Below are 230,686 nucleotides of genomic sequence, written 5' to 3'. Positions count from 1 at the left end.
CACAAGGGCAGCTTCCGGGTGTACGTGACCAAGGACGGCTACTCGCCGAGCCGGGCGCTGCGCTGGTCGGACCTGGAGACGGCGCCGTTCGCCACGGCAACCGATCCGGTGCTGCAGAACAAGGCCTACACGATCAAGGGCACGCTGCCCAAGGGCAAGGCCGGCCCGCACCTGATCTACACGATCTGGCAGAACACCAGCACCGCGGACACCTACTACTCGTGTTCCGACGTGGTGTTCGCCGCCGCCGGCACCACGTCGCCTGCGGGTTCCCCGGCGGCCCCTGCAGGCAACGGCAACGCCTCCTTGGCCATCGCGAGCGCCGCCGCCGGTGACGTGGCTGGCTCCGGCGGGCCGGCCCCGTCGGGCGGCGCGCCCCAGCTCACCGCCACGTCCGGGATCGCCTCGACGCCGGTCGTCGCCGGGGCCGGTGGGGCGATCCTGCTCGCCCTGGCCGGGGTCGCGTCCTTCCTGATGCGGCGCAAGCGCACCCTGGGCGTCCACGCCGGCCGCTGACCTGACCCTCTCACGGCGGAGGGTCCGGCAGTGCGCGGGTCCCGCGCCGGTGTGGCGCGGGACCCGGCTGGCTGTTCGTGTGGTCAGTCTGTTCGTGTGGTCAGTCTGTTCGTGTGGTCAGTCGAGGAGGGTGAAGACGTTCCAGCCGGAGCCGATCTGGACGGCGGGGTCCCAGGAGGTGCCGTCGATGGCGGTGACCCCGCTCTTGTGGGGGTAGGCCTTGAGCAGGCCGTTGCCGGCGGTGGTCCGGCCGATGATTTCGGGCAGGCCGTCGTTGGTCAGATCGCCGTAGAGCACGGCGTCGTAGATGTTCCAGCCCGACCCGATCTGCAGCGCCGCATCCCAGGAGGCGCCGGCGATGGCCGGGGTGTTCGCCTTGTGCGGGTAGGCCGTCAGCAGCCCGTTCCCGGCAGTGGTGACACCGAGCAGCTCCGGGTACCCGTCACGGTTGAGGTCAGCCAGGGCGATGGTGGCGTAGATGTCCCACCCGGACCCGATCTGCACCGCCGGGTCCCAGGAGGTGCCCTGGATCGCGGTCACCCCGGCCTTGTGCGGGTAGGCCATCAGCAGCCCGTTCCCGGCGGTGGTCCGGCCCAGCAGCTCCGGCAGACCGTCGTGGTTGAGGTCAGCCACGAACACCTGGTCGTAGACGTTCCACCCCGACCCGATCTGATACGGGGCGTCCCAGGAGGTGCCCGCGATCGCGGTCACCCCGTGCTTGTGCGGGTACACCATCAGGATGCCGTTCCCGGTCGGATTCACCGCCACGATCTCGGGCAGGCCGTCGTTGTCCAGATCCGCGAACAGGAACTGGTTGAAGATGTTCCACCCCGAACCGATCTGGATCGGGTTATCCCACGCCGTCCCCGCCACCGACGTCACACCCGCCTTGTGCGGATACGCATGCAGGCTCCCGTCAGCCTTGCGACCGATCAGCTCCGGCAGACCGTCACCGTTGAGATCGGCGAGCTGCCGGCCCGGCTGTACCTGGACCGGCTCGGTCGGCGCGGCCAGGTTGACGTCCAGGTAGTCGCTGTCGATGTTGATGGTCACGCCGCCGTAGGTTTCGTCGTGGCCGCCGGTGTACTGGTGGATGCGCTGGTGGTCCGACCACATGGTGCTCGGGATGGCCGGGTCGGACGTGTTGGCCGCGGTGCCCCAGTGCGCGAAGTCGATGATGTCGGGCATCTCGTAGTCGTTGTAGTGGTCGACGAGGTCCGAGATGCCGGACGAGACGCTGCTGTACATGCCCGAGTTGTAGCCCTTGGCGTGCAGTTCCTTGGTCCAGGCGTCCATGAAGACCATGACCGTCGTCGTGGAGCTCGAGCCGTACTGCTCCATGTCGAAGATGATCGGGCTGTTCTTCGCGAAGCCGAGCGCCGCCGCCTTGGCCGCGGCGTCGTCGGCCTCGGCTTTGCCGTCGGCGGCGGGTGAGGTGATGTGGCTGCAGCCGCCGCACGTTGTGGCGGGGGCCTGCTTCCCGACGTACAACAGGAAGAAATGCCAGCCGGCCGCGACCTGGGCCGTCACGTAGGAGGCGGTGAGGTTCGGCTGCGAGCAGCTGCGGTTCTCGCCGCCGATGTAGACGCCCAGCGCCCGGTACGGCGAGGCCTTCCACGCGTTCATCGTCGACGAGCTCGGCGCCGTGCACGGGTCGAAGCCCTTGCCGGAGTAGTTCGTCGCGCTGATCGGCACCGCGGCCAGGGCCGGCGCCGACGTGCGCGGGTCGAGGGCCTTGGCGGCGCCGCTGGTCGAGACGCTCGCCATGATGCCGGCGGCCGCGGCGCGGTCGGGGCCGAAGGTGGCCTGGACGTGGACCGAGCCGGCGACCCGGTCGAACTGGCCCGGGGTCTCCCCGTCGGCCGGCGTGGCCGCCACGACCGGCTCGAGCAGGACGGCCTCGGTGCGGCCGAAGACGTGCGACGGGCAGCTCTGGTCGGCCGACGGCGTGCCGAGGTACACGGCGTGCACGTCGAACCGGACGCACGTGCCCGGCTTCGCGGCGAGGTCGACGACGGACCAGGTCGCCGGCACGGTGACCGACGTCCCGTTGAAGGTGATCCGGCGGTCGGCGGCCGGGGCCGCCTGCGCGGGATGGGCGACCGCGAGGATCGCCAGGGCGGACGCGGCGGCGGCGAGCGCCCGCAGCGTGGTGCGGCGGAGAGCCAAGGTCTGCTCCTTGTCGATGGAAGATACTGACTGCGACATTGGCAAGCGTCACTGCATTCGGGCTGTAGCCCGGCTGTAGCGCGCGACGGGCCGGCTCTGGGTGGTCTCGGCCCGGTACCGTTCGGCCGCGAACAGCCGCGTCAGCTCGTGCATGCCGAGGCGCGGCCGCCCGGCCGGGTCGTGGCCGGCGAGGTCGAGCAGGTGGGCGTCGACGAGCCGGGCCACGATCTCCTCGGCGGCCCGCGCCGGCACGCCGAGCAGCGGCGCGAGCGCCCACGACGGCACGTCCGGCCGGCCCAGGGTGGCCAGGCGGCCCAGGGCACGGCGGGCGTCGCGGTGCAGGGTCCGGTAGGCCCGCTGCAAGGCCGCCCGGACGTCCGGGCCGCCGCCGGCCGGCTCGTCCAGGCGCTCGTCGTCGTCGGTCGGCTTGTCCAGGTGTCGGTCGTCGGTCGACTCGTCCAGGCGCCGGCCGCCACCGGTCGACTCGTCCAGACGCCGGCCGCCACCGGCCGGCTCGTCCAGGTGCCGGTTGCCGGCGGGCGGCCACCCCGCCAGCTCGTCCAGGCGCCGGTTCGAGTCCGCCAGCCGCCCGGCCAGCGCGGCGACGGGCCAGCCCGGGTGGGCGGCGAGACGCTCGCCGGCCGGTCGCAGGGCCAGCGGCAGCCCGCTGCACGCCGCGACGATGGCGGCCGCCGCCTCCGGCTCGGCGCTCAGCCGCTCGGCGCCCACGATGCGCTCCAGGAACAGCCGGGACGTGTCGGGGTCGAACGCACCGATCTCGGTGCGGCCGGCGCCGGGCGGGCCGACCCGGCGGTACCGCGAGGTGATGAGCACCGCGCACGTCGGCGCGCCGGGCAGCAGGGGCGCGAGCTGGTCGTTGTCGCGGGCGTCGTCGAGGACCAGCAGCAGGCGGCGGCCGGCGAGCCGCTCCCGCAGCCGCACGGCCGGGTCCGAGCCGGCGCCGGACGGGTCGTCGCCGAGTGCGCGCAGCAGGCGCGCGAGCACGTCGGCCGGGTCGGCGGGCGCGTCGGTGCCGCCGCGCAGGTCGACGTGCAGCTGGCCGTCGGGGTAGTGCGCGGCCACCGCGTGCGCGGCCCGGTTGGCCAGGGTCGTCTTGCCGCTGCCGACCGCGCCCGTGACGACGTGGATCGGCACCGCCGGCACCGGACGCGCCGCGGTCAGCCCGGCGACGATCGCCTCGAGCTCGCGGTCCCGGCCGGTGAAGTCGGCGCGCCTCGCTCCACACCGCGTCGACGAGCCGGTCCGGCGGTACCGTCCGGCCGCGCTCGGCCAGCAGCGCGCCCAGCAGCAGGCGCGGTTTCGCGCCGCCGAGTGGGATCGGGCCCGCGTCCGTGACGACTTCGACCGGGCCGAGAATGCGGTACTCCAGCATGCTGCCCCCGTGGCAGTTGTGACCGTATCCGAACGACGACGAACGTCGATGTCAACCTGTCGGCGGGAGCCTGGCATCGTCCCGCACCGGCTGGGTATAGGTTCGTCACAGGTCGATGTATCGGCGGGGGGCGCGAGGTCGGCGATGGCGGTTGCACCGGCGATCGGGCTGCTCGGACCACTGGCGGTGACGGCCGGCGACGAGCCCGTCACGGTGGCCGGGCGGCATACGCGGGTACTGCTGGCGGCTCTGCTGTTGCAGCGCGACCGGGTGCTGCCGGTCGATCTGCTGATCGACACCGTGTGGGGCGACACGCCCCCGCGGACCGCCCGGGTCCAGATCCGCAACCGGATGGTCGGGCTGCGCAAGACCTTCGCCGGCCACGGCTTCGCCGACGTCATCAGCACCCGCGGCAGCGGCTACCTGCTGCCCGCCGCCCGGGTCGAGCTGGACCTGGACCGGTTCGACCGGCTGCTGGCCGAGGCCGAGCGGTACGCCGGCGCCGGGGCCGACGCTCCGGCCGTGCGGGCCCTCGATGAGGCCCTGGCGCTGTGGCGGGGCCCGGCGCTGGACGGGCTGACCGACTCGGGCCTGTTCAGCACGGCCCAGCGGCTGGAGAAGCGGCGCACCGACACCCGGGTCCGCCGGGCCGAGCTGCAGCTGCGGCTGGGCCGGGCGGCGGAGGCGATCGCCGAGTTCGCCGAGCTGGCCGAGCGCCACCCGTGGGACGAGCGGGTGGCGGCCCGGCTCATGACCGCGCAGCGCCTGGCCGGCCGCCCGGGCGAGGCGCTGCTCGCCTTCGACCGGTTGCGCCGTGCGCTCGCCGACGAGCTCGGCGTCGACCCCGGCGCGGAGGTCACCACCGTGCGCGACGACATCCTGCAGGGAGGCCCGGAGCCCGCGCGGACCGCCGGCCTCGTGCCCGGCATCCAGCAGGGCGGCCCGGAGCCCGCGCGAACCGGCCGCCTCCTGCCCGGCGGTCTGCAGAGCGCCCCGGAGCCCGCGCGGACCGCCCGCCTCGTGCCCGGCGTCCCGCAGAGCGCCCCGGAGCTCGCGCGGACCGGCCGCCTCGTGCCGCGAGAGCTGCCCCGGGACATCGCCGCGTTCGTCGGGCGCGCCGACGCCCTGCGCCGGCTCGACGCGGCGCTGGCGGCCGGCGGCGCGACCCCGCGGATCGCGGTCCTGGAGGGCACGGCCGGGGTCGGCAAGACCACCCTCGCCGTGCACTGGGCCCACCGGGTCGCCGAACGCTTCGACGACGGCCAGCTCTACCTCGACCTGGGCGGCTTCGCCCCGGCCGCGGCCGCCGTCGGGGCGGACAAGGCGGTGCGCCGCCTGCTCGAGGCGCTGCGGGTCCCGGCGGCCCGGCTGCCCTCGGCGCTGGAGGGCCAGATCGGGCTGTACCGCAGCATCATGGCCGAGCGCCGGATGCTCCTCGTGCTCGACAACGCCCGCGACGCCGAACAGGTCCGGCCGCTGCTGCCCGGCTCACCCCGCAGCATGGTCGTGGTGACCAGCCGCAACCAGCTGCTGAGCCTGGCCGTGAAGGATGGCGCCCAGCGGCTCCGCCTCGACGTCATGCCCAGCGGCGAGGCCGGCGTGCTCTTCACCGGCCGGGTCGGGGCGTCCCGCGTCGCCGCCGAGCCGCGCGCGGCCGACGTCATCGTGGCCCGCTGCGCCGGGCTGCCGCTCGCCCTCGCGGTGGTCGCGGCCCGCGTCGGCACCCGCCCCGGCCGCGCGCTGGGCAGCCTCGCCGACGAGCTGCGCGACGCCCAGGCGGGCCTCGACCCGTTCGACATCGGCGCCGCGGACACCGATGTCCGGGCGGTCTTCTCCTGGTCGTACCGCACGCTCGGCGAGCCGGCCGCCCGGCTGTTCCGGCTCCTGGGCCTGCACCCCGGCCCGGACGTCTCCCTCGACGCCGCCGTCAGCCTGGCCGCCCGCCCGCCGCGCGAGGTCCGCCGGACGCTGGCCGACCTGGCCCGCGCGCACCTCGTCACCCCCGGCGGGCCGGGTCGCTGGGCAATGCACGACCTGCTGCGGGTGTACTCCACCGAGCTGGCCCGGGCCCACGAGCCGGACGAGGAGCGGCGCGCCGCCGTGGTACGCCTCCTCGACCACTACCTGGCCACCGCCCACGCCGCGGCCGTGGGCTTCTGCCCGCACCGCCGCCCGATCGACCCGCCCCGGCCCGCCGCCGGCGTCGTCGCCCGGACGTTCGCCGACCGCGAAACGGCCGCGGCCTGGTTCGCCGCCGAGCGCCAGATGCTGCTCGCCGCGGTACGCCTGGCCGTGGACGCCGGGTGCTGGGGTCACGCCTGGCGCCTCGCCTGGTGCCTGGCCGACTTCCTCGACCACCACGGCCACTGGCACGACCTGGCTCGCCGTACAGCGCGACGGCTGGCGTGCGGCCCGCCGCACCGGCGACGTGCTCGCCGAGGCGCACAGCCACGCCGGCCTGGGCCGCGCCTACGGCCGCCGGGGCCGCCACGAGCGCGCCCTGCCGCACCTGGACCGCGCCCGGGAGCTGTTCGCCGAGCTCGGCGACGCGGCCGGCCAGGCCTACCTGCACCGCGGCATGGCCTTCAGCCTGGAGACGCTGGGCCGCCAGCCGGAGGCGATGGACCACGACCTGAGGGCGCTGGACCTGTACCGCCGCGCCGGCGACGAGGCCGGCCAGGCCAGCGCCCTCAACGGCATCGGCTGGTCCCACGCCCAGCTCGGCCGCCTCGAGGCCGCCCTGACCGCCTGCGGCGAGGCGCTCGAGCTGCACCGCCGAACCGGCAACCGCCACGGCCAGGCCTCGGCCATGGACAGCATCGGCTATGTCCTGCACCGCCTGGGCCGCCCGGACGAGGCCGGCCACCACTACGGCCGCGCGCTGGCCCTGTTCCGCGAGATCGGCGACCGCTTCTCCGAGGCCGACACCCTCACCCACATCGGCGACCTGCACCACGCGGCGGGCGACCCGGCCCGGGCCGTGGACGCCTGGCGCGGGGCCCTGACCATCCTCGCGGCCTCGGGCCACCCCGCGGCCGACGACATCCGGGAGCGCCTGGCCCGGCCCGTCCTGAACGCCGTCGCCAACGGGTGAGGCCGCCGCGTGACCGGTGGTGCTACAGCGGGCGGCCGTGCCAGCGGGCGAGTCCGGCCAGGGCCGCCCGCCGCCCGATCGCCGCGCCCGTCTCGTCGGTGTTGCGGAAGTGCACGCCCTCCCAGACGCGCGCGTCGATGTTGTCCTGGGTCAGCTCCGACCAGCGCCGGTACGTCAGCGTCACGTCCGTCGCCACCGCGCTCGTCAGCGTGAACGGGGCCCGCGGCGGCCCGGCGAGCGACTCCAGTACCGCCTGGGCCGCGCCCGCGTAGGTGGTGTGCCCCGACGGGTACTCCGGATGTGCGGGCGTGGCGAGGAACGGCGTCCACGCCGGGTCGGGCGCGACGGAACCGGTCCGGATCGCGGTGACCGGGCGCCAGAACAGGTGGCGGTACTTCGCCTTGTACGTCGTGATCTGCGCGTCGATCGTCGCCGCGTGGAACAGGGCGACGAGCGCGACCCGCTGGGCGAGCGGGCGGCGGTCCGCGGCGTGCGAGCCGTGCGGCGCGACGGTCGTGCGCAGCGCGCCGGTGAAGCCGTTGAGCGAGGTCTGCGACCAGAACCGGGCCACCGCGGTCTGCTGCGGGGTGCGTACGGTGCTGTCCACCGCCCCGACCGCCCGCGACTCGGCGAGGTCGCGCAGGTAGACGGCGCTGCCGAGGGCCGGCGGGGGCCCGGGCTGCAGCGGGTCGACGCTGCGCACCAAGAACGGCCGCCCGTCGCCCTGTCCGGACTGCACGGCCCCGGCGAAGGCGGGCGGCGTCGGCTGCCACACGCCGGGGGCGGCCGCCGGCGGCGTGAACGGCCGGTTGACCGAGGCGGGGTCGAGCCCGTCGCCGGCCCGTTCGGCGAGCAACGCGCGGGCGGCGTCGACGCCGGCGGCGACGGCCGGGTCCGGGTGGCGCACGCGGAGCCGGGCCAGGGTGGCGGCGAGGGCCACGTCGAGCGCCGGCGCGGCGGCCGGGTTGGTGGTGATGAGCGTTTCGTGTACCGCGGCGGCCAGCGCCAGTTCCGCGTCGGCGCCCGGGCGCACGGCGGCCACCGCGCGCCCGGCGGCGATCCAGGCGATGGCCCACGTGCGGCTGTTCGTCACCTGCTGGGGCCCGGTGATGACCCCGATGGTGGTGGCGGTGCGGTCGTACCACTCCAGCAGCGTGTCGGCGCGCGGCACGGATGCGCGGGCCGCGGACGGGATCAGCACGGTGGCGGCGCCCGCGCCGGCGGCGGTCGCGAGCACGGCCCGGCGAGTCAGAGGCTTCGATGAGAACACGTCGTGACCATAGTAGTTATTTCCGATCGACTCAATAGGGAATCGCGGACGGCTTGCAGATTAGTCTGCGCGGCGATAATCTCTGCGCAGACTAATTAAGGAGAAGGCCATGTGGGAGTACGAGTACGCCGCCGACAGCACCGCCAACCCCGCCGCCGTCTGGGCCGTCTGGGCCGATGTGCCGTCCTGGCCGGCCTGGAACGCCGGGGTCGCCGAGATCGCCGTCGACGGGCCGTTCGCGCCCGGGACCCGCTTCACGATGACCCCGCCGGGGGAGGAGCCCATTTCGATGCAACTGACGGAGGTGGTACCGGGGGAGCGCTTCACCGACGTCATGGACGCCGGCGACTTCCAGGTCACGACCGTCCACCGCCTCGAGGCGCTCCCGACCGGCGGCACCCGGGTGGTGTACCGCACCGAGATCACCGGCCCCGCCGCCGGCCACGTCGGCCCCGAGCTCGGCCCGGCCATCACCGCCGACTTCCCCGACGTCGTCGCGGCGCTGTGCCGCCAGGCGGAGGCCGTCCCGGCCGCCGGGTAGAGGATCCGAGGATGCCGAAACAGCCCGACGAGAGCCCCGGCTTCCTGCTGTGGCACGTCACCCTGCGCTGGCAGCGCGCCATCGCGGCCGCGCTGCACCCGCTGGATCTCACCCACGTGCAGTTCGTGCTGCTGGCCAGCGCCTGGTGGCTCAACCGGGCCGGCGAGGCGCCCCGCCAGCACGCCCTGGCCGCCCATGCCGGCACGGACGTGAAGATGACCTCGCAGGTACTGCAGAAGCTCGAGGACAAGGGGCTCGTCGAGCGGGCCGTCGACCCCTCCGACACCCGGGCCAAGCTGCTGCGGGTCACGGAGCGCGGCGCCGCGGTGGCCCAGCGGGCGATCGAGGTCGTCGAGGCCGCCGACGCCCGGTTCTTCGCCGCCACCCCGGACGCGCGCGGCCTCGTCGACCTGCTCCGTCCCCTGGCCGCCCGCCGCTGAGAGTAACGCTTCCGGTGGGTCACCCAGAAAATCTGTGCCGGAGGGACTAGACATGCTGGGCGGTCGCGGCTAACGTTCATGGGGTACACAACAGAGGGAACGAAAAGACGCTGACGGAACGCCCCGACAGCTGGGCGTAGAGCGGTACGAGGTTGGGTGAGCCAGAGATTTCGTTGGTGGCATCGCCCGTAGGACGAGTTCCACCCGCTGGTGAGGTCGTGAAGTTGCGTGGACCTCAGGCCGGCGGACAGCGACAAGGCAAGGCAACGAGAAGCAGAGGAAAGGGAGGGGCGCACACCGTTGGATCGCCCGTACCGGCACAGTTCAGCCGGTCGGACACCGTAGTTTCCATCGAACGAAAGGTGGTCTCCGGTCACGCTTATGCGATCCTCGCACCCGGCGCTGTCTGTGGCGTTCGGGGCGGATTCAACAAGCCGACGGACGTGTCGGTAGATGGTGTTCAACCCATAACCTTGGGCCCCGGTGCTACCGCGCCGGGGCCCTCAACACGCGCGGAGGCAATATGGCCCAACCGGATGACATGTTCGGCGACGAGGACTACCCCGCCTACACGATGGGCCGGGCCGCGGAAATCGTCGGCACCTCGCAGGACTTCCTGCGCCGCCTCGACGAGCTGAAACTGATTACCCCCCACCGCTCCGCCGGCGGACACCGGCGCTACTCCCGCTACCAGCTTCGCCTCGCCGCCCGCGCCCGGGAAATGGTCGACCAGGGCACCGCCGTCGAGGCCGCCTGCCGGATCATCATCCTCGAGGACCAGCTCGAAGAGGCGCTGCGCATCAACGAGGCCCGCAACCCGAACTGACCCACCCGCCCGGCGCCCCGAAGCGGCATGATCGCGACTTCGATCAGGAATCGAGAAGCACGGGGTTCCGGGCACCCCATAGGCTCAACCGCATGACGAACACCGAGAACATGGGCATCCAGACAGTGCTCCACCCCGTCGCCGACCTCGAGAAGGCCAAGCCCGTCTACACGGCGCTGCTCGGCATCGAGCCCCAGGCCGACTCCCCGTACTACGTCGGCTACACGCACGCCGGGCAGCAGATCGGCCTCGTGCCGGACCGTGGCGGCCACACCGACTCGACCCCGGTCGCCTACTGGCACGTGGCGGACATCGCGGCGAAGATCGCCGAGGTCACCGCGGCCGGGGCCACCGTCAAGGACGCGGCGCGCGACGTGGGCGGCGGGCGGCTCGTGGCCACCGTCGTCGATGTCGACGGCAACGTGCTCGGTCTGCTGCAGGACCAGTGACCGCAGCCCGATCCCGCGCGGAGCGCCTCGCCGGCACGCAGGAGCGGCTCGCCCAGGACGTCGACGTGTGGGTCGCCAGCGCGTCGACGGAGGGGGAGCCGTACCTGGTGCCGCTGTCCTTTGACTGGGACGGCGAGGCGCTGCTCGTGGCCACCCAGGCCGCGAGCCCGACCGGGCGGAACCTGATCGCGACGCGGAAAGCGCGGGTGGGGCTCGGCCTCACCCGCGATGTGTCGATGATCGACGGCGACGTCGAGGTGCTCGCGATCGACGCGCTGCCGCAGGAGGCCGGCGACAGGTTCGCCGCGCGGAGCGGGTTCGACCCGCGCGAGTACGGCGCCTCGTACCGCTGGTTCCGCATCACGCCCCGCCGCGTGCAGGCCTGGCGCGAGGAGAATGAGCTGCGCGGCCGCGAGATCATGCGCGACGGGCGCTGGCTTTCCTGACGAGGAGACGTACATGAGCAAGCACGCTGCTGACAGCCATGACCTGATCCGCGTGCACGGTGCACGCGAGAACAACCTCAAGGACGTCAGCATCGAGCTGCCGAAGCGCCGGCTGACCGTGTTCACGGGCGTCTCCGGCTCGGGCAAGAGCTCGCTGGTGTTCGGCACGATCGCGGCGGAGTCGCAGCGGCTCATCAACGAGACGTACAGCGCGTTCGTGCAGGGCTTCATGCCGTCGCTCGCGCGGCCCGAGGTGGACCGGCTCGAGGGGCTGACCACCGCGCTCGTCGTCGACCAGCAGCGCCTGGGCACCGACCCGCGGTCCACCGTCGGTACCGCGACCGACGCCAACGCGATGCTGCGGATCCTCTTCAGCCGGCTCGGCACGCCGCACATCGGCGGGCCGAACGCGTTCTCCTTCAACGTGCCGTCGGTGCGGGCCACCGGCGCCATCACCGTCGAGCGCGGCAACCGCAAGACGGAGCGTGCCACGTTCGAGCGCCTCGGCGGGATGTGCCCGCGGTGCGAGGGCCGCGGGTCCGTCACCGACCTCGACCTGACCCAGCTGTTCGACGAGAGCAAGTCGCTCAGCGAGGGCGCGATCACGGTGCCCGGGTACAGCATGGACGGCTGGTACGGCCGGATCTTCCTCGGCTGCGGGTACTTCGACGTCGACAAGCCGATCAAGAAGTACAACAAACGGGAGCTGCACGACTTCCTGCACAAGGAGCCGACGAAGATCAAGGTCGACGGGATCAACCTGACCTACGAGGGCCTGATCCCGAAGATCCAGAAGTCGATGCTGGCCAAGGACGTCGAGGCGATGCAGCCGCACATCCGCGCCTTCGTCGAGCGGGCGGTCACGTTCCAGACCTGCCCCGACTGCGAGGGCACCCGGCTGACCACGGCGGCCCGCTCCTCGAAGGTCGCGGGCATCAACATCGCCGAGGCGTGCGCGATGCAGATCAGCGACCTCGCCGAGTGGGTCCGCAAGCTCGACGAGCCGTCGGTGGCACCGCTGCTGGAAGGGCTGCGGCACGCGCTGGACGGCTTTGTGGAGATCGGCCTGGGGTACCTGTCCCTGAACCGCCCCGCCGGCACGCTGTCGGGCGGCGAGGCCCAGCGGGTCAAGCTGGTGCGCCACCTCGGCTCGGCGCTCACCGACGTGACGTACGTCTTCGACGAGCCCACCGTCGGCCTGCACCCGCACGACATCGCGCGCATGAACGACCTGCTGCGGCAGCTGCGCGACAAGGGCAACACGGTGCTCGTCATCGAGCACAAGCCGGAGACGATCGCGATCGCCGACCACGTCGTGGACCTCGGCCCGGGCGCCGGCACCGCGGGCGGCCAGATCTGCTTCGAGGGCACCCTGGCCCAGCTGAAGAAGAGCGACACGGCCACCGGCCGGCACCTCGCCGACCGGGTCGCGCTCAAGGACACGGTCCGCAAGCCGACCGGGATGCTGGAGATCCGCGGCGCGAACGCGCACAACCTGCGCGACGTCGACGTCGACATCCCGCTCGGCGTGCTGACCGTCATCACCGGCGTCGCCGGCTCCGGCAAGAGCTCCCTCGTGCACGGCTCGATCCCGCCCGGCGCCGGGGTGGTGTCGGTGGACCAGGGCGCCATCAAGGGTTCCCGGCGCAGCAACCCGGCGACGTACACCGGGCTGCTCGAACCGATCCGCAAGGCGTTCGCGAAGGCCAACGGCGTCAAGCCGGCCCTGTTCAGCGCGAACTCCGAGGGCGCCTGCCCGACCTGCAACGGCGCCGGGGTCGTGTACACCGACCTGGGCATGATGGCCGGCGTGTCCTCGGTGTGCGAGGAGTGCGAGGGCAAGCGCTTCGAGGCCTCGGTGCTGCGGTACAAGCTCGGCGGGTACGACATCAGCGAGGTGCTCGCGATGCCGGTCACCGGGGCCGAGGCGTTCTTCGGCGCCGGCGAGGCCCGTCTGCCCGCCGCACACGCCATCCTCGAGCGGCTCGCCGATGTGGGCCTGGGCTACCTCGGCATCGGCCAGCCGCTCACCACGCTCTCCGGCGGCGAGCGGCAACGGCTGAAGCTGGCCACGCACATGGCCGACAAGGGCGGCGTGTACGTCCTCGACGAGCCGACCAGCGGCCTGCACCTCGCCGACGTGGCGCAGCTGCTGGGGCTGCTGGACCGGCTGGTCGACGCGGGCAAGTCGGTGATCGTGATCGAGCACCACCAGGCCGTCATGGCCCACGCGGACTGGATCATCGACCTCGGCCCGGGCGCGGGCCACGACGGCGGCCGCATCGTGTTCGAGGGCACCCCGGCCGACCTGGTCGCGGCGCGCTCGACGGTGACCGGCGAGCACCTCGCGGAGTACACCCGCCGCTGAACCGGCACATCGATGGATCTGGCATCGTGACCGGCATGGACCATCACGACCGGTTCCGTCGCGCGGCGAGCGAGGCGGGCATCCCGCAGGACGAGGTCAGCACGTTCGCCAGGTTCCTGCGATTCGCGATCTGGGCGGTCGAGCGCCGCGACAACGGCGTGCTCGTCGGGCATCCCAAGGGCATCCCGCCCGGGCAGACCGCCGACGTCCCGGTCGGCCGGGCCGGCGGGCGGCCCCGGCTGCCGGTCGGCGTGCAGTGGCCGAGCGGCCCGGGCGGCCCGCTGCCCTTCGTCGCGTCCTTCGACTGCGCGGCGCTGCCGGAGGCCGGCGGGTTCGCGCTGCCGCCGGACGGCTCGCTGCTCGTCTTCCTGCACCACGAGTGGGCCTACCAGACCTTCGACCGCGTCGACGAGCAGGAGCACGCGCGGATCGTCTACGTGCCGGCCGGCACCGACACCGCGACAGCGGACGAGCCGGACCACGAGGAGCACATGTTCAGCACGATGCGCGGGTTCGTCGGCCCGGAGCGCGTCCTGTTCGCCGTCGTCCATGCGGAGCGGCCCGACTGGCTGGACAACGACGAGGACGGGGAGGGCGAGGGCGGCCTGTCCGACTTCCAGCGGGAGCTGATACGTGACCTGCCCCACCGCCGGGAGCTCTGTGCCCTGGCCGAGCGCCTCTGGCCGGACGGGACCTACGCCGAGTTCAAGTTCGGCGGCTACACCCGGGTCATCGGCGAGATGCAGACCGAGCACCTGTACACCGGCCCGGAGCTGACCCTGGCCGAGGAGAACCTCGAGGCCCGGCAGGAGGCCGCCGACCTGGTCATCGCGCCGGGGCAGGAGGACTTCCGGCTGGAGGAGGAGTTGCACCGGGTCATGGCCGAGTGGGTGCCGCTCGTGCAGTTCGATCCCGGTGACGACGTCTACATCGGCCGGTTCCTGATCCGCGTCGACGACCTGGCCGCCCGCCGATTCGAACGGGCCATGTCCTGCACCGCCTTCACCGAATAGGTGTGAGCCCGGCGACACGACCGTCACCGTCACCTGGACCCCGGCACCGGCAGCGTCGTCTACCACGCGTCGGCGGTCCCGACCGGGCAGTCCACGCCCGTCCTGGCTTGCACCCAGGCCTCGCCCGGCACGTCGTGCACCATCAACGGGCTGTCGAACGGCACGAGCTACACCATCACCGTCGTCGCGGTCGCCGGCGGGACCATCAGCTCGGACCCCAGCGCCGCCCGGGAGGCGACGCCCAGCATCGCGCCCGGCGCGCCGGCCGTCACCGCCGTCGCCGGCAACGCCTCGATCACGGTCACCTGGGTCGCGGGCCCGGCCGGCTCCGGCATCAGCGGCTACCTGGTGACCGCCGACCCGGGGCCGGCGACCTGCGAAGCCGGCCCGGCCGACGGCAGCTGCGTGCTCGGCGCGGGCGCCGGCCGCACGTACACGGTCTCGGTGGTCGCGAAGGGCGTCCACGGGCGCAACTCGGCGGCGGGCGTGCCGGGCAGCGTGACGCCCGCGCTGCCGCCGGTACCGCGCACCCCGCCGGCGGCGGACGCCACCCTCACCACGGACAAGGGCGCCATCAGCACCGCCGTGCCGGGGGAGCGGATCACGGTGCTCGGACACGACTTCGCGCCGTACTCGACGGTCCGGATCTCGGTGTTCTCGGCCCCGGTCGCACCGGCTCAGCTGACACCGCGAGCGTCAGCGGGGTGGGCCGGGGCTGGGAGGAGGCCGGGCACCCCGGCGGCGGCGACTCATGACCGCGCCCATCTCTGGTTGTCGCCGCCGTTGCAGCTCCAGATCTCCAGCAGGGTGCCGTTCGCGGTGGCGTTGCCGGTCGCGTCGAGACACTTGCCGGAGCCGGCGCCGACCACGGTGCCGTCGGCGTTCAGGGTCCACTGCTGGTTCGTCCCGCCGTTGCAGTCCCAGATCTGCACCTTCGCCCCGTCGGCGGTGCCGGCGCCGGCGACGTCGAGGCACTTCGTCCCGCCGTACAGCAGCAGCTGCCTCGACGAGCTGAGGGTGAGGACCTGGTTGGCGCCGCCGTTGCAGTCCCACAGCGCGAGCTGGGTACCGTTGGCCTGCGACAGTCCGGGCACGTCGGCGCAGCGCCCGGACTGCCGGCCCTTGAGCGCGAACGGGATGTCGCGCGTACTGCAGGTCGTCATGCCCGCGGTGTACGGGCACACGACTGTCGCGAAGCCGCCGCGGGTGGCGACGGGGACGCTGAGCGTGTCGGCGCTGGTGACGGTCCGGGTCTCGCGCAGCAGCCCGCCGGCGCCGTCGCGGACGGTCTCGGCCAGCCACTGCCCGCCGCCCAGGAACGACAGCGGGGAGCTGAACGTCTTGGCGGACAGAGCCGAGATGCCGCCGATGTACCAGCGCCCGCCGGCCCGCCGCGCGAAGTACGCCTCCTGGCCGGGCCGCCCGCCGAGCAGCCGGGTCTCGTCCCACGCGGTCGGCAGCTGGTCGAGGATGCGCAGGGCCTCGGGGTGGGCGCCGTAGCTCTCCGGGTTGTCGGCCAGGTGCTGCCAGCCGGACTCGAAGACGATCGCGGTGCCGAGCTCGTGCCCGTCGGTGGTGTCCCGGTTGGCCAGGCTGAACACGACCGGGGTGAAGTCCATGCTCGCGATGGCGTTGCGGGTGAAGGGCAGGATCGTGTTGAAGTCGGCCCGCAGGTACTGTTCGGCGCCGAACACCGCCTCGGCGGTCATCACGTGCGGCCAGGTGCGCTGCAGGCCGCGCGGGGTGGCCGCGCCGTGGAAGTTCACCATCAGCTGCAGCTGCGCGGTGCGGGCCAGGACGGCGTCGTACCACTGCAGCGTCGGCTGGGTGTCCTCGTAGATGAAGTCGACCTTGACGCCGGCCACGCCCCAGCCCTTGATGAGCGGCAGCCAGTTCTCGCGCTGCTGGGAGGTCTTGAGGTCGCCGGAGTTGAACCACAGGATGACCTGGACGCCCTTGGACCGGGCGTAGGTGACCACGTCCGGCACCCAGCTCGAGGACCAGCCCTCGTCGATGAGCACCGCGCTCCAGCCGTTGCGGGCGGCGAAGTCGATGTACTGCCGCTGCCGGTTCTGGTCCGACGGGCTGGCGTGCTCGGTCAGCCACGACCAGCTGACGGTGCCGGGGTGCACCCACGAGGGGTCGGCCACCTTGGACGGCGCGGCGAGGTCGTCGACGATCGTCGAGGTGGTGACGGTGCCGAGGTCGCCGACGGCGGCGGTGCGCCACGGGGTGCTCAGCGGCAGCGTCGTGCTGACGCCGCCGGCGAGGGCGGTGGTGTACGTCCCCGAGCCCGCCGCGTGCGTCAGGTAGGACGCGGCGTAGCGGCCGTCGAGGTCGGTCTCGGCGAGCAGCGCCCACCGCCCGCCGACCTCGAACAGCGCCGGGACCCGGTAGTTGCTGCCGGTCGGGGCGCCGCCGGCGGTGGCCTGGAACCAGCGGCCCTGGTCCTCGGCCTGGGGCGGGACCAGCCAGGCGTTCGACGCCGCCGGGACGCTCCACGACGACGCCTCGCGGCTCACCGTCACCGGGCCGGATCCCGGCAGCACGTACCGGTAGGCGGCGCCGGTGTTCGACGCCCGGACGACCACGTCGAGGCGGGCGCCGCCGCTGCCGGTGAACGACAGCGTCGTCTCGTTGTAGGTGCTGCTGCGGCTGCGCTGCTTGCCGGTCGTCATCGTGTAGGACTCGGTGACGGTCCGGTCGGCGCGCTGGGTGAAGGTCAGGTTCCGGGACAGGTCGGCGGCGGTGGTGACGATGCCGATCGGCGCGGGCGACAGCACCGTCTGCCCCTGGTTGGACACCGCGAACGTCAGGCCGCCGCTGTCGAGGCTGACCTGCGCGGCGGTGGTGCCCGCCGACGGCCCGGCGACCGTCCAGGTGGTGGCGGCGGACGCCGGGGCCGGCGTGACGAGGACGGCGGCGCCCGGGAGCACGACGGCGGCCGCGAATATCGACAGGGCTCTTCTCATGACCTCGCCCACTTCTGGTTGTCCCCGCCGTTGCAGGTCCAGATCTCCAGCAGGGTGCCGTTCGCGGTGCCGTTGGCGGTCGCGTCGAGGCACTTGCCGGAGCCGACGCCGGTCACGGTGCCGTCCGCGTTGACGTTCCACTGCTGGTTGGTGCCGCCGTTGCAGTCCCAGATCTGTACCTTGGCCCCGTCGGCGGTGCCCGCGCCGTCGACGTCGAGGCACTTGGTGCCGTACACCTGCAGCTGTTTCGAGGCGGTCGGCGTGAAGGTCTGGTTGGCGCCGCCGTTGCAGTCCCACAGCGCCAGCTGCGTGCCGTTGGTCTGCGACAGCGCGGGCACGTCGGCGCAGCGGCCGGAGCCGACGCCGCGCAGGACGCTGAGCACCGGGCCGGAGTTGGCCGTGACGCTGAGGTTGTCGAACTGGTCGGTCTGGTAGCCCACGACGCCGACGCCGGCCTGGCCGCTGCCGTAGGAGAAGTCGCTCGCGGTGCCGGCGGTCACGCCGTCGACGGTGGCGGTGATCTGCCCGCCGGAGAAGCCGAGCTTCAGGGTGTGCCAGGAGTTGAGCCCGAGCGCGGCGCGGCTGCCCGAGGCCAGGGTGGTGTCGGTGTTGGTGTTGCTGTGCTTGACGATCGACCAGGCGCCGGTGTTGGCGATGCGCAGCTGGTAGGCCGCCTGCCGGTTCTGCGGCCGGTTCTGGATGTTGGCCCGGCCCAGCAGCGTGACCGTGCCGGCCTGCTGCATGTTCACGTCCAGGCTGACCGTGTAGTTGGTCCAGCCGGAGTCGCCGAAGAGGGTGTAGGCGTCGCTGTCGTCCTGCCAGTTGATCGGCCGTTGCGGCGCGACCTGCTGCAGGCAGGTGCCGGACCGGCCGGCGGCGCAGGCGCGGGTCTCGAAGGAGCCCTGCATGTCCTCGGTGTAGCGGGGCTGCTTGCGCACCGCGTAGCCGTCGAAGGTGTCGGAGTACGGCAGCGCGAGGCCGTGCGTGGCGGGGCTCGCGGCGCCGCCCTTGGCCTGTCCGGTGGTGGTGGTCAGGGTGTAGATGCGGTTGGGCTGCATGGTCAGGCTGTAGGCGCCGCCGGACGGGCTGACGTCGGCCTGCTTCACGAACCAGTCGGCGGGGTTGTCCGAGCCCATGTCGGTCGCCCAGACGTGCACGGTACCGGTGCTCAGGCCGCCGGAGACGGTGACGTTGACGGTCTGCGTCGACGTGGTGCCGCTGGTCTCGTAGACCGTGGTGTAGTCGGTGTTGTTCGGCGACTTCAGCGACACGTAGCTGCCGTTGGCCCGGTTGCCGCCGAGGTAGCCGCTGGCGGAGCTGTTGAGGTACTTCCAGCCCGGCTGGGTGAACTGCGCGTAGTGGGCGTTGGCCCACAGGTTCTTGCCGACCCGGTAGGCGCCGGACCACGGCGAGCCCGCGTCCATCAGCCCGACGGTGGCGTAGGGCAGGTTCGGGGTGATCGCGGCGATGAGCGGCCAGTTCATGTAGCCGGAGATCTCCGCGTCGAGGTAGCCGCGGTTGACCGTGCGGATGTAGGGCACGACGCCGCTCATGTCGTCCTGGGAGCCGAACTCGGAGGCCCAGAGCGGTTTGCCGCTGGATCGGGCGTTGGCGGTGGTACTGCAGGAGTCGGCCTGCGACAGGTACCCGCACACGTAGTGGTTGCCGAGCACGCCGACGGCGGTCTTCAGGGCCGGGTCGGCGGCGAACTCGTCGGCCATGCCCCAGCCGCTGTCGTCGCCGACGATCTGCACCGAGCCGAACCCGGCGTTGTTCAGGCCGGTCCGCAGGTTCTTGTACCAGCCGCTGTCGTGGCCGCGCTCGTTCCAGCCGCCGAGGTAGCCGACGTTGATGCCGTGGCCCTTGGCGCAGTTCAGCCACGCGATGTCGTAGTCGATCATGTCCTGCGACCAGAAGTTGCCGCCGCCGATCCAGCCCGGCGCGGTCCACGGCAGGGCGACGATGCGGATGCCGGGGTTGCGCGCCACGGCCTGCTCGCCGAGCCAGAACTCGTAGCCGGCGTCGCAGTTGACGTCCCCGCGCACGTGTTCGTGGCTGGGCTCGGAGCCGTCGGTGGAGTTGGCGTCGCCGCCGATCTCCAGCTTCAGCAGCTGGACGGCGGCGCCGTAATTGGGCTTGAACAGGTAGTCGAGGATCTGGCTGCGCTGGGGCTCGGGGTAGTCGACGAGCAGGCGGGAGTTGCCGCCGCCGCCGCTGATGGCGCCGACGCCGTCGAACGTGCGCCCGACGATGCCGCCGTTGACGTTGACCGTTGTGGTGGCGGCGCTCGCCGGGGCGGCGGCCGCCGTGACCGCGACCAGCAGGCTCGCCGCCGCGAGGGCGACGAGGCCGCGACGTGCATGGTGCATGGGACTCTCCTTCACTGTTTGGCGGAACAGGGTGAGAGAGGGGGAGCGGCATCACATCGATGGGAAGCCATGATCGAACATGTGCGATAACACCGTCGATGTCTCGGGAGACTTGTCGGCGGGCACGGTTCTGTCAAGGCCTGACATCGGGGGGCGGCGCCTAGCGGTCGGCCTCGTGGGACGAGTGGTCGGGCGCGTGGGCTTGCGTCGGTTGCCCGCATTCTGGCGTTTGGTTTCGTCAATATCTGCCCGAACGATGGCGGCGAGGGGATTGACGACCGTCAGGATCCGCGCTCTTGTTGCGTCGGATTTCGTTGGGAGATGTTGGATTGTCGTGCTTCCGCAGGCCCCGATGTCACATCCGCTCAGCCCGGTATTGGCGGCTCACCGATCACCTCGGCCCTGGCCGACCTCCAGGGCCAGTTCGTGGCCAACCAGAACCTCATCGCCGCGGCGGCGCTCATCGCGGCCACCCCGACGCTGGTGGTCTACGGACTGCTAGATCGCTGAGGTGCCGCCGTCGACAACCAGCTCCATGCCGTTGACGTAGCTCGAGTCGTCCGAGGCGAGGAACAACGCGGCCGACGCGATCTCCTCAGGGCGGCCCATCTTGCCCCGCGGGATCAGGGATTCGAACTGCGCCTTCATCTCCTCGTCGAACAACTCCTCCTGCTTCGGTGTGGCGACCTGGCCGGGGGTCAGCACGTTCACCCGGATCATCCTGTCCTTCAACTCGGACACCCACACCCGTGCGTAGGCGGGCAGCACGGCCTTGCTCGCCGCGTACACACTCCACTCGGGGTAGCCCTTGAGCGAAGCGTTCGACCCGGTCATGAAGATCGAGCCCCCATCGTTGAACAGCGGCAGCGCCTTCTGGACCGTGAACAGCGTGCCGCGCGCGTTGAGCCAGAAGGCGGCGTCGAAGTGCTCCTCGGTGATCTCGCCGAGCCTGCCCTGCTCGCCCGTCCCGGCACTTGCCCACAACACGTCGATCGCGCCCTTTTCCCGCTTGACCGTGTCGAACAAACGGTCCAGATCGTCGAGGTCTGCCGCGTCGCCCTGCACGCCTGTCACGTTCCGGCCGATCAGCCTGACGGCTTCTTCCAGCGCGTCCTTCCGCCGGCCCGAGATGAAGACATGAGCTCCTTCGTCAACGAACAACTTGGCACCGGCCAGTGCCATGCCACTTGTCGCGCCGGTGACCACCGCGATCTTGCCGTCGAGCTTGCCCACGATCACTCCATCCATTAGGTAACACCGACGTTATGTACACCGATCGGCGTGCTTAACGTATCGGACGGGGACGCGGCCCGCAAGCTATGCACACCGGTCGTTACCCAACTGGGCTACGCTTGGTGTGTGACGGAGTTGGAGAAGGGGCCGCGAGGCCTGCGCCGCGGCCGGGGCGCACGGGAGCGCATCCTCGGCGCCTCACAGCAACTGTTCCGGGACCAAGGCATCAACTGCACCGGCCTGGACCAGCTCTGCGCGGTGGCCCAGGTGTCCAAGCGCACGTTTTACCAGCACTTCACCGGCAAAGACGCGCTGATCGCCGAACACCTGCGCCGATTCGATCCCGACATCCTGCCCGAGGTGTTCGACCGCACCGACCTCACACCCCGCGAACGACTCCTCGCCGCCTTCGACATTCACGCGCCCCTGTGCCCGTTCATCGCGGCGGCCGTCGAGATCCACGACCCGGGCCACCCGGCCCGCGTAGAGGCCCGCGACTACAAGAAAGCCTTTGCCGCGCGGCTCACCGAAACCGCGCGCGAGGCCGGCGCCGCCGACCCCGAACAGCTCGGCGAACAACTGGCGCTGCTGCTGGATGGCGCCTCGGCCCGCAACCGAGTCCTCAACACCGAAACCTTCGCCACCGCCGCCGCCATCGCAGCGGTCCTCATCGACAACGCCATTCCTCCGGCGGCGGTGCCGCCCGGCACAGGCGGGAACCTGTCGGCCGGGACGGGGCCGCGCGCCGGATCCGGCGGCGAGCTCAGCCGACGTTGACGCCGAGGGAGAAGTTGAAGTTCCCCACGCCATAGCGGCCCAGACCGACGGACAGCAGGCCCGCGCCCTCCAGCCAGTGCGCCATGCTCAGGTCGCCGGTGTCCCGCGGGCGCAGTCCAAGGCTCTTGATGAACGCCGACACGCTCGCCTTGGCCTGCGCGTCGTCGCCGGCCATGAACACATCCAGCGGGCCGCCCGCCGCCAGGACGTCGCGGAACAGGGTGTTGAACGCCTTGACGACATGGGCGCTGCTGGGGGCGGCCTCGGCGACCATTTGCGCGATGGAGGTGTCTCCGGGGACGGCCAGCCCGGTGACGCTGGAGTTGAAGGGGTTGGTGATGTCGACGATGATCTTGCCGGCCAGCGCGTCCCCGTACTGGCTGACGACCGGCACGGCGCTGTCGAACAGCACGGCGAGGATCACGATGTCGCCGGCCGGGGTGGCGCCCCACGTTCCGGCCGTGGCGCCGGTGCCGAGTGCATCGGCCAGGGCCGCGGCCTTGGCCGCATCGCGACCCATGACTTCGACGGCGTTGCCGCCCTTGAGGGCCAGGGCGCCGATGGCGCTGGCCATGTTCCCCGAGCCGATGACGCTGATGCTGCTCATGATGTGCTCTCTTCCGCTGGGACAGCTGCCACTTGTGGGGCAGCGCTGCATCCGGCCCATCTGCCTGTGACGGCCGCTCCAAGCTCGTGATGCACCACCGCCGCCGTTATGTACACCGATCTGCGTACTTAAGGTACCGGATGGTCTGGTGCTCTGGCCACAGACGGGGGGTGAGCTGCAGCGCCGCGCTGAACGTAGTCGTTATATGTGATAACAGGAGCTGCGGGTCAAAGTCGTCGCGGTGTGGGCGGCCTGGGCCTGCGGTGGCGCGGGTGGCCACGGCCCGGCGGGTCAGCCGATGCAGCGGGAGCGGCGCAGTCAGCCGGTGCGGCGTGAACGACGGCGGACCGGGTTGTTGTTGCCGGCGGGGGGTGCGGCGTCGGCCGGGTCGCGCAGGGCCGGCAGCGCGATCTGCTCGCTGCGTGCGAGGTGCTGATGCACGGCGGCCGAAACCACCTCCGGGTCGCGCTGCCGGAACGCGTCGAGCAGCTCCTCGTGGGCCCGCTCGCGCCGCCGGTGCTCCTCCGGGTCGGGGTCGGGACGGCCGGAGCCGATGCGGATGTACCGCTCCGCGGCCCGCCACAGCGTCAGCAGGATCCGGACATCCCAGCTGGTCGCGGCCGGGGCAAGCAGCGCCCGGTGGAACTCGTGGTGCGCCTCGTAGATCTCGTGGATCGCGCGCTGCGCGTCGCCGAGCTCCACGACGTCGTGGCGCAGGCGGTCGAGGTCGGCCTCGGACAGCAGGCGGCAGGAGCGCTGGGCGATCTCCGGCTCGAGGCGGCGCCGCAGGCGGTAGATGCTCTGCAGCTCCTCCAGGTCGAGCGGGGCCACCACGGCGCTGCGACCGGGCCGCATGTGTACCAGGCCCTGACTCTCCAGGCTGCGCAGCGCCTCGCGGACCGGAATGATGCTGACCCGCAGCTGCTCGGCGATCTCGCGCAGTGAGAACTCCCGGCCGGGCGCCAGGTCGCCGGCGAGGATCGAGCGCCGCAGCTCGGCCATCACCTGCTCGGCGACGGATCGGGACTCAATAGGGCGGACCACCGCAGCAGGGCGCTCCACATCGCCTCCATCACGCCTCACGCGATATCAACTATAACGGCGCCCGGCCCGTTCCAGCCGCGCCACGGCGAGCGCCCTGACCTGGAAGCCGACGGCCGGACCATCCGCCTCTGGGCGCTGAGCGCGCGCCCCGGCGCTCCGATCGTCCGCTGTGCCACAGATCATGTTGCGCGTTCCGGACACGGGCGGTTCTGTGTGCCGGTGTCGTTTCAGCGGTACCGCCACGCGCTCGCTCTGACCGCCCTGCTCGTCGTCGGCGGCTGCTCCAGCAAGGCCCCCGCGCCGGTGCCGGCCCCGCCCTCGCCGTCCGCTTCGGCCGCGCCGGCGGTGGCCGCGCCGACGGTGCCCGTGCCCGTGGCCGGGCAGTGCTACGCGCGTCCGATCGCGACGGCCATCATGGGCGCGGCCCGCGTCGACTGCGCCCAGCCGCACCAGTCCGAGGTCACCGCCGTCGGCCGCCTGGACCTCACGACGCCCGAGCCGCCCGTCGCCGGGGCCAAGGAGCTGGCCGGCGCGGACGCGGAGTGCCGCACGAAGACCGCGGCCTATTCGGGTGTACCGCTGGGACGCCGCGGCGCCACCTATGAGCTGAGCGTTCCGCTGGCGGGGGACTGGCACGACGGCGCCCGCTGGTTCGCCTGCGAGCTGGTCATCGCGGATGCTGCCCCGGGGCTCGTCCAGGTGGCCACGGTCCAGGGTTCGCACGCCGCCGGGCAGACCGCGCTGGAACCGCACTGCTACACGCTGCGGCACCCGAACGACGAGCAGAGCATGACCGCGGCCCCCTGCGACAAGCCGCACGCCGCCGAGTTCGTCGGCGCGGTCACGATCGGCTACGGCGGGGCGGCCCCGGACGACGACAAGACCTCGGAACCGTACCTGGACCCGTGCCGCGACGAGATCGCCGCGCAGATCGGCGTCCCGGCGAAGACCGTCGACGCCAGGTGGAAGTACACGGTCTCGTACACGCCCGTCCGGGAACGCTGGGCCTCGAGCACACCGGTCGGGCTCTGCTACTTCGTGCTGTACAACGGCCGGACCGTCACCGGGTCCATCCTGGGCGGCAGGGGCCTCAAGTAGCGAGGTGCTCGACCCGGATCGCCGACGAGATCACCATGATCACGGGGGCATATGCCACCGGGCTTCGCGCCAATTCGCGAAATCATGTGGTCGCGTCGTTCAGAACGCAGTCGCCTTCGTCCGAAAGATGGGCATAAACAAGGTATAGGGTGGATTCTGGCGATTGTGCGCGGAGGTGTGGGGATGGGAGCAGGCAAGACGTTGCTGGGTCGAGATCCACCCGTTCAGGGCGAAACAGTGCATGAGAGCGAACGCACGCGCGTGACAAGGCTGTTCCTTGCCGGGCGCACGGTTGTCTGCAAGGAGCCGTTGGGCCCGGACGCGGAATGCCGGCTGCGGCATGAGGAGGTGATCCTGGAGCGGCTGCGTGGTGTCGCTGGAGTCCCGCAGCTGGTGGAGGCGTCGCGGCGTCCAGGGGTGATCGTCGTGGACGATGTCGACGGCACAAGCCTGGCCAGGCGGCCGAAGCCGCTGGCGGTTGATGACCTGATCGGGCTGGCGGTGGGGCTGGCCAGGGCAGTGGCGGGAATGCATCGGCGGGGTTTGATGCACAGGGACATCACGCCGGCGAACATCGTGATCTCCCGCGACGGCGCCCCTTACCTGGTGGATTTCGCCTTGGCGACGCCGTTCGCCGAGCTTTGTCCCGAGTTCACGCACCACACCGAGATCGTCGGGACCTTGCCCTATCTGGCGCCGGAGCAGACCGGGCGTACCGGCCGGCCCGTGGATCAGCGCGCCGACCTGTATGCGTTGGGCGCCACCCTGTATGAGCTGGCGACGGGTGAGCCGCCGTTCGGTTGGGGTGACCCGTTGCGGCTGACACATGATCATTTGGCTCGTGTGCCGGTACCACCCGCCGAGGTGAACCGGGGCGTACCCCGGGCGATGTCCGACATCATCATGCATCTGCTGGAGAAGGAGCCGGACAACCGCTACCAGACGGCCGACGGCGTGATCTACGACCTGGAGCGGTTGCGGGACGCCGACCCGCGTGCGGCGGCTCGGTTGCGGGTCGGCGAGAGGGATGTTCCGCTGCAACTGCTGCCGCCACGGCTGGTGGGACGCGATGACGAAGTAGCGGCGCTGGAGGCGGCGTTCGAGGACGCGATGGCGGGCCGGCGTCGTGGGGTCCTGGTCGGCGGAGCGCCGGGGGTGGGCAAGACGGCGTTGGTCGATGAGCTGCGGCCGATCGTGACGGGCAGTGACGGCTGGTTCGTGGTGGGCAAGTTCGACCAGTACCGGCGGGATCTGGAGTACGACGCGGTCTTTCAGGCGCTTCGCGCATTGGGTCGGCTGTTGCTGGCCGAGCCGGAGCATGAGCTCGCCAAGGTCCGCGAGCGGATCCTGGAGGCGGTCGGCCCGAACGTGGGTCTGCTGACCGCGGTACAGCCGGACTTCGCGGCGCTGCTGGGGGTGCCGCCCGATCCCGGGGATCCGCTGACCGCGCAGGTGCGGGCGCAGCGCACGGCGGTGGACGTGTTGCGGGCGGTCGTGTCGCGGAGACGACCGCTGGTTCTCGTCGTCGATGACCTGCAGTGGGCGGGATGCACGCCACTCGGTGTCGTCGATCTCGTGCTGAGCGAGGAACAGATCGACGGCCTGCTGCTGGTGGGCGCGTACCGCGACGACGACCTGGACGCGACACATCCGCTGGCGGCGGCCTTGTCTCGATGGCGTGACCAGGCTGAGGTACGGCACCTGCGGCTGGTCAACCTGCCGGTGTCCGGCGTTGCCGCCATGGTTGCCGAGATGCTCCGCGTGGACCGGGCCGCGGCGGCGGGCCTGGTGGAGCTGATCAACCCGTACACGTCCGGCAATCCGTACGAGACGGTGGAGCTGCTCAACGCGCTGCGCCGTGAGGGCGTGCTGGCCGCGACGGCCGCCGGGTGGCGGTGGGACGCGGCGGCGGTGCGCGCTCACCTGGGCCAGTGCGAGGTCGCCGGGCTGCTGGCGGCGCGGGTTGAGGCCCTGCCGACGCAGTCTCGGCAGGTGGTGGAGACGATGGCGTGTTTCGGTGGGCGAGCCGAGCTGAGCGCGCTGCGGGCCGCCGTCGGTGGGCCGGCCGGCGTGGTGGAACAGCGGCTGGCGCCAGCCCTCGACGGGGGGTTGCTGGTGTTGGAACCCGGGGTACGCCAGGCGGTGCGGTTCCGCCACGACCGGCTCCGCGAGGTGGTCCTGCGCGGGTTGGGTCCGCAGCGGCGCCGTACCCTGCGGCTGACGATGGCGCGACGACTGGCCGGGGTGCCGGAGCGGTTCGCGTGCGCGGCGGAGCTGTACCTGCCGGTGGTCGACGCTGTCAACGACCCGGCGGAGCGGCGGGTGGTAGTCGGGCTGCTGCGGCGCGCCAGCGACCAGGCGACGTTGATCGGGAGCTACGCACTGGTAAACGCGCTGCTGGCCGCCGCGGTAGGGCTCATCGACCCGGGCGACGTCGCCACACGCGTCGCGGTGCACACCCGCCGGCACGCCGCGCTGTACAGCCTGGGATGCCTGGAGGAGGCGGACGAGGAGTACCGCACGATCGAAGGGCTGTGCACCGACGCCATGGACCGGGCGGACGCGACGGTGGTGCAGGCGCGCAGCCTGACCCACCGGAACCGTTTTGCGGAGGCGATCGGGTTGGGCATCGAGTCGTTGCGTGCACTCGGCATCACCCTGCCGGTTGCGGACCGGCTCTCCACCGAGCTCGACCATCAGTTCGATCATCTGTACCGGTGGCTGGAGGACATCGACGCCGCGGATGATCTGGCTCGCCCGGAGATCACCGACGCGAGGCTGCTCGCCACGGCCCGTCTGATCAACGCGATCCTGCCGGCGGCCCACATGTCCGCCGACCACGCCACGCTCGCCGGGCTGAGCCTGGAGGCGGTGCGGATCTGGATCGAGCACGGCCCCGCCTGTGCCCTCCTCGGACCGGTGAGCCACATCGCCTTCGCCGCTGGCGCAACGCTCGGCGACTACGCCGCCGGGTGGCAGGCGATGCGGCGGATCCTGGCGCTGGGCGAGGCCCGCTGCTACGAGCCCGACACCTCGCAGGTGCGCTTCCAGTCCGCTCTGCTGAGCTGCTGGTTCGAACCGGTCGAAAACAGTGTCCAAACAGCTCAGCGTGCCCGGGCAGGGCTGATCGCGGGGGGCGACCTGGCCAACGCCGGGTACACCTACCACCCAACTGTTGTGGGACTGCTGGACAGCGCGCCATCGCTGGACGTCTGCGTCGCGGAGGTGGAGGCCGGGTTGGCCTTCGTTCGGCGGACCGGCGGCAGGCAGATCGGCGAACTGTTCGACAGCTACCAGTGGCTGGCTGGTGTGCTGCGCGGCGAAAGCACCATCGAAGTCGGTGAGGCGGTCGACGCCGACAGGTACGCCGACAACGTCCAAGCGCTTCTCAACGCGCATGTCACCCGCGCGTTGGCCGCTGCCATCTTCGGCGATCAGGTCGCGCTGGCGCGGCACACCACGGCGGCAATGCCGCTGCTACCAAGGGCTGCCAGCCTCCACACGATCGGCATGACCCACCTGCTACACGGGCTGGCCCTCGCCGGGCAGGCCCGCGACAGCCACGGTGACGAGCGCGGCGGTCTGCTGTCCGAACTGGACGATGTGACTGAGTGGCTGGCCGCACGGGCCGCGAACGCGCCGGACAATTTCCTGCACCTGCTGCGGTTGTTCGAGGCGGAGCGGGCCTGGGCCGTCGGCGACTTCCGCGCAGCCGTCCTCGCCTTCGACGCCGCCCGGCGCGAGGTCGCCGGCCGTCAGCGGCCATGGCATCGGGCCCTGATCACCGAACGGGCGGCCCGCTTCTATCTGACCCACGGCGTCGAACAGGCCGGCTGCGACCTTCTCGCCCAAGCCCGCCGGGAGTACCTTGCCTGGGGCGCGACGGCGAAAGTCGACCAACTCGACTGGGCCTACCCGACCCCGCGGCCACAACCCGACGCGTCCACTGGGCAGCCTGGCGACCAGTCCGATGACTTTTGCCATCGTCGTTCCACCGTCACGACCGGAACGATCGATCTGCTCGGCGTTCTGTCCGCGTCGCGGGTGCTGAGCTCCGAGACGAGCATTGAAGGGCTGCACTCCCGTCTGGTGGAGGTGCTCAGCGCGATGACCGGCGCCACGGCCGTACTCCTGCTGCTGTGGAGCGACGACCGGCAACAATGGCTGCTGCCCGGCGGCGCCGGTGGCATCATCCCGCTCAGCGGCACCGGCCACGAACACACGGTACCGATGTCCGTGCTGCGCTACGCCCAGCGGAGCCGCGGACCGCTGGTCGTGGGCGACGCCACCAGCGACGACCGCTTCGCCCGCGACCCGTACTTCGCCGACCTCGCCTGCTGCTCGGTGGTCGCCCTGCCCATCGTCAGCCGCGGCGCGCTACAGGCGGTGCTGCTGCTGGAGAATCGCCTCATCCGCGGAGCGTTCACCACCGACCGGCTCGACGCTGTCAAGCTCATCGCCGGGCAACTTGCCGTCTCCCTGGACAACACACAGCTGTACGCCGCGCTCACCACGTCTCGTGCGCGGATCATCACTGCCGCCGACCAGACCCGCCGGCGTATCGAGCGGGACCTGCACGACGGCGCTCAGCAGTGGCTGGTCGCGCTGGCGCTGCAGCTGCGCAGTGTGCAGGCTGCGGTGCCGCCCGAGCTCGACGCGCTCCGCGCGCAGCTCGACGGCGCCGCCGCCGGGGCAGTCGGTGCGCTGGACGAGCTGCGCGAGATCGCCCGCGGCATCCATCCGGCGATCCTGACCGAGGGCGGCCTCGGCCCGGCGCTGCGCGCGCTCGCCCGCCGTTCGGCGATCCCGGTCCACCTGGACGCGCACGTGACGCGGCGGTTGCACGAGCATGTCGAGGTCAGCGCGTACTACGTCGTCGCCGAGGCGCTGACGAACGCGGCCAAGCATGCGCGGGCCTCGGCCGTCACGGTCACCGTTGAGACCGACGCCGCCGACAGTGTCCTGCGCGTCGCGGTTGAGGACGACGGCGTCGGTGGTGCCGACTTTGCCCGCGGCACCGGCCTGGTCGGCCTCAAGGACCGTGTGGAGGCGCTCGGCGGCCGGATCTTTCTCCACAGCCCCCGCGGTGCGGGGACCAGCCTGCGCCTGGAGCTGCCGTTCACCGCCGCGAGAACGCCGAGTTAACGGCCGATCCTGCTCGTCGAGTTGGTCAGTGGTTGCGAGATTGTGCCAACTCCCTCACCCGCCACCTCCATGAGACGTTCCGGGCCGTCGCGTTCGTGGTGGCCGATGGTGGAGCGGTGGCGCGACCGGGCAGACCGTGCCTCGAGCACACCGGTCGCGCTCTGCTACTGCGTGCTGTACAACGGCCGGACCGTCACCGGGTCCATCCTGGGCGGCAGGGGCCTCAAGTAGCGAAGTGCTCTGCCTTGACATCGACGAACTATCGGCATAGGCAGTGTACGAAGGAGGTCCGATGACCAATCTCGCCCGCCTGGCCGACGCCGCGCTCGAGCGGTTCGGCGACCACCCGTCGCTGTGGTTCGAGGGTTCCTGGTACACCTCCGGCGCTTTGCACGACACCGCCGCCCGCATCGCCGGCGGGCTGTGGGAGCTCGGGGTCCGGCCCGGTGAACGAGTCGTGGTCGTGATGGCCAACTGCCCCGAGGTTTCGATGGTGTACCAGGCCGTCTGGCGGGCCGGCGCGGTCGTCACTCCGGTCGTGTTCCTGGTGACCGCCCAGGAGCTGCAGCACATCCTGGCCGACTCGGGCGCGGTCGCCGTGGTGACCAGCCCGGAGCTGGTGCCGAAGTTCGGCGACCTCGGCGTGCGGACACTCGTCGTGGGTACCGCCGGGTTCGACGAACTGCGCGCCGCGGACCCGCTGCCGATCGTGGACGTCGGGGCGGACGCGCTGGCGGCGCTGCTGTACACCGGCGGCACCACCGGGCGCAGCAAGGGCGTGCCGCTGACGCACGCCAACCTCTCGGCCGCCGGCGCGTCGTCCCGGGCGGTCAGCTACACGCCGGGGCTCAACCTGGGGCTGACCGCGCTGCCGATGTCGCACTCCTACGGCATGCTGCTCACCGTCGGCGCGTTGCACGCCAAGGAGGCGTCCGTCGCGGTCCTGCAGCGGTGGTTCGACCCGGCGGCCTGGCTGGCGCTGGCCGCGCAGCACCGGGTGCAGGTCGCCGCCGTGGTCCCCTCGATGCTGGTCATGCTGCTCGCCCACGATCCGGCGAAGCACGATCTGAGCACACTGCAGCGGGTGTACTCCGGGGCGGCCCCACTGCCGCGCGCGGTCGCCGAGGCCTTCGAGCGGGCGGTGCCCTCGGCCCGCGTCCTGGAGGGCTACGGCTGCACCGAGACCGGCGGCATCCTCACCGCGACCCCGCCCGACGCGCCGCGCCCCGGCACCGTCGGCCGGGCCGTGCCGGGCGTGGAGCTGCGGCTGGCCGAGGACGGCGAGATCGTCGTGCGCGGCGCCAACGTGATGAGCGGCTACTGGCGGGGCGAGCCGGTCGCCGGCGGCTGGTTCGCCACGGGCGACATCGGGCGGCTGGACGAGGACGGGTACCTCACCATCGTCGACCGCAAGAAGGACATCATCATCCGCGGGGGCTTCAACGTGTACCCCCGGGATGTCGAGGATGTGCTCGCGCAGCACCCGGCCGTGGCGATGGCCGCCGTCGTGGGCCGCCCCGACGAGCGCCTCGGCGAGGAAGTCGTGGCGTTCGTGGTCCTGCGGGAGCCGTGCGAGCCGGCCGACCTGGAGGCGTTCGCCGGCGAGCGGCTGGCCCCGACGAAGCGCCCGCGGGACATCCGCATCGTCGAGGAGATCCCGCTGACCTCGGTCGGCAAGCTCAACCGCAAGGCACTGCGGGCGTCCCTGCGACCGTGACCTTGCCCTGACGCCGGTGTCAACGCTTAGTGTCGCGGCAATGAGGTTCGCCGTCAGCTACAGCACCCCGTACCACGGTGTCGATCCCGACCGCATCGTCGCTTTCGCCCGGCACGCCGAGGAGTGCGGTTTCGAAGGGCTGTACCTGCCCGAACACATCGTGCTGTACCCGGGCGCGACCATCGGCGGGATGGAGCTGCCGCCGACGCTGCCGTACCCCGATCCGCTGGACTGCCTGGCCTTCATCGCCGCCGCCACGAACCGGATCCTCCTCGGAACAGCCGTGCTGCTGCTGCCGTACCGGCACCCCGTCATCCTCGCCAAACAACTGGCCACGATCGACGTGCTGTCCAAAGGCCGGATGCGGCTGCTGACCGTCGGCCTCGGCGGCCTGCCGGGCGAGGCCGCGGCGGTCGGCGTGGACTACGCCGGCCGGGGCCGTCGGGCCGACGAAGCGATTGACGTCATGCGACTGCTCTGGGCCGGCGGCGCCGACGGCGTCAGCTTCCACGGAGAGTTCTTCGACTTCGACAGGCTCGTCAGCTTCCCGAAGCCGCACGGTGGCGCCGAGCTCCCCATCCATGTCGGCGGCTCGAGCCGGGCGGCGGCCCGCCGTGCCGGGCAACGTGGCGACGGATACTTCCCCGGCGGCATGCTCACCCCGGACGAGCGCCGCGCACAGTTGAGCCTCGCCCGGGCGACGGCGCTCGAGGCCGGCCGCGACCCGCAGGCGCTGGCGTACACCAGATGGGCGTCGACCGGACTCACGCCGGATCGGGTCGAGGACTTCGCCGCGCAGGGCGTGACCCGCCTCGTCGTCAACGTGGCCGCCACCGATCCCGCCGAGCAGCGCGACGAGATGTCGGCCTTCGCCGACCGGTTTCGCCTCGCCGACGTCGCCGGGTGAGCCATCCGCACGATCGCACCATCCGCTCTGTGCCGCTGGTCCCGCGCGGCGATCGGGTTGACGCTCGTCGAAGCCCGGTGCTTCGATTGGTGTAGTTCCAACGAGCATGAGGCGGCGGTGTGCGGACAACTGAGCCACTGCACGCCACGATCGTGGCGTTCGACGTCGAGCGGTCCGGAGGCCGCGACGATCACCTCATCCTGCGCATGCGCTCGGATCTGCGGGACATGGTCGCCGAGGTGCTCCGCCGGCAGTCCATCGATCCGGGCATCATCGACATCACCGACCTCGGCGACGGACTACGGCTGGTGGTCCCCGCGCAGGTGCCGCCGAGCGAGCTGCTGGACCCGTTCATCGCCAACCTCGCCGCGAACCTGCGTCGGCACCGCAGGACGGCGGCTCCGTCCGCCCGGCTGCGGCTGCGGGTCGCGGTGCACATGGGTCTGCTGCATCGCGACGACGGCGGCTGGGCCGGTCTGGCGTTGGTGCACTGCGCGCGCCTGCTCGACTCGGCGGTCCTGCGCCGGCACCTGGAGGCGGCCCACCGTGCCGACCTTGCGGTCATCCTGTCGTGCGACGTCTTCGAACAGGTGGTAGGGCCGGGGTACGGCCTCGACCCGGACGCCTGTGGCCAGGTGCTGGTCATGGAGAAGGAGACGAGCGTACCCGCGTGGATACATGTGCCCGGCTACCCGCACCCGTCGACGGTCCCGGTGGTCGAAGAGCCGGTCCCGGCAGCGCCGGACGCCGCACCGGCGCCGATCGTTGCGGTGCGGCCCGCATCGGGTGGGCGCTGGCGGCGGGCCGCGCCGAGGTTCTGGAGCGCGGCCGTGGTCGCGGCGGGGTCGGTGGCCGCCCTCGCCTGGCTTGCCGGTGCCGGCCCGCGGACTGGCTGGGTCGTGCCGCTGGCCATGCTGCCGGTCTGCCTGGCGGCCGGGGTGTGGCATGCATGGCCGCCCAGCGCTGTGACCTGGCGGTCGCGGCATCCCGAGTTCACAATCCGGATGCTGGTCGGTGACCTGTTCACGCAGGTGGACGCGGACCTGGTGATCGGCTTCACGGACACCTTCGACACGTCGGTCACCGGCGACCGGATCATCGCCGGCGGATCGGTGCAGGGTCAGTTTCTGGTCCGCGAGTACGGCGGTGACAAGGCCCGTCTCGACGCGGACCTGGACCTGGCGCTGGCCCCGGTTCCGGTCGCCGCCGTGGAGCAGCGCTCCGCCAAGCGGCTCGGCAAGCTCAGCCGGTACCCGCTGGGTACGGTCGCGGTGCTCGGCCAGCCCGGCCGCCTGCGTTACCTGGCCGCCTACAGCCGGATGGGCAACGACCTGGTGCCGCGCTCGTCGGTCGGTGGCCTCTGGCACAGCCTGGCCCAGCTATGGGACGCGGTGTACGAGCATGGCCAGCGTCGGCCGGTCGCCATGCCGGTGGTCGGGTCCGGTCTGGCGCGCATCGACCAGCTCGGCCCGGAGGCGCTCGCCCACCTGATCCTGCTGTCGTTCGTGGCCCGGTCCCGGGAGACACCGATCTGCCGGGAGCTGCGGATCGTCGTGCACCCGTCGGACGCGGCCCGGTTCGACCTGCGTGCACTGGGCCGTGTGATCGACAGCATGTAGTCCGGGCCGGGGGCGGCCGGTCGTCACGGGCGTCTGGCGAACGTGGCGAGCCCCGCGAACCGGGTCGGCCGCCGCCACTCCGTGCCCCGGTCGTCGACGTCGCAGCCGGCCAGCCGGAGCCGCTCCACCAGTTTGGCCCGGCTGCTCTCACCGCCGTCGAAGTCGACGTAGTTGATGCCGCCGAGGTCGGCCATCGGCCTGATCGCGCCGGCCCGGACCACAACGGTCCGCTCCCGGTACTGGTACAGCGCGGCCCCCAGCTCCATCAGCACGTTGGGCCGCGGCTGGCCGGCCGGGACCAGCTCATGCCCGTCCTCGCGGTCCCGGCGCAAATCGGGGTGCAGGTGGACCACGTCGTCCGGGGTCAGCAACGCCACGATCGCCCGTGCCTGTGACAGGCCGTTGCGGATCACGTCGTGCAGGATCGGCGACGGCCCGAAGCCGGCCGCCCCGACCAGCGGCTCCCACTCCAGGGGGCGCAGCCCGACCAGGCTGAGCAGCTCATACATCCGGCCGGTGAACTCGTCGTCCCGGCCGTGGATGACGAAAATCCCCCGGTCGGGCGGCGGCGTGGTCCGGGCGGACGATGCGGACAGCACGGCCACGGACGGAGCACGGGCCACGAACCGGAACCCGCGGCGGGCGTCACCGGCCCGGAGGCTCACCCCCTTGCCGGTCCACTCGACCATGCCGATCTCGTGCAGCCGCAGCGCCACCGCCGCGAACTCGACCGGCGAGAGCTCGTCCCGCACGTCGGCGGGGAGTCCGCCGTAGAGCACCTCCAGGCTCCGCGGGTCGCCGGCCGCGACCTCGGCGCACAGCAGGGCATGGACGACGACGTCGGTCTCGGCGACCTCCACCTGCTCGATGTGCATCAGCGCGCCGGAGACCAGGCCGAGCAGGACGCCGGGCAGCGTCGTCGTGTCGAGCTGCTGGAGCACGGCCGCGCCGACCAGGCCGGTCACCGCGGCGGTCGCCACCGCCGGAAGCAGCCTGACCCGCCAGGCACCGGACCGCATCTCGAACGCCGCCAGCGGATACTCCTGCTCGATGAGCCCGTGCAGCCAGACCCGTGCATCGACCGGATCGAGCCCGAGCGTGTCGCCGAGCCGGTGCACCGCTGCCGCGTCCACCAGCACGGACTCGCCGGCGGCCGGATCCGCGGCCCCAAGCAGCGCCAGCGGCCAGGAGGCGGTCACTCGACCGCGTCCTGATCCAGCACGTGCCACGTGTCGAAGACGCGGGTGAGGACCGCGTTCACCCCGGCCGCATCCCGGCGCAGGATCTCGCCGTCGATCAGCAGGCGCTCGCCGTGTCGTTGCCGGAGCCGTTCCACCAGGACGGACATGCCCACCTTGCCTCCAACGCCGAGAAACCGCATCCCCGGCCGGCGGTCGACGGTGAACGCGGCCAGCCACAGTTCGATACCGGCCGGCCCGTCGAGCGGCACCAGCGCCAGCCGGACCGTGGCGCCCTGTCGGATCCAGTCGTCGACGTGCCACGCTATCGGAAGATCCATCAGGACGAAGACCGGGCGCGCCTGCCGCAGCCGGGCGTCGACCGCCTGGTCGAAGAGCGTCAGGTGGGTGGTGAGCGCCACCACCGGTACCGGACTGAGCCACGCCTGGACCGCACCGGGCGTCATGCCGTCGGGCAGCAGCCCCAGCCGGACGACCGGCTCGCCGCCGTGCCCGCTGGTGGTGAGCAGGGCGCCGACGAGGTCTGGCAGCGCCGGCTGCGCCGGCAACCGGAACTGTTTGGCCAGCACCGCACGGCTCATCCACACAGCGCAGGCGAAGGCGCCGCCGAACGACTCCCGGGCCTGCCGCGGATCCGTCAGCTCGGTGACCTGAGCCGGCAGCCTTTCCCGCAGGACGACCTTCTGCCGGTCGTACTCCAGCCCGTCGTCGAGCACCGGGCGGCGCTCGGCGACGATGTTCAACCGGCCCGCCAGTTCGGAGTCGACCTCGTCGACCGCAGCCCGCAGCGCCTCGGCGACCTCGAGCTGCTCGGCCCAGGCGATTGAGGGCAGGCCGGCCCGGTCCAGTGTGTGCCGGGCCTGCTCGTAGCAGGCGCGCAGCACATCCTCGGCCGGGGCCTCTCCCACCTCGTGCAGCAGACGATCCCAGGCGGGGGCCGGGTCGGCGGCTTCGAACCGGGCCAACCGGGCGTCCGGCGCAAGGTCGGCCGTCAGGTCGACCCGGCGCAAGCCGCCGAAGCCGCGGTCGATCACGGTGGCGATGGCGGCCGGGGCCATGCAGCAGCGCAGTACCGCGGCCGCCACGGTTACCCGCAGGGCCTCCGGCGCACTGGGACCGGCGAGCCGCAGGCCGGCCGCCAGGTGCCCGCCGTACTCCGGATTGTCGGCGAGGAGCCGCCGGGCCGGTTCGACACCGACCACGCCGGCCGCGAGCGTTGTCGCGAACACCTCGTGGACGCGCTGCGACCGGTCGACCATCTCCCGGAACGTCTCGCGGAGCGCGAACCGGCGAACACCCCGGCCGGCGAGCTGTCCGGACAGCGAGGCGACCAGGCCGAACGCGGTCGACGCCTGCAGCTCGTGGTGCAGGCCCTCGTGCGTCTCGACCAGCATCTGCTCATCCGGGTCGTGCACATTGGCGGTGACCAATGACCATGATCCGGTTCCGTCGTACCCCCCGAGCAGCACTGAGGCGAGGCCGCCGCGGGAGCACGCGAACGCCGCCCCCGCGATCATCGGACGCCAGTTGTCATCATCGGTTCATGACCGGCGAAACGTTACGATGCGCACGCCATCATCTTGGCGACGTCCTTCGGTTCGATCAATTCGGCAGCTATGACGGAACCGATGCCTGGGCGTTGATGATCCCGAGTCCGGGCGAGCAGCCGGGCGAGTCGGCGCTCTGGTCGATGACCGAGCTGCACGAGGCACTCCACCACGATCTGCAGTGGTCGTCGGGCTGGGGGCTGCTGTCCAGCGGGGTGGGGATCGCGGCCCGCTCCGGGTATCGCCGGCTGGCCTTCCGGGAGCTTTTCCTCCGGATGGTCGACCTCTCCCGCGAAACGCACGAGACGTACGCGACGACGATCTCCGCGACCATCGGCGGGATCGGCGACGCGCGCGCACTGCTGGCCGGAAATGCTGAATATCTGGCGTACCTCGACCGGGGTCTTGCGCTGGCCGATGCCTCCGGTGACTGGCCCTGGCAGTTCCGCATCGCCGCGATCGACGCGGTACTGCGGGTCTGCATGCGGCCCGCCGTGTCGATGGACCTGCTGCGGCGCGGCTTCCGGCAACTGAACATCGGTGACTTCGAGCCCGGCCGGGACGGCCCGGACCGGCGGCTGACCGCCTTCGAGCAGGCGGGCGGGCCGGCGTCCTGGCCGGCGTTGTTCGAGCGGCTGCTCGCCGAGTTCCCGGACCGCGGCGGCGACACCGGCGCGGCCGTACCGCCGGCCGACTCGCCGGACTTCGACCGGCTGCGCCGCTTCGAGGAGGAGATCCTGGGGCCCCGTTGCCACGCCCACGCCGGAGCGGTCCTGGAAAGGGCCGGCCTGGCCTCCGTCGGCACGCGGCAACAGTCCGCTCTGGCCACCGCGTTCCGGTCGGCGATCATCGAGGTGAGTCCCGAGGTCGCGCCGTTGGTCACCCTGGTCAACGAACGGCGGCCGGCGTTCGAGGAGACGCTGGAACTGCACCGGCAGCGGGTCTGGTTGCGCCCGCCGCTGACCGCCGAGGTCGTACCGTCCGCGCATCTGCGGGACACGGGCGCGTTCCGGTCGCTGGACGGCGAGGGAGGGCACTACGTGTGCGGACTCTGGCTGGACCGGGCCGTGGCCGCCGGGCAGTTCGACCTGGGTGACCGGGCCGTGCCGGATCCGCTGGTAGCGGTGGCCGCGGTCGACGGGGCCAGGATCCGGCTCGGGCTGCTCCCGCCGGACACCACGCCGGCCGAGTGCCAGGCCGCACTGCCCGGCTCGCCGCTGCTGGTGCTGACCACCCACCACTCGCTCGCCAGGCACGCGACGGTGCTGGCGACGCTGCAGACCGTCGAGCCGGTGTTCGTGCTGATGGACCTGCCCGTCGATCGGCACGTGCGGCAGTGGGTGTCCAGCGGCATCCTGGTCCGCCTGGCCACGTGGGACGTCGGCGGGCTCACCGTGCTGATGCTCGCGGTCACCCGCAACCATCCTTTCCGGTTCCTCTGCATCGGCACGCCCGGCGGCATGTACGTGCTGGCCGACCAGCTTCGCCGCCGGTATCCCGGGCAGGTCGTCACGGAACCCGCGCTGCTGGACGAGCACCCGGTCGCGACGCGCCGGGCCGTGCGGTTCGCCCTCGATGCGTGGCACCTGCTCAAACAGGGCGGCCCGGGGGCGTAGGTACCCGCCGCGCGGTGTGCTCATGTTTTCGGCAAGGGCGCGATGCGTTCTGTGTGGGCGGCGGCGAGAATCAGGTAGGCGGCGGCGGTCCAGGTGTAGGCGCGGTCGCGCAGGCCGGCGCCGGTCTTGGCGTCGAAGTTCTCGGCGAACCCGGATTGTTCGCAGAGGGCGCGGAAGCGGGCGCTGATGTCGTCGGCCAGGTCGGTGTGGCCGGCCCGGCGCAGGCCGTCCTCGATGAGCACGGTGGACGGGGCCCAGATCGGGCCGCGCCAGTATCCGTCGGCCTCGTAATGCGGCGAGGTGGGCAGCTCGGTGGCGGGTCCGAAGGCGGTGAGATGCCGGCGGATCCGCGCGGCCACCGTGTCGCGGACCTGGGTCGGCAGGCCGTCGCCGAGTGCGATGGCCATGAGGTCCAGCAGGCTGTCGCTGGTCCTGGTGTGTCCGGTCGTGGCGCTTCGGGCGGCGAACCGTTCGCCGTCCCAGAGGCGTTCGAGCATGGCGGCGCAGAGCTGTTCGGCCGCCGCGGTCCAGCGGGCGGCGTCACCGCCGCGGTCGAGGGTCTTGGCGAGGTCGGCGAGTTCGTGAAGTTGGAGGACGAGGAAGGCGGCGAGGTCGGCGCTCTGGACCACGCGTTCGTGGTCGAACGTGGTCGCGTTGTCCCAGCCGCTGTCGTTGCCGTGGTGGTAGTGCGGCAGTTCCTCGCCCGGTCCCCGGCGGTTGTCGAGCCAGAAGGTGCTCCAGCGGGCGAGCGCGTCGTAGGCCGCTTCCAGCTCGGCGACGTCGAGGTCGGGGAGTCGCCGGCGCAGCTGGCGCAACGTCCAGCCGTGGATGGGTGGCTTGACGAAGTTGTAGAGCACCTCGGAGTGGGTGATCGAGTCGGGCAGGGCGCCGGCCGGGTCCTGGTGGTCGAAGACGATGCGGAACTGGTGCCAGGCGAGCTCGGGCCGGCCGTCGGCGAGGGCGAGGGCGTTGAAGCAGTGGTCCCAGCTCCAGACCTTGTCCATCCAGTGCTTGGACATCAGCACCGCCGGGCGGGTGACGAACCCGGCCGGGCGGACGGTGGCCGACCACAGCACGTAGGCGGCAAGCTCGGCGGCGGGTGTCTGCGGGCCGCGCCACGGCGCCACGGCGTCGACGAACGCGGTGAACTCGGCCTCGGCTGCTTTGACGACCTCGTCGAAGGTACAGCTGGCGCGGTACGGCGGGCGGGCGCTGTCGAACTCCTCGATCGAGACCTCCCAGGGTTCGTCACCGGCGACGGCCAGGCCGCGTTCGCCGGTGCCGAGTGCCTGTGCGCCTGTCGCTTCGGCGGTGCCGGCCAGGACTGTGACGCGGTATCGGCGGCCGGTGCCGTAATCGGTGAACACGTGGGCGCCGTCGACGGGGTCGCGGTAGAAGTACGTGCCGCTGAACGGTGTCAGCGCCGGATCCGCGGCGCTGATCGCCAGGCCGAGCCCGTGACCGCGCAGCCGGACCGTGTCGACGGTTTCATACGCGAGCTCCACCTGGCCGTCGTCGCCCGACCAGACCAAACGGGAGGGCGAGGCCGAGACGGCCGCTGCCGCCTCGGCGCCCGACCTCGTCGGTACCAGCCGCAGCACCGCGTGTAGTCCGGTCTGGTGCGACACCAGGTGCAGGTGCTCGGCGTAGGTCTTCTCGGCCACGACCGGCGAGATGCCGAACCAGGATCCGGCGTAGCTGAACGGAATCTCCCGCACAGAGAACGCCGGGCCGGTGGTGGTGCTCATGCTGCGACTCACTTTCTGCGGCGGTTCAGTCCTTGACGGCACCGGCGGTGACGCCGGTGGCGACGTAGCGCTGCGCAACGACGAGCAGCACGGCGGCCGGGATGGAGGCGACCACGGCGGTGGCCATGATGGCGTTCCACTGCTGGTTGTTGTTGCCGATGTACTGGTAGATGCCCAGCGTGATCGGGCGCGCCCGGCCGCCGCCGTCGAGGGTGCTGGCAAAGACGAAGTCCGACCACGCCCAGAGAAACGCGAACAGGGAGACCGTCACGATGGCGTTGCGGCTGACCGGCAACACGATCGACCAGAACGTGCGCAGCGGCCCGGCGCCGTCGGTGCGGGCGGCCTGCAGCAGCTCGTCGGGGATGCCGGACATGAAGGCGGTGAAGACCAGCACCGCGAAGGGCACGGCGATGGTGGAGTCGGCGAGGACCAGTCCCGGCCAGGTGTTGAGCACACCGAGGTTGAGGTAGATGGCGTAGAAGCCCATGGCCATGATGATGCCGGGGATCATCTGTGCGGCCAGGAGAACGAAGTCGAGCAGGCCCGCGCCGCGCGGGCGCAGTTTCGCCAGCGCGTAGCCGGCCGGGGCGGCGAGTACGACGGTGAGCGCGACCGTGCCCAGGCCGATGGCGAGGCTGGTGCCGAGGAACGGCAGTTGCTGGTCGAGTACCGCACGGTACCCGTCGAACGTCGCATCGATCGGGAACAGGTGCGGCGGCTGCCGGCGCATGTCCTGCTCACGGGTCAGCGAGACGTTGACCATCCAGTACACGGGAAACAGCATCACCGCGGTGAACAGCAGCCCGAGCAGGGTGAGCCACCGGTTGTTCGCGCGTCTCATGGGCGGGCCTGCCTGCGCTGCAGCCGGATGTAGAGCAGCCCGAACGCCAACGCCATGACGATCAGCAGGTTGCCCACCGCCGCCCCCGGTCCGAACTGCGGCAGCAGGTTGCCGAAGCCGAGCTGGTAGGACCAGGTGGCCAGGGTGGTCGAGGAGTCCACGGGCCCGCCCCTGGTCATGATCCAGATGATGTCGAAGACCTTCAGCGTGTACACGAGGCCGAGCAGCAGCGTGATCGCGGAGACCGGGCGCAGCAGGGGGAACGTGATGCGCCAGAACTGCTGCCACCCGCTCGCCCCGTCCAGGCCGGCGGCCTCGTACAGCTCGGCCGGGATAGCCTGCAGGCCGCTGTAGAGCACGACGAGGTTGAACGGGATGCCGATCCAGATGTTGGCGATGATCACGGAGACGAGCGACCAGTCCGGCGAGGTGAGCCAGTTGACCGGGCCGAGGCCGAGCGTGGACAACGTAGCGTTGACGATGCCGGAGTCGCTGTTGAGCATCCAGGACCACGTCGATGCCGACACGATCAGTGGCAGCAGCCACGGTACCAGGAACAGCGCTCGCAGCGTCGCGGAGAGCCGGAAGTGACGGTTGAAGAACACCGCCAGGGCCAGCCCGGCGGCGAACTGGAACACGAGCGAGGCCGCGGTGAACACCACCGTGTGGACCAGCGCCGGAACGAAGGTCGGATCGTCGAACACCGCCCGGTAGTTGTCCAGACCGCTGAACGATGCGCCGCCCTGCACAAACGAGCGCACCGTGTAGTGCCGGACACTCAGGTCGATGTTGCGGTACAGCGGATAGGCATAGAAGGTGGCGAGATACACCACCACCGGGGCCAGGAACGCCCACCGCACCCAGCCGCCGCGCCGCCGGCGACCCGCGGGTGAGACGGCCCGAGCCGTCTCACCCAGGGCCCGCACGGCCACGGTCGTGCTCGTGGTCGATGTGTGGTTCAACGCGGCGGCCTATTTCGTCGCCGCTGCGGCCGCGGTCTGTGCGGCGGCGAGGGCGTCGGCCGGGGACTTGGAGCCGCTGAGCGCCGCCTGCACGGCGGTCCACATCGGCTGGGAGATCTTCGGGTACTTCGTGCCGAGGTCGTCGCTGGTGCGTCCCTTGGCGGCCTTGACCGCATCGACCCAGACCTTCAGCTCGGGGTTGGCGGCCACCTGCTTGTCCTGCACGGCGGTGGTCGGCGCCACGTAGTTCAGTGTGCTCACGGTGGTGTAGGAGTTGTCGGTGCTGGTCAGGCACTGCACGATCTTCTTGCTCACCTCGTAGCGGGCGGTGTCCTTCTGCACGGGGATGCTGACGAACTCGCCGCCCGTCGGGGCCGGCGCGGTGCCGCCGCCCTTGGCCGGCACGGGGATGATGCCGTACTCGAAGCCGGCTTTCTTCGCGTTGCCCAGCTGCCAGGTGCCGTTCTCGGCGAACGCGTAGCCGCCGGTGGCGAACTCCTGCCAGCTCGTGGTCTGCGTGTTGTTGATGACGGAGTTGGGCGCGTAGCCCTGCTTGAGCCAGTCGGTCCACAGCTGCAGCGCTGAGACCGCGTCCGGCGAGTCGAGCTTGCGCAGGTCCGCCCCGGACCCCCAGTACCACGGCAGGAACTGGAAGCTGCCCTCCTCGGTGCCGATGGCGGAGAAGGTGATGCCCTTCTTCCCGGCGGCCTTCACCTTGCCCAGCGCCGTGGTCAGCGACGGCCAGTCCTTGATGGTGGCGATGTCCACGCCGGCGGCCTGCAGGACCGCCTTGTTGTAGTACAGGGCGAGGGTGTTCGCGCCGATCGGCACCCCGTAGGACTTGCCCGCGATCGTGCCGGCCGCGAGCAGGTTCGGCGAGATCGCGCCGGTGTCCAGCTTGTTCTCCTGGGTGGTGGTCAGGACGCCGGCTTCGGCGAGCGTGGAGACGACCGGGTTGTCGACGATGAGCACGTCCGGGGAGTTGCCCTGCTGCGCTGCCAGCAGCGCCTTGTTCGTCAGGTCGCTGGTGTCATAGCCGGCGCGTTTGACGGTCACGCCGGCGTCGGTGCCGCACTTGCTGAGCAGCTGTACCCACTCGGAACTGCCGTCGTACTGGGGGTACGGATCCCAGATCGTGTAGGTGCCCCCACCGGTTGCACCACTCCCGCCGGTGTCCGACGAGGAGCAGGCGGTCTGGGTGCCGACGACGGCGAGCGGGACCAGGATGGCGCCGAGGAGACGACGCCGGAGCGATGACATGGGCATGATGCACCTTCTGCGGGTGGGGTGTCCGGCTGGTCGCAGCCGTTTTGGGGTGTACCGGACAGGGCGCATGAGCGGAGGCCGTGACGTCGTCGCGGGCGAGGACACCACACTTGCCTCGGAATACGAATCGGTTCGACCCGAAACATAGGAGGGTTCGAGCCGTCGGTCAAGAGCAAACCGCAGGGCTGCGCGAAGGTACCGGACTGCCCGCTCTGGCGCCCCGCCGGAGACGACCGCGGCCACGTTCGACGTGTCGTTGACGCACTGCCCCGAGGTCGACTACGTTGTGATGAATCGGTTCGACCCGCGAATGGCGCAGCGGGTGAGGCTCCGGCAAGCTTGCCGCCGGTGGCTGGACACGTGGGCGGTCGCGAGGAGCACCATGAATATCGGAGAGATCGCCCGCCGGGCCGGCGTGTCGCGCAGCACGGTGTCCTATGCGCTCACCGGCAACCGGCCGGTCTCCGATGCGACCCGCCAGCGCATCCAGGCCGTCATCGACGAGTTGGACTACCGCCCCAACGCCGCCGCCCGCGCGCTCAAGGAGGGCCGGACCCGCACGCTCGGACTCGTCATCCCGCCGGCCAGCCGGCGGCTCACGGACATGCAGCTGGGCTTCGTCGCCACCGTCGTCGAAGCCGCTGCCGGCGCCGACTTCGACGTGCTGCTGTCACCGTCCGGAGGCGACCACGACCGATCGTTCGAGCGGATCGTCACCGGCCGCCGCGTCGACGGCGTCATCCTCATGGAGATCCGGCTCGAGGACGACCGGGTCTCCCGCCTGCAGCGCAGCGGCCTGCCGTTCGTCACGATCGGTCGCACGCGCGACGCCGCGGACATGTGGTCGGTCGACATCGACTACACCGTGCTCGTCTCGCGATGCGTACACCACCTCGCCGACCTGGGGCACCGGCACATCGCCCTCATCAACCGCTCCGCCGAGCTCGTCGCCGCCGGTTACGGCCCGGGCCACCGCGCGCTCGCCGGCTTCACCGAGGCCATCGCCGAACGCGGCGTCGCCGGCTTGGACGTGTGCTGCGACGACGACGCACCCGCCGGCGAAGCGTGTATCGAGCGGCTGCGCGCCGGGCACCCCGAGATCACCGCGCTCGTGACCGTCAACGAGGCCGCGCTGCCGGGCATCCAGCGCGGCCTGGAGCGGGCCGGCCTGCACGTCCCTCGCGACTTCTCCGTCGCCGGCGTGGCCGCCCGGCACTGGGCCGAGGACTTCCGCCCGCCGATGACCGCCGCCGACGTGCCGACCCACGACATGGGCGCCCAGGCCGTCAACCTGCTGCTGGAACAGCTGACCACGCCCACGGCGCATCCACGGCACCTTCTGCACACCCCGCCGATCTCGCTGCGCGCCAGTACCGGACCGGCGCCCCGGCCAGGTATCTGACCGCCGGGTGGCCCCGTCGGCGACCGCGGCCCGCCCGCAGGCGGCGGGTGTAACCCGAGCGAGCCGCCACGGCCCGAGCCCCCGGCCTTGGTGGAAACTCCATCAAAGCCGGGGGCCCCACTGCGATCCACGGGATGCTCAGCCGCGCAGTGTCCATCTCTGGTTGGCGCCGTTGAGGCACTGCCACACCTGGATCTTGGTGCCGTTGGCGGTACCGAAGGCGCTGGCGTCCAGGCACAGCCCCGACTGCCCGCTGGTGACGGTGCCGTCGGCGTTGACGTTCCACTGCTGGTTGTTCTGGCCGTTGCAGTCCCAGATGATCACCGGGGTGCCGTTGGCGGTGCCGCGGCCGGACACGTCGAGGCACTTGGTGCCGTACACCGTCAGTTGCTTGCCCGCGGTGTAGGTGAACCGCTGGTTGCTGCCGTTGGAGCAGTCCCACAGTTGCACCTGCGTGCCGTTGGTGGTGCTGGCATTCGGCACGTCGGTGCACTGGGAATCGAGGTCTGGTGGTCGGCCGACAGGTTGTTGCCCGGCGCGGAGCCGGCCGGGCAACAACCCGGGTCGGCACTGGGCGTCAGGTGCGCGTGCTCCATTTCTGGTTGACGCCGTTGAGGCACTGCCAGATCTGGATCTTGGTGCCGTTGGCGGTACCGAAGGCGCTGGCGTCCAGGCACAGCCCCGACTGCACGCCGGTGACCGTGCCGTCGGCGTTGAGGTTCCATTGCTGGTTGGTCTGGCCGTTGCAGTCCCAGATGATCACCGGGGTGCCGTTGCTGGTGCCCTTGCCGCTGGCATCCAGGCATTTGTTGCCGTACACCTGCAGTTGCTTGCTCGAGGTGTAGGTCCACCGCTGCGACGGCGCACCCGTGCAGTCGTACAGCTGGGTCTGCGTACCGTTGGTGGTTGCGCCGTTGGGCACGTCGACGCATCGGCCGGACTGGCCGCCGACCAGCTCCACGCCCTGCTGGCCGCCGGAGGCAGGGGTCACGTAGATGGCGAACGCGTCATGCGATGCCTGGAAGGTGAATGGCACGTTGATGGCGCCGCCGGAGACGGTCATCGTCTGGTCGAGGACCACCTGCGGTGCGCTGAGCGTTGCCTGGTCCGGGATGCGGTCGACCACGACGTGGACGCTGCCGTTACCGGCCAGCCAGCTGTTGGACGAGACGCCGTTGAAGGTCACCGTCGCGCTGCCGGTGTAGCCGTTGCTGTCACCGATGATCGCGACCGCCCGGCGGTTGCCGCTGTCGATCGAGGCGGAGATCGCGGTGCTGTCGACCTGCCCGGAGGTGTTGACCAGCGTGCCGGTCATGTCGGCGTAGGACCGCATCGCCCACCAGTTGCCGCTGGTGGTCCAGGCTCCGTTGCTCTGGGTCAGGATCCCGGTCAGGTTGGGCGTCATGCAGCACACCCAGTTGCCCCGCATCGCATTGGTGTAGCCGGACTGCGCGAACCGGGCCAGATACCAGGAGGTGACGCCGGCCGTCTGCCGGTCCGCGGGCTGGTACTCGTTCGCCGACAGCGGCCGGGCGGGGATGCCGGCGGAGGACAGCTGGCTGTTGAGGGCCTGCGCCACCGTGACCGGGTCGTCGACGTCACCCTCGTCGTGGTTGGTGATCCAGTCCGGTACGGTGCCCGCCGACTTGACGTGGTTCAGGAACGTGCTCCACTGCGACGGCCGGGCCTGCGGCGTGTAGGCGAACGACGGGCCGACGATCTTCGCGCTCGGGGCGACCTTGCGGATCTCCCGGTAGGCGGTGTCCCACATCTGGAAGTACTGGGTGCTGTTGACCCCGGCCTTCCAGAAGACCGAGATGTCCGGCTCGTTGTCGATGTCGTACGCGAACGACACACCGCTGGCCTGCAGGGCGGCGACGGTGGTGTCGATGAACGTCGACCAGTTGGAGCAGTTGCCGTTGTCGCACGGGTAGACGGTGTTTGACGGCTGGCCGCCGTTGAGCCCGTACAGGTCGCTCAGCAGCACCTGGTACTGCGGATGATCGCCGACCTGGTTCAACCGGCGGGCCTGGGCAATGATCGAGGTGATGTCAGCCTGGGTCGCGGAGCCGTACTGGTAGTTGTCCTTGATCCAGCCGCCGGAGAACCACCCGCCACCCCGGAAGGCGTTGAGCTTCAGCGGCTGGATGAACTGGTCCGCCGGGAGCGTGGCGTCCTGGTTGATGCCGTACAGGACACCGGCACCGACCAGTGTGGACGTTCCGCGGCTGGAGGCCAGGTCGACGCTGAGCGCCTTACCGGTGGCCGCCTGGCTTTCGCCCGCCAGGGCCAGCGGGACGGCGGCCGCCAAGACCATGCCGATCACGATCGCGGCTCTTGTGACAAGCCGGCTCCGTGTTCTTGTGCGTTGCATCGATGTCTCCTCGGGCGAGTCGATGATGGGAACGGGGTGTTGTGGTGGGTCCGGGTGTGCCTGGGCCGGCCCAGCAGCGATCGCGGGGCGAGCCGGCGGCTCGTCCCGGGCAGAGCGGATGGGTCAGTGCGCCAGTGCCGGTGCAGTGCTGTCGTGCGGGGAGAGGGGTGGGGTGAGTAGCAGGTGCGGGGCGCGCCGGCTGGTGCGGTTGTTCGTTCGGGGAGCAGGGCGACGGCATGCGTGCCCATGTCCAGGGTGGGGACGTCGGCGGGCGGTAGCCCTCCGCGCGGTGGCGGGCGGCGACGCCGACGATGGACAGCTCTGAAGGCCTGCGATGCTGGCCCGCTCGATGCCGCACTGGATCCCCGGCAGCGCGGCCTCGTTGATTGTGACGATGCCGGTGACCTCGAGGTGACGCCGGCGCAGTTGTTCGAGGCATGCCTCGCCGGCGGCTGGATCGTCGGCGCACGGCAGGCTCAAGTCGGTCAGGCCACATTGGCGGGCGGCCTTGTCGAGCCGGCGGCGACCAGTTCGGTGGGCACGGTAGACCGGTCGACACGGAGGGGAGCGCGCCGTCTTCGGCGCACCGAGCGACCGGCCGGTCGTCACGCGCATCGTCATTGCCCCAGATGGCGCAGCGCGAGCGGCCGGTTCGTCCCGGCCTGCAAGAGGCCCTCGCCGCGCGATCGTGAGACTGCGCAAGCTTGCCGCAGCAGCATGACCGGGGGAGGTGCCGTCAGAAACGTGGTGCGCCTCCTACGACGGAAAGAGATGGGCGGGATCGAACCGATTCGTCAACACCGTAGATAGGTACCGTTGCCGATGTCAACGGGGTGTCTCGACCATGAAGGGCATGTTTCCGAGACGTCTTGGTCGGCCCGACCGGCGCCGGCGCCCGACCCTCCACGACAGCGGAAGGTTCTGGACCCGGCGAAGGCTGACCGGGGCGCGAGCATGGACCGGAGGTCGGGCCTTGCCGGGCCGGTGGAGATGAGGCCGGCAACGAGGAGAACAGGCGCCGGTTCTTGCGCTAATGCTTGGATCCGGCGCCGGCCTGGCCCGGCAGAAGGAGGTCGCGTCCATCGGGCCTGAAGGTGTGGGGCGAGGCGGACAACGCGGCCAAGGGTCGCACCAGCGACAGCCCAGCGTTCCGGACTCTTCGGGCGGCTCGGGATCCGGCATGACCCGCTCGGTGAAACTCTCATCGGGCTGGCGCTGACGCGATGATGCTGTTCCCGGCTACCGTCCCACGCCAAGGGCGGCGACATTGCGCCACCACCCGCCCCGGCATCTCTGCGGCACGCCTGAGAGGTCACATCGTCGAAGGTGACCACGAGCCACTTCCTACACCCGCCCAGACACCTCGTTGACATCGAAGACAGGCGGTCTCTATGGTGTTGCGCGAATCGGTTCGACGCCCATCCCTGGACCCTTACCCCCAGGAGCATCCCCGGTGGAACGCGACCCGGGCCCAGCTGCTGCGCACCAATGCGCTCGGCGCAGACTGACGGGCATGGTCAACGTACATCCAGATGCTTGGGTCTCACCGCACGCGATTTTGACCGGAGAGGTCACCGTCGGCGCGGGGTCGAGGGTTCTCGACCTTGCGGTGATCCACGCGGTTCACGGTCCGGTGGTTATCGGGCGCGATGTCGTGGTGATGGAACACGCCGTCCTGCGGGGCAGGGTTCAGCACCCGCTCGTGATCGGTGACTCGGTGATGGTCGGTCCGCAGACCCATCTCAACGGCACCCATGTCGAGGATGAGGTCTTCATCGCCACGGGCGCATCGATGTTTCCCGGCTCACGTGCCGGCGCCGGTTGCGAACTGCGGATCAACAGCGTCCTGCACGTGAACTCCCGCCTGGCACCGGGAACTGTTGTCCCCATCGGCTGGATCGCGGCCGGTGATCCCGCCGAGTTGTTCTCGCCGGACCGGCACGACGACCTGTGGGCGGTACAGAAGAGCCTCGACTTCCCCGGCACCGCCTACGGCGTGGACCGCGACACGCCGATGCGGGAGATCATGCGACGCCAGTCGCAGCTGTACGGACCGGAGGGCAGTTAGCCGTCCATCGTTTCGCTCGCCGAACCGGCGCCTGCACCGTCAACCGTGTACCCACGGTCACCGGGCACGGGTTGCACTCTGATGCCCGCGGCGGTAAGGAACTGACGGATCTGCGAGGCGTGCTCAACGACGTGCAGCGGCAGGCTGCCGACACTCACCGCGAACAGCATTCCGTGGTATCGATGGGCGCTTGGAAGCGGCCGAGCGGCCGTCTCCTCGGTGAGGCCGGCAAGGGTCTGGCGTACACGGCCGCGGCACCAGTCGACGTACCCGAGCAGCTCGGGCTTGGTGAACCTGCGGTTGGGGAAGCCGTAGGTGTTGTCGTCAAACGGTTGTGGCGGTGCCCACGGCTCGAACTCGCCGGCCAGGTCATAGTCGAGCGTGCTCAGCGCATGGTAGCCGAGGAACCAGGGAGCCGAGCCGTGCAATCCGCCGTGCGGTGTCGGAGCCGTAGGCGCCTCGTCCGGCCACAGATCCGTCTGCCACAGCTCGTCGGGGCAGTCGGTCAGCGCCGTCTCCATCAGCCGCAGCGCCTGTTCGAAGTTATGGGCCATGCTCTGTACAAACGCGTTCGACATCCTGCCGGTATAGCGCATATCGGCAGACCTGGCACGGACACGCGCTCTTGCCGCCGTTCGTGCGCGGCTCGGGCCGGTGTTCGCATTAGCCTTGGTGTGCACATCGAGGGGTCAAAATCCGCTGACGTTCTAGTGGTCATTAGTGTTCACGAGTTGGCTATGGTGGTGGTGTGAACTTGAAGGAGTGGGCTGCGGCCACCGGTATCTCGTACGCGACCGCGCGGCGGCGGTACGAGTCTGGGACGTTGCCTGTTCCTGTGTACCGGCTCGGGCGTCTGATCATGGTCGGCGAACCGGTGACCGGTGCGGTTTCGGATGCTGGGCAGGTTGTTGTGTATGCCCGGGTGTCGTCGGCCGGCCAGAAGCCGGACTTGGACCGGCAGGTCGCCCGGGTCGCCGTCTGGGCCACCGGTCGGGGGATCGCCGTGGACCGGGTTGTCACCGAGATCGGGTCCGCGTTCAACGGGCATCGCAAGCAGTTCCTGGCTCTGCTGCGTGATCCGGCCGTGTCCACGATCGTGGTGGAGCATCGGGACCGGTTCGCTCGTTTCGGCGCCGAGTACGTCGAAGCTGCGTTGGCCGCACAGGGCAGGCGGCTCCTGGTGGTGGACCCGGCCGGGGTCGACGACGACCTCGTGCGCGACGTGACGGAGATCCTGACGTCGTTGTGCGCCCGCCTGTACGGTCGCCGCGCTGCTGCGGACCGTGCCCGGCGCGCCATCGATGTGGCGATCACCGAGGACGAGCCGGCGTGAAGACGGTCCAGGCGTACCGATTCGCCCTGGATCTCACCCCGGGTCAGGAGCGGGCTGTGCTCGCGCACGCCGGGGCGGCCCGGGTTGCGCACAACTGGGCCCTGGCATGGGTCAAGGCGGTCATGGACCAGCGGGCCGCGGAACGCACGTACGGTGTCCCGGACGGCGAACTCACCCCGGCTGTGTCGTGGTCGCTGCCGGCGTTGCGCCAGGCGTGGAACGCCGCCAAGGCGCAGGTCGCGCCGTGGTGGGCGGAGTGCTCGAAGGAAGCGTTCAACACCGGCTTGGACGCCCTCGCTCGCGGGTTGCAGAACTGGGCCGAGTCCCGGTCCGGCAAGCGCGCCGGGCGGCCGGTCGGCTTCCCGCGGTTCAAGGCCCGCCGCCGGAGCACGCCGAGCGTGCGGTTCACCACCGGCGCGATCCGGGTCGAGCCGGACCGCAAACATGTGGTGCTGCCCCGGCTGGGCCGGTTGAAGCTGCACGAGTCAGCCCGCAAGCTCGCCCGCCGCGTCGAGGCCGGCACCGCCCGGATCATGTCCGCGACCGTCCGGCGGGACGGCCGGCGCTGGCACGTCGCCTTCACCGTCGAGGTCGACCGCGCCGAACTGGCCCCGGCCCGGCCGGACGCTGTGGTCGGCGTGGACGTCGGCATCAAACACCTCGCGGTGCTGTCGACCGGCGCGCTGGTCGACAACCCGCGCCACCTCACCAGCGCGCAGACCCGGCTCCGCGCACTGGGCCGGGCCCTGGCACGCAAGACCGGCCCCGACCGGCGCACCGCACGACGGCCGTCAAGACGCTGGGAACGCGGCGCGGCCCGGCTCGGCCGGGCCCACACCCGCGTGAGCAACCTGCGCCGCGACGGCCTGCACAAGCTCACCACCCGGCTGGCCCGGGCGTATGCCACGGTGGTCGTCGAAGACCTCAACGTCACCGGCATGCTCGCCAACCGGCGCCTGGCCCGGCATATCGCCGACGCCGGGTTCGCCGAGATCCGTCGCCATCTCGCGTATAAGACCACCTGGCATGGTGGCCGGCTGCTCGTGGCCGACCGCTGGTATCCCTCCAGCAAAACCTGCTCGGGCTGCGGCGCGGTGAAAACCAAACTCGCCCTGTCCGAACGCGAATACCAGTGCGAGGCATGCGGCCTGGTCATCGACCGGGGCCGCAACGCCTCCCGCAACCTCGCCGCGCTCGCGGCGCAGTACAGCACCGCCGGGAGTGGCCCGGTGGCAGCACGTGGAGCCGACCAGAAGACCCGCACACGCGGGCAGGTGGCAGTGAGGCGTGAACCCGGCACCGCACCCACGGGTCAGACCGGGACCGTCCCACCGCAAGGCAGGACTACCGATCGTGTGCACACTCATGCGCACTGAAAGGTAACGGTACTCGGACACGCCCGTATTCGACGCGAGCGGCTGGATCGACGACCCGCTGTTCTGGCCGGCGTTCTTGCTGCACGTGGGCTCGGCCCGGACTGCTCTGACGGCCTTCGACGTTGACCTGGCCGATCTGGATTCGTACCTGGACCGCTTCGAGGACCCGCAGCGGTGGCCGGTATTACCCGTCCCGATCGGCACCGGCACCCTGTACCTGATCGTCGGCAATCTGCCTGACGACGTGGGCATCAACTGGGTCCTGGACGAGAACGCCAAGGCGGCGGTCCTGCAGGCCGACGCCCAGCCGACCGGTCCCGGCCTACCGTGGTCGGTCCTGCCCGCGGCCCCCCCGCCCAACTGCTGATCGCCCTGCAGGCCGCCGGCGACGACATCGGCGCCGTGGAAGCCTCGAACCGGGTCGGCGAAGCCGTCCGCCTCATCGGCGCCATCAACCAGATCACGGAACTCGCGGACGACCTGCTTGAGCATCGGTACTGGATTCGGCACTGACTGCTTGACGGCGAAGCCCGAGCGGCCGCGCACATTTGTCGCCGTCAACGCCCGCCGATCCCCGACTTTCGGTCGCGCGACACCGGTCGGCATGTGGAGCGTTTCCGGGTACGCCGCATGCCGGCATGCACTGAGCGTCCCCGTCCGGCCGGTCGGCCTGCCCGCGGGGCCGCACTGGTCGCTGCTCGGTCATCACCATGTGAACCGTCCGCGGCTCGACCCCGGCACGTATGCGATCGACGAAGCCGTCCATCGACCGGCACACCGACGCGCATCGTCGTGTCTGAATTCGGCCGGGTGTACGCTTTCCCGGTGAATTCTCCCGGGTACATCGGACCGGCCGCGGCCCGACCGCCGGTGGTTCGGCCGCTCTGGTCGCTTCCCGGTCCTGCGATCGGCGCACTGCTCGCCGCCGCAATGATCACCGCCCCCTTCGGACCGTGGGGAAGCGCGATCGGGCGTAATCTCGGGCATTCGACCGCGACCACGGCACTGGCCGTCATCACGCCCTACGTGCTGGCAATGGCGGCCATGGTCACACCCGGCTACCTGCTCGGACGGCGGTGGCCCACCGCGGCGGGGGTGCCGGCGCTCGTCCTCGTCGTGGTCGCGAGCCTGGTGTGCTTCGCCGCGCCGGGCACGGCTGTGATGGCAGTGGGGCAGACGATCCTCGGTCTGGGCGCCGGCACCGTGATCGGCGTTCTCCTCGCTCTGTCCGGTCAGCTCGACCGCGGGCATTCGCAGGCCCGGCTGGTGCTCGGCCTCGCCCTGGGCGCCGCTTTCCTTCTCGGCCCCGTCGTGTGCGGCGTGCTGACGCAGTTGGTGGGTTGGCGGTTCGTTTTCCTGGTCGCCGTCGCGGTGGCTGGGCTCGCACTGGTTGCTACCGCGGCGACCGGAATCGCCATGCTGGTCGTGCGCGCATCACAGCCGAGCTCGCAGCCGGGCCCTGTTGTGGTCGGCGGCCCAGCGCGCTGACGACGAGCGCGGCACGTACCGCTTCCATGGGTGGTCCTGCACTCTGTGAGGCGCCGGCGGTGACTGTGTTCAGGCTTCTTTGACGGCCGTGATCGAGCAGCCGCTATTGCACTTCGCCGCGACGCGCACGCTCATGGCATTGGGTGCGGCGCACTCCGCGACGGATGGCTGGCGGCGGGTTTGACAGGGGTGGCAACACTGAGCTGATGATCTCCTTCGAGTTCTCCGTGGTGCTGCGCGGGTACGACCCACAAGCTGTGGATGCGCTTCTGGCGCCGGCCGTCGCCGCCCTCGCGACGGTCGACGAGAGTGCGCGGGCAGGCGCGGTCGCCGCATTGCGCCGCGCGAACCTGCCCGTCGTACTGCGTGGGTTCGACCGGGCGCAGGTCGACGGCGCGATCGCGAGTCTGACCGCTCAGCTCGAGGGTGCATCCGGGTCAGAGCCCGACCCGGACCTGTCGGACGGTTGGTCGGTGCACACGGCGGAGTTCGACGTGGCCCTGCGTGGCTACGATGTGGCTGCCGTGGACCGGCTGGTCGAGCAGGTCGGCCGGGCACTGGCATCCGGGAGCGCCACTGCCCGCGCCGAGGCTGCGGTCGCCGTGCGACAAGCAGTCTTCGCGGTCAAGTTCCGTGGGTACGCGCGGCAGCAGATCGATCGGTTCCTTCAACAGGCAGCACGGGAACTCGCATAGGCCGTATCTCCGCAATCGACAGACAGTGCGGTGTGATCACCGGGGGCTGCGTGGCTTAAGAAGACACGGTCGGCCGATGGGGCGAAGCCTTCTCCGACGACGTCGTCGGAGCGTCGTGATCGGCCAGGCTGCTTGATCAGGTGCGCGGTCATGCCGCGACATGTTTGTCGAGTCTGTGACGCACAGTAGTACATGGCTGCCCTTCCTGTGCCCGGCGCCGGCGTTGCGCCTCCGAGCGAGCTCGTTCTCCGTGCTACGACAGCCGCCCACCGCGGCCGCTACCGCGACCGGCATCGCTGCCCGCTTGGTCGGGTAGCCCATGCGATCCGGGCGGAGACGGGGCCGCGCCGGCGTGCGTGGCGGCCGGACGCTCGTACGGATGCCAGCCGAAGAAGCGAAGAGCGAAGAGCTTCAAATTTTAGGGAGGGAAGAGCAACAATTTGGGCCGAGTGCGAGGCGTCTTACGGACGCGACTTGTTGCCGTGGTTGCGCGCCGTCGGGGTTGAAGAGCGGGCCGCGACCCGTGCGGTCACGATCGGACTTGGCGCGGGTCGACGTGAACGACCTCGGAGGTGCTGGAGCGCTCGGCGCCGCCGATCCGGCGGGTCGTCAGGCAGTGTGCTCCGACCGCGGGGACGCCGGGCCGATCCATGCGGCCGCCGGTGACGCCCCGCTGCCATTCGTGGAAGCGGGCCGGGTCGACGGCGTAGGCGAACACGTCCGGCGCCGGCCGTTCGACGTCGACGGTGACGGTGATCGGCGCCATTCAGCGGCCCTCGGCGAAGAGGGTGGCGTAGCGGTCCAGGTACAGGGGCCATCCCTGGTCGTGGGCGACGCCGTCGCGGACGGCCTCCCAGCCCGGGCCGTGCCGGTCCAGGTGGCGGTGCTCCAGCTCGACCCGGGTTCGGTCAGGAGTCTCGGCGATGAACGTGACCTCGACCTCGCTGGCGTGCTCCGGGTCGGTCTCGACCTGCCACCGGGGGCTGATGTCCCAGCTGAACACGACCCGGTCCGGCGGGTCGTAGGCCAGGACCCGCGCCCAGCGGCACTCGCTGCCGTCGACGGCGCGGTCGTAGATGTGGCCGCCGACCTTCGGCTCGAACACGGTCTCGGCGATCGGGGCGGCGAGCAGGTTGTGCTCCGGTGGTTTGAAATCACCGAACCGGTCGGTGAACACGCTGAATGCCCGTTCGATCGGCGCCTGCACGATGATGTGCCGGCGCACCACGACCTCGGCGGCTCCGGTCATTGCCCCTCCTCGGTGGATTCTTCGACCGCGTCCTGAAAGCCGGCCAGCGTGCGGTTCCAGAACGCGTCGAGCTGGTCGCGCAGCGCGGCCACGCCGGCCGGGTTGAGCCGGTAGACCCGGCGGGCCCCCGCGGCCCGGTCGGTGACGAGCCCGGCGTCCTTGAGCACCTTCAGGTGCTGCGACACCGCCGGCCGGCTGATGGGCAGCGCGTCGGCGAGCTCGACCACGGCCTGGGGCCGTTCGGCCAGCGATGCGATGATGGCGCGCCGGGACGGATCGCCGAGCACGTCCCAGCCGTCACCGGTCTGGTAAGTTGCCACGAACGGTAAGTTACAACTTACGGCCTCGCCGGTCAACCGCGCCGCGTCGCCTCGCAGGGGGCATGCTGATGACTTCGTCCTTGCCGGACCGGAAGATGTGGCCGCTGTACGCGGCCGGGCTGACGACGGCGTTCGGCGCGCACGGTATCGCCGCGAACCTCGGTGGGTTCTCCGAGGACGCGGTCACGTCGCTGCTCGTGCTGGGCGGGCTGCTGGCGTTGTACGACGGGGCGGAGGTACTGCTGAAGCCGGTGTTCGGAAGCCTGGCCGACCGGGTCGGGGCCCGCCCGGTCCTGCTCGGCGGCCTGATCGCCTTCGCGGTCGCGTCGGCGGCGTACGTCGTGGCGGACCGGCCGTCGTGGTTGTGGGTGGCCCGGCTGGGCCAGGGCGCGGCGGCGTCGGCGTTCTCGCCCGCGGCGTCGGCGCTTGTCGCCCGGCTCACTCCGGCGGCCGGACACGGCCGGGCGTTCGGCTCGTACGGCTTCTACAAGTCGATCGGCTACACCCTGGGCCCGCTGCTCGGCGGGTTGCTGGTGTGGGCCGGCGGGCTGCGGCTGCTGTTCGCCGTGCTGGCGGTGCTCGGGGCGGCGGTGGCGGTCTGGGCGGTCGTGGCCGTGCCGGCGGTGGCGCCGCTGCCGAAGGTACGGCAGACGGTGTTCGACCTGGTTCGGCGGTTGACCGACCGGGCGTTTCTGGCGCCGACCGGTGCGCTGGCGGCGGCGACGGCGGCGCTGTCGGTCGGCGTGGGGTTCCTGCCCGTCACCGGGCGGGCGGCCGGGCTCGGTACGGTCGCCACCGGTGCTGCCGTGTCGGTGCTGGCCTTGTGCGCCGCGGTGGTGCAGCCGCGGGCCGGCCGCGCGCTCGACGAGGGGCGGCTGACGACCCGCACCGGCCTGGGTGTGGGCCTCGCGGTCACGGCGGCCGGTCTGGGCTGTGCGATCCTGCCGGGCCTGGTCGGGGTGCTGGCCGCGGCCGTGCTGATCGGGGCCGGCACCGGGTTGATGACGCCGCTGGGGTTCGCGGCGCTGGCCGCGGGGACGCCGCCGGAGCGGCTGGGCCAGACGATGGGCTCCGCGGAGCTGGGCCGGGAGCTCGGCGATGCCGGCGGGCCGCTGCTGGTGGCCGCGGTGGCGTCCGCGACGGCGCTGGCGTACGGGTTCGCGGTGCTGGCCGTCCTCCTCGCGGCCGGTGCGGCGCTCGCGTTCGCCGCCCGGTCCACGCGGGCGCCGAGGACCTAGGGGCTGTATCGAAGTGGATGGCCGGGCTGCGGCGGAGTCAGGCGTCGGCTGGAACCACCCCGGTCACACCCCGATACAACCCCGGTATCGGGGCGCGCCCGGCGCGGCCCCAGCCGACGCCTGAGCCTCGCCTCGCTCCGACCCCCACTTCGATACAGCCCCTAGCCCCGTTCGGTCGTCGGGAGCAGCACGGTGATCGTGGTGCCGGTGCCGCGGTGGGGGCACGGGACCGGATCCTGCTGCGGATGGTGGTGGGCGGGGCCGGAGCAGCAGCGCAGCTGCCCGCCGTGCGCGGTGACGATGGCCTCGACGAGGGACAGGCCGAGGCCGGTGCCGGGGGTGGTGCGGGCGGTGTCGGCGCGGGCGAAGCGTTCCGTGGCGTGGGGCAGGAACTCGGCCGGCATGCCGGGGCCGGTGTCGTGGACGGTGAGCCGCGCCCAACCGTCGGCGGTGGCGGTGGCCACGGTGATCGGCGGGGCGCCGTGGCGCAGGGCGTTGTCGAGCAGGTTGGTGACGATGCGGTCGAGGCGGACCGGGTCGAGGCGGACCGGCGGCGCGGGGTCGAGATCGGTGCGCAGCGCGGTGTCGGGGAGGTCGGCGGCGTTGCGGTACCGCCGCACGATCGGCTCGACCGTGTGGGCGAGGTCGGTGGGCGGGGCGTCGGCGGCGGGTGCGGGTTGGACGCCGACGGCCAGGAGGGTGTCGGCGAGGGTGATCAATGCGGCGGTGTCGGTGGCGGCGGCCCGCAGCGCCTCCTGGAGTTCGGTGGCGGGCCGGGGGCGTCGCAGGGCGAGCTCGAGCTCGGCGGCGAGGAGGGTGAGCGGGGTACGCAGTTCGTGGCTGGCGTCGCTGACGAAGCGCCGTTCCCGCTCCAGGGCGGTGTCGAGGGCGGCGAGCATGTCGTTGAGGGTGCGGCCGAGGCGGGTGAGTTCGTCGTCGCCGGGCGGGACGTCGAGGCGGACGCCGGTGGCGCCGTCGGTGATGCGGGCGGCCTGGGCACGGTAACGCTCGACCGGGTCGAGCGCGGCCCGGGCGAGGCGGTAGCCGACGAACGAGGCAACGGCCAGGGCCGCGAGGTTGGCCAGGGCGAGCTGGGCGATGAGCTCCCGGAGGGCCTCGTCGCGCTGGTCGCGGCGCACGGCGACGACCATGACCGCCGGCTGCCCGGCCGGCGGCGTGGTGTCCGCGGGCAGCGCAGTGGCGAGGACGCGCAGCGGTTCGGGGCTGATCGGCAGTAGCGTGCCCAGATCGGCGCGGACCGGCCCGTGCCGGGCGGCCGCGGCCTGTCCGCTGGTGAGCAGCGCCCGGTTGGTGAGGCCGGGGCTGGCCTGCAGGATCGCGCCGGTGGGGTCGAGGATCTGATAGAGGCCGCCGGAGACGATCGCGGGGTTGCGGGGGTCGAGGGTGCCGTCGTGCAGGGCGGCCGCGACCGCGGTCTGCTCGGCGGTGAGGTCGGCGTCGAGGCGCCGGTCGAGGGCGTACCGCACCCGCAGGTACACGAACCCGCCCGCCCCGGTGAGCACGACCAGCATGGCCGCGGCGAACCCGGCGATGAGCCGGACCCGCAGCGGCAGCCGCCGCCACCGCCCGGCCCCGGGCGTCATCTCAGCCGCCGTCCGGACGGAGCCGGTAGCCGGCGCCGCGCAGGGTCTCGATGGCGTGCCGGCCGAAGGGTTTGTCGACCTTGCCGCGCAGGGTGGCGATGTAGACGTCGATGACGTTGGAGCGCAGGTCGGTCTCGCCGTCCCACACCTCGTCGAGGATCTGGTAGCGGGTGACGCACTGCCCGGCCCGGGTCATGAGCAGCGCGAGGATGTCGAACTCCCGGGCCGAGACGTCGATCCCGGTGCCGCCGCGCGCGACCCTTCGGGTAGCGGGGTCGGCGGTGAGGTCACCGGCCGTGAGGGTGGCCGCGGCCGCGTCGGCGGTACGCCGGTGCAGCGCCCGCAGGCGGGCGAGGAGCTCGTCGAACGAGAACGGTTTGGTGAGGTAGTCGTCGGCGCCGGCGTCGAGGCCGGCGACCCGGTCGGGGACTTCGCCGCGGGCGGTGAGCATCAGCACGGGTACCCGGTGTCCGGCCTGCCGCAGCCGCCGGCAGACGGCCACGCCGTCCAGGCCGGGCAGCATCACGTCGAGCACGACCACATCGAAGCGGCCGGCCGACGCGGCGAGCAGCCCGTCCGGGCCCGTATGCCGGGCTTCGGTGTCGTGGCCGGCCTCCGCCAGGCCACGGGTGAGCAGCTGGGCAAGGCGTCGCTCATCCTCCACCACCAGTACGCGCATGCCGCCTAGTGCACCACGCCGCCGTTCACCGTCGGCGGCTTCATGTCTGTTTCATGTGGCGTCTCTAGCGTGCGTGGGCATGAGCGATGTGCTGGCGGTCAACGCCGTCGACCTCACCAAGACGTTCGGGACGCTGACCGCGGTCGACCACATCAGCCTGCAGGTCGCCCAGGGCGAGGTCTACGGCGTCCTCGGCCCCAACGGCGCCGGCAAGACCACGCTGCTGCGCATGCTGTTCGGCCTCATCCGCCCGGACGGCGGTACCCTCGAGGTGTTCGGCCGTTCCTGGCCCCACGACGGGGTGCGGACCCTCGACGGGGTGGCCGGGTTCATCGAGAGCCCGAGGTTCTACCCGGGTCTGTCCGGGCGGCGCAACCTGCAGCTCCTCGCGGGCCTCGACGGCCTCGACGGGCCGGGCGCGACCCGGCGGGTCGAGGAGGTTCTCGACACCGTCGACCTGCTCGGCCGGGACCGGGAGAAGGTCCGCGGCTACTCCTTCGGCATGCGTCAGCGCCTCGGTGTGGCCGCCGCGCTGCTCCGCGACCCGCGGCTGCTGGTGCTCGACGAGCCGGCCAACGGCCTCGACCCGGCCGGCATCCGCGACATGCGCGCCCTCGTCAACCGCCTCGCCGGCAGCGGCCTGACCGTACTGCTGTCCAGCCACGACATGGCCGAGGTCGAGCAGATCTGCGACGACGTCATGATCATGCGTACCGGTCAGGTCGTCTACCACGGCTCGATCGCCACCCTCCGCGAGCGGGCGCCGGCCCAGGCGCACCGCCTCGCCACCACCGACGACGAGCGCACCGTCGCCCTCGCGACCGCCCGCGGCCTGGACGTCGAGCCGGCCGACGGCGGCCTCGCGGTCCGCGGCGACGAGGCAGCGCTCGACGCGCTCGTCGCCGACCTCGTCGGCGCGGGGATCGGGCTGCGGGGGCTGGCCCTGTCCGAGACACCGCTGGAGGCGCTGTTCTTCATGCTCACCGAGACCGCGCCCGACGCGCCCACCGCCGACCTGGACCGTACCGCCGCCACCACCGGAGCCCGCCGATGATCCACACCACCACCACTGGCGGCGCCGTCGTTGCGCACACCGCCGGCCACCATGCGCCGGCCCGCCGGCCCGGCACCCTGACCGTGCTGCGCTGGGAGGTCGCGAAGGTCGCCGCCCAGGCCCGCGCCCGCTATCTGCTGCTGGGCTGCCTGATCGTCCCGCCGGTCATCGTCGCGGTGTTCACCGGCCAGCAGCCGCCGTCGGACACCATCTACGGCCGGCACATCCACGCCAGCGGCTTCGCCGACGCCCTGCTCATCCTCGCCTTCGCCCACCAGTGGCTGTTCCCGCTCCTCGCCTCGCTCGTCGCCGGGGACATCTTCGCCAACGAGGACGGCCACGGCACCTGGAAGACGATCCTGACCCGCTCGGCGAGCCGCGGCCAGATCTTCGCCGCCAAGACCCTGACCGCCGTGCTGTTCAACCTCCTCGCGCTGCTGGTCCTCGCGGCCAGCACGATCGCCGCCGGCCTGCTCATCGTCGGCACCCAGCCGCTGCCCGGCCTGTCCGGCCAGCTCATCCCGGCCGGCACCGCGCTGCCGCTCGTCGCGGCGGCCTGGGCGACGGCGATCGCGCCGCTGCTCGGCTTCACCGCCCTGGCGCTGCTGCTGTCCGTGCTGTCGCGCAACCCCACCGTCGGCGTCGCCACCCCGGTCGTGCTCGGCTTCGCAATGCAGCTGCTGTCCACCCTCGGCGGCCTCGACCTCGCCCGCCGGCTGCTGCTCACCACCGGCTTCGAGGCCTGGCACGGCCTGTTCACGCAGGAGCGGTTCACCGGCCCGATCGCGCAGGCCGGGGCGGTCGCCGCCGCCTGGACCGCCGTGTGCCTGCTCATCGGCTACCTGGCGCTGCGCCGCCGCGACATCACCGGAGGCTGACCGCCATGTACCGCACCACATTGCGCACCCGCCTGCTCGGCCCGACGGCCGCGGTCGCCGCCGTCGCCGCGGTGTTCGCCGCCACTGCCGGGCGCGGCGGCGAGGACATCACCAAGGCCCGCCTGGAACGCGCCATCGGCCCGACGTTCGCCAACCTCTACGTGCAGCGCTCCGCGATCCTCGGCAAGACCGGCGTCACCGTGGCCTCGATCGACGCGCACACCACCTGCGACCGCGGCGGCCCCAAGGTGCCCGACGCCGGTCCCGGCGCCAACTGGATCTGCATGATCACGTTCACCGACGACGGCGGTCAGCGGCAGGAGGGCAAGTTCGAGGTCACGGCCAACGCCGACGCCACCTACGTCGCCGGCGGCCCGTCCAAGCTCGTCGGCCTGGCCACCATCACCGACACCCACGGCAACGACGTCACCAACCCGGCCTTCGAGTTCGACGGCGCGTTCGACCCCGACAGCTGACCGGTACCGCGGCCGGCCTTACGCCGGCGTGGTCGCGGCGAGGGTGTGCTGATGTGGCACCGGGTCGCCGCTGGGGTGGTCGGGCAGGTCCCGGTCGGTGTGGTCGGCGTGGAACAGCGCCTCGGCGAGCAAGGCCCGGACGTGGCTGTCGGCGGCGGAGTAGTGCACGAACGTGCCTTCCCGGCGGCCGCGGACCAGCCCGGCCAGCCGCAGTTTGGCCAGGTGCTGGCTCACCGCGGTCGGCGCCGCGCCGACCAGCTCGGCCAGGCAGGCGACCGACGATTCGCCCTGCAGCAGCGCCCAGAGAATCTTGATCCGGGTCGGGTCGGCCAGCAGCCGGAACCCCTCGGCGGCGAGGTGGACCTGCTCGTCGTTCGGCATCCGGAAGTCTGGCAGTTCGGTGTGCACCCGACCAGCGTAGCCGCTGCCATCGTAGCTGTCTGCTCATCTGCCTGGCTATCTGCATGACTACGCAGGTACTGTGGTTCGTTGTGACCATGACGTCGACCCAACTGCCCGCCCGGCCTACCGCCGGCGCCCCGCCCCGGACGCCCCGCCCCGTCGCGGGGCGTCTGTGGACGCTGCCCGAGGTCCGCTGGGCCGCGATCGCCACGGCGCTGTTCGCCCTCGGCGGGGCGGCGCAGCTCGCCGGCGCAGCCGCGCCGTTCTGGTGGGTGCTGTACCTGGCCTGCTACGTCACCGGCGGGTGGGCGCCCGGCCTGGCGGGGCTGCGCGCGCTGCGGCAGCGCACACTGGACGTGGACCTGCTGATGATCGTCGCCGCGCTCGGCGCCGCCGCGATCGGGCAGGTCTTCGACGGGGCGCTGCTCATCGTCATCTTCGCCACCTCCGGCGCGCTCGAGGCGTTCGCCACCGCCCGTACCGCCGACTCGGTCGGCGCGCTGCTGGAGTTGGCGCCCGAGCGGGCGACCCGCCTCGACGGCGCCGCCGAGACCAGTGTCGACGTCGCCGAACTCCGCGTCGGCGACCTCATCCGGGTCCGGCCCGGCGAGCGCATCGGTGCCGACGCCGTCGTCGTGGACGGGGCCGGCGACGTCGACCAGGCGAGTATCACCGGCGAGGCCCTGCCCGCGGCGAAGACGGTCGGCGACGAGGTGTTCGCCGGCACGCTCAACGGCACCGGCGCGCTGGTCGCCCGGGTCCACCGGGAGGCCCGCGAGTCGGTCGTCGCCCGGATCGTGGCCATGGTCGAGCAGGCGTCGGCGAGCAAGGCCCGCACCCAGCTGTTCATCGAGAAGGTCGAGCAGCGGTACTCGATCGGCGTCATCGCCGCCACACTGCTGCTGTTCACCGTCCCGCTGCTGTTCGGCGCCGACCTGCAACCCACGTTGCTGCGCGCGATGACGTTCATGATCGTCGCGTCGCCGTGCGCGGTCGTGCTGGCCACCATGCCGCCGCTGCTGTCCGCGATCGCCCTGGCCGGCCGGCACGGCGTCCTGGTCAAGTCCGCGGTCGTGATGGAGCGGCTCGCCGACACCACCCGCGTCGCGTTCGACAAGACCGGCACCCTCACCACCGGCGCCCTGCAGGTCGCCGGCGTCCACCCCGCCGGTGGCGGCGGCCTCGACGCGGACGAGGTACTGCGGCTGGCCGCGGCCGTCGAGTGTCACAGCGAACATCCGCTCGGCGCGGCGATCGTGCGGGCCGCCCGCGACCGTGGCCTGACCATCCCACCGGGCGAGGGGTTCCGGTCCCGGCCGGGCCGCAGTGTCGCGGCCACGGTCGCCGGACGGCCGGTCGAGGTCGGCCGGCCCGCACTCCTGGACGGCGCACCGCCCGACCGCGCGGGCGTCGCCGATCTGCGCGTGGCCGTCGACGCGGCCCACGCCGCGGGCCGCACTGCGGTCGTCGTCCGGCACGACGGCATCCCGGCCGGCGTGATCGTGCTCGCCGACCGGATCCGCCCCGCGTCGGCCGCGACCGTGTCCGCACTCGCCACGCTCACCGGCGCGTCGCCGGTGCTGCTCACCGGCGACAACGCGGGCGCCGCCGGTCGGCTCGCCGCCGTGGCCGGGATCCGGGAGGTGCACGCCGGGCTCCTGCCGCAGGACAAGGTCGACCGGGTCCGCGTACTGCAGGCCGCCGGGCACCGCGTGCTGCTCGTCGGCGACGGGGTCAACGACGCGCCCGCCCTCGCCGCCGCGGACCTCGGCCTGGCCATGGGCCGGCACGGCTCCGATCTTGCCCTGACGACCGCCGATGCGGTACTCGTCCGCGACGACCTCGCCGCCGTACCCGCACTCATCGCACTGTCCCGTCGCGCGCGGCGCCTCGTCGCCGCCAACCTCGTGGTCGCCGGGGCGTTCATCACCGTCCTGGTCGCCTGGGACCTGCTCGGCCACCTGCCGCTGCCGCTCGGCGTCGCCGGCCACGAAGGCTCCACCATGATCGTGGGCCTCAACGGCCTGCGGCTGCTGGCCGACACCGCCTGGCGCCGGGCCGCCGAACCCCGACCGGAGGGCACCCATGGCATCTCCGACCGTGACCAGCTATGACGGACCGGCGGTGCGGCGTGCGGTGGCCCGCTTCGCCGACCTGTACCGCACCGTCTTCACCGCGCCACCGTGGTCCGAGGGCGAGGACCGCGTCGGGGAGTTCGGCGCGCGGCTCGTCGACGACACGCACCGGCCGGGGTTCCGGGCCGTCGTGGCGCACCTCGACGGCCGCTGGGTCGGGTTCAGCGCCGCCTGGCCCACCCAGTCGCCGTTTCCGGCCAACCGCTCCTACGGCGCCGTCCTGCGGCAGCTCGGCGCCGACCGCGTCGCCGCCGAGCTGGTCGGCGCCCTCGAGGTCGACGAGGTCGCGGTCGGCCCGGCCGCTCAGGGGCGCGGCGTCGGCGGGCGGCTGCTGGAGGCGGTCCTCGCCACCGCGCCGGATCGCCGGGCCTGGCTGTTGACCTGGACCACCTCGCCGCAGGCGGTCGGCTTCTACCAACGCCACGGATGGCGCCCGGCCCGGCCCGTCCCGGTCGCCGACGGGCAGCTCGTGGTCTTCCTCAGCCCGGACCGACCCCGGCCGTCGGCTCGCGGCTCGGCGTGACCGACGCCGACCGGGCGCGCGTTCAGGGCTGGCCGGACCCGCCGGGTTCCCAGGTGACGGCCGGCTGGTCGCGGCGCGCGAACCGGCCGAGATCGGCGGAGAGCAGCGCCTGGATCCGGTGCAGGGTCTCGGTGTCGTCGGCGTCTATGCGCAGGAGCAGGGCGTCGGCCCGTGCGTCCAGGGTGCATCGGGCACCCGTGAAGTCCAGGATCGCGACGGGCCCGTCGCGGCGGACGGTCACCTGCCGCCGGCCCGCGCCGGGATGGTTCGGGATGGGGCCGATGCGGTGGACCTGTTCGGCGTGCCGGCAGAACTGTTCGAGGTACCGCTGTGCCCGTACGGTGGGCACCCGGGCGTGCGCGGTAACCGGTCGGGACTGCAGGGTGAGACTCACCAGCCAGCCCGCGACGCCGTCACCATCGCCGGCGGTGGCCAGGGTGGTGGGGGTGATGGCGTCGATGTGCCAGCCGTCGGTGAACGCCGCGACCACCTCGTCGCGGGACAGCCGGCGGGGGCCGCCGGGGGCCTGCTGGCGGTCGCTGAAGCACAGGACGTACATCCGGCCGCCCGGGGCGAGAACCGCGCGGATGCTGCGCAGGTAGGCGTCGCGTTCGGGGTTGGTCAAGATGTGCAGCAGGCCGCTGTCCAGCACGGTGTCGAAGGTTTCGCCGAGGTCGGCGAGGCGATGCACGTCGTGCACGATGAACCGGGCGGTCAACCCGCGGGCGGCGGCCTTGCCCTGGGCGATGCCGATCGCGGTCGGTGCGATGTCGACGCCGGTCGCGTCCAGGCCGTGGGCGGCGCACAGCAGGACGTGCTCGCCGCTGCCGCAGCCGGCGTCGAGGACCCGGCCCCGCACGGCGCCGGAGCTGACCAGTTCCGCCATGGCCGGCTGCGGGCGGCCCGGGTCCCAGTGCGGGATTCCGGTGGTGTAGCTGGCATTCCACTGCGCCGGGTTCATCGCACGCCTCCAGCCGGGGTCAGGAGATCGGATCGGTTCGATCGGCGTTGGCCGTACCTGGTCAGGGCGCGCGGCTTGTAGACCGACAGGACCAGGGCGACGAGCAGCAGCGCGATCGCGGCGGCGGCATGCACGACCGGTGACGGGGTGCGCAGCTGCGCGGCACCGGTGCCCGGGCCGGCGGCCATGTCGGCGAGCATGGCGAGGGTCTGCATGTACAGCAGCAGGATCCCGGTGGCGAACAGGTTCATGAGCAGCTTGAACAGCACCCAGTAGTGCCGGACGAGGCCCCAGGTGGTGCCCAGCGACTGGACGAGGCCGGTGAGCAGGCTCGCCACGCTGAACGGCACGAGCGTCGCCCAGCCGACCGGCTCCAGGACCAGATAGACGCCACGCACGACGCCGGGGTCCTCGGCGGCCAGCCCGACCACGCCGAGCGCGAGGGACGCGGCCACCGCGCCGAGCCAGCCGACCGACGTGCCCACGTGCAGCACCAGCAGCAGTTTCCGGGTCGGAGGGCGCATCACCATCCCGGACCGCCCACGGCCGGTACCGGGCGCGGCATGCCGTGGTGCATGTGCCGGCCCGGTCCGTGCCCGGCCAGCAAGGCCACCACCACCAGAACCACGATCACCCCGCCGGCGATCGCGAACACCTTCACCCAGCGCGGCGACGGTTCGGTCATCACAAACCTCCTGCAACTCGACTGCCCACCACTTTGCAAGACAACGTGTCTTTTTGCAAGACACACTGTCTCGTGTCCGGCGGAGTGTATGGTGGGGGAGTGCCGAGGCTGTGGAACGCGACGATCGACGAGCATCGCCGCACCGTGCATTCCGCGATCCTCGACGCCACGGCGGCGCTGGTCGCCGAGCACGGGCTGGCCGGGGTGACGATGTCGCAGATCGCCGCGCAGGCCGGGATCGGCCGGGCCACGCTGTACAAGTACTTCCCGGACGTCGAGGCGATCGTCGTGGCCTGGCACGAGCGGCAGGTCGGCGAGCACCTCGCGCAGCTGACCGCGGTCGCCGCGGAGCCGGCCGAGCCGGATGTGCGGCTGCGGGCGGTCCTGCTCACGCTCGCCGAGCTGACCGGAGGGCGGCATCAGCCCGCGACGGCCGGGCACGGCCCGGACCTGGCCGTGCCGCTGCACCGCGCCGAGCACCTGCACCGGGCCCGCCACCACCTGCACGCCCTGCTGACCGACGTCATCGCCGCGGCCGCCGAGGCCGGGCACGTCCGCACCGACGTGCCGGCCGCCGAGTTGGCCACGTACAGCCTGCACGCGCTCGCCGCGGCCGCCGACCTGCCCGCCACCCGCCCGGCCCGCACCCGCCTGGTCGAGCTCACCCTCGCCGCGCTGCGACCGGCCGCTCGTACCTCGTGACGGCCGGTACCGTGGACATCGTGGCCCACGGCAGCGCGCACCATCGGCACGGGCGGACGGCCCGGCTGGTGCTCCTGCTGGCCACACTGATCGGCCTGGCCGCCATGCACACCCTCGGCCACCACGGGCCGCACCTCGGGGCCGACCACCACCGCGGTCACCCCGCCGCCATGGCCCCAGACCCCGCGATCGCGGTGGCCGACGGCCTGATCTGCGCCGGCGACGGCTGCGGTGTCATCCTGACCGCGCCGATGAGCGGCGATCACGGGCCGGGCGGCTGGGATGTCTGCGTCGCCGTACTGGTCGCGTTCGCCGTGCTCCTGCTCGCCGCCATCATGCTGCGGGCCCGCCGGGCCGGCGCGACGGCGCACCGGGGCGGCCCGTCCAGCGCGGCGCACCCGCGCGGCCCTCCGACCGGACGGGTCGGCCTCACCCTCGCCACGGTGTCGGTCCTGCGCACGTAGGACGCCCCGCACGGCTGCTGCCCATCCGGCCCGCCGCCGTGCCGCCGCGTCCTGCGCAGACCCCGTCCGACACCGAAAGGTCAACACACCCATGACGCGCGCCCTCGTGCGCCGAGCCACCCTGGCCGGCGCCACGCTCACCCTTGCACTCCTCGTGGCCGCCTGCGGCGACCACAACGCGATGCCCGGCATGCAGCACGGCGCCACCACGGCGGCCGGCAGTGCTTCGGCCGGTACCGCAGCGTTCAACGACGCCGACGCGATGTTCGCCCAGATGATGATCCCGCACCACCAGCAGGCCGTGGAGATGGCCGACCTCGCCGACACCCGCGCCACCGACGCCGAGGTGAAGACCCTCGCCGGGCAGATCAAGGCCGCGCAAGGCCCCGAGATCACGACCATGACCGGCTGGCTGTCCAGCTGGGGCAAGCCCGCCCCGGCGATGAGCGGCATGTCGCACGGCATGCCCGGCATGATGTCGGGCGCCGACATGGCCAAGCTCAAGGCGGCCACCGGCAAAGACTTCGACCGGCAGTTCTGCACCATGATGATCGCCCACCACCAGGGCGCCATCGCCATGTCCCGGGACGAGCTCAGGAACGGCACCAACGCCGACGCCAAGGCCCTCGCCCAGCGGATCATCACGGCTCAGCAGGCCGAGATCGACACCATGAACAAGATCCTCGCCCGGCTGTAGTACACCGCGACGCTGGACCGCCCAGGCCCGGGCGGCCCAGCGTCGCGAGCTGTCATGATCGGCGCGCGGAGGCGACGAACATCGGGATGGCGAGGAACATCCGACCGGTCTGGGCGCGGTGCTGCTGCTCGGCGGTCCATGCGTCGGCCTGTTCGCCAGTGATGGCGCCGGTGCTCTGCGCGGCGCTGCTGAGCCCGGCCAGGATCGGCAGCATGGTGGCGTCGGTGAACACCGCGGTGTGCACCTCGACGGCGGGCTGGTCGAATCCGGCCGCCTGCAGCAGGTTGCGGTAGCGGCGGGCGCCCCACGGGTTGGGGATCGTGTCGGCGCGGGCGTGCACGATGGTCCGGGTCAGCGCCCGGTCGTCGGCGTCGATGACGAACGTGTCCCAGTCCTGGCCGATCAGCACGATCGAACCGCCTGGGGTGAGGACCCGCCGGGCCTCGGCGAGAGCCTGGCCGGGGTCGGTCAGTTCGTGGAAGACCTTGTCCGCGCGGTACCCGGCAACCGACGCGTCCGGGACGGGGAGCCGGCGGGCATCGCCCGATCGGAGGTCGAGGCCGGGCCGGCGCCGTCGGGCCTGCTCGATCATCTGCTCGCTGCGGTCCACCCCGATCGCGTGGAACCCGCGGCCGGCGAGTTCGGCCACCGCCCGGCCAGCGCCGCAGCCCACGTCGGCCACCGTCCCGCCCGGGGGGAGCGCGAGCAGGTCGTAGCTGCGCTCCCGCAGGGCGGCGGCGCCGGGCAGTGCGTCAGCGGCGTCGAGGAGCCGGATCAGCGCGTCGACGGTGTCGCTCGTCGTTGACATGCCCACCACCCTGCGACTTACAAGTCCTAACAGAATGATCTAGGGACTTCCGTCCTTTGTGGACGATGATCTATAGTGTCGACCGTGCGGAAGGGCGAGCAGCCACCATGGATGGTGCCGGACGGGTTGTGGGAGCGGATCGAGCCGCTGTTGCCCCGGCACCCGCGGCGGTTGCGTAACCCCGGGCGGAAACGGGTGCCGGACCGGCAGGTGCTGTGCGGGATTCTGTTCGTGCTGTACACGGCGATCCCGTGGGAGTTCCTGCCGCAGGAGTTGGGCTTCGGGTCTGGGATGACCTGCTGGCGGCGGCTGGCCGAGTGGCACGAGGCCGGGGTCTGGCAACGTCTGCACGAGCTCCTGCTGGCCGAGCTACGCGCCGCGGACAAGCTCGACTGGTCCAAGGCGGTGATCGACGGCTCGCATGTGCGGGCCCTGAAGGGCGGCCCAAAACCGGACCGAGCCCGGTCGACCGCGCCAAGACCGGCTCGAAACACCACGTCATCACCGACGGCGCGGGCATCCCACTCGCCGTCAGCCTGACCGGCGGCAACCGCCACGACGTCACGCAGCTCCTGCCGTTGATCGACGCCATCCCGCCGATACGTGGCAAACGCGGCCGGCCCCGCCGACGCCCCGACAGCCTGTACGCCGACCGGGCCTACGACTTCGACATCTACCGCGACCGGGTCCGCGATCAGGGCATCACCCCCTACTTCGCCCGCCGCGGCGTCGAGCACGGCTCCGGGCTGGGCGTTCACCGCTGGGTGGTCGAGCAGACGGTCGCGCTGCTGCACTGGTTCCGCCGCCTCCGCATCCGCTGGGAGATCCGCGACGACATCCACGAAGCGTTCATGAGCCTCGCCTGCTCCATCATCTGCTACCGCCGACTCATCAAGTGATCATTCTGTTAGGACTTGTTAATGTCGACATGAAGTCAACCGGCGGGCCGGCGTCGATGGGTATCGGCGAGATCGCCGCACGTTTCGGCCTGGCCACGCATGTGCTGCGGCACTGGGAGTCCGTCGGGCTGCTGTCGCCGCCGCGGGCGGTGGCCGGTCGTCGGCGCTACGGTGCGGACCACCTGTACCGGATCGCGGTCATCCTGCGGGCGAAGGAGGCCGGGTTCGGCCTGGACGACATCCGCGCGATGATCGCGGCCCCGAGCCCGGCGCAGCGCACGGAGGTCCTGCGCCGGCACCGGGCCGACCTGGCGCGCCGCATCGCCCAGGCGCAGGCGTCCCTCGAGCTCATCGGCTGCGCGCTGACATGCGACCACGACGACCTCACCAGCTGCCCGCACTTCCAGGCCATGGTGGCCGACCGGATCGGCGTCGAGGCGCCGGTGCACATGCCGTCCTGACCGGCCGTCGGGCCGTCGATCGTCCTGACCGCCGGCCGCGGACACGATGCCGCCTGGACAGAGGCGCCGAACCGCCTGGCCACACTGTCGACCAACCCGCCTGGAGGGCGTCGAACCGCCTGGCCACACTGTCGACCAACCCGCCTGGACAGAGGCGCCGAACCGCCTGGCCACACTGTCGACCAACCCGCCTGGAGGGCGTCGAACCGCCTGGCCACACTGTCGACCAACCCGCCTGGACAGAGGCGCCGAACCGCCTGGCCACACTGTCGACCAACCCGCCTGCGCACCTGATCCGGCCGGAATCCGGCATGCTGCGCGGGCCGGCGCAGCATGCGGATCCTCCGGCATTGCGGTGGCAGGGCGGCCCGGTCAGTGCATGTGGCGGACGGCGCCCGCTGGTGGCCGACCGGCCGGGATCAGCACCGCGGCAACGGCCGCGGCGATCACGCCGACGATGACGATGAAGAGCAGTCCGCGGGTGAAGCCCGTGCTGGTCGGGTCGGCGCCGAGGCCGGCGGCGGCGAGGCTGGACACGACGGCGACACCGATCGCGGCGCCGAGCTCGTGGAAGGTGTTCACGGCCCCGGAGGCGACGCCGGCCTGCTGCGGGTCGACGTGGGCCAGGGCGGTGGAGGTCGCCGCGACGAACGTCGCGCCGAGACCGGCGGCGAGGACCGCCAGGCCGATGATCAGGCCGGGTGCGCTCAGCCAGGCGGTGGCGACGGCGGCGCCTGCCGCCGCGACACCGAGTCCGCCGGCCGCGGCCGCCCGGCCGCCGGCGTGACCGAGGATGCGACTGCCGAGATGGGCGCCGGCGATCGTCATCACCGCCGTCGGCAGGAACGCCAGGCCGGTGGCGAGGGCGGTGAAGCCGCGCACGTGCTGCAGCCAGAACGAGCCGAGGAAGAGGCCGCCGACCAGCAGAGCGGTGGCCACCAGCATGAGGAACGCGCCGGCCGCCATCGGCCGCCGGGTGAGCAGTCGCAGGTCGAGCAGCGGCTGGCGCCGGCCGCGCTCCAGCAGCACGAACCCGGCGGTGAGGACGACGGCCGCGGCGAGCGGGACCAGGGTGCGCACGCCGCTCCAGCCGTCGTCGCCGGCGGTGGTGAACCCGTAGATGGCGGCCCCGGTCGCGGCGGTGATCAGCATGGCGCCGGGCAGGTCGAGCCGCTCCCGGCGACGGGTGGCCGGCCACGCCCGGGTCAGCAGCGGCAGCGCGGCGAGGACGGCCACGCCGACGGGGACGTTGATGAGGAAGATCCACCGCCAGCCGGGGCCGGCGGTGAGCGCCCCGCCCAGCAGCACGCCGACGGCTGAGCCGGTACCGCCGAGTGCGGCCCACACACCGAGGGCCTTGTTGCGCGCACCGCCGGTGAAGGTCGTGGTGACGATCGACAGGGCGGCGGGCGACAGGATCGCGGCGCCGGCCCCTTGCAGCGCCCGGCCGGCGATCAAGGTGGTGGCGGTGTGCGCCGCGCCGCTGAGCGCGGAGGCGGCGATGAAGATCGCCAGGCCGGCCAGCACGGTGCGGCGCGCGCCGAGCAGGTCGGCGAGCCGCCCGCCCAGCAGCATCAGCCCGCCGAAGCACAGCGTGTACGCGGTGAGCGCCCAGGTCAGGGCGATGCGGTCCAGGTGCAGGTCGGCGCTGATGTGGGGCAGCGCGACGTTCACCACGGTGATGTCCAGGATCAGCATGAACTGCCCGGCGCCGAGCAGTCCGAGGACCAGCCAGCGCCGCGGCGGGGGTGTCTCGGCCGTCGCGGGTGCCGGTGCAGCGGTGGGTGCGGTCACGCCATCCTCCTAAGTCGAGCAATGCAGTACGAGTTATGAGGGGAGCGTAACTCGTATATGCTTGTTTGAGTTAGTGCGGATGAGGCGGGGGTTGTGTGATGTCGGCAGCACCGGCGGCGGGGCGGCGGCGGGCCGACGCGCAGCGGAACATCGATGCGATCCTGGACGCCGGACTGGCCTGTCTGAGCCGTGACCGGCAGGCGAGCCTGGCGGACATCGCGGAGGCGGCCGGGGTCGGCCGGATGACCCTCTACGGGCATTTCCGCACCCGAGCCGACCTTGTCGACGCGGTGCTGGCCCGGTTGCTGGAGCAGTGCGACGAGGTACTCGGCCGGGTCGAGCTCGACGCGGAGCCGGCGACCGCGCTCGGGGAGCTGATCGGCTCGGCGTGGCAGCTGGTGCACCAGTTCCACGCGGTGAAGTCGGCCGCGGCGACCGAGCTGGGCGAAGAGCGCCTCCGGGCCCACCACGACCAGCCGATGGCCCGGGTCCGGCATCTGCTCGAACGGGGCCGCGACACCGGCGCGTTCCGCCGGGACCTGCCGGTCAGCTGGCTCGTGACGGTGTTCTACAGCATCGTGCACGCCGCCGCCGACGAGTGCGCCGCCGGACGGCTCGACTCGGCGCAGGCACCGCGCGTCATCACCGCCACCGTGCTCGCCGCGGCCGCCCCGCCACCGGACCCGGGTGTTGCGCGGCGCGGATAGTGGCCGGGCCTGACCGCGCGCGTCCGTCGGCGTCGCCGTTCTCGACCTCCCCGCCCGCATGCTCTCCGCGAGCCTGCCCGCGGAAGTACTGCTCGGCGAGGTCGTCGGCCGGGTACATGAGCTCGACGCGCAACTCGTCGAGCGTCGTCTCGGCCGGATGGTCGAACCGGGCGACCATGACGACGGTGCGGATGATTCGGTCGCCGATGCGGAACCATGGGCAGACCACCGACACCTCGCCGACGACCTCCGAGTCTTCGTCGAAACCGGCCGGCCCTCCCCCCGCGAACGGCGCCGGCTGGCGGCCGACCGATCACGATAGGCGGACGAAACCGCGGCCGCCGATCATGACGTCGGGCACCACACGCAGACCTGCATGCATCCGATCGTGCAGCACTGGACTCGCGGCCTCAACCGGATCGGCTGGGCGGCACGAGGATCAGGGGTGCAGCGCGGCGTAGGCGACCAGGGACGGGCCGGCGGCGGAATTGATCGTCGGGTGGGTGATCTGCGGCGTCGCCCAGCGGTTGGCGTCCACCCGGCTGGACCACCAGACCCGCTGGTCGGAGCCCGCGCCCTTCCAGGCCAGGACCAGTGTCCCGTCGAAGGCGGCGAGGCCCGGGCCGTGGCTCGTCAGGACGGCGCCGTCGATCGGGTCCACGGTGTGCGGGGTGGACCAGCGGCCGCCGGGCTCCCACTCGGAGAACCACAGGCGCGGATCGTTGTTGGCCACGCCCTTCCAGGCCATGGCCAGGCCGCGACCCGTCACCGCCAGGGCCGGCACGTCGCTGGTGCTGGCACCGCCGTCCACGAGCGGCAGCGGCTCGGGGGCGGACCAGGACGAGGCGCCCAGCCGGTGCTCGGACCACATGATCTGCTCGGTGCCGGACTGCTTCCAGGCGCAGAAGGCCGTGTTGTACAGGACGGCCAGGGCGGGCGCCCGGTCGGTGAAGCCGCCGACGGGGGCCGGGGACGTCCAGTGGCCGGGGCCGCCGGTCGCGTACTGCAGCGAGCCGGCCGCGCTCCAGGCCAGGACGGCGGAATCGCCGTTCATGGCGATGGCCGGGCGGCCGGTGAACTGGGTCGCCTCGCCGCCGGTGGAGGACAGCTCGTCGCCGAAGGCGGTGCGGCCGGCGCGGATGCGGCCCTGCTGGTCGACCCAGGTCAGCAGGCGCGCCTGGTCGGCGAAGCTCGCGGCCGCCGGGGCGAAGGCGCTCGCCGCGGCCCTGGTCTCGACGGCGCCCGCCCAGGCGCCGTCGCGGGACCGGCTGCTGTTCCAGAGCCGCTCGTCGCCTTCGACGCCCCGCCAGTTGAGCCACAACGTGTTGTCGGTCATGACGTACGGATGCGCCACGTCGTCGCTTGATACGGGCCGGCCGAAGGGCGCGGCTCAGCCGGTCGGCGTGATGATGTCGTAGGCGAGCCCGCTGGAGCCCTCGCCGCGGCCGGTGCCCCGGCGGGTGCCGAGCCACACGGTGACGCTCCCGTCCGCGGACCGGGTGCGGCGGAACGCCAGCGCCAGGGTGGTGCCCGTCGGCGGTACCTCCTCCTCGTTGACGAAGTACGCCTGGGGGAGTCCTTCGCGCAGCAGTGCGGTGTGGGGTCGTACCGGGGTGCCGTCGATCGGGCTGGGCAGGGCCGCGCGCTGCAGCTGTACCGAGCGGGAGTCGTCCGGCACGTGGGCGGCGATGAACGGGATCCAGTGCGCCGGCACGTCGTTCATCGCGGTGTAGGCGATGGCGGCGTGCGGCTCGTCGGGCGGCGCGGCCGGGTGCAGGCGCCGTTGCTGGGCCAGGAGCTCGGCGGCGATCTCGTCACCGCGGCGGGGGTCTCCCGTGGGGGTGCTGATCGTGCGTTCGACGCCCCACACGAGGTTGGCCTGCTCGTCGCGGATGAGTGACACGTCCTCCAGGGCGGGGCCGGTGGCGATCTGCGGGGCGTGGGCGGGCAGCAGGAGCCGGGTGTCGGCCGCGTCGGTGGCCTGCGGCGTGTCGAGGGTGTACATGGACCAGCGCTGCCAGTCGTTCTCGACGCCCGTCCCGGCCGGGGTGATCCACTGGCGCTGGCCGAACACGTCGGTCACGGCCAGGCCCTGGATGTTCGCGAGGGTGCCGGCCGGCAGGTCGCAGGGCAGCAGGTACCAGCTGTTGCTGAACACCAGCGCGAACTCGAGGAACACGAGCCGGATGAGGTCGGTGCTGTCGGGCTGGACGGCGGCGAAGTTGGTGGTGCCGTCCTCGATCGCCCACCAGCGCGGCAGCGGCATGCCGGAGAAGCGGACCGGGGCCGGCAGCACGGTGCGGTTCACGGTCGCCGGGGTGGCGGCCGTCGCGGCCGGGGCGCCGGTGTCGACCGAGAAGGTGTGCCAGTCCAGGGAGCCGCCCGGGTACTCGGGGGCGGTCAGCGTGGTGCCGCCGGCGTCGACCGAGAAGTGGTGCTCCAGGCGCCGGGGGTCCCATGTGGACGGTCCGGTGGGCTGGTCGATCAGCCCGTTGAACCAGGTGACGAGCCGGGTGCCGAGCGCGTCCAGCTGGGTGCGGAACAGCGTGCTGCCGGGGATGCCGTCGTACGCGTGGCCGCCGTTGACCAGGTGCCGGTAGAAGGCGAAGCCGTCCATCCGGCGCCCCGACACGGCCTGCAGCTGGGCCCACACCTCGGGGTGGGCGGTGCGGGGCGTGTCGGCGTCGGCCGCCGGGTCGGGTGCGGCGATCGGGTACTCGTCGACGTACTTGTCGCGGAACAGGCGCAGCAGCACGGAGCTGCCGAGCAGCTTGAGCCAGCGGCGTCCGATCGTCAGCCGCAGGTCGTAGGCGACCGGGTCGGGGCCGCGCTCCATCGGGACCGTCCGGCGCTCGGCCGCGGCCTCGATCGGCTGCTTGGCGGGCGCGGACACGTCCGCGGTACCGATGGAATACAAGGCGGTCACGGGGGAGCCCGCGTCGCTGCCGCGGAACTCGCCCAGTTGCCACTGGCGGGTGAGCATCCACAGTGGATCGCGGAGCTCGGCGCGCAGGGCGCGGTCGAAGTCGGTCGTGCGGGGCCGGCCCTCGAGGCGGTTCCAGCGGCCGATCGTCGGGAAGGCGCGGGTGGCCAGCGCGGCCGGGAGGTCGTCGATGCGCGTGGGTTCAGTCACTGGTCTTCCACCGGAGGTTGGCGATCGCGAGATCGGTGCTGATGGTGATCGGCTGGGCCGCCGCGGACAGCAGCGTCGCCGGGAGGAGCTGGGCGTACGCGGTGGTGTCGAGGTGCTGGGGTTCGACGGCGCGCAGCGGTACGAGGTCGTAGGTCTCGTTTATCGCGGCGACGATGTCGTCGGTCTTCCAGGTGCCGGTGCGGGCCGGCGGCACGACCAGCAGCATCGCCTGGGGCGGCTCGGAGTCGGGCCGGTCCAGCTCGAGCGCGATGCCGGTGGTCTCCTGGGTGGCCGGGACGACCTCGGTCCACTCGTCGAGCAGCAGGCCGCAGCGCTGGTGCTGGCTCGGCGGCGGGTCGTTTCCGGCGTAGTGGGCGGTGAACAGCAGCCGGTCCTCGGTGATCGCCGCGCCGGCCGCGAACTCGAGGCCGAGCCAGTGGTCGTGCGGCTGGTACGGCAGCTGGATCGGCTCCAGCTCCGGGTCGTTCGCGTTGAACGGGTCGCCGAGCAGGCCGCCCCGGTCGCGCAGCGCGTCGCTCAGCAGCGTCACGCGTTCCCACGACCGCAGCGGCTCCCGGACCCGGGCCACGCCGTGCAGCCAGTCGTCGACCGGGAAGTCGCGCCCGGCCGCGGTGAGGTGCTGCACGAGCTGGTCGCTGTCGTTGCGGGCGCTGTGCAGGTCGCGTGCGAGCTGGTCGGTCGCGGTGAACTCGGGCACCGCGAGGGCGTCCGGGCCGAGCAGGGCCTTGAGCGCGGCGAGGCCGGCGGCGACCTTGTCGGGGGCGGTGACGGCCTGGTCGTACTGGGCGAGCGCGGCGTCGGCGGCGGTGAGCCGCCCGGCGATGTCGGCCTGGAGCGCCTGGGCGCGGCCGAGCAGTTCGGCGGCGAACGCGGTGACCCGGTCCCGCTGCGGGGTGAGGTCGAGGCCGGTCGCGTCGAAGTCGGTCAGCGGCAGGAGTTTGCCGGCGTCGTCGAGCAGCGCGGCGAGGGTGTTGTCGTGGGTGCCGGCGATGCCCTGCAGCGCGTTGAGGCGGTTGGCGAACTTGTCCCGGGAGCTGCGCACGCTGCCGCGCAGTGTGGCCGGCTTGGGCGGGCGGGGGCTGGTCGGCATGGTCTTGATGAGCCGCTCGGCCTGCTGGAGGAGCTGGAAGCGGGCCTCGTCGGTGGCCGAGTTGGGCAGCGCCGCCTCCTGTGCGATGAGCGCGTTGGCCGTGGCGAGGTGCCCGGCCATCCGCGCGGCGGTGGCGGCGACCGCGGCGAGGACGTCGGTGAACACGCCGCGCCGCCAGGTGAGCAGCTCACCCCAGCCGCTGCGGACCAGCCCGAAGCCGCCGCCGGTGACGACGAGCTCCGCGTACCGGCGCAGGAACGTGTCGATGGCGGCGATCCGGGAGGCCGGTTGGGCCTGGGTGAGGTCGTGGATGTAGTCGGCCACCTCGTCGCCGAGGTCGTCGAGGCTCTTGCGCACGGCCGCCGGTCGTTCGCGGCGCAGCGTGACCGCGTCGTCCGCGGTGCGGTCGACGTCGGCGGTGCCGGCGGCCGGCACGAGGTCGGTCGGGGCCAGCGGCCGTCCGGTGGTGACCAGGGTGCGCAGCGACGCCACCAGCGGCGACAGCTCGAAGAAGGTCACCTTGCCGGAAATTCTGATGGTGTACCGGATGGTGAGCTCGGCGTCCGGGCGGGGCTGGTCGCGGGCGAACACCACGCCGAGGATGCGGTCGTCGAGGTCGGTCATCGCCGCCTCCCCGGCCGGGCGCACGGCCCACAGCAGGTCCAGCGGTTCGAGCCCGGCGTCGTCCTGGGTGACCACGCGGCTGCGGGCGTTGCCGGAGACCGGGTCGGTCCACGTCACCGTCGCGGCCACGTCGTCGTCGTCGGGCAGCAGGTCGGCCAGCCAGTCGTTGACGGCCGGCTCGGCCTGCACGCGCGGGGTACCGTTGCCCGGCACGCCGAGGCCCGGGTTGAGCACCACGCCGAACCGGTGGGTCAGCGTGACGCCGCTGCGCGGGCTGCGGACCACGGTCGGGTCGGTCGGGAAGCCCTCCTTGGCGAACGTGTCGAGCGTGGTGGTGGCCCGCTCCGGGTTGCCGGAGATGGCCTGGTGCGTGCTCTCGGCGACGGCCAGGTCGGCCAGCGCGTCGTGCAGGTCCAGCAGCCGGTCGAGCTCCTTGTGCAGCGCGTCCAGCTGGGCCGGGCTCGCCGGGGGCAGGCCCTTGGCGCCGAACGGGTACTCGGTCGCGTCGGTGCGCGTGACCACGCGGACGAGGGCGAGCCCGTCGATGACGTTGCGCGCCTCGACCAGTTCGGCCGGCGTTCCGGGCTCGGCGCTCGACAGCTTCCCGGCGCGCAGCGGGAACGCGCCGCGCAGCCCGTCGATGATCGTGTCCAGCTCGGCCTCGCCGAACCGGTCGTGCAGGCCGCGCTCGAAGCGGTACCCGAGGATAGCGCCGAGCGCCTGGCCCTGCCGCATCCCGTCGAGCACGCTGAGTGCCTGGCGGACCCGCTCGGAGCTCAGGTTCACCGCGAACGCGTCGCGGTTGCCGGGCGAGGCGTTGGCCAGATACCCGGCCCGCAGGACCGCCGCGGTGGTGGCCTGCGCGGGCGAGGGCGCGTGGACGAAGCCGCCTCCGGTCGGGTCCTGGACGAGCGGGGTCGAGCCGGGCGGCGTGAACAGCTGGGCGAGCGGGCCCGTCAGGTGCACCGGCTGACGGTGGTCGGGCGGCTGCGGGTGTACGTTCTCGAGCCAGCCGTACGCGCCGAGATGGACCCCGCGCAGCTTGCCGCCGGTGCCGTAGCGCAGCTCGGCGAGGCGCTCGTTGGCCAGCCCGAGCCGCCAGGCGTCGTAGCGGTAGGTGGCGGTGTCGAGGTGCTCGACGAGCACCCGTTCGAGCCGCGCGGTCGCGGCGTTCTCCAGCAGGCCGAGCGCCTGGACCTGCTCGGCGAGCTGGGCCGTGGGCGGCTGCCCGGCGGCCAGCGCGACCGGCACGAAGTCGACCACGCGCTGGTCGGCGTTGCCGGTGATGACCGGGTCGGGGGAGTACAGCTGCCGGAACCGGCTCTCCGAACCGGTCGCGGTGGCGACGTGCACGAACGGCGGGTCGGCCGGGTCGGGCACCTGCGGGCTGCCGGCCGCGATCGCGAGGCGGCGGCCGGCGTCCTCCCAGCCGAGCAGGACGGCGTGGCGCAGCAGCAGGTACAGCAGCGCGGCGGGCGGCCGGTCCCGCAGGAAGCCGGTCTCCAGCCGGATCGGCTCCAGGTGCGTGCCGGCCAGGTCGGCCAGCCAGGCCAGGTAGTTGCGGTGGTCCGTGGTGTACCCGCGGACCGGGTCGGTCTCCGACAGCGGCCGGTCGTCGACCAGCGGCGCCAGGATCGGCTGCTGCGCGTCGGCGAACAGCCGCCGGATCAGGTCGGGGTCGGGGCCGGGGGCGCCGAGGCGGGTCAGCAGGGCGCGGACCGGCTGCGGCATCTGGAGGGCGTCGAGGGCGGGCAGCACCGCGGGCCCGAGGCCGCCGAGGTTCTCCCGGTTGTAGACCTCCTCGACGCTGCGCGCGTAGCGCTGGTAGAACTCGGCCGAGGTCGGGTGCAGCGCGAGGATGTCCAGCAGGACCTGGTGCGGGTCGCCCCCACTCGCCGGGTCGTCCGGCCGGGGCAGGCGCCCGACGTGCGCCGAGGCGGCCTGCCAGTCGGCCCCGATCGCGGTGAGCACCTGGTGCAGCCGCCGCCGGTGGGCCTGCGCGTCCGGCCACACGAGCCGGGAGAACGCGGTGGTGGGCAGGATCCCGTACGGCTGCCGCCCGATCTGCACCGCCGGCACCGGGCCGCGCCCGGACACGTAGCGGGTGAAGAACTCGCGGGTCTGGTCGACGGCGGCCGGGCCCAGCAGCGGGTGCAGCGTCGACTGCAGGTACGCGCCCCAGGTGGCGGGCCACAGCGCGACGTTTGCCGCGCGCGCGTCGCGCTGGTCGGTGTTCTGCTGGTTGGGCGCGCCCGCGACGGCGGCCGGGTCGACGCCGACCAGCTCGGCGAACCACTGCCCGTCGGTCTTGGTGAGCCAGTCGGCCGGGGCCGCGGCGGCCGCCTGGGTCGCCGCCACCGGCCCGGTGTCGTCGGCCCCGGCCGGGGCCTGCTCGGTGTTGTTCGTCGCGGTGCCCTGCGGCACGAACGCGAACCCGGCGGGGCTGCGCGACTGCCTCGTGTACAGGTCGGCCAGGTCGGTCGCGGTCTGCTCCGGGGTCTTCTGCTGGCGCAGCCCGAGCACGACGAGGCGGTCCAGGCCCTGGCGGATCTGGTCGGTGAGCGGGATGCGCACCCCCATGCCGACCGCGACCGCCTGATCGAAGTCGGTCATCCAGCGCAGCTCCGGCGGCACGTGCAGAGCCCCGGTCGCCGGGTCGACCGAGAGCTGGTCGGTGGCGCCCGGGTTGGGGCTCACGGCGAGCGTGGCCGGCACCGCGGCGCCGGTGACCGACACGACCTGCTGCCCGCCGAGGTACCCGAGCACGGTGAACCGGTCCGGCAGCAGGCGCGCCAGGGCCGCCTGGGTCCAGGACTGCGGGGCGAGGCCGCCGGCCGGTACCGGCGGCAGGACGAGGAACGAGACCAGCACGTCGTCGCCGTGGTCGTTGGGGTCCGCCGGGTTGACCCGGACGACCGTGGCCGCGTCGATGCCGGCCGGGCGGCGCCCGCGGATGGTGGCGGCCCGGGTCGCGCCGACCGCGGTCTGCAGCGCGATGTCGGCCTGGCGCAGCCGGACCCGGTCGCCGTGGGCGCGCCACACCGCGGTCCAGTACGTGATGCTGGGCGCGCGGTCGGCGGTCGCCACCGCCGCCGGCGTGACGACGGTCAGCACCGTGGTCGTGGCGGGCACGCCGGCGGGCTGGTCGGCCGGGTTCGCCGGGACGCGGGTCTGCAGCAGCCACGTCGCCCGGCCGGCCGGCACGCGCGTGGCGAGCTGGTCGAACGCGGCCTGCAACGCGGCCGGGTTGCCGCCCGAGCGCCAGACGCCGGTCCAGTAGGTGTCCACGGCGCCCACCTCGGCCGCGGTCGGCAGCGGTTCGAACTTGTCCACCGACCAGTCGTCCGGGAAGACCCGGACCAGCAGGTCGGTGGCGGTGAACCGGGTCTCGATCCGTACCGGGCCGAGCAGCACCGGGTACGCGTCGCTGAGCGGGGTCGTCACGGGAGCATCTCCTCGGCGTGCACCGCCATGAGTACCGGTGCCTGGAACAGGATGTAGGCGAGATCGGCCGAGCTGAGCCCGGCGTGCCACAGCGGCAGGGCCAGGTCCTCGGCGTGCTGGTCTTCCTTCTCGGCGTCGTCGACCGGGTTGTCGAACTCCTGGAGCACGACCGGGGTCGTGTTCACGTCGAGGCGGATGAATCCGGTGCCGGCGGGGTCGACGGCGGGCCAGGACAGGTCGTGCCAGACCTCGACCGGGCCGTCGGGGTCGAGGTCGAGGCCGAAGCGCGGGTCGCCCGGGCGCTCCTTGATGACGAAGAACCAGCCCTCGTCGCCGCCGGTACCGCGGGCCTGCTCGGCGGTGAGGTCGAAGCCGAGCAGGTACACGTCGGGATCGATCTTTGCCTCGTAGAGCGGCAGCCGGATCTCGTCCGGGGTGGGGTGCGCCGGGTCGAGCGGCTCGACGAGCACGCGTTCGAGCCCGGCGCCGACCGAGCGGGCCTTCTGCGCGTAGATCGCGGCCGTCGGGTACTTCTTGAGCAGATCCCCGCGCAGCACGAGGACGAGGTCCTCCTGTACGCGGTTCTCGTTCTCGCCCAGTTTCGCGGTCGGCGGCCACTGGTCGAGCGGGCGGATGTCGTAGAGCCGCTGCTGCCGCCCGGCCGGCGTCTCGTCGGGCCGGGCCGGGGCGGTGCGCGGGTCCCAGAACTGCCGGAACGGGGTGCCCCGCTGGTCGGTCGGGTACTCGCGCCAGAGCAGTTCCCGGGCCATCTCGGAGTTGAGCCCGACCATGAACGCCTCGATGAACTCGCGGTTGGTCTCCAGGAGGGTGACCGTGTTCGGCGGCAGCAGCTCGAGGTTGGGCACGAAGACGTCTGCCGACCGGTCCAGCAGCGTCCGGTACATCGGCAGGTCGATCACCGGATAGGCCATCGCCTCCACGAACCGCTCGGCGAACGGCTGCAGCCGCTCGGGCAGGCGGACCGCGGTGAGCAGGCTCCGGGGCACGGTCCGGTCGGCGCTGAGCCCGTCGAGCACCGCGGTCGTGGCCGTCGCGACCTGCAGCGGGTCGCGCTGGTCGGTTCGTGCGGCGAGCCCGGCCGCGGCGGTGGCGCGGGCGGCGTCGGCGAGGGCGGCCTTGAACCGGATCGCGTCGGCGCTGTCCGGGCCGCCCGGGGTCGGTACGCGGGGGTCGCCGATCGCGGTGATGACGAAGTCGCTGCTGGTCGGCAGCGGATCGGGCAGCCCGGCCGGGTGCAGGCGGGCGTCGAGGTCCTCGGCGACCACGAGGGCGCCCGGCCGGCGCTTGGGCGGGGCCGCGGTGAGCGGGTCGTCGGCGTCGTCGAGGCGGGGGACCAGCGCGTCGAGCGGTGCGGCGGCGGGGAACGTCAGCCCGCGCACGAGCCGGGAGCCGGGCCGGACGATGCGCCGCATCGCGGGGGACACGGGGGCCGGGCCGACCCGGCTCGTGGCGACCCGGAACCCCACGGCGACGTCCTCGACGGCCGAGGCGACGAGGCCCAGCCCGTCGCGGAGGCGCGGGCCGCCGACGACGGTCGCCTGGGTCACGCGGGCGTGGGCCGGGGCGGTCAGGGTGAGGGCGCGGCCCGACGGCGCGGCCGCGGCGAGCCGGCCGAGGGCGGCCGGGGCCGGGGCCGGCGTGAGGTGGCGCAGCTGGAGCCGGTGGCCGACCTCGCGGGCCAGCTGGGCCGCGCGGATGCGGCTGTTGGCCACGAGGACGTCGCCGATCTGGGCCCAGGCGGCCGCCATGAACTCCTCCTGGCGGTCCTGCACGACGCGCGTGCCGAAGCTCGCGGCGACCCGGAAGCGCGGGTCGAGGTTGAGCCGGTGTACCCAGTTGCGGTCGTTGTCGACCGGCGTGGTGTGGTCGCGCTCCACGAGCAGCCGCGCGGTGAACGCGGGCCAGCGGCCGTAGATGGGGGGCGTGAGGATCGGGTCGACCGGCGCGGCCGGGGTCACGAGGGCGTCGTCGGACTGGTTGATGAGCGCGGCCAGGGCCCGCTGGAACGGGTGCGGGTACGGCTCGTCCCAGGTGTCGAACGCGTCCGGCTCGCGGTCGGGCACCTGCAGGGCGCCGCCGAGGCGCAGCACCCCGCCGATGGCGGCCGGGGTGACGATGCCCGGCAGGCCGAGCCCGGCCGAGCGGTGCACGTCGATGTCGCGGCGGCCGACCCGCTCGTCCGGTTTGCGGGGCTGCAGCAGGCGCACGAGCGACTCGAAGTCGCCGCCGTCGCCGGTGGTGAAGTACCAGCGGTGGTAGTAGGGCAGCGTGCCGGGCAGCTGCTGGCCGGTGTAGGGCACGGCCCACGCCGGGTGCAGCGCGGCCGGGGTGGCCGCCGGGTCGAGGCCCAGCCCGGCGAGGCGGCCGCTCTCGAACGCGGGCACCAGGAACGCGTGGTAGCCGGTGCCGGGCTCGAGCCGCCGCGGGCACATGATGCGGGAGCACGCGTTGTCGGCGTTCGCCGCCAGGACGGCCTGCAGCGCCGGCAGCGCGACGCCCATGTCGGCCGACACGACCTGGCCCGCCAGGTCGCCGTTGACGTGCACGTGGGCCCACGCGCCGAGCTGGTCCGGCGGCTGCAGTGCGGTCGCGTCGGTGACGGTGACGAACGGCAGCGGCCGGTCCGGGCTGACCCCGTCGGTGAACTCGCCGTCCTCGCCGTCGCGGCCGGCGGCCAGCACGACCAGCGCGAGCCACGGCGCCGTGCGGCCGGTGGTGCCGTCCGGCGGCGCCGGGCTGTACCGCCACGGGAAGTCCTCGTCGTAGAACTCGATGTGCGCCAGGTAGTTCGGCTCGGCGTTCGTCACCCAGGCGCGCGGCTCGTGGCGGCTGACCGCCCGGGTGTCGACGCCGACCACGTCACCGGGCCCGTAGAGCTGCACCTGCTGCTCGACGTCGCGAGTGACGACGCCGGCGTCGGTGTCGGCGCTGAGCCGCAGCTGCACCGCGACGGAGGCCCGGGCGGCGCCGCCCGGCGGGGTCAGGATGTGCGTGGCCAGCCCGGTGCGCAGCCACGGCAGGAAGGAGTACGCGTTCACGTCAGTCCGTCCCGCCGAGGGTGAAGAGCTCCGTGGTGGCCGTGAGCTCCCGCCCGGCGCCGGCCGCGGTGGCCTGGCCGCTGCGGGTCACGCCGCCGACGACGAGCACCGAGCCGTCCTGCAGGGCGGCCGCGCCGAAGCCCCAGCGGCCGACGGCGAGCCCGGGCACGGCGGTCCAGCCGGTGCCGTCGAACACCAGCGGGGCGGTGAACCCGGCGCCGTCGCGGACGTTGTCGGTGCCGCCGGCCACCAGGGCCTGCCCGTCGTCGAGCGCCACCGCGCGGTGCAGCTCCCGGCCGCCCGGCAGCGGGGCCACCGCGGTCCACGCGCCGGTGGTCTGGTTGAAGACCTCGGCGGTCGCGCGGGGGAACGGGTCGAACCCGGCGTCGTCGTCGGGGCCGGGCGGCTGCCCGCCGACGACCAGCACCGTGGTCGGCGACAGCAGCACCGCCTGGTGCCGGGCCCGCGGGACGGTGAGGCTGCCGGTGGCGGTCCAGGTGTCGTGGGCGGGGTCGTACAGCTCGCAGAACGCGAGCGCGGCCTCGTCGTCCGGGCCCAGCGGTACCGTGCCGCCGATCACGAGCACCTTGCCGTCGCCCAGGACCACGGCGACGTGGCCGGTGCGGGCGTCGTTCATCGGCGCGACGTCGGTCCACTGGCCGCTGCCCGGGTCGAACCGCTCCACGCTGCGCAGCGCGGTGAGGGAGGTGGCGGACCGGATGGTGCTGCCGCCGGCCACGAGGACCGAACCGTCGCCGAGGGCGACCGCGCTGTGCCCCCAGCGGGCGTGGCGCAGCGGGCCGGTGGTCGGCGACCACGTGGTGTGGCCGGGGTCGAGCCGCTCGCTGGTCGCCAGGGCCGGCGGCGGGAACTGGGTGGCGGCGGAGGTGCCGCCGGCGACGAGCGCGCCGCCGTCGCCGAGCGCGGTCACCGTGTGCCGGCGGCGGGGCGTGTGCAGCGCGCCGGCGGGGGTCCAGCCCCCCGTCGCGGGCTCGAAGCGGGCGGCCCGGGCGAGCGGGGCCGAGCCCGCGTCGGCCCCGCCGACGATGAGGATCGTGCCGTCGGTGAGCCGGACCGGGCCGTCGTGCTGCCCGTCCCAGGTCGCCGTGGGCGTCAGGTCGTCCGCGGCGGTCCAGGTGCCGGTCACGGGCGGAGCGGTGGTGGTCACGGCGTCTTGCCTCCTTGGTTCGTTGACTCGAAGCTCGTGCGGCGGGGGCTCACGGCGTGAACACCTCGGTCGGGTCGTCCCCGGCCGGGCCGCCGGCGGTGGCGGGGCTCACGGCGTGAACACCTCGGTTCCGGCGGTGGGGTCGTCGCCGCCCAGGCCGCCGGTGGCGACGATGCGGCCGTCGGTGAGCTGCGCGACGGCGTGGTCGCGGCGGCCGTTGACCAGCCCGCCGGTGGGCGACCAGCGGTCGTGCCCGGGGTCGTAGACGACGACGCTGCGGTAGCCGGCGGTGAAGCCCGGGCCGCTGGTGCCGCCGGTCAGCAGTACCTCACCGGTGCGCACGAGCAGCGCCCGGTGCCGGGTGCGGGGCCCGGGCATCGCCGCGGCGGCGTGCCAGGTGCCGGTGGCCGGGGTGAAGCGCTCGGCGGTGGCGAGGCTGCGGGCGCTGAACGTCCCGTCCGGGCGCAACCCGATCGTGTCGCCGCCGGCGACCAGCACCGAGTGGTCCGGCAGCAGGGTCGCGGAGTGCCCGGCCCGGGCGCCGGCCAGCGAGCCGGTGGGCGTCCAGTGGCCGGTGCCCGGGTCGAACAGCTCGCAGTAGGCGGTGGCGCGGCGGGCGCCGGCGCCGGTGGTGACGACGCCGCCGGCGACGAGGAGCCGGCCGTCGTCGAGGAGCACCGCCTGGTGCGCGGCCCGCCCGTCGGTCAGCGGGTCGGCCGCCGCCCAGGCGCCGGTGTGCGGGTCGAAGCGCTGGACCGCCGCGGTGACCGCATCCCCGCCGCCCGTGCCGCCGGCGACCAGGACGGTGCCGTCGCCGAGCAGGGTCGCCGAGTGGTTCCGGTATTCGGGGCCGGTGGCGGACGGGCCGGTCGCGGTCCAGCCGCCGGTGCGCGGGTCGAAGATCTCGGCGTCGGTACCGGCGACCAGCACCCGGCCGTCGTCGAGCAGCGTCAGCGTGTGTCCATCGTGGACGTGCAGGGGTGCCGGGCCGGGTGTCCACAGTGTCCGGACCGGGTCGAACAGTGCCGACTGGCCGCCGGAGACGGCCAGCAGCCGCCCGTCGCCGAGCCGGACCACCGGCGCGTCCGCCGTCGCCCAGGCCGCGGCGAACGGCAGCGCGCCGCCGGCCGACCACGTGTTGGCCACGGCGAGCGGGGCCGAGGCGTCGGCGGCCGGGATGACGTGCAGCGTGCCGGCCAGGCCCGGAGCCGCCTTGATCCAGTCGGCGAGGGCGTCCTCGGCGGCGGCCTGGCTGCGGAAGGAGGCCGCCGCCACGCCCGCGCCGAGGCTCGGGGTGGGCGGGAACGCCTGCTGGTTGTTGCGGACGTAGGCGATGACGAACCGGCCGCCGCCCAGCCGCACGGTGTCGGCGGCCGCGAACGGCTGCTTGGCCCCGGCGTCCTGCCGGGACAGCACCGAGCGGGCGGTGCTGCTGCCGGTGAGCAGCTGACCGAAGACGGCCGGGCTGACGGTGGTGAGCCGGCGGGGCGCGGGCCGCGGGCGGGCCGGCGCCGCCGACGCGACCGTGCCGGCGAGCGCGTGGGCGCGGGTGCTGTCGATGACGATCGCCTCGTACCGCGCGCTGCGGCGGACCGCCCGCACCGAGGTGAGCTCGCCGTTCCGCCCGGCCAGTTCGAGACCGGCGTCCTGGTCGGCGTACGCCGGAAGGGACAGCTGTTGCGCCTCACTGAGGTTCTGGAACTGCCCCATCGCGAACTTGTCGGAGGTGACCCCGGCCTGCTGCAGGGCCCCGCCGTCGAGCGGGGTGACGCCGAACCGGCGGCCGTCGCGGGCCCGCCGGGCGCCGACCCGGTCGAGCCGGACGTTGAGCGGGATGGCCCGCTGGCGTACCACGAGCGTGCCGAGCGGGTGCAGGACCAGGCCGTCGCCGGGCGGCAGCTGGCGCAGGTTCACCAGCGCGCCGCGACCGGCCGGCAGCCGGGTCAGCCAGCCCTCGACCTTGGTGACCTCGGCGGCCAGCAGCGGCAGGACGTCGATCGGCGGCAGCGTGGTGTCGCGGGACTCGCCCCAGGTGATGTCGAAGTCGGCCGAGATCTCGAAGAACAGGAAGCCGATCGAGCCGCGGCCGTGCGCGCGGAACGGCGCCGGGCCTTCGAGGGCGAAGCGCAGGTCGATGTGGAACAGCCCGACCCCGAACGCCTTGAGCGAGACCCGGCCGTGCACCGCCACGACGAAGCGGAACGGCGAGAACTGGAACAGCGCGTCGAAGCCGAGGTGACCCTCGATGCCGAAGCCGTCGAAGCCGAGCTTCAGCTGCACCTCGCCGCCGAACTGCACGGTGTTGCTGGTGATCGCGAAGTAGCCGGACGCCCGGATGAGCTGGCCGCTCCTGTTGAGCAGGTCGACCGTGAGCCGCTCCGGCACCGGGAAGGGCAGCGGCGGCGGCCGGAACGCCGGGTGGAAGCCGCCGACGGTGACGATGAGGTCGGGGTTGTCGCCCCAGGCGACCAGCACCCCCATCGAGCCGCTAAGCGGCATGGTGAGGATGCGGGAGTCGAAGAGCTGCGCGAAGAGCCAGAGCCGCTGCTTGTCGAACTCGAGCGCGCCGACGAAGTCGACCTGCAGCCGCAGCAGCGCCCGGTCGGCGTCGGGCAGCTGCGCGCGCAGGACACCGATGACGGCCAGGTTGCCGGGGATCTCGATGACCACGCCGAGCGAGACGCTGATCACGGTCGGGGTGCCCCAGCTGAGCTTGGCCATCGGCCCGACGACGAACTTGCCCGCCTCGGCCGGGAAGAACGAGCGCAGGTCGCTGAGGATGCGCGGCGCGTTGGCCACCACGTCCTTGGGGAACATGACCGACTCGACGGCGCCGGTGCGCACGCCCTCGACCAGGGCCTGCAGGTTCATCGAGCGGTTGAGCCCGAGGATGCCGCCCACGGCGAGCAGGGTGAACCCCTCCCCGAGCTGCAGCCCGGTGCTGCCGAACTCGGCGGTGAGCACCACGAGCAGCGAGAAGCCCGGCGAGCCGTCGGGGTTGCGGGTGCTGATCAGCCCGATGCCCTTGAGCGCGAGGAAGTCGGCGAACTCCAGGTCCAGGGCGCCCGAGTACTCGCCGCGGGCGGGGTCGAAGGACAGGAACCCGCCGCCGGCGACCAGCCCGGCGTTGACGCTGAGCCCGACGCCGGTGGGCGCCTTGAACCCGACCGACAGATCGAGCGGGCCCAGGTTGCCGTTGGTGAACCGGGGCACGATCTGCAGGCCCGCGCGTTCGACGGCCGCGGTCACCGGCCCGAGGGTGGCGATGAAGCTGCCGGACACCTCGATCGGCAGCGCGCCGGCGGCCGGCGGCCCGGCGGCCAGGGTCAGCGCGGTGACGTCGACCGGGCCGAGGCTCAGGTGCAGCGGCAGCGACACCGCGAGCGAGCCGCCGTCGAGCTGCAGGCCGCCCGAGGGCGACCACGACGCCGACAGCGTCAGCGGGGCCTCGATCGTGCCACCGCCGGTGACGCTGGTGAGGAACCCGTCGCCGTCGGACAGGTCGACCACGACCCGGCCGCCTTCCAGGGCGAGCCGGGCGAAGGGTTCGGTCTGCACGCTGCCGTCGGCCGCGGCGGTGGCCCGGACCCCGAGCGACGCGCTGAACTTCGTCAGCTCGACCCGCGACCCGCCGGCCACGCCGAGCAGGAGCATCGGCGCGCCGCCGCGCTCGGCGGTCAAGTCGAGGGACACGTCGAGCTGGACGCTGCCGTCGAGCCCGTTGACGGTGAGCGCGAACGGGGGCGTGATGTGCGCGTCGAGGCCGGCCTCGAACCGCGACGCGGCGGTGAACCCGACCGACCAGACGGCGCCCGAGGCGAGCTTCTGGGACACGTCGAACGACGCCGGGATCCGCAGCCGCGTGCTGAGCGACGGCGGCGTGGTGGCCGGGTCGACCGCGAAGCGCAGCAGGAACGCCTCCAGGGCGTTCGGGCCGCCGGCGGGGGCCAGCAGCAGCGACGGCAGGTCGAGGACGTCGAGCAGCTCGCCGATCCGGCTGAACAGGGTCAGGCCGTCGAAGCCCGGGGTGCCGAATCCGTAGGCGTCGGCGAGCCAGGTCGCCGGGTCGGTGAAGAACGACACGAGCCGGTCGAGGTGCAGCACCCGGTGCCGCACCGGCAGCTGCACCGGGTCGTTCGGGTCGGTCGTCTGGGGCGTGTCGTCGACGACGCCGAGCAACCGCAGCGTGGGGATGGCGTCGGCGCTCTTGCCCTCCACATAGGACATCAGCACGAAGTCGAGCAGCCGCTTGGGCAGCTCGGTCGCGAGCGCCTGCAGCTCGGCCTTCTGGTCGGCCGGGAGGCCGGTGGCCGCGCCGAGCGCGGCGGAGACCGCGGGCCCGAGCGCGCTGATCGCGTCGAGCACCAGCTTGACCCGGCCGAGCAGGTCGACGCCGGCCCGGACGATCGCCGCGCTGTCCTCCGCCGTGACCGCGGTCGCGAGGGCCTGCAGCACCGGGGTGAGCGCCGCGGCCTGCTGGGCCAGCACACCGATCGGCGCGCCGACCGCCGTCAGTACCGTGGGAGGAAGCCGCAGCCCGAGGTCGGTGAGGAACCCGTCGGCCCGGTCGGCGGCCAGCCGCTGTTCGAGCGGCTGCAACGCGATCGCGAGTTCGCGGGCCAGGATCTCCAGTGTGCCGGCCGGGGTGGCCATCAGTGCACCTCCAGCAGGTCGAGGTCGGTGAGGCGGGCGCCCGGAACGGCGAGCAGCAGCGGGCGGTGGTCCTGGATCGCCCGGCGCAGGGCCGGGCTGCCGGCGTCGGCGAGGGCGTCGAGCAGCCGGCCGAGGCCGTCGGCGATCGGCCGGTCGCCGTGGTCGGCCGGGATCGGTACCTCGTCGGCGAAGGTCGCGAGCGCCGAGCGCAGGATGGCCGGGCCATGCATGCGGTGCCAGGCGATGAGGCTGTGCCGGTCGGTGTTGACCAGCCGGCGTACCTCGTCGATGTGTTCGGAGGCGAGGGCCAGCAGCAGCCGCCCGGTCGCGCTGGCCTCGACCCGTTGCCGCAGCGCCTCGAGCTTCTCCGCCGGGGGCAGGAACGTGCTGGCGCGTGCGCTGGCCGACACGGTCACCGGGGTGCCGGCCGGCGCGGCCGGCAGGGCCCGGCGCACCGCCTGCTCGGCGTCGAGCTTGCCGTAGCCCCAGGCGTTGTCGGGCACCCCCGGGTCCGGGCTGGGCTTGCGGGCGGTGGCGTGCAGGATGTCGCGTACCTGTCCGAAGGTGAGCGCGGGGTTGGCCTGGAACATCAGCGCGACCGTGCCGGCCACGAACGGCGCCGCCGTGCTCGTCCCCAGCTCCGGCAGGTAGAAGTCGGCGCAGCAGTCGCAGGTGAGCCAGCCGGGCCGCACGACGCTCTTGGCCGACACGACGCCGACCCCGGGCGCGGCCAGGTCGGGCTTCATCCGGTTGTCCAGGGTCGGGCCGCGGGCGGAGAAGTCCGCGAGCTGCCCGTCGGCGATGTTGTACGCGCCGACCGTGATCACGTTCTTCGCGTTGGCCGGCGCGTTGACCGTGACCGACTGCTCCTGGTCCGCCCGGACCCAGCGCGGATGCGGGTCGCCCTCCGTGGACGAGATCCAGCAGTGGGCCGTCGCGATGGTGCCGGCGGTCTCGATGAGCCGCAACGTCCAGGTCCCCGGCGCGATCGGCTGCCCGTCCGGCGGGACGATTGTCGCCGTGATCCGGTTGCGGCCGTTCTGGGGCTCGCCGACCGTGGACAGCACGCGCAGCGTGTGCCCGGCGTAGGACAGCCGTACCGCGCCCGACTTCGGCGGGACCGGGGTGCTCGGGGCGTTGCCCGGAGCCGTGAAGCTGATGTTGAGGCTGCCCGGGCCCGGGTACCAGAGCTCGAACAGGTCCGGCTCGAGGTCCTGGCCCCGGATGGTGAAATGGAAGGCCTGCGTGCCGTGCGCCGGGACGTCCTTGGTGCTGTGGATGGCGCCGCCGGTCTTGGGCAGGCGCTCGGCCGGCAGGTTGTCCGCGAACAGCTGGCCGTCGTTGCCCGCGGCCACCACGACCGCGCGCCCGGCGGCCGCCTCGACCAGCGCGTCGATCGCCTTCTCGACCGCGTCGGTGCCGTCGTGGGCCGACAGCTCGCTGCCGTTGCTGATGTTGACCACCGCCGGCTGGCGCGTCGCGCCGGCCGGCAGCCACGGCTGCTCGAGGACGAACCGGGCCCCGCGGGCCAGGTCGTCGATGAACCCCGTGGTCCGCACCATGACCAGGTCGGCGTCGGGCGCCACGCCGACGTAGTAGCCCGCCCGCCGGCAGCAGTCGCCGCCGGGGGTGGTGCCGGCCTGCGAGCCGTTACCGGCCGCGATCCCCAGGACGTGGGTGGCGTGCTCGGCCGGGTGCAGCGACACGAACTTGTCGTTCTTCTGGGCCAGGACCGCGTTGAGCTCGTCGGCCGTGAAGGCGCGCCCGCTCGTCTTGACCATCGTCTGCGCTGGGTCGTGGCCCGGGATCAGCGTGACCTGCTCCAGCAGCAGGACGAGCCGGCCGCCGTCGAACACGGCGGGGTCGTACCGGCCGATGAAGTCCACGACCAGGGGCGTGCCCGGCAGCGGCCCGCCGGTGACCGCGATGTCGCCGGGGTTGATGCCGTTGAGCTTCTCCAGCGCGGCCTGGAACGCGGCCGCCGTCGTCGGGATGCTGATCGGGTCGGTGGTCTCGGCGACCCGCCCGGCCCCGGACGCGGCCGGTCCGATGAACGTGACGGTGAAGGTGCCGCCGGTCACCGGGCCGGTCACGACGAACTGGTGGTGCACGGTCTGGTCGAAGTACGCCAGGAACCGCGTCGTGTCGTCGGGCTTGCGGAACGTGTGGTGGAAGATGTCGACCATGTCGGGGTCGACGACGCCGACGACGACGCCCTTGCCGCTGAACCCCGGTGGGACCTCGCGGGCCCGGTCGCCGCGCATCTCCGGCACGTTCTCGTGCAGGAGCTTGCGGGAGCGCCGCGGCACCTCGATCCGCTCGACGTCGGGGAGCGCGGCCAGCGCCTCGAGGTCGCCGTACGCGACGGTGCCGCGGCTGATCGGGCCGATCGTCCACTCGGTCCACAGGCCGGCCGCCTCGACGGTGGCGAGGTCACCGACGACGTGGACGAGGACCGTCGCCCGGTCGGCGGGGTGGCCGGACTCGGCGCGGTCGGCGATCCGGAACGCCAGGTCGCCGTCCAGCTTGTGCAGGACCTGGTTCGGGGGCGCCATCAGTGCACCTCCAGCAGGTCGAGGTCGGCCAGGCTCGCACCCGGTACGGCGAGGAGCAGCGCCCGGTGGGTGTCGATCGCCTCGCGCAGGGCCGGGCTGCCCGCGCCCGCCAGCGCGTCGAGGAGCCGGCCGAGCCCGTCCGGCACCGGCCGGCCGTCGTGCTCGGCGGGGATCGGCACCTCGTCGTCGTAGCGGCCGAGCAGACCGCGCAGCAGGCCGGGGCCGTGCATGCGGTGCCAGGCGACGAGGCTGCGGCGGTCGGTGTTGACCAACCGGCGTACCTCATCGACGTGCTCGGATACCAGCGCGAACAGCAGCCGCCCGGTCGGGCTGGCCAGCACCCGCTCCCGCAGCGCTTCGAGCCGCTCCGCCGTGGGCCGGTACGTGTCGGCGCGGGCGGTGACCGCCGCGGCCGCCGGGGCGGGTGGCGCTCCCGGCGTCGCGGGCAGCGACTTGCGTACCGCGGCCTCGGCGTCGACCTTGCCGTAGCCCCAGTCGTTGTTCGGCTTGTTCGGGGTCGGGTCCGGGTCGGGCCGACGGGCGGTCGAGGTGAGGTTCGTGAACACGTCCGCGAACGTGAGGTTCGGGTTGGCCTCGAACATCAGCGCGACCGTCCCGGCCACGTGCGGCGCGGCCGAGCTCGTGCCGTCTTCCGGGGTGTAGAAATTGACGCAGCAGTCCGGGCGCCAGCAGCTGTCGCGGGCGAGGTTCTTGGGCGCCACGATGCCGACGCCCGGCGCGGTGATGTCCGGCTTGATGCGCCCCTCCCCGTCCAGCGTCGGACCGCGGCCGGAGAAGTCGCCGAGCTGACCGTTGGACGGGTCGTAGGCGCCGACCGCGATGACGTTCTTGGCGCTGGCCGGCATCTCGACGGTGCTCTCGCGCCGCTGGTCGGGCGTGATCCACCGCGCGTGTGCGTCGGTGGCCTGGGGCTGGATCCAGCAGTCGACCGGGGTGTCGGTGCCGGCGGTCTCGGTGAGCGTGATCGTCCAGGTCCCCACGGCGATCGTGCCGCCCGCCGGTGGCGCGATATCGAGCACGATGCGGTGCTTGTTGTTCTGCGCCCGGTTCAGCACGGACTGCACCCGCACCGCGTGCCCGGCGAGCGTGAACTTCTGGGTCGGGTCGGGCTTGGTCGGGTCGGTCGTGTCCGGGACCGGCACGATCGTGGCCGAAGGCTGGTTGTCCGGCGTGGTGAGCCGGAAGTTGAGCCGGCCGGCGCCGCCGTACCAGATCTGGAATCCGTCCGGGTCGCGGTCGCCCTCCTCGACGGTGAACCGGAACGTCATCGGCTTCCCGGCCAGGACCTTCTTCGCGCTGTGGATGCCGCCGCCGAACTGGTCGTGCGGCCGCTTGCTGAAGTCGACCAACTTGCCGTCGTTACCGGCCGCGGCGACGATCGCCCGGCCGGGACGGGCCGCGACCAGCGCGTCGAGCGCGACCTCGGCGGGGTCGGTGCCGTCGTGGGCGCTGCCCTGGGCGCCGAAGCTCATGCTGACCACCGCGGGCTTGAACGGTGCGCCGGCGGGCCGCCAGGCCTGGTCGAAGGTGTGCCGGGCGCCGCGGACCCAGTCGTCGCTCTGCAGCGTCGTCTTCACCACGACGAGGTCGGCATCGGGCGCGACCCCGATGTAGTAGCCGGCGTGGTGGCAGCAGAACTCCTTGTCGGACGCGCCGGCCTGCGAGCCGTCGCCGGCCGCGATGCCCAGGCAGTGGGTACCGTGCCCCAGGCGGTCCTTGGACGGGAAGGTCTCGTCGTTCGCCCGCAACGCGGCGTCGATCTCGGCCTGGGTGAACACCTTGCCGACGGTGTAGTGCAGCTCCGGCGGCGGATCGGTCGGCAGGAACTTGAAGTTCGTGGCGATGTCGAACGTGATCTGCTCGCTCGCGACCACCCGGGGGTCGTAGCGGCCGACGAAGTCGACCACGATCGGCTGGCTCCCCAGCGGTCCGCCGGCGACGGTGACGTCACCAGGGTTGATGATGTCGAGGGCCTCCAGCACGGCCTGGAACTCGGCCGCGGTCGACGTCACCTTGATGGGCCCGGTGATCTGGAACGGCCGGGCCGCGCCCTCCTTCGGCGCCGGGCCGGTGAACCGGAGCGTGAAGGTGGAGTCGGCCGTCGGCTTGCCGGTCATCTCGAAATGGTGCTCGATCGTCTGATCCAGCAACGACACGATCCGGGTGCTGCCGTCGTCCTTGCGGAATGCGAAGTGGAAAATGTCGACCCCGGTGTCGACGACCCCCACGATGACGTTCTTGCCGCTGAAACCGGGCGGGATCTTGCGCGCCTTGTCGGCGCGGATCTCCGGGACGCTGTCGTGAATGAGCAGCCGGCCGGTCTTGGGCTCGTCGACCTGGATGACGCTGTCCAGCGCGGCCAGCGCGGCCAGGTCGCGGTACGCGACCGTGCCCCGCGCGACCGGCCCGGCCGTCCAGTCGGTCCACAGCCCGGCCGCCTCGGCCGCCGCGAGGTCGTCGGTGTGCACCAGCACCACGACCCGCTCGCTGGGGTCGTCCAACTCGGTCCGGTCAGCCATCCGGAACGACAGCCGACTGTCGAGCTTGCGAATTATCTCGGCGGTGGATTCACTACGGGGAATTGCCACGGGCCGACGTTATCCGTCAATCAGGTCAAGGGCTGCCACTAAGCTGACACGATCAATTCACGATTCGAGGCAACTAAATCTTGGGAATGGAACGGGATGGAACATCGGTCTATTCGTTCCTTTGCGTTCCATCCCGGCCGGGGGGCAGGATCACCTGCAGTCGTTCGACCGCCGTGTCGAGGGCGGCATCGGTGGCGGTGACGGCGATCCGGATGTGGGAGTTCCAGCGGTCGGTCGGGGTCAGCGTCCGCCCGGCGGTGACGCCGACCTGGACCCTGGCGGCGGCGTGCACGATCGGGTCGGCGTCGTCGAGGTGGGTGCCGATCCACAGGAAGGGGCCGCTGTCGCTGGTCGCGTCATGCCAGAGGGGGCAGGTCCGCCGCGTTGCCGCCGGGCGCCCAGGTGGAGATCGAATGCGTCGCCGTGCGATGAACACCTGGCATGTGGACACCGTCGCCGCTCAGCGACGCCCCGTCGGCGGACTCGTCGGTGTCGATGTCGCGCCGGTGATCCATCCGACCGCCGCGTTCGCCGCCCGCCTACACATCCGCTGGGAAACCCGCGACGACATCCACGAAGCGTTCATGAGCCTCGCCTGCTCCATCATCTGCTACCGCCGACTCATCAAGTGATCATTCTGTTAGGACGTGTAAGGGCCACGCGCTTTGCAGACAGTCGCAGGTCGTCGCCCGGACGCATGCCGGGCTGGCCGAGATCGCCCGGCATGCACTGTCGACAACGGGCAACCCGCGCATCCTCGACCACCACTACCCGTCCACCCGGGTGGCCATCTGCCCCGGGCGAGACCACGGGCCGGAACGCCGCAGGAGGTTGCGTTCCTCGGACTGGGTGAAGGCGCCCGCCGGTGGCTGATCGAGGCTGGCGCCAGTGGCGCGGCCAGGGTCCAGTCGAAGATGGACAAGGCCATCGAGCTGTTTGCCGCGCTCGGCCCGGGCCCGGTCGACGAGGCCCTCGGGCTGGCCGCGATCGCCGGCCGGTTCGCCGACGACGACCTCGTATCGATCCTCGACCAGCTGCAGCACGCGGGTGTCCCCGGCGACGTCGTGATCGTCGACGAAGGTCACTCGGTGCAGCCCGGCACCGTGCCGGCGTGGCGGTGGTGGGCGGCGGCTCGGCAACCGGTCCGTGGGACAGGTTCGGCCGATCGGCGCAGGTGGGGCGGGTGTCGTCGACCGCGCTGCGGAATTTTACATGATCGATCGGTCCTGTGAGTCGTGAGTTTCTCCCTAATCGGTGGTGCCGCGTTACTTAATAAGGCGTGACCAATTACACCTAGTAGTTGGCTGAATGATGAGTCGATACTTATGCCACGTCGCGACGAGCCGACCGAAAGGGGGAGCGGTATGAACGATCAATACGAAGCGTTTTGCATGGCGAGTCCACTCTTCTACGAAGCGCTGAACACCGAGCGCACCGCCGGCAAATCGTTCGTCATTGCCGATCGTGCTCTTCCCGTGGGCTGGCGCCAGGAGGCGCAGGATGACTGGCTGGTCTACGTTCCGGACCAGCTCAACGTGCCTAGCCAGGGCTGGAAGATTCACGTCTCGGCGTGTTTGGACAATGCCGAGAAGGTGCTGGACGCGGTGTGGCGGTACTGTGTTCCCAAGAATATCGAGTTCAAGTTTCTGCGCTCCGAGGCTGTCCTGTGGCTGCGCAGCTCGAAATACGCGCCTCGCGGATACAGCGGCAAGCTCGTAACCATCTATCCTCCCGATGACACGGCGTGTGAAACAATTCTCCGTGAGCTCGGCGAGCAGCTCGACGGCGAGCCCGGGCCATACATCCTCAGCGACCTGCGGTGGAACGCGGGCCCGCTCTACACGCGGTACGGCGGGTACAAAGCCCGGCACTGCGTCGACGATGCCGGGCAGGTGGTCCTGGCGATCGAGGACGGCGAGGGCACGCTGGTGCCCGACCGCCGCGGCCCAGTCTTCTACGTGCCGCCGTGGGTCGAGCTCCCGGACTTTCTCGTACCGCACCTGGCCGCCCGCAACGCCGTCACGGTCACCGACATGCCGTACACGATCGAGCAGGTCATGCACTTCTCCAACGGCGGCGGGCTCTACCGGGGGCGGGACTCCCGCACCGGGGCGGAGATCGTGCTCAAGGAGGGCCGCCCGCACGCGGGGCTGGACGGCACCGGTGCGGACGCGGTCGCTCGGATCGAGCGGGAGTACACGATGCTCCGGCGGCTCGCCGGCGTTGCCGGAATCCCGGTCGCTTACGAACAATTCGAGCTGGGCGAGCACCACTTCATGGCGATGGAGTACGTGGACGGGACGCCGCTGCGGGCGGAGCTCGTCCGCCGGTACCCGATGATCAACGTCAGCTCGACGGCGGAGGACTTCGCGGCCTACACCGACTGGGCCATGGGGATCTACGGCGAGGTGGAGACCACGGTGGCTGCGATGCACGAGCGCGGCGTGGTCTACGGCGACCTACACCTGTTCAACATCATGGTGCGGGCCGGGAGCGGCGACATCGTGCTGCTGGACTTCGAGACCGCCACGCTCATCGCGGAGAACGCCCCGCCCAGCCTCGGCAACCAGGGCTTCGCGCCACCCGCGCGCGTGGTCGGGGTGGACCGCGACCGGTACGCGCTTGCCTGTCTCCGCCTCGCGCTCTTCCTGCCGATCACCCAGATCCTCTGGCTGTCGCGAACGAAAGTCACGCACTTCGCCGAGGTCATCGCCGAGCATTTCCCGGTGGCGCCCGAGTTCCTCGCCGAGGCCGTGGAGACGATCGGCCGCATCGGCGGTGACCCGGCCGGCGCCGCGACCCGCGGTATCGGCGGGACCCTCGCGCCGGCGGACGCCACTGCCGATCCGCCTCAGCTCCGCCTCGAACCGGACCGCGACTCCTGGCCCGACCTGCGCGAGCGACTGGTCCGCGCGATCGTCGCCAGTGCCTCGACCGACCGTGACGACCGGCTGTTCCCGGGCGACATCGAGCAGTTCCGTCTCGGCGGGCTCGGCCTGGCCTACGGCGCCGCCGGCGTCCTGTACGCGTTGTCGGTTACCGGAGCCGGACGGTTCGACGAGTATGAGGAGTGGCTGCTCAGGCGGGCGGGCAGCCCCCCGCCCGGCACCATGCTGGGTCTATACGACGGGCTGCACGGGGTGGCGTTCACCCTCGATCACCTCGGTCACCGCCAGGCGGCCCTGGACGCCGTCGACATGTGTCTGAAGGACGACTGGACCGGGCTCGGGCTCGACCTGTTCGGCGGCCTTGCCGGCATCGGGCTCAACCTGGCCCACCTTGCCGACCGTGCTGGCGAGCCGGGGCTGCGGGACGCGGCCCGGCGTGCCGCGGACCTGATCGGCGAACGCCTCGGCGACGCGGACTCGGTCGCCGAGCTCAGCGGCCGGCCGCATCCGCACGCCGGGCTGTTGCGCGGCTCGTCCGGCCCGGCCATGTTCCTCATGCGGACGTACGACGACACCCACGACCAGGGCTACCTCGACCGGGCGGCCGTCGCGCTGCGCCAGGATCTGCGCCGCTGCATCGTGCGGGACAGCGGCGCGATGGAGGTCAACGAGGGGTGGCGGACGATGCCGTACCTCGCCCTCGGATCGGTCGGTGTCGGCATGGCACTCGACGCCTACCTGGCCCGCCGGTGGGACGAGGAGTTCGCCGAGGCCAGCGTGGCGATCCGCCGCGCGGCCGAGTCCAGGCTGTACGTCCAGTCCGGGCTGTTCGCCGGACGGGCCGGGATCCTGCTGTACCTGGCCGGGCGGTCCCCGGCGCCGGACGACGACCCGCAGGTCGCCGCACAGCTGCGGCGGCTGGCCTGGCACGCCATCCCGTTCGGCGGCGGCGTCGCCTTTCCCGGCGATCAGCTGCTGCGCCTGTCGATGGACCTTGCGACCGGTACCGCCGGCATACTGCTGGCCGTCGGCGCGGCCCTGCACGACCGACCGGTCCACCTGCCGCTGGTCGCGCCCACTGCGGGCGCCCGGCCCGCGTACCCCTCGGCCCGACCCGGGCCGTCCCAGATTCTCGTGCCGCCCCGGCACGAGTTGTCGGTAACAACCTCATGAAAGGGAGTGTCAACATGGCGCTTCTCGACCTGCAGGGCTTGGAAATCCCCCAGAACGGCGGCGGTGGCGGCGGTGGCTCCGCCAGCAGCACCGGCTGCGGCGTGGAGAGCACCGCGAGCCTGCTCGTCTGCGCGGCCAGCTCGCTCAGCCTGACCAGCTGCCACTAGTCCTCGCCCCTGCGGGCGAGTCGCGGCCCCCGGACATCCGACGTGTCCGGGGGCCGCTGACAACCTCGTCGTTCACGGTACCGACGCTGGAAGGCATCAGGCATCGGCGGATCGGCTACCGTGCAACCCACTCCCGGGAGGTGCCCACCGTGGCGGCATTCGGCGCGATCGCCCGGCGGGGTGGTGGGTGGCTGCCGCTCATCGCACTCGGCTCGCTCGCCGGGGTGGCCAGCACCCTCGTCACGCCGGTCCTGCTGGCCGGCGCGATCGACGCCGTCATAGCCCGCGACCAGCCGGCCACGGTTCGCTGGATCGGCTGGGTGGCCGCCGCAGCGCTCGTCGCCCTGCTCAGCGACCTGCTCGGCGGGTTGGCGGGCACGGTCTGCAGCGCGAACACGACCGCATGGCTGCGCGAGCGGCTGGTGCGCCACATCCTCGCGGTCGGTCCGCTGCGGGCGGCCCGCTTCGGCACCGGCGATCTCGTGACGCGGGTGACGACCAACGCCGCAGACGCCGCGCAGGCCGGCCCGTCCGCGGTGTCGATCCTGGCCTCCGTGCTTCCGCCGGTCGGCAGCCTCGTCCTCCTCGCGCTGATCGACGTCTGGCTGGTCGGTGCGTTCGCTGTCGGGCTCGCGCTCGTGGCCGCGGTCCTGTGGGTGTTCACCCGGCGCACCGCCCGGGCGATGAACCACTACGCCGACAGCCAAGGGCTGATCGCGGCCCGGTTGACCGAGTCGTTGGAGGGCGCCCGCACCATCGCGGCGGCCGGCACGCTCGATCAGGAGCGGCGGCGGGTCCTCGAGCCCCTGCCGCAGCTGCACCGCCACGGCATGCTGACCTGGCGGGCGCTGTCCCGGGCCGGCGGGCAGGCCGCGTTCGTCGGTCCACTCGTCCTGGTCGCGGTCCTTGCCGCCGGTGGGTTGGCGCTCGTCGCCGGGCGGATCACCACCGGCCAGCTCTTCGCGGCGGGGCAGTACGCGGCCCTCGGCGCCGGCCTCGGCGGGCTCACCGGGGTGCTGAGCCGGCTGACCCGCGCCCGGGTCGGTGTACGCCGCGTGGACGAGGTGCTGCGGCTGCCTGCACTCGGGTACGGCGACCGTCCGGTGCCGGCCGGCAACGGCACACTGACCTTCCGCGACGTCAGCGTGGTCGAGGGTGACCGGATGATCTTCGACGGCCTCGACCTCACGCTGCCCGGCGGGCTCGCCATCGCCGTCGTCGGCCGGTCCGGCACCGGCAAGTCGGTGCTCGCCGCGCTCGCCGCCCGGCTGCGCGAGCCGGATGCCGGCTGGGTCGAGCTGGACGGGGTACCGCTGGGCGAACTCTCCCATGCGGCGCTCCACGCCGCCGTCACCTGCGCCTTCGAGCGTCCGGTACTGGTGGGCGTGACCGTCGGCGACGCCATCGGCCTCGGCACCGACCGCGACCGGACGGTCGCCGCAGCGCGGGCCACCTGCGCGCACCAGTTCGTCAGCCGGCTGCCGGACGGCTACGACACCGCGCTCGCCGACGCGCCGATGTCCGGCGGGGAGGCGCAGCGCATCGGTCTGGCCCGGGCCTGGCACACCCAGCGGGTCCTGATCCTCGACGATGCGACGTCCAGCCTTGACATGGTCACCGAGATGCGGCTGGCCACCGCGATCGACCGTGAGCACTCCGGACGTACCCGCCTGATCATCACCCACCGGGCCAGCACGGCCGCCCGCACGGATCTGGTGGTCTGGCTCGACGGCGGCCGGGTGCGGGCCACCGGCACACATGCCGAGTTCTGGGCCGACCCGGCGTATCGGGCGGTATTCCAGTGAGCGGCGTACCAGGCTCGGCGCTCGGCGTGCCGTTGCGCTTCGTGGTGCGGTCGCTGCGGACGCGTGCGCTGCTGCGGCTGGGGCTCTGGTCGGTACCGGAGATGCTGCCCGCCGCGGCGAGCGGCTACGCCGTGGCCCACGCGCTGGACCAGGGCTTCCTCGCCGACGAACCGGTGGTCGGGCTGGCCTGGCTCGGCGTCCTGCTCGTCGCGGCCGCGCTCGCCGCGGTCGGGGCCAGCCGGGTGTACCGGAACCTCGGCGACCTGGTCGAACCGTTCCGCGACGCACTGGTCACGCGCGTCGTGGACGGTGCGCTCACCCGCGCGGTTCGCGGGGCGTCCGAGGACGGCGCGCTCACCCGGCTCACCCATCAGGTCGAGCTGGCCCGCGACGCGTACGCGGGTACGGTCGTGGTGCTGCGCGCGTTCACCGTCGCGGTCGTAGGCGCCGTGGTCGGGCTCAGCTCCGTCGACGTCGTGGTGCTGCTGGTCGTGCTGCCGCCGTTCCTCGCCGGGCTGGGCCTGTTCGTCGCAACACTGGGTCTGGCCAGCGCCCGTCAGCTTGCCTACGTCCGCGCCGACGAACGGCTCGCCGAAGTTGTCGGCCCGGTGTTCGCCGGCAACCGTGACATCACGGCGGCCGGCGCCCAGGGGTACGCCGGCACGCTCGCCGTCCAGGCGGTGCGCGACCAGGCCGCCGCCGAGCGGGCGCTGGCGCCGGTGGCGGCGGTGCGTTCCCTGTGCTTCGCCATCGGTGGCGTGCTGCCGCTGCTGGCGCTGCTGCTGGCCGGGCCGTGGTTGATCGCGCGAGGGGTGACGACGGGGGCGGTGCTGGGCGGTGTCACGTACGTGGCGAGTGGCCTGCGACCGGCGTTCGCTTCGCTCGCCCAGGGACTCGGTAGCAGCGGCTTGCGGCTATTGATCACGCTGGGCCGGATCCTGGACGCGGCGCCGGTCGCGCCCGCCGCACCGCAACGGGCGGCGATCGCGGTCGCCCGCGGGTACGACGTGCGGCTCTGCGGTGTCACGTTCGCCTACGGCCCACACACCGATCCGGTCCTGCGCGACCTCGATGTCGTCGTGCCGGAGGGCGATCACCTGGCGGTCGTCGGCCCGAGCGGCGTGGGCAAGTCGACGCTGGCCAGCCTGATCTGCGGGCTTCGCGGGCCGGACACCGGCACGGTGACGATCGGTGGGAGGCCCCTCGACCCGTCCGACGCGAACGCACTGTACCGGCACCGGGTGCTGATCCCGCAGGAGGCGTACGTCTTCGGCGCCACGGTGCGCGAGAACTTGACCTACCTGCGACCCGATGCCCGTACGGCCGATATCCGCGCCGCGATCGAACACATCGGCGCGGCCGCACTGGTCTCGCGGCTGGGCGGGCTGGACGCGACGGTCCGGCCCCAGCGCCTGTCGGCCGGCGAACGGCAGATGATCTCCCTGGTCCGGGCCTACCTCGCGCCCGCCTCGCTGGCCGTTCTCGATGAGGCCGCGTGCCACCTGGACCCGGCGGCCGAGCGGCGCGCCGAAGAGGCGTTCGCGGCCCGAGGCGGAACGCTGATCGTGATCGCCCACCGCATGAGTTCCGCGCTGCGGGCCCGGCGGGTGCTGGTCCTGGACGGCGTCTCGGCCGCCCTCGGCGACCACGCCACGTTGAGCGCAACCTCGCCGCTCTACCGGGAGTTGCTGGGGCATTGGGGTGCGGGCGACGCCGAGTCGGTGGCTCAGATCCAACCCGCGCCCTGAGCGATCCGGATGGCCTCGATCCGCGTCCGGGCGCCGGTCTTCGCGGCGATGCGAGACAGATAGTTGCGGACCGTTCCGGTGCTGAGAAAGAGCTCCCGAGCAACGTCGCTGGCCGGAGCGCCGTGCATCGACAGGCGTAGCACTGCCCGCTCTCGCTCGGTCAGCGGGTTTGGTGGTGCGGTCAGCACGGCAACGGCGACATCGCTGTCGATGACCGACTCCCCCCGCGAGATCCTGCGGATCGAGTCGGACAGCCGCTCCATCGACGCCTGCCCGGCGATGACCCCGACCCGCGGCGCCGTCCGGACCAGTGCGTCCGTTTGGGCCGTGGAAAATCGCGGATCCGCTACGACCAGCACGCCTGCGCCCGGTGCCGTCCCGAGCAGCTTGGCACACAGGGTGTTCAGCTCGATATTGCCCGGCAGCGAGGGGTCGAGCAGAACCACCTCGGGATCGGTCTCGGCGGCGACCGCAGGCACGTCGTCGAGCACGCTGGATTCCGCGGCGATGTCGAAGTCCGGCTCATCGGACAGTACGGTCGCGAGCGCATCACGCACGAAGCCGCACGGCTGAGCGAGCAGAATCCGAATCATCGATTGCACAGTCTGGATGGCGTTGTTGCCCACGCGATCACATACACATCCGGTAGCTAATTGACGATACGATCAATGGCCTGATGTGACGATCCAGTAAGCTTCCGTCCTCCATCTCGAGCCTCACCTTTCGAATGACCAAGTCGGCAACTGGCCGGAATCGATCCAATGACAATCGTCGCTGAACTACCCCGTCATACAAAGTGGAATGGAGAAAATCGCATGATATGAAATACGAACATACGTGGTGTTTCACGCATGCTGGATTATTCGGGCGACCGGAGGGCCGGGGTCTCGCCCGCAGTGCGCCGCGCCGCTGCTCGAAGCGCCGCACGCAAATGCGTCCCGCTGCGGGCCACCGACGGACACTCACCGACCGGCAGAAAGTCCAGGTCAGAGCCACTACCCCAAGATCATGGGCCCGCGGTGGCCGATGGCTCGGGCCGGCCACACGGACTCGAGCCGGAGGTCTGTCGGTCCGCCGACAGGGCGATCGACATGCCGGCGGATATCGGTCCGGGTTCGGCGCCCACTCGATATCACCCGGCAGGGTCGAAATTCATCATTTTTAAGGACTTACGGCCGAGAGCGCGGCGTGATACAGCGGCAGCTCAGGACTCATGAAAGTTCCACGACTGCGACGACATCCGTGCGGGCCTGACACGGCGTCAAGTGGCCGACATCATTGGGGCTATTCCCGGCTGGCGTGAGGCGGATCGAAATTGGTGATATCCGCGCTGCCCGGGCGCACCGTCAACGCGTACGGCGTGAACTACGCCGCCGACGCGTCGCAGGCCAGCGCCGGGCCCGGCGCCACGGACATGAGCCGGCACGTGCGCACCGTCGCGGCGGCGTGCCCGGGCACCAAGTTCGTGATCGGGGCTCGCAGGGCGCCACCGCCACCGACATCGCGATCGGGACAAGTCCTGCGCGTAGGTACGCAGCTTCGCATGAACACACGCTGGGCACCCTGCTCGCCAGCTGACCGCCGCGGTCAGGCCGGTGTCCGGGAGGCGGACCTCGCCTCCCGGACGCCCGGGTCAGTTGGCCGGTACCGCGCCGCCCGCCTGCCACATGCCCCAGGCCACGTTCCAGTCGCCGTACCCGTCCCAGGTCGGCATCGTCGGGCCGCCGGTGTTGGTGTAGCTGATCGGGTCGCCGACCTGGGCGAAGTCGAAGTAGGACTTGGCGTTGGCCTCGGTCAGGTTGGTGCAGCCGTGGGAGGTGCTGCGCTGGCCGATGTTGCCGCCGTTCCAGCTGGCCGAGTGGACGTACTCGCCGGAGTTGGTGACCCGCACCGACCACGGCACCTGCTCGTCGTAGCCGTCGCCGACCATGTGCTCGACCGCCTTCTTCTCCATGACGACCTTGGTGCCGTTGAACGTGGGGGTACTCGCCTTGCCCAGCGACACCGGGAAGTCGAAGACCTGCTTGCCGTCGGAGGTCACGACCATCCGCAGGGTGCCGCCGTCGACCTTGCCGATGTTCGCCGCCCCGGTCTTGATGTCGAGGGTCAGGCTGTTGTCGTACACCAGCCCGGTCCCGCCCGACTTCCCCTTCGTGTCGAGGCTCATCGCGATCGAGGCGTGCGCCGGCCAGTACTCCGCCGGGCGGTAGTGCGCCTCGATCGGGTAGCCGGAGTAGACCGCGGACTTCTGGAAGTACCACGCGCCCTGGGCCGGCTCCCCGTTCACGGTGACCGTGGTCGCCGCGTTGAAGTCCTTGGCGCTCGTGATCGACGCCGACAGGTACGCGATGATCGGCATGCCCACGCCGTACGTCGCCCCGTCCTTCTCGTACAGCCGTACGTGCACCGGCTTGCCGGTCGGCGCCGGCGACACCGACGGCGACGCGCCCCCGGCCGACTGCTGAGCCGACGACGGCCCACCCGACCACGAGGCCTGCGGCGTGGATTTCCCGCCGCACGCCGTCAGCCCGAGCCCGAGACTGACCAGCAGCGCCGCGACCCGCCAACGGTGAGAAGATCTCATAGCCACGACGATGCCCCCTACGCGCGCCCGCCGCCACCTCTGCCGGGCTCGGCCACATCACAATCGGCCGGATCGAACCTCACCGCGGGAACGCGATCGTCCGTTTTGTCGGTATTCTTCCATACCTTCGGCGCCCATTCACGCTGAGGCGCTGTCTTGCAGCAGGGGGTCATCGGCCGGCTCGAGCAGCCGGGCGACCTCGAGCGGGGGCTGGGCCGGGCCGAGATACGGGCCGCACGCCTCGTCGCAGCCGAGGTCGCGGAGAACGTCCAGCTCGGCGCGGCTCTCGATGTTGGTGGCGGTGACGATGAAGTTGAGGTCGTGGAACATTTCGATGAGCCAGGCGAGCATCGTGGTGGTTGCCCGGTAGTTGCTCAACTGGTCGTGCCGGCCGTTCGTGAGGTGCCGGTCGAGGCTGACGATCCGCACCGGCGCCCGCAGTGCCAGCGCGTGGCCCGCGCCGCCGACGTCGACGATCAGGGTCACACCGAGCCGGATGAGGCCGTCCAGCGCGGCGGCGGCGGCCTCGACGGTGTCGTCGTACGCGGTGTCACCGACGACGAGGTGCAGCTGGTCCGGGAGGAGGCCCGTGTCGTCGAGGATCGCGGCAACCTCGGTGAGCAGATCGGGCTCGCGCAGGTGATCGGCGCTGAGGTCGAGCCGGACGAACGGGGGTATGGCGGCGTCCTGCCATTGGGTGGCCTGGGCGCAGGCATCGCGCAGCACATGGGTATTGAGGCGGGGGAGCAGCCCGGTGGTCGCGGCGAGGTGCAACAGCTGGGTGGTGCCGATCAGTTCGCCGCCGGGGCGGTGCCAGCGAGGCAGAGCGTGCAGGCCGACGATGGCGTGGTCGGTCAGCTGCCGGATCGGCTGGTAGACGAGGCGGACCTGACCCCGGCGCAGTGCCCCGGGCAGCTCACTGCCCAGCCGATGATGGCGGAGTTCCGCGGCGGCGCGGTCCGCGTTGAACAGCATCCATCGGCTTTCGCTGTTGTCGGCGCGCGCCCAGCGTAGTGCGGTGCTGGACGCCCGGAGCAGCTCGACGCCGGTGGTCGCCGCGTTGGCCTGCTCGACGATACCGGCGGTGGCGGTGACGTCGTCGTGGCTGTCCCCGGGTGGTGGCAGGGCCAGGTGCCGAAGGGCGGCGTCACCGACCTTGACGGCGTCGTCGGGCCCGGTCGTGTCCTCGACCACGAGGACGAAGGCGTCGCCGCCGAGATGCGCCAGGAAGTACTCGCGCTCGCCGGCGAGCACGCGCAGCTGCCCGGCGGTCTGCTGGGCGAGTTGGTCCGTGAGGCCGGCTTCGGGAGCCGGGCCGCCGGTGGAGAACCGGTGCAGGTTGAGCTGACAGAGCCCCAGCCTTCCGTCGGGCTTCGCGGCCAGAACCAGGTCGAGGTAGCTCAGCAGGGACGCCTGGTTCGGCAGGCCGGTCACGGGGTCGTGTAGCAGCGTGTACCGGATCTTGTCCTGGAGCTGCTGCTGATGTGTTCGCCATGCTTCGCGCTGATCGCGGGAGATCTGCTCGGCGGCCTCCCGCACCCGCTCCTTCAACGTGGTGGCGAACCCCAGCGCGAAGTCCTCCAGCAGCACTGGCAGTCGCGCCGCGTGGAGCGGGTCGGTGAGTTCGAAGTCGGTCGTCAGGCGCCGTCGCAGGATCCGCATGCTGGTGGCCATGATCTTGGGATCGGCGAGGCCGAGCCGCACCATCTCCTGCCCGGCTCGGTATCCGGCGCCCGGGACCGTGTCGGGGTCGACCAGGGCGGTCACGAGCTCGCCGGTGAGGTTCTGCAGCACCTGCCGGCGATGGGCCCGCCCGCCCTTGACGAAGTTGGTGACCGGCAGGCTCTCATCCCATACTCGCGCGAACGTGGCGGCGGCGTTCCACTGCCCGCCCGGCTCGGCGGACGGAGCCGGGGGGTGTCCTGTCACGTCTACTCCCGTCGCACGCGGTCGGCGGCCTCGCCGGAGACCGTTGAGGGGGCGTCCGTTCCCGACGGGCGATGCGCGACCGTAGTATTCCTGTGCGTTGCCGGGCCCGTTGCGGAGAGTCGATGTTATTCACCTGCTGGGGTGAAAACCGATGTCCGATTCCCCGGCCTCTGTAGCTCCGGCCGAGTCGTACATACGCGATATGCCCGCGGTCTGCCCTCCGGGCACGGCCGGGCACGAGACGGACCCGGCTCCTGTCCGTGCCACCGCGCCGACCGCCGCCGAAGCCGTGTCGTGGTGATCCTCCGGGTGCCACCTGTTGATCGGCACGAACCCCGGTGCGACGATCTCCCAGCCGTTCAGCCACGCCGTCACCTGCTCGACGGTGCGGACGTGGAACGTGGTCGGCGTCCGCTGGTACAACTGCCTGACACGGGCCTGTCCGGCCGCGTCGTCGCCCGCGGGCACGCCGTGCGAGAGCGCCAGGTAGCTGCCGGCCACGGTCGCGTCGGCGAAGCGGCGGATGATCCCGGCCGGGTCGTCCTCGTCGTCGATGAAGTGCAGTACCGCGACCATGAGCACCGCCACCGGTTCACCGAAGTCCAGCAACGCCAGGACCTCGGGATCGCTGAGGATCCGCTCCGGCTCGCGCAGATCTCCCCGGACCGAGACGGCGCTCGGGTTGTCCCTCAGGATCCGCTGGCCGTGGGCGACCGCGACGGGATCGATGTCCACGTACACGACCTTCGCCGTCGGTGCCGTGTCCTGGGCCGTTTCGTGGACGTTGCCGAGTGTCGGGATGCCGGACCCGATGTCCAGGAACTGCCGGACTCCCGCATCGACCAGCCACCGCACCACCCGGCCCAGATATGCGCGGTTCGCGTGGGCCAGTGCAACGACGCCGGGCCACTCCCGCTGCGCCGCCTTCAGAAACTCGCGGTCGACGTCGAAGTTGTGGAAGCCACCGAGCGCGTAGTCGTAGACCCGCGCGGCGTTCGGCGTGGTGATGTCGGCTCCCTCCGGTAGCCACTCCGGCCGCACCTAGCACCACCAACTCGAGTGGGACCCGGCCTCGTGCTGCTGCATCAGGCCCTCCATGCCTCGACGACCGCGACGTTCGTCGACAGCGATCGTCGGTTGCGCCGCTCGCCGTCGTTCCGGCCGGGATCGGCGCCCTGCGACGCCGGCCGTACCAATCGCGATCGTAGCGTCAGGTTTCGATGCGTTGAGCGTCGGTGCCCGGCCTCGGCTGCTGCGGAGGACGCGCGCCGCCTGCTCGTTGTAGATATTTTTCGCCAATTGTTGCCTGATGGTTGTTTTTTCGCGCGGTGCCAGACCCTAGAGTGATCGACCGTGACCGATTCTGGGAACGGTACGGCCGGCATCACGCGGCGTGGCCTCATCGTGGGAGCCGTCGCCGCGGCGGGACTCGCCGCCACCGGCCGCCCGGCCGCGGCCGGGCCGGGCTCCGGGCCGGGCGCGTCGAGCCAGTTCGTCCCGGGCTGGCGCGGGCCCTTCGGCTACACGGTGCCGACCTACCGCACGACCGTGCCGGGCGAGTCGGTCGAGGCCGGCCGGACCGACCACCCGGTCGCGCCCGGAATCGCGCTGACCTCGTTCGACACGTTCGGGCGCACCGGCTGGACCCGGGTGCACGTGCTCAACGCCGACCTGGGCCGCGACGCGGTCAGCGCGGACCTCGTCGCCGACAAGGTCAGCGAGCCGCGGGCGATGTCCGTCGCCGCCGGCGCGCAGCACGCGGTCGCCGCGGTCAACGGCGACTACTTCGACATCACCGAGACCTTCGCCGCCGAGGGGCCGGAGATCCAGCACGGGCAGCTGCGCAAGGCCACCAACCAGCCGTCGACCGTCGCCGCCCTCGGGGCCGACCGGGTGGCCCGGCTCGCCGATCTGGTGCTCACGGGTACCGTCACCGTCGCCGGCGTTGCGCGCCCGCTCGCCGCGGTCAACTCCGCGACGGTGCCCGCCGACGGCATCGCCGTGTTCACCGGGCAGTGGGGCGCGGGACCGCGCACGCTCATCCAGGACCCGGGCCCCTACACCGAGCTGGTCGTGACGGCCGGCACGGTGACCACGGTCAACAGGCAGATCACTGCGGCGGCGGTACCGCAGAACGGCTGGATCCTCCTCGGGCGCGGGACCGCCGCGGCGGCACTGGCCGGCGCCCGGCCGGGCGATGCGGTGACCGTGTCGTACACCACGCAGACCAACGCCGGCTCACCGCTGCGCATGGCGCTGGGCAGCGGCGCCGTCCTGGTCCGCGACAGCGTCCCGGTCGACTTCCCGCCGAGCACCGGCAACGACGAACCCAAGCCCCGCACCGCCATCGGCTGGCTCGACGGCGGGCGCCGGCTGCTGCTGGTCGCGGTCGACGGCGCGGCGAACTTCTCCGCCGGCCTGAGCTTCGACGACACCGCAAAGTTGCTGGTACGCCTGGGCGTCACCGACGCCTTCATGCTCGACGGCGGCGGCTCCACCGAGCTCGTCGCCCGCCGTCCCGGCGACGCCGGCGCCGGCGTGGTCAACACCCCGTCGGACGGCCACGAGCGGCCCGTGCCGAACGGCGTCGGCCTGTTCGCCGCGCCCGGCTCGGGCGACCTGCGGGGGCTCGACGTGCGGCTGCGCGCCGACCGGGTGCTCCGCGGGCTCAGCCTGGACGTCGGGGTCGCCGGCTACGACGAGACCTGGGCGGCCGTGGCGGTGGCCCGGCGTCCGATCCTGTGGATGGCCGAGCCCGGCGGGCTGGGCTGGACGAGCGACGGCGTCTTCCGGGCCCGGCGCTCCGGTGCCGGCTCACTGCACGCCCAGTCCGGGTTCGCCGCCGGCGAGCACGACCTGCGCGTCCTGGGCGACCTGCACCGGCTGGCCTTCAGCGAGCGGGCCGTGACGATCGAGCCGGGCGCCGCGGTGACCGTCGAGCTGATCGGGTACGACGCCGACGGGTTCGACGCCCCGGTGGCGGCCCGCGACGTCAGGCTCGACTACGACCAGCGGGTGATCGCGGTGACGGCGGCCCCCGGCGGCGGCCTGACCGTCACCGGCGGCCCGGACGCCGGCGGCCAGGCGGCGACGATCACCGCGACGGTCCAGGCCGTGACGGCGAAGCTGCCGGTCACGGTCGGCCTGATCGACGTGCCGCTGGCCGAGTTCGAGCCGTCCGAGACGTGGACCGCGCTCGCCGCCCGGGGTACCGCATCGGTGGCCACCGTGGCGGCGGCCGACCGCCCCGGCGCGGACGCCGGCAACCACGCACTGCGCATGACCTACGACTTCACCGGTCAGACCAGCACCTCGGCCGCCTACGCCGTCGCCGGCCCGGGCCCGATCACGCTGCCCGCCGGGGCCAGGCGGCTCGCGCTGTGGGTCAACGGCGACGGCCGGCGTCACTGGCTGCGCGCGATGCTGCGCTCGCAGGGCACCACGAACGTGCCGTTCACGTTCGCCGACACCGTCGACTGGACGGGCTGGCGTCGGGTCGTCGGCGACATTCCCGCCGGGTTCTCGGAGCCGATCACACTGCTGCGGGTGTACCTTGCCGAAACGTCGCAGACGAACAAGAACGCCGGACAGCTTGACCTCGACGGGCTCGCCGCCCAGGTGGGGCAGCAGCCCGACACCGCCGAGCCGCCGCTGCCGGACCCCAGCGTCGTGGAGCAGGGCGGCCTTCCGGGCGACCGCTGGACCTTCGCCGTCCTGTCCGACCTGCACGTCAGCGCGGCGGCCGGCCGGGACTCGTTCTCCGGGCGGCAGGCGGCGGGCGCGCTGGACCAGGCGGTCGCGAGCCGGCCCGACTTCATCCTGATCAACGGCGACTTCGTGGACGACAACAGCCCCGCCGACTTCGAGCTGGCCAACGGGCTGCTGCGCGACCACGTCCCGGCCGGCCTGCCGGTGTACTGGTCGCCGGGCAACCACGAGGCCGGCCTCTCCGCGACCGGCGGCCTGCAGGCGTTCACCGCGGCGACCGGCCGGCCGACGCGGCAGGTCTTCGACCACAAGGGCACCCGGTTCATCCTGCTCGACTCCCACACCGGCGACCTGCGCACGTCGGACTGGGATCAGGTACCGCTGCTGCAGGCGGAGCTGGCGAAGGCCGGGACCGACCGATCGGTCACCGGGGTCGTGGTCTCCTTCCACCACCCGCTGCACGACCCGTCCGGGGTCGGCGCCTCGCAGCAGTCCGACCAGCTCGCCGCCGGCCTGTTCCAGCGCTGGCTGGCCGACTTCCGGGAGCGCTCCGGCAAGCCGGTCGCGGTGTTCACCGGCCACGCGCACACCGCGTCGGTCACCCGGGCGGACGGCGTGCTCGACGTCACCACCCCGGCCGTGGGCAAGACCCCGTACAGCTCACCCGACCAGGGCGGCTTCTTCGGCTGGATGCTCATCGGCGTCGAGGCCCGGCCGGCCCGGATCAAGCCGGGCGAGCCGAGCCCGGAGACCCGCGAGTGGCTGCGGGCCGACGTCCGGCCGGTGATCGACGGCATCGACCTGTCGGCGCCCGGGCAGATCACCGTCGGCGGGGCGGCGCCGGTGTCCGCGACCGGCATCACGAGCGAGTTCGGCCTGCGGTTTCCGCTGCGGTACCCCGCCACCGTCACCTGGGGCGGCGGTCCCGGACTCGTCGTGGTGCGGTCGCAGGGCGACGCCAAGGCGGCCGCCCGGCCGGCGCAGACCCGGGCCGTACTGGTCCTGGACACCGGCACACTGATCGGCGTGCGCCCCGGGACGGTCACCGTCACCGTCGCCGCGGGCGCCCGCACCGCGACGGCGACCGTCACGATCGCCGCCGCGTAGAGCGGCCGACGCTTCAGGCCGAGTAGCCGCCGTCGGCGTCGCCCTGACCCGATGGCGCGCGCTTCTGGCAACCGGCGCGACGGCACATTGGAGGATCCGCGAGGTGACCCCACCGTCCGATGCCGGCGGCGCGGGCAGTCGGAGAGCGACCGGACACAATGGATCACATGACGACCGTGAAGCTCACGACCCGTTACCTTTCAGTGTGCTTTAGCAAGCACACGATCAGTAGTCCTGCCTTGCGGCGGGACGGTCCCGGTCTGACCGGCTGATGCCGTGCCGGGTTGACGTTTCGCAGCCACCTGCCCGCGTACGCGGGTCTTCTGGTCGGCTCCACGTCCAGCCGCCGGGCCACTCCCGGCGGTGTCGAATTCAGCCGCGAGCGCGGCTAGGTTCAGGGCGGCGTTGCGGTCCCGGTCGATGACCAGACCGCACGCCTCACAGCAAAATTCACGCTCCGCCAGGGACAGCTTGGATTTCACTGTGCCGCAACCAGAGCAGGTTTTCGACGACGGGTACCAACGGTCGGCGATCAGAAGACGCCCACCGTTCCAGTCGGTTTTGTACGCCAGTTGGCGGCGGATCTCGGCGAAGCCGGCGTCGGTGATGTGCCGAGCCAGCTTGCGGTTGGCGAGCATGCCTGTGACGTTGAGGTCTTCGACCACGACCGTGCCGTGCTCGCGTGCCAGCCGGGTGGTGAGCTTGTGCAGGCCGTCGCGGCGCAGGTTCGCCACCCGGGCATGGGCGCGGCCGAGCCGGGCCGCTGCGCGTTCCCACCGTTTCGACGGCCGCCGCCCGATGCGTCGGTCCGGCCCGGTCTTGCGGGACAGCGCCCGGCCGAGTGCCCGCATCTGCTGCTGCGCGGTCACGAGGTGTCGGGGATTGTCGACGAGTTCGCCCGTCGACAACACCGCAAGGTGTTTGATTCCGACGTCCACGCCGACCACGGAATCCTGCGGGGCCGGGCGGCGTTCGGCGTGTTCGACCTCGACGGTGAACGACACGTGCCAGCGTCCGCCGTCACGCCGCGCCGTGGCGGACATGATCCGGGCGGTGCCATTGTCGAGGCGACGGGCGAGTTTGCGGGCGGACTCGTGCAGCTTCAGCCGACCCAGCCGGGGCAGGACCACATGCGTCCGGTCCGGCTCGACCCGGATCGCGCCGGTCGTGAACCGCACGCTGGGTGTGGTGCGCCGACGGGACTTGAACCGGGGAAAACCGACCGGCCGTCCGGCGCGCTTGCCGCTGCGGGAGTCGGCCCAGTTCTTCAAGCCGCGCGCGAGGGCGTCCAGGCCGGTGTTGAACGCTTCTTTGGACACCTCGGTCCACCACGGCGCAGCATCGGACTTCGCGGCGTTCCACGCCTTACGCAGCCCGGCAAGCGACCACGACAGCGACGGTGTCAACAGTTCGTCCGGCACACCGTACGAGCGTTCGGCCGTGCGCTGCTCCATCACCGCCTTGACCTTCGCGAGTGCCCAGTTGTGGGCAACCCGGGCAGCTCCGGTATGCGCCAGCAAGTCGCGTTCCTGGCTCGGGGTGAGGTCGAGCGCGAATCGGTACGCCTGGATCGTCTTCACGTCGGGTCCTCGGCTGACGCTTCGACGGCCCGGCGTGCCCGGCTGGCTGCGGCCCGGCGGCCGTAGAGCCGGGCGCACAACGACGTCAGGATCTCGGTCACGTCGCGGACCAGGTCGTCATCGACCTCGGCCGGATCGACCACGAGCAGGCGACGGCCCTGCGCCGCCAAGGCGGCTTCGACGTACTCAGCGCCGAAGCGGGCGAACCGGTCACGGTGCTCGACCACGATGGTCGACACCGCCGGGTCGCGCAGCAGGGCGAGGAACTTCTTGCGGTGCCCGTTGAGCGCTGACCCGACCTCGGTCACCACCCGATCCACGGCGAGTTTCTGGCCGGTGACCCAGACGGTCACCCGGGCGACCTGCCGGTCCAGGTCCGGCTTCTGGTCTGCCGAGGACACTCGGGCATACACCACGGTCTGTCCGATACCGGTGGTCGCGCCGGTCAGCGGCTCGCCCACCATGATCAGCCTGCCAAGACGGTACGCGGGAACGGGCAGCGTTCCGGACTCGTAACGCCGACGTGCTGTCGCGTACGAGATACCCGTGGCCGCTGCCCATTCCTTCAAGTTCACACCGACAACTATAGTCGACTACTGAGCACTACTGGCGACTGACACGCAAGCAGCGCAAGCCCCTCACGGCCGCTACGCAGGGGCGCAGGGGATGGTGGCCGATAGCAGGGTGCCGCCGCCGGCGGGGCTTGTGATGGTGAGGTGTCCGCCGAGTGCCTCGACGCGGTCCCGGAGGCCGGTGAGGCCGGCCCCGCGGTTTGGGTCGGCGCCTCCGACGCCGTCGTCGTGGATCGACAGGTGTAGGGTCTCGTCCCGGGTTGCCGCCTGCATGTGCACCACCGTGGCGTGGGCGTGTCTGGCCGCGTTGGTCAGTGCTTCGGACACGACGTGATACGCGGCAACCTCAACCACTGGGGGCATGCGCGGGCCGGCGTGAAGGTCGAGTTCGACCGGTACCGGTGATCTGGGGGCGATGCGTTGTGCGACTGGGGGCAGCACTGCGGGTGGGTCGTCTGCGTGCAGCAGCAGCCGGGCCATCTCGGCGTTGAGATCGGATTCCTCGGCCTGGACGGTGCGCAGCCGGGACAGGTCCGCCACCGCGCTCGTGGACACCCCGACGATGAGCAAGACCGCCAACCCGACGATTTGCCGCATGTCAAAGACGACGAACCTGCCGACGGGCAGGACATGAAAGAAGACGAACGCCACGGTGCTCGCCACCGCTGTGGCCATCCCCAGCCACATTCCCCACACCAACGAGGCCACCAGCACGCCGACGATGTAGATGACGATGTACATCAAGCCTGGGAAGAACGGTGTCATGACCGCCCAGAGTGGATAGACCAGGAGGGTCTCCACCACGATCAGCAAGGCGGCGACCGCGATCCCCAACCATCGGGGCGGGGGTGTCGGTCGCACCAGCCGGGACAGCGAACCGGAGTCCATTTATATCAGGTTAGTCCAATTTCTAGTCTTCAGTTCGTGGAGGTACCGGCGGTTCAGAGAGATGCCATCGGATGTCACTACAAGCGATTCTGTGGGTCAGCGCCGTCGAGCCTGCCGTCGGGTCAGTCTCGTTGCGACCATGTGCCCGGAGCCGCCGCCGAGGCCTGACCCGGGATGGGTGGCGGCACCGATGTGCCACAGCCCGCGTACCGCCGTAGCGTGCCGTCCGGACGAGGGCAGCGGCCGCCACAGGAAGCTTTGATGCAACTCGGCACAGCCGCCGTACGGGTCGCCGTCGACCGCATTCGGGTTGTGCTCGGCCAACTGCGTTGGCGTGACCACGTCGACGGCGAGGACCTTGGCCCGAAGATCCGGCGCGTGTACGGCGATCCGGTCGAGGATTCGGTCGGCGTATCCCCGGACGAGGTCTTCTTCCCAGCCCTGGCCCACGTCCAGCACGCCGGCGACATCACCGCGCGGCGCGTACGGAATCTCCTGGAGCTGCAGCCACAACGCCGCGCGTCCGGGCGGGACCCGCACCGGGTCGAGGAGGAACTGCTGCCCGACCACCACGGTTGGTCGCGCGGGCAGCAACCCCGCCTCGGCCTCGGCGCGGGCAATGCCCGTGCTGGCCGCGCCGTCGGACAGGTGCACGATCGGCATCGTGCCGAGCCGCTCGTCACGCCAGCCGAGCGGAGCGGACAGCGCGACATGGATCTGCATCGCGGCGCGGCCGTACCGGAATCTGTGCGCCTCCTCACGCACCCGCGCATTCACGGTGCCCTGCGGCAGGAGGCTGCCGTACAGCGCCGTCGGCGTCACCGAGGCCGGTACCGCCCGCCGGGCCCGGATCACCCGGTTGCCGGCCGGCACGCCCACGGCCCGGCCCCGCTCCACCAGGATCCGCTCGACCGGTGTACCCGTCTCGATCGGGACCGTGAGCGTGTCGAGCAGCGAACGGAACGCCTCGACGAATCGGCCGGCGCCGCCGGCCACGACCGGCGTGCCGTACCCGTGCAGGGTCGCGGCCAGCAGCGGCACCATGAATCCGCCTCCGGCGTGGTCGGGCGACAATCCCGCGTGCAGGAGCCAGGGGGTGAGCAAGTGGTCAACCTCGTGGCCGCGGAAGTTCGCACGTACATACCCACGGCCGCTCGTGACGATCGAGCGCAGCCAGGACTCCAAGCCGGCGCGGCCGCCGATCCGCAGCAGCCCGGCGACGTGGCGCAGCAGCGTCGGTGAGCGTAGTTCGCTGCTCATGAGTCCGGAGATCGGGCCGATGTTGTCGCCCAGCCGTCGCAGGGACGCCAGGTAGGCGGTGCGGTCGGCCGCGACCGCGAACCCGTCGGCGGTAACCACAGGGTCCCGGTGCGCCGCCGTCACCCGCCCGTCGTCGGCCACGCTTGCGCACAGCCAGCCTTCGGTGTTGCGGTACTGCAACCCGTGCTCGGCCAACGGTTGCCGCAGCCGTGCGAACACCGGCCCGGCGAGGAACAGCGGATGCCAAGACGAGTACGTGTCGTGCAGGTATCCGGGCAGCGTGCGCTCCTCGGTGGCGATGAACCCACCGAGGTCGCGATTGCGTTCAACCAGCGCGACGGACCAGCCGGCCAAGGCTAGCTCCGCGGCGGCGACCGGCCCGTTGACCCTGGAGCCGACCACGACGGCATCGACTGTCGTCACCCACCAGCCTGCGCCGCCGGAACCCCGACCCGGTTCACCCGCATGGTTGGATAGGGTGTCTCGGGCTTCCTTCGCCGGCCGGTCGACGGGCGGACCATCGGGCTCATTGTGGACACCCGCCGACACCCTGAACGCCGCATGCCCCCTTGTACTGCTCACTCACCCGGCTTCCCAGCCGAAGCCCCGCCACCGCGAAAAGCACGGGACCGCCACCGATGTGTGTCATGAGGGCAAGCATGTTTTGTCAGCGCGGCGGTCACCATCCGCGGCGCGAGGGTGACGGTCCACGCGGAGAGCGTCTCCATACGCGGCAGGGGCCGGCTGATCGAGGCGGCCAGCGGCACCATCGCCATCGCTGGGCCGAATGATGACGCGAATAGGTTCGGCGTAGGTGATGCGCCCGTAGGCGCAGATCTTGGGCTGGGCCCAGAACTCCCCGGGCGGCGTCGCGGCCGGGACGGCGACGTGGAAATCGACGGATGCCGTGGACCCGGGTTCGATGGTGAAGCCCTGGGTCAGGTTGCTCGTCAGCGGCCAGATGTGGTGCGGGGTGATGAGCTGGACGTAGCCGTGCAGCGGCGTGCGGAGGGCGTGGCTCACCCGCACGCGTGCCCGGCTTCGCATCCCGGGGCTCAGGGTGAGCTGCTCGATCTCGCTGCGGGCGCGCAGCAGCGGCCCCGGCTCGGGCCGGCCGACGGGCACGATGAACACGTCCTCCAGGTGCTGGCCCTGGTGGGTGATGCTCGCCGCGACCGCGTACCAGCCGGGCGCGGCGGCGTCGGGAACCGTGACCGTGACGGGCACGCCGAGGTAGCCGCCCGCGACGACTGTCACGGGCTTCGATCCGGGTGTGGCGACCCATCCCTCGGGCGCTCTGACGAGCAGCGTCCCGTCGTAGCCGGCGTCGGTGTTGTCGCAGACGATCTGCGCGCGCAGCCGCAGGCCGGCCGCGGTGCCACTGTCTCCCTGCTCCTCGTCCGGGCGGAGAGTGAGCGTGACCGGCAGGTTGCCCATGGGCGCGGGGCCGCAGTTGTGCAGCCAGTAGCGGGTGAACATGGGCTGCACCGGTTCGCTGCCGGCGACGAGCGCCGTCCGGCCCCGCTCGGCCCAGGCCGGCGACAGGGCGAGTGAGGCGATTCGGTACCCCTCGACGTCGAACTGCACCTGCCGGCCGTCGTGCTTCAGGGCAGCGCCCGGCCGGTCGAGCAGGTCGCTGGCCGCGGCCGCGGTGACACCGCCGGCGAGGCGGATCGCGACGCGGCCGGTGCGGCCGTGGGGCTCGTAACCGCGCACGATCAGGCCGTCGCCGGCGTCCGCGGGGGCCGCGACGCCGGTGGCGAGCGGTTCCCCGCGCGGCTTGACCGCGGTGACGACGAAGCTTCCGGCGGGCTCGACGCTCAGCAGGGAGCCGGTGGCCGGCAACGGGCCGCGGGCGGCCGGTGCGACCGTCGCGGTGAGCGGGTGGTTGACGGACTGCCCGGCGGCCACGAACCCGGCGGTGCGCCAGCCGCCGGGGCCGCTCACCAGGTGGTACTCGAAGCGCCTGCTGGTGTGGTGCTGGAAGCTGCGCCCACCCGGTGCGTTGAGATCCGGCACGTTGATCGCCGTTCCCGTGGGCCACCCGGTGCAGGCGCGAGCCAGCGACATGTTCAGCGTGCCGTCGGGCTCGACCGCGAAGCCGGGGGTGCCGCGGTTGAGGAGCGCGACGGTGTAGCCGTCGACGGTGGTCTCGTTGTGGTGGAGCGCCAACGGCTGTGTGACGTGGACGTTCGCGTCGCAGAGGTCATCGAGGAGATCGGTGACGGCCGAATGCTCGGCCTGCGCGTCGGTGCCAGCGATCAGCAGTACCGGCAGATCGCGGATCGGGCGCACGTCGGCGCCCGGCCGCCACACCTCGCCGAGCGGCCGTTCGGCCGGAATCCACAGGCGGGCGGTGCCGGTGGCCTCGAGCTGAGCGGCCAGCTCAGCGGCGATCGCTGCCGGCGCCCGGTCTAGGAGCTCGGCGACGAAGCCGTTGCGCTGCGGGGTACCGACCGCGACGCGGCAGTCGGGCAGGTTGGAGTCGGTGTCCAGCGCGCCGTAGCGGTTGCCCGTCGCGGTCGTCACGGTGGCGGTGACACCTGCCCGGGCCAGTCCGACGGCGAGGCGCCGGGTCGAGGGCATGCCCTGATCACCGTCGGGGACGACGATCTCGGCGATCGACACCGCCCGGGAACGCTCGCCGCGGTGCTGTGGATCGTGCAGGTGGACGGTCAGCGCCGCCCCGAGGCCGAACCACCGGTGCGCCGTGTTGTCCAGGGTCCGGGGATGTTCCGCCGCGTCCGCGTCGAGCAGCGCGTAGCCGCGGCCGATGACGGCGGCCGCGGTCTCGCTGATGGGCATGCCGCTCGGGACGTCGCAGGGGATGCGCACGCGCAGGAGCCGGTCGGTGGCGGCGAAGCCGTCGACGGCCGTGGCGAAGTCGATCCGGTCGATGCCGTGCCACAGCGTGGTGTACTGCGTGTAGCGGCATCCGTCGATTTCCGCGGTCACGACGATCCGTTCGCCGATCGGGCAGCGTTCGACGGTGACGCCGGCCGCCGCGTCCGAGCTGCGCCAGACGACGTCGCGGGGGAGCAGGTGCCACGGGCCTTCGCCGAACTCCGGATGGTCGGGGTGTTCGGCGACGCAGACCAGTTCGTTGCCCACCCGGCCCGGCGGGAGGATGTCCCGGCTGGAGGCGAGGTCGGTGATCTCGGTCAGCGCGCCGCCCTGCCCGGGATCCGCGCGAAGCCGGTAGCGGTCGTTGGCGATGCTCGTCGTCTCGACGCGCCGCCACGCGGACGCCGACGGCTCGGGGGCGCCGGGCCGCAGGCGGTAGGTGCGGTAGCCCATCGACGGCACGTCGCGCGCGACCCATCGCAGCAGCACCCGGCCGGGCCGCCCGTCGGAGGCGTGCTCGAGGGTCTCGGTGAGGTACGGGACCGGGGCTCCGCCGTTGTCGGTGAGCGTGACCCCTCCGGCGTTGTCGAGCTCGATGTCCAGGCTGACGGTGTCGGTCCGGGTGTGCGCCAAGGGATTGAACACGACGAGCGCGGTGCCCTCCCCGCGGGTGTCGACGTGCCCGGCCAGATGCCGGCGGGCCGCCCGGTCGACGTCGGCGGCCAGGTCGTGTGCCTCGCGCCAGCCCGCGATCAGGTCGAGATAGACCTGGTCGGACTGGGTTCCGGTGATCGCGTCGTGGTGCGCGCCGAACAGCAGCAGCCGCCACGCCTTGTCGATGGCCGCGGCGGGGTAGGCCGCGCCGTGCAATGCGGCGAAGGTGGCCCACTTCTCGGCGTCCAGCAGCAGCGTCTCCACCAGGCGGTGGGCCTGCTTGGTGTCGATCGCGGTGACGTCCTTGCCGGTGTAGATCGGGTTCATGTCGCGGGTCTGGGGCGTGGCGTGCACGCCCCTCGCGGCGAGCTCGCCGCGGACGGCGGCGAAGAAGTCCCGCGGCAGGCCCAATTGGAGCCGCACATGCGGGTACCGCTCGTCCCAGGCCGCCCGCAGCTCGGTGACCCATCGCATCGGCGGGCTGAAGTCGCTGCCCATCGGAATCATGACGTTGTGGGTCGCGGCGGCCGGCCGGAGCTCGGTGAACAGCTCGTGCAGCTCTGCCGCCGCGGTCCGCGGGTCCTGGGCGGCGTCGAGGCTGAAGCCGGCCGAGTAGTGACCGGCCATGTAGTGGGTGAGCAGGCCGTCGCCGCTGGGCGAGACCCACTCGAACTCGGTGGGGAACTGGACCGGCCCGAACGGCTTGCGATGTTCGCGGATGTTCCAGCTGGTCAGCATCGGCCCCCACTGGTGGTAGGGGCCCCGCGCGAAGGCGATCGAGGTCAGCCCGGCGCCGGCCATCACCTGCGCGAACTGCGGATCGTGGCCGAACACGTCCAGCTGCCACGCGGTGGCCGGGTCCCCTCCGATGACGTTGCGCTGGAATCCGACGCCGTGCACGGCGTTGCGGATCGTCGTCTCGACGCCGGTGAGGTTCGTGTTGGGCTCGTTGTAGGTACCGCCGACCAGCTCCAGGCGCCCGTCCGCGATCAGCCGCCGGATCAGCTCGCGATCCTCGGGATACGTGTCCCAGTACGGCTTGAGATAGTCCACCTCGGCCAGGACCACGCAGTACTGCGGGTCCTCGCGGGTCTTCGCCAGGTGCGCCTTGACGAGGCTGAATGCGCTGTGCCCGGGCCAGGCGAAGCGCGCCGCGCCCGCGTCGGCCACCTGCGGGTGGTCCCACGTCTGGGTGTACGCGGACTGGGTGTTCCACCACACGGGGTCGTAGTGGAAGTGCGGGACGAGCCAGACGGTCCAGGTCACGCCTTCACGGCTCCCTGCATGATCCCGCCGATGATCTGCTTGCCGAGGACGAGGAACACCAGCAGTATCGGCGCCGTGCTGATCAGGGTCCCGGCGAGCACCAGCGAGTAGTCCATGTAGTACCCACCGGCCAATGTGGACAGTGCGACCTGCGCGGTCGGGTTGCCCTGGCCGAGGGCCAGCAGGGGCCAGAAGAAGTCGTTCCAGGCGTTCATGAAGGTGAAGAGCGCGAGCACCGCGGCGACGGGCCGCGCCGCCGGCAGCACCACGTGCCAGTACAACCGGTGCGTCGAGCAGCCGTCCATCCGGCCGGCCTCCAGCAACGCGGTTGGCAGCGCCTCGGAGAGGTACTGGCGCATCAGGAAGACGCCGAACGCCGATGTGGCCGCCGGGACGATGACCGCCTGCAGGTGTCCGGTCCAGCCCAGCCATTGGGACATCATGATGTACAGCGGGATGATGCCCAGCTGGGCCGGCACCATCATCGTCACGAGGAGGAATCCGAGCAGCGCGTTGCTGCCGCGGAAGCGCAGCTTGGCGAAGGCGAACCCGGCCAGCGTGCTGGTGAGCACCACGGAGACCGTGACCACCGTCGCGATGATCAACGAGTTGGCCAGCGCGATACCGAAGTTGGCCTGGGCGTACGCCTGCTGCAGGTTGGCCCACAGGTGGGTGCCCGGCAGCAACTTGGGCGGCCAGCTTCCCGCCGCGGAGTCGTCGTCGGACGCCGCGACCAGCGACCAGTACAGCGGAAACGCCGACACCGCGGTGATGAGGCCCAGTAGCACGTAGGTCCTCGTTCCGGCGCGGCGCTGGCCCGGCGCCGGAGACCTGCGGTGGGCACGGGAAACCGGTATGACGGTCATGAGGAACTCCGAATGCGTCGGGACAGCAGGTAGTTCACGCCGACGGCCAGCACGATGATCATGAACATGGCCCAGGACACGGTGGCCGCGTAGGCGTACTTGCCGTGCGTCCAGAACTGCTCGTAGACGTACATGGCCAGGGTCTGGAACTGGCGCGAGTCGCCGCCGGTCGGGCTCTGGCCCGGGTTGAACATGAGCGGTTCGGTGAAGAGCTGGATGGTGCCGATGGTCGACATGATGACGCTGAAGATGATGGTCGGCCGCAGCGCCGGGACGGTGATGGTGCGGAACTTCTGGAACTGCCCGGCGCCGTCCAGGTCCGCCGCCTCGTAGAGGTCTTCCGACACCGCCTGCAGAGCGGCGAGGTAGAGCAGCGAGTTGTAGCCGGTCCACCGCCAGGTCATCATCACGGCCAGCGCCAGCCAGGACTGCCAGGTGCCCGCCTGCCAGTCGACCTTGCCGAGGCCGACCAGGCTGAGCACCCAGTTGATCAGGCCGAAGTCGCGCCCGAACAGCTGAGCGAAGATCACTCCGACGGCGGCCACCGAGGTGATATTGGGCAGCAGGACGCCCATCCGCAGCAGCGTGCGGCCGCGCATCCGGCGCTGCAGCAGGTGGGCGATCCACATCGCGAGCAACAGTTGCGGCACGGTGCCCAGCACGCCGATCGCGGCGGTGTTGCGCAGCGCGTTCCAGAAGTAGTCGTCGTGCGCCAGCCGTACGAAGTTGCCCCACCCGACGAACGTGTGGTCGCTGCCGGGCACGTCGCGGTTCCACTGGGTGACGGCCATCCAGCCGGTGTAGAGCAGCGGGAACAACCCGAACACTGCGAACACCAGGAAGAACGGGGCGATGTAGAGGTACGGCGTGCCGCTCACGTCGAACTTGTGACGCAGGCGGGACCACCGATCCGCCGTCGCCGGTGCGGTGTCCCGCCGCTCGGGCACCGTCGACACGGGTGCGAGGACTGCCATCAGGCTCGTTGTTCCTTTCCGGGTCTTCCGCTACGGCCGAGGATCGCGTGGACTACGGCTCGGTGGCATTCGCGACGTCCTTGAGCACCTGGTGCCACGCCTGCGCGGGGCGCTGCTTGCCCTTGTCGACCCGGTTGATCCCCAGGCCGATCAGCGGTCCGATGTCGCCGTCTTTCGGGCCCTGGTACTGCGGCCGCAGGCTCTTCGCCGCCGCGGTGAAGATCTGACCGGTCGGCGCGTCGTTGAAGAACGCGTTGGTGTTGCCGAGCACGGCCGGGTCCTCGTACAGCGCAGCCTGGCTGGGCAGGTGCCCCTGGGTGCGGAAGATCCAGCTCGCCTGCTCGGGCGCGGTCAGGAACATGGCGAGCTCGGCGGCCTCCTTGCGGTGCTTGCTCTGCTTCGGCACGGTCAGGAACGAGCCGCCCCAGTTGCCGCTGCCGCCGGGGATCGTGGCGATGTCCCACTTGCCGCTCGTCTGGGGGGCGTTCTGCTTGATCGTGTCGGTCATCCAGGCCGGGCAGGCGACGGTGGCGAACGACCCGCGCTGAAACCCGGCGTTCCACTGCTGGCTGAACGTCGCCAACTTCGCCGACTCGCCGGCCTGCACAGCCTCGACCGAGAGGTCGAACGCCTCCTTGACGGCGGGGTTCTCCGCCACCACGACCTTGTTGCTGGGGTCCGTGTAGCCGACCGGCGCCTGGCCCATCATGGCGTTGAAGATGTTGGAGCCCGAGTCGAACCAGGCCACGCCGTCGGGCGCGTTGGCCTTGAACCGCTTGCCGGCCGCGATGTACGACCGCCAGTCCGGCCACAGCGCGGCCACCTCGTTGCGGTCGGTCGGCAGGCCGGCCTGCGCGAACAGGTCCCGGCGATAGCACATCGCCAGGCCGCCGACGTCGGCGCCCAGGCCCATCAGCCGGCCGTCGGCGCCGGTCGCCTGCTGCGACTTCCAGTCCAGCCACTGGCTCGGGTCGGCGCCGTAGTCCTTGAAGTCCACGAACCGGTCCGCCATGACCCTGAACTGCGACATGTAGCCGCCGTCGATGGCCTCGATGTCGCCGGTGCCCGATCCGCCGAGCAGGTGCGCCTGCAGGTTCTTGTGGTGGTCGTCGTACGAAACGACGTGTTCGACGATCTTGACCCCGGGATGGCTCTGCTCGTACCTGGTGTACAGGTCGCGATATCCGAAGTCACCGAATGTGCTGACCACGAGCTGTGTTTCGCCCGGCCGGGTGGAACCGCATGCGCCCACCGCCGTGGCAACGAGCACCAAGCAGCCCAGCATCAGCACTGCCAACGCTTTGGGCCTGCGTGTGTGCATTGAGTCTCCTCAAAGTGTCCTGCGTTTGGTACGGGTGCCGATAGCGATGTGGACGTTGTCTCGATGGCTGGCCGATCGCGCAACGCCGCAGCTCAGGCGGTTGCCGGAAACCGGCGGGGGCGATTTCCGGAAACTCTAGGCCGACGTCTTTAGTCCTGTAAAGACCGAATTTCGAAGAAATTCCAACTTGTCCGCAAATCAACAAGTACGGCGGAGGGGTGCCGTCGTGTTGAGCGTCGGCGAGATCGAGGCAGGCTTGAGCGGTGAAGTCATCGACCCGGCCTGATCTGTGGCTGCCTGCCAAGCCGGCGTTCGCCGGGCTCCTGTTACCGCCGGAGGTACGTTGAGCGGTTGCTGTTGAGCGTGGCGTGGAGGTCGACCATGTCACCGTGTTCCGGTGGGTGCAGCGGTTCACGCCGCTGCTGGCCGACGTCGCCCGGTTCTGCCGGGCACTCACCAGGCGATAGGTGGCACGTTGACGAGACGTCCGTGAGGGGCAACGGAGTCTGGCGGTACGTATACCGCGTGACGCCGAGGCGGCCCGGCGGTTCTTCCGCGGACCCGTCGGACGTTAATTGTCGGCATAGGCTGGCCCAGGGCGACATGAGCGCAGCGGCGTACAGCCGGGAGGTGAAGGATGAAGCCTCACATCGATGGGACGAGGTTCGGTTCGATCACAGTCGACGGAACCGTTTTCAACCACGACATCATCATTCAGCCCGACGGCCGGGTAAAGAAGCGGAAGAAGAAGCTCTCCAGAGCCGTCTACGGCACGTCACATACGATCTCGCGACAAGAAGCGAGGTACGTGTACAAGCAGGCGGCCGGCGCGGAGCGCTTGATCGTGGGCGGCGGCCAGGACGGCAACGTAAGACTCTCGCCCGAGGCGGCCGCCTATCTGAAACGAAGGAATTGCCGCGTGAAGCTGGCGCCGACGCCCAAAGTGATCACTGTTTGGAATCGGACGAAGGGCGCGGCGGTCGGGCTGTTCCATGTAACCTGTTGACCCAGCCAAGGCGGCGACTCGCAGACTCCGGTCCAGTGCCCACTGGAGCGAGCCGGGGCTCGACCGATGTCGTTGCGAAGGACGTTCGCCGGCAACAACAGCGGTGAATGGTTGTCCGCAGACACCTTGGCTCACGACGCCGCCGCCATCCACGCCGACGCGAGGATCGGCTGAGCGCGCAGGCGTTGCCGCAGAAAGGTTCCGGGGCGACGCGTCCGTGGCTGCCCTCCGGCGGCGGTCCTCACGCCGACGGTGGTTGCGACCCCTCCGGTGGTGCCGACCGAGTCCCGGCCGATCGTCCACAGTGGGGTCGAGAGCTGCGCCGGGATGGACCGGCACATCGCCCAGCGCTTGGTCGCCGACGGAGACCGTCGTGGCCGGCACCGGAGGAATAGGTGCCGACCGTCTGATCCGCGGCGCTGGACCCATCGCAGTCGTCCGCCTGGCCGTCGCGATCCCGGCCCTTCTCGCACTCCTGCCGCTGCTGGTCGTCCGGGTGCTCGCTTGCCCTGCGCAGAGGCCGAGGCCGGGCTCCGTAGCCCTTACTCCGGGCTGGCCACTTCAGGCTGCAGCCGTGAAGCCCGAACCCGGTACCGGACGGCCGGGTGATACGAGGGTAGTGACGGTTTCGTGATCCGGCCACAACGTGACGATCGGGTCGGGGCGCGGCGGATGCCTACGCGTGCGCGGTAACCTAGTAGACGTGTGATTATGGCCGCATTCGATCCGGATTAGCCTATTTGTCGAGCGGACCCTTGCCGGCCGTGTCCGCGATCGTCGCTTTGTCGGTGGCCGCTGTTGTCGGTCTGAGCAGTTCGGGGCTGCTGAGCCCGTGGTGGTCGCTGGTCGTCAGCGACGCTGGGGAGGTCTCCGCCGCGCTCGCTGGGACCCTTGCCTGCTGGATCACCGCTGCTCGGCATTCCGGCGCGCAGCGGAGGTGGCGGCTGTGGATGGGCGCCGCGACATGCGGTTGGATGATCGCGCAGTCCCGCTGGGCCTGGCGCCAGCTGTTCGGCAACGTCGCGCTGCCCGTCCCGTCGCCTGTGGATGCCGTCAACCTGATCCTGGCGGTCTTCGCGCTTGCGGCGATCATCGTCCTGGCCACCGACCAGCCCGCGCGGGGCGCGCTGCGGCGCCCCGCGGGGCTGCTCGTGATGCTCCTCGACGGGCTCATTGTTGTGGGTGCGTTGTTTGTGCTCACCTGGGCTACCGCGCTCGGATCGGTGATGCGGGCCGGTGCGGCCACCCCGTTCGGCTACTGGGTTGCGATCTCCTTCCCGGTCACCGATCTGGTGCTGACCGTCATCGTCATTCTGGCCATCGCCGTATCCGCTTCGGCGGCGAACCGGGTACAGCTGATCGTTCTCGGAGCCGGACTGTTCTGTGTGGCGTTCTCGGACAGCGTCGTCGCGTACCTGCTGTCCGAGGGCGCGCAGAGCATGTCGCCGCTGGCCAATGTCGGGTTCGTCGCCGGGCCCGCTCTCGCCGTAGTCGCCGCGCTGACCCCGACCCGGAAGACGCCGCGCTGGGCGGTGCGCCCGGACGCACGCTGCGGCCACCTGTTGCTGCCCTACGTGCCCGTCGTCGGTACGGCCGTGCTGTTCATCGTCCAGCTCATCCGGGGCACCCCGATAGATAGCGTCGAGATCGTCGTCGAGACCGCGGTCATCGGAATGCTGATCATCCGCCAGGCGGTCACGCTCGCACAGAGCGCCAACCTAGTCGCGTCGAGGGCGCGGCTCGTGCTCGCCGCCGACCAGACCCGCCGACGGCTCGAGCGCGACCTGCACGATGGCGTCCAGCAGCGGCTCGTCTCGCTGGCGCTGGACATCCGCCAGGCCCAGGCCGACGTGCCGTCGGAGCTGACGCAGCTTCGGAAGCGGCTTTCGGGCGTCGTGGCCGGGTTGAACGGCACGGTCGACGACGTGCGGGAGATCTCGCGCGGCGTGCACCCTGCGGTTCTCACCGAGGGCGGCCTGCGACCCGCGCTGCGTACGCTGGCCCGCCGCTCCGCCCTCCCGGTGGAGCTCGACGTGCACGTGGACGGCCGGCAGCCGGAACCGGTCGAGGTCGCGGCGTACTACGTGGTTGCGGAGGCGCTGACGAACGCCGTCAAGTACGCCCAGGCCTCGCTCGTCCACGTCGGCGTGCAGGTCCGGGGCAACTACCTGCACCTGTCGGTGCATGACGACGGTGTCGGTGGCGCGGACCCGAAGCGCGGCACAGGCCTCATCGGACTCATCGATCGCGCCGAAGCACTGGGCGGCACCCTCACCCTCGACGCCCCGCACGGCCAGGGCACCCGCCTGCAGGCCGATTTCCCACTCGACCGACCGTGACCCGGTTGGAATAGCAGCGGGTCCCGTTCGTCAGGCCGTTGCCTTGCTGGGCATGCGGGTTCCAAAACCCCCGGCCGGCGCCGTGGCAGGTCGAGGCGAACGCCGGCGCGCCCGGCCGGCCGGTGAGCACGTACGACGCGGTGCCGCAGGTGCCGGTTGACGCGGGCGTAGTCGGCGGCCGCGGCCATCGCCCCGAGGTATTTGCGCCCGAGCGGCGACCTGCCTGCGCAGCGGCTCGGGCAGCGGCGCGTGGCCGAGCCCGGCGAGCTTCTGCTTGCGCGCTCCGGCGGCGTAGCCGAGGAGCGCCTTGAGCAGCGCCAGCTCGGCGGCGGGGTTGTTGCTCGCCGTCGCGCCCCGCAGACGTTAGTTACTACTGGCGTTTGTACACATCCGGCGGGCGTTTGCCCGTGGGCCGTACGGGTAGCCGGCGGCGATGGCTACCCTCACCGCCAGCGACCTGCACGCCTGGCTGGAGCGCCGCCGCCGCGACGGCGTCGTCACCTACGACCCGCAGCAGCGCTCCGCCACGGTGCTCGGCCACCCGGAGACCGTCGCGGTGCTCGCCGACGCCGCGGTGTACTCCTCAGACCTCGGCGACCTCATGCCCCGGCAGGAGGACTTCGAGCTGTTCCAGCGGGGCAACTTCGTGCGCATGGACCCGCCCCGCCACGGGGCCCTGCGCCGCCTGGTGAGCCAGGCGTTCACGCCGCGGGTGGTGGCCGGCCTCGAGCCGCGCATTGCCGAGCTGACCGAGGCGCTGCTGTCCGCCCGGGCCGGCGAGCGCGGGTTCGACCTGATCGAGGACCTGGCGTACCCGCTGCCGGTCATCGTCATCGCCGAGCTGCTCGGCATCCCGACCGAGGACCGGCCGCTGTTTCGCAGCTGGGCCGACCGGCTCTTCGAGCGCACCGACGCCGGCCCCGACGAGTCACTGCCGCGCCTGGCGAGCGAGGAGTCCCTGGCCGCAGCCGCCCCGGCGGTCCGCGAGATGAACGCCTACCTGCTCGCCCACATCCGCGCCCGCCGCGCCGCCCCGGCCGACGACCTGATCGGCCGCCTCGTGCAAGCCGAGGCCGACGGCGCCCGCCTGGACGACGAGGAGATCGTCGGCTTCGCCGGTCTGCTGCTGCTCGCCGGTCACATCACCACGACCGCGACGCTGGGCAACGCGGTGCTCTGCCTCGACGAGCACCCGGACGTCGCGGCCGACCTGCGGGCCGACCCGGCGCTGCTGCCCGGCGCGGTCGAGGAGGTCATCCGGCTGCGCACGCCGTTCCCGCGCCTGGTCCGCCGGGCCACCACCGACACCGACCTCGCCGGCGTCACCGTCCCGGCCGGCACGCTGGTCGTCACGTGGCTGGCCGCCGCCAACCGCGACGAGCGCGTCTTCGCCGACCCGGCCCGCTTCGACCCGCGCCGCTCCCCAAACCCGCACCTGGGCTTCGGCCACGGCCTGCACTTCTGCCTGGGCGCGCCGCTGGCCCGTATGGAGGCGCGCGTCGCCCTGGGCATCCTGCTGCATCGCTACGCCGACATCGCCGTCGATACCGCCGAGCCCGCCGAGTTCCGCAACCCATGGGTGATGATCACCCCAACGCGGCTGCCGGTCGCGGTGAGCCCGGCCACGGTCCCGGCCGGTTGAGCCGTTCTCAGGTCGACCAGAAGCCGTGGTCCTCAAGCTCGGCCACAAGCCGCCTGCCTTCCGGGCTGAAGGCCAGACTCCCGTAGTTGCCTCGGTGGCCGACCGGCGGCAGCGCGGCTGGCGGGTGGACGCCGTGCGGGACGACCGCAGACGCCACCACCCGGACCTGGTCGCCCGGGCAGAGGTCGGCGAGAGTAACCGCGAGCGGCCCCGAGCGGTAATCCGAATCATGGCCGCGTCGGCCCGCGTAGGGCATGCAATCACAGGTCACCTGCGTCGCGCGACCGTACGGGACTGGTTGTGCGGGCCTACATCCAGCCGGTCGGCTAGCGCTACCGGGCTTAGCGCCGCGTCGCGTTCTCATGAACAGTCGCCAGCACCCTCGAATGGTGTTATGCACGGTATGAGGCGCCGACAATTCGCGGAGGTGTCGGATGGGGAGCGGTGGAGCCCTGTCGGGCCGAGACCCGCCCATTCGGGGCGAAACAGTGCACGAGAGCGAACGCACGCGCGTGACTCGGCTGTTCGTTGCTGGGCGCAGGGTCATCCGTAAGGAGCCGCTGGGAGCGGACGCGCAGCGGCGGATGCAGCACGAGTTGGCGATCCTGGGGCGGCTGCGTGGTGTCGTGGGCGTCGCGCAGCTGGTGGAGGTGCCGCGGTGCCCGGAGTCGATTGTGGTGGAGGACGTTGGTGGCACGAGCCTGGCTGGGCTGGCGAAGCCGCTGGCGGTCGATGATCTGATCGGGCTTGCGGTGGAATTGGCGCGGGCGGTGGCGGGGATGCACCGCCGTGGGGTGATACACAGGGACATCACGCCGGCGAACATCTTGATCTCCCGCGACGGCGCCCCCTGCTTGGTGGATTTCGCCTTGGCGACGTCGCTGGCCGAGCTTCGTCCCGGGTTCACGCATCACACCGAGATCGTCGGGACGTTGGCGTACCTGGCGCCGGAGCAGACTGGGCGTACCGGCCGGTCGGTGGATCAGCGTGCCGACCTGTACGCGCTGGGCGCCACCCTGTACGAGTTGGCGACGGGTCAGCCGCCGTTCGGTTCCGGGGACCCGCTGCGGCTGACGCATGACCATCTGGCGCGGGTGCCGATTCCGCCGGCGCAGGTGAACCTTGCCGTGCCGGCGCCATTATCCGAGATCGTCATGCATCTGCTGGAGAAGGAGCCGGACAACCGGTACCAGACGGCCGACGGCGTGGTCCACGACCTGGAGCGGCTGCGCGACGCGGATCCATGTGCAGTGGCTGAGCTGCGGGTCGGTGAGCGCGATGTTCCGCTGCGGCTGCTGCCGCCGTCGCGGCCGGTGGGGCGCGATGAGGAGGTAGCCGCGCTGGAGGCGGCGTTCGAGGACGCGCTGGAGGGCCGATGTCGTGGGGTGCTGGTCGGCGGGGCGCCGGGGGTGGGCAAGACGGTGCTGGTCGATGAACTGCGGCCGGTGGTGACGGGCCGGGACGGCTGGTTCGTGGCCGGCAAGTTCGACCCGTATCGGCGGGATCTGGAGTTCGACGCTGTCTATCAGGCGTTTCGGGCGTTGGGTCGGCTGTTGCTGGCCGAACCGGAGGGTGAGCTGGCCGAGGTCCGTGGGCGGATCTTGGCGGCGATCGGGCCGAACGCGGGTCTGATGTCCGCGGTGGTGCCGGAGTTCGCGGCGTTGCTGGCGGTGCCGCCCGATCCGGGGGATCCGCTGACCGCGCAGGTGCGGGCGCAGCGAATGGCGGTGGAGCTGCTCCGCGCGGTCGCCTCGCGGAAACGGCCGGTGGTGGTGTTCGTCGATGACCTGCAGTGGGCGGGGCGTACGCCACTGGGCTTCGCGGACCTGGTGCTGAGCGAGGAGCCGGTCGACGGGCTGTTGCTGGTAGGCGCCTACCGCGAAGGCGACGTGGACGCGACGCATCCACTGGCGGCGCAACTATCCCGATGGCGGGAACAGCCCGGAGTGCGGCACCTGCAACTGGCCAACCTGCCGGTACCCGGCACGATCGCCATGGTTGCGGAGATGCTGCACGTGGACGAGGCCGCGGCGGCGGGCCTGGGCGAGGCGATCAACCCGCATACGTCGGGCAATCCGTACGAGGCGGTGGAGATGCTCAACGCGCTGCGTCGTGACGGTGTGCTGACGGCGGCGGCCGGGTGGCGGTGGGACGCGGCGGAGGTGCACGCTTACCTGGGCCGGTCGGAGATGGCCGGCTTGCTGACGGCGCGGGTTGAGGCCGTGCCTCCAACGTCCCGGCGGATGGTGGAGGCGATGGCGTGTCTTGGCGGGCGAGCCGAGCTGAGCGTGCTGCAGACCGCCGTCGCCGCGCCGGTAGGCGAGGTGGAACAGGCGCTGGCGCCGGCCCTCGATGAGGGCCTTCTGGTCGCTGAGCCCGGGGAGCGGGAGGCGGTGCGATTCCGCCACGACCGGATCCGCGAGGTGGTCCTGCGCGGGGTGGATCCGCAGCGGCGGCGCACCCTGCAGGTGGCGATGGCACGGCGGCTGGCCGGGGTGACGGAGTTGTTCGCGGTCGCGGCGGAGCAGTATCTGGCGGTGGTCGACGCGGTCGACGACCCCGCGGAGCGGCGGGTGGTGGTGGGACTGCTGCGGCGCGCCGCCGACCAGGCGGCGTTGATCGGGAACTACGCGCTGGTGAACGCGCTGTTGGCCGCCGCGCTGCGGCTCATCGGCCCGGCCGAGACGGCCACGCTCCTCGAGGTGCACACCGGCCGGCACGCCGCCCTGTACAGCATGGGGCGCCTGGAGGAAGCCGATGACGAGTACCGCACGATCGAGGGGTTGTGCACCACCGGCTTCGACCGCTCGGACGCGACGGTGGTGCAGGTGCGCAGCCTCACCCACCGGAGCCGCTTGGCGGAGGCGATCGGGCTTGGCCTGGCGTCGCTGCGTGAGCTGGGTGTCGTCATGCCAGCCGCAGACCGGCTCCCGATGCAGCTCGACCGCCGGCTCGACGACCTGTACCAGTGGCTCGACCAAACCGAAGACGTCGACGAGCTGACTCGGCCGGATGCCACCGAGCCGACGCTGCTCGCCGCGAGCCGTCTGATCAACGCAGTCCTGCCAGCGGCCTACTTCACCGCCCGCGCCACGTTCGCCTGGCTGAGCCTGGAAGCGCTGCGGGCCTGGATCGAGTGCGGCCCCGCCCGTACCCTGCTCGGCCCGGCCAGCCACGCCGGCTTCGCTGCTGTGGCGGTGCGCGGCGATTACGCCGTCGGGTACCGGACGTTGCGGCGGTTCGTCGCGCTGGGCGTAGCGCGCGGCTACGAGCCCGACACCTCGCAGACCCGATTCCTGTTCTCTCTGCAGGGCTGCTGGTTCGAACCGGTCGAAAGCTGTGTCCAAGCAGCTCAGCGGGCGCGCGAAGGGCTGATCGCGGGAGGCGATCTGGCCAACGCCGGCTACACCTACCACTCCACCGCGGTGAGCATGCTGGAATGCGTGCCATCGCTGGACGCCTACGTCGCCGAGATGGGGATCGGGCTGACCTTCTTGCGGCGTACCGGCAGCGAGCAGACCATCCAGTGGCTCGACAGCTACCGGTGGCTGGCTGGTGTGCTGCGCGGCGAAAGCTCCGTCGCGGCCGGGACGACAGTCCCGTTCGACCGATACGCCGACAGCCCGTGGGCGCTGTTCCACGTGCACATCAACCGCGCGATCGCCGCCGCCATCCTCGATGATCTGGCCGGCCTGACATGGCACACGGCGGCGGCGATGCCGCTGCTAGCGGCTGCTGCCCACGGCCTCTACGCGACTGCCCTGGCGCGCCTGCTGCGCGGCCTGGCCCTCGCCGGGCAGGCCCGCGCCAGCCACGGTGACGAGCGCGGCCCTCTGCTGTGCGAACTGGACGAGGTGACGCAGTGGCTGGCCGCCCGGGCCGCGGACGCGCCGGCGAACTTCCGGCATCTGCTGCGGTTGCTCGAGGCGGAGCGGGCCTGGGCGGTCGGCGACTTCCGCGCCGCCGTCCTCGGCTTCGACGCCGCCCGGCGCGACGCCGCCCAGGTGCAGCGGCCGTGGCACCGGGCCCTGATCACCGAACGCGAGGCGCGCTTCTTTCTCGCCCACGGCGTCGAACACGTCGGTCACGACCTGCTCGCCGAGGCCCGCCAGGAATACCTCGCCTGGGGGGCGACCGCGAAAGTCGACCAACTCGACTGGGCGTACCCGACGCTGCGGCCACCGGCGGAGGCGATCGCCGCACCCGGCGCCGACCAGCCGGGTGGTCCCGCCCATCGTCGCTCCACCGTCACGACCGGAACGATCGACCTGCTCGGCATCCTGTCCGCCTCGCAGGCGCTGAGCTCCGAGACCAACGTGGCCGGGCTGCACTCCCGTCTGGTCGAGGTGGTCAGCGCGATGACCGGCGCCACCGGCGTCCATCTGCTGGTCTGGAGCGACGACCGGCAGGACTGGCAGCTGTCCGCAGCCGGCGCCGACGGCGGCGCCGTCCCGGTCAGCGGTACCGGTCACGAACACGCCGTGCCGATGTCCGTGCTGCGATACGTCCAGCGGACGCGTGAACTGCTGGTCGTGGGCGACGCCACCCGCGACGACCGCTACGCCCGCGACCCGTACTTCACCGACATCACCTGCTGCTCGCTGCTGGTCGTGCCCATCGTCAACCGCGGCACACTGCAGGCGGTGCTGCTGCTCGAGAACCGCCTCATCCGCGGCGCGTTCACCATCGAACGGCTCGACGCTGTCAAACTCATCGCCGGCCAGATCGCCGTCTCCCTCGACAACGCCCACCTGTACGCCGACTTCCGCCGCATCGCCGACGAACAGACGGCGTTGCGGCGGGTGGCGACGCTGATCGCCCACGGAGCCGGGCCCGATGTCGTGTTCGCCGCGGTGGCCGACGAGGTCGGCACGCTGTTCGGCGCCGACGGCACGGCGATCGTGCGGTTCGAGCCCGACGGGGAGGTGACGGTGCTGGGCGGCTATGGGCTCGAGCAGTCCCGACCGGGCTGGCGCGGCAAGCCCGACCCTGAGACGGCCACGGCGGCGGTCCAGGCCACAGGGCACGCGGCTCGCCGCGACGTGGACGACCCGACGCCGTCGCGCCGGCCCGGGATCACCCTCGTGGGCATCCGCTCCGTAGTCGCCAGCCCGATCGTGGTCGAGGGCCGGGTCTGGGGCGCCATGCGCGTCGGATCGGGGCGCCGACGACTGTCCCAGGACACCGAACAACGGCTGGCCGACTTCACCGAGCTCATCGCGACCGCCATCGCCAACGCCGAAAGTCGGGCCGAGCTCACCACGTCGCGTGCTCGGATCGTCGCCACCGCCGACGACACCCGCCGGTGTATCGAGCGGGACTTGCACGACGGCGCCCAGCAGCGGCTGGTCGTGCTGGCGCTGCAGCTACGCGCGGCGCAAGCGGCGATGCCGCCCGAACTCGACGCGCTCAACGCACAGCTCGACGCCGCCGTCGCCGGGGCGAGCGACGCACTGGACGAGCTGCGCGAGACCGCGCGCGGCATCCACCCGGCCATCCTGACCGAGGGCGGCCTCTGCCCGGCGCTGCGCACGCTCGCCCGCCGCTCACCGATCCCGGTCGACCTCGACATACACGCCCACGGGCGGCTCCCCGAGCAAATCGAGGTCAGCGCGTACTACATCGTCGCCGAGGCACTGACCAACGCGGCCAAACACGCGCACGCCTCAACCGTCACCGTCACCGTCACCGCAGACGCGCTCCTGCGCATCACGGTCCGCGACGACGGCGCCGGCGGCGCCGACTTCGCCCGCGGCACCGGCCTGCTCGGCCTCAAGGACCGCGTAGAGGCGCTCGGCGGCCGAATCCTTCTCCACAGCCCCCGGGGGGCAGGCACCGACCTGCGCGTAGAGCTCCCGCTCACCGCCACGAACAGCGACGACGCGCGTCGCGCGAACTTGAACGAGGCGAAGTTCGACCCGCGGTCGGAGTGATGGATCAGCTCCTGGTCGTCGTCGATGAGCGAGTTGTCGACGGGCCGGCCGACCGCGCGGCTTTGGGCGCGGGCGTCGCGAAAGGCGTGCCACGCGATACAGCGCCAGCCGTGCCGGCGTACCGACGGGACGGCGCGGTCGCGGCCGGCTCTACCGCGATGCCCGGGGGCGGTTGGAGGGGCGAAGGCCCGGACGTACAGTGAAATGTCGGAAATGACCCTCATCGGAGTGGGGAGACGGGCTATGGAGTACGACACCTTCATCGGGCTCGTGCGGGACCAGGGCGGCGTCGAGCCGGGTCGCGTGGACACGGTCAGCTGCATGGCCGTGAGTGTGCTGGCGCAGGGCATCTCGCCGGATGCCGCCGCCGGGCTCGCCGACCGGCTGCCCGACCGGCTCCGGCCGTACCTGCGCCACGACGGCCCCACCGAGAGCTACGGCGCCGACGAGTTCCTGCGCCGCCTCGGTCGGCACATCGAGGCCTCGCCCGCGGCCTCCGAGTACGCCGCGCACGCGGTGCTGATGGCCCTGCGCGAGGCGGCCGCGGGTGACGCGTACCGGCAGCTGCGCGCCGAGCTGCCGACCGACTTCGGCCCGCTGTTCGAGCCGGCCGGCGAGCCGCGCCGCGCCGAGCTGCAGCAGGAGGCGACCGGCCTGCGCGGCACCGGGACGGCCGCGCCGGAGGCCGCCGCGCGCGAGGAGGCGGGCACGGCGACCGACGTCATCGAGGCGCCGGCCGGCGGTCCGCCGGACTTCATCGGGGTGCTGTCCGCGGACGAGTTCGTCGACCGGGTCGCCGAGCGCGCCCGGCTCGACCGGGACGCGGCCCGCCTGGTCACCGACGCCGTCCTGGAGACCCTCGCCATGCGGGTCACCGCCGGGCAGATCGACGACCTCAAGCCGTTCGTCCCGCCCGAGCTGCACGCCGCGTTCGACCGCGGCACGCAGCGCAGCCGCGGCCGCCCGCGGCGCATGGACCTCGGGCAGTTCCTCGACGAGATCGCCGTCGCGGAGGGCCCGGGCGTCACCGAGGAACAGGCCGCCGCGCACGCTCGCGCCGTGCTCGCCGTGCTGCGCGACATCGTGCCGGAGAAGGAGTACCGCGACACGGTGGCGCAGCTGCCGAAGGAGTACTCCGCGATCCTGCCCGGCTGACCGCCGCTCAACGCTCGTTCGGGGCACCTGCCGGCAGCGGGTGCCCCGAGCGGGCACCGGCCGGCAGCAGGTGCGCGACCTCGGGAGCGGTCGCGGCGAGCGCGTACGCCCGGCGCTCCGCCTCGACCTCGAAGCCCGTCGCCCGATGGGAGTGCTGGCGTATGTGCTCCTCCCAGCTCGGCACCTGGAACACCTCTACGAACGTCCACGGATGCTCGCCCTGGCGGTACAGCCGCCATCGCGTCGCGCCGGTGCGCCGCCGGCCTTCCCCCACCTGCTCCAAGGCTTCCACGAACGCGGCCTCGTTCGCCGGCTCGACCCGGTAGGTCACGATGACGAGCACCGGGCCGGCCTCGGGCTCCGGTTCGAGTTCGAGGTGAGGCTCCGGCCAGTACACCGTCGGGTTCCGGTCGATGTGGTGGGTGTCGAACAGCGGCAGCAGCCGGATGGTGGCGGCGCCGAGTAGCATCGCGGCGCCGGCGGTCGCGAAAGCCCAGGCCAGGCCGGCGTGGGTGGCCACCGTGCCCCACAGCAGCGCGCCGAGCGCCTGGCCGCCGAAGATCACGATTTGGTACGCCGAGAGCCCGCGCGCCCGCACCCACACCGGCAGGAACAGCTGCATCTGCGCGTTGATGGTGGACAGGACCGCCACCCACGCGACGCCGGCCGGCACGAGCGCGACGGTCACCGCGAGCATGTCGTGCCACAGCGCGATGAGCAGCAGGCAGCCGGCGTAGGTGGCGCTGGCCACGAGCAGGGCGACGTTCGTCCGCAGCAGCCGGTGCAGGTGCGGCAGGGCGATCGCGCCGACGATCGCGCCGACGCCCAGGGCGGCCATGAGCGCGCCGTACCCGCCCGCGCCGACGCCCAGCAGCCGGCTCGCGACGAGCGGCAGCAGCGCCCACAGCGCGGTGGCGGGCACCACGAACAGTGTGGCGCGCACCAGGATCCGGCGGGTCACGGGAGAGTGGCGCACGTACCGGCCACCGGCGCGCAGCGCGGCCAGGAAGCGCTCCGGGTCCTCGCTCGCTGCCATCGGCCCCGGCCGCCAGGCGATGAGCACGGCCGCGAACACCGCGATCGACAGGGCGTTGAGCGCGAACACGGCCGCGATGCCGATCCACGCGATCACAAGGCTGGCCAGCGCCGGGCCGACGGCGCGGGCGAGGTTGACGCTGACGGCGCCGAGCGCCGAGGCATGGGCCAGTTCCCGCCGCGGTACCAGCTCGGGGATGAGCGCACCGAAGGCCGGGACCGTCAGCGCCGCGCCGGAGCCGAGCGCGAACGTCAGCGTCAGTATCAGCGCCGGCGTCATCTCGCCGAGCGCGGTCGCGACCGCCATCGCGGCAGCGACCGTCGTCATGAACAGCTGGACGGCGATGAGCAGGTGGCGGCGGTCGAAGATATCGGCGAGTACACCCGCGGGCAGGGCGAGCAGCAACCCCGGCAGCGTGGTCGCGGTCTGCACCATCGCGACGAGGATTTCCGCGCCCGGGATGGACACCAGCAGCCACTGGGCGCCGACCGTCTGCATCCACGTGCCGATGTTGCTGACGAGCATCGCGATCCACAGCGCGCGGAACGTCGGCACGCGCAGCGGCGCCCACGCCGAACCCGCCGGGCCGCTTACCTTTCCCAGCGTCGCGGTCACGTGAGCGACGTACCCACCCAGTACGACTTGTCTCGCTCCTACCGCGATTTCCGCGCAAGTCCGGTCACTGCACATGCAGGGCCTACGACTTCGACATCTACCGCCAGCGGGTCCGTGCCGAAGGCATCACCCCGCACATCGCCCGCCGCGGCGTCACGCACGGCTCCGGCCTCGGCGTGCACCGCTGGGTCGTCGAACGCACGGTCGCGCTGCCGCCATCATCTGCTACCGACGACTCAACCCTCGATCATTCTGTTAGGACCTGTCAGGCAATCGGGGCACGCGTCCCCGGCATGGCCCTTCCACGCGGCTCCGTCTGCCCCTCACGCACGTCGATCGATCAGCTGGTGCGTTGCTGCCAGATGGTCAGCAGGCTTTCCTCGTTGACGAATGGCGCGCCATTGAAGGAGTTGCTGATCAAAAGGCCCGTTGCCGGTGAACTATCGCTGTCCCAGTACACGAATGGGATCCCGTCACGGCTGCCCACAATGCGGCCACCACTCATGCCCTGGGCGTGGTACGTCGTCGTGTCATGGGAAATCTTGGCGCCGCCGGACCGGGCGTCGTTTCGACCTTCGGGGCAATCGGGTCGCCCGCTCGCGTGACCAGCACCGCCACGGCGAACCCCGCGACGGTGAGCGAACGGTGGGTCCGGTACCACCGTGGCGGCTGCGTGGTGTCGGCATCAGCAGTCGGCGACAGTGACACGGTCTCTGGCTGACGGGGTGGCAGTGCGTCGGTACGCGGCGGCGACGGTGCCGGTCCAACGGCTACCAGATCGGCAGCCGGGTCGAGGGCCTCGTCAGCGACAAGGTCCGCGGTGTTGCCAGCAGCCGGATCGACGGTCAAGCCGGTGGCGTCCAGCGCCCCCTGAGCAACGACGAGCTCGGGTTGTTCGATGATTGTCGGCGCTATGCCGAGGCGGCGGTGCAGCAGCGTCGCGACCAGCGGGATCCGGCTGGCGCTGCCGACCAGGAAGATTCCGGCGATGCGATCGGCCGGGACGGCGGCGCCGGACAGCGTGGCCGAGGTGGGCGAGACCGTACGATCGAGCCAGGGCCGTGCTCGCCGTTCCAACTCCTCACGCGTCACGAACGTCTCGGCATTCAGGAGCGGCAGGTGGATCGCCGCTGTGGTGCCCATCGACAACTGTTCCTTGGCCTCGCGTGCATCGTCGAGCAGCATCCGGCGGTGCCGCCGGTCGTTCAGTGTCGTCGGCTGGTCCAGGCGCCGCCAGGCGGCCGGGTCGGTGCCCGCGTACTGTTCCGCGACGTGGGCTACGACGACATGGTCCAGGTCGACGCCACCCACGTCGTCCAGTCCGTCGCTGGCCAGCACCCGCCAAGTCGGTATCGGATTGGCGTTGCACGACGCTCACGTCGAACGTGCCGCCGCCGAAGTCGTACACCACGACCGCAGATCCGACCGGCACCGGCCGATCGAGCACCCGGGTGAAGAATGCTGTGGCGGCCAACGGCTCAGCCAGCAGCTCAAGATTGTCCATACCGGCCTGGTGAGCGGCGGTGAGCAACAATTCGCGTCGCCTGGGCCCCCAACCGACCGGATGGGTCAGCACCGTGCGGGTGGGCGAACCACCGCCAACGCGCACCGCTTCGGCAACCACCCGACTCAGGACTGCCGCGATCAGGTCGACCACAGGCACCGCTGTCTCACCCAGCAGCACGTTGCCGTCGTCAATACACCGCTTCGGGTTCGGCTCGTACCGCGCCGGATCGCTGCCGGCGTATCGCTGAGCGTGGCGGCCGGTGACAGGTTGCCCATCGTTTCCGAGGAACACCGCCGAGGGCAGCATCGGCGAACCGTCGAACAGTAGCGGTTGCGACCGAAGCGGTTGGGACCGATCGTCCGGCCAGCGCAACACTGCGACCGTGTTCGATGTGCCGAAGTCGACTGCGAGCTGAAGGCCACCCACCGGCGCAGCCTAGCGAAGCGTCATGGGGCATCGATCCCCGCCCCGGCCGGGGGTGCTGCCGGTATGGCATATCCCGGACGACTCGGCGAACGCCGTCAACGCACTGGCGCGGAGGCGTCGGCCGGCGGGTTCGGTGCGCTCCATGGCGATGGCTGCGGCAGGGACCCGGTCCGCGACAACCGGCCGACCAGCGCCCGGCAGCACCGGCCAACGCCCAGGGACGGCACCGCGAGCGTGCCGTCCCGCACCGGACCCTGCCCAACCGCATCGAAGCATGAGGACCGCTAGATGCTCGAGCACGCCGACGCATCCATCACATTGCGGCAATGGCTCGACGTCGTGCGCCGCGCCCGACTCGGACGGACCCCGAAAGCCGTCGCGCTGATGCTGGCCACCTACGCCGACAACGACGGCCGCCGTGTCTTCCCCAGCGTCACGCGGCTCGCCGTGGATCGCCGATTCATCACTCCAGACGATCAAGTGCGTCCAGGCGCAGCTTGACGAGCGATGTCAGCTCGCGGCGGGCGGTGCGTAGGCCGGCCGGGTCGGCCGGAGGCAGACAGGCGCCTTTGACTGCCAGGATCAAGAGCCGCGCGACAGGCCCGCTCCGCCGACGGGGGAGCGGCGCCATCATGCGCTCCAGCGCCAGCCGCCAGCGCTCCTCCGCCTGTGCCACGGTCCGCGCGACGACCGGGTCCCGGCGCGCGTGCAGGGCGACCTCTGCCAGCACGTGTGCAAGCCGCGGATCGTCCTCCAGCAGTGCGAAGACCCGGTCCAGGTGCGCCACCACCCGCCGGGCCGGGTCGGTCAGCTCCGGCGCCGCGGCGCGCCGGAAGAACACGTCGTGCCCGTACTCGACCACGGCCCGGATCAGGTCATCTTTGCTGGTGAGATGGTAGTGCACGGTGGCGATGTTCACCCCGGCCGCGGCGGCGACGTCGCGCATCCGGAGCCCGTACAGCCCATTTTCGGCCACGCACCGGTAGGCCGCCTCGACGATCACGTCGCGGCGCCCGGGATCCTTCTGTGATGTCCCCACCCCGTGACGGTACCGCTGGCCGACGCTATGCTCCAATCAATCAGTTGATTGGAGACCCTGGCATGCAATCGGCGTTGAACCTGGTCATGCGGGCAGTCCTCGCCACCCCGGTACTGCACCGGACGGTCAGCAACCGTGTACTGCTGCTCGACGTCGTCGGGCGCAAGTCGCAGCGACGGTATCGGATCCCGGTCGGCTACGTCGCGACCGCGGACGGCCTGCTCATCGGCACCGCCGGCCGCTGGCGGCGCAACCTGCGCCCAGATTTGCCGGTGCAGGTCACGATCGGCCGCCGGCGGCGCGACATGCTGGCGGAGGTGGTCACCGACGAGGAAACGTGCACCGAACTGTACCGCTCGATCCTGGCCCACAACCCGGTCCACGGCCGTTACGCCCGGATCCGCCGCTTGCCCGGCGGCGCACCGGACCCCGACGACCTCCGCGCAGCCCTCGCCCGGGGCGTCGCGGTCGTCCGCCTCCACTGACGCGTCGGTGGAGGACGAAGGCCGCTATCAACCTGAAGCTATGGAGGATCGGCGCTCGGCGCGGAACCCGTAGGCGTGGAAAGACACGGCGCGGCGGTGGCTGTCGCGTCAGCGCAGGCCCACGGTCAGGCCGGGCGCGCCGGGCGGCAGCTGGACCCGCCTGACCGCCGTCAGGCCGTGCGCCGCGAGCAGCCGGGCCGCCGAGTCGCCGTCCAGCGGGGTGCCGCCGTAGCTGACGGTCTTGAAGCGGGCGATCGCGTTCTCCAGCTCGGTGCCCTCGTAGATTCCGTGTCCGATCATCAGCATGCCGCCCGGCCGCAGCGCGGCCGCGATGTGGGCGACGCCGTTGCTGAAGGCCGGCTCCGGGACGAAGGGCGCCGGAATCCAGGCGAGGTCGTAGTCGGCCTCGTCGGCCAGCTCCGCCACGTCCGCGTGCAGCACCTTGACGCGGTCGGCGACCGCGGACGCCGCGATCTGGGCCTGTGCCAGCCGCAACACCCTCGGCTCGACGTCGAGGCCGACCACGTGCAGCCGGGGAAACGCCTGGGCGTAGCCGATCGCGAGGGCGCCGACGCCGGTGCCCACGTCGAGCATCCGGGCGCCCGGACGGGCGAGCCGGTCGGCGAGGTCGGCGAAGTGCGGCAGCACGAACCTCGTGAACAGTGCGGCCGCCGACCCGCTCGCGCGGCCCTGCGCGATCAGCGTCTCGTCGCTGTGGGCCGACCAGCCGGCGTGCGATCCGTCCAGCAAGGCGGCGGCCTGCAGCAGCGGCGAGGCGGCCATGCCGTGGACCTGCTCCGCGGAGAACGGCAGGCGCGACGGGTCGGCCAGCGCGTCGCCCAGCCCGGCCGCGGCCATGACATCGCGAGCCGCGCCGGCCAGCGCGCCGCCGGCCGCGCCGCCGGTGGCCACGGCCAGCGCCGCCAGGCACGTCGCGCCCAGGTCCCATTCGCGCACCGCGCCGGTGACCCGCATGGTTGCCTGCTCGTCGGTCGTCTCGCTCACGAACGCTCCTGTCAAGGCCGGGGCCCAACCGTACTCCCACGGCCGCGCGCCCGCTCAGGCGAAACCCCGGGACGCGGTCCGTCACCAGGCCCGGGTCGTGCAGCGGGACGTCGTGGCTCGCGCCCGTGACGACCTCGACTCGGGCCGCTACACGGTGGTCTCGGTCTGGCTGAGCCGTCGCGGATCGTCCCGCCCCCAAGGCATTCTGGGCCGGTCCCGGGCCGCCTTGAACGAATCGAACGGCATCCGCACTGTCGGTGCAGGATTCAGGTCCGATGCTCGAGCAGGTCGTCGGCGAGTTCCGTCATCTGGTCGGTGGCACCGATGGCGCAGGGCCAGTGGTGCGTCGTGGCCGCCCAGCGCTAGACCGCGCTGGTTGGCCGGGTGTATCCCGTCCCGGTCGGACGTGAGGACGTCGAACAGTACCGGCCCGGTTCCGGGTAGCGGCATCACCTGCGCTTCGACGGTGATGTCCAGCCCGACGTCGACTCGGGATGCGTAGCCAGGGTCATCGACCCGAATAATGACTCGCTGTGGACCTGTCCGCGAGATCCGCTGCGTCCACCGCACGAGCCTTTCAAGGTCACCAACGAAGATCCGGTAGTCCTCCAACGCCAGGTCCCCGTCGAAGACCAGCGTTCCGAGTAGCGGCATTGAACCTGACCAGAACGACACTCGGGTATGGCCGGCCTGGCCACGTGTCTTGACCACAACATGCCGCCCGTCGGCGTCGGCCGGTCCGTCGCCCCAGTCCAGCTCCGGCCAACTGGTCGACCCCACGACGAGCAGACCATGGTTCGCATACACCTCGACCGCGCCCGACAACATCTGCAATCAGCCTCCACAACCACCGCCCGGCACGCAGGCGCCTGCGCCCGTGGCCAAAACATAGCGCGAGCCGCCGATGCCGCCTGGTCGGGTGCGCACATCTGCCGCGATCCAAGCGCTCGATGCTTCGTCGAGCGCGTGGTGCCGGTGGCCTGTGGGTGAGTCAGAATTGCGGCGTGTCATATGACCTTGCCGTTTGGGAGGGTGACCGGCCGGCGGGGCGTGGGCGGCGGTGCTGGCCGCGGAGCACGCGCGCCCGGGAAGAGTGGACGGTCCTGATCGAGGGCCACCACGACGGCTACCTGTCCTGGCCCGAGTACCTGGCGGCCGAGGCGAAGCCGGCCGCCAACAACACCCAGAAACACGCCCGGCCGGTGCGTGAAGCCGTCGCTTCCGGCCAAGGACTCCCTGTAGGCCCTGGCCGCGGACCTGCCCCGGCTGTGGCAGGCCGAGACCACCAGCCCCCGCGACCGCAGACGGCTGCTGCACACCCCCCGACGCGGTCTACAACTGGCTGCGCCTCGGGCCGGTGCCCGCCCGCCGGGGTCCCGGCGGACGCTGGTGCATCCCCTGGGACCCGGCCACGCAGGAGATCTACCGGCAGAAGATTGCAGGCTCGTTCCGGCTCAAGCCGGCCCTGCCGACACAGCACACCGCAGCCCGAACCGAACCCCCGCCGCGGTGAGCACACCAGATGCATCAGCACGACGAGGATCAGGGGGAGCAGATGGTGACCGAATGGACCAACGACATGGCCATCCAACGCTGGGGGACGATGCCCCGCGACGCGTTGCAGGCCACGGCACACGACGGCGACTTCGCCAAACGCCATCTGATCAACCCGGTCCTGCTGCGCATGCTCGGCGACCTGGCCGGGCAGTGGATCCTCGATGCGGGCTGCGGCAACGGTTACCTCAGCCGGATGCTGGCCGGACGCGGCGCCACGGTCGTCGGCGTCGAGCCCGGCCAGTCGCTGTTCGACTTCGCCGTGGAGCAGGAAACCGTTGCGCCGCAAGGTATCCAGTACGTGCAGGCTGACCTGTGCGCCCTGCCGGACCTCGGCGCGTCGTTCGACGCCGTGGTCGCCAGCATGGTCCTGCCCGCCAACCCAGACTGGACCGGCGCCATGCGGGCGTGTGTGCACGCGCTCAAGCCCGGCGGGCTGTTCGTGTTCACCGTCAACCACCCCTGCTTCGAGCAGCTGTGGACCACCTGGCGCCGGCACGGCGAGTACCGCACCGCCCGCTACCTCGCCGAGTACGAGATCCCCGGGCCCAGCGGTGTCGACTTCCACCGCACCATCGCGACCTACCTCAACCAGCTCACCAGACTGGGCTGCCAGCTGACCGAGATCGCCGAGCCCGGCCTGACGCCGCAGCTCGCCGAGGACGGCCCCGGCGGCATCGACGCCTACGCCCAGCTGCCGAACTTCCTCATCGTCGCCGCGCGACGAGCGGCCTGACCATCACGACCGGTCCCGCCATGCCGCCGCGGCGGGCGGCACCGGTAGTCTCGAGCCCGTGGCGACGGCCGGTTTCAGCCCACGCCCTGGCAGGGGTTGGCGTCGATCCGGCACGCGGTCGGATCGGCGTCGAGCAGGGCCGCGCCGCTGACCCGGAACGACACCGTGACCGAGCTGGCCGGGCCGACCTTGACGGTGGCCGCCGTCGGGATGAACGTCCACGCGGCGCCGTCGCGGGTCACCGTCGCGCCTTCGACGTCGGCGATGCCCAGGGTGACGCGCGGCAGCGTCAGCGTGACGGTCCAGCCGCTCACAGTGGCCGCGCCCTGGTTGGCGACGGTGACCGTGGCCGGGTAGCCCGCCAGGCCGCCGTCGGGGCCGCGGGCGAAGCGAGCGGTCAGGGGTACCGCAGCGGTCCTGGACTGGGCGGACCCGGCAGGGCGCGGCGGCGCGCCCGACGGCGGCGGCGCGGGCGCCGACCCGATCTGCTGTGCGACCGCGTCCGGGCGCCCGGCCGGCGACGGGGCAGCGGCGGCGCCCGGCGGCCGGGCCGCGGACGTCGGCGCGGAGGACGGCCACAGGAACGCCTCGACCAGCGCGCCGGTGCCGAGCACGGTGACCGCCGCGGCGGCGACCAGTCCGCCGGAGAGCCCGTAGCGGTGCAGGGCTCTCACAGCGCACGCAGCCCGGTGAGGACCTTGTCCAGCAGCCCCTTCGACGGCGCCTCGCCGGTCCGGGCCGGCCCGGCAGCGAGCAGCCCAGCGCGGTGCAGGTCGGACACCAGCACCCGCGCGGAGTGCAGTGGCAGCCCGAGCCCGGCGGCGACCTCGGCGAGCGACACTGGCCGCGCGCACAGCCGCAGGATCTCTGATTGCTCCGGGGTCAGCTCCTCCAGGCCGGTGGGCGCCGGCCCGGCGGTCAGCACCGCGGCCGGGTCGAGGGGCCCGGCGCCGCTGGCGACGCGGCCGCGGGTCAGGGCGAACAGCCGGACCACGCGACCGGCGTCTTCGTCGTACCAGACCTCGTCGGCCAGGTCGCGCGTCATGGTGCGATCCTTTCCGGCTCGGGCTCCGCGTCGTCGCACTGCATGGGGATCTCCAAGGTGCCGGCATCGGTTGGGACGATCAGCGTGAGAGGGAGCCGTACCCGGGCCACGATGCCGCCGCGGGGCGCCGCACTGAGGTCGACCTCGATGTCGTGCTCGCGGGCCAGGCGGCCGGTCAGGCGCAGGCCGGTGCGGGGAGCGTCGCCGGCGGCGGGCGGGCGGTAGGGCCGGGCGAGGGCGTCGTGCGCCGCGGCCAGCTCCGCCACGCCCAGGCCGGGGCCGCGGTCCTGCACCAGGATGGTGTACGTCGTGAGGCCCAGCTCCCCGGTCACCCACACGGTGGCATCGCCGGGCGCGGCGCGGGTGGCGTTGTCGATGAGCTCGGTCAGCAGGTGGGTGACGGCGCCGACGGCCGGCCCGGCGAGGGCGGCGGCGTCGACGGTGGCGACCATCACCGCGGCGTGCCGCTCGACCGACGCGGCGGCGGCGCGGGCCACGTCGACGATCGGGACCGGGCGGCGCCAGCGGCGGCCGGGCTCGGCGCCGGCGAGCAGGATCGCCCGTTCGGCGTAGCGGCGCAGCTGGGTCGCGAGGTGGTCGGCGCGAAACAGCGCGGCCAGGTCGTCGGCATCGCGGTCGCGCCGCTGCAGGTCGTCCAGCACGGCCAGCTGGCGGTGCAACAGCGCCTGGCTGCGCTGCGCGAGCTGCACCAGCACGGCCGCATCGACGTCCGCGGCGGCCGGGGGCGCCGTGTACCGCCGGAGCCGGTGCGCGGCCAGCACCGTGACCAGCCCCAGGCCGGTGTAGAGCCCGGCCAGGGCGACGGACCAGGCGCCGGGCCCGGCGGCAGCGTCGGCCTCATGGCGTACCGCCGCCGCCACCGCCGCGAGGTCCGCGGACAGTGCCGGGTCGGCGGCCGCCCGCCAACCCGGGGCGTCAACCGTCCCTTCGCCGCACAGCAGGGCATCCTCGGCGGCGACCAGCGCGGCCGGCGGCGCGTCGCCGGCGCTCAGCATCCGCCGGGCGCCGACGAACCGGGCCAATTTCGCCCGATCGGCGTCGCCGGGCCGCGGTGCGGCCGACACGAGGGCGTCCTCGCGGGCCAGCAGCTCCTCGGCGCGGGCACGGTCGGCCGCTGCGCGGGGCAGCACCGCCGCGCCGAGGTCCAGGCCGGCGTCGACGGCGGCGTCGTAGGCGGCCGCGGCGCGGTCTCGGTCCAGCGAGCCGGCGTCGGCGCCGGCGCGCACCGCGGGAAGGGCGGCGACCCGCTCCAGCAGCCGGTCCGCGTCGCCCGCGGCGGCCGGGCGGCTCCACGTGACCCGCAGCCGGCCGGCGGAGCGGCGCAGCCCGGCGGCCAGCTCGTCGGTGCGCCGGCGTAGCCCGGAGAGCCGGTCGCGCACGTCGGTGCCGGCGAGGGCAACTGCGGTGAGCCGCCGCTCCTCCTGCAGCGCGGCGACGACCGGCTGGGCCGGTTCGGCCAGGTCGACCGTGGCCGCCCGGTCGCGGATTGCCGACAGCGCGGTGCTTCCGCCGTGGTACGCGCCGAACGACCAGAGGGCGAGCAGCAGGAGCAGCGGGGTGTACCGCCGCAGCGAGATCATCACGGCGACTCCTCATCGGCGGTGAGCACGCGCAGCCTTGCGAGCAGGTCGGCCCGGGTCGCGCAGCCGAGGCGCTGGCGCATGCGGGCCATGTGGTGCTCGACCGTCTTCGCCGCGATGAACAGGCGGTCGCCGATCTCGCGGTACGTGAGCCCGTCGAGCACCAGGCGCGCCACCTCCCGCTCGCGGTCGCTGAGCACCGCCTCGGCGGCCCGGGCCGCGGCCTCGGCCGGGCGACCGGGTGAGCGGCCCTGCAGGGCGCGGGCGCACTCCAGCAGGGCGGTCATCGCGCGCCGGTCGGTGGTGCGGATCGCGGCCTGGCCGGCGAGGCGGGCCGCGTCCCAGCGGAAGCCCACCTCGTGCAGGCCGCGCGCCGCCGACTCGACCGCGGCCGGGTCGACCCGGCCGTTGAGCACCTCCAGCCAGCTCGCTGCGGCCGCCGCGGCCGCCGCGGCGTAGGCGGTGTGACCGGCGTGCGCGGTGAGCGCGGTGACCTGGCGGGCGGCCAGCGCGGGCTGCTCGGCGATGACCGCGGCGTGCAGCGCGCTCCAGTGCAGCGGCACCGCCCACAGCGGCGGCTCGCCGAGCCCGGCCAGCAGCTGGTCGGCGTCGCGCAGGTGCGTGGTGAGCCAGCGCTGCTGGCCCAGGCGGGCCGCGGCGATCGCGAACTCGCCGAGCGGAAGCAGCGTGAACAGGTCGATGGGGTGGCGGACCAGCGCCTCGCAGGCGACGGGCCAGGCGCGGTGCAGCGCGGCGAGGTCGCTGCGGCGGCGGGCCAGGCCGATGCCGAGGGCGGCGGCGAAGACCAGGTCGCGCGCCTCTGGGCGGTCCGGCCCGGCGCTCGCCGCGGCCAGCCGCGCCTGGGCGCCGGCCAGGTCGCCGCGCACCAGATCCAGCCATGCGCGTAGCAGCGCGTGGCGGCGGGCCAACAGCGCGCCGCCGACGCCGGCGGCGGCCGCCCGGGCCAGCACCGACTCGCCGATGTCCAACTCGCCGCAGTGCAGGGCGACGAGGGCGGCCAGGGCGGCCGGGCTGTCCGGCAGGGCCACCCCCGGCCCGGCCGACTCGAGCAGCGCCGCCGCCTGCACGAGCGCCGACAGCGCGCCGGTGGCCGGACCGGAGACGGACGCCCGCACCCCGCGCGCCATGAGCCCGGCGGCGCCGGCCAGCAGCGTCGGCGGCCCATCGGCGGGCGATTGGCGCAGCGCGGCGTCGGCCTCGGCGGGCTGGCCCACGCCGAGCAGGCCGATCGCGGCGAAGGCGGGGGAGGGGCCGTGGTCGGACCAGCGGTACAGCTCGGCGGAGCGGGCCAGCTGCCCGCGGTGGGCGATGACGGTCGCGGCCAGCAGCGCCGCCTCGGCCCGTTCGGGCGAGCCGGGAGTCGCCATGACTTGGTCGGCCAGGCGTAGCGCGGTGTCGAGGTCGCCGGCCAGCGCCGCTGCCTGGGCCTGCCTGACCGGCGCGGGGCGGCCCGCGGCGGCCGCCGCGGCGAACAGCTCGGCGGCCAGCGCCGGCTCGCCGTCGAACGCCTCCTCGGCCGCGGTGTGCAGGGCCGCGGCGATCCCGGCCCCGCCGGAGCGGTCCAGGTCGCCCGCGCCGGCGGCGAGCAGCGAGCGGACCAGCGGCAGCACCGGCCCACGCCGGTCCAGCTGCAGCTCGGTCAGCCGCCGCCACACCGCGACCCGCTCGGCGGCCGGGGTGAGCGCGGCCAGCGCCAGCCGGGCGATCGGCACCAGCTGCCCGTCCCTTCCGACCAGCCCGGTCGCGCGGGTCGCCGCGAGCGCCTCCTCGGCTTCCCCGCCCACCAGCCCGGCCAGCAGGTCGATCTCCAAGCCGAGACCGGCGTCGGCGGCCAGCAGCACGCGGCGCACGTCCGGATCGAGCTCGTCGAGCTCCGCGGTGAACGCCGCGACCGCCGCCGCCGGCACCTCCAGCCGTACACCGCCGGCCCGGGCGAGGGCCGCGCCGAGCCGGGTGACGTACGCCGGCACGCCCCCGGTCTGGGCGGCCACGAACGCGGCCACCTCCGGGGCCGGGGTCGCCTCCCACGCGGCGGCGAGGCAGGCGCGCACCTGTTCGGGGCCGAACGGGGTCAGCGTGAGCGGCGGCACCGGCCGGGGCAGCGCCCGGGCCAGCTCGAGCAGGGCGGCGGGGCGGGGCCATGGCCGGTAGGCCAGCACGAGCCGGGGCCGCCCGCGGCGCACCCGCTCGAGCAGCGCGGCCAGCCGCGCCGGGTCGAGCAGGTGGGCGTCGTCGACGAGCAGCACCGCGTCGGCGTCCGGCTCGGGGCCGCCCTGCCAGGGCGTGCGCACAGGCACGCCGGCCGCGCCGAGGGCGTCGCTCAGCTCGCGCAGGAGCGCCGTCTTGCCGTGGCCGCCGACCGCGCGTACCTGGGCGCAGGCCACCTCTTCGGGTCCGGCCGCGGCCGCCTCGACGACGGCCTCGACCAGGCGCCGGGCGGGCGCGGACAGCACCAGGCGGCGCGCCACCGCGGGTGTCCGGTTCACGCCGCCCCTCCGCAGGCAGCGCGGGCCACCAGGGCGGCGCCGCGGGCGGGGGCCGACTGGGGATCGTCGTCGGGCAGGATCGGCAGCGCCAGGCGCCCGGCGATGAGGTCGGCGACGAGCGGGGTGCGGGCCGCGCCGCCGACCAGCAGGACGCCGGCGACCTCCTCCGGGTCGTGGTCGCCCTGCCTGACCAAATGGGCGAGGCTCTCGACCGTGCCGCGCAGCAGCGGCCGGGCCATCGCCTCCAGCTCGGTGCGGGTGACGTGCAGGGCGCGGCCGGCCTCCCGGGCCCACCACGGCAGGGGCACCTCGGCCTCGCCCGCGTCGGATAGCCGCTCGCGGGCCTCGGTGCAGTCCCGGCGCAGCAGCACGGCGACCGGGCCGGAGTCGGCGTCCGGCGGCGCCTCGGCGACCGCTCGGCCGATCGCCGCGCGGACGTGGGCGACCAGCGCGTCGTCGAGGTCGGCGCCGCCGACCGCATGCTCCTCGTGGACGAGCACGCCGGCCGGTCCGCGCGGCGGGCGCCGCACCAGAAACGTCGTGCAGCTGCTGCCGCCCAGGTCGTAGCCGGCCAGCAGCGTGGGGCCACGGCGGGTGCCGGCGGCTGCGGCGGCCGCGGCGGGACCGGGCAGCAGGATCACGTCGTCGAGCCCGACCTCGCGCAGCGCCTCGTTGAGACGGCCGAGGCGGTACGGCCCCCAGCCGGTCGGGTGGGTGAGCGCCACCTGGGCGCACCGCTCGCCCTCCTGCTCGCGCAGCCGATCGACGACCAGCCGGACCAGGGCCGCGAGCAGGTCCTGCGGCCGGTACGAGCGGCCCTCGTCGCCGACGACCAGCGGCACGTCGTCGCCGATGCGCCGCATGAAGCCGCGCAGGACGCGCCCGGAGCCGGCGGCCTCATCGGCCCGCACGCCGTCGCCGGTGAGCAGAGCGCCGGCCGGCGTGAGCTCGATCAGCGAGGCGGCGGCCGGCGAGCGGGTGCCCAGCCGGACGGTCTCGGGCTCGCCCCAGGCGCCGTCGCGGCGGCACACGGCAGCGGAGGTGAAGCTTTCACCGATGTCTACTCCCAGGGCGTACGACATGATGTCGATCCTCGATGCGCTGTGCATTTCACCGGACCGTTGGTACCAGAATCGGCATCGACAATCTCCCCTACAAATGGGCCCTAGCGCAAATTCCCCTAATGCCCCTAATCGCAGCTCGGGGCCATCCCCCAAGGAGTCGTCCGGTCACTGGGAGCAATCCCCGATTTGCGGCGCCGCCGCGCGACCTACCTTCGGCGGCGGCGCTGGACGAAGGCATCCAGCCCCGCATATGTTGTTCGGACGCTGCGAGGAGAACCGTTCATGTCGACACCGACGCTGCACGACTTCGTGCTCAACCTGCTCACCGACCCGGACGCGCGGGCCGCGTTCGAGCTCGACCCGCACGGCGTTCTCGCCGATGCTGGCCTGGGAGACATCTCCGAGGCCGACGTCCACGAGGTCATCCCGCTGGTGATGGACTACGCGCCGGTCGGCGACCTGCCGGGCCTGGCCGGGCTGCCCGCGGTCGACGACGCGTCCGGCGGGATCGACGGCGACGTGTCCGGCGCGGTGCGCCAGCTGCAGGACATCACCCAGTTCGCGGTGGCGAGCCACGCCGGCGGCTCGGACTACAACGTCACGGTGGCGACCGCGGCCGGCGTGTCGGCCACCGTCGGCGGGCTGCCGCTCACGCCGGTCGGCGGCCCCGAGCTTTCGCTGTTCGCCGACCCGGGCAGTACCCTCGACGCGGTCGATCCGGCTCACCCGGTCCTCGGCGTCGTCGACCCGGTCGTCGGCGTGACCGACCCGGTCCTGCACACTGCCGACCCGTTGGTGGGCACCGTCGCGGACCCGGTGCTGCACACCGCGGACCCCGTGCTGCACACCGCGGACCCCCTGCTGCACACGGCCGACCCGTTGCTCGGCACGATCACCAACGTGGCGCCGGTCACCGGGGTGACCGACACCGTGCACCACACGGTCTCCGGTGTGACCGGCGGAATCCTGCCGGCGGGCCACGACGCCGGGCCCGCGGACGGGCACGACGGCGGCCTGCTGGACCACCTGCTGCACTAGGGACGGAAGTCGCACGTTGATGGACATCTGGGAGGCCGGGCTCGAGGCCCAGTCGCGTCCGGCTTCTCCCCGTGCACCGCAGCCACGCTGGCTGGACCTGCTCGAGCGCACCACCCGGATCTGCGCCGACCACGAGCGGCCCGACCTGGTGCGCCGGCTGGGCCGCCGGCGCGCTCGGCTGCTCGACCCGCAGCTTCGGGTCATGGTCGTCGGCGAGGCCGGGCGGGGCAAGAGCCGGCTCATCAACGCGCTGCTCGGCGCCGAGGTGTGCCCGGTCGGCGACGACCCGCCGCGGAGCGTGACCATGGTGGTCCAGCACGCGTCCGCGCCCGGCGCCCACCTGGTCCACGGCCGGGCGTCCCGCTTCGAGGACGAGCCCCGCGAGGACCGCCGGCCGGTGCCCGTCGAGGGCCTCGCCGAGCGGCTCGGCGGCGCCGCGGGCGGCGACGTGCTCTACGCCGAGATCGGGCTGCCCCGCGCGCTGCTGGCCGGCGGGCTGGCGCTGATCGAGGCAACCGGCGTGGACTGGTCCGACCCGGCGCCGGCGGTCGCCGGGATCGCGGCACTGACCCGCGCCGACACCGTGCTGTTCGTCACCGAGGCGACCCGCGAGCTGTCCGCCACCGAGCTGGGCGTGCTGGCGGGCCTCGGGCGGACCTACCCGGGCCTGGCCGTCGCGCTCACCAAGACCGACCTGACCCCGGACTGGCGCGGCGTCCTGGAGCGCAACCGCCGCCTCCTGCAGAACGCGGGCGTGCCGGCCGTGCTCCTCGGCCTGTCCGCCGCCCTCCGGCTGCACGCGGTCGCCACCGGCGACCAGGCGCTCAACGCCGAGTCGGGGTTCGGGCACCTGGTCGCATACCTGCGCGACCTCGCGTCCGGCAAGAGCGAGCGCCTAGCGCCCGCCGCGTCCGGGCTCGCGGCCCGCACCGCGCTCGAGGATCTGGCCGTCGCCCTGCGCGCGGAGCAGTCCGCTCCCCGGCCCAACCCGCCCGACGCCATGTCGCGAGTGCACGCCGCCCAGCGCGCCCTGGAGGAGCTGCGCCGGTGCACCGCCCGCTGGCAGTACGCGCTCGCTGACGAGGTCGCCGACCTGGTCTCCGAGATCGAGTACGACCTGCGCGACCGGACCCGGGCCGTGCTGCGCCGGGCCGAGGAGAGCCTGGACGCCGAGGATCCGGCCCGCAACTGGCGCTCGTTCGCCGAGTGGCTGGACGGCTCGCTGCGCGACACCGCCGAGGCGAACCTGGGCCAGCTGGCCGAACGCCTCGCCGGCCTGGCCGACCGCGTCGCCGCCGAGTTCCCGCCCGGCGCCGGCGCCTACCCTCCACAGTGGACGTCGCCCCGGCTGCGCGACGCGCCCGGGCGGGTCGGGCACCTCGACCGGCCCGCGCTGGACCGGCTCTCGATCGGCCAGAAGGTGTTCACCGGCCTACGCGGCTCCTACGGCGGCGTGCTCATGTTCGGCCTGGCCACCGGCCTGGCCGGGATGCCGCTGATCAACCCGGTATCGCTCGGCGCCGGCGCCCTGTTCGCCGGCAAGAGCATTCGTGACGAGAGCCGCTCGGCCCGCACGCGGCGCCAGGCCACCGTGAAGCTCGCCGTGCAGCGCCACGTCGACGACATCTTCACCCGGCTCAACAAGGACGCCAAGGACGCGATCCGGCAGGCCCAGCGGGCGCTGCGCGGGCACTTCACCGACCTGTCGGAGCGGCTGCAGCAGGAGATCGTCGAGTCGGCGCGCCACGCGCAGCGGGCCGTTGACGACGACGCCGCGGTGCGCGAGCACCGGGCCCGGCACATCCAGCGCGAGCTGGCGCAGCTGGCCGGGCTCTACCGGCAGGCGACCGCGCTGAGCGCGGGCCGCCCGGCGCTGATCCCCGCCCAGCGCGGGCCGTCGGCGTGAGCGCCGGCGTGCGCGAGGAGGTGCGCGCGCTGATGGGGGAGGCGCTGTACCTGTACGGTGACAGCCCTCGCGTCACGACCTGGCTGCGCGACCACCTCGACCGCGTCGACGGGCCGCTGCGCCTCGCGGTCGCCGGCCCCGAGGGCGCGGGCAAGTCGACGCTCGTGAACGTCCTCCTCGGCGAGGACGCCGCGCCCGTGCCGACCGGCCTGACCGGTTTCGGCGGATGCCCGATCGTCTGGTACCAGGACGGGCCCGCCCCCCGCGTGACCGTCTTCCCTTCGGAGGGACCGGCGCACGAGCTCACCGCGGCGCGCACCGGCGACGGGCTGCGCCTCGAGCCCGGCCGCCCGCCCCCGCCGGACGCCGCCGAGGTCATCGTGGAGCTGCCCGTCCGGGCGCTGCGCCACGTCCGGCTCGCCGACGCCCCGCCCGTGCGGGTCAGGCCGGGCGACGGCGACCTCGCGCCGGCCCGGCGGGTGCTGCGCGACGCGGACGCGGTGCTGTACCTCACCCGCCAGGTCGACGACGCCACGCTGCGCTTCCTGCGTCTGGCCCGCCAGGGTGCGGTCGCCGCCGCCGCGCCGGTCGGTGTGCTCACCGTGCTGTCCCGCGCGGACGAGGTGGCCGGCGGCGGCATCGGCGCGCTCGTCGAGGCCAAGCAGATCGCCCGCCGGCACCGCCGCGACCCGGTGACGGGTCCGCTCGCGCACCACGTCGTCGCCGTCTCGCCGCGGCTCGCCCGGGCCGCCGCCACGCTCACCGCCGCCGAGTACGCCGCGCTGGCCGCGATCGCCGTGGTGCCGCGCGCCGCCGTGGAGCCGCATCTGCTTTCCGCGGACCGCTTCGCCGCCGCGCAGTTCCCCGCCCCGGTCGATCCACCGACCCGCCGCGCGCTGCTGGATCGCCTCGGCCTGCCCGGCGTGCGCCTGTGCGTCACGCTGGTGCGCACCGGCGAGGCGACCCGGGACCGCCTCGCCGCGGCGCTGTCCCGCCGCGGCGGCCTCGCCGACCTGCGTGAGTCGGTCCGCGAGCTGTTCCTGGACCGCCGCGACGCGCTGCAGGCCCGCTCGGCGCTGATCGCCCTGGAGTTCGTGCTGCGCGCCGAGCCGCGCCCGGGCGCGGACTACCTGCTGGGCGAACTCGAGCGGATCGCAGCCAGCGCGCACGACTTCCGTGAGCTGCGCCTGCTCGCCGCGCTGCGCGCCGGCCGGGTGAGTCTGCCGGGCCCGCTGGCTGCCGACGCCCGCCGCCTGGCCGGCGCACACGGCACGAGCGCCGCGGCCCGCCTGGATCAGCCCGAGGAGGCCGGCCCGACGCAGCTGTGGCCGGCCGCCCGCGACGCGCTGCTGCGCTGGCGGCCCGCCGTGGAGGACGTCGCGCTGACCGCGGCCCAGCGCCGGGCCGCCGCCGTCGTGGTCCGCACGTGCGAGGGCCTGCTCGCCGAGCACTGAGACAACATTTCTTACACCGCGACGAGCATCGCTCACCGGCCGGGGTTGCCATGGAGCCACGCCCGATCGTGAGCTGCTCGTCGAGGCGTTCGAAACACTCCTCCGACCGCTGGACGAGCAGGGCGGGGGCCGGGGAATGCCCCGATGACTCACCCGGCGCCGCCGCGTCTTCGGCGTAACGTTTGATATGGACCTACGAGACGTGCGGGAGAGCCCAACTGGGTGACAGTTGAGCTGAGAGGCTGAACGACCGAGAGGTCGCACGGCGATCCCACTACCTGATCCAGGTAATGCTGGCGAAGGGAAACCGCCTCGTAGGTCTTTGCTGTGCCCAGATCGCGGTTGGCCGCCCGATCGATGCGGGCCGGCAGGTGGCTGAGGCGCTCCGGGCCCCGGCAGCTGTGCTGAGAACAGGTCGTCATTGTGTGACGTTTCCGCAAATACTGGTCTTCGGGGTATGCCTCAGGGCGCCTGGACCGTGTGCGGGTGGTCTATCGGGTGGTTGGTGGTGACGATGGGTCAGGCGAGAGGTCGCGCTTGCCATGCTCGCGTCCGTGCGAAGCAAGCAACCCGCCTCCGTCTGCCTGACCCTTGTCGTCGCTGCATTCGTCGCCGGGGCCGGTGCCTGTACGAACGCCGTCAAGCCGGCCGCCGTCGAGCGATCGGTGCCGGCACCCGCCACGTCCTCAGGCCGCCCCACGACGCTTAGCGTCGTCGCGGCGGGGGACCTGTTCGTGCCGCCCGACCTGACCGCGCAGGCCGCCGCCGACGCACGCACGGCCGGCAAGCCCGGCCACGACTTCACGCAGATCCTCGCCGCGGTCGCCCCGATCATCCGGCCGGCGGATCTGGCGGTCTGTCACGTGGAGCAGCCGCTCGCCCCGCCAGAGGGCCCGTTCACCGGTTGGCCGACCTTCAGCGCGCCCCCGCAGCTGGCCGACGCAGCAGCCCAGGCCGGCTTCGACACCTGCTCCACCGCCTCGAACCACACCCTGGACCACGGCGAGGAAGGCGTACGGCGCACGCTGGACAACCTCGATCGGGTCGGACTGCACCACAGCGGATCGGCGCGCTCCGAGGCGGAAGCCGCTACGCCCAACGTCTTCAGCGTGCGCGGCGTGAAGGTCGCGCAGCTGGCGTACACGTTCAGCTTCAACGGCATCAAACGGCCGTCGGACAAGCCGTGGATCGCCAACCCTATCGACGTCCCGAAGATCCTCCAGGACGCGCACGCGGCCAAACAGGCCGGTGCAGAGATCGTCATCCTATCTATGCATTGGGGGTGGACCGAATTCCAGAACGCGCCGGACTCCGACCAGATCAACCAAGCCACGCGGTTGCTCGCCAGCCCTGACGTCGACCTGATCATCGGCATGCACGTTCACGTCGTGCAGCCGTTCGAGAAGATCGGCGACAAATGGGTCGCGTACGGCCTGGGCAACCTCTTGTGTCGCTTCTCGGACGGCACTGCGGAGAACACCCAGGATTCGGCGGTGCCCCGGTTCACGTTCACCGAAGTCGCCCCCCGGACGTGGCGGGTCACCGACGTCGAGGTACACCCCATGTTCATGGCCTACTACCCGCAGGCCCGCTTGGTCGACGTCGCGGCAGCGGCCAGCGGCGCCGCGCCCGGCAGCGGCTACGCCCGCATCCTGCAGCGCATCTCCGGCTACGTGAACATGCGCGGCGCCATGGCCACCGGGCTACGTATGGCAGGTCCGGCCGGTCACTGAAGATCCACCCCGCAGCGCTGGGGTTCGTCCACATCGCGCTGGTCGGCGGAGAGTTCGACGTCATCCTGTTGGTACAGGACGAGACCCAGGGCATGCCGGGTGTCGTCGGCACACCGTATCCGACGACTATCCGGGTCGGCATCATCGCCTCCTCGCTGGCCGGCTGCGCACCGCGCGCCGTGGGCGGGTACACCACACCTTGCCTTTTCCGGCGTGGCACGAACGGCGCGCCGCCGACCGCGGCCGTTGGGGACCTTCTCGACCTGCCACTGGTCCCGACCCGGCCAGGTTCGCGTCACCGTCCGGGCCGCCGCGGGAACCGCTGCCGCAGCGAGGCCTGTTGGACGGCACGGCTGACGTCGCTGGGAGACACGATGCCGACCAGGTCGTCGTCACTGACGACCAAGGCCCGGCCATCCTTGTTCTCGCTCAACCGGGGCACCAGCTCCATGATCGACTCATCGGGGAAGGCGACGACCACCTCATCTAGTGAGCAGGCCACGTCACGCAGTCGGGTGCTCGCCCGCTGCTGCGGTGGTACCTGCTTGATCCGCCCCAGCGTGATCAGCCCGGCCGGGTGGGCGCCGTCGACGAGGGGAAACGACGAGTGCCTCGCTCGCCACAGGTAGTTGTCAACGAAGTCGGCGACGGTCAGGTCCGCCGGCACGGTGGCGGGTTGCGGTGTCATGACGTCGATGACCCGCAGCCCGGCCAACGCGCTGCCCACAGCGGCCTGTCGTTCCTCAGCTACTGCGGCGGACACGATGAACCAGCCGATCAGCATCAGCCACAGCCCGCCGAGCAGGCCGCCGGACAGCAACTGCGCGAGACCGAACACGATCAGCAGCACACCGAACGCTCGGCCGGCCCGGGCGGCCGCCACGGCCGCCCACGTACGGTCCCCGCGCCACTTCCACAGCCCGGCACGCAGCAGCCGCCCACCGTCGAGCGGGGCCGCGGGTAGGAGGTTGAACACGGCCAGTAGCAGGTTGATCCCGGCCAGCCACCTCACCGTGCCGAGGACCAGGCCGTGCTGACCGGACGCGGCCAGTGCCGCTGCGACCGCGACGAACCCGAAACCGATCAGCAGGCTGACGAGCGGACCTACGCCGGCGATGCGCGCCTCGACACCGGGGCTGGACGCCTCTCCCCGCAACCTGGCCATGCCACCGAACACCCACAGCGTGATCCCGTCCACCTCCACGCCGTTGCGCCGCGCGAGCACGGCGTGCGACACCTCGTGCGCGAGCAGGCCGGCGAAGAACACGATCGCTGCGGACAGCCCGGCCACGAGGTAGGCCCAACCCGGCCGGCCCGGATATCCGGCGGGTAGCCGACCGGCGGCCAGCAGCCACGCAATCAGCACGAAGATGATCAGGACGCTCCAGTTCACGCCGACCTCGACGCCGGCGACACGTCCGATCCGGAAGCTGGCAGTCACGCATACCCCCTCGGGCACGCCATCTCGCCCCGGCTCGCGGTCGCAGGCCGGCGGCAACGTTTCGATTTCCGTAGCGCGCAGCCGCAAACCTCGCCGGCAGCGGCGCCACACGGCTTGCCGGCTGGGACACGGCGCTCAGCCGACCACGAGGAGTCCCTGCGCTTCGCGGCCCGGCTCCATGAGGTGCCGGACACGCCTTCCTACAAAATTGCGCCGGCTGGACCTGCGCACGCATCAGGTGCTCGACGGCGCACGCGAGGTGGAGGTCCCGGCCCCGGTCGAGGAGATCCCGGTCTGGTGCCGCCTGGAAACGGCGCACCGCCACCGCGACCTGTTCACCTTCGGCTGACCCAGCCGCGCCACGACGCCTCATCTCCGGGCGAACCGGCGGGTTCCCGCTGCCTTGCCCCTGGGCTCGCCAACAGCAGCGCGTGTTGCAGGTCGAGCTCGCGCTGGATGCGGTGCAGCACGTCGGTGCTGATCGCGCCCTCGCGGTGCAGCCGCAGGAGGGTGTGCCGCTGCACCTCGACGAGTTCGAGCGACGCAGCACGCTCGGCCCGCTGCCGGTGGTCCGCGTCGTGCAGCAGGCCTGCCCCGGTGGCCAGCTCGTCGCGGCGGTACCGGTACACGTCCTCGAGCCGCCCGATCGTGCGCTTGTCGAGGCCGTCGCGCAGGACCAGCTGCTCGAGGCGCACCATGGCGGCCTCGGTCGCGGTCAGCCTGGCCCGTGCCTCGGCGTCGCCGTCCCCGCCGTCGGTGCCGGCGACCCGTGCGGCCCGGATGAGCATCGGCAGCGTGACCCCCGGGACGACGAGGGTGGCGAGCACGACGCCGAAGGCGAGGAGGATGACCGCCTCCCGGTCGGGAAACGGGGCGCCCGACGCGGTGCGCACCGGCAGGGCGAGGGCGATCGCGAGGGACACCGCGCCGCGCATGCCGCTCCACCCGACCACGAGCCGTTCGACACGGGGCAGCATGTGCGGTACCAGCAGCATCCACACGACGCGGGTGAGCAGGACAACGGCGGCCAGCAGCGCCGCGACGGCGACGATCTCGACCGCGCGGAAGTCGGTGAGCTCGGCGAGCATCGGGCGCAGCTGCAGGCCGAGCAGCAGGAACAGCGCGGCGCTGAGCAGGTACACGATCATCTGCCAGACGGGCTTACCGAGCAGCCGGCTGGCCGGGGTGGCGACGGCGGGGATGCGCCAGCCGAGGTACAGGCCGCAGAAGAGGGTGGCCAGGACGCCCGAGAAACCGAAGTGCTCGGCCGCGTGGTACGCCGCGTAGGCGCCGAAGATCGTCAGGGTCACACCGACCACCGGGTCGCTGGCGCGGCCGCGTAGCTCGCCGACGAGCCAGCCGACGCCGAGCCCCACGAGGACGCCGCCGGCGGTGCCGACCGCGAACTGCTCGAGGGCGCGGCCGGCGTTGAGCGACCCGGTGCCGGCCACCACCGCCGCGACCGTGACCCGGAACAGCACCAGGGCGGTGGCGTCGTTGAACAGCCCCTCACCCTCGAGCAGCGTGACGACCCGCCGGGGTACGCCCAGCCGCGACGCGATCGCGGTCGCGGCGAGCGGGTCGGTCGGCGACACGATCGCGCCGAGGGCGAGTGCGACCGGCCAGGACAGCCCGGCGACATAATGGCCAGCGGCGCCGACCGCGGCGGCCGTCACCAGCACCAGGCCGAGGCACAACAAGGCGATCGGCCGGAACCGCCTGCGCAGCTCGCGCGGGGTGCTGTAGTAGCCGGCGTGGTACAGCAGGGGCGGGAGGAAGACCTGCAGCACCACCTCCGGCGACAGGCGCACCTGGGTCATGCCCGGCACGAACCCGATCGCCATCCCGCCGAGGACCAGCAGGATCGGGTACGGCACGGCGATGCGCAGCGACAGCGCATACAGCCCGATCGACGCGAGAAGCAGAGCCAGCAGGGAAAACGCGGCACCGTTCATGGTCTTCCGAACGGTACCCGGGCTTGCTGCTCCACGGCATCGCCGACAACCGGCAAATGCCTACGAAACGCATCCTGTGGGTCCTCGGCCCGACGGGCGCGGTAGTCGTCGAACGCAACCGCTCGATCCCGGGCCTGGTCGAAGCTGACAGGCCGAAACCTAGGAACGGTTGAGGGAAGGGGTCAACAGGGGCGCGGCCGGCGGCGGCCTGCCCGGCCCGTTGCGCCTGCTCAGCCGGCCGGGGAACGCAGATCGGGAGGGAGCTATCGTCGAGCGGTGGCCCTGGCTGTCTGCCTGCTCTTCGACGGTCGCACCGAACGCGCCCTGACGAGCCTGTGGGACAGGCTCGAGGAGCATGGCGTCGCGACACTGCGCTCGCACACCCACGGGATGCATCATCCGCATCTGTCGTACGTCGTCCTGCTGCGGTGGGATCTCGCCGCCGTCCGCGACACCGTGGCGGGGCTGCCGGACCGGGGCGGCTGCGAGGTCACCTTCGACGCGCTGGGCGCCTTCCGGCGGGGCCGGATCTGCCTCGTTCCCGCCGTGCCGGCAGAGCTCATCGCGCGACAACAGGGCGTCGTCGAGGCGGTCCGTGCCACGGGTGCGCTGGTGCACGCACACTATGAGATCGACGCGTGGCTGCCGCACTGCTCGATCGCCCCACGCGCCCGGACCGAGCGGTTGCCCGTCGTCGCCACCACGGTCTACGGCATCCTCCCGCTCACCGCCCGGATCACCCGCGCTGCGCTCATCGACAGCGCAACCGGGCAGCTGTGGCCGCTGCCGAACGTGCCCTGACAGACCGAGGGGACCGCCCGGAGGATCGTACGATTGCCTGGTCGCTCTGCCCGGCACGGCTGGTGCGGCGGGTGGCGGTTCGGAGGGTGTGATGGGTGAACGGCCGGCAGCGGGGCATCGCAGCGTGCCGCACACCGCGGACATGCGGATCGAGTCGTGGGCGCCGGCGCGGGAACAGTGTGTGGTGGAGGCGGTCGCGGCGATGGTGGGCACCTTCGCCGAGGTGTCCGGCGCTGTGCCGACCGCGACCGTTCGTTTCCGGGCCGGGCCGGGATCGGATGCCGACCTGCTGGTCGCGGTGCTCGACGAGGTGATCTATCTGATCGACACCACGGGCCGGCTTCCGATCGCGGCGCAGGTGGAGGCCGGTGACGGTGCTCTGGACGTACGGTTGTCGATGGTCAACGCCGGCCAGGTGGAGCTGGTGGGCGCGGTACCCAAGGGGGTCTCGCTGCACGAGCTGCGGTTCGGCCGCGAAGGGTCCGGCTGGTCGTGCTCGGTGACCATCGACGTGTAGGCCGCAACGAAGCGGGTCAGCCTTTCGGTTGCCCTTCGGCCGGACCGCCGCGGGAGGTGCCGCGCACGGCGATGTTGCAGCCCGCCGGTGGTATCACCCCTTGACCACGCCGATCGGCACCAGCCGCGCGACCCGGTCGCACAGCCCGGCGCCCTGCGCAACGTCCACGACGGTGTCGATGTCCTTGTACGCCTCCGGCGTCTCCTCGGCCAGGCCGCGCAACGATGCCCCGCGCACCGCGATGCCCTCGGCCTGCAGCCGGTCGCGCAGCTCCTTGCCGTGCACCGTTTTGGCCGCCTGGTGGCGGCTGAGCGCACGGCCGGCGCCGTGGCAGGTCGAGGCGAACGCCGGCGCACCCGGCCGCCCGGTGAGCACGTAGGACGCGGTGCCCATGGTGCCGGGGATGAGCACCGGCTGCCCGGCGCCGCGCAGGTCGGCCGGCAGGTCCGGATGGCCCGGCGGCAGTGCCCGGGTGGCGCCCTTCCGGTGCACGCACAGCCGCCGCGGCACCCCGGCCACCTCGTGTGTCTCGATCTTGGCGAGGTTGTGCGAGATGTCGTACACCAGCGCCAGCTCCCGACCGGTGACCCTGCCGAACACGCGCCGGGCCGCCACGGCGAGCAGCTGCCGGTTGGCGCGCGCGTAGTTGGCCGCCGCGGCCATCGCCCCGAGATACGCCTGAGCCTCCGGCGACGAGACCGGCGCGCACGCCAGCTGTCGATCCGGGACCGTGATACCGAATCTGAGCATGGCGCGTTCCATGGCGCGCACGTGGTCGGTGCAGATCTGGTGTCCGAGCCCACGGGACCCACAGTGGATCATGACGCACACCTGGCCGGCCCGCAGCCCGAACGCCTCGGCCGCCGGCTCGTCGTAGATCCGGTCGACGACCTGGACCTCCAGGAAGTGGTTCCCTGACCCGAGGCTGCCCACCTGGCCCAGCCCGCGCTGGACCGCCCGCTCGCTGACCTGCCCGGGGTCGGCGTCGGCCACCGCGCCGCCGTCCTCGCAGCGTTCGAGGTCGCGCTGTACCCCGTGGCCCTCCCGCACCGCGTACCGGGCGCCGCCGGCCAGCACCTCCCGTAGTTGCCGGGCATCGCCGTGCATCGGCCACACGGCACCGCGGTCCATGCCGCGGGGAGTCGCCGCGGCGAGGCCATCCATCAGCGCCCGCAGCGACGGCCCGGTGAGCTCCTGGCGGTCGAGGTCGGCGGCGAGCAGCCGCACGCCGCAGGAGATGTCGAACCCGACACCGCCGGGGGAGACCACCCCGCCGGCGGCGACGTCAGTGGCGGCGACCCCGCCGATCGGGAACCCGTACCCCCAGTGCACGTCGGGCATGGCGTACGAGGCGCCCACCACCCCGGGCAGCGTGGCGACGTTGGCCACCTGCTGCAGAGACTTGTCCCCGGCGGGATCGGGCAGCAGCGCCCGCGAGGCGAACACCACGCCCGGTACCCGCATCTCGCCGTACGGGTCGATACGGAACCGGTAGTCGGACTCCCGCACCAGCCTCACGCTCACCACCCCCCCCGGCTCGCGTGTGTCCCAGATACCCGCTGCCACTCCCGGTTACACGGACACACGACGCGATATCAGGTCCGCGGCCCGCGTTCAACAGAGCTGCCGGTCGTCGGCGCCGATGTGGGCCTTCCAGCAACGCCGGTGGCGCAGCGTCAGAATCTCGACGTTCTTGTCCGAATCGGTCATTGGTGTGAGCCGTATGAGGGTGAACACGCTCGTGAGCGCCAGGTAGGGCGGTCGCAGCAGCACGATGGACCATGCTGGCCCACCCCGTCTCGCAGACTCAGCCATATCCGAGAACCGGCAGGTCACAACCCATGGATGGGGTTTTTCGGCACCCACAAGGTCGCCGATGACCTTGACGGCGCCGTGCCCGGCAATGAACAAGCGCTCCCGCCCGAGGCCATCGTCGTCGCCGTGTGCGTCCTCATGAACAGTCGCCTTCGCCCATGAATAGGTGGTAAGTACGCTTTGAAGTGGTTCCGACCATGTGTGGAGGTGTCGGATGGGGAGAAGCGGACTGCTGCCAGGCGGGGATCCACCTGCTCGGGCCGAGATACTGCATGAGAGTGGGCACACGCGTGTCACTCGGCTATTTCTGGCGGGAAGCACCGTCATCCGTAAGGAGCCGCTGGGGGCGGATGCGCAGCGGCGGGTGCGGCATGAGTTGGCGATCCTGGAGCGGCTGCGCGGTCTCGCGGGCATCGCCCAGTTGGCGGAGGCGCCGCGCTTCCCGGGGTCGGTCGTGATGCAGGACGTTGGTGGCGTGTGTCTGGCTGGGTTGGCGAAGCCGTTGGCGGTCGATGATCTCGTCGGGTTTGCGGTGGGGTTGGCTCGGGCGGTGGCGGGGATGCACCGGCAGGGTGTGATGCATCGGGACATCACGCCGGCGAATGTCGTGATTGCTCGCGACGGCACGCCGTGCCTGGTGGATTTCGGGTTGGCGTCGTCGTTTGCCGAGATTCGTCCCAATTTTACGCATTACACGGAGATTGTGGGGACGTTGGCGTATCTGGCGCCGGAGCAGACGGGGCGTACGGCCCGGTCGGTGGATCAGCGTGCCGATCTCTATGCGTTGGGTGCGACGTTGTATGAGCTCGCGACGGGTGCGCCGCCGTTTGGTTTCGGTGACCCGTTGCGGCTTACGCATGATCATTTGGCTCGGGTGCCGGTGCCGCCGGCCGAGGTGAATCGGGCGGTGCCAGGGTTGTTGTCCGAGATTGTCATGCATCTGCTGGAGAAAGAGCCGGACAACCGGTATCAGACGGCGGAGGGTGTGGTCCACGACCTGGAGTGGTTGCGGGACGCCGGCACAGGCCAGGGAGCGGCTGGGTTGCGGGTCGGTGCGCGTGATGTTCCGTTGCGGTTGTTGCCGCCGTCGCGGCTGGTGGGTCGTGATGCGGAGGTGGCGGCGCTGGGGGCGGCGTTTGCGGAGTCGCTTTCGGATGGGTGTCGTGGGGTGTTGGTCGGCGGGGTGCCGGGGGTGGGGAAGACGGCGTTGGTCGATGAGCTGCGGTCGGTGGTGACGGGTGGCGATGGCTGGTTCGTGGCGGGCAAGTTCGACCAGTATCGGCGGGATCTGGAGTTCGACGCGGTGCATCAGGTACTTCGTGGGTTGGGCCGGTTGTTGCTGGCCGAGCCGGAGGATGCGCTGGCCGAGATCCGTGGGCGGATCTTGGAGGCGACCGGGCCGAACGCGGGGTTGCTGACCGCGGTGCAGCCGGACTTCGCGGCGTTGCTGGGGGTACCCCCCGATCCGGGGGATCCGCTGACCGCGCAGGTTCGTTCGCAGCGGGTGGGGGCGGAAGTGCTGCGTGCGGTCACTTCGCGGAAACGGCCGTTGGTCGTGTTCGTTGATGACCTGCAGTGGGCGGGGCGCGCGCCGTTGGGCGTCGTGGATCTGGTGCTGAGCGATGAGCGGGTCGATGGTTTGCTGCTGGTGGGTGCGTATCGCGAAGACGAGGTGGATGCGGCGCATCCGTTGTCGGCGCCGTTGTCCCGGTGGCGTGAGCACCCGCAGGTGCGGCATCTGCGGCTGGTCGATCTGCCGGTGTCTGATTCCGTCGCCATGGTTGCGGAGATGCTCCACGCGGATCGGACCTCGGCGGCGGACCTGGTCGAGTTGATCAGTCCGTACCTGTCCGGCAACCCGTACGAGACCGTGGAATTGCTCAACGCGCTGCGACGTGACGATGTGCTGACCGCCACGGCCGCCGGCTGGCGGTGGGACGCGGCGTCCGTGCGTGCATACGTGGGCAGGTCCGACGTGGCCGGGCTGCTGGCAGCCGGTGTTGCTGCCCTGTCAGGGCAGTCACGGCGGATGGTGGAGGCGATGGCGTGCCTTGGCGGGCGCGTCGAGTTGAGTGTGTTGCAGGCCGCCACCGCTGAGCCGGTGGATGTGGTGGAGCAGCGGTTGGCGCCCGCTCTCGACGAGGGTCTCGTGTTGATGGAGCCCGGGGTGCGGGACGCGGTCCGGTTCCGGCACGACCGGATCCGTGAGATGGCCCTGCGCGGGCTAGATCCGCAGCCGCGACGTGCCCTGCGGTTGGCGATGGCGCGGCGGCTGGCTGGTGTGCCGGAGTTGGCCGCGGTCGCGGCGGAGCAGTACCTGCCGGTGGTCGACGACGTCCACGACGCTGCGGAGCGATGTCGCGTGGTGGGGCTGTTGCGGCGCGCTGCCGATCAGGCGACGTTGATCGGGGACTACACGTTGGTGAACGCGCTGCTGACCGCCACGCTGCGGCTGATCGACGCAGGCGACATCGCCACGCTGATCGAGGTGCGCACCGGCCGCCACGCCGCCCTGTACAGCCTGGGACGCCTGGAGGACGCGGACGACGAATACCGCACGATCGAAGGGCTGTGCGTCAACACCTTGGACCGTGCGGACGCGACGGTGGTGCAGGTGCGCAGCCTGACCCACCGGAACTGCTTGGCGGAGGCGATCGGGCTTGGCCTGGAGTCGTTGCGTGAGCTCGGCATCGCCGTGCCCGCCGCCGACCGGCTCCCGATGGAGGCCGACCGCCGGTTCGACTATCTGCACCAGTGGCTGGACCACACGAAAGCCAGCGACGATCTGACTCGACCGGACATCACCGAGCCGGCTCTGCTGGCCGCGGCCCGTCTGATCAACGCGGTCCTGCCGGCGGCCTTCTTCACCCCCGATCAGGCTATGGTCGCCTGGCTGAGCTCGGAGGCGCTGCGGATCTGGATCGAGCACGGCCCGGCCGGTGCCCTGCTCGGCCCGGCGAGCCACATCGCCTTCGCCGTTGTGGACATGCACGGCGACTACGCCTCGGGATACCGGGCCCTGCGGCGGATCGTGGCGCTGGGCGAGGCCCGGGACTACGAGCCTGACACCTCACAGGCGCGCTTTCTGTCAGCGCTCCTGAGCTGCTGGTTCGAACCGCTCGAAGATATTGTCCAGGCAGGTCGGCGGGCCCGGGAGGGGTTGCTCGCGGGGGGTGACCTGGCCAACGCCGGACACACCTACTACGCCACCGTGCCGGGCCTGCTGGGCTGCGCGTCATCGCTGGACGTCTACGTCGCCGAGGTGGAGGCCGGGCTGGCCTTCATGCGGCGGACCGGCGCCGAGCAGACCGGCGAATTGCTCGACAGTTACCGGCGGCTCGCTGGTGTGCTGCGCGGCGAAAGCTCCATCACAGCCGATGCGGTGGAGCACGCCGACAGATATCCCAGCAGCATGCTGACGCTGCTCCACGCGCATGCCGCTCGCGGGGTCACCGCGGCCATCCTCGGTGACCTGGACGGCCTGACGCGGCACACCGCGGCGGCGATGCCGCTGCTATCAGCCGGCCAGGGCGTCTACCCGGCCGCTATGGCGCAGATGTTGCGTGGCTTGGCCCTTGCCGGGCAGGTCCGGGCCGACCGTGGTGATGAGCGTGCGGGTCTGCTGTCCGAACTGGACGATGTGACGCAGTGGCTGGCCGCCCGGGCGGTGGACGCGCCGGCGAACTTCCGGCATCTGCTGCGGTTGCTCGAGGCGGAACGGGCCTGGGCGGTCGGCGACTTCCGCGCCGCCGTCCTCGCCTTCGACGCCGCCCGGCGCGACGCCGCCCAGGTGCAGCGGCCGTGGCACCGGGCCCTGATCACCGAACACGCGGCCCGCTTCCACCTCGCCCACGGCGTCGAACACACCGGCTACACCCTCCTCGCCGAAGCCCGCCAGGAATACCTCACCTGGGGCGCCACAGCCAAAGTCAACCAACTGGACTGGGCATACCCGACCCTGCGGCTGCCAGCCGATGCGACCGCCGGGCACGGCGGCGACCAGCGCTCCACCGTCACGACCGGCACGATCGACCTGCTCGGCATCCTGTCCGCCTCACAGGCACTCAGCTCCGAAACCAACGTCCCAGGGCTGCACTCCCGCCTGGTCGAGGTCCTCTCCGCGATGACCGGCGCCACCGGCGTACACCTGCTGCTGTGGAGCGAGGACCGGCAGGGCTGGCTGCTGCCCGCACCCGACGGCGACACCGACATCATCCCGGTCAAGGGCAGCGGCCACGAACACGCAGTGCCACTGTCCGTGCTGCGATACGCCCAGCGGATACGTGAACCCCTCGTCGTGAGCGACGCCACCCACGACGACCGTTTCGCCCGCGACCCCCACTTCGCCGACCTCACCTGCTGCTCACTCCTGGCCATACCCATCCTCAGCCGCAACGCCCTCCAAGCGGTGCTCCTCCTCGAAAACCGTCTCATCCGCGGCGCCTTCACCGCCGAACGCCTCGACAGCGTCAAACTCATCGCCGGCCAGCTCGCCGTCTCCCTCGACAACGCTCACCTCTACGCCGAGTTCTGCCGCATCGCCGACGAACAAGCCGCCCTACGACGCGTAGCCACACTCGTCGCCCGCGGCGCAAGACCCGACCTCGTCTTCGACGCCGTCGCCGACGAGGTCAGCGCACTCTTCGGCGCCGACGTCACACTGATCGCACGATTCGAACCCGACGCAGAGGCAACAGTGATGGGAAGCTACGGACTCCCATACCCACAAGCCGGCTGGCGCGGCAAACCGCCACCCGGCCGAGCCATGGCCACGGTGCAAGTCACCGGCCGAGCAGCACGCACCGACGTGGACGACCTCACCGCAGTAGACCACCCCATCTCCCTCGGAGTCGGCTCCATAGTCGCCAGCCCAATCGTCGTCGAAGACCGAGTCTGGGGCGCCATGGCCATCGGATCCCGGCACGAACGACTTCCCGAAGACACCGAACAACGACTCGCCGACTTCACCGAACTCGTCGCCACCGCCGTCGCCAACGCCGAAAGCCGCACCGAACTCACCAACTCACGCGCACGGATCGTCGCCGCCGCCGACCAGACCCGCCGACGCATCGAACGCGACCTCCACGACGGCGCCCAACAACGGCTGCTCGCACTGGCCCTGCAACTGCGCATGGCACAAGCCGAACTACCACCCGAACTCGACACATTCCGCACCCAACTCGACCACGCCGTCACCGGAGCAACCAGCGCCGTGGACGAGCTCCGTGAAATCTCCCGCGGCATCCACCCGGCGATCCTGACCGAGGGCGGCCTGAGCCCAGCACTGCGCGCCCTCGCCCGCCGCTCACCGATCCCCGTCGAGCTCGACATACACACCGTGCGGCGGCTGCCCGAACAGGTCGAGGTCAGCGCGTACTACATCATCGCCGAGGCACTCACCAACATAGCCAAACACGCACACGCCTCCACCGCCACGGTCACCGTCGAAGCCGACACCGCCGACACCGTCCTGCGCATCGCGGTCCGCGACGACGGCACCGGCGGCGCCGACTTCGCCCGCGGCACCGGCCTGCTCGGCCTCAAAGACCGCGCCGAAGCACTCGGCGGCCGAATCGTCCTCCACAGCCCACACGGAGCGGGCACCGACCTACGCGCGGATCTCCCACTCACCCCCACGAACAGCGACGACACGTCCCGACACAGACTTTGATCTGTACACACGCTGACCACCGCGACCGCACCTGGCCCGGGTCGACCGCGTGCTGCGTCGGATCGGCAGTCGTTTGGAACGAGCACCGGCCGCGCCCGGTGCCGACCGACACGGCCGGTCCACCTCGGGCGGTCTGGAGCGTGTATACCGGACGCCGGAGACGCCCGCATGTGTGGAATGCCGGGTATCGTGCTGCTGAGGCACAACGCCATCGAAGGGGTGCTTCGCCGGCTCGTGTTCGGACGTGCGCTCGGGCCGCACCCAGTCGCGATCCTCGTCGATACCCGGTGTCGGCGCAGCGCTCGGTGGCCTGGCCGGCGTCTTCCTGACCCGACCGATCGCATCATCGCCGTCTCATGATGGGTAGCAGCGCGCGCAAGCCGGACCCACGAACGGCTGACGACCGTCCTGCGCTCAGGGGGCGGCGTCAGGCATTTCGGTGGTTGCCTCCGGCGATCTGGGCCGCCGGCGGCCGAGGGTCGCGGCGATGGGGATGGCTGCGGCTAGGCCGCTGAGCAGGATTGCGGCGAGCGCGCCGAGGATCGCCGGCTGGTCGTTGAAGGCGATGCCGATGGCTGCCAGGGCCGGTCCGGCATTGCGGACTGCGGTGATGCTGCCCATGGTGGTGCGCCGCCGTACGGGGCCGGTGGCCAGCAGCGTGCCCAGGCCGAATGAGAGTGCGGAGAACAGGAACCCGGCCACCAGCGATCGGGTGCCGAGCAGGGCGACGACGTCGCTCCAGTTGCCCAGCAGCATGCCCGCCAGCACGATCAGGAAGGTCACGTTCGACACCTTGACCGCGGCGGGGTGCCACGACAGGGCGGTCTCGGTGGCGTAGTGCCGCAGGATGAGCCCGATCGCGAACGGCACCAGCTGCAGGATCGCGACGGTGCGGACCAGCGCGCCGACGTCGAGGGAGATGCCGCCGCCGACGTCGGCCGCGGTCAGCAACGCGTCGGCGGTGAAGCCGAAGGTGATGCTGCCGACCGCGGCGAGCAGCACCTGCATCGCGGCGCCGGTGGTGACGTCGCCGCCTTGGACCATGCCGAGCTTGGCACCGAACGGCCCGCCGGGCGATGACGCGGTCAGGATCAGCGCGATGAACGGTGCGGTGGCCAGGCCGGACAGCACGGCCAGGCCCCAGCCGAGCAGCGGGATGAGGATGAGGTTGACCAGCAGGACCAGCACGAGCAGGGGCACGTCGCTGAACGCGGTGCGCAGCGCGCGCAGGGTGGCGCCGAGGCCGGCGGCGAACATGGTCGCCGCGATGAAGATGACGGTGACGGCGTTGAGCAGCAGATGCAACGCGTTCATGTCCGGTGGCTTCAGCCCGGTCAGTCGGTCTGTTCGTCGAGCCAGCGCAGCGCGCTGAGGCTGGGCAGGAAGGCGTACTCGCCGCCGCGGGTGGTGACGAACCTCGGCACGTCGGGCAGCCTGCGGCGGACGGGCCGGCGGGGGATGGTGTAGTCGCCCGGGCCGTCGCCGGTGGCGGCGATCGGGTCGCGAGCGTCGCCGGCACCGAAGAAGACGCCGTCGTTGAGCCACTGGGTCTGGGCGAACTCGAACTGGCGGCCGAGGTGGGCGCCGACGAACGCGAACATCAGTCCACGGTCGGCGCCGTCGTCGGCGAGGACGCCGTCGGGAAGCGGCGGCCCGTAGACGGTACCGCGGCGGATCATGCGGTGCAGACGGGGCTCGCCGGCGACGGCCGAGTCGCGTGGATTGCCGCGGCGGATGTGGCAACCGCCCGGAGTGGTGAACCCGTCCGGATCATCGCCGCCGAACAGGAAGGCGTTGTTGCGGCCGCGGTCGGCGCCCAGCGCCGGGTCGTCGCGCTCGGGTGCCAGCGCGAGCGGGGCGCCGCTGCGCCACCGGCCCATGACCTTGGCGGCGAGCAGCTCCTCATCGTCGCCGCCGGTGGAGTTGTCCCGCAGGAAGCGGCGGAACGCGGCAACATCCTGCCGTAGCTTGCGGAAGGCGACGTAGCTGCCGTTACGGCCGAGGACCTCGGGTGTGGTGGTCTGTACGCCGCCGAGTTCATCGGGGTAGCCCAGGACGAACTCGCCGGCCTTGAGTGGCTGCTCGAGTGGGTTCGAACTGGGGATGCCGCTGCCCTCGACGGCGGGGTGGCTGATGCCGTCGCGGTAGCCGAACGGCTCGGTCTCGCTCGGCAGGGCGTGGCAGTCCTGCCGCCAGATCGCGGTGATCCCGTCCAGCTGCTCGTACGCTGGCCGGGCGCGGCCGATCGCCGCGTCCAGCAGCGCAGTGTCCGGCGCCAAGGCGACCAGGACGACGTGGACGTCCGGTGAACCCAGCGGCGGTTCCCAGTACCCAGGGCCGCTGGGCCCGATGTCGCCCAGTGCGGTCGCGCGCGCGGCCATGCCCTGACGGAACTCCCACGCCATCGAGTCCAGCGACTCCTGCGCCACCCCCAGCGCCCTTAGGCCGTGGCAGGTGACGGCGACGCTGACCCAGGCCTCGCCGAGCGGACTTCTCGTGTCGGCAGCGGAGGTGACCATGTCAGCGGCACGACGCATCAGCTCGCGGCCGTCGGCGCGGTCGTCGATCCGGAACACGAGGTAGGTCGCCGCGTACGGCGACGGGCGTGGGCTGAGCACGCCGCGCTGGATGTCATGCAGGTCCACGGCCAGTCCTCCGCGTTACCTGGTGACGACGTTGCGCCAGAAGTTGCGCAGGCTCTCGTCGGCGCCGAACAGCGTGCTGAAGATCGTCGAGTCGGCCATGAGGATGTCACCGGCACGCGGGCCGGCCGGTGGTAGCCACAGGAACGTGTTGAACTCGGTGTTGCCCGCCTCGATGAACGGATGCCCAGGCCGCGAAAGGTCGATCGGCTGACGGCCCAGCACCCGCACGGCTTGCTCATCATCGGTGGTGACAGCGTAGTGCGGCAGGTGCATGTGGAAGTTGAAGCTGGTTACCCCGGTCAGCCAGCCGAGGGTGTCGAGATCCCGGTTGATCGACAGTGGCGCGACCTTGTTCGGCTCGACCACGGCCGGACGCAGCCCGTACCGGTTCTGCACCGGCACACCGAGGCCCTCCATCAGCGAACGGGTGTAGCGGCCAAAGCGCTGCTGGCGCGGCACAAGCGCGTCGCCGTGGTGGTGGTACTCCTGGTCGCGCACGGTGAGGTCGTCGCCGGCGCCGACGTCGTGGTGCGGGCCCAGCACCAGGCAGGTGCCCTCCCGGCCGACCCACGCGCGGACCGCCTCGATCTCCTCGACGGTGGCTTCCTGTCCGGTGACCATGTGGTCCAGGCCGAACACGAGCAGCGTGTCGGTGTCGGCGAGGACCCGCTCGTCGAGCGGCGTGACGAACCCGGCTTGATCGACGCGCTGGTACACCGCCACCGGGTGCTCCGTGGTCTCGGCGGCGAAGTCCTGGAACGGCGCCCACGCCCAGAAGAACAGTTCGAGGGCTCCGGCGATGCCCTGCTGGAATCGCATCGGATCAGCGAACTTGGGATCCTCGTACGAGGGCCAGGCCACCCGGCGCACCTCGGTCATCGTGGAGAACCGGTTGTCCAGCTCCTGCACGTTGCGCCCGGCTTCGGCGGGATAGCTCCACGCCACGTAGATGCTCACGCGGCGCCGGCCGGGCGTGCGCGGTCGCGGTTGGTGCCTAGTGTTGTAGACCCGCGCGGTGGGCTGGCCGGTCATGGGGTCCTCACTGGAGCTGGTCGAGCATCTCGGACAGGGCGTGCTTGATCCGCAGCGCCTTCTTGATCTCGTCGGCGGTGACGTACGGGTACTCGCCGTATTCAATGAAGCTCGGGCACTGGTGCTCACGCACGAACCGGACGAACGCCTCCGGATTGGTCCTCCAGTCCTCCGGGAACCCCTCAAGGTTCTCGAACGCCGTGCTCACCCCCGACTTCGTGAACAGGGCGACAGCGTCCTCGGTGTACTTGTCGAAGTCGGTGTCGAAGATGCCCTGGTACATGAACCTGCTGTCGTCGTCGAACAGCACCCACCGCAGGTAGTGCAGCTTCAGCGGCGCCAGCAGGTACGGGTCGGCCTCCAAAGCCTCGGCCAGGGTGCTGCCGTACTCCCGCATCACGTCCGCCCGGCCCGGCTTCACCTTCGCGATGATCGTGAACCCGTAGCAGGCCGGCGTCCGCGGGAAAACCGGACCATACCTGCCCTGCTCCAAGCGGCTGGTGTCCTTCGGAAGCACCATCGCCGCAGGCTTGATCTCCACGCCCCGTCCCATCACCGCGCAGGCCCACCGTCACATATCCGCGAGCGACGAACGTGCCCTCACCCGGTATCTCTAAACCCCAAACACGGGAGTGAGAAGGTGTCGCGTACGGAGTCCCGCGACGGAAGCACGAAGCAGAGGGCGCCGACCGCTGCCGGTCCGGTAGCGATCGCGCCCGAGGCGCCGGCGTCGCCGGCTGCGTCGCAAGCGCACAGCCCATCGATGGGGTTTCGGCACCCACAGGATCGTCCGGCCGGCCGTCGCGCCGAGCGACACCCACGTGATGACCCGGTTTGTGGGGCGTCGGGGTGGGTAGCGGGAGCTCGGTGTTCTGGCCGTAAAGGTCGCAATCGGGTGTTCTGGCCGCAAAGTGCAGTGCGGGCGGCACGGCTTGCGGCGGAGGATGTCATGGTCGGACGTCCGGCGGCAGGACATTGAGCGTTGTCAGTAGTGACTGGTAATCGGTAACGCTGCATTGCTTCTGTCCCGAATCCGCCCAAGGCGTGGCGCGGGCCGCCCTGGTTGATGGCGGCCGGCGACGACGTTCCCGGCAGCGCCCGTTTCGATCACCAGTACTCCATCGATCCGCTCCTGATAGTCCGCGGCGCCAGGTCGCCGACCACCCACTGGTACGCACGGTGCACGGAAGGAGTACCGAGGGCCAGCATGACGCTGCCACTAGCGGATGAAGACGAGCGAGGACAGCGGCGGCCGCTGCTCGGCCGTGGGATGCGACTGCTCTTCATTGCTCTGATCGCCTGTTTCACCGCTTGGGGCATAGCGCAGGACCTCACCACGCCGATGGTGGCAGGCTTCAAGCGCATCTTCGAGATGAGCACCTTCCAGGCGTCGCTCGTCCAGTTGGCCTACTTCGGCGCATACTTCGTGCTCGCGCTCCCGGCGGCCTTCATCAACCACCGCTTCGGCTACAAGACGGGAATCCTCACCGGACTGGGGCTCGCGGCGCTGGGCGCCTTCCTCTTCTATCCGGCGAGCAAGATCATGACGTACGCGGCGTTCCTGCTGGCCCTGTTTGCGATGGCCGCCGGCTGCTCGATTCTGGAGACCTCCGCGAACCCGTACGTCATGTCGCTCGGCCCGGAGGAAACGGCGACCCGGCGGCTGAACTTCGCCCAGGCATTCAATCCGGTGGGCACGAACATCGGTGTGCTGCTGGCCTCGGCGCTCATCCTGCCCAAGCTCGCGGAGCCGGTGGACATCGCGTCGCTGAGCCCGGATCAGCTGCGCACCATCCGCGCGGGCGAGCTCGGCGCGGTGATGGCCCCATACCTGGGGCTGGCCGTCCTCCTGGTGCTCATCGCCGTCGCCATCGCGAGCCAGAAGGCGCCGCCGATCGTCGAGGAGTTCCCCGATGCCGGCCCGCACACCGGCGGCACCCGCGACCTGTTCGGCGTGCTGTGGCGCAGCAAGCGGTACCGCTTCGGGGTGATCGCCCAGTTCGCGAACATCGGGGCTCAGGTGTGCACCTGGACGTACCTGATCCAGTACGTGGAGCAGGCACTGGGCGGCAGCCTGCAGAAGGGTGGCGCCTATCTGCAGCTCAGCCTGCTCATCTTCCTCGGATCACGCTTCCTGATGACGTGGGTGATCGGTCGTGTGCGCGCCACCAAGGTGCTCGCCGTGCTGGCCTTGCTGGCGGTGGTGCTGTGCATGTTCGCGATAGTGAGTCCCAACCTCGCCGGGGTTCTTGCCGTGGTCTCCCTGTCCTTCTGCCTGTCGCTCATGTTCCCGACGATCTACGGCGTGGCCCTCAAAGGGCTCGGTCCGGCGACCAAGTTCGGCGCCGCCGGCCTCGTGATGGCCATCGTGGGCGGCGCGATCATGCCGGTGATACAAGGCAGGCTCGTGGACCGGACGAGCGCGGCGATCTCCTTCATCGTCCCAGCCGTCTGCTTCGCCGTCGTCGGGCTCTACGCCCTCTACGACCTCAGGGCCGCGGCCGGGCCCGTCCACGGGAGCACCGAGCCGGTCCTGCCCAAGGGCGCCGGGCCGAGCACCGTCACCGGGGGTACGGCATGAACCGCCGGCGCCGCGCGGTAGCGGCAGTCACGGTCGTGGTGCTCGCCGTGGCCGGCTGCGGCCCGCCGAAGCCGACGAGCCCAACGAAGGAAACCAAGCAGCTCGAGGTCGTGTCGTGGTGGACCTCCGGCTCGGAGGCCGCCGCGCTGAACGTCCTGTTCTCCGCCATGCACCAGACGAATCCGAACGTCGACGTCGTCAACGCCGCGGTCCCGGGCGGCGCCGGATCACAGGCGGTCGTGGCCCTGGCCAAGCGGCTGCAGAGCGGCGACCCGCCCGACGTCTGGCAGACCTTCGCGGGCAAGTCCGTGCAGGGCTACGCCGACCGCGGCGTCATCCGCGACGTCGCGCCGGTCTTTGCCGACGGGGACCTACGCGCGACGATGCAGCCGACCATCCTGGGTTCGCTCATGCACGGCAGCAAGCCGTACGGGGTGCCGACAGGTGCCCATCGCAGCAACATGCTGTGGTTCAACACCGAGCTCCTCAACCGGGCGGGCGTCACGCCACCCTCCGGCGACTACGCCCTCGCTGCCTTCCTGGACGACCTGCGGAAGGTCAAGGCGTCCGGAGCCATCCCCCTGTGTCTCGGCGGCAAGGACCCGTTCACCACCGTCGAGTTGTTCGAGAACGTGCTACTCAGCACCATCGGGGTGAAAGGCTGGCAGGACATGACCGGCGATCGCCTCAACTGGCGCAGCGCGCAGGTGCGGACAGCGCTGCGGACCTTCGGTGACATCCTCGCCTACGCCGATCCCGAAGCCGGCACGTTGACCTGGGACGCGGCGACAAAGAAGCTCGCCACCGGTGGTTGCGCCTTCGAGTCCCTAAATGACTCGGCGTACGGCGAGCTGGTCACCTCCGGCGCGCGGGAGGGCAAGGACTTCGGAGCTGCGGCGTTTCCCGGCACCGACGATGCCTTCCTCGCGGTCGTCGACGTCTTCGTGGCCGCGACCAGAGCCAAGAACGCGAAGAACGCCCTTGCCTTCCTCAGCGACATTAGCAAGCCGGCGACCCAGATTCCGTTCAGCAAGGCGAAGGGATCGGTACCGGTGCTCCGGAACGTTGATATTTCGTCCCTGTCTGTCTACCAGCGAGATGCCTCGAAGAGCCTTTGGGGCTCGTCGGTGCTGCTGTCGGTCGCCCACGGCGAGGCCATGAGCCCAAAGTTCACGGAGGGCTTCTACGACGCCGTGTCGACCTACGTGCGCACCCGCGATCCGGACACCTTCGCCCGGGATCTCGAAAACGCGGTCACCAAGGACAGGATGCCGCCACGCTGACCTGCGTTCTGGTCCGATGCTTGTCCGACTTGGTGGCATATGGCGGCGGTGCATGTGCCGCTCAGTCCAGTGGGTGCTCGTGGGTCCCGACGCGATGGAGCACCCACGGAGCAACAGCCGAGCGGGCGTTCGTGTCGTGACCGCCCGGAAGCGACTTCTGACTTCATGAAGACCGTCACTGATCTCCCGCCTCGGAGGCCTCCGCCTCGCCGCGATCACCGTGCGGCACCTCACCGCCATCCCAGCGTGCAAGCTAGCTCGGCTGCGGCGCCGGGGTGCAGGTCCAGTGGCCGTCGTGCCAGACGCAGGTCTGCTCGTAGCCGGAGCGGAACGACCCGAGCCAGGGGATGTCGTCCTCGTAGCGCGTGGGCGGCGGTGTCGGTGGGAAGTTCGCCGCGTCGTCGATGCTGCCGCTCCCGTCGTAGCGGGCGACGGTCGGGTAGGGGTAGACCGGCCGGGTCCGTACGACGGTGTCGTCCTGGCGCTTCGTGGCGACGAGCCGGTCGGGTGCGACGCCCTTCTCGACCCAGGCGAGGGTGGGGGTGAGCGCGTCGATCGCGTCCGGTCCCTGACCGTCACCGCAGTGGGCGACGCCCGGCAGCATGAACAGGCGGGCGAACCGCTGCGTGGCGTCCGTCCCGCCCATGCGCTCGGCGAGGGCGTGGTAGTAGGCGATCGTCCCGTAGGGCGAGATTGCCTGGTCTGCCCAGCCGTGCCAGAGGAGGAGCTTCCCACCCGCGGCGCGGAAGGCCGTCAGGTCGGGGTCGCTCGCGTCGTAGATGCCGGCCTGCTGGTAGATCTCGTAGAACGTCGCCGAGTCGTAGTGCAGGTCGTGCAGTGTCACCGACGGCCGGGCGGACGGGTAGGCGAGGTACTTCAGCGCGTTCGTCGCGTTGCCCTCGGCCACGGCCGGGGCGCCGGTGGCGGTCGGAGTGACCCAGCGGGCCCAGGTCGCTTCCGAGCCCACGGGCTCACCCCCCGGGTACATCCGCCGTCCCCGCTCGTCGCGCGGCCCGTCGTACAGCTTGCGTACGGCATCGATCTGCGCGTCGGTGAGACAGTCGGGGCTGTCGCTTCCCGTCGCGCAGCGCAGGCTCCGCGGATCGAACGCGCAGGCACGCGGGTCATCGATCTGGCCGTCGGCCAGGCCGTCGCGTGCGTCGCACTCGCGCAGGACGGCAGCGTGCAGCGCGGGGAGCTTGGCGGCGGTCAGGATGGGTCGGCCCTGCGCGTCGGTGTTCGCCGTGGCGTGCCAGCCCGCGGACCACACGATGAGCGACGTGAGCAACGACGCCGGGGCGCCGGCTACGATGCCGTCGAAGTCATGCGGGTAGCGCTGCGCCTCGGTCAACCCCTCGTGGCCGCCCTGCGAGCAGCCGTCGAAGTACGAGTAGCGCGGGCCTTGTCCGTAGTAGAGCGCGATGAGCCGCTTGGCGACGAGCGCGACGACGTGGTCGGCCCGGTAGCCGAAGTCGACCCGCAGCTGCGGGTCGGCACCGAAGCTGGCGTCGAAGCCGGAGACGCCGACGTGCCCCTCGTTGTTGGTGGCTACGACGAAGTCACCGCGGTCCAGCGGCACGCACCCGTCCGACGCGTCGGCGAAGAAGTCGACACTGCCGCAGAACGCCCCGCACCCGGTCTGCAGGTACCGCTGCCGCCACGTCTTGGTGGGCAGGAGCACGTCGAACTGGATCTGCGGCGCCGCGATCCCCTTGACTTCGCAGGCCGCCCAGCCGCCCGGCGAGGTCGTCGCGGTCGCGGACCCGATGACCGCCGGAGCGCCGGGCGTCCCCGACAGGTCCTGCCCGGCGAGAGCCGCGCAGTCGATCCTCGGCAGCACCACGGGAGGGCCGGAGGCCGAACCGTCCGCCTCGCCGGGCATCCCGGCCACGGCCGTACGGGGCGCGGCCTGGCCACCGCTGGCCAGCATGAGGACGGCGAGCACGACCGGTAGCGCCCGGAATCCAGCGCTGCGGATGGCGCGTCCCGGCGTCCGGCCCCATACGCGAGCGCGCATACCTGTCCTCCGTTTCGCGGCGTCCGTCTGAACGCCGGATCTCGGCCACGCCTGCGACCCCACGACACGAGTAAGGAAAGCTAAGTATGGCCGTGAACAGGTGTCAATACCGAACCGGACATCCGGAAATCGCGCCGGAGTCCGGCGAAATCCGCCACGCCCTCTGCCCAGTTTCCATTACCCGCTGGCAATCATCTGTATGGACGACAGGTAATGAGCGGACAGAAACCTGGGGGCCGCCAAAGAACCTGCCCGGCGCTCGTTACTCTGCCAGCGGCCCGCACCGCGTTGGCCCGCTCGCCTGTGTGATTCCTTGCCGGCCTCGTGAGTGGACCCGAACTCACGAACACCAGTCCCGGCCGTCGGCTGGCGGGACCGGGTGGGGGATCTCGACGAGGCGGCGCAGATCTTCACGGGCGTGCGTCCTCGCTTGTTCGGGATCGCGTACCGCATGCTCGGCAGCGCCAGCGAGGCCGAGGATCTGGTGCAGGACGTCTGGCTGCGCTGGCAGACGACCGACCGCAGCGTGGTGAACAATCCGGGCGCGTTTCTGGCGACGACCACGACGCGGCTGGCCATCAACGAGCTGCAGTCGGCGCGGGTCCGCCGTGAGACGTACATCGGGCCCTGGCTGCCCGAGCCGGTCGACACCAGCGCGGATCCGTTCCTGGGCGCGGAGCGCGGGGAGGCGCTGGAGTTCGCGGTCCTGATGCTGATGGAGAAGCTGACACCGCACGAACGGGCTGCGTACGTGCTGCGGGAGGCGTTCGACTACCCGTACCCGCAGATCGCCGCGATCCTGCAGTCCACCGAGCCGGCCGTCCGTCAGCTGGTCAGCCGGGCGCGCAAGCACATCGTCGGCGAGCGGAAGATCCCGGTGCGGGACGCGGCCCAGCGGCGGCTGCTGGCGACCTTCCTCGACGCCGCCCGTTCCGGCGATCTCGAGACGCTGGAGCAGTTGTTCGCGGCCGATGCGGCGAGCGTCGCTGACGGTAACGGCGCGCAACAGGTCGCCCGCAAGGTGGTCGTGGGCGCGGCCCATGTGGCGAAGTACATCGCGGCGTTCTCGACCTGGTACTGGGACGGTGTGGACGTGCAGTGGGTCACGACGAACGGGCAGGCCGGTGCGGTCCTGCGGCGCGGCGGCACGCTGCTCGGCCTGGTCACGATCAACGCCTCCGAGGCGGGCATCGACCAGGTGTTGTGGATGATAAATCTCGACAAGATTGCGGCGTTGCCCGCTGTCACAAAATAGGTGCCTGCCTTGTCTTGGCTGCTGACAGCGAGAGACAAGGGGCGAAGATGCGGACGATCCTGATCGTCGGCGGCGGGTACGCCGGCTTCTACACGGCCTGGAAACTGGAGAGGAAGCTCCGCCGGGGCGAGGCGCGCGTGATCGTCGTCGACCCGCGGCCGTTCATGACCTATCAGCCGTTCCTGCCCGAGGTGGTGGCCGGCTCGGTCGAGGCGCGGCACGCCGCCGTCTCGCTGCGCCGGCACCTGAAGAAGACCGAGCTCATCGCCGGGCGGGTCACCAGGATCGACCACGCGCACAAGACCGTCACCGTGCGTCCCGCGGTGGGAGACTCCTACCAACTGGATTACGACATCATTGTCGTGACCGCGGGCGCGGTGACCCGCACCCTCGCGATCCCAGGCGTGACCGAGCACGCGATCGGCATGAAGCACGTCGAGGAGGCCGTCGCGATCCGCGACCGGCTGCTGACCGCCTTCGACCAGGCCTCCGGGCTTCCGCCCGGCCCGCTGCGCCGGAAGCTGCTCACCGTCACGTTCGTCGGCGGTGGCTTCTCCGGCGTCGAGGGTTTCGGCGAGCTGCTGGCGCTGGCCAAGGCGCTGGTGCGGCGCTATCCCGAGCTGAGCCCGGACGAGCTGAGCTTCCACCTGGTGGAGGCGCGCGGCCGGATCCTGCCCGAGGTGACTGACAAGCCGGGCGAATGGGTGGTGCGCTCGCTGAAGAAGCGCGGCGGGCAGGTACACCTGAACGCCCAGCTGCTCTCCGCGATTGACGGCCACGTGGTGCTGTCCACCGGCGAGGAGTTCGACTCCGAGCTGATCGTCTGGACCGTCGGCAACGCCGCGAACCCGATGGTGCACAACCACACCGACCTGCCCATCGACCAGCGCGGGCTGCTCGTGGTCCGGATCGACCTGCGGGTCGGCACCGACGAGGCGCCGGTGCCGGATGCGTGGGGCGCCGGCGACGACGCGGCCGTCCCCGACCTTGCCGCGGAGAGACCCGGCGCGGCGACCGTGCCCAACGCGCAGCACGCGGTGCGACAGGGCAAGCTGCTGGCCAAGAACCTGATCGCCACGCTGCGCGGGCGCGAGCCGAAGCCGTACGTGCACCACAGCCTCGGCGTGGTCGCCACGCTCGGCCTTGGCCGTGGCATCTTCCAGTTCCGCCGCCTGGTCATCCGGGGCTTCCCGGCCTGGCTGATGCACCGCGGCTACCACGTGCTGGCGGTGCCGACCTGGGAGCGGAAGTTCCGGGTGCTCGCGGTCTGGGTGACCGCCGTGGCGTTCGGCCGGGACATCGTCTCGCTGACCTCGGTGCAGCACCCCCGGGAGGCGTTCCTGGCCGGTGCCGGCCTGCGCGTTCCCGCACCCGATCAAAGGGCGGGTGCTGTGGACGCGGGTGTGCTGGCGGGCGATGCCCGGCGTCCATGACGACGTCGTACGCCGGCTCGCCGCCGCCTGCCACACGGGTGACGTCGTCCAGATCGAGGCCGTCCTCGATCTGGACGCCGTCGCCGTGTGCGACAGCGGCGGCCGCGTACCCGCTCCGGCCCGTCTCGTGCACGGAGCAGTCGAGGTCGCCCGGCTGCTCCGTGCCCTGCTGCCCGGAACCGACCTGACGATCGAGAGCGTCAACGGGCGCGCTGGCCTGGCGATCCGCCGGGCCGGCACAGCCGTGGCCGTGATCGCCGTCAGCTGCGACGAGGGCCGGGCCACGACCCTCTGGGTCGTCCTGAATCCTGCGAAGCTGCGGGGCTGGCACCGCCGCTGAGCCTTGTACTGGCAGTACATGGTTGCGAACGAGCAGTGGCGTCAGCGTTGAGGCATGAAGAAGGTATCCATGCAGAACACCATTGATCTGACCGGGCGGCTCGCCGTGGTGACCGGAGCGAGCAGCGGCCTCGGACTGGGCCTGGCGGCCCGCCTGGCCGCGGCCGGTGCCGAGGTCGTCCTGCCGGTCCGCGATGAGGCCAAGGGCGAGGCCGCGCTGGGCCGCATACGCGCCGGGGTGCCTGGTGCCGACCTGTCGCTCCGCGAGCTCGACCTGGCCTCGCTGCGGTCGGTGGAGGCGCTGGGGGATAGCCTGAACGCCGAGGGACGGCCGATCCACATCCTGATCAACAATGCCGGGCTGATGACGCCGGCCACGCGGCACACCACCGCCGATGGCCTGGAGCTGCAGTTCGGGACCAACCACATCGGGCATTTCGCGCTCACCGGCCGGCTGCTGCCACTGCTGAGCGCCGGCGAGGCCCGGGTGACCACGATGACCAGCAGCGCGGCGCGGCATGCCAAGCTGAACTGGGAGGACCTGCAGAGCGAGCGGGCGTACGCACCGGTCCGCGCGTACAACCAGTCGAAGCTCGCGAACCTGATGTTCGCGCTCGAGCTGGACCGGCGTTCACGAGCGGCCGGGTGGGGGATCGTCAGCAACGCCGCCCACCCGGGCACGACCCTGACCGGTCTGTACGCCGCCGGCCCCAACCTGGGCCGGGAGAAGCCCTCGCCGATCGAGGCTGTCATGAAGCGCCTGGCGAACTGCGGCGTGCTGGTGCAGGGCGTCGACCGGGGCCTGCTCCCGGCCCTGCACGCGGCCACCGGCCCCGAGGCGGGGGGCGGCCACTTCTACGGCCCGGACGGGTTCGGCCAATTCACCGGCGGTCCGGCCGAGCTGGACCTCTACCGCCCGGCACGCGACGAGGCCGCGGCCGCCAGGCTGTGGGACGTCTCGCAGCGTCTCGCCGGCGTCGAGTTCGCGGCGGTGTGAGCGTGGACCGCGCCCGGCTGGCCGAGTACCTGCGTACCCGTCGTGAAGCCCTGCAACCGGAGGACGTCGGCCTGCCCCGCGCGCGGCGCAGGCGCACGCATGGCCTGCGCCGCGAGGAGATCGCGGTGCTCTCCGACATGTCGATCGACTACTACAGCCGGCTCGAGCAGCCGCGCGGTCCCCATCCCTCCGAGCAGATCCTGGGCGCACTCGCCCGCGGGCTGCGCCTGTCCATGGAGGAGCGTGACCATCTCTTCCGGCTCGCCGGGTACGCCACCCCGCGCCGCTCCACCGACGACCACATCAACCCTGGGATGATGCGCATCTTCGACGGTCTGCGAGATACCGCGGCGCAGGTGGTGAGCCCGCTCGGCGAGACATTGCTGCAGACCCCGCTGTCCGTCGCCTTGATCGGCGACGAGAGCGTCCACAAGGGTTTCGCGCGCAGCCTGCACTATCGCTGGTTCACCGACCCGGCGACCCGGCTTCTGCGGCCTGCGGAGGGGCCGCTCATCGTCGCGGACCTGCACGAGTCGTACATTCGTGACGGCCAGGATTCCCGGGCGGGCGCGCTCGTCGGTGCGCTGCTCGAGGCGAGCCCGGAGTTTGCCGCGCTCTGGCGCGAGCATCCGGTAGCGAGCCGCTACTGCGGCCCGGTGCAGCTCGTGCACTCGGAGGTCGGGCCGATCGACCTGTACTGCCAGCGGCTGATCGACCCGGACCAGTCGCAGCAACTGGTCGTCTACACCGCGCAACCCGGCGGCGAGAGCCACGACAAGTTGGAGCTCCTGAAAGTGATCGGCGACCAGCGGGCCAGCCAGTCGCGGTAGGTGGTCTTCGCGAGGACCGCGCCCTCCGGGGCAATCAGGACAATGCCTCTCACACCTCCGTCTCGCTCGGGAGGCCGGGCGCCCTGCCGGCTGGCCGCCGAGCGGTAGTACTCCTCGGTGGCCGCCAGGTAGCGCTTCGCCGCGACGTGCAGGCCGACCAGATCGGCCACCAGCAAGCCGGCCGGTCCATGGTGGCGGACGGTGGCCTGGGGGCCGCCCTCACCCGGAAATGGGCGTCAGTACGGTAGAGGTTGGGGGTACGACCGTCCGCGGAGGTGTCGGATGGGAGCAGGCGAGGCGCTGCTGGGCCGGGTTCCACCCGACCGCGGACTCCACGAGAGTGAGCGCACGCGGGTCAGCCGGGTGTCGGTTGGCGCGCGCGTGGTCATCCGCCAAGAGCCGCTGGGACCAGGGGCGTCCCGGCGGGTGCAGCACGAGGTCGCGATCCTCGAGCGCCTGCGCGGTGTCTGGGGCGTCGCACAGCTGGCGGATGCGCCGCGGTGTCCGGGGTCGGTCACCATGACCGATGTCGGCGGCACGAGTCTGAATGCGTTGGCGAAGCCCCTTGCAGTTGCAGATCTGGTCGCGCTTGGGGCGGGACTGGCCCGCGCGGTGGCGGGGATGCACCGTCAGGGCGTGCTGCACGGCGACATCACGCCGGCGAACATCCTGATCTGCCGGGACGGCGCGCCGTGCTTGGTCGACTTCGCCGCCGACCAGGCCACGTTCGACTGGTTGAGCCTGCAGTCGCTGCGGATCTGGCTCGAGCACGGTCCCGCTCGTCCCCTGCTCGGCCCGGCCAGTCACACTGCCTTCACCGCCATGGCGACCTACGGCGACTACGCCGCCGGGTGGCAGGTGATACGGCGGGTCCTGGCAGTGGGTGAGGCGCGCGGCTATGAGCCCGAGACCTCACAGGTGCGCTTCCTGTCCTCGCTGGTGGGCTGCTGGTCCGAACCCCTCGAACGCACTGTCGAGGAGGCTCGGCGGGCCCGGGAGGGGCTGATCGCTGGGGGCGAGCTGACCAACGCCCTGCACACGTACTTCGTGATCAGCGGTGCCCTGCTGGACTGCGCACCGCTGGACGCCTGCCTGGCCGAGGTGGAGGCCGGGCTGGCCTTTGCGCAGCAGACGGGCGGCGCGCACATCGGCGAGACGCTCGACAGCTACCGGTGGCTGGCCGGCGTGCTGCGCGGCGACCGCTCCGGCACGGTCGGCGGGGCGCTCCCGGCGGAAAGGTACGCCGACAACCCGCTGGCCGAGCTCCACGCGCATGCGACCCGCGCGCTCGCCGCCGCCGTCTTCGGTGACCCGGCCTGCCTGACCCGGCACGCCACAGCGGCGACGCCGCTGCTGCCAGCCTCCCGCGGTGTCTACACCGCGGCCTTGGTCCACCTGCTGCACGGGCTGGCGCTCGCCGGGCAGGTCCGCGCCGCCGCCGGGGGAGAGCAAGACGGTCTGCTGCGTGAACTGGATGACGAGGTGTGCTGGATCGCCGCCCGTGCCGGGGAAGCGCCCGCCAACTTTCAGCACCTGCTGCGGCTGCTCGAGGGCGAGCGGGCCTGGGCCGTCGGTGACTTCCGCGCCGCCGTCGTCGCCCTTGACGCCGCGCCGCGGGAGAAGCGGTCGTCGCGGGTGGTCCGCGGTGGCGACGATGCGGGCGCGGGAGGTGGTGAGTGACCGGCCCGCGTAGGCCCAGCTGGGCCAGCGCGCCTACGCCCGCCAGCAGCGCCTCATCCTGCGCCGCCTCGCCGGCTGACGGTCTCGTGCGCGACGACAGCGAACGCCCGGCCGCCGACGCACTCCTGGCCGAGGTGGCCCGCCTCGGCGGCGACCCGGAGGTGTTCGCCGACCTGCGGACGGCCCTACCCAGCGGCAGGACGAGGATCACCGCGGTCGCCGCCGACCTGACCAACTGGAAGGATCCCGGCACTCGCAAGGCGGTGGCCCGCATCCGCCGTGTGTTCCCCCAGAACGACTGAGGCGGTTTGGTAAGTGGCCGTCGGTTGCTGGCCGTGTGGCGGCATGGCAACCAGGCCACCGTCACCATCACCGCAATCAACGAGTGGCTCTGACCCGACTTACCCAAATACGCCTTAGCTCGCGCTCGGCGTCGATGACGGAGACGGCGCCGTCGTGCCGGACGGGGCTTGGCCGCCGCTGGGACTGGTCACAGTCGGTGACGGGGATGCCGACGCGGGCGGGGCTGAGGCCGCGGCGGGCGGGGCCGAGGTGCCATTGGGCGCGGCCGGTCCCGTGGCGGGCCCTGTGGTGCGCATCGGCGACGGACCGCGCACCTTCGGTACCTGTGCGGGCTGCTGGATCGGTGAGGGATCGGCCCGGGTGGCGGGCGGCGCCGGCTGCTGGCTCGGCTCGTCGCCGGGCCGCGGGTCCGTGCCGGACGAGGGGTTCTCGACGAGCGCCGTCTGAGCGGTGCCGTGCTGCGGCGCCGCGGCGGCCTGTGCTACGTCATCGGGTCTGCCTGCCCAGGACGACGACACGCACGCCGAGCCGATCGCCGCGGCTGCGAGGACCGCCGCAGCGGCGTACAGGCCGGTACGCCGCCGGTACGCCGAGTGGCGGCCACGCCGGAAGTACTGCAAGTGACGAGGAAGATACTTGCGAGCGGCCGCCGGCTGCTGGTTCGGATTCTCCGCAGAAATCGCAATGCTCCTTCCGAAACCGTCTACCGGGTTAGCTGACGGGTTCGGACGGGAGGGTCGCCCTACCTCGCGACGCGACGCCGCTCGGATTCACCCCAGTGGTACCTGGTTCCCCGGCTCGTGCGAGCACGATTCAACGGGTCCGCCGTGACGTCACCCCGGATTGGCGACGGCCAGCCACAGCGAACGCTACGACCATAGTGGCTGCACATTCGTACGTGACGCCGGTACTCATTGCGGCCGACGAGCAGGCGGCAGCCTTGCAATCAGACTGTGGTCAGCGTCCGCGGCAGCGGCAGCGGCACTGACCAAGTCGCCCGCGTACGGCGTCGGCACAGCCGGTTGATCATCCGACCCCAGTCGCTTCGCCAGCTCGCGCATCATCACAGGCATGCCCTTCAGGTGCAGCGATCGAGGTCGTGAAGGAGGCCCTGCACGTACGACCTCGCTGCTCCTGGGCCCGATCCTGACGGTACCGCTTCGTTCAGGAAGTCGACTTGTCCAGGAAGGCGCGCAGCTTCCGCAGCGGCCACGTATTGATGACCTCGTCCGCGGTGAGCCAGCCGCGCTGGGCGGTGCCGACCCCGTAACGCAGGTTGGCCAGGTGCGTCGTCGCGTGCGCGTCGCTGTTGATGGCGAACCGCACGGCGTGCCGGCGGGCCTGGATGAGGTGCTCCGCCGACAGGTCGAGCCGCTCGGGGGAGGCGTTGAGCTCCAGCGCGGTGCCGGTGCGCGCGGCCGCCTCGTACACCTCCTCGAGGTCGACGTCGACGGGCTGCCGGCGGCCGATGAGCCGGCCGGTGGGGTGACCGATGATGTTGACGTGCGGGTTTTCGCAGGCCCGCACAAGCCGCCGGGTCATTTCCTTCCGCGACTGGTTGAAGTGCGAATGCACCGACGCCACGCACACGTCGAACCCGGCGAGGAAGTCGGCCGGCCAGTCCACCTCGCCGTCCGGGTCGATGTTCAGCTCGGTGCCGTGCAGCAGCTGCAGCTCCGGGCGCTCGGCCGCGAGCGCCCGCAGCTCCTCGCGTTGCGCGAGCATCTTCTCGTCGGACATGCGCTGCATGAACAGGTTCGGCGCGTGGTCGGTGATCGCGAGGTAGGCGTGGCCGAGCCGCGCGGCCGCGCCGACCATCTCGGCGAGCGAGGCCACGCCGTCGGTGAGGTTGGTGTGCGTGTGCAGATCGCCGCGGAGGTCCTTCGTCCGGATCAGGTCCGGTAGTTCACCGCGCAGGGCGGCTTCGATCTCGCCGCGGTCCTCGCGCAGCGGCGGCGGGATCCAGGGCAGGCCGAGCCGGTCGTACACCTCCTCCTCGGTCTGCGACACGATGAGGGTGTTCGTCGGCGCGTCGAACAGCCCGTACTCGGAAAGCTTGAGCTTGTGCCGCACGGCGATCTCGCGGGTGCGGATGTTGTGCGCCTTCGCGCCGGTGAAGTACTGCAACGCGGCGCCCCATGCGCTCGGCGGCACCACCCGCAGGTCGACCTGCAGGCCCCTCGCGGTGCGGATCGACGTCTTCGCCGCGCCATGGGCGATGACCTCGGCGACCAGCGGCAGCTCGACGAACGCGGCCATCAGCGCGTCTGACCGTTCCGCGGCGGCGAGGACGTCGACGTCACCGATCGTCTCGCGCATCCGGCGCAGGGACCCCGCGTACGTACAGCGGACACACCCGTCCACGGCGGACAATGCGGCGACGACGGTCTCCGCGACCTCCATCGCCGCGTTGATCAGCAGCCGGTCACCAGCGTGGTGCAGCAGCTCGATGCCGTGGCGCAGGTTGTCCTCGCTGCGGGCGCCGAATCCCTTGAGCCCCCGGAGCCGGCCCTCGTCGAGCGCCGCCGACAGCTCCTCGACCGAGGAGACGTGAAGCTGCTCGTACAAGGCCATCGCACGCTTCGGCCCCAGGGTGGGAATCTCGATCAGGCGCCGAACACCGGCCGGAATCTTGGCGCGCAGCTCCTCCAGCGCAGCGAACGTCCCACCGTCATGGAAGTACTCGACGATCTTGTCCGCGATCGACGCGCCCACGTTCGGGATGCCCCGTAACGTCTTCACGTCGGCGGCGGAAATGTCTTCCGGGTAACCGGCGACGGAACGCGCAGCCTTCTCGTATACGCGCGCCTTGAACTGTTCCTCACCCGTGATCGAGATGAGGTCGGCGTACTCCTGCAGGAGCGCCGCGACCTCCTCGTTCGTCCGAGCCATACACCCCAGCGTAGGTCTCTCGAGGGTCAGGCGGCGGGGTCAGGCTGCGGGTCAGATGCAACCCTTGTTCGGTGCTCGGCGTCATCGGCGGCCCGGCTCGTTGTCAGCCGAGGGCGCGGTCGAGGTTGAACGCGGCGCTGATGAGCGCGAAGTGCGTGAAGGCCTGCGGGAAGTTGCCCTGTTGTTCACCGGTGCGGCCGATCTGCTCCGCGTACAGGCCAAGGTGGTTGGCGTAGGTGAGCATCTTCTCGAAGGCCAGCCGGGCCTCGTCGAGCCGCCCGGCCCGGGTGAGCGCTTCGACGTACCAGAACGAGCAGATCGAGAAGGTGCCCTCCTCCCCGCGGAGGCCATCCGGGCTGGCGGTGGGGTCGTAGCGGTACACCAGCGAGTCGGACACCAGCTCCGCGGTGAGCGCGTCGAGGGTGGCGAGCCATCGAGGGTCGGTGGGGGCGATGAACTTGGTCAGGGGCATCATCAGGACCGCGGCGTCGAGGACATCGTTGTCCTCCTGCTGGACGAACGCCCGCCGGGTGGGCGACCAGCCGTGACGCATGATGTGGCGGTAGATCGTGTCGCGGGTCCGCCGCCAATGTGCGATGTTCGCAGGCAGACCGCGGTGGTTGGCCATTCGCATGGCCCGTTCGATCGCCACCCAGCACATCAGCCTCGAGTACAGGAAGTTCTTGCGCCCGCCGCGGGTCTCCCAGATGCCTTCGTCGGGCTGGTTCCAGTGGTCGCAGACCCAGTCCACCAGGCGGGAGATCGCCTCCCAGTGGTCGCTGGAGATGGGCTGTCCCCACTTGTCGTAGAGGTAGACCGAGTCGATGAGCGCTCCGTAGATGTCGAGTTGAAGTTGGTCGGCGGCGGCGTTGCCGATGCGTACCGGGGAGGAGCCCTCGTATCCGTCCAGGTGGTCCAGCTCGCGTTCGGGCAGGTCGGTGCGGCCGTCAATGCCGTACATGATCTGCAGTGGCGGCCCGGACTGACTGTCGTCATGCCGGGTGGTGCGATCGGCCAGGAAGGTCATGAAGGCTTCGGCCTCGCCGCTGAAGCCCAGTCGCAGCAAGGCGTAGGCGCAGAAGGCAGCGTCGCGGATCCACACATACCGGTAGTCCCAGTTACGCTCGCCGCCGATCCGCTCGGGCAGGCTGGTCGTCGGCGCGGCCACGATCGCGCCGGTCGGGGCGTAGGTGAGCAACTTGAGCGTCAGCGCGGAGCGGTGGACGGTCTCGCGCCACCGGCCGCGGTAACGGGAGGCGGACAGCCATCGCCGCCAGAACGCCACCGTGGTGGCGAATTCCTGCTCGGCCTCGGCTCGCGGGCATCCGCGCGGCGCGACGTCGTCGCCGACCCGGTCGAGCGCGAACACCGCCGACTCGCCTTCCAGGAGTTTGAACGACGCCGTCGCGTCCAGGGCGTCGTGCTCGACCGGTACGGTGGCGGTCAGGGCGAGTGCAAGGTCGCCGGACTCGAAGAGGGTCTGGCCGGCTTGCCACCGGACGGTGTGCGACTGTCTGGCGTAGTCGAAGCGGGGGGCCACCCTTGCCCGGAACGGGGTCGCGCCGCGCACGCACAAGACGCGCCGGATCAGCCGGTTGCGGCCGACCTCGCCGGAGTCGCCGGTGATCGGCATGAAGTCTTGGACCTCACCCACGCCGTCCTCGGTGAAAAATCGGGTGATCAGCACATTGGTGTCGGGGAAGTAGAACTGCTTGGTCTTCGCCGGCGCATCGGCGGCCAGCTCGAACGACCCGCCCCTGTCGGCGTCGAGGATCGAGGCGAACACGCTCGGGGCGTCGAAGCAGGGACAGCAGTACCAGTCGATGGTACCGTCGGTGCCCACCAGGGCCACAGTGCGCAGGTTGCCGATCAGGCCGTGCTCGGCGATCGGCAGGTAGCCAGAAGCCGCCTCCAGCTGTCGCTTGCCGCTCATGCGTGTTTGCTTCCCGTTCGGGGGTCCGGCTAACGAGGAGAGCGCCATCCCGTTGGCGATCGCCGCTGCCGCGTGATGACCGCCTCGATCGCCTCGATCGGGATCTGCGCCGGGCTGAAAGCGCCCTTCACCTGGTCGTGCACCACGACCGGCCCGAGCTCGTGGAGCTCGACGACGTCGCTCGGTCGATGCCGCGCTGGAAGCCCTCCACGCGGGCACTCGCGCGTGTCCTACGGCCTGTAGACGGTCGCCTCATGGGAGGTCTGCCGGATGCCATTGGGACCGTCGAATACTCGCTGGCCCCACCAGGTGAGCGACTTGGCGTTGAACTGGGCCACCATGTCGAGATTGCTGACGTCTCCGCTGTTGCCGCTCCAGGACCAGGCGAGATAGCCGACGCGGTCCGCCTGCGCCTCGGACATGATCGCGTCCTCGTCGACATCGCCGTCGTGATGCGTGTACGCGAATTCGGTCACCGCGATGGGAAGCTTCGCCTGGATGTACCGGCCGAAGTAGTCGTGGACGTTCGTGGCGCGGAAGAAAGCGCCGTACACATGAATAGAGAAGACGGTGTTCCGATCCGGATCGCCGGCGAAGACGCCGGCGGCGTGGTCCCGCATGGTGAATGACAGGTCCTGACCCCAGTCGGGCGCGTCGACCATGAGGGTGTGATGGATGCCCGCCCGGCGCAGCCGGCGGATCGAGTCGATCGTGTCGCCGGGCCAGGTGCGGAAGTTGTCGAGGACGTAGGGTTCGTTCGCGACGTTGATGATGGCGTACTTCTCCTGGCCGAGCAGCGCCTGGCGAATGCTGATCCAGTAGTCCACCGCCCGCGCTTGCGGAACGGCTTCCTTGCGGTAACCCCACCCTGTGGTGTCGTGTACCACCAGGACGCAGATGAGGTGGTTGCGCCGGCACAGCCCGATCAGGTGCGCGACATCGGCGGCGTCGTCTCGTTTCGCAGTGACTCCGGTGGACACCTCGACACGTACGGTGTTGGCGCCCATCGCCTTGACGTCACTGAGCATCCGGGCCGTTCTTTGCGGATACACGGCATAACTGTGGCCCACACCACGCATGACGAACTCATTGCCATTGGCGTCGTAGAGACGCCCGTCGTTCACGTGGAACCCGGTTCGTAGCAGTGCCCCAGTCGAATGATCCAGTCGCCCCATGAGATCCGAATGGTGCAGTCGCCTCACGAGGATGATCGAGACGACGACGGCGATGAGCATCGTACCCGCGATCATGGCGCGCATTCTCATGACCCCACCTCGGACCGGATCTCGTGGCGCTGACTCCTCATCCTGCTCACCCATGAGGGCCCGACGGGCGGGCGCAGCAAGACACTTCCCCGGCTCTGCCGCGCCAACCCCTCCCGCAGCGATCTCTCCCGCACAAGTGATCTTCGCTCGCCACGTCGGCGGGTGCGGCAGCTACGGCATCGACAACGACATGGACCGCGGCAACGCCGCGATCGTCGGCGTCGAGAACGCCGCGGGAACCAAGGCGACCTGTGCGGCTCGTCCTTCCGGACCGCCCTCCGGGAACGACCTCGATCCTGGATGCCTCACCGGGGTGACCCGCCCGATCCACCCAGGTCGGACGGCGCCGCGCAGTAAGCGGATGGACGCCGTCGTCGGCGGGCGGCCGGGGCGCACCGGAACGCAGCGGGGCCGGGCGGACCGCCGGGCGTGACGCTGGGGCGATGGGGTAGGTGGGCGCCGTGGTCGCGTGGTTGGATCGTTACCAGCGCCGGCACGCCTGGCTGGGATTCCCGCTGGCGGTGGTCTACAAGTTCGTCGACGACCGTGGTCCGTATCTTGCCGCGATGGTGACCTATTACGGCTTCATCTCGCTGTTCCCGCTGACACTGCTGTTCCTCACTGCGCTGGGCTTCTTCCTGGAGGCCAACCCCGGTCTGCACCAGCAACTGGTGCAGACGGCGGTGGGGGATGTGCCGGCCATCGGGCCGGAGTTGCAGCGCAACGTCAGCGGGTTGCGCGGCAGCGGCATGCGTCTGTTCCTGAGCGTCCTCGGCGCACTGTACGGCGGGCTGGGGGCTATGCAGGCCGCGCAGGCCGGGTTCAATCACATCTACGGCATCCCGCGCAACGAACAGCCCAATCCGATCCGGTCCAGGCTGCGCGGCCTCGGGCTGTTGCTGATGCTCGGCAGCGCGGTGCTGCTGTCGGCGGCGGCCACGACGTTCCTGGCCTTCGCCCACGAGCTCACCGGCCGGTCCGGGCCCGGACTGCAGCTCCTCGGCTACCTGTTGACGTTCGTGATCAATGCCGGCCTGTTCACCGCGGCGATGCAGTTGCTGACCGCTCGGACGCTGCGTGTGCGCCAGGTCATCGCCGGTGGGCTGATCGCCGCGACCTTCTGGATGGTGTTGCAGACCGTAGGCGCACGATTCATCGCCGCCCGGCTCAGCCGCGCGAGCGCGCTCTACGGCACGTTCGGACTCGTACTCGCCGCTCTCGCCTGGATCTATCTGCAAGCGCTCGTGCTGATGCTCTGCGCCGAGATCAACATGATCGCGGACCACCGCCTGTGGCCCCGGGCACTGCTCACCCCGTTCACCGACGCCGTCGAACTGACCGATGCCGACCGGCGGATCTACACGACGTTCGCGGCCGCACAGCGATTCAAGGACTTCGAGACGGTGCGGGTCGACTTCGGCCGGCCATCGCAACGATAGGCGTCGGCGCGACCGGCAGAGTGCCGCCGCCCAGCTGGTCGGATTGCGGCGGCCGGCCAGGCAGAAAGACGAGCGGGTGAGGGCGCTCCCCGAGACTCTGAGGCGGTGGTCGCAGAAGCGCCACCACCTCAGAGCGTCGAGGCGTTACGCCGTAGCGCGCGCGGCGGTCTCGATGAGCTGGGTGACCGCTTCCGGGGCGGTGACCAGCGACAGGTGTGCGGCGTTGACCTTGACCACGTGCGCTCGCGCGTGCGCGGCCATGGACAGCTGGGCCGCCGGGGGGATGACCTTGTCCTGCGTGCCGACGAGGTCCCACGATGGGATCGACGCCCAGGCCGGCGCGCCGGATTGCTCGCCCAGCGCGATCAGCGAAGTCGGGCGCTGTGAGGCTGCGAGAACCGATACCTGCGACGAGGACAGCCCGCCACCCAGCGCCGCCGCGAACACCTGTGGAAGCAGGTAGGTGTCATAGATGCCGTCCGGCGCTCCCGGGTATGTCACCAGTTTGAACACCGATGCGGGGTTGCTGCCGGCCGGTGCGAGGACCGAGTCGGCGCTGGTCAGCCCGGCCACCGACTGGTTCGCATCCGGGATGTAGGCGTCCAGATAGACCAGAGCCTTGACGTTGGCGTTGCCGGTGGCGGCGTTGGTGATGACGGCGCCACCGTACGAGTGTCCAACCAGGACAATCGGTCCCGTGACTCCGCTGAGGAAGTCACGCAGGTAGTCGGCGTCGCTGGACAGGCCTCGCAGCGGGTTCGGTGCCACAACGACGGGGTAGCCGTCGTGCTGCAGCCGGCTCACCTCGCCCGACCAACTGGACCCGTCGGCCCAGGCACCGTGTACCAGCACGACGGTCGGCTTCGGCTGGGCGTAGGCAGGAGTGGTCACACGGCTGGTCGAAGCCTGCGCGGTGCCGACCCCGACCAGGCCGAGCGTGAGCGCGGCGGCGGCCGCTCCTATGTAGATGGTCCGCCGACGGAGGGGGAGTTTCACCGTGTTTCCTTTCAGCCTTGGATAAAGTCGAGCAGGGCGGCGTTGACCTGGTCGGCGTGGGTCCACGCGATGGCATGCGGCCCGCCCTCGATGACGAGCAGCCGCATGTCCTTGATGAGTCCGGGCAGCCGCTGGGCGGTCAGCCCGATCGGCAGGATGCGGTCCTGGTCGCCGTGCATCACGAGGACCGGCACATCGATTTTCGGCAGGTCGTTGCGGAAGTCGGTGAGCCAGGTGGGGATGCACGCCACGGCGGCGATCGGAGACCCGGCCACGGCGAGGTTCCAGCTGGCCTGGAACACCTGGTCGCTGACCAGGGCGCCGCCGTAGGTGTCGAGGTTGTAGAAGTTTTCCAGGAACTGCTTGAGCCACACGTACCGGTCCGCCTGTGCGGCTTGGATGAAACCGTCGAACAGCGACTGTGGCGCGCCCTCGGGGTTGTCCGCCGTCCCCAGCAGGAATGGGGGGATCGGCGAGAGCAGGACAGCCTTGGCGACCCGGTCGGTGCCATACCTACCGAGGTAGTGGGTGATGTCACCGGTGCCCATCGAGTGCCCGACGAGAATGGCGCCGCGAACGTCCAGCTGCGTCAGAAGTTCGTTGACGTCGGAGGCGAACGTGTCGTAGTCGTATCCGGTCGCGGGTTGGCTTGAGTTACCCCATCCGCGCCGATCGTAGGCAATGACCCGGTATCCGGCCGCGAGCAGTTGGGGAACTTGTTTCTCCCAGGAGCGGCCGCTGAGTGGGTAGCCGTGGCTGAGCACCACGGGCGTACCGCTGCCGTGGTCTTCGTAGTAGATGTTGACGGGGTTGGCGCCTTCCGCGCCAACCGCTAGGTAGGGCATGCGTACTCCTTCGGTTCAGACCCCGGGGGAGGGGAACCTGGCCGAAGGTACGGACCCTGGGGCGGTCGCCGAATCACTCGTCATGCGTAGTCCTCGTCGTCACCGGCGAAATCGACCCGAACACGCGACATGGGAAATTTCGGAGCGTCCTCGGCGGGGTATCCTGGGCAGGGACGTTGCGCATTCGTCGTTCCTACGTAGGGTGTGTTCGTGAGGGCGCCTGAACACGGGCAATCGGGTGAATCGCGGCCGCACTCCCAGTTCAGGGTGTTCGGCGGATTGCGCGCCGCCCGCGACGGTGCTGAGGTCGACCTCGGTCCGTGGCGCCAGCAGGTCATTCTCGCCATGCTCCTCGTCGCCGCCGGCGGCGTCGTCAGCATCGAGTCCATGGTCGACTGCCTGTGGGGCGAAAACCCGCCCGCGAGTGCTGTAAACCAGATTCAGAGGCATGTCGGCCAACTCCGGCGGATTCTCGAGCCTGACCTACCGGCCCGCTCCAATGGGCGATATCTGTTGCCCGCGGGCACCGGGTACCGGTTCCTGATCCCGACTGAGGACTGCGACCTGGCCATGTTCCGTGAGCTGGTACGCCGGGCCCGCGCAGACGTGGCGAGTGGGAACACGACAGCCGGCGTGCGGGCGTATCTCACGGCTTTCGAGCTCGGGCGAAGTCCGGCGTTCGCCGGTCTTCCCGTTCAGACCCTGAATACGGCCGGGTTCGTGGCGGTCGAACGGGAGCGGATCGCAGTGGCGGTCGCGGCGACCGATGCCGCGATCTTGAGTGGCATGGCCGACAGAGCACTGACACCATTGTTGATCATGGCCGAAGCGGCTCCATTGGATGAGGCGCTACAGGCCAGCCTGATGCGCGCCTATCTGGCTACCGGCAACCGGGCCGAAGCCCAGCGGGTCTTCGAGCAGACGCGTCGACGGCTTGTCGAAGAACTCGGCGTGGAACCGGGACCGCGGTTGCGCGACGCATACCGCGAACTGCTCGCGACTGGCTGGACACCAGAGGATGAACAGGCACCGGCAAAGGTCCTTCGCCCCGCCCAGCTACCCCCACCTGTCGCCGGCTTCGTACGACGCAACGATGTGGCCGCCATGCTCGATGAACGGTTGGCCGACACGTTCGGCGAGACGACGGTTGTCATCACCGCGTTGGGCGGCATGGGCGGTATCGGCAAGACCGCCCTCGCTGTCCACTGGGCGCACGAGATCGCCGACAAGTTTCCCGACGGCCAGCTCTACCTGAATCTGCGCGGCTTCGATCCGACCGGGCGGGTGATGTCGTCGGACGACGCGCTGTCCACTTTGCTCGCTTCGCTCGGTGAACAGGACACACCCGAGCAGAGCCTGGATGTGCGGGCTGCCCGCTACCGCACAGTCCTGGCCGGCCGTCGTATGTTGATTCTGTTGGACAACGCCCGCGACGCGGAGCAGGTCCGTCCGTTGCTGCCCGCTACCCGTGGAAGCCTGGTCATCGTCACGAGTCGCAACAGCCTGGTCAGTCTCGTCGCTCGCGAAGGTGCCCGGTACGTACAGCTCGACCGGCTCAACGAAGCGGAGTCGCACGAGTTCCTGTCCAACCGGCTGGAACGGGCACGCACGGACGCCGAAGCCGACGCGGTGCGTGACATCGTGACGGCATGCGCAGGCCTGCCGTTGGCACTGGCGATCGTGGCCGCCCGGGCCGCCCTCAATCCTCGGTTGCCGTTGCGCGTCATCGCGACCCAGCTGGCCACGCCTTCCGGTGCCCTCGACACGCTGTCCACTGTAGAACGGGGCGATGACCTGCGGACCGTGTTCTCGTGGTCGTACCACAATCTCGAACCAGACGCCGCCTATGTCTTTCGTGTCCTGGCCGCACACCCCGGGCCGGAGATCTCACTCGAGTCGGTGGCGAGCGCGGCGGGAATCGACCGGACGAACACCCGGCTCCGGCTGGACGCGCTGGTAGCTGCGAACCTGCTCGTGGAGTCGCGGCCTGGGCGGTTCTCTCTGCACGACTTCCTGCGGGCGTACGGCGGTGAACTGCTGAACCGGGCAGGCGAGCGCGAGGCGGTCGAGCGCCGGCTCGTCGTGCACTATCTGCACTCCGTCCACGAATGTTACGCCAGATACTGGCGACAGCCGGTCACGGTCCTCCCGGCCCCTGGACCGAACGTATGGGCCGAGACGTGCCAAAGCCTGCAAGAGGCTCTCGACTGGTACACGCGCGAACAACCGGCGGTCTGGCCCGTCGCCGAGGTGGCCCTGCGGCACGGCATGGTGCGGGAGGCAGCCCTCCTCGTCCTGGGTGTGGTACCGGGACTGGACCGGCCACCTCACGCGCCCGAAACGAATGTGATGATCGCGCAGCGCATCCTGGATGCCGCCCCAGGCATCGTCGAGCCCGTCGTCGAGGCGGAGCTCGAACGCTGCGTCGCGATGTTGTCACCTGTCCCGGACGCCGTCATGCACATGCAACGAGCACTGTCCATCTTCGCGAGGATAGGCGATCTCGCCGGGCAGTCGAATGTCTCGCGCAACCTTGCCATGCGAAACATGGTGCAGGGCGACGCGGCGTGCCTGGCTCACGCCGAACGGGCGGTGGAACTGGCCCGGCAGGCCGGGCGACGCGATCTTCTGGCGTCGGGGCTGCTGACGCTCAGCGAGATCCATCTGAAGTTCGAGCGCACCGAGCTCGGTCGACGGGCCGGGGAGGAAGGCTTGGCGATCGTCCGGGCGGACAGGCTCGACCATCTCAACATCTACTACGCGCGGTACGTCGCCGAGGCGTCGTGGAAGCTCGGCCGGCTCGACCAGGCGATTGAGGTGGCCGATTGGGGGCTCGCGGAGGCAGTCAGTGAATCAAACGGTCCCTTGTGCGCCACTGCCGCGATTCTCGCGAGGGCGGCCTTCGATCGCGGTGACATGGTCCGCGCCGAGCAGGCGTCCCAGCGGTTCGAGGCTCTCATCGCCGGTGACGGCTTCCACGAACTGGTCGAAATGTCCAGCGCGGAGGAGGCGGTGGGCTACCGGGACATGGTGGCGTACGTGCGGGCGCGGTTGAACCTTCTGGAAACACCACCCTGATCCGCGGTCGCCTGCACTGATTCTGCACTGCGTCCACACAGCGGTGCGATGCCATCTGCACCATGCGTGCAGATCGTTCGCCCCGGATTCTCGCTGAACTGTCGTTCGTGGCGGCGACGCGCGGGAGTCTGGCCGATGCGGAGGCATATGCCCGGCGCAGTGAGCGCGCCGCCAGGTCGGCCGGGTGGTCACAGGCGGAGCTTGACTCCATCGCGTGTACCCCGCTGCTCGCCTGGCGCGGTGAGGATGCGCGAACCATGCACGCGGCCCGGCGTCAGCGCGCCGCGGCCGCGGCGCTCGACGACGAGCCCGCCAACCGCGCCGCCGCGCACGGACTGATGGTGATGCACCTCGGACGATCGCGCTACCCGGAGGCGTTCGCGGTCGCGCGCAGTGCGTGGGAACTTCACCCGGGTACAACGGGCAAAGCGCCTCTGGTTGTCATGATCGAGGCCGGCGTGCGCTGCGGTCGGCGCGCGACAGCGAAGGAAGCGCTCGCCCGGCTGAGAGAATGGGTCGGGCGCTGCACGACACCGCTTGCTTCGGCGCTGTCGGTTCGGTGCGCGGCAGTGCTCGCGGACGACGCTCGTGCGGCGGAGGCCCTGTACCACCAAGCGCTTCGGCTCATCGATGAAACCGAGACGCTGACACATCGGGCGTACACCCGGCTCGTCTTCGGTGAGTGGCTGCGCCGTCAACGCCGGCGGGCGGAAGCGCGAGCGTACCTGGCCGACGCCGTAGAGATGTTCACCGCCATCGGTGCTCCGGCGTACGGACAGCGGGCCGCGGCCGAACTCGCCTTGACGACGCGGCCGATCGACGAGGCCGGCAACAGCTTGCAACTGACCCCGCAACAGCGTCAGGTCGCCGAGCTCATCGTGCGGGGCGCCACCAACCGCGAAGTCGCCACGCGTCTGTTCATCAGCGCGCACACAGTCAACCACCACCTGCGCGGAATCTTCCGCACGGTGGGCGTCACCTCCCGGCGCGAGCTTCGGACAGCTCTCGCGCCCCCTGCCGGCACCGGCCAATCAGGACAGTTCGCGGGACTGACCGGTCAGGAGCAGGCGGTCGCGTGCCGGGTTGCTGCCGGTGCGTCGAACCGGGAGGTCGCCGCCGAGCTCTTCCTCAGCCCGAGCACAGTGGACTATCACCTCCGCAAGGTCTTCCGCAAGCTCGGCATCTCCTCGCGCCACGAACTGGCACGGTGGTAGCGAACGAGGTGTGAGTCTTCCGTTGTCCGTCGGGCTGGTCAGGTCGGCGACCGAGCCGTGCCCGAGCAGCTACGCGCGGAACGCGGGCGGAGCGTCCAGATCCTGCGTGGCGCCTCTCGGTGACACGGCTAACTGCCAGGTGGATCGCGAAGCATTCAAGAGCCGGTTTGCCCGCCGTCGAGAGTGCGCCGGCGCGGCGGCCGCAGCCGCGGCCGTCACCTCGGCATCAAGCGCTTATACCTCCCCGAGCGGGGCAGGTCTCACATTTACCGGTGAGCGGCCGAGCCCAGCATGGACCCGGCCACAAGGTGAGTCTCTCTTGAAGGTAGGCCGTGGCCGTGCGGGCTTTCTGGGATGCGCTGGTAGCCAACCTCGATCGTTTGACGTTGGCCGGGTGGATTCAGATCATCTCAGCCATAGGTGCGGTCGCCGCGGCGATTGCCGGCGCCTCGGCCGCTCGCTCGGGGCGCGGTGCGGCCCGAACCGCTGCCAAGCAGTTGCCGGAGATGCAGAAACAGGTCGAGATCAACGCGGCTCAGGCGAAAGCCGCCGACGAACAGCTCGTCCTCACTCAAGAAATGCTGAAAGCCGCCACGGCGGCGGTCCGGGAAGCGGCACGCGCCAGGACGGACGAGCGGGCTCCCCTCGTCGTCGCGCTGTTTGAGGCGCCGCAATGGCCCCCACTGATCGATGCGACGCGTGATCGGATGCCCAACGGAAACGAATTGCGACTGCTTGACCATCGTTCTGTGGCGCAGGCCGAAACGGCCTCACCAGCGCGGCTCTTCACACGAAATGGGGAGCGCAACGGGTTCATGTGGTTTCAGACCCGGGGCGTACTGATCAACGAAGGCGCGACCACCGCACGGGTGCGACTCGGTGACGAGGCCCAGTTCGTGGAGGAGACCACCGCGAGGAGAGAGCGCCTCTTGCGACCGGGAGAGGTGGCCCTGTTCGAATGGGGCGCGGGTCACACGATTGCGGAGTGGGCGGACGCCCGCGAGAAACCCGACCCGCCCAACCCGCTTGGCGCCTGCTTCTTGACGATCACCGTGTTCGACTCGTTCGAACACGGCATCTTCGACCACATTCACGTCGCGATGAGCGGCCGGCCGATCGTCTCGGTGGACGACTCTTTCGACGAAGTGAGGCTCGCTTCCCGGGAGTCCGAGGCGGAAATGGGAGTCACGGTCTTCCCCACCCGGCGCACGTACCGGTCCGACGGTCCGCGGAGGGACCCTCTCCCATGGGACGACACGTACGCGGCATGGTGGAGGGAAACGGCATGGTGGAAGGAAAAGGGACGGCGCACCACGGAGCCTGCGAAGGATGCGGTCCCGGGCGCGGCCATCTCGATGTCTCGGCTGCCCGACGACCGGTAGCCGTGGACGCTGAGGCTTCGCCGTGCCGATTGCGGGCAGCGTCCGGGGCCGGTGTGAACAGCAGTGTTGTTGGCTGGCGGCGGGTCGTCTGGACCAGGTTCTACGGCTCGCGAGCACACCCTGCAGCCCGCTGTACCGCACCCATATCAGTCCCGACCGTGCGTTCACCGCCCTCGTGCGCACCATCCCAGGTTCAGCGGCGACTCGACGAGTATTCGGCAGCCGCGCTCCTCCCACGACGTGATCAACACCAACCATGCCCGGACTCTGGCGGACCGTTCCGGCCGCCCACGGACTGGGTGGGGATCACGGACGAGCACCCACCCGCATGACCGTCGACACAAAAAGGCCCCCACCCAGGGTGAATCCCAGGTCAGGGGCCTTCAGATGAGTACGCCGAGCGCTGATCAAAGAGGAACCAGTGCCGGCTGGACGTCGCGTCGCTGCCGAGGCGATAGCTGCGCGGACCTTGGGTCTTCTGTGCGCGGTGGCCAGCAGCTCGCCCCGTGCTTGGGTGCGCGAGCACCTGTCCCGAGTCGGTGTCTTCGACACGTTCGGCGTCATCGCCACCGGCGATGAGGTGCCGGCGCACAAACCGGATCCGGCGGTCTACCACCACGCACTCGATCGACTCGGCATCACCGGTTCTCGTGCTGTGGCCGTCGAGGACACGCCGCATTGTGTGACTGCGGCCAGGCGTGCCGAGACGGCCACCGTGGCGATCCCCAACCCTTTCGTAGACGTCCGACAGTTCGACAGCGCGGACATCGTTCTCACAAGCGCGGCCGACCTACCGCTGGCCGAGGTCATCGCTCGTTTGCCGAGCCACGCAGCGGACCGACATGCGTGACGCTGACACCGCACGAGAACTTCGGTCAGACGAGTGCGCCCCGGTCAGGGCAGGCCCGCAAGGCATTCAGAAGGCCGTGTGAGAACGCGATGGCGTGCCCGATGCCGTGCCGGCTAGGCATGTCGGGGTGCCCGGGGGCGCGCCCGGCGGAAGCCGAACACGGGATCAGCCACGAACACGCCGCCGGCGATCATTACCACGCCATGTCGCCGATCAGCAGCGGTCCTGCGGTTGACGAGGACGAACGGCTGGGCCAAGCATGTGCCTTTCTCGCGATCGGCCGCGACGGGTATGGCTGATCGATGTGCGGCCGGCCGAGTCGGATCATTGCCGAAGATCGGACGCGGTTTGCCGCTGCCGCGGAGGTGGCCTTGGTGCTGCGATGGCGGTTCGCGGGTGGTGACCGGGTGGCGGCCGGGGTGATCGGCACGACCGACGCCTTCTCGGCGCAGCGGCGCCCACTCGGTGACCCGTTGGGGTTTGCAGCCGCAACTGCTCGCGCTGGCGCAGCACGGACCGCTGCGGTTCAACGACGTGGTCGGCGGCACCCCGGCTCCGGTGGCGGCCCGGGGCGCATGGCCTGCACCTGATTCTGACAAAGCGTAATCGTACGCCAGGCCGCTGTACGGGCGGACCGAACCTCGGCCAGGTCGACCTAGGGTGCGCCTAAACCGCCACTAGCGCTCGGTATCGCCAAGTGCTTGCGATCACAGATAATACGGAAACCGTATGCTATGCTCCCAGTATCAGGTGCCGCCGACGTAGAGGGACCGCCGTGAACTCAACCGAGTCGCACTACAAGATGCTCGTCGCGATGGTCGGGCCGGCAGGTATCGGGCTCGGCGCCGTGATCATGTTCTTGATCGGCAACTCGATATCCGGAGTCACCTCAGCCCCGGAAATGCTCCCCGCCGGGTTCGGGACGCCCGGGCAACTGTTCCCGGCTGACGCCGGCGGAACGCTGCTGCGCTCGACGTCGAGTTTCGACGGAGCCGCCGCCAGCCGCTCCATCCTCGTCCTCATCACGTGGATGACCGCCGGGCTGCTGCCGACAGCGCTCGGACGGCGCATCCGGCCGGCCAGCCGCCGGGCACTCGCCGGGCAGGACTTTGGTCCAACCTCTCAGCCGCCCATCACCGGTCGGCGCGGCGCTCAGAACATTCGGATATCAGTCCAGCGCGGCACCCGCCGAACAGCGGGCAGCCGACGGCGCGCGGCGCGCGTAGAACACATCGTTGGCATGTCCGACTCAGAGAATCGGAGTTTGTCATGTTCGTGAAACGCGAGAAGGTCAGATTCGTCAGCGGCGATACCGAGTGCGCAGCCTGGCACTATCCGGGAACGAACGGCGGCTGCGTGATCATGACCGGCGGGTTCGCGGTGACCAAAGAGCCGGGCACCGACATGTTCGCCAAGCGGTTCCACCAGGCCGGGTTCGCCGTCCTGGCCTTCGACCATCGACATTTCGGCGAGAGTGGTGGTGAACCTCGCCAAGTCGCGCGCGTCGGGGAGCAGCTGGCGGACTGGCGGGCCGCGATCGAGTTCGCTGCGACCCTGCCCGGAGTCGACCCGGCCAAGCTCGCCGCCTGGGCATTCTCGCTGCCAGGTGGCTATGTCTTCCCCATCGCAGCGCAGAACCCGCAGCTTGCGGCGGCTATCGCGCAGACGCCGAACGTCGATGGTCCGGCTGCCTCACGCAACGCGGTCCGCCACCAGGAGCCACTCGCCATGCTGCGCTTCATGGGCAGGGGCATCCTCGATGCACTCGGCAGTCTCGTCGGGCGCCCTCCTGTGCTGGTTCCGCTCGTCGGGGAGCCGGGCACTGTCGCGCTCCTCACTACGCCGGACTCACGCGATGGCAACCAAGCGCTCAACCCGGACAACAAGTACCTGGACTGGCAGCAGAACGTCGCAGCCCGCTCCGCGCTCCGCGTCACCTTCTACCGGCCCGGCCGCTACGCATCCCGAGCGCGGTGCCCACTGCTGGCCGTCGTCTGCGACCAGGATCAGTCGGCGCCTGCCGGGCCCGCCGTCCGGGCGGCACGACGGGCGCCCGGCGCCGAGCTGGTTACTCTGCCCGGCGGCCACTACGCACCATTCATGGATGCACATGAGCAGGCCGTGGAGGCCGAGCTGTCCTTCCTACGCCGGCACCTGCTTGATCAGTCGGCGGTCCGCCCACCAACCGCGCTGCACCGATCAGCATGAAGGAGATCGAGCTCTCCGCCGGGACGATCGAGTACGGGACACGGACGGCGACGGCCCACGATTGTGTTGTTGCACGGCCTTTACGCCATGCCCCCGCTCCGGGGGTGGCCATCGCCGCTTTTCTCATGAACGCCTCGCTATGGGACGGCCCGATCGCCGAGCTGTCCGATGATCACCGCTGCGTGGCACCGACGCTCCCCTTCGGCGCGCATCGTCGCGCGATGCACGCCAGCACGGCCGGCGCCTCGCCGGCCTCCTCCCGCAGGTCCAACTGGTCGAGATAGACGACAACTACACACTCACCCCCTGACCAGCCAGCAGAACTCGCGCAGGGCATCCGGGAATTTACCCCCCGATGCCGAGTAGTCGACGAGCCTTTAGGGATGCACGCACGCTCTCCGTAATTTACGAAACCCAGAGAACTGGAGTTGTCATGATCGTGGTCACCGGAGCGACCGGCGCAGTCGGCCGCCCGCTCGTCGCGTTACTCGAGGACCAAGGCGTCACCGTCAGAGCCGTGACTCGGTCCGCCGAAGCCGGAACGCCGACAGCCGGCGTCGAGCCCGTCACCGCCGACCTGAGCCGGCCCGAGAGTCTCTTGCCAGCACTGGAGGGGGCCAGTGCCCTGTTCGTGCACCCGCGCGCCGTCGGGGAGAACGCCGGCAAGCTGCTGGCACTCGCCGCCGAGCTGGGTGTACGGCGTGTCATCGCGCTGTCGGCGACCAACGTCGACGACGACCCGGCGTACCAGCTGTCGCGGTCGTATGGCGACCGCAACAAGGAAGTCGAAGACGCGGTCGCCGGCCGTGGACTGCCGTGGGCCGCAGTGCGGGCCAACACGTCCGCCATCAACGAGGTGGAGCAGATCCTCGGCCGTCCGGCCCGCACCTTCGCCGAATGGGTCACCGACCACGCACACGCCTTCCGGGCGGTGGCCTCATGACCATCGACAGCCTCCGCACTCCGGACGCCCGCTTCGACGGACTGCCCGACTACCCGTTCGAATCGCACTACGTCGCGATAGACGCCGGCGACGACGCCGGCAGCCAGCTGCGGGTGCACTATATCGACGAGCGACCTGGTCCAGCCGATGCATCCGGCGAAACTGTGCTGCTGTTGCACGGTGAGCCAACCTGGAGTTATCTCTACCGGCACATCATCCCGCCGCTGGTCGCGGCCGGACATCGCTGTGTCGCCCCCGACCTGGTCGGCTTCGGCAAATCCGACAAGCCCACCGATCGGTTCGCCTACACCTACCAGGCCCACGTCGACTGGCTCCGCGAGACGGTCATCGATCGCCTCGACCTGCGCGATGTCACGATGGTCGGTCACGACTGGGGCGGCCTGCTGGGCTTGCGCCTGCTGGCCGAACACCCGGATCGGTTCCGGCGCGTCGTGGCGGCGAGCACCTCGCTTCCCACCGGAGACCGGGAACCCAGCGGTCCACTCTCGATCTGGCTGCAGCTCAGCCAGCGGGCCAACCCGTTCGAGGCGGGCGCGGTCGTGGACCGTGGCACCGTCACCCAGCTCGACCCCGCGGTCCGGGCGGCGTACAACGCGCCGTTCCCCGACGAGCGCTACCTGCAGGGCGCCCGGCAGTTCCCGCTGCTCATCCCGCTCACCCCGTACGACGATGCAACCGTACCGAATCGCGAGGCCTGGTCGGTCCTACGGACCCTGTCCATCCCCTTCCTGTACGTACACGCCGACAGCGACTGGGGCGTCGGCGAGGGGAGGACGACGTTGCGCGACGGCGTCCCGGGTGCACAGGAGATCGTCATCGACGACGCCGGCCACTTCCTCCAGGAGGACCGCGGGCCATGGCTGGCCACCGTGATCGGCGACTTTATCCACTCCACGTCCGCCGCCGAGAAGGCTACGTGACCGTCATGCCCGAGAGCGCCATCCTCAAGCTCCTGCGTGGGGCCGGCCTGCTGTTCACCGGACTTTTCTCGGGATTCCTGCTCGCGGTGCTCGTTCTCGAGACGTCGTTGCGGGGCTACGATGCCGCGGTCTACACGCAGGTGCGGCAGGTCGAGCTGGACTCGCTGGACACACTGGCGTCCGTCACGTTGATCCCGGCGCTGATCTGCACGGCGATCCTCGGCGTTTTTACGATCAGGGCCAGAGGCAACGACCGGTGGTTAGTGCTGGCGGCGCTCGTGATGCTCGCGCTGGTGTTCGTCACCTCGCTAACGGTCAACGTGCCAATCAACGGCGACCAAGCCGACTGGTCGGTGCAGGCTCCGCCCTCGGACTGGGCGAGCGTTCGTGACCGCTGGCAACTTGCACATGCAATCCGCACCGTCGCTGCAGTGCTGGCGTTCTGCTCGCTGACCGCGGCCGCACTCATCCGCATGGCCTGGCGTCGTACCGGCGTCGGAGCCGGCCGGATTTCCAACGGCAACCAGCGTGCTGCGTCCTAAGTTCGCCTCATAAGTTGGTGTAGGGCGGTGGGACGCCGAGGATCGGGCGTCCCACCGCCCCGCTGGTGCTGACCGATGAAGACCGCGCGACGTTGGTTCGCTGGTCGCGGCGGACGAAGTCGGCGCAGGTCCTGGCGATGCGCGCGAAGATGACTCTTGCGTGCGCTGAAGACGCGTCGAACACCGACGTTGCAACGGCGGCGTGCGCGGCTGGAGCGTCGGGGACGCAACGGTGGCGTTCCTGCCGCCGGCCACGCCCGGTGCGGCCGCCGAGTACGTCGCCGCGCCCGCCGCGGCGCTGGCCGCCGCCCCGCGCACGGTCGAGCTCGCCGACGCCGCGGCGCTGCCCTCGGTCGGGCTGGCGGCCTGGCAGGCGCTGTTCGAGCACGCCGGGCTGAAGACCGGGCAGAGCGTCCTCATCGACGGCGGGGGCTGCGCGGTGGGCGGCTACGCCGTCCAGCTCGCCGCACAGGCCGGTGCCACAGTGACCGCGATCGCCAGCGCGCGCAGCCATGACCGCGTCCGCTCCTCCGGCGCGGACCGGATCATCGACTACACCTCTGCCCTCGTCCCGCAGGCGCTGGCCGGGCAGCGGTTCGACGTGGTGCTGCACCTGGCACCGACCAGCTGAGGCTGAGCAGGTAGAAGCCAGGTTCTATGTCTTACAAGTCCTAACAGAATGATCACTTGATGAGTCGGCGGTAGCAGATGATGGAGCAGGCGAGGCTCATGAACGCTTCGTGGATGTCGTCGCGGATCTCCCAGCGGATGCGGAGGCGGCGGAACCAGTGCAGCAGCGCGACCGTCTGCTCGACCACCCAGCGGTGAACGCCCAGCCCGGAGCCGTGCTCGACGCCGCGGCGGGCGAAGTAGGGGGTGATGCCCTGATCGCGGACCCGGTCGCGGTAGATGTCGAAGTCGTAGGCCCGGTCGGCGTACAGGCTGTCGGGGCGTCGGCGGGGCCGGCCGCGTTTGCCACGTATCGGCGGGATGGCGTCGATCAACGGCAGGAGCTGCGTGACGTCGTGGCGGTTGCCGCCGGTCAGGCTGACGGCGAGTGGGATGCCCGCGCCGTCGGTGATGACGTGGTGTTTCGAGCCGGTCTTGGCGCGGTCGACCGGGCTCGGTCCGGTTTTGGGCCGCCCTTCAGGGCCCGCACATGCGAGCCGTCGATCACCGCCTTGGACCAGTCGAGCTTGTCCGCGGCGCGTAGCTCGGCCAGCAGGAGCTCGTGCAGACGTTGCCAGACCCCGGCCTCGTGCCACTCGGCCAGCCGCCGCCAGCAGGTCATCCCAGACCCGAAGCCCAACTCCTGCGGCAGGAACTCCCACGGGATCGCCGTGTACAGCACGAACAGAATCCCGCACAGCACCTGCCGGTCCGGCACCCGTTTCCGCCCGGGGTTACGCAACCGCCGCGGGTGCCGGGGCAACAGCGGCTCGATCCGCTCCCACAACCCGTCCGGCACCATCCATGGTGGCTGCTCGCCCTTCCGCACGGTCGACACTATAGATCATCGTCCACAAAGGACGGAAGTCCCTAGATCATTCTGTTAGGACTTGTTAGGCGTCGACGTGCTCACCCCGGACGACACCGCGATCGCCGTGGCGTTCGGCGACTCCTGGTTCGAAGGTCGGTTCCACGACCGGCGCGAACAACCGCTCTGTGGACTTCCTCAACCGGCGCCTCAAGCGGAGCTGGGTCGTCAACCAGGGCATCGCCGGAAACCGCCTCCTGCGCGACGAGGTCGGCGAGCACGGACTGGCGCGCTTCGACCGCGACGTTCTTTCGATTCCCGGCCTGACCCACGTCCTGGTGCACTTCGGCATCAACGACCTCGGCCTCGCCGGCATGTCCGGCGAGGCTCCCGTCACCGCCGACGCCCTCATCGAGGGCTTCAAAGCGCTGGCCCATCGCGCCCACAAGGCCGACCTGAAGATCCTCGCCGCCACCATCGGCCCTTCGCGGGCGTCGTCTACCCCGGGATTAAAGATCTTTCGGTATTGAGGTGAGTCGTTGCGGGCTGATCGTGTTGCCGGGTACGAGAATCGGTGGCATGTCGGTCTCTGCACAGCCGGCGGGTCGGCGTGGTGCCGCTCGTCTGGATGTTGATGTGTTGCGGCAGCGCCGGATTCGGGCGGCGGAGTTGTTCGAGGACGGCGCGCGGCAGGCCGATGTGGTGACGCAACTGGGGGTCTCTGCGCAGACCGCGTCGCGGTGGCATCGGGCGTGGCGGGCCGGCGGCCGGGAGGCCCTGACCGGCGCGCAGCGACTGGGGCGTACGCCGCGGCTGTCGGACGAGCAACTGTCCGAAGTGGAGTCGGCACTGCTGGCCGGGCCGAAGGCCAGCGGGTTCGGCACCGACCTGTGGACCCTCGCCCGGGTGGCGGACGTGATCGAACGGGTCACCAGCGTGCGGTACGGGCCGACGCAGACCTGGACAATCCTGCGGCAGCGCCTCGGCTGGACCCGGCAGCGCCCGGCCCGGCGGGCCGTCGAACGGGACGACGCAGCGATCGAAGCGTGGGTCAAGCAGGACTGGCCCAGGATCAAAAGGGGGCCCGGCGACGGGGAGCGTGGATCTGTTTCCAGGACGAGAGCGGCTTCTCGCTCCTGCCCGTAGTCCGCGGCACCTGGGCACCGCGCGGGCAGACACCCGTGTTGCGGCACCGGTTCTCCTGGTCGCGGATGTCCATGGCCGGTGTGCTGGCCTACCGGCCCGACCGCTCCCGGGCCAAGCTGATCTTCCAGACCAAACCCGGCAGCTACAACACCGAAAGCCTCATCACGTTCCTCACCCAGCTGCGCCGGCACCTGCGCGGCAAGCCGATCGTGCTGATCTGGGACGGGCTGTCCGCGCACCGGTCCAAGGACATGAAGGCATGGCTTGCCACCCAGCAGCACTGGCTGACCGTCGAAGCACTGCCCGGCTACGCCCACGACCTCAACCCCATGGAACTGGTCTGGGGCAACCTCAAAGCCACCGAACTGGCCAACCTGTGCCCCGACATCCTCAACGACGCCGACACCGCCGCCCACACCGGCCTGCACCGCATCGGCAGCAGCTACCAACTCTGCTTCAACTTCCTCGACCACACCGGCCTACGTCTCTGACCATCACTCAAATACCGAAAGATCTTTAGTGGGCCACAGCGACCCTTCCGGCGTGTTGCAGTGCGATCCGCTGGAAGACCTCGGCCTGTGTCGGGTAGCAGTGAACCGTGTTGGCCAGCGCCTCCAAGGGCATCTGGTTCGTGGTTGCCAGCGTAAGCTCGCTGATCATCTCACCGGCGTGCGCCGCCACAAGCGTCGCTCCTGCGATCTCGCTGCTGCCGCTACGCGTGTAGATCACCCCGAATCCGTCCTCCTCGCCGTCGATGAACGCCCGCTCCACCTTGGCCAGGTCAAGCCGGTAGGCGTCGATGGCGACACCTTCGTTGCGGGCTCGGCGCGGTGTCAGGCCCACCTCGGCCACCTCGGGATCGGTGTAGGTGCAGTGGGGAATGACGAGCTCCCGTGCCGGGCGACGCGCTCCATTCAGCGCGTTCGCGATACACAGCCGCGCTGTCGCAATGGCCGCGTGCGTGTACTTCTGCGGGAAGGTCGCATCGCCGGCGGCATAGATGTCGGGGTTGCTGGTGCACAGGTATGCATCGACCTCCACGCCGTCTCTGGCGACGTGTACCCCGGCCGCGTCCAGGTCCATGTGCTCCACGTTCGCCTTGCGGCCGGTAGCGAGCAGCAGCGCATCATAGGGCAGCTCGCGTGTCTCGTCGGGACCCTGCACCAGCAAACGCCCGGCGCCCGCCCGTACTGCCGTGAACCCCAGATGGAGCCTTATCCCTTCCTGCTCGAACCGGCGACGGATCAGCTCACCGACCTCCGGCTCATCATGGGGCAGCAGGGTCCTGGGGTGGCTGACCAGGTCCACCTCGCTGCCGAGACGGCGGAAGGCCTGGGCCAGCTCGCATCCCAGCGGACCGCTGCCGATGACGACCAGCCTGGCCGGCAGCTCGGTCAGTGAGAAGACGGTCTCGTTGGTCAGGTACTCGCCGGTCCGCAGTCCCTCGATGGGGGGCACCACCGGCTCCGACCCGGTGGCGATCACAGCCTTCCGAAATCGCAGCGTCCGGCCCTCCACCTCGACGGCATTCGGCGCGGTGAAGCGCGTGTGCCCGAGATAGACCTCCACCCCCGCTTGCTCGGCCACCTCGACCGCATCGCCTGAGCTGCTCAAGGAACGCATCCTGCGGACCCGATCCATGACCGACCCGAAATCAGCCTGGGGTGGGGCGTCGAGCCGAAATCCGAACTCGGCCCCGCGGCTCGCATCGTGTACCGCGCGTGCGCAGCGAATCAGCGCCTTGCTCGGCGTGCAGCCGAAGTTGACACAGGTACCCCCGGTCAGTCGCTGCTCAGTCATAGCGACGCGGTGCCCGCCTGCAGCGGCAGTCGTGGCGGCGGTGAGGCCGCCCGGTCCGCCGCCAAGCACCACCAAGTCGTAGTCACCACCGTCGCGGTTGACCCAGTCAGGTGGGTGGCCCTGGCGGATCGTCCGCTGGTTGTGAACGTCGTCGGGGTACAGCTCGATAGTCGTCATGGCGCATCATCCTCCGTGGGCCAGGTCGGTCTGCTCGAACGGCAGCGAGCCGACCGGTGGGGGTTGCGATCGGCCTCACCCGTCGAGCCTCTTGTACGACGTACGACAGTTACTTTCCGGGTGCATGGCCCGCAAACCCTTGGGCCTCACGTCCCCACACCAAGGGGCGCACGTGTCGTACTCACACCGGATGGCCTTTGCACACCTCGCTGACGGTGGCTCGGAGATGGCCGCTTGGTCGCCGAACGCGCCTGTCGGAGTCGCCTGCACGCCCTCGAGCAAACAAGGACGACTGAAGGAGCAGCTTCTCACACGACATCTCTCGTGGCATTGACGTACGGCGTCATCGCCGTGACCCGCTATCGCTGCCGCGGCAACACCATCGCGACCCCATGACCCCTCAGGTTCGGGCGGGCGGCCACGGGAAACGGTCCAGTGGCAACACCGGCACCGCGCCCGTGGCCGACCCCACCCCACCGAGGAGATCCTCGAATCACGTAGCAGGGCGGCGAGCGTCTGGGACCTCACCCGTTGACGGCAGCCGGAAAGTCGTGTCGGACGGGCGGACCTCCAATCCGTCACCCGAAAACCCTGCGCACTACGACAGGGCGGCTACCGGGTCCGCCACGGCGCCGTCGAACGGCACTGCCTCGACGCCGGCGGCCACGGGGCCGGAAACCGCGCGGTCGATGCTCGGAGTCGCCTCGACTACCTCCAGTGCCTCGAGGATTGTCGTGGTGACCTCGTCGGGGGTCCGCATCCCGTCGACGGAGAGCAGGATGCCGCGCGCGGCGTACCAGTCCAGGACCGGGCTCGTCAGCTCGTGGTAGAGCGCCAGCCGCCGACGGATCACGGGTTCTGTGTCGTCGCAACGGTGCTCGGTCGCGGCTCGTGCGAGCATCCGCCGGATCACCTCGTCGTCGTCGGCCCGCAGGTGTAGCGCGACCTCGGCGTCCATCCCGAGGTGCGCGGCCATCCGGGACGTCGCCCTCGCCTGCGCGGGCGTCCTCAGGTAGCCGTCGAGAACGTAGCCCACACCGGCGGACTTTGCCGCGAGGATCTCATGCCGGACCATTCTCAGCACGGTTTTGTCTGGCACGAGGGCCCCGCGGTCCAGGTGACGCCGCACGGCGCGGCCGAGGGCCGTGCCTCGTGCGACGTGGCTGCGCAGGAGGTCGCCGGTGGCGATGTGTGGAATGCTGCTTGCCGGGTGCGGCTCCGGGCATGAGTCATACGACTGCGTCCCCCGGTCATCGGGAATGGCTTCTGCGGGAAGCCCGTGGTACGTCAGGAAGCCGCGTGGCATTCTCAGACGACGGACGAGCCGGAGCGCACAACGCCGCTTCCGATGCAGTCACTTGATATCCGACGGACTGATCAACAGAACAAGCAGGGCGCATAGCCAGACCCGATTTCCGAGCCACACAGGCCGCGTTGCCGAAGCCGGCGGGTCGTCGACGATCCACGACCAGAGTCTGCGCAGCAGCTGCGCGTGTTGCGGACAGCATGACAATCGCTCGGTCCGGGTGAGTCTGTCGGGACCCTGTGGATGTTGGTTGGTTCGGAGGGCTGGTTGGTTTAGAACGGCTTGCGAGCACGGCTTGGGACGCCAACGCGCTACGCCAAGATCCACGATCCACGGAGGCCATGTTGACCGCCACGACCATCGATCTGGATACGCTGTCAATCAACACCATCCGCGGCCTGTGTATGGACGCGGTCCAGCGGGCGGAGTCGGGGCATCCGGGTACGCCGATGGGGATGGCGCCGGTCGCGTACACGCTGTGGCAGCGGTTCCTGCGCTTCGACCCGGCCGATCCGATCTGGCCGAACCGGGACCGATTCGTGCTGTCCGAGGGCCATGCGTCGGCGCTGCTCTGGTCGCTGTTGCACCTGAGCGGGGTGCGGGCGGTCGATCCGGATTATGAGGTGCTCGGCCGTCCCTCGGTCACCCTCGAGGACCTCAAGACGTTCCGGCAGCTGGACTCGCGCTGCCCGGGCCACCCCGAATACCGGTGGACCAGCGGGGTCGAGACGACTACCGGGCCGCTCGGTCAAGGCGTGGCGACCTCGGTGGGGATGGCCGTCGCCGGCCAGTGGCTGGCCGCCCGGTACAACCGCGACGGCTTCCGGCTCTTCGACTTCGACGTGTACGCCATCGCCGGGGACGGCGACATGATGGAAGGCATCTCCTCCGAGGCCGCCTCGTTCGCCGGCCACCAGCGGTTGTCGAACCTGTGCTGGATCTACGACTCGAACCGGGTGACCATCGAGGGCCACACCGACATCACATTCACCGAGGACGTGGCCGAGCGGTTCCTGGCATACGGCTGGAATGTCACGACCGTCGCGGACGCCAACGACCTCGACGCGGTGGAGCGGGCGCTGCACACGTTCCGGGCCGAAGACGAGCGCCCGACCCTGATCGTGGTGCACAGCCACATCGGGTACGGTTCGCCGGTCGAAGACACCGCGCAAGCGCACGGAGAGCCGCTCGGCGCGCAGGCGGTACGCGAGACCAAGCGGTTCCTCGGCCTGCCCGAGGACGACGACTTCCACGTCTCAGACGAGGTGTACGACTGGTTCGCGCGAGGTATCGGCGCGCGCGGCAGCGCGGCGCGGGACGCGTGGCGATCGAGCTTCGAGGAGTACCGCAGCAAGTATCCACAGATGGCCGACGAGATCGAGCGGATGCAGCGACGGGAACTCCCGGACGGCTGGCAGGACGCGCTGCCGACGTTCCCGGCCGATGCGAAGGGGCTCGCCACCCGTGCCTCCTCCGGTCAGGTGCTCAACGCACTCGCGCAGGCGGTGCCCTGGCTGTTGGGGGGCGCGGCCGACCTCGCCCCGTCCACCCGAACGCGGCTCGAGTTCCCCGGCACCGGCGACTTCCAGCCCGACGACCGGCTCGGACGCAACTTCCACCTCGGTATCCGCGAGCACGCGGCGGCGGCGATCGCCAACGGGATGGCCCTGACCAAGCTTCGCCCGTACTGGGCGACATTCCTGATCTTCTCCGACTACGCCCGCCCGGCGATCCGGCTCTCGGCGTTGATGGAGATCCCCACGGTGCACATCTTCACCCACGACTCCATCGGGGTCGGCGAGGACGGGCCGACCCATCAGCCCGTCGAACAGCTCGCCTCGCTGCGGGCCACGCCGGGCCTGTTGGTGTTCCGCCCCGCCGACGCGAACGAGGTGACCGAGACCTGGCGGATCGTCGCCGGACTACGGCACGAACCCGCGGCCCTCGTGCTCACCCGTCAGCCACTGCCCACCCTCGACCGGACCCGGCTGGCCGCCGCGTCGGGGGTCGCCCAGGGCGGATACGTACTGGCCGACGCGGACTCCGGCGAGCCGGACGTCATCCTGCTGGCCACCGGCTCGGAGGTCGCACTCGCGCTCGCAGCACGCGACGAACTCGCCCGCGACGGCATCGCCGCCCGGGTGGTCAGCCTGCCGTGCTGGGAGCTGTTCGACCGGCAGCCACGCCAGTACCGCGACCAGGTGCTGCCGCCGGCGGTACAGGCCCGGGTCGGGATCGAGCAGGCGTCCACGCTCGGCTGGCACCGGTATGTCGGCGAGACCGGCGCAGTTGTCGGCATGCATACGTTCGGCGCCTCCGCGCCGCTCAAACACCTCCTGCGCAAGTTCGGCTTCACGCCCGAACACATCTCGCAAGCGGCCCGCGACCAGGTGGCCGCCAGCACTTGACCGACACGGCGACCGCAGACCACCGAGGAGGCGACGTGAAGGCGACCCAGATCCTGCACGAGCACGGGCAGAGCCTGTGGCTGGACAACATCACTCGCGGCATGCTCGACTCCGGCCAGATCCAGTACTACATCGACCGGTACTCGGTCACCGGCCTCACCTCGAACCCGTCAATCTTCGACAAGGCCGTCGAGTCCGGCGACTACGACGACGCGATCCGCGCGAAGGGCACCACCGGGCTCTCCGCCGAGGAGCTGTTCTTCGACCTGGCGATCGAAGACCTGCGGCGGGCCGCGGACGAGTTTCTGCGTGTGCACGAGCAGACCGACGGCGTGGATGGCTGGGTGTCGCTGGAGGTCTCGCCGCTACTCGCCTACGACACACAGGCGACCATCGAGGCCGCCAAGACGCTGCACGCGCGAGCCGCACGACCCAACCTGCTGATCAAGATTCCCGGTACCGCAGAGGGCCTGCCCGCGATCACCGAGTGCGTCGCGTCCGGCGTACCGGTGAACGTCACGCTGCTGTTCTCGCCCGAGCAGTACGAGGCGGCCGCGGACGCCTACCTGACCGGCGTCGAACGCCGACTCGAGCAGCAGCTCGATCCCGCGGTCGGGTCGGTCGCCTCGGTCTTCATGTCCCGCTGGGACGCCGCCGTCGCCACCCGCGTGCCCGAGGAGCTGAAGGAGCAGCTCGGCCTCGCGGTCGGCCTCGCCACCTACCGGGCGTACCGCCGGCTCATGGACTCCGACCGGGTGCAGCGCGTGCAGAACTCCGGCGGGCGCGTCCAACGGCTGCTGTGGGCCAGCACCAGGACCAAGGACCCCGCGGCCTCCGACACGCTCTACGTGCACGGGCTCGCCGCCCCGTTCACGATCAACACCATGCCCGACGTGACGTTGCAGGCGTTCTACGACCACGGCGAGGTCGGGGAGCCGATGGCCGCCGACGGCGACGACTGCGACGCGATGCTGGCCCGCTTCGGCGACGCCGGCGTCGACGTGGCCGAACTCGCCGCAAAGCTGCAGGCTGACGGAGCGAAGTCGTTCGTCGCCGCCTGGAACGACCTGATCGAACGGATCTCCAGGCAACGCGCCGCGGTCGCCTGATGTGTGGACGACCTGCCGAGGGAACGTGCACGTTCGAACGGCGCGAGGACCTGCGAGGCGCCGCTTGAGGGGGAATCGCAATGACTACGCAGACACCCATGCAGGTCGGCATGGTCGGCCTGGGGCGGATGGGCGCAAACCTGGTCCGCCGACTCATACAGGACGGCCACCGGTGCGTCGGGTACGCCCTCACTGAGAGCACCGTGCAGCAGCTCTCCAACGAGGGCATGACCGGCGCGACCTCGCTCGCGGATCTGGTGGCCAAACTCGACAGGCCGCGCGCGGTCTGGCTGATGGTGCCGGCCGCGGCCGTGCAGTCCACGCTTGACCAGCTGATCACGCTGCTCGACCCGGACGACGTGGTGATCGACGGCGGCAACTCGTACTACCGCGACGACATCACTCGCGCCCGGCAGCTCGCCGAGCACCGGATCCACTATCTGGACTGCGGTACGTCGGGCGGGGTGTGGGGTCTGGAACGCGGCTACTGCCTGATGATCGGCGGCGAGGAGGCGCCGGTCAGGCGGCTCGACCCGATCTTCAAAACCATCGCCCCGGGCCGTGGCAGCGCGGAGCTCACGCCGAACCGGACCCGTGACGGGACCGCCCCCGAGGGGTACCTGCACTGCGGTCCCAGCGGCGCCGGTCACTTCGTGAAGATGGTCCACAACGGCGTCGAGTACGGGATGATGGCCGCCATCGGCGAGGGCCTTTCGATCGTCAGGCACGCGAACGCGGGCAAGACCACCCGTCTCGCCGACGCCGAGACCGCGCCGCTGCGCGACCCGGAGGCCTACCAGTACGACATCGACATCGCCGAGGTCGCCGAGCTGTGGCGGCGTGGGTCCGTCGTCGGATCGTGGCTGGTCGACCTCACCGCCGACGCGCTGGCCCGCTCACCCGAGCTGGACGACTTCACTGGGCGGGTGTCGGACTCCGGCGAGGGCCGCTGGACCGTCCAGGCCGCGATCGACGAGAGCGTGCCCGCTCCGGTCATCACCACGGCGCTCGTCGAGCGGTTCGAGTCACGCGGGCTCGGCGAGTTCACCGACAAGGTGCTTTCCGCGATGCGCAGCGAGTTCGGCGGCCACGCGGAAAAGCACGGCTGACACGAGTCCAACGTACGAGAGTTTGGGCCATGGCGTCCGCGGCCCAGGGCAACGGCACGATGCCATGGGCGCGCCGAGCACTGAGACCAAAACGTGCGCGGCGCGTCCACACCCACCCACGGCGGATGGGTGGTGTCATGGGCTGTCTGGCAGGTACCAGTGGTGCGGCGCGATGAGCCGGTCGATGGAGTCCGGGCCCCACGATCCCGGCGCGTACGCCTCTACGGGTGGTGGACTGTCCAGCAGCGGCGCGGACACCTCCCAGAGCCGCTCGATGCCGTCAGCGCGGGTGAACAGCGACTGGTCGCCCAGCAGGGCTTCGAGGATGAGTCGCTCGTACCCCGCCAGCGCGTACTGCGTGCAGAACGAGTCGGCGTACCGGAACGTCATGGTCGCCTCGCCGAGTCGCAGGGCGGCGCCGGGCTCCTTGGCCTGGAAACGGGCCGCGATCCAGCCCGGGTCGTCGAACTCGATCACCAGCTTGTTGCTGGGCGTCGCATCGCGCGTATCCCGATCCAGCGGGAACATCCGCAGGGGCGGCTCCTTGAACCCGAGCGTGACCACTTGTCGCTTCTGCCGGAGCGCCTTGCCGGAGCGCAGGTAGAACGGCACCCCTGACCAGCGCCAGTTGTCCACCTCGACGCGCGCGGCGAGAAACGTCTCGGTCTGCGACTGCGGGTCGACGCCGGGCTCGTCGCGGTAGCCGCGGAACTGGCCGCGTACTACCCGGCCGGGGTCCAGCAGTGGCATCGCCTCGAAGACCTTGGTCGTCTCGTCGCGCAGGTGCTTGGCCGTCAGCGACGTGGGCGGCTCCATCGCCACGAACCCCAGCACCTGGAACAGGTGGGTGACGATCATGTCGCGGAACGTGCCGGTCTGTTCGAAGAACGCGGCCCGGCCCTCGATCCCGAGCGTTTCCGGCACATCGATCTGTACATAGCTGATGTGGTCGCGGTTCCAGATCGGTTCGAACAGCCCGTTGGCGAACCGCAGGGCGAGGATGTTGTCGACCGACTCCTTGCCGAGGAAATGGTCGATGCGGAACACCTGGGACTCGTCGAAGGTGGCGTGGATGGTGTCGTTGAGCGCACGTGCCGACGCCAGATCCGTGCCGAACGGCTTCTCGACGATGATCCGGGCGTTTTTGGCGAGATCCGTCTCGGCGAGCATGCCGATCGTGGGCGCGAAGGCGATCGGCGGCACGGCCAGGTGATACAAACGGCGCGGGTGACCGCCGAGCGCCTTCTCGGCCGCGTCCACCGCGTCGAGCAGCGGTTGCGGCTGCGCCGGCGTCGCGGCGCCGTAGGACAGCGAGTCGGCGAACGCACGCCACTCCTCGTCGGTCGGCTCCACCTTCCCGAACTCGACCACAGCGCGCCTGGCGCGCTCGCGGAACTCGTCGTCGGTCAGCGTGGACCTCGCCGAGCCGACGATGCGATACCTGGTCGGCAGCAGGCCCGCCTTTGCCAGGCGGAACAGCCCGGGGAGTAACTCGCGTCCGGCGAGATCCCCCGTGGCGCCGAACAGCACGATCACGTGATCGTCGCAGGGCGAGCCGTTACCCTCCCACCGCGGCGTAACGGATTCCCTGGTACCGGAGCCGGGCGCTCCGTGCCGAACGCTCATGATTTCGGGTCACTCCAACCGTTCCAGGTGTTACCTGTGTCACCTGGCCGGTACCCGCCTCGGCGGGTCATACACCGATGACCGCGCCGGTGGAGTTGGGCACCTCGGGAGATCATGTAGCCGCCTCGCGAGACTCTGTCGCCTCTTTGGGAGACCATGTCCCGGCTCGGCCGTGGCGTACCTGGTGCCGGCACCTGCCCGTCGTCGGCTTACGATCCGGTGCGTTTCGTCGTCGCCTCGCACCGAACATGCCGCATGGGAGTTGGGCCTGCCCGTCGAGGCCTTCGGCGGCGTCAGCCAGCTCGAGCATCTCCAACCCGGTTCGGCGTAACGCCGGCGATGGCACGCAGTACGGCGGGTCGATGGTGGCAAACCGCGGCGACCGGGTTGCCGGGATGTTGGCGATGGTTGGGGGCACCGCTCCCGGACGACCGGATCGTCAGGTCGTCGCCGACGGCGAGCGCATCGCTCGTCGAAGCCGGCGGGCCGGCGCCCCTCTGCGATTCATGACAGGTCACGCAGGAGTTCGGTGTCGGTGGTGGCGTTGCGGCGCACGATCGACACCTGGCCTCGTTGTTCGAACACGACGAACCGTATCGAGGCGAGCTCGTCCACGCCGTGCTCGCGCAACAGGCCGTACAGGTCCCGGCGGGTCAGGCCGCTGCGGCGAAGCCCGTCGTCGAGTACCTTGCCGTCGGCGACCAGCAGACGCGGCGGGTGGTCGATCAGCTTGGCGAACAGCGGCCGGTAGCGCAGCCGGGCGGTAATCCGGTGGGCGAGCAGGACCGTGATCAGGGTCGCTGCGCCGGCAAGGTAGCCGGCGTCATGCGCGTTGGGAACCCGACCGACGATGGCTCCGGCGGCGACGGCCGCGACGAAGTCGAACGCCGACATCTCGGTCAGGGTCCGACGTTCACCGAGGCGGAAACAGGCCACGGCGGTGGCGTAAAGCAGCAGGGCCTTCACCGCGACCCACCACACATCGTGCGCAGATCCGAACACTCTCAACACGGTCCTCGCTACCCGATCCGACCACACGACAAACGCCGCACGGCCGCCGGGGTGGCCGCCCAGCATCCGACCAGGGGGCGCGTATCAAAGGGGCTCGTGTGTTCGGCCGGCTCTCGGTGACCAGCGTGCCGTCGGCGTCGTTGGGGCCCGTCAACGCGTCCCAGTCGCCTGGCCCAGGGCGGCCAGCGATGTAGCCGTCGCCGATCCGGCAGGCGAGATCGAGCGCTTTCGTCCGAAGCTGAGACGTACACGTGCCCCGGCGCGGCCAGGAGTGCAGACGCGCTGCTTCTGCCTCTACGCCATGGCGCTGCCGGCCAAGCCGCACAGCGCGATGAGTCGGACCGTAACGCCGTCCGCGCCGACCCAGCCCGCCAGATCGTGCTGCGGCTGCCATCCGCGGTCGGTCGCCCCGTCAAGGAGTCCGTCGGCGTAGCTGGCCAACGCTGCGAGCGTCGGCCGACGGCCGCGGATGCCGAGCAAATCCCGTACTTCGGCTGCGTGCTGGTCGACCCGTGCCGATAGGCCGGGAATCACAGCTGCCGCCGCGAGGCCGGCGGTGCCGATCCGTCGGTGGAGGCGATCGAGCAGCATCTGCACGGTCACGCGGTCGGCGCCCAGGTTTGAGGTGGGAATGCTCATGAAGTACGACCATAGAGCGGCCGTACCGGGGCGAAAAGGCTGCAACCCTCCCTTTACCCGCATCATGACCGTTCGGATACCGACCGGCTGGCCGACCGGGCGAGTCCGGGACGATCCGCCGGACCCGGCAGGCCTGCGGGACTGCCGGGTTGCCGCTCACGGACGGCGGTGACACGGCCGGGGAGGGTCGCAACCACCGCGGCGGTCGAGTACCCGCGCTACCGGGTCGTCGGAGGCCGTTGACCGGTCTGCGGAGACACGGCTCGCGTGTCCTCGTCAGCTGCGGACGGTGGGGACGGCGGGCGGGTGGCACGCTGGCCGACGGACTGGTCGCGGTACGCCGAAGAGGCTTGCTGGTCGGCGGCGACCGGCGTTGCGGCGGGCTGTGGCTTTTCTGCCATCAGCCGCTCGGCGTCGCTCTGGCCGGCCGTGTACGCCCTCGGGATTTCGGAGCGGCGGGCCGACTCTGTCTCCGCCCGGTCCAGCCACCTGTCCCACCGCGCCTGCATCGGCTTCACCAGGCCGCCGCCGACGCCGACGATCAAGATGCCGGCCACGGTGGCGAGAACTGCGATCAGGACGGGGGTCGTGACAGTGGTCGCCACCCCGATCTGGTTGAGCGCGGCGATGACGCCGATACCGAGGATGAACACGGAGGCGATGTTCGCCACGGCGCGGCCGTAGGAGAATCCCCCCAGCGCTGTGGACACGAGGTCTCTCACCGCGGAGGCGATCGCCGCGGCGACCACGACGATCAGGATCGCGACGAAGAGCCGCGGCAGCCAGGCGATCACAGCTGTGATGAGCGTGGAAACCGCATTCGGGCCCCAAATGTCGAACGCTATTCGCAGCGTGATCAACAGCACCGCGTAGAAGACGAGCTGTCCGACGATGCCGGAGGCGTTGTAGCGGGAGCGCGCGAGGGCTGTCTTGAGACCGCCGCGTTCCACGAGCCGGTCGAAGCCGACGCGCTCCAGCAATCTGTCGACCGCCGTGCGCAGCAGGCGAGCCACCAGGTACCCGATGATCAGGACGACGATGAACGCGATCGCCCGAGGAAGGAAGGCAGCCGCGGACCGAAGCGTGTTGCTGAACGGGCTGACGATGTCCACGCTCCGCACGGCAAGGTATTGGGACATCTTGACTCCTCATTTGTGGCCAGTGACTGGATCAAGCGGCAGATACCCGATCAATCACCCGAAAACCACAAATCACCACACCAGCCCATCACCGGGAGCACCCGAAACCGCAGCACCCCCGACGTGTCGTGGTGATCGCCGAGCGCCGATCGACGCCGAGGTGACCCGAACACCGCCGGCTGCTGACGCAGCACGGCCAGGTCGCTGATGCCCTGCCCGCCATCGGCGAGCACCACCGCCATATCGACAGCGACGCTGTGGGGTGCCAATCGCACCGCCGGATGGCCGATACCGAGACCCCGGATGACGGCGGTCCTGGACGAACTCCACCTGACCGAGTTGGTCACCTCGATCCCGGCCTGTCCGCGATCGGCGCGGCCGCGATCCTCGCCGAGACCGGCGATCCGAACCGGTTCGCGTCCGCGCGGGCGCTCGTCAAACAACGTCGGCCTGGTACCCCGGGAGAAGCTCTCCGGCACACTCATCGGCCGCGCCGGTCGAGCGCGTCGGCCTGGGTGCCCGGCGACTACGCTCGTTGGGAGGGGGTGATCCCGATGCCCAGATTTCTCATGGAGGCGACCTACACGCTCGAGGGACTCCGCGGGCTGATGCAGGACGGCGGCAGCAGCCGGGTCGACGCGGCCCGCAAGATGGCCGAAAGCGTCGGCGGGCACCTTGAGTCGTTCGACTTCACCTTCGGCGAGCAAGACACGCTTGTGATTTGCGAACTGCCCGACAACAAGGCCGCCGCCGCCGTCGCGTTTGCGATCGGCGCATCCGGTGGAGCAACCATCAAGACGGTGGCGCTGCTCAGCCCGACAGAGGTCGACCAAGCCGTCCGGCAGGCGGTCGACTACCGCGCGCCCGGCGCCTGACGGCCGGGCCGTCGCGCCGGATCGCGCTTTCACCGCTGTCCTGCATGCCGGCCGCCCACGGCGATGAGCCTCCTGGGCGGCCGCAACCATTGCCACCGGTACCAAGGCAACAGCTGGCGCCGCCGCACGAGGGCCCGCTTCTAACCCGGTGAGGGAGCACCATCTCGTCCATCGCCTCGGACCCTGCCGACACGGTCTCGATGACGAGCAGGAGATCGGTGATGGCGAGCCAAACACTGCGCGGCCCCAATCAGCGGTATCGGCATCAGGGCGTGGCCGCGCCGATCGGGCAGGATCCGCGACGGGTGTTTCGGGCGTATCCATCAGTTGCGCCGCGTCCACGAGCTTGTCGTCAAAGTTCCGGGAGCCGCGTTTCTGATGGTGGTGGTGATGGTGAGCAGATCGCCGGTGGCGTTGAGCGTTGCGTCCAGCTCCGACCCGGCTGCAAGATTGCCAGTGTCGCATCCGACCGCAAGCGTGATTTTGTAGGGCTTGTGGTCTCCGGTGCTCCTGATCGTGCCGGTGCATCCGTATCCGAGGGGTGGGCCGCCGGTAACGGTCACCTTCCCGTTCGCATCGATCTTCATCGCTGCCGTTTTGTTGGTGCTGGTCCAACTCGGGTCCAGCCGCGCGATTTGCCAGTTCCCGGCGATCGGCTGCAGCTGCGAGTCCGATTGTTGAGAAAGCGCCACAGCTATGACGGTGACCGCGGCGCCGAGGAGCAGCGCAGCCGCCACGATTAGGACGATCAAACGGCTGCGTCGAGATGTGCGCTGCGTGCGCCCGGCCCGGGCAGGCGGCGGCGGTGCAGGGGTGCCAGCCGTGCTCGTCGGGTGGAACGGTGGCAGGTTACCCGACCCGACCGGCGACTGGATTGCCCATGACGGCGGGTCAGCCCCGGCGACCCCGGCCGCCCCCGCGTGGAACGGGTCAGCTGTGGGTGTGGCATGCAGGGCGCCTTCGGCGACGACCAGTTCGGGCTGGTCGAGGACGGTGGGCGGCCTGCCAGTGGCCCGGTGCAGGAGCGTGGCGACCAGGGGTGTGCGGGTGGCTCCGCCGACCAGGAAGATACCGACCAGGTCGGCGGAGCCCAGCCCCGCACGGCGAAGCATGGTCTGGGTCAGGTCGGTGGTCAGGGTCAGGGTGGCGGCGGCGGCATGTTCGAACTGCTCGCGGGTGACGTGGACCTCGCGTTCCGCGATCGGCACCGCGACGATCGCGACCGGGCGTCGAGACAGGGTCTCTTTCGCTAACCGTGCGGCGTCCCACAGCGCCCGGAAATTGCGGTGGTCCGCAGTCGTGTCCGGATTGGTCAGCCGCCGCCAAGTCTGCGGGTCGTGGTGGTTGACGGTCTGCCCGACCAAATCGACAACCAGCGCGTCCAGGTCTGCCCCGCCCAGGTCGGGCAACCCATCACTGGCAATGACCTCGAAGCCCTCCTCGGTCCGCCGTACCACGGACACGTCGAAGGTGCCCCCGCCCAGGTCGTAGACCATCAATGGGGCACCGACGGGGATCGGCTGCTCGGCGGCCGTCAGGAAGTACCCGGCCGCCGCTACCGGTTCGGCCAGCATCACGGTCGGCGTTAGCCCGGCGGACTGCGCAGCGGTTCGCAACATTGCCCTCCGGGTCGGACCCCAACCAGCGGGGTAGGTCAACACCACATCGTCTGGTGGGCGACCGGCCACCCGTGCCGCCTCCTGCGCCACCCTGGCCAACACAGCCGTGATCAGCTTCGCCACAGGAACGTGTTGATCGCCCAGTAACACGGTGCCCGCATCGATCTGCCGCTTGGGACAGGGCTCAAACCGGCTGGCATCCGACTGGACAAGAGCCAGGACCTCGCGCCCCACCAGTAGATCGCCGGCCGGATCGGCGTACACCGCGGAGGACAGCAGGGGCGAGCCATCAAACACCAGCGGACGAATGCGTCCGTCGGGCCACCCCAACACAGCCACGGTATGGGAGGTGCCGTAGTCGACACCTAGTCGCCATCCACTCACGAGCTGCGAGTCTAGAGCAACCGATCGATCTAACGTGCGGTATCTGGCGGAGCCCCGCCACCCACGAGCTGTCGAATGACGAGCGCGGCGCGGTGAAGTCGTACATCGAGGCCCATGAGCGCAACGACCTCGACCGGCTGACGTCCCTGCTGCGCGACGACCTGCGCTTCGCCATGCTGCCCGATCCGGGCACCGTGACCACGACGGCCAAGGACGCGATCAACGGCTGGCTCTCCGGTGGGCTCTTCCAGCACGGCCACGACGACTGGCGCGGTATCACCACGACGGTCAACCGCATGCCCGCCGCCGTGCTGTACCTGCGCACCCCCGACGACCCCGAGTACCGGCTCTTCGCCATCGCAGTCCTGCACATCGTCGACGGGAAGATCGCCGAGCTCACCGGATTCGACGCCGCCGACAAACCATGGCTGGACCTGCCACCGACACTGTGATCACACATGTCCCCATCGTCGACAAGTCCAGCGCACGCCGTCACCGAAGTCACCGCGGAATGAGCACCCCAACCGCCTGAACACCACGCGACAACGCGAACACCACCGCCCCACCGGCGGGCCACTGCACCCGCGTGGACCTCGTCGGCAACAACACCCCACCGTCGGTCGACAGCTCACTCGGAACGCACGGAAGGGCCGGGAACGTTCCCTCAAGGTAGGTCGATCTCACACGTACAGACGGGCACGGCGTGGAAACCTAATCGGTGCGCGATCTGCGTCCGCAGGTAGTCCTCGCCATCGGACTCGGCACGGCGCACTCAGCTGGGCTACGAGCACTACCCACCGGATCTCAACCTCACCCTCGTACGGGCAGCGGCGCACCCACGGCCGGCTCTCCCCGACCGTGCTGCCGTTTGCCCGGACGAGAAGGCCTCCACAGCCACCTGCAACAGAGGCTGTCAACTTGTCGCAGAGGCGTTGCGGTAGCGCTCGACGCGCTCGCTGCGCGAACAGGAGTGTGAGCGATCTGGGTCCCCGAACGCCTGATCACACAGCTATAGCGCCAGCCAGGCCCCCTCACCACGCTGGAGATCGCCAATGGGTATCTGCTCGCCATCTTGAGCACGGATGCCGGTGGACCGGTGACCCCGCAACGGGCGCGGCCCTACCGGCGTTCGACCCGGCCGTGTATCCGACCCTGGCCGCCCTGGCTCCCCTGCAAGCGGGGTTCGGTGGTGAGGCTGAGTTCGAGCGGATGCTGGAAACGGTCTTGGTCGGCATCGCCGAGGGCACAACCAGACCGCAGGCAGCGCGTTCAGGGCGAGGGTCCCGGGGTGCCACGCCGGGATCAACGAGCCATTCCCGGTAACGGCTGGTGGCGGTGTGCGTAGCTGAGACTCTCGGCCGAAGGGTGGCGCTCGTCAGCGGCCTGGACTGCCTGCGGCGGCCACGCGGTGATGGCAGAGCTGAACGGCCCTGCGCCGGCGGCCGTGAACTTGTCCCGTACTCCCTGGTCGCGGCCGTCGTATGGCTCGCCGAAGTGCGCACGGCGGCGGCCGCGAACGGTCCCTCCATCGCCTGTCCAGTGCGGCCAGCCGTGCCACGACGAGTGTCGGTACCGGTGTGCTTGCTCTGGCCATGTCGTGATCACGGACAAGGGAACAGCCATGTCACACCAGCACCGGCCGCCGGGTGCGGTCCTCCCGGCCGATGAGGAGTTCATCCACCTCACCGAGCCGTTCCGGCGGCAACTGCTGGCGCACTGCTATCGGATGCTGGGCTCGGTCCACGACGCTGAGGACACCGTTCAGGAGACCTACCTGAGCGCCTGGCGCGCCTTCGGCGACTTCGAAGGCCGGTCGTCGCTGCGGACCTGGCTCTATCGCATCGCAACCCGGGCTTGCCTCAAAGCCCTCGAACGCGCCGGCCGCCGCTGACCGACAACGTCTTTCCGCCGAGGACCGCTGTGACCGCGGAGACGAGAACCGGTCGGCCCGGCAGGTGGGCCCGGCCTCGCCAAGCCGGTCGGTGAGGAAGGCGCGCTTGACGTCGTATCGGTGCGCGCCAGCGCTTCCTGGAATTCGGGGGTTGAGGCCCGGACGAATGCTGGTGGGTCCGGGGAGGGCGGGTGTCTGTGCCTGCCCTCGTCCATCGTGGACACCGTCGGTCTGGCTGACCGTCGCCGCGGCGTACATGCACCGCGCCGCGACGAGCAGCCTGCGCGTCGAGCGTGTCAACGGCATCGGGGGTCCCGAACACCTGCGTGGTGGCGCGCAACATTCCAGCGCTTGAGGACTCACGACACCATCGCCAGCTCGGCGTTCTCCCGCCGCAACCTGGCCACCTCCGCACGCTCGTACTCCGACAGCCGCCCAGCGGCGGCCTCGCCGCGGGCAGTCCGGTCGCTCGGCCGGGCGCCGCGCCTGAGTTCGCCGCCGGTCGCAAATGCGGAGGTGACGCCGGTGATCGCGAAAGCCATCGGTACCAGGATTGGCGGCGACTTCGGGGCCGACTGAGCCGAGGATGGCCACCCGAGCGGCTGTGTAGCGCTCCTGGTACCGCTTTACAGCACGACGTCGGCGAGCCGATCCACCTGGTCGATCGACGGGATCGTCGGGCTGAGAACGAGCTCGGTCAGGCCGACCGCATCGTACGCGGTGACGAGGTCCTTTACCGCCCGGGGCGTGCGGACCGCAGACTCCACGATGGCGTCGACCCAGCCGCCCAAGAAGCCGTAGTATCGGCGTAGCGAGGCGCGCGATGCGTCGTCGTCGCCCAGTCCGAAGTAGGCGAGAGCGGCGATGCGCGGTTCGCCTTCCCGGCCCGCCTCGTGCCAGGCCTGACGAACCTTCCGGATCATCGGGGCGGCCATTGCCGGACCGGAGGCGGGTGCGGCCCAGCCATCGGCGTACTTGATCGTGCGCGCGATCGCGGCGTCGCTGCTGCCGCCGATGAGCACCGGCACCCTTTTGCCCGCGGCGGGCGCCGGAGCGATCGGGAACTGATCTCCAGTGACACTCTCCCCGGCCCATGACCGGTGCAGCAGGTCGAGGGTTTGGTCCATCAGCCGGCCACGTTGGGCGAACGGTCGGTCCATTGCCGCGTAGTCGTCCGGCCGGCCACCGACGCCGATGCCGAGGGTCAAGCGGCCGCCGGACATCGCGTCCAGGCTCGCGGTCGCCTTCGCCAGCCAGGTCGGCTGGTACAGCGGCGCCAGCAGGACGTCGGTCAGCAGACCGATCCGTGAGGTGGCTCCGGCGGCGACGGCGAGCGCGGTCAGCGAGTCGTAGGTCGGATACACGATCCGGTCGATCGTTGAAAGGGTGTAGAAGCCGCGCTCCTCGGCCCGGCGGGCCCAGCCGGCCACGGCGGTTCCGGCGATCTCCAGACCGTTCGGAAGCCCGATGCCAATCTCCATGACAAGCCTTTCGTGTATACCGGCACCTGGTTCAGGGGCCCTACTGTCGCCAGCGCGTTATAAACTACGGCGTGGATATTCTACGAATAGCGTAGCAGTATCGGCGATCGGGCAAGTATGGTCCGGGCCGCGCTGCCCGACGCGATCAAGCGCGGTGCTGATGTGACGGCCGCGCTTCACGTGCTGGCGTTCTGATCTGCCATCGCTTCAGAGGTCCTAACAAAGTCGTCTGACGTGCCGGTGGGCGACCGCATCACGCCGGAACTCGTCCGGGTACTTCGACGGACGCCCCAACGAGCACACCCCTCCCCTTGGGCCAACATTCAGTCTCAGGATGTCTACACCTCAGGGGGCAGCCCACCTCTCCCCCTTCGGTATCGACCAACTCGCCGCGGTCGTTCGGACCCGGTTCCCGTCCGTCAAGTACCGGCCGGCGCTGATCGATGCGTTCATCACCGAGACCGGTCTGGTGATCCAACCCCGACCTCCACGATCACCGCACTTGTTCCGGCAGCGGAGGGATGCCTTGACCTATCCGGTCCGACCCGTCGCCGCCGCGCCGCCTGCGCTCGCTTGCTGCTCTCTAGCTCATATGATACGGTATCCGTAATATTTTTCATGCGAAATTCCGTACCGGGGAAGGCAGGCAGCGACGAGCCCGACTGTCAGACCTTCCCGTACACGAAGGAGCAGCTGATGAACACAACGCTGAACGTCGTCCTCTGGAGCGCCCAAGGCTTCCTTGCCCTCTTCTTCCTCGCTGGGGGCGCCCCGAAGGTCCTCGGCCGCGGCCTCGACAACTGGACCGGGTTTTCCGATCTGCCCCGCGCCGAGGTAATCCTCATCGGCGTCGCGGAGGTCCTCGCCGCCGTGGGCCTGGTGCTGCCCGAGGCGACCGGGATCCTGCCGGGCCTGACCCCGCTGGCGGCAATCGGGCTCGCCGTCGTCAGCTTGATGGCCGCTGGGTTCCACGTACGCGCCAACGAGCACCTCAACGTACTCGAGACATCACTCCTGGCCTGCATCGGCGCGGCGATCGCGATCGGCCGTTGGGACCTCATCGCCTCAAGCCCCGATTTCGCGCCGTGGACGCTCGTCGTTGCCCTCTGCCTGCTGGTCCCTGCGGCCATCATCAACGTCATCGTCCTCTACTCGGGCACCAGCCAGCAGGCTGCTCAGCCGCAAAGCAGTTCCGTACGGGTTGACGGGACCCGGCAGCCCGTCGGGTGATGACGCTACCTGCGTCCACCATTGACCGGCCGCCGACACTGACCTGAGTCGCGCCATTAGCCCTGGAGCAGGTCACTCATGGTTGTCCAGAGCCGGAGGGAGTTTCCCCTCCGGCTCTGGCAGATCCCGGCGTGAGCCTCTCGACGCACCTGACTCCTGCCATCCGGCTCATAGCTGTGGCGGCCGTGTACATCGCCGGAGATCGGGCTGCCGTTCTGACCATCCACCAAGGCGGGACCAAACCTGATGGCCGTGACCTTGACCGTTGCAGACGCCCCGACCGGCCTGATCGATGATGGGAGCATGGGTGCCCCTCCCGGTCCGCGGTCCGGCCGACCACGCCGGCGGGCGGCCCCAACCGTGACCACAGTTCATACAGATCACGCGTCAGACACCGCACGAGCATCGATCGCCCCGGCCAGCAGCCGCATCCGACACGCCGACTTACAAGTCCTAACAGAATGATCACTTGATGAGTCGGCGGTAGCAGATGATGGAGCAGGCGAGGCTCATGAACGCTTCGTGGATGTCGTCGCGGATCTCCCAGCGGATGCGGAGGCGGCGGAACCAGTGCAGCAGCGCGACCGTCTGCTCGACCACCCAGCGGTGAACGCCCAGCCCGGAGCCGTGCTCGACGCCGCGGCGGGCGAAGTAGGGGGTGATGCCCTGATCGCGGACCCGGTCGCGGTAGATGTCGAAGTCGTAGGCCCGGTCGGCGTACAGGCTGTCGGGGCGTCGGCGGGGCCGGCCGCGTTTGCCACGTATCGGCGGGATGGCGTCGATCAACGGCAGGAGCTGCGTGACGTCGTGGCGGTTGCCGCCGGTCAGGCTGACGGCGAGTGGGATGCCCGCGCCGTCGGTGATGACGTGGTGTTTCGAGCCGGTCTTGGCGCGGTCGACCGGGCTCGGTCCGGTTTTGGGCCGCCCTTCAGGGCCCGCACATGCGAGCCGTCGATCACCGCCTTGGACCAGTCGAGCTTGTCCGCGGCGCGTAGCTCGGCCAGCAGGAGCTCGTGCAGACGTTGCCAGACCCCGGCCTCGTGCCACTCGGCCAGCCGCCGCCAGCAGGTCATCCCAGACCCGAAGCCCAACTCCTGCGGCAGGAACTCCCACGGGATCGCCGTGTACAGCACGAACAGAATCCCGCACAGCACCTGCCGGTCCGGCACCCGTTTCCGCCCGGGGTTACGCAACCGCCGCGGGTGCCGGGGCAACAGCGGCTCGATCCGCTCCCACAACCCGTCCGGCACCATCCATGGTGGCTGCTCGCCCTTCCGCACGGTCGACACTATAGATCATCGTCCACAAAGGACGGAAGTCCCTAGATCATTCTGTTAGGACTTGTTATTCTGAACTGATCTCGAAGTGCGGCGGTTGCTGTTCGTAGTGGCCGCGTCCGCCTTGGCCCGCCGCCCGTCATGGGCAGGGGATGACGTTCGCGAACAGCCGCGAACGGCTACAGGTTCGCTACGCCGCCGCCGTCGTCGATCTGCCGGACGGCGCGGCCGATGGCGGCGGCGTAGCGGTCCGGCGCAGATGGCGACTCGCAGACGCTCGCCGGGGCTGCGAGGTCGGCTCGGTGGACGGCCGCGACGGGCGGATCGGCGCGGGTACGGATGTCCAGGGCCAACCGCGACGGCCGGCGGTCGGCCTCCACTCGAATCTGTGCAGGCGTAATGCCGGACATCATGTCTTCGGCTTGCCGTAAAGTATGAGAACTGCAATATGCGGCTTCGAGCGGAGAAACTATATGACCCCCGTAACGTCTGAAGGTGTAGGCAACAAACGCCGCCAGCGGCAGTTGGCCAACGAGATCAAGGAGTCGCTGCGCGAGCTCAGCATCCAGCTGTCCCTGCTCAACCACCAAGTCGGCGCCCGGGCCGACCTCAAAGATGTCGACCTCGACTGCCTCGATCTGATCAACCGGCACGGTCCGCTCAGCCCGACCGCCCT

General features: G+C 71.2%; 180 protein-coding genes, 8 pseudogenes and 1 riboswitch (2 of these 189 running past the window's edge). Of the genes and pseudogenes, 97 read left to right on the top strand and 91 right to left on the bottom strand.

The features are described from left to right. A protein-coding gene (locus tag ACPPVO_RS34265; protein WP_426502682.1) for a lytic polysaccharide monooxygenase auxiliary activity family 9 protein crosses the window boundary here: on the top strand, nucleotides 1-516 show its 3' portion. It extends 387 nt beyond the left edge of the window; 516 of the gene's 903 nt are visible here — the last part of the coding sequence; its start codon lies off the left edge, out of view; it ends in the stop codon at nucleotides 514-516. A 117-nt stretch (nucleotides 517-633) separates the two neighbouring features. On the opposite strand, the gene ACPPVO_RS34260 is transcribed toward ACPPVO_RS34265, so the two are convergent. Both ACPPVO_RS34260 and ACPPVO_RS34255 read right to left on the bottom strand, forming a co-directional pair. Then, complete coding sequence (locus ACPPVO_RS34260) at nucleotides 634-2,685, bottom strand: glycoside hydrolase domain-containing protein (RefSeq protein WP_426502681.1); 2,052 nt, start codon at nucleotides 2,683-2,685, stop codon at nucleotides 634-636. Nucleotides 2,686-2,733: 48 nt separating this feature from the next. After that, nucleotides 2,734-3,840 carry an NB-ARC domain-containing protein gene (locus tag ACPPVO_RS34255; RefSeq protein ID WP_426502680.1) on the bottom strand — a complete coding sequence of 369 codons (1,107 nt, stop codon included), beginning with the start codon at nucleotides 3,838-3,840 and terminating at the stop codon, nucleotides 2,734-2,736. Nucleotides 3,841-4,126: 286 nt separating this feature from the next. Between ACPPVO_RS34255 and ACPPVO_RS34250 the strand changes: the two are divergent. After that, nucleotides 4,127-5,731: pseudogene (locus tag ACPPVO_RS34250) on the top strand (BTAD domain-containing putative transcriptional regulator); the annotation flags it as partial. A gap of 775 nt (nucleotides 5,732-6,506) precedes the next feature. After that, nucleotides 6,507-7,172, top strand: coding sequence for a tetratricopeptide repeat protein (locus tag ACPPVO_RS34245; protein ID WP_426502679.1), 666 nt, complete (start codon nucleotides 6,507-6,509; stop codon nucleotides 7,170-7,172). Nucleotides 7,173-7,194: 22 nt separating this feature from the next. Here the strand turns inward: ACPPVO_RS34245 and ACPPVO_RS34240 are convergent, their stop codons facing one another. Next, nucleotides 7,195-8,442, bottom strand: a complete 1,248-nt coding sequence (locus tag ACPPVO_RS34240) for a vanadium-dependent haloperoxidase (protein ID WP_426502678.1) — start codon at nucleotides 8,440-8,442, stop codon at nucleotides 7,195-7,197. 109 nt (nucleotides 8,443-8,551) lie between these two features. Here ACPPVO_RS34240 and ACPPVO_RS34235 point away from each other — a divergent pair, with 109 nt between their 5' ends. From ACPPVO_RS34235 to ACPPVO_RS34205, 7 genes are all read left to right on the top strand, one after another. Further along, nucleotides 8,552-8,983 carry an SRPBCC family protein gene (locus tag ACPPVO_RS34235; protein WP_426502677.1) on the top strand — a complete coding sequence of 144 codons (432 nt, stop codon included), beginning with the start codon at nucleotides 8,552-8,554 and terminating at the stop codon, nucleotides 8,981-8,983. Nucleotides 8,984-8,994: 11 nt separating this feature from the next. Next, nucleotides 8,995-9,423 carry a MarR family winged helix-turn-helix transcriptional regulator gene (locus tag ACPPVO_RS34230; RefSeq protein ID WP_426502676.1) on the top strand — a complete coding sequence of 143 codons (429 nt, stop codon included), beginning with the start codon at nucleotides 8,995-8,997 and terminating at the stop codon, nucleotides 9,421-9,423. 523 nt (nucleotides 9,424-9,946) lie between these two features. Beyond that, complete coding sequence (locus ACPPVO_RS34225; protein WP_426502675.1) at nucleotides 9,947-10,249, top strand: MerR family transcriptional regulator; 303 nt, start codon at nucleotides 9,947-9,949, stop codon at nucleotides 10,247-10,249. 92 nt (nucleotides 10,250-10,341) lie between these two features. Then, nucleotides 10,342-10,698 (top strand): VOC family protein, encoded by a 357-nt coding sequence (locus ACPPVO_RS34220; RefSeq protein WP_426502674.1) that lies wholly within the window; start codon nucleotides 10,342-10,344, stop codon nucleotides 10,696-10,698. Continuing rightward, nucleotides 10,695-11,144, top strand: a complete 450-nt coding sequence (locus ACPPVO_RS34215; RefSeq protein WP_426502673.1) for a pyridoxamine 5'-phosphate oxidase family protein — start codon at nucleotides 10,695-10,697, stop codon at nucleotides 11,142-11,144. Before ACPPVO_RS34220 ends, ACPPVO_RS34215 begins: the two co-directional genes overlap by 4 nt. A gap of 13 nt (nucleotides 11,145-11,157) precedes the next feature. Continuing rightward, nucleotides 11,158-13,512, top strand: coding sequence for an ATP-binding cassette domain-containing protein (locus tag ACPPVO_RS34210; protein ID WP_426502672.1), 2,355 nt, complete (start codon nucleotides 11,158-11,160; stop codon nucleotides 13,510-13,512). Nucleotides 13,513-13,547: 35 nt separating this feature from the next. Then, on the top strand, nucleotides 13,548-14,525 hold the full coding sequence (locus ACPPVO_RS34205; protein ID WP_426502671.1) for a DUF1963 domain-containing protein: 978 nt from the start codon (nucleotides 13,548-13,550) through the stop codon (nucleotides 14,523-14,525). 167 nt (nucleotides 14,526-14,692) lie between these two features. Here ACPPVO_RS34205 and ACPPVO_RS34200 read toward each other — a convergent pair whose 3' ends face one another. From ACPPVO_RS34200 to ACPPVO_RS34185, 4 genes are all read right to left on the bottom strand, one after another. Continuing rightward, nucleotides 14,693-14,860, bottom strand: a complete 168-nt coding sequence (locus ACPPVO_RS34200; RefSeq protein WP_426502670.1) for a hypothetical protein — start codon at nucleotides 14,858-14,860, stop codon at nucleotides 14,693-14,695. A 6-nt stretch (nucleotides 14,861-14,866) separates the two neighbouring features. Continuing rightward, the gene (locus ACPPVO_RS34195; protein WP_426502669.1) at nucleotides 14,867-15,100 is read right to left on the bottom strand and encodes a hypothetical protein; all 234 of its coding nucleotides are present in this window, start codon (nucleotides 15,098-15,100) and stop codon (nucleotides 14,867-14,869) included. Between the two features lie 174 nt (nucleotides 15,101-15,274). Next, nucleotides 15,275-17,497, bottom strand: a complete 2,223-nt coding sequence (locus ACPPVO_RS34190; RefSeq protein WP_426502668.1) for a glycoside hydrolase family 97 catalytic domain-containing protein — start codon at nucleotides 17,495-17,497, stop codon at nucleotides 15,275-15,277. Next, a complete protein-coding gene (locus ACPPVO_RS34185) occupies nucleotides 17,494-19,866 on the bottom strand; it encodes a ricin-type beta-trefoil lectin domain protein (protein ID WP_426502667.1) in 2,373 nt (790 codons plus the stop codon). The genes ACPPVO_RS34190 and ACPPVO_RS34185 overlap by 4 nt, the downstream gene beginning before the upstream one ends. Nucleotides 19,867-20,187: 321 nt before the next feature. Between ACPPVO_RS34185 and ACPPVO_RS34180 the strand changes: the two genes are divergently transcribed. Further along, nucleotides 20,188-20,376: a hypothetical protein gene (locus ACPPVO_RS34180; RefSeq protein WP_426502666.1), complete on the top strand. Its 189-nt coding sequence runs from the start codon at nucleotides 20,188-20,190 to the stop codon at nucleotides 20,374-20,376. On the opposite strand, the gene ACPPVO_RS34175 is transcribed toward ACPPVO_RS34180, so the two are convergent. Then, complete coding sequence (locus ACPPVO_RS34175) at nucleotides 20,365-21,099, bottom strand: SDR family NAD(P)-dependent oxidoreductase (RefSeq protein ID WP_426502665.1); 735 nt, start codon at nucleotides 21,097-21,099, stop codon at nucleotides 20,365-20,367. The two genes, ACPPVO_RS34180 and ACPPVO_RS34175, sit on opposite strands and share 12 nt — an antisense overlap. 126 nt (nucleotides 21,100-21,225) lie before the next feature. Between ACPPVO_RS34175 and ACPPVO_RS34170 the strand changes: the two genes are divergently transcribed. Beyond that, on the top strand, nucleotides 21,226-21,876 hold the full coding sequence (locus ACPPVO_RS34170) for a TetR/AcrR family transcriptional regulator (protein ID WP_426502664.1): 651 nt from the start codon (nucleotides 21,226-21,228) through the stop codon (nucleotides 21,874-21,876). Here the strand turns inward: ACPPVO_RS34170 and ACPPVO_RS34165 are convergent. Both ACPPVO_RS34165 and ACPPVO_RS34160 read right to left on the bottom strand, forming a co-directional pair. Further along, nucleotides 21,863-22,483, bottom strand: coding sequence for an NADPH-dependent F420 reductase (locus ACPPVO_RS34165; RefSeq protein ID WP_426502663.1), 621 nt, complete (start codon nucleotides 22,481-22,483; stop codon nucleotides 21,863-21,865). The two genes, ACPPVO_RS34170 and ACPPVO_RS34165, sit on opposite strands and share 14 nt — an antisense overlap. A 318-nt stretch (nucleotides 22,484-22,801) precedes the next feature. Continuing rightward, the gene (locus ACPPVO_RS34160; protein WP_426502662.1) at nucleotides 22,802-23,545 is read right to left on the bottom strand and encodes a GntR family transcriptional regulator; all 744 of its coding nucleotides are present in this window, start codon (nucleotides 23,543-23,545) and stop codon (nucleotides 22,802-22,804) included. A 201-nt stretch (nucleotides 23,546-23,746) separates the two neighbouring features. Between ACPPVO_RS34160 and ACPPVO_RS34155 the strand changes: the two genes are divergently transcribed. The 5 genes from ACPPVO_RS34155 (at nucleotide 23,747) to ACPPVO_RS34135 (ending at nucleotide 34,013) form a co-directional block, all read left to right on the top strand. Further along, complete coding sequence (locus ACPPVO_RS34155) at nucleotides 23,747-24,625, top strand: septum formation family protein (protein WP_426502661.1); 879 nt, start codon at nucleotides 23,747-23,749, stop codon at nucleotides 24,623-24,625. Between the two features lie 183 nt (nucleotides 24,626-24,808). Continuing rightward, entirely contained in the window at nucleotides 24,809-29,770 is a 4,962-nt protein-coding gene (locus ACPPVO_RS34150; RefSeq protein ID WP_426502660.1) for an AAA family ATPase, read from the top strand. A 292-nt stretch (nucleotides 29,771-30,062) separates the two neighbouring features. Further along, on the top strand, nucleotides 30,063-31,487 hold the full coding sequence (locus tag ACPPVO_RS34145; protein WP_426502659.1) for a class I adenylate-forming enzyme family protein: 1,425 nt from the start codon (nucleotides 30,063-30,065) through the stop codon (nucleotides 31,485-31,487). A 40-nt stretch (nucleotides 31,488-31,527) separates the two neighbouring features. Further along, nucleotides 31,528-32,394 carry a TIGR03619 family F420-dependent LLM class oxidoreductase gene (locus tag ACPPVO_RS34140; RefSeq protein WP_426502658.1) on the top strand — a complete coding sequence of 289 codons (867 nt, stop codon included), beginning with the start codon at nucleotides 31,528-31,530 and terminating at the stop codon, nucleotides 32,392-32,394. Nucleotides 32,395-32,513: 119 nt separating this feature from the next. Next, nucleotides 32,514-34,013, top strand: coding sequence for a macro domain-containing protein (locus tag ACPPVO_RS34135; protein WP_426502657.1), 1,500 nt, complete (start codon nucleotides 32,514-32,516; stop codon nucleotides 34,011-34,013). A gap of 23 nt (nucleotides 34,014-34,036) precedes the next feature. Here the strand turns inward: ACPPVO_RS34135 and ACPPVO_RS34130 are convergent, their stop codons facing one another. Both ACPPVO_RS34130 and ACPPVO_RS34125 read right to left on the bottom strand, forming a co-directional pair. Further along, nucleotides 34,037-35,212: a TIR domain-containing protein gene (locus tag ACPPVO_RS34130; protein WP_426502656.1), complete on the bottom strand. Its 1,176-nt coding sequence runs from the start codon at nucleotides 35,210-35,212 to the stop codon at nucleotides 34,037-34,039. Then, nucleotides 35,209-36,729: a hypothetical protein gene (locus tag ACPPVO_RS34125; RefSeq protein WP_426502655.1), complete on the bottom strand. Its 1,521-nt coding sequence runs from the start codon at nucleotides 36,727-36,729 to the stop codon at nucleotides 35,209-35,211. The genes ACPPVO_RS34130 and ACPPVO_RS34125 overlap by 4 nt, the downstream gene beginning before the upstream one ends. A 125-nt stretch (nucleotides 36,730-36,854) precedes the next feature. On the opposite strand from ACPPVO_RS34125, the gene ACPPVO_RS34120 reads away from it, so the two are divergent. Next, nucleotides 36,855-38,375: a hypothetical protein gene (locus ACPPVO_RS34120; RefSeq protein ID WP_426502654.1), complete on the top strand. Its 1,521-nt coding sequence runs from the start codon at nucleotides 36,855-36,857 to the stop codon at nucleotides 38,373-38,375. 20 nt (nucleotides 38,376-38,395) lie between these two features. Here ACPPVO_RS34120 and ACPPVO_RS34115 read toward each other — a convergent pair whose 3' ends face one another. From ACPPVO_RS34115 to ACPPVO_RS34100, 4 genes are read right to left on the bottom strand one after another with little or no spacing between them, the layout of a single operon-like run. Next, on the bottom strand, nucleotides 38,396-40,123 hold the full coding sequence (locus ACPPVO_RS34115; RefSeq protein WP_426502653.1) for an amylo-alpha-1,6-glucosidase: 1,728 nt from the start codon (nucleotides 40,121-40,123) through the stop codon (nucleotides 38,396-38,398). A gap of 25 nt (nucleotides 40,124-40,148) precedes the next feature. Then, nucleotides 40,149-40,967: a carbohydrate ABC transporter permease gene (locus ACPPVO_RS34110; RefSeq protein ID WP_426502652.1), complete on the bottom strand. Its 819-nt coding sequence runs from the start codon at nucleotides 40,965-40,967 to the stop codon at nucleotides 40,149-40,151. Further along, nucleotides 40,964-41,929 carry a carbohydrate ABC transporter permease gene (locus tag ACPPVO_RS34105; RefSeq protein WP_426502651.1) on the bottom strand — a complete coding sequence of 322 codons (966 nt, stop codon included), beginning with the start codon at nucleotides 41,927-41,929 and terminating at the stop codon, nucleotides 40,964-40,966. The genes ACPPVO_RS34110 and ACPPVO_RS34105 overlap by 4 nt, the downstream gene beginning before the upstream one ends. Nucleotides 41,930-41,938: 9 nt before the next feature. Beyond that, nucleotides 41,939-43,189 carry a sugar ABC transporter substrate-binding protein gene (locus ACPPVO_RS34100; protein WP_426502650.1) on the bottom strand — a complete coding sequence of 417 codons (1,251 nt, stop codon included), beginning with the start codon at nucleotides 43,187-43,189 and terminating at the stop codon, nucleotides 41,939-41,941. A 388-nt stretch (nucleotides 43,190-43,577) separates the two neighbouring features. On the opposite strand from ACPPVO_RS34100, the gene ACPPVO_RS34095 reads away from it, so the two are divergent. Further along, on the top strand, nucleotides 43,578-44,597 hold the full coding sequence (locus ACPPVO_RS34095; protein WP_426502649.1) for a LacI family DNA-binding transcriptional regulator: 1,020 nt from the start codon (nucleotides 43,578-43,580) through the stop codon (nucleotides 44,595-44,597). Between the two features lie 138 nt (nucleotides 44,598-44,735). Here ACPPVO_RS34095 and ACPPVO_RS34090 read toward each other — a convergent pair whose 3' ends face one another. Beyond that, complete coding sequence (locus tag ACPPVO_RS34090) at nucleotides 44,736-45,080, bottom strand: RICIN domain-containing protein (RefSeq protein WP_426502648.1); 345 nt, start codon at nucleotides 45,078-45,080, stop codon at nucleotides 44,736-44,738. A gap of 94 nt (nucleotides 45,081-45,174) precedes the next feature. Then, on the bottom strand, nucleotides 45,175-46,914 hold the full coding sequence (locus ACPPVO_RS34085) for an RICIN domain-containing protein (RefSeq protein WP_426502647.1): 1,740 nt from the start codon (nucleotides 46,912-46,914) through the stop codon (nucleotides 45,175-45,177). A 1,570-nt stretch (nucleotides 46,915-48,484) separates the two neighbouring features. Between ACPPVO_RS34085 and ACPPVO_RS34080 the strand changes: the two genes are divergently transcribed. Beyond that, complete coding sequence (locus ACPPVO_RS34080) at nucleotides 48,485-49,039, top strand: gamma carbonic anhydrase family protein (RefSeq protein WP_426502646.1); 555 nt, start codon at nucleotides 48,485-48,487, stop codon at nucleotides 49,037-49,039. Here ACPPVO_RS34080 and ACPPVO_RS34075 read toward each other — a convergent pair. Continuing rightward, on the bottom strand, nucleotides 49,036-49,617 hold the full coding sequence (locus tag ACPPVO_RS34075) for a hypothetical protein (protein ID WP_426502645.1): 582 nt from the start codon (nucleotides 49,615-49,617) through the stop codon (nucleotides 49,036-49,038). The two genes, ACPPVO_RS34080 and ACPPVO_RS34075, sit on opposite strands and share 4 nt — an antisense overlap. Nucleotides 49,618-49,787: 170 nt before the next feature. Here ACPPVO_RS34075 and ACPPVO_RS34070 point away from each other — a divergent pair, with 170 nt between their 5' ends. The 6 genes from ACPPVO_RS34070 to ACPPVO_RS34045 all read left to right on the top strand — a co-directional run bounded on the left by ACPPVO_RS34070 (nucleotide 49,788) and on the right by ACPPVO_RS34045 (nucleotide 53,931). After that, entirely contained in the window at nucleotides 49,788-50,372 is a 585-nt protein-coding gene (locus ACPPVO_RS34070; RefSeq protein WP_426502644.1) for an IS607 family transposase, read from the top strand. After that, the gene (gene tnpB / locus ACPPVO_RS34065; RefSeq protein ID WP_426502643.1) at nucleotides 50,369-51,748 is read left to right on the top strand and encodes an IS607 family element RNA-guided endonuclease TnpB; all 1,380 of its coding nucleotides are present in this window, start codon (nucleotides 50,369-50,371) and stop codon (nucleotides 51,746-51,748) included. Before ACPPVO_RS34070 ends, tnpB (ACPPVO_RS34065) begins: the two co-directional genes overlap by 4 nt. 76 nt (nucleotides 51,749-51,824) lie before the next feature. Then, a complete protein-coding gene (locus ACPPVO_RS34060) occupies nucleotides 51,825-52,115 on the top strand; it encodes a hypothetical protein (protein ID WP_426502642.1) in 291 nt (96 codons plus the stop codon). Beyond that, a complete protein-coding gene (locus tag ACPPVO_RS34055) occupies nucleotides 52,076-52,261 on the top strand; it encodes a hypothetical protein (RefSeq protein WP_426502641.1) in 186 nt (61 codons plus the stop codon). The genes ACPPVO_RS34060 and ACPPVO_RS34055 overlap by 40 nt, the downstream gene beginning before the upstream one ends. Nucleotides 52,262-52,573: 312 nt before the next feature. Next, nucleotides 52,574-53,236, top strand: a complete 663-nt coding sequence (locus ACPPVO_RS34050) for a hypothetical protein (protein ID WP_426502640.1) — start codon at nucleotides 52,574-52,576, stop codon at nucleotides 53,234-53,236. A gap of 206 nt (nucleotides 53,237-53,442) precedes the next feature. Beyond that, on the top strand, nucleotides 53,443-53,931 hold the full coding sequence (locus ACPPVO_RS34045; RefSeq protein ID WP_426502639.1) for a DivIVA domain-containing protein: 489 nt from the start codon (nucleotides 53,443-53,445) through the stop codon (nucleotides 53,929-53,931). 529 nt (nucleotides 53,932-54,460) lie between these two features. Here the strand turns inward: ACPPVO_RS34045 and ACPPVO_RS34040 are convergent. The 3 genes from ACPPVO_RS34040 to ACPPVO_RS34030 are packed head-to-tail and all read right to left on the bottom strand — an operon-like array spanning nucleotide 54,461 to nucleotide 55,500. Continuing rightward, on the bottom strand, nucleotides 54,461-54,697 hold the full coding sequence (locus ACPPVO_RS34040; protein ID WP_426502638.1) for an SRPBCC family protein: 237 nt from the start codon (nucleotides 54,695-54,697) through the stop codon (nucleotides 54,461-54,463). Then, nucleotides 54,698-55,180, bottom strand: a complete 483-nt coding sequence (locus tag ACPPVO_RS34035) for an SRPBCC family protein (protein WP_426502637.1) — start codon at nucleotides 55,178-55,180, stop codon at nucleotides 54,698-54,700. Then, nucleotides 55,177-55,500 (bottom strand): ArsR/SmtB family transcription factor, encoded by a 324-nt coding sequence (locus ACPPVO_RS34030; protein WP_426502636.1) that lies wholly within the window; start codon nucleotides 55,498-55,500, stop codon nucleotides 55,177-55,179. The genes ACPPVO_RS34035 and ACPPVO_RS34030 overlap by 4 nt, the downstream gene beginning before the upstream one ends. A 68-nt stretch (nucleotides 55,501-55,568) precedes the next feature. Here ACPPVO_RS34030 and ACPPVO_RS34025 point away from each other — a divergent pair, with 68 nt between their 5' ends. Then, the gene (locus tag ACPPVO_RS34025) at nucleotides 55,569-56,738 is read left to right on the top strand and encodes an MFS transporter (RefSeq protein ID WP_426502635.1); all 1,170 of its coding nucleotides are present in this window, start codon (nucleotides 55,569-55,571) and stop codon (nucleotides 56,736-56,738) included. A 161-nt stretch (nucleotides 56,739-56,899) separates the two neighbouring features. On the opposite strand, the gene ACPPVO_RS34020 is transcribed toward ACPPVO_RS34025, so the two are convergent. Beyond that, nucleotides 56,900-58,342 carry an ATP-binding protein gene (locus tag ACPPVO_RS34020; protein ID WP_426502634.1) on the bottom strand — a complete coding sequence of 481 codons (1,443 nt, stop codon included), beginning with the start codon at nucleotides 58,340-58,342 and terminating at the stop codon, nucleotides 56,900-56,902. Between the two features lies 1 nt (nucleotide 58,343). Beyond that, on the bottom strand, nucleotides 58,344-59,021 hold the full coding sequence (locus tag ACPPVO_RS34015) for a response regulator transcription factor (RefSeq protein WP_426502633.1): 678 nt from the start codon (nucleotides 59,019-59,021) through the stop codon (nucleotides 58,344-58,346). 139 nt (nucleotides 59,022-59,160) lie between these two features. On the opposite strand from ACPPVO_RS34015, the pseudogene ACPPVO_RS34010 reads away from it, so the two are divergent. The 3 genes and pseudogenes from ACPPVO_RS34010 to ACPPVO_RS34000 all read left to right on the top strand — a co-directional run. Further along, nucleotides 59,161-60,075: pseudogene (locus ACPPVO_RS34010) on the top strand (ABC transporter ATP-binding protein); the annotation flags it as partial. After that, a complete protein-coding gene (locus ACPPVO_RS34005) occupies nucleotides 60,072-60,953 on the top strand; it encodes an ABC transporter permease (RefSeq protein ID WP_426502632.1) in 882 nt (293 codons plus the stop codon). The pseudogene ACPPVO_RS34010 and the gene ACPPVO_RS34005, both read left to right, overlap by 4 nt. A 5-nt stretch (nucleotides 60,954-60,958) precedes the next feature. Continuing rightward, a complete protein-coding gene (locus ACPPVO_RS34000) occupies nucleotides 60,959-61,429 on the top strand; it encodes a hypothetical protein (RefSeq protein ID WP_426502631.1) in 471 nt (156 codons plus the stop codon). A gap of 18 nt (nucleotides 61,430-61,447) precedes the next feature. Here the strand turns inward: ACPPVO_RS34000 and ACPPVO_RS33995 are convergent, their stop codons facing one another. Continuing rightward, nucleotides 61,448-61,837 carry an ArsR/SmtB family transcription factor gene (locus ACPPVO_RS33995; RefSeq protein ID WP_426502630.1) on the bottom strand — a complete coding sequence of 130 codons (390 nt, stop codon included), beginning with the start codon at nucleotides 61,835-61,837 and terminating at the stop codon, nucleotides 61,448-61,450. Nucleotides 61,838-61,926: 89 nt separating this feature from the next. Between ACPPVO_RS33995 and ACPPVO_RS33990 the strand changes: the two genes are divergently transcribed. Together ACPPVO_RS33990 and ACPPVO_RS33985 are read left to right on the top strand one after the other, a co-directional pair. Continuing rightward, nucleotides 61,927-63,945: a heavy metal translocating P-type ATPase gene (locus ACPPVO_RS33990; RefSeq protein ID WP_426502629.1), complete on the top strand. Its 2,019-nt coding sequence runs from the start codon at nucleotides 61,927-61,929 to the stop codon at nucleotides 63,943-63,945. Continuing rightward, entirely contained in the window at nucleotides 63,932-64,489 is a 558-nt protein-coding gene (locus tag ACPPVO_RS33985; RefSeq protein ID WP_426502628.1) for a GNAT family N-acetyltransferase, read from the top strand. Before ACPPVO_RS33990 ends, ACPPVO_RS33985 begins: the two co-directional genes overlap by 14 nt. 22 nt (nucleotides 64,490-64,511) lie before the next feature. Here the strand turns inward: ACPPVO_RS33985 and ACPPVO_RS33980 are convergent, their stop codons facing one another. From ACPPVO_RS33980 to ACPPVO_RS33970, 3 genes are read right to left on the bottom strand one after another with little or no spacing between them, the layout of a single operon-like run. Then, nucleotides 64,512-65,450 carry a DUF2218 domain-containing protein gene (locus ACPPVO_RS33980; protein ID WP_426502627.1) on the bottom strand — a complete coding sequence of 313 codons (939 nt, stop codon included), beginning with the start codon at nucleotides 65,448-65,450 and terminating at the stop codon, nucleotides 64,512-64,514. Beyond that, entirely contained in the window at nucleotides 65,447-65,974 is a 528-nt protein-coding gene (locus ACPPVO_RS33975) for a DUF2269 domain-containing protein (protein ID WP_426502626.1), read from the bottom strand. The genes ACPPVO_RS33980 and ACPPVO_RS33975 overlap by 4 nt, the downstream gene beginning before the upstream one ends. Beyond that, nucleotides 65,974-66,135, bottom strand: coding sequence for a hypothetical protein (locus ACPPVO_RS33970; RefSeq protein ID WP_426502625.1), 162 nt, complete (start codon nucleotides 66,133-66,135; stop codon nucleotides 65,974-65,976). The genes ACPPVO_RS33975 and ACPPVO_RS33970 overlap by 1 nt, the downstream gene beginning before the upstream one ends. Before the next feature lie 99 nt (nucleotides 66,136-66,234). Between ACPPVO_RS33970 and ACPPVO_RS33965 the strand changes: the two genes are divergently transcribed. The 3 genes from ACPPVO_RS33965 (at nucleotide 66,235) to ACPPVO_RS33955 (ending at nucleotide 67,998) form a co-directional block, all read left to right on the top strand. After that, nucleotides 66,235-66,837 (top strand): TetR/AcrR family transcriptional regulator, encoded by a 603-nt coding sequence (locus ACPPVO_RS33965; protein WP_426502624.1) that lies wholly within the window; start codon nucleotides 66,235-66,237, stop codon nucleotides 66,835-66,837. A gap of 20 nt (nucleotides 66,838-66,857) precedes the next feature. After that, nucleotides 66,858-67,301: a DUF6153 family protein gene (locus ACPPVO_RS33960; protein ID WP_426502623.1), complete on the top strand. Its 444-nt coding sequence runs from the start codon at nucleotides 66,858-66,860 to the stop codon at nucleotides 67,299-67,301. Nucleotides 67,302-67,392: 91 nt separating this feature from the next. Then, nucleotides 67,393-67,998 carry a DUF305 domain-containing protein gene (locus ACPPVO_RS33955; RefSeq protein WP_426502622.1) on the top strand — a complete coding sequence of 202 codons (606 nt, stop codon included), beginning with the start codon at nucleotides 67,393-67,395 and terminating at the stop codon, nucleotides 67,996-67,998. Nucleotides 67,999-68,050: 52 nt separating this feature from the next. Here ACPPVO_RS33955 and ACPPVO_RS33950 read toward each other — a convergent pair whose 3' ends face one another. Further along, the gene (locus ACPPVO_RS33950; RefSeq protein WP_426502621.1) at nucleotides 68,051-68,806 is read right to left on the bottom strand and encodes a methyltransferase domain-containing protein; all 756 of its coding nucleotides are present in this window, start codon (nucleotides 68,804-68,806) and stop codon (nucleotides 68,051-68,053) included. A gap of 111 nt (nucleotides 68,807-68,917) precedes the next feature. Here ACPPVO_RS33950 and ACPPVO_RS33945 point away from each other — a divergent pair. Both ACPPVO_RS33945 and ACPPVO_RS33940 read left to right on the top strand, forming a co-directional pair. Beyond that, nucleotides 68,918-69,705, top strand: a protein-coding gene (locus tag ACPPVO_RS33945) for an IS5 family transposase (protein ID WP_426514666.1) whose coding sequence is annotated in 2 segments (ribosomal slippage) — nucleotides 68,918-69,251 and nucleotides 69,251-69,705 — 789 coding nt in all. Because the reading frame shifts where the segments join, the coding sequence is not laid out codon by codon here. Nucleotides 69,706-69,734: 29 nt separating this feature from the next. After that, entirely contained in the window at nucleotides 69,735-70,166 is a 432-nt protein-coding gene (locus ACPPVO_RS33940; protein ID WP_426502620.1) for a MerR family transcriptional regulator, read from the top strand. Nucleotides 70,167-70,538: 372 nt separating this feature from the next. Here ACPPVO_RS33940 and ACPPVO_RS33935 read toward each other — a convergent pair whose 3' ends face one another. Then, the gene (locus ACPPVO_RS33935) at nucleotides 70,539-71,960 is read right to left on the bottom strand and encodes an MFS transporter (RefSeq protein ID WP_426502619.1); all 1,422 of its coding nucleotides are present in this window, start codon (nucleotides 71,958-71,960) and stop codon (nucleotides 70,539-70,541) included. Nucleotides 71,961-72,058: 98 nt separating this feature from the next. Here ACPPVO_RS33935 and ACPPVO_RS33930 point away from each other — a divergent pair, with 98 nt between their 5' ends. Together ACPPVO_RS33930 and ACPPVO_RS33925 are read left to right on the top strand one after the other, a co-directional pair. After that, a complete protein-coding gene (locus ACPPVO_RS33930) occupies nucleotides 72,059-72,667 on the top strand; it encodes a TetR/AcrR family transcriptional regulator (RefSeq protein ID WP_426502618.1) in 609 nt (202 codons plus the stop codon). A 58-nt stretch (nucleotides 72,668-72,725) separates the two neighbouring features. Beyond that, nucleotides 72,726-72,989 carry a hypothetical protein gene (locus tag ACPPVO_RS33925; protein WP_426502617.1) on the top strand — a complete coding sequence of 88 codons (264 nt, stop codon included), beginning with the start codon at nucleotides 72,726-72,728 and terminating at the stop codon, nucleotides 72,987-72,989. 117 nt (nucleotides 72,990-73,106) lie between these two features. Here ACPPVO_RS33925 and ACPPVO_RS33920 read toward each other — a convergent pair whose 3' ends face one another. The 9 genes from ACPPVO_RS33920 to ACPPVO_RS33880 all read right to left on the bottom strand — a co-directional run bounded on the left by ACPPVO_RS33920 (nucleotide 73,107) and on the right by ACPPVO_RS33880 (nucleotide 95,459). Then, a complete protein-coding gene (locus tag ACPPVO_RS33920) occupies nucleotides 73,107-74,021 on the bottom strand; it encodes a hypothetical protein (RefSeq protein WP_426502616.1) in 915 nt (304 codons plus the stop codon). Nucleotides 74,022-74,057: 36 nt separating this feature from the next. After that, complete coding sequence (locus ACPPVO_RS33915; RefSeq protein WP_426502615.1) at nucleotides 74,058-75,800, bottom strand: hypothetical protein; 1,743 nt, start codon at nucleotides 75,798-75,800, stop codon at nucleotides 74,058-74,060. Beyond that, entirely contained in the window at nucleotides 75,793-80,979 is a 5,187-nt protein-coding gene (locus ACPPVO_RS33910; RefSeq protein ID WP_426502614.1) for a hypothetical protein, read from the bottom strand. The genes ACPPVO_RS33915 and ACPPVO_RS33910 overlap by 8 nt, the downstream gene beginning before the upstream one ends. Further along, on the bottom strand, nucleotides 80,976-84,038 hold the full coding sequence (locus ACPPVO_RS33905) for a hypothetical protein (RefSeq protein ID WP_426502613.1): 3,063 nt from the start codon (nucleotides 84,036-84,038) through the stop codon (nucleotides 80,976-80,978). Before ACPPVO_RS33905 ends, ACPPVO_RS33910 begins: the two co-directional genes overlap by 4 nt. Before the next feature lies 1 nt (nucleotide 84,039). Continuing rightward, nucleotides 84,040-85,206 (bottom strand): Kelch repeat-containing protein, encoded by a 1,167-nt coding sequence (locus tag ACPPVO_RS33900; RefSeq protein ID WP_426502612.1) that lies wholly within the window; start codon nucleotides 85,204-85,206, stop codon nucleotides 84,040-84,042. A 108-nt stretch (nucleotides 85,207-85,314) separates the two neighbouring features. Continuing rightward, the gene (locus ACPPVO_RS33895; protein WP_426502611.1) at nucleotides 85,315-89,859 is read right to left on the bottom strand and encodes a DUF6603 domain-containing protein; all 4,545 of its coding nucleotides are present in this window, start codon (nucleotides 89,857-89,859) and stop codon (nucleotides 85,315-85,317) included. Then, complete coding sequence (locus ACPPVO_RS33890) at nucleotides 89,859-92,414, bottom strand: S8 family serine peptidase (RefSeq protein WP_426502610.1); 2,556 nt, start codon at nucleotides 92,412-92,414, stop codon at nucleotides 89,859-89,861. The genes ACPPVO_RS33895 and ACPPVO_RS33890 overlap by 1 nt, the downstream gene beginning before the upstream one ends. After that, nucleotides 92,414-94,954, bottom strand: a complete 2,541-nt coding sequence (locus ACPPVO_RS33885; protein WP_426502609.1) for a S8 family serine peptidase — start codon at nucleotides 94,952-94,954, stop codon at nucleotides 92,414-92,416. The genes ACPPVO_RS33890 and ACPPVO_RS33885 overlap by 1 nt, the downstream gene beginning before the upstream one ends. Before the next feature lie 178 nt (nucleotides 94,955-95,132). Continuing rightward, nucleotides 95,133-95,459 carry a hypothetical protein gene (locus ACPPVO_RS33880; RefSeq protein ID WP_426502608.1) on the bottom strand — a complete coding sequence of 109 codons (327 nt, stop codon included), beginning with the start codon at nucleotides 95,457-95,459 and terminating at the stop codon, nucleotides 95,133-95,135. Nucleotides 95,460-95,466: 7 nt separating this feature from the next. Here ACPPVO_RS33880 and ACPPVO_RS33875 point away from each other — a divergent pair, with 7 nt between their 5' ends. Beyond that, nucleotides 95,467-95,655 (top strand): hypothetical protein, encoded by a 189-nt coding sequence (locus ACPPVO_RS33875; protein ID WP_426502607.1) that lies wholly within the window; start codon nucleotides 95,467-95,469, stop codon nucleotides 95,653-95,655. A gap of 135 nt (nucleotides 95,656-95,790) precedes the next feature. Here the strand turns inward: ACPPVO_RS33875 and ACPPVO_RS33870 are convergent, their stop codons facing one another. Further along, on the bottom strand, nucleotides 95,791-96,108 hold the full coding sequence (locus ACPPVO_RS33870) for a hypothetical protein (RefSeq protein ID WP_426502606.1): 318 nt from the start codon (nucleotides 96,106-96,108) through the stop codon (nucleotides 95,791-95,793). Nucleotides 96,109-96,414: 306 nt separating this feature from the next. Between ACPPVO_RS33870 and lanKC the strand changes: the two genes are divergently transcribed. The 4 genes from lanKC to ACPPVO_RS33850 all read left to right on the top strand — a co-directional run bounded on the left by lanKC (nucleotide 96,415) and on the right by ACPPVO_RS33850 (nucleotide 102,804). Next, nucleotides 96,415-99,084, top strand: coding sequence for a class III lanthionine synthetase LanKC (lanKC, locus tag ACPPVO_RS33865; RefSeq protein WP_426502605.1), 2,670 nt, complete (start codon nucleotides 96,415-96,417; stop codon nucleotides 99,082-99,084). Nucleotides 99,085-99,098: 14 nt separating this feature from the next. Beyond that, entirely contained in the window at nucleotides 99,099-99,251 is a 153-nt protein-coding gene (locus ACPPVO_RS33860) for a SapB/AmfS family lanthipeptide (protein ID WP_426502604.1), read from the top strand. Nucleotides 99,252-99,400: 149 nt separating this feature from the next. Continuing rightward, nucleotides 99,401-101,056, top strand: coding sequence for an ABC transporter ATP-binding protein (locus ACPPVO_RS33855; protein WP_426502603.1), 1,656 nt, complete (start codon nucleotides 99,401-99,403; stop codon nucleotides 101,054-101,056). Further along, on the top strand, nucleotides 101,053-102,804 hold the full coding sequence (locus ACPPVO_RS33850; RefSeq protein ID WP_426502602.1) for an ATP-binding cassette domain-containing protein: 1,752 nt from the start codon (nucleotides 101,053-101,055) through the stop codon (nucleotides 102,802-102,804). Before ACPPVO_RS33855 ends, ACPPVO_RS33850 begins: the two co-directional genes overlap by 4 nt. Here the strand turns inward: ACPPVO_RS33850 and ACPPVO_RS33845 are convergent. After that, entirely contained in the window at nucleotides 102,783-103,430 is a 648-nt protein-coding gene (locus tag ACPPVO_RS33845) for a response regulator transcription factor (protein WP_426502601.1), read from the bottom strand. The genes ACPPVO_RS33850 and ACPPVO_RS33845 overlap by 22 nt on opposite strands. Before the next feature lie 692 nt (nucleotides 103,431-104,122). Here ACPPVO_RS33845 and ACPPVO_RS33840 point away from each other — a divergent pair. After that, nucleotides 104,123-104,218, top strand: a pseudogene (locus ACPPVO_RS33840) (hypothetical protein); the annotation flags it as partial. 219 nt (nucleotides 104,219-104,437) lie between these two features. On the opposite strand, the gene ACPPVO_RS33835 reads toward ACPPVO_RS33840, so the two are convergent. The 3 genes from ACPPVO_RS33835 to ACPPVO_RS33825 form a co-directional block, all read right to left on the bottom strand. Further along, nucleotides 104,438-105,388 carry a L,D-transpeptidase gene (locus tag ACPPVO_RS33835; protein ID WP_426502600.1) on the bottom strand — a complete coding sequence of 317 codons (951 nt, stop codon included), beginning with the start codon at nucleotides 105,386-105,388 and terminating at the stop codon, nucleotides 104,438-104,440. Nucleotides 105,389-105,526: 138 nt separating this feature from the next. After that, the gene (locus ACPPVO_RS33830) at nucleotides 105,527-107,317 is read right to left on the bottom strand and encodes an EAL domain-containing protein (RefSeq protein WP_426502599.1); all 1,791 of its coding nucleotides are present in this window, start codon (nucleotides 107,315-107,317) and stop codon (nucleotides 105,527-105,529) included. Nucleotides 107,318-107,446: 129 nt separating this feature from the next. Continuing rightward, complete coding sequence (locus ACPPVO_RS33825; RefSeq protein WP_426502598.1) at nucleotides 107,447-108,358, bottom strand: SAM-dependent methyltransferase; 912 nt, start codon at nucleotides 108,356-108,358, stop codon at nucleotides 107,447-107,449. Between the two features lie 312 nt (nucleotides 108,359-108,670). Between ACPPVO_RS33825 and ACPPVO_RS33820 the strand changes: the two genes are divergently transcribed. Continuing rightward, nucleotides 108,671-112,132 (top strand): phosphodiester glycosidase family protein, encoded by a 3,462-nt coding sequence (locus ACPPVO_RS33820; RefSeq protein ID WP_426502597.1) that lies wholly within the window; start codon nucleotides 108,671-108,673, stop codon nucleotides 112,130-112,132. A gap of 200 nt (nucleotides 112,133-112,332) precedes the next feature. Here ACPPVO_RS33820 and tnpB (ACPPVO_RS33815) read toward each other — a convergent pair whose 3' ends face one another. The 8 genes from tnpB (ACPPVO_RS33815) to ACPPVO_RS33780 all read right to left on the bottom strand — a co-directional run bounded on the left by tnpB (ACPPVO_RS33815) (nucleotide 112,333) and on the right by ACPPVO_RS33780 (nucleotide 124,246). Beyond that, nucleotides 112,333-113,712: an IS607 family element RNA-guided endonuclease TnpB gene (tnpB, locus tag ACPPVO_RS33815; RefSeq protein ID WP_426502596.1), complete on the bottom strand. Its 1,380-nt coding sequence runs from the start codon at nucleotides 113,710-113,712 to the stop codon at nucleotides 112,333-112,335. Then, nucleotides 113,709-114,287 carry an IS607 family transposase gene (locus ACPPVO_RS33810; RefSeq protein WP_426502595.1) on the bottom strand — a complete coding sequence of 193 codons (579 nt, stop codon included), beginning with the start codon at nucleotides 114,285-114,287 and terminating at the stop codon, nucleotides 113,709-113,711. Before ACPPVO_RS33810 ends, tnpB (ACPPVO_RS33815) begins: the two co-directional genes overlap by 4 nt. Before the next feature lie 72 nt (nucleotides 114,288-114,359). Further along, on the bottom strand, nucleotides 114,360-115,172 hold the full coding sequence (locus ACPPVO_RS33805; RefSeq protein WP_426502594.1) for a DUF4118 domain-containing protein: 813 nt from the start codon (nucleotides 115,170-115,172) through the stop codon (nucleotides 114,360-114,362). 96 nt (nucleotides 115,173-115,268) lie between these two features. After that, nucleotides 115,269-116,855, bottom strand: coding sequence for a phytoene desaturase family protein (locus ACPPVO_RS33800; protein WP_426502593.1), 1,587 nt, complete (start codon nucleotides 116,853-116,855; stop codon nucleotides 115,269-115,271). 222 nt (nucleotides 116,856-117,077) lie between these two features. Next, a complete protein-coding gene (locus ACPPVO_RS33795; protein WP_426502592.1) occupies nucleotides 117,078-121,196 on the bottom strand; it encodes a glycoside hydrolase family 38 C-terminal domain-containing protein in 4,119 nt (1,372 codons plus the stop codon). After that, complete coding sequence (locus ACPPVO_RS33790) at nucleotides 121,193-122,062, bottom strand: carbohydrate ABC transporter permease (protein WP_426502591.1); 870 nt, start codon at nucleotides 122,060-122,062, stop codon at nucleotides 121,193-121,195. The genes ACPPVO_RS33795 and ACPPVO_RS33790 overlap by 4 nt, the downstream gene beginning before the upstream one ends. Then, nucleotides 122,059-123,036, bottom strand: a complete 978-nt coding sequence (locus tag ACPPVO_RS33785; protein WP_426502590.1) for a carbohydrate ABC transporter permease — start codon at nucleotides 123,034-123,036, stop codon at nucleotides 122,059-122,061. The genes ACPPVO_RS33790 and ACPPVO_RS33785 overlap by 4 nt, the downstream gene beginning before the upstream one ends. A gap of 52 nt (nucleotides 123,037-123,088) precedes the next feature. Next, nucleotides 123,089-124,246: an ABC transporter substrate-binding protein gene (locus ACPPVO_RS33780; protein WP_426502589.1), complete on the bottom strand. Its 1,158-nt coding sequence runs from the start codon at nucleotides 124,244-124,246 to the stop codon at nucleotides 123,089-123,091. Nucleotides 124,247-124,716: 470 nt separating this feature from the next. Between ACPPVO_RS33780 and ACPPVO_RS33775 the strand changes: the two are divergent. The 3 genes and pseudogenes from ACPPVO_RS33775 to ACPPVO_RS33765 form a co-directional block, all read left to right on the top strand. Continuing rightward, nucleotides 124,717-124,882, top strand: a pseudogene (locus tag ACPPVO_RS33775) (IS6 family transposase); the annotation flags it as partial. Nucleotides 124,883-124,994: 112 nt separating this feature from the next. Then, on the top strand, nucleotides 124,995-125,363 hold the full coding sequence (locus ACPPVO_RS33770; RefSeq protein WP_426502588.1) for an Mth938-like domain-containing protein: 369 nt from the start codon (nucleotides 124,995-124,997) through the stop codon (nucleotides 125,361-125,363). A 764-nt stretch (nucleotides 125,364-126,127) separates the two neighbouring features. Further along, nucleotides 126,128-127,702: a sensor histidine kinase gene (locus tag ACPPVO_RS33765; RefSeq protein WP_426502587.1), complete on the top strand. Its 1,575-nt coding sequence runs from the start codon at nucleotides 126,128-126,130 to the stop codon at nucleotides 127,700-127,702. Between the two features lie 70 nt (nucleotides 127,703-127,772). Here ACPPVO_RS33765 and ACPPVO_RS33760 read toward each other — a convergent pair. After that, nucleotides 127,773-127,856: pseudogene (locus ACPPVO_RS33760) on the bottom strand (RtcB family protein); the annotation flags it as partial. Nucleotides 127,857-128,135: 279 nt separating this feature from the next. Between ACPPVO_RS33760 and ACPPVO_RS33755 the strand changes: the two are divergent. The 3 genes from ACPPVO_RS33755 to ACPPVO_RS33745 all read left to right on the top strand — a co-directional run bounded on the left by ACPPVO_RS33755 (nucleotide 128,136) and on the right by ACPPVO_RS33745 (nucleotide 136,432). Then, a complete protein-coding gene (locus ACPPVO_RS33755; RefSeq protein WP_426502586.1) occupies nucleotides 128,136-129,344 on the top strand; it encodes a cytochrome P450 in 1,209 nt (402 codons plus the stop codon). Nucleotides 129,345-129,928: 584 nt separating this feature from the next. After that, entirely contained in the window at nucleotides 129,929-135,277 is a 5,349-nt protein-coding gene (locus tag ACPPVO_RS33750; RefSeq protein ID WP_426502585.1) for an AAA family ATPase, read from the top strand. 243 nt (nucleotides 135,278-135,520) lie between these two features. Beyond that, complete coding sequence (locus tag ACPPVO_RS33745) at nucleotides 135,521-136,432, top strand: DUF2267 domain-containing protein (RefSeq protein ID WP_426502584.1); 912 nt, start codon at nucleotides 135,521-135,523, stop codon at nucleotides 136,430-136,432. Nucleotides 136,433-136,439: 7 nt separating this feature from the next. Here ACPPVO_RS33745 and ACPPVO_RS33740 read toward each other — a convergent pair whose 3' ends face one another. Continuing rightward, a complete protein-coding gene (locus tag ACPPVO_RS33740; protein WP_426502583.1) occupies nucleotides 136,440-138,083 on the bottom strand; it encodes an MFS transporter in 1,644 nt (547 codons plus the stop codon). Nucleotides 138,084-138,160: 77 nt separating this feature from the next. Between ACPPVO_RS33740 and ACPPVO_RS33735 the strand changes: the two are divergent. Beyond that, a pseudogene (locus ACPPVO_RS33735) lies at nucleotides 138,161-138,292 on the top strand (IS5/IS1182 family transposase); the annotation flags it as partial. 292 nt (nucleotides 138,293-138,584) lie between these two features. Here the strand turns inward: ACPPVO_RS33735 and ACPPVO_RS33730 are convergent. Beyond that, nucleotides 138,585-139,421 carry an Hsp70 family protein gene (locus tag ACPPVO_RS33730; RefSeq protein WP_426502582.1) on the bottom strand — a complete coding sequence of 279 codons (837 nt, stop codon included), beginning with the start codon at nucleotides 139,419-139,421 and terminating at the stop codon, nucleotides 138,585-138,587. An 85-nt stretch (nucleotides 139,422-139,506) separates the two neighbouring features. After that, nucleotides 139,507-139,896: pseudogene (locus tag ACPPVO_RS33725) on the bottom strand (Hsp70 family protein); the annotation flags it as partial. Nucleotides 139,897-140,304: 408 nt separating this feature from the next. Between ACPPVO_RS33725 and ACPPVO_RS33720 the strand changes: the two are divergent. After that, nucleotides 140,305-140,517, top strand: a complete 213-nt coding sequence (locus tag ACPPVO_RS33720; protein ID WP_426502581.1) for a hypothetical protein — start codon at nucleotides 140,305-140,307, stop codon at nucleotides 140,515-140,517. Here ACPPVO_RS33720 and ACPPVO_RS33715 read toward each other — a convergent pair. Continuing rightward, complete coding sequence (locus tag ACPPVO_RS33715; protein WP_426502580.1) at nucleotides 140,480-141,019, bottom strand: TetR/AcrR family transcriptional regulator; 540 nt, start codon at nucleotides 141,017-141,019, stop codon at nucleotides 140,480-140,482. The genes ACPPVO_RS33720 and ACPPVO_RS33715 overlap by 38 nt on opposite strands. Nucleotides 141,020-141,117: 98 nt before the next feature. On the opposite strand from ACPPVO_RS33715, the gene ACPPVO_RS33710 reads away from it, so the two are divergent. Then, the gene (locus tag ACPPVO_RS33710) at nucleotides 141,118-141,540 is read left to right on the top strand and encodes a nitroreductase/quinone reductase family protein (protein ID WP_426502579.1); all 423 of its coding nucleotides are present in this window, start codon (nucleotides 141,118-141,120) and stop codon (nucleotides 141,538-141,540) included. Nucleotides 141,541-141,648: 108 nt separating this feature from the next. On the opposite strand, the gene ACPPVO_RS33705 is transcribed toward ACPPVO_RS33710, so the two are convergent. Then, the gene (locus ACPPVO_RS33705) at nucleotides 141,649-142,545 is read right to left on the bottom strand and encodes an SAM-dependent methyltransferase (RefSeq protein ID WP_426502578.1); all 897 of its coding nucleotides are present in this window, start codon (nucleotides 142,543-142,545) and stop codon (nucleotides 141,649-141,651) included. A gap of 147 nt (nucleotides 142,546-142,692) precedes the next feature. Next, nucleotides 142,693-143,379 carry a hypothetical protein gene (locus tag ACPPVO_RS33700; RefSeq protein ID WP_426502577.1) on the bottom strand — a complete coding sequence of 229 codons (687 nt, stop codon included), beginning with the start codon at nucleotides 143,377-143,379 and terminating at the stop codon, nucleotides 142,693-142,695. Between the two features lie 688 nt (nucleotides 143,380-144,067). On the opposite strand from ACPPVO_RS33700, the gene ACPPVO_RS33695 reads away from it, so the two are divergent. Beyond that, nucleotides 144,068-144,835: a class I SAM-dependent methyltransferase gene (locus tag ACPPVO_RS33695; protein WP_426502576.1), complete on the top strand. Its 768-nt coding sequence runs from the start codon at nucleotides 144,068-144,070 to the stop codon at nucleotides 144,833-144,835. 74 nt (nucleotides 144,836-144,909) lie between these two features. On the opposite strand, the gene ACPPVO_RS33690 is transcribed toward ACPPVO_RS33695, so the two are convergent. From ACPPVO_RS33690 to ACPPVO_RS33670, 5 genes are read right to left on the bottom strand one after another with little or no spacing between them, the layout of a single operon-like run. After that, a complete protein-coding gene (locus ACPPVO_RS33690) occupies nucleotides 144,910-145,509 on the bottom strand; it encodes a cellulose binding domain-containing protein (protein ID WP_426502575.1) in 600 nt (199 codons plus the stop codon). Next, entirely contained in the window at nucleotides 145,506-145,880 is a 375-nt protein-coding gene (locus tag ACPPVO_RS33685; RefSeq protein WP_360387470.1) for a DUF742 domain-containing protein, read from the bottom strand. The genes ACPPVO_RS33690 and ACPPVO_RS33685 overlap by 4 nt, the downstream gene beginning before the upstream one ends. Beyond that, nucleotides 145,877-147,481: a nitrate- and nitrite sensing domain-containing protein gene (locus tag ACPPVO_RS33680; protein WP_426514746.1), complete on the bottom strand. Its 1,605-nt coding sequence runs from the start codon at nucleotides 147,479-147,481 to the stop codon at nucleotides 145,877-145,879. The genes ACPPVO_RS33685 and ACPPVO_RS33680 overlap by 4 nt, the downstream gene beginning before the upstream one ends. After that, complete coding sequence (locus tag ACPPVO_RS33675) at nucleotides 147,481-149,988, bottom strand: LuxR C-terminal-related transcriptional regulator (RefSeq protein ID WP_426502574.1); 2,508 nt, start codon at nucleotides 149,986-149,988, stop codon at nucleotides 147,481-147,483. Before ACPPVO_RS33675 ends, ACPPVO_RS33680 begins: the two co-directional genes overlap by 1 nt. Further along, complete coding sequence (locus ACPPVO_RS33670) at nucleotides 149,985-151,070, bottom strand: Hsp70 family protein (RefSeq protein WP_426502573.1); 1,086 nt, start codon at nucleotides 151,068-151,070, stop codon at nucleotides 149,985-149,987. Before ACPPVO_RS33670 ends, ACPPVO_RS33675 begins: the two co-directional genes overlap by 4 nt. A gap of 264 nt (nucleotides 151,071-151,334) precedes the next feature. Here ACPPVO_RS33670 and ACPPVO_RS33665 point away from each other — a divergent pair, with 264 nt between their 5' ends. The 4 genes from ACPPVO_RS33665 (at nucleotide 151,335) to ACPPVO_RS33650 (ending at nucleotide 157,183) form a co-directional block, all read left to right on the top strand. Then, entirely contained in the window at nucleotides 151,335-152,090 is a 756-nt protein-coding gene (locus ACPPVO_RS33665; RefSeq protein WP_426502572.1) for an IniB N-terminal domain-containing protein, read from the top strand. A 19-nt stretch (nucleotides 152,091-152,109) separates the two neighbouring features. Next, nucleotides 152,110-153,996 (top strand): dynamin family protein, encoded by a 1,887-nt coding sequence (locus tag ACPPVO_RS33660; protein WP_426502571.1) that lies wholly within the window; start codon nucleotides 152,110-152,112, stop codon nucleotides 153,994-153,996. Continuing rightward, nucleotides 153,993-155,450, top strand: a complete 1,458-nt coding sequence (locus ACPPVO_RS33655; protein ID WP_426502570.1) for a hypothetical protein — start codon at nucleotides 153,993-153,995, stop codon at nucleotides 155,448-155,450. The genes ACPPVO_RS33660 and ACPPVO_RS33655 overlap by 4 nt, the downstream gene beginning before the upstream one ends. Nucleotides 155,451-156,004: 554 nt before the next feature. Next, nucleotides 156,005-157,183: a CapA family protein gene (locus tag ACPPVO_RS33650; RefSeq protein ID WP_426502569.1), complete on the top strand. Its 1,179-nt coding sequence runs from the start codon at nucleotides 156,005-156,007 to the stop codon at nucleotides 157,181-157,183. Nucleotides 157,184-157,478: 295 nt separating this feature from the next. Here the strand turns inward: ACPPVO_RS33650 and ACPPVO_RS33645 are convergent, their stop codons facing one another. Next, entirely contained in the window at nucleotides 157,479-158,624 is a 1,146-nt protein-coding gene (locus ACPPVO_RS33645; protein ID WP_426514745.1) for a site-2 protease family protein, read from the bottom strand. Nucleotides 158,625-158,832: 208 nt separating this feature from the next. Between ACPPVO_RS33645 and ACPPVO_RS33640 the strand changes: the two genes are divergently transcribed. Continuing rightward, nucleotides 158,833-158,973, top strand: a complete 141-nt coding sequence (locus tag ACPPVO_RS33640; protein WP_426502568.1) for a hypothetical protein — start codon at nucleotides 158,833-158,835, stop codon at nucleotides 158,971-158,973. Here ACPPVO_RS33640 and ACPPVO_RS33635 read toward each other — a convergent pair. Continuing rightward, nucleotides 158,960-160,579, bottom strand: coding sequence for a Na+/H+ antiporter (locus tag ACPPVO_RS33635; protein ID WP_426502567.1), 1,620 nt, complete (start codon nucleotides 160,577-160,579; stop codon nucleotides 158,960-158,962). The genes ACPPVO_RS33640 and ACPPVO_RS33635 overlap by 14 nt on opposite strands. Nucleotides 160,580-160,855: 276 nt before the next feature. Here ACPPVO_RS33635 and ACPPVO_RS33630 point away from each other — a divergent pair, with 276 nt between their 5' ends. Both ACPPVO_RS33630 and ACPPVO_RS33625 read left to right on the top strand, forming a co-directional pair. Next, nucleotides 160,856-161,380 (top strand): 2'-5' RNA ligase family protein, encoded by a 525-nt coding sequence (locus ACPPVO_RS33630; protein ID WP_426502566.1) that lies wholly within the window; start codon nucleotides 160,856-160,858, stop codon nucleotides 161,378-161,380. A gap of 91 nt (nucleotides 161,381-161,471) precedes the next feature. Continuing rightward, nucleotides 161,472-161,897 carry an archease gene (locus tag ACPPVO_RS33625; RefSeq protein WP_426502565.1) on the top strand — a complete coding sequence of 142 codons (426 nt, stop codon included), beginning with the start codon at nucleotides 161,472-161,474 and terminating at the stop codon, nucleotides 161,895-161,897. A gap of 93 nt (nucleotides 161,898-161,990) precedes the next feature. Here ACPPVO_RS33625 and ACPPVO_RS33620 read toward each other — a convergent pair whose 3' ends face one another. Next, entirely contained in the window at nucleotides 161,991-163,415 is a 1,425-nt protein-coding gene (locus tag ACPPVO_RS33620) for an RtcB family protein (protein WP_426502564.1), read from the bottom strand. A 96-nt stretch (nucleotides 163,416-163,511) separates the two neighbouring features. After that, entirely contained in the window at nucleotides 163,512-163,670 is a 159-nt protein-coding gene (locus ACPPVO_RS33615; RefSeq protein ID WP_426502563.1) for a hypothetical protein, read from the bottom strand. Between the two features lie 418 nt (nucleotides 163,671-164,088). Between ACPPVO_RS33615 and ACPPVO_RS33610 the strand changes: the two genes are divergently transcribed. Continuing rightward, nucleotides 164,089-169,383 carry an AAA family ATPase gene (locus tag ACPPVO_RS33610; protein WP_426502562.1) on the top strand — a complete coding sequence of 1,765 codons (5,295 nt, stop codon included), beginning with the start codon at nucleotides 164,089-164,091 and terminating at the stop codon, nucleotides 169,381-169,383. Nucleotides 169,384-169,797: 414 nt separating this feature from the next. Here the strand turns inward: ACPPVO_RS33610 and ACPPVO_RS33605 are convergent, their stop codons facing one another. From ACPPVO_RS33605 to ACPPVO_RS33590, 4 genes are all read right to left on the bottom strand, one after another. After that, a complete protein-coding gene (locus tag ACPPVO_RS33605; protein WP_426502561.1) occupies nucleotides 169,798-170,697 on the bottom strand; it encodes a hypothetical protein in 900 nt (299 codons plus the stop codon). 20 nt (nucleotides 170,698-170,717) lie between these two features. Next, a complete protein-coding gene (locus ACPPVO_RS33600) occupies nucleotides 170,718-172,028 on the bottom strand; it encodes a Dyp-type peroxidase (protein ID WP_426502560.1) in 1,311 nt (436 codons plus the stop codon). Nucleotides 172,029-172,043: 15 nt separating this feature from the next. Then, nucleotides 172,044-172,985 (bottom strand): hypothetical protein, encoded by a 942-nt coding sequence (locus tag ACPPVO_RS33595; protein ID WP_426502559.1) that lies wholly within the window; start codon nucleotides 172,983-172,985, stop codon nucleotides 172,044-172,046. Nucleotides 172,986-173,067: 82 nt separating this feature from the next. Further along, nucleotides 173,068-173,601: a hypothetical protein gene (locus tag ACPPVO_RS33590; RefSeq protein WP_426502558.1), complete on the bottom strand. Its 534-nt coding sequence runs from the start codon at nucleotides 173,599-173,601 to the stop codon at nucleotides 173,068-173,070. Nucleotides 173,602-174,126: 525 nt separating this feature from the next. Here ACPPVO_RS33590 and fucP point away from each other — a divergent pair. After that, complete coding sequence (gene fucP / locus ACPPVO_RS33585; RefSeq protein ID WP_426502557.1) at nucleotides 174,127-175,641, top strand: L-fucose:H+ symporter permease; 1,515 nt, start codon at nucleotides 174,127-174,129, stop codon at nucleotides 175,639-175,641. After that, on the top strand, nucleotides 175,638-176,924 hold the full coding sequence (locus ACPPVO_RS33580) for an ABC transporter substrate-binding protein (protein ID WP_426502556.1): 1,287 nt from the start codon (nucleotides 175,638-175,640) through the stop codon (nucleotides 176,922-176,924). Before fucP ends, ACPPVO_RS33580 begins: the two co-directional genes overlap by 4 nt. A 253-nt stretch (nucleotides 176,925-177,177) precedes the next feature. Here the strand turns inward: ACPPVO_RS33580 and ACPPVO_RS33575 are convergent, their stop codons facing one another. Next, entirely contained in the window at nucleotides 177,178-178,941 is a 1,764-nt protein-coding gene (locus tag ACPPVO_RS33575) for a tannase/feruloyl esterase family alpha/beta hydrolase (RefSeq protein ID WP_426502555.1), read from the bottom strand. A 418-nt stretch (nucleotides 178,942-179,359) separates the two neighbouring features. Here ACPPVO_RS33575 and ACPPVO_RS33570 point away from each other — a divergent pair, with 418 nt between their 5' ends. The 8 genes from ACPPVO_RS33570 to ACPPVO_RS33535 all read left to right on the top strand — a co-directional run bounded on the left by ACPPVO_RS33570 (nucleotide 179,360) and on the right by ACPPVO_RS33535 (nucleotide 186,225). Then, entirely contained in the window at nucleotides 179,360-180,196 is an 837-nt protein-coding gene (locus ACPPVO_RS33570) for a sigma-70 family RNA polymerase sigma factor (protein ID WP_426502554.1), read from the top strand. A 47-nt stretch (nucleotides 180,197-180,243) separates the two neighbouring features. After that, nucleotides 180,244-181,629: an NAD(P)/FAD-dependent oxidoreductase gene (locus ACPPVO_RS33565; RefSeq protein WP_426502553.1), complete on the top strand. Its 1,386-nt coding sequence runs from the start codon at nucleotides 180,244-180,246 to the stop codon at nucleotides 181,627-181,629. Beyond that, entirely contained in the window at nucleotides 181,613-181,969 is a 357-nt protein-coding gene (locus ACPPVO_RS33560; RefSeq protein WP_426502552.1) for a siderophore-interacting protein, read from the top strand. The genes ACPPVO_RS33565 and ACPPVO_RS33560 overlap by 17 nt, the downstream gene beginning before the upstream one ends. Nucleotides 181,970-182,023: 54 nt before the next feature. Next, on the top strand, nucleotides 182,024-182,965 hold the full coding sequence (locus tag ACPPVO_RS33555) for an SDR family oxidoreductase (RefSeq protein WP_426502551.1): 942 nt from the start codon (nucleotides 182,024-182,026) through the stop codon (nucleotides 182,963-182,965). A gap of 2 nt (nucleotides 182,966-182,967) precedes the next feature. Next, on the top strand, nucleotides 182,968-183,795 hold the full coding sequence (locus ACPPVO_RS33550) for a helix-turn-helix transcriptional regulator (RefSeq protein ID WP_426502550.1): 828 nt from the start codon (nucleotides 182,968-182,970) through the stop codon (nucleotides 183,793-183,795). A gap of 426 nt (nucleotides 183,796-184,221) precedes the next feature. Then, nucleotides 184,222-185,475, top strand: a complete 1,254-nt coding sequence (locus tag ACPPVO_RS33545; protein WP_426502549.1) for a hypothetical protein — start codon at nucleotides 184,222-184,224, stop codon at nucleotides 185,473-185,475. Nucleotides 185,476-185,561: 86 nt separating this feature from the next. Beyond that, on the top strand, nucleotides 185,562-185,777 hold the full coding sequence (locus ACPPVO_RS33540) for a hypothetical protein (RefSeq protein ID WP_426502548.1): 216 nt from the start codon (nucleotides 185,562-185,564) through the stop codon (nucleotides 185,775-185,777). Nucleotides 185,778-185,931: 154 nt separating this feature from the next. Continuing rightward, entirely contained in the window at nucleotides 185,932-186,225 is a 294-nt protein-coding gene (locus ACPPVO_RS33535) for a hypothetical protein (protein ID WP_426502547.1), read from the top strand. 238 nt (nucleotides 186,226-186,463) lie between these two features. After that, nucleotides 186,464-186,607: riboswitch (cyclic di-AMP (ydaO/yuaA leader) on the bottom strand. A gap of 335 nt (nucleotides 186,608-186,942) precedes the next feature. On the opposite strand, the gene polX is transcribed toward ACPPVO_RS33535, so the two are convergent. The 3 genes from polX to ACPPVO_RS33520 form a co-directional block, all read right to left on the bottom strand. Then, nucleotides 186,943-188,670 (bottom strand): DNA polymerase/3'-5' exonuclease PolX, encoded by a 1,728-nt coding sequence (gene polX, locus ACPPVO_RS33530; protein ID WP_426502546.1) that lies wholly within the window; start codon nucleotides 188,668-188,670, stop codon nucleotides 186,943-186,945. A 103-nt stretch (nucleotides 188,671-188,773) separates the two neighbouring features. Continuing rightward, the gene (locus ACPPVO_RS33525; RefSeq protein WP_426502545.1) at nucleotides 188,774-190,603 is read right to left on the bottom strand and encodes a glycoside hydrolase family 15 protein; all 1,830 of its coding nucleotides are present in this window, start codon (nucleotides 190,601-190,603) and stop codon (nucleotides 188,774-188,776) included. Nucleotides 190,604-190,833: 230 nt separating this feature from the next. Next, nucleotides 190,834-191,868: a cellulase family glycosylhydrolase gene (locus ACPPVO_RS33520; RefSeq protein ID WP_426502544.1), complete on the bottom strand. Its 1,035-nt coding sequence runs from the start codon at nucleotides 191,866-191,868 to the stop codon at nucleotides 190,834-190,836. Between the two features lie 461 nt (nucleotides 191,869-192,329). On the opposite strand from ACPPVO_RS33520, the gene ACPPVO_RS33515 reads away from it, so the two are divergent. Continuing rightward, nucleotides 192,330-193,307 carry a YihY/virulence factor BrkB family protein gene (locus ACPPVO_RS33515; protein ID WP_426502543.1) on the top strand — a complete coding sequence of 326 codons (978 nt, stop codon included), beginning with the start codon at nucleotides 192,330-192,332 and terminating at the stop codon, nucleotides 193,305-193,307. Nucleotides 193,308-193,451: 144 nt separating this feature from the next. Here ACPPVO_RS33515 and ACPPVO_RS33510 read toward each other — a convergent pair whose 3' ends face one another. Beyond that, a complete protein-coding gene (locus ACPPVO_RS33510; RefSeq protein ID WP_426502542.1) occupies nucleotides 193,452-194,111 on the bottom strand; it encodes an alpha/beta fold hydrolase in 660 nt (219 codons plus the stop codon). Between the two features lie 203 nt (nucleotides 194,112-194,314). Continuing rightward, nucleotides 194,315-195,148 (bottom strand): alpha/beta fold hydrolase, encoded by an 834-nt coding sequence (locus tag ACPPVO_RS33505; protein ID WP_426502541.1) that lies wholly within the window; start codon nucleotides 195,146-195,148, stop codon nucleotides 194,315-194,317. 210 nt (nucleotides 195,149-195,358) lie between these two features. Here ACPPVO_RS33505 and ACPPVO_RS33500 point away from each other — a divergent pair, with 210 nt between their 5' ends. The 11 genes from ACPPVO_RS33500 to ACPPVO_RS33450 all read left to right on the top strand — a co-directional run bounded on the left by ACPPVO_RS33500 (nucleotide 195,359) and on the right by ACPPVO_RS33450 (nucleotide 206,937). Then, a complete protein-coding gene (locus ACPPVO_RS33500) occupies nucleotides 195,359-198,226 on the top strand; it encodes a BTAD domain-containing putative transcriptional regulator (protein WP_426502540.1) in 2,868 nt (955 codons plus the stop codon). A 62-nt stretch (nucleotides 198,227-198,288) separates the two neighbouring features. Next, a complete protein-coding gene (locus ACPPVO_RS33495) occupies nucleotides 198,289-199,440 on the top strand; it encodes a helix-turn-helix transcriptional regulator (RefSeq protein ID WP_426502539.1) in 1,152 nt (383 codons plus the stop codon). A gap of 332 nt (nucleotides 199,441-199,772) precedes the next feature. Further along, nucleotides 199,773-200,822 carry a hypothetical protein gene (locus ACPPVO_RS33490; RefSeq protein WP_426502538.1) on the top strand — a complete coding sequence of 350 codons (1,050 nt, stop codon included), beginning with the start codon at nucleotides 199,773-199,775 and terminating at the stop codon, nucleotides 200,820-200,822. Nucleotides 200,823-201,243: 421 nt separating this feature from the next. Next, nucleotides 201,244-201,672, top strand: a complete 429-nt coding sequence (locus tag ACPPVO_RS33485) for an HAD-IA family hydrolase (protein ID WP_426502537.1) — start codon at nucleotides 201,244-201,246, stop codon at nucleotides 201,670-201,672. A 775-nt stretch (nucleotides 201,673-202,447) separates the two neighbouring features. After that, nucleotides 202,448-202,951 (top strand): hypothetical protein, encoded by a 504-nt coding sequence (locus ACPPVO_RS33480; protein WP_426502536.1) that lies wholly within the window; start codon nucleotides 202,448-202,450, stop codon nucleotides 202,949-202,951. Beyond that, on the top strand, nucleotides 202,942-203,880 hold the full coding sequence (locus ACPPVO_RS33475; protein ID WP_426502535.1) for an alpha/beta hydrolase: 939 nt from the start codon (nucleotides 202,942-202,944) through the stop codon (nucleotides 203,878-203,880). The genes ACPPVO_RS33480 and ACPPVO_RS33475 overlap by 10 nt, the downstream gene beginning before the upstream one ends. Then, nucleotides 203,877-204,164: a hypothetical protein gene (locus tag ACPPVO_RS33470; protein ID WP_426502534.1), complete on the top strand. Its 288-nt coding sequence runs from the start codon at nucleotides 203,877-203,879 to the stop codon at nucleotides 204,162-204,164. Before ACPPVO_RS33475 ends, ACPPVO_RS33470 begins: the two co-directional genes overlap by 4 nt. A 149-nt stretch (nucleotides 204,165-204,313) precedes the next feature. Then, nucleotides 204,314-204,823: an SDR family oxidoreductase gene (locus ACPPVO_RS33465; RefSeq protein ID WP_426502533.1), complete on the top strand. Its 510-nt coding sequence runs from the start codon at nucleotides 204,314-204,316 to the stop codon at nucleotides 204,821-204,823. A 2-nt stretch (nucleotides 204,824-204,825) separates the two neighbouring features. Then, nucleotides 204,826-205,764 (top strand): haloalkane dehalogenase, encoded by a 939-nt coding sequence (locus ACPPVO_RS33460; RefSeq protein ID WP_426514744.1) that lies wholly within the window; start codon nucleotides 204,826-204,828, stop codon nucleotides 205,762-205,764. 5 nt (nucleotides 205,765-205,769) lie between these two features. Further along, nucleotides 205,770-206,306: an anthrone oxygenase family protein gene (locus ACPPVO_RS33455; protein ID WP_426514743.1), complete on the top strand. Its 537-nt coding sequence runs from the start codon at nucleotides 205,770-205,772 to the stop codon at nucleotides 206,304-206,306. A 202-nt stretch (nucleotides 206,307-206,508) separates the two neighbouring features. Next, on the top strand, nucleotides 206,509-206,937 hold the full coding sequence (locus tag ACPPVO_RS33450) for a hypothetical protein (RefSeq protein ID WP_426502532.1): 429 nt from the start codon (nucleotides 206,509-206,511) through the stop codon (nucleotides 206,935-206,937). Between the two features lie 52 nt (nucleotides 206,938-206,989). Here the strand turns inward: ACPPVO_RS33450 and ACPPVO_RS33445 are convergent. Then, nucleotides 206,990-207,777 (bottom strand): IS5 family transposase gene (locus tag ACPPVO_RS33445; protein WP_426514666.1). Its coding sequence is split into 2 segments (ribosomal slippage): nucleotides 206,990-207,444 and nucleotides 207,444-207,777, totalling 789 coding nucleotides; the frame shifts between segments, so codons are not numbered across the junction. 194 nt (nucleotides 207,778-207,971) lie between these two features. Between ACPPVO_RS33445 and ACPPVO_RS33440 the strand changes: the two genes are divergently transcribed. The 3 genes from ACPPVO_RS33440 to ACPPVO_RS33430 all read left to right on the top strand — a co-directional run bounded on the left by ACPPVO_RS33440 (nucleotide 207,972) and on the right by ACPPVO_RS33430 (nucleotide 209,420). Then, nucleotides 207,972-208,313, top strand: coding sequence for a GDSL-type esterase/lipase family protein (locus ACPPVO_RS33440; RefSeq protein ID WP_426502531.1), 342 nt, complete (start codon nucleotides 207,972-207,974; stop codon nucleotides 208,311-208,313). Nucleotides 208,314-208,419: 106 nt separating this feature from the next. Continuing rightward, a complete protein-coding gene (locus ACPPVO_RS33435) occupies nucleotides 208,420-208,929 on the top strand; it encodes a winged helix-turn-helix domain-containing protein (protein ID WP_426502512.1) in 510 nt (169 codons plus the stop codon). Further along, nucleotides 208,830-209,420 carry an IS630 family transposase gene (locus ACPPVO_RS33430; RefSeq protein WP_426502513.1) on the top strand — a complete coding sequence of 197 codons (591 nt, stop codon included), beginning with the start codon at nucleotides 208,830-208,832 and terminating at the stop codon, nucleotides 209,418-209,420. Before ACPPVO_RS33435 ends, ACPPVO_RS33430 begins: the two co-directional genes overlap by 100 nt. Before the next feature lie 25 nt (nucleotides 209,421-209,445). On the opposite strand, the gene ACPPVO_RS33425 is transcribed toward ACPPVO_RS33430, so the two are convergent. Then, nucleotides 209,446-210,906, bottom strand: coding sequence for an FAD-dependent oxidoreductase (locus ACPPVO_RS33425; protein ID WP_426502530.1), 1,461 nt, complete (start codon nucleotides 210,904-210,906; stop codon nucleotides 209,446-209,448). A 598-nt stretch (nucleotides 210,907-211,504) separates the two neighbouring features. Then, complete coding sequence (locus ACPPVO_RS33420; RefSeq protein WP_426502529.1) at nucleotides 211,505-212,212, bottom strand: adenylate kinase family protein; 708 nt, start codon at nucleotides 212,210-212,212, stop codon at nucleotides 211,505-211,507. Between the two features lie 239 nt (nucleotides 212,213-212,451). Between ACPPVO_RS33420 and tkt the strand changes: the two genes are divergently transcribed. The 3 genes from tkt to gnd all read left to right on the top strand — a co-directional run bounded on the left by tkt (nucleotide 212,452) and on the right by gnd (nucleotide 216,838). Then, on the top strand, nucleotides 212,452-214,620 hold the full coding sequence (gene tkt / locus ACPPVO_RS33415) for a transketolase (protein WP_426502528.1): 2,169 nt from the start codon (nucleotides 212,452-212,454) through the stop codon (nucleotides 214,618-214,620). A gap of 35 nt (nucleotides 214,621-214,655) precedes the next feature. Continuing rightward, a complete protein-coding gene (gene tal / locus ACPPVO_RS33410; protein WP_426502527.1) occupies nucleotides 214,656-215,729 on the top strand; it encodes a transaldolase in 1,074 nt (357 codons plus the stop codon). Between the two features lie 80 nt (nucleotides 215,730-215,809). Further along, nucleotides 215,810-216,838, top strand: coding sequence for a phosphogluconate dehydrogenase (NAD(+)-dependent, decarboxylating) (gene gnd / locus ACPPVO_RS33405; RefSeq protein ID WP_426502526.1), 1,029 nt, complete (start codon nucleotides 215,810-215,812; stop codon nucleotides 216,836-216,838). Nucleotides 216,839-216,973: 135 nt separating this feature from the next. Here gnd and zwf read toward each other — a convergent pair whose 3' ends face one another. The 5 genes from zwf to ACPPVO_RS33380 form a co-directional block, all read right to left on the bottom strand. Continuing rightward, complete coding sequence (gene zwf / locus ACPPVO_RS33400; RefSeq protein WP_426502525.1) at nucleotides 216,974-218,374, bottom strand: glucose-6-phosphate dehydrogenase; 1,401 nt, start codon at nucleotides 218,372-218,374, stop codon at nucleotides 216,974-216,976. A gap of 594 nt (nucleotides 218,375-218,968) precedes the next feature. Further along, nucleotides 218,969-219,430, bottom strand: a complete 462-nt coding sequence (locus ACPPVO_RS33395; RefSeq protein WP_426502524.1) for a DUF421 domain-containing protein — start codon at nucleotides 219,428-219,430, stop codon at nucleotides 218,969-218,971. 339 nt (nucleotides 219,431-219,769) lie between these two features. After that, nucleotides 219,770-220,114 carry a DUF6401 family natural product biosynthesis protein gene (locus tag ACPPVO_RS33390; RefSeq protein ID WP_426502523.1) on the bottom strand — a complete coding sequence of 115 codons (345 nt, stop codon included), beginning with the start codon at nucleotides 220,112-220,114 and terminating at the stop codon, nucleotides 219,770-219,772. A 218-nt stretch (nucleotides 220,115-220,332) separates the two neighbouring features. Continuing rightward, nucleotides 220,333-221,253 carry a mechanosensitive ion channel family protein gene (locus ACPPVO_RS33385; protein WP_426502522.1) on the bottom strand — a complete coding sequence of 307 codons (921 nt, stop codon included), beginning with the start codon at nucleotides 221,251-221,253 and terminating at the stop codon, nucleotides 220,333-220,335. A 50-nt stretch (nucleotides 221,254-221,303) separates the two neighbouring features. Then, on the bottom strand, nucleotides 221,304-221,696 hold the full coding sequence (locus ACPPVO_RS33380) for a hypothetical protein (protein ID WP_426514934.1): 393 nt from the start codon (nucleotides 221,694-221,696) through the stop codon (nucleotides 221,304-221,306). A 111-nt stretch (nucleotides 221,697-221,807) separates the two neighbouring features. On the opposite strand from ACPPVO_RS33380, the gene ACPPVO_RS33375 reads away from it, so the two are divergent. Then, nucleotides 221,808-222,128 (top strand): GYD domain-containing protein, encoded by a 321-nt coding sequence (locus ACPPVO_RS33375; protein WP_426502521.1) that lies wholly within the window; start codon nucleotides 221,808-221,810, stop codon nucleotides 222,126-222,128. A gap of 323 nt (nucleotides 222,129-222,451) precedes the next feature. Here ACPPVO_RS33375 and ACPPVO_RS33370 read toward each other — a convergent pair whose 3' ends face one another. Further along, a complete protein-coding gene (locus tag ACPPVO_RS33370; RefSeq protein WP_426502520.1) occupies nucleotides 222,452-224,077 on the bottom strand; it encodes an Hsp70 family protein in 1,626 nt (541 codons plus the stop codon). 146 nt (nucleotides 224,078-224,223) lie between these two features. Between ACPPVO_RS33370 and ACPPVO_RS33365 the strand changes: the two genes are divergently transcribed. Together ACPPVO_RS33365 and ACPPVO_RS33360 are read left to right on the top strand one after the other, a co-directional pair. Then, entirely contained in the window at nucleotides 224,224-224,583 is a 360-nt protein-coding gene (locus ACPPVO_RS33365; protein ID WP_426502519.1) for a nuclear transport factor 2 family protein, read from the top strand. Between the two features lie 1,274 nt (nucleotides 224,584-225,857). Beyond that, nucleotides 225,858-226,019 (top strand): annotated as a pseudogene (locus ACPPVO_RS33360) (sigma factor); the annotation flags it as partial. Between the two features lie 362 nt (nucleotides 226,020-226,381). On the opposite strand, the gene ACPPVO_RS33355 reads toward ACPPVO_RS33360, so the two are convergent. Together ACPPVO_RS33355 and ACPPVO_RS33350 are read right to left on the bottom strand one after the other, a co-directional pair. Further along, complete coding sequence (locus tag ACPPVO_RS33355; protein WP_426502518.1) at nucleotides 226,382-226,564, bottom strand: hypothetical protein; 183 nt, start codon at nucleotides 226,562-226,564, stop codon at nucleotides 226,382-226,384. Between the two features lie 84 nt (nucleotides 226,565-226,648). Further along, nucleotides 226,649-227,452: an LLM class flavin-dependent oxidoreductase gene (locus tag ACPPVO_RS33350; protein WP_426502517.1), complete on the bottom strand. Its 804-nt coding sequence runs from the start codon at nucleotides 227,450-227,452 to the stop codon at nucleotides 226,649-226,651. A 747-nt stretch (nucleotides 227,453-228,199) separates the two neighbouring features. On the opposite strand from ACPPVO_RS33350, the gene ACPPVO_RS33345 reads away from it, so the two are divergent. After that, nucleotides 228,200-228,733 carry a DoxX family protein gene (locus tag ACPPVO_RS33345; protein ID WP_426502516.1) on the top strand — a complete coding sequence of 178 codons (534 nt, stop codon included), beginning with the start codon at nucleotides 228,200-228,202 and terminating at the stop codon, nucleotides 228,731-228,733. 465 nt (nucleotides 228,734-229,198) lie between these two features. Here the strand turns inward: ACPPVO_RS33345 and ACPPVO_RS33340 are convergent. After that, a protein-coding gene (locus tag ACPPVO_RS33340; RefSeq protein WP_426514666.1) for an IS5 family transposase occupies nucleotides 229,199-229,986 on the bottom strand; the annotation gives its coding sequence in 2 pieces (ribosomal slippage) (nucleotides 229,199-229,653 and nucleotides 229,653-229,986; 789 coding nt in all). Between the two features lie 203 nt (nucleotides 229,987-230,189). After that, nucleotides 230,190-230,390, bottom strand: coding sequence for a hypothetical protein (locus ACPPVO_RS33335; RefSeq protein ID WP_426502515.1), 201 nt, complete (start codon nucleotides 230,388-230,390; stop codon nucleotides 230,190-230,192). Nucleotides 230,391-230,483: 93 nt separating this feature from the next. On the opposite strand from ACPPVO_RS33335, the gene ACPPVO_RS33330 reads away from it, so the two are divergent. Then, nucleotides 230,484-230,686, top strand: partial view of a MarR family transcriptional regulator gene (locus ACPPVO_RS33330; protein ID WP_426502514.1) — the 5' portion only. 289 nt of this gene lie beyond the right edge of the window; the window shows 203 of its 492 coding nt (coding positions 1-203); the start codon lies at nucleotides 230,484-230,486; the stop codon falls past the right edge of the window.

This window comes from Dactylosporangium sp. McL0621, assembly GCF_049995355.1.
Lineage (GTDB): Bacteria > Actinomycetota > Actinomycetes > Mycobacteriales > Micromonosporaceae > Dactylosporangium.
Note: the sequence above shows the minus strand (reverse complement) of the source record. Positions and strands in the feature narration are given on the sequence as shown.

Excerpts from the sequence above, each read along its gene's own strand:
- ACPPVO_RS33625 (WP_426502565.1), top strand. The coding sequence starts at position 161,472 with ATGGGTGAACGGCCGGCAGCGGGGCATCGCAGCGTGCCGCACACCGCG.
- lanKC (WP_426502605.1), top strand. The coding sequence starts at position 96,415 with ATGGCGAGTCCACTCTTCTACGAAGCGCTGAACACCGAGCGCACCGCC.
- ACPPVO_RS33930 (WP_426502618.1), top strand. The coding sequence starts at position 72,059 with ATGTCGGCAGCACCGGCGGCGGGGCGGCGGCGGGCCGACGCGCAGCGG.
- ACPPVO_RS33385 (WP_426502522.1), bottom strand. The coding sequence starts at position 221,253 with ATGTCCCAATACCTTGCCGTGCGGAGCGTGGACATCGTCAGCCCGTTC.
- ACPPVO_RS34080 (WP_426502646.1), top strand. The coding sequence starts at position 48,485 with ATGGTCAACGTACATCCAGATGCTTGGGTCTCACCGCACGCGATTTTG.
- ACPPVO_RS33470 (WP_426502534.1), top strand. The coding sequence starts at position 203,877 with ATGAAGGAGATCGAGCTCTCCGCCGGGACGATCGAGTACGGGACACGG.
- ACPPVO_RS34120 (WP_426502654.1), top strand. The coding sequence starts at position 36,855 with ATGATCCCGAGTCCGGGCGAGCAGCCGGGCGAGTCGGCGCTCTGGTCG.
- ACPPVO_RS33695 (WP_426502576.1), top strand. The coding sequence starts at position 144,068 with ATGCATCAGCACGACGAGGATCAGGGGGAGCAGATGGTGACCGAATGG.
- ACPPVO_RS33890 (WP_426502610.1), bottom strand. The coding sequence starts at position 92,414 with ATGGCGCCCCCGAACCAGGTCCTGCACAAGCTGGACGGCGACCTGGCG.
- ACPPVO_RS33940 (WP_426502620.1), top strand. The coding sequence starts at position 69,735 with ATGAAGTCAACCGGCGGGCCGGCGTCGATGGGTATCGGCGAGATCGCC.
- ACPPVO_RS33390 (WP_426502523.1), bottom strand. The coding sequence starts at position 220,114 with ATGAGCATTCCCACCTCAAACCTGGGCGCCGACCGCGTGACCGTGCAG.
- fucP (WP_426502557.1), top strand. The coding sequence starts at position 174,127 with ATGGCGGCCGGCGACGACGTTCCCGGCAGCGCCCGTTTCGATCACCAG.
- ACPPVO_RS34205 (WP_426502671.1), top strand. The coding sequence starts at position 13,548 with ATGGACCATCACGACCGGTTCCGTCGCGCGGCGAGCGAGGCGGGCATC.
- ACPPVO_RS33975 (WP_426502626.1), bottom strand. The coding sequence starts at position 65,974 with ATGCGCCCTCCGACCCGGAAACTGCTGCTGGTGCTGCACGTGGGCACG.
- ACPPVO_RS33835 (WP_426502600.1), bottom strand. The coding sequence starts at position 105,388 with ATGAGATCTTCTCACCGTTGGCGGGTCGCGGCGCTGCTGGTCAGTCTC.
- ACPPVO_RS34015 (WP_426502633.1), bottom strand. The coding sequence starts at position 59,021 with ATGCGCGTACTGGTGGTGGAGGATGAGCGACGCCTTGCCCAGCTGCTC.
- ACPPVO_RS33560 (WP_426502552.1), top strand. The coding sequence starts at position 181,613 with ATGCCCGGCGTCCATGACGACGTCGTACGCCGGCTCGCCGCCGCCTGC.
- ACPPVO_RS34075 (WP_426502645.1), bottom strand. The coding sequence starts at position 49,617 with ATGTCGAACGCGTTTGTACAGAGCATGGCCCATAACTTCGAACAGGCG.
- ACPPVO_RS34020 (WP_426502634.1), bottom strand. The coding sequence starts at position 58,342 with ATGACGCCCGGGGCCGGGCGGTGGCGGCGGCTGCCGCTGCGGGTCCGG.
- ACPPVO_RS33375 (WP_426502521.1), top strand. The coding sequence starts at position 221,808 with ATGCCCAGATTTCTCATGGAGGCGACCTACACGCTCGAGGGACTCCGC.
- ACPPVO_RS33605 (WP_426502561.1), bottom strand. The coding sequence starts at position 170,697 with ATGAACGCGTTGCATCTGCTGCTCAACGCCGTCACCGTCATCTTCATC.
- ACPPVO_RS34005 (WP_426502632.1), top strand. The coding sequence starts at position 60,072 with ATGATCCACACCACCACCACTGGCGGCGCCGTCGTTGCGCACACCGCC.
- ACPPVO_RS34125 (WP_426502655.1), bottom strand. The coding sequence starts at position 36,729 with ATGATCGCGGGGGCGGCGTTCGCGTGCTCCCGCGGCGGCCTCGCCTCA.
- ACPPVO_RS33355 (WP_426502518.1), bottom strand. The coding sequence starts at position 226,564 with ATGGCTTTCGCGATCACCGGCGTCACCTCCGCATTTGCGACCGGCGGC.
- ACPPVO_RS34035 (WP_426502637.1), bottom strand. The coding sequence starts at position 55,180 with ATGACCGGAGCCGCCGAGGTCGTGGTGCGCCGGCACATCATCGTGCAG.
- ACPPVO_RS33925 (WP_426502617.1), top strand. The coding sequence starts at position 72,726 with ATGCTCTCCGCGAGCCTGCCCGCGGAAGTACTGCTCGGCGAGGTCGTC.
- ACPPVO_RS33755 (WP_426502586.1), top strand. The coding sequence starts at position 128,136 with ATGGCTACCCTCACCGCCAGCGACCTGCACGCCTGGCTGGAGCGCCGC.
- ACPPVO_RS33420 (WP_426502529.1), bottom strand. The coding sequence starts at position 212,212 with ATGCCACGCGGCTTCCTGACGTACCACGGGCTTCCCGCAGAAGCCATT.
- ACPPVO_RS33955 (WP_426502622.1), top strand. The coding sequence starts at position 67,393 with ATGACGCGCGCCCTCGTGCGCCGAGCCACCCTGGCCGGCGCCACGCTC.
- ACPPVO_RS33495 (WP_426502539.1), top strand. The coding sequence starts at position 198,289 with ATGCGTGCAGATCGTTCGCCCCGGATTCTCGCTGAACTGTCGTTCGTG.
- gnd (WP_426502526.1), top strand. The coding sequence starts at position 215,810 with ATGACTACGCAGACACCCATGCAGGTCGGCATGGTCGGCCTGGGGCGG.
- ACPPVO_RS34145 (WP_426502659.1), top strand. The coding sequence starts at position 30,063 with ATGACCAATCTCGCCCGCCTGGCCGACGCCGCGCTCGAGCGGTTCGGC.
- ACPPVO_RS33580 (WP_426502556.1), top strand. The coding sequence starts at position 175,638 with ATGAACCGCCGGCGCCGCGCGGTAGCGGCAGTCACGGTCGTGGTGCTC.
- ACPPVO_RS34000 (WP_426502631.1), top strand. The coding sequence starts at position 60,959 with ATGTACCGCACCACATTGCGCACCCGCCTGCTCGGCCCGACGGCCGCG.
- ACPPVO_RS33805 (WP_426502594.1), bottom strand. The coding sequence starts at position 115,172 with ATGGACTCCGGTTCGCTGTCCCGGCTGGTGCGACCGACACCCCCGCCC.
- ACPPVO_RS33685 (WP_360387470.1), bottom strand. The coding sequence starts at position 145,880 with ATGACGCGCGACCTGGCCGACGAGGTCTGGTACGACGAAGACGCCGGT.
- ACPPVO_RS33475 (WP_426502535.1), top strand. The coding sequence starts at position 202,942 with ATGTTCGTGAAACGCGAGAAGGTCAGATTCGTCAGCGGCGATACCGAG.
- ACPPVO_RS34180 (WP_426502666.1), top strand. The coding sequence starts at position 20,188 with ATGTTGGATTGTCGTGCTTCCGCAGGCCCCGATGTCACATCCGCTCAG.
- ACPPVO_RS33950 (WP_426502621.1), bottom strand. The coding sequence starts at position 68,806 with ATGTCAACGACGAGCGACACCGTCGACGCGCTGATCCGGCTCCTCGAC.
- ACPPVO_RS33895 (WP_426502611.1), bottom strand. The coding sequence starts at position 89,859 with ATGGCCACCCCGGCCGGCACACTGGAGATCCTGGCCCGCGAACTCGCG.
- ACPPVO_RS34185 (WP_426502667.1), bottom strand. The coding sequence starts at position 19,866 with ATGCACCATGCACGTCGCGGCCTCGTCGCCCTCGCGGCGGCGAGCCTG.
- ACPPVO_RS33790 (WP_426502591.1), bottom strand. The coding sequence starts at position 122,062 with ATGACCGTCATACCGGTTTCCCGTGCCCACCGCAGGTCTCCGGCGCCG.
- ACPPVO_RS33670 (WP_426502573.1), bottom strand. The coding sequence starts at position 151,070 with ATGTCGTACGCCCTGGGAGTAGACATCGGTGAAAGCTTCACCTCCGCT.
- ACPPVO_RS33745 (WP_426502584.1), top strand. The coding sequence starts at position 135,521 with ATGGAGTACGACACCTTCATCGGGCTCGTGCGGGACCAGGGCGGCGTC.
- ACPPVO_RS33885 (WP_426502609.1), bottom strand. The coding sequence starts at position 94,954 with ATGGCTGACCGGACCGAGTTGGACGACCCCAGCGAGCGGGTCGTGGTG.
- ACPPVO_RS34220 (WP_426502674.1), top strand. The coding sequence starts at position 10,342 with ATGACGAACACCGAGAACATGGGCATCCAGACAGTGCTCCACCCCGTC.
- ACPPVO_RS33505 (WP_426502541.1), bottom strand. The coding sequence starts at position 195,148 with ATGCCCTACCTAGCGGTTGGCGCGGAAGGCGCCAACCCCGTCAACATC.
- ACPPVO_RS33785 (WP_426502590.1), bottom strand. The coding sequence starts at position 123,036 with ATGGCAGTCCTCGCACCCGTGTCGACGGTGCCCGAGCGGCGGGACACC.
- ACPPVO_RS34225 (WP_426502675.1), top strand. The coding sequence starts at position 9,947 with ATGGCCCAACCGGATGACATGTTCGGCGACGAGGACTACCCCGCCTAC.
- ACPPVO_RS33750 (WP_426502585.1), top strand. The coding sequence starts at position 129,929 with ATGCAGCACGAGTTGGCGATCCTGGGGCGGCTGCGTGGTGTCGTGGGC.
- ACPPVO_RS33455 (WP_426514743.1), top strand. The coding sequence starts at position 205,770 with ATGCCCGAGAGCGCCATCCTCAAGCTCCTGCGTGGGGCCGGCCTGCTG.
- ACPPVO_RS34100 (WP_426502650.1), bottom strand. The coding sequence starts at position 43,189 with ATGTCATCGCTCCGGCGTCGTCTCCTCGGCGCCATCCTGGTCCCGCTC.
- ACPPVO_RS34085 (WP_426502647.1), bottom strand. The coding sequence starts at position 46,914 with ATGGTCTTGGCGGCCGCCGTCCCGCTGGCCCTGGCGGGCGAAAGCCAG.
- ACPPVO_RS34210 (WP_426502672.1), top strand. The coding sequence starts at position 11,158 with ATGAGCAAGCACGCTGCTGACAGCCATGACCTGATCCGCGTGCACGGT.
- ACPPVO_RS33970 (WP_426502625.1), bottom strand. The coding sequence starts at position 66,135 with ATGACCGAACCGTCGCCGCGCTGGGTGAAGGTGTTCGCGATCGCCGGC.
- ACPPVO_RS33660 (WP_426502571.1), top strand. The coding sequence starts at position 152,110 with ATGGACATCTGGGAGGCCGGGCTCGAGGCCCAGTCGCGTCCGGCTTCT.
- ACPPVO_RS34230 (WP_426502676.1), top strand. The coding sequence starts at position 8,995 with ATGCCGAAACAGCCCGACGAGAGCCCCGGCTTCCTGCTGTGGCACGTC.
- ACPPVO_RS33720 (WP_426502581.1), top strand. The coding sequence starts at position 140,305 with ATGCTCGAGCACGCCGACGCATCCATCACATTGCGGCAATGGCTCGAC.
- ACPPVO_RS33525 (WP_426502545.1), bottom strand. The coding sequence starts at position 190,603 with ATGAGCGGCAAGCGACAGCTGGAGGCGGCTTCTGGCTACCTGCCGATC.
- ACPPVO_RS33465 (WP_426502533.1), top strand. The coding sequence starts at position 204,314 with ATGATCGTGGTCACCGGAGCGACCGGCGCAGTCGGCCGCCCGCTCGTC.
- ACPPVO_RS33555 (WP_426502551.1), top strand. The coding sequence starts at position 182,024 with ATGAAGAAGGTATCCATGCAGAACACCATTGATCTGACCGGGCGGCTC.
- ACPPVO_RS33680 (WP_426514746.1), bottom strand. The coding sequence starts at position 147,481 with ATGATCTCGCTGCGGCGGTACACCCCGCTGCTCCTGCTGCTCGCCCTC.
- ACPPVO_RS33665 (WP_426502572.1), top strand. The coding sequence starts at position 151,335 with ATGTCGACACCGACGCTGCACGACTTCGTGCTCAACCTGCTCACCGAC.
- polX (WP_426502546.1), bottom strand. The coding sequence starts at position 188,670 with ATGGCTCGGACGAACGAGGAGGTCGCGGCGCTCCTGCAGGAGTACGCC.
- ACPPVO_RS33710 (WP_426502579.1), top strand. The coding sequence starts at position 141,118 with ATGCAATCGGCGTTGAACCTGGTCATGCGGGCAGTCCTCGCCACCCCG.
- ACPPVO_RS33980 (WP_426502627.1), bottom strand. The coding sequence starts at position 65,450 with ATGAACCCGGCGCAGTGGAATGCCAGCTACACCACCGGAATCCCGCAC.
- ACPPVO_RS34150 (WP_426502660.1), top strand. The coding sequence starts at position 24,809 with ATGGGAGCAGGCAAGACGTTGCTGGGTCGAGATCCACCCGTTCAGGGC.
- ACPPVO_RS33575 (WP_426502555.1), bottom strand. The coding sequence starts at position 178,941 with ATGCGCGCTCGCGTATGGGGCCGGACGCCGGGACGCGCCATCCGCAGC.
- ACPPVO_RS33425 (WP_426502530.1), bottom strand. The coding sequence starts at position 210,906 with ATGACGACTATCGAGCTGTACCCCGACGACGTTCACAACCAGCGGACG.
- ACPPVO_RS34115 (WP_426502653.1), bottom strand. The coding sequence starts at position 40,123 with ATGAGCACCACCACCGGCCCGGCGTTCTCTGTGCGGGAGATTCCGTTC.
- ACPPVO_RS34165 (WP_426502663.1), bottom strand. The coding sequence starts at position 22,483 with ATGAGCAGCATCAGCGTCATCGGCTCGGGGAACATGGCCAGCGCCATC.
- ACPPVO_RS34025 (WP_426502635.1), top strand. The coding sequence starts at position 55,569 with ATGACTTCGTCCTTGCCGGACCGGAAGATGTGGCCGCTGTACGCGGCC.
- ACPPVO_RS33860 (WP_426502604.1), top strand. The coding sequence starts at position 99,099 with ATGGCGCTTCTCGACCTGCAGGGCTTGGAAATCCCCCAGAACGGCGGC.
- ACPPVO_RS34190 (WP_426502668.1), bottom strand. The coding sequence starts at position 17,497 with ATGAGAAGAGCCCTGTCGATATTCGCGGCCGCCGTCGTGCTCCCGGGC.
- ACPPVO_RS34140 (WP_426502658.1), top strand. The coding sequence starts at position 31,528 with ATGAGGTTCGCCGTCAGCTACAGCACCCCGTACCACGGTGTCGATCCC.
- ACPPVO_RS33565 (WP_426502553.1), top strand. The coding sequence starts at position 180,244 with ATGCGGACGATCCTGATCGTCGGCGGCGGGTACGCCGGCTTCTACACG.
- ACPPVO_RS33345 (WP_426502516.1), top strand. The coding sequence starts at position 228,200 with ATGAACACAACGCTGAACGTCGTCCTCTGGAGCGCCCAAGGCTTCCTT.
- ACPPVO_RS33520 (WP_426502544.1), bottom strand. The coding sequence starts at position 191,868 with ATGAGAATGCGCGCCATGATCGCGGGTACGATGCTCATCGCCGTCGTC.
- ACPPVO_RS33990 (WP_426502629.1), top strand. The coding sequence starts at position 61,927 with ATGACGTCGACCCAACTGCCCGCCCGGCCTACCGCCGGCGCCCCGCCC.
- ACPPVO_RS34200 (WP_426502670.1), bottom strand. The coding sequence starts at position 14,860 with ATGCCGGAGCCGGCCGGGCCCGCGACCCAGGTGACCGTGATCGAGGCG.
- ACPPVO_RS33635 (WP_426502567.1), bottom strand. The coding sequence starts at position 160,579 with ATGAACGGTGCCGCGTTTTCCCTGCTGGCTCTGCTTCTCGCGTCGATC.
- ACPPVO_RS34040 (WP_426502638.1), bottom strand. The coding sequence starts at position 54,697 with ATGGCGCCGATCACCGTCACCGTCGACGTCGAACGGCCGGCGCCGGAC.
- ACPPVO_RS34195 (WP_426502669.1), bottom strand. The coding sequence starts at position 15,100 with ATGGCGCCCTTGTCCGTGGTGAGGGTGGCGTCCGCCGCCGGCGGGGTG.
- ACPPVO_RS34235 (WP_426502677.1), top strand. The coding sequence starts at position 8,552 with ATGTGGGAGTACGAGTACGCCGCCGACAGCACCGCCAACCCCGCCGCC.
- ACPPVO_RS34045 (WP_426502639.1), top strand. The coding sequence starts at position 53,443 with ATGATCTCCTTCGAGTTCTCCGTGGTGCTGCGCGGGTACGACCCACAA.
- ACPPVO_RS34095 (WP_426502649.1), top strand. The coding sequence starts at position 43,578 with ATGAATATCGGAGAGATCGCCCGCCGGGCCGGCGTGTCGCGCAGCACG.
- ACPPVO_RS34110 (WP_426502652.1), bottom strand. The coding sequence starts at position 40,967 with ATGAGACGCGCGAACAACCGGTGGCTCACCCTGCTCGGGCTGCTGTTC.
- ACPPVO_RS33770 (WP_426502588.1), top strand. The coding sequence starts at position 124,995 with ATGAAGCCTCACATCGATGGGACGAGGTTCGGTTCGATCACAGTCGAC.